Origin of the sequence: Streptomyces sp. NPDC005263 (assembly GCF_042872365.1) — a bacterium.
GTDB lineage: Bacteria > Actinomycetota > Actinomycetes > Streptomycetales > Streptomycetaceae > Streptomyces.
Window position 1 is genome coordinate 344,048 of sequence record NZ_JBIAKJ010000002.1, and the last position, 230,686, is coordinate 574,733.

At 70.8% G+C, this 230,686-nt stretch carries 191 protein-coding genes and 4 tRNA genes (2 of these 195 cut by a window edge); 121 read left to right on the forward strand and 74 right to left on the reverse strand.

All coding sequences use genetic code 11. The features are described 5' to 3' along the window. From ACFYRY_RS08905 to ACFYRY_RS08945, 9 genes are all read right to left on the reverse strand, one after another. Positions 1-196, reverse strand: the 5' end (the start) of a protein-coding gene (locus tag ACFYRY_RS08905; protein ID WP_389143675.1) for a glutamate ABC transporter substrate-binding protein. Its footprint begins 863 nt before the window's first position; only the first 196 of its 1,059 coding nucleotides appear in the window; the start codon lies at positions 194-196; its stop codon lies off the left edge, out of view. 14 nt (positions 197-210) lie between these two features. Beyond that, entirely contained in the window at positions 211-1,701 is a 1,491-nt protein-coding gene (locus ACFYRY_RS08910) for a hypothetical protein (protein WP_389141689.1), read from the reverse strand. Between the two features lie 393 nt (positions 1,702-2,094). Beyond that, entirely contained in the window at positions 2,095-3,084 is a 990-nt protein-coding gene (locus ACFYRY_RS08915; protein ID WP_389141691.1) for an N-acetylglucosamine kinase, read from the reverse strand. After that, positions 3,075-4,340 (reverse strand): 6-phospho-beta-glucosidase, encoded by a 1,266-nt coding sequence (locus ACFYRY_RS08920; RefSeq protein WP_389141693.1) that lies wholly within the window; start codon positions 4,338-4,340, stop codon positions 3,075-3,077. Before ACFYRY_RS08920 ends, ACFYRY_RS08915 begins: the two co-directional genes overlap by 10 nt. A 114-nt stretch (positions 4,341-4,454) precedes the next feature. Beyond that, on the reverse strand, positions 4,455-5,348 hold the full coding sequence (locus tag ACFYRY_RS08925) for a carbohydrate ABC transporter permease (protein ID WP_389141695.1): 894 nt from the start codon (positions 5,346-5,348) through the stop codon (positions 4,455-4,457). Position 5,349: 1 nt separating this feature from the next. Beyond that, on the reverse strand, positions 5,350-6,315 hold the full coding sequence (locus tag ACFYRY_RS08930) for a carbohydrate ABC transporter permease (RefSeq protein ID WP_389141697.1): 966 nt from the start codon (positions 6,313-6,315) through the stop codon (positions 5,350-5,352). A 2-nt stretch (positions 6,316-6,317) separates the two neighbouring features. After that, complete coding sequence (locus ACFYRY_RS08935; RefSeq protein WP_389141699.1) at positions 6,318-7,661, reverse strand: ABC transporter substrate-binding protein; 1,344 nt, start codon at positions 7,659-7,661, stop codon at positions 6,318-6,320. A 61-nt stretch (positions 7,662-7,722) separates the two neighbouring features. After that, entirely contained in the window at positions 7,723-8,934 is a 1,212-nt protein-coding gene (locus tag ACFYRY_RS08940) for an ROK family protein (protein WP_389141701.1), read from the reverse strand. A 243-nt stretch (positions 8,935-9,177) separates the two neighbouring features. Further along, positions 9,178-10,272 (reverse strand): mechanosensitive ion channel family protein, encoded by a 1,095-nt coding sequence (locus ACFYRY_RS08945; protein WP_389141703.1) that lies wholly within the window; start codon positions 10,270-10,272, stop codon positions 9,178-9,180. Positions 10,273-10,622: 350 nt separating this feature from the next. Here ACFYRY_RS08945 and ACFYRY_RS08950 point away from each other — a divergent pair, with 350 nt between their 5' ends. Next, on the forward strand, positions 10,623-11,159 hold the full coding sequence (locus tag ACFYRY_RS08950; RefSeq protein ID WP_356771207.1) for an HNH endonuclease: 537 nt from the start codon (positions 10,623-10,625) through the stop codon (positions 11,157-11,159). 120 nt (positions 11,160-11,279) lie between these two features. On the opposite strand, the gene ACFYRY_RS08955 is transcribed toward ACFYRY_RS08950, so the two are convergent. From ACFYRY_RS08955 to ACFYRY_RS08975, 5 genes are all read right to left on the reverse strand, one after another. Continuing rightward, positions 11,280-11,930 (reverse strand): hypothetical protein, encoded by a 651-nt coding sequence (locus ACFYRY_RS08955; RefSeq protein WP_389141705.1) that lies wholly within the window; start codon positions 11,928-11,930, stop codon positions 11,280-11,282. Further along, positions 11,927-13,270 carry a hypothetical protein gene (locus tag ACFYRY_RS08960; RefSeq protein ID WP_389141707.1) on the reverse strand — a complete coding sequence of 448 codons (1,344 nt, stop codon included), beginning with the start codon at positions 13,268-13,270 and terminating at the stop codon, positions 11,927-11,929. Before ACFYRY_RS08960 ends, ACFYRY_RS08955 begins: the two co-directional genes overlap by 4 nt. Continuing rightward, positions 13,267-14,055: an ABC transporter ATP-binding protein gene (locus ACFYRY_RS08965; protein WP_389141709.1), complete on the reverse strand. Its 789-nt coding sequence runs from the start codon at positions 14,053-14,055 to the stop codon at positions 13,267-13,269. Before ACFYRY_RS08965 ends, ACFYRY_RS08960 begins: the two co-directional genes overlap by 4 nt. Positions 14,056-14,128: 73 nt before the next feature. Next, on the reverse strand, positions 14,129-15,046 hold the full coding sequence (locus ACFYRY_RS08970; protein WP_389141711.1) for a zf-HC2 domain-containing protein: 918 nt from the start codon (positions 15,044-15,046) through the stop codon (positions 14,129-14,131). Continuing rightward, positions 15,043-15,657 carry an RNA polymerase sigma factor gene (locus ACFYRY_RS08975; RefSeq protein WP_389143678.1) on the reverse strand — a complete coding sequence of 205 codons (615 nt, stop codon included), beginning with the start codon at positions 15,655-15,657 and terminating at the stop codon, positions 15,043-15,045. Before ACFYRY_RS08975 ends, ACFYRY_RS08970 begins: the two co-directional genes overlap by 4 nt. A gap of 327 nt (positions 15,658-15,984) precedes the next feature. On the opposite strand from ACFYRY_RS08975, the gene ACFYRY_RS08980 reads away from it, so the two are divergent. From ACFYRY_RS08980 to ACFYRY_RS08990, 3 genes are all read left to right on the forward strand, one after another. Next, the gene (locus tag ACFYRY_RS08980) at positions 15,985-16,182 is read left to right on the forward strand and encodes a hypothetical protein (RefSeq protein WP_389143681.1); all 198 of its coding nucleotides are present in this window, start codon (positions 15,985-15,987) and stop codon (positions 16,180-16,182) included. Then, positions 16,183-18,279: a 4-alpha-glucanotransferase gene (gene malQ, locus ACFYRY_RS08985; RefSeq protein WP_389141713.1), complete on the forward strand. Its 2,097-nt coding sequence runs from the start codon at positions 16,183-16,185 to the stop codon at positions 18,277-18,279. Positions 18,280-18,479: 200 nt separating this feature from the next. Next, complete coding sequence (locus ACFYRY_RS08990; protein ID WP_389141715.1) at positions 18,480-18,767, forward strand: hypothetical protein; 288 nt, start codon at positions 18,480-18,482, stop codon at positions 18,765-18,767. A 164-nt stretch (positions 18,768-18,931) separates the two neighbouring features. On the opposite strand, the gene ACFYRY_RS08995 is transcribed toward ACFYRY_RS08990, so the two are convergent. Beyond that, positions 18,932-19,441 (reverse strand): MarR family winged helix-turn-helix transcriptional regulator, encoded by a 510-nt coding sequence (locus ACFYRY_RS08995; protein WP_389141717.1) that lies wholly within the window; start codon positions 19,439-19,441, stop codon positions 18,932-18,934. A gap of 117 nt (positions 19,442-19,558) precedes the next feature. Here ACFYRY_RS08995 and ACFYRY_RS09000 point away from each other — a divergent pair, with 117 nt between their 5' ends. Continuing rightward, a complete protein-coding gene (locus tag ACFYRY_RS09000) occupies positions 19,559-20,500 on the forward strand; it encodes an EamA family transporter (RefSeq protein ID WP_389141719.1) in 942 nt (313 codons plus the stop codon). Positions 20,501-20,637: 137 nt separating this feature from the next. Here ACFYRY_RS09000 and pepN (ACFYRY_RS09005) read toward each other — a convergent pair whose 3' ends face one another. Further along, positions 20,638-23,250, reverse strand: coding sequence for an aminopeptidase N (gene pepN, locus ACFYRY_RS09005; RefSeq protein ID WP_389141721.1), 2,613 nt, complete (start codon positions 23,248-23,250; stop codon positions 20,638-20,640). Positions 23,251-23,415: 165 nt separating this feature from the next. Between pepN (ACFYRY_RS09005) and ACFYRY_RS09010 the strand changes: the two genes are divergently transcribed. After that, complete coding sequence (locus ACFYRY_RS09010; protein WP_389141723.1) at positions 23,416-23,892, forward strand: DUF1203 domain-containing protein; 477 nt, start codon at positions 23,416-23,418, stop codon at positions 23,890-23,892. 16 nt (positions 23,893-23,908) lie between these two features. Here ACFYRY_RS09010 and ACFYRY_RS09015 read toward each other — a convergent pair whose 3' ends face one another. Next, complete coding sequence (locus tag ACFYRY_RS09015) at positions 23,909-24,925, reverse strand: aspartate-semialdehyde dehydrogenase (RefSeq protein ID WP_389141725.1); 1,017 nt, start codon at positions 24,923-24,925, stop codon at positions 23,909-23,911. A 313-nt stretch (positions 24,926-25,238) separates the two neighbouring features. Between ACFYRY_RS09015 and ACFYRY_RS09020 the strand changes: the two genes are divergently transcribed. Together ACFYRY_RS09020 and ACFYRY_RS09025 are read left to right on the forward strand one after the other, a co-directional pair. Beyond that, positions 25,239-25,772, forward strand: coding sequence for an RNA polymerase sigma factor (locus tag ACFYRY_RS09020; RefSeq protein ID WP_389141727.1), 534 nt, complete (start codon positions 25,239-25,241; stop codon positions 25,770-25,772). 1 nt (position 25,773) lies between these two features. Continuing rightward, positions 25,774-26,544, forward strand: a complete 771-nt coding sequence (locus tag ACFYRY_RS09025) for a hypothetical protein (RefSeq protein WP_389141729.1) — start codon at positions 25,774-25,776, stop codon at positions 26,542-26,544. Positions 26,545-26,601: 57 nt separating this feature from the next. On the opposite strand, the gene ACFYRY_RS09030 is transcribed toward ACFYRY_RS09025, so the two are convergent. Next, positions 26,602-29,916, reverse strand: a complete 3,315-nt coding sequence (locus tag ACFYRY_RS09030) for a S8 family serine peptidase (RefSeq protein ID WP_389141731.1) — start codon at positions 29,914-29,916, stop codon at positions 26,602-26,604. A gap of 241 nt (positions 29,917-30,157) precedes the next feature. Between ACFYRY_RS09030 and ACFYRY_RS09035 the strand changes: the two genes are divergently transcribed. From ACFYRY_RS09035 to ACFYRY_RS09045, 3 genes are all read left to right on the forward strand, one after another. Next, a complete protein-coding gene (locus ACFYRY_RS09035; protein ID WP_389141733.1) occupies positions 30,158-30,661 on the forward strand; it encodes an NUDIX hydrolase in 504 nt (167 codons plus the stop codon). A 199-nt stretch (positions 30,662-30,860) separates the two neighbouring features. Then, on the forward strand, positions 30,861-32,636 hold the full coding sequence (locus ACFYRY_RS09040) for a TIGR03767 family metallophosphoesterase (protein WP_389141735.1): 1,776 nt from the start codon (positions 30,861-30,863) through the stop codon (positions 32,634-32,636). A gap of 99 nt (positions 32,637-32,735) precedes the next feature. Continuing rightward, positions 32,736-33,905, forward strand: a complete 1,170-nt coding sequence (locus ACFYRY_RS09045; protein ID WP_389141737.1) for a serine hydrolase domain-containing protein — start codon at positions 32,736-32,738, stop codon at positions 33,903-33,905. Positions 33,906-34,013: 108 nt separating this feature from the next. Here the strand turns inward: ACFYRY_RS09045 and ACFYRY_RS09050 are convergent, their stop codons facing one another. Together ACFYRY_RS09050 and pepN (ACFYRY_RS09055) are read right to left on the reverse strand one after the other, a co-directional pair. Continuing rightward, entirely contained in the window at positions 34,014-35,111 is a 1,098-nt protein-coding gene (locus tag ACFYRY_RS09050; RefSeq protein ID WP_389141739.1) for a hypothetical protein, read from the reverse strand. A 371-nt stretch (positions 35,112-35,482) separates the two neighbouring features. Next, entirely contained in the window at positions 35,483-38,074 is a 2,592-nt protein-coding gene (gene pepN / locus ACFYRY_RS09055; protein WP_389141741.1) for an aminopeptidase N, read from the reverse strand. Between the two features lie 159 nt (positions 38,075-38,233). On the opposite strand from pepN (ACFYRY_RS09055), the gene ACFYRY_RS09060 reads away from it, so the two are divergent. After that, a complete protein-coding gene (locus ACFYRY_RS09060) occupies positions 38,234-38,893 on the forward strand; it encodes a DsbA family protein (protein WP_389141743.1) in 660 nt (219 codons plus the stop codon). A 12-nt stretch (positions 38,894-38,905) separates the two neighbouring features. On the opposite strand, the gene ACFYRY_RS09065 is transcribed toward ACFYRY_RS09060, so the two are convergent. The 4 genes from ACFYRY_RS09065 to ACFYRY_RS09080 form a co-directional block, all read right to left on the reverse strand. Then, the gene (locus ACFYRY_RS09065; protein WP_389141745.1) at positions 38,906-39,136 is read right to left on the reverse strand and encodes a hypothetical protein; all 231 of its coding nucleotides are present in this window, start codon (positions 39,134-39,136) and stop codon (positions 38,906-38,908) included. A 119-nt stretch (positions 39,137-39,255) separates the two neighbouring features. Then, complete coding sequence (locus ACFYRY_RS09070) at positions 39,256-40,683, reverse strand: FGGY family carbohydrate kinase (protein ID WP_389141747.1); 1,428 nt, start codon at positions 40,681-40,683, stop codon at positions 39,256-39,258. Between the two features lie 31 nt (positions 40,684-40,714). Further along, positions 40,715-41,746, reverse strand: coding sequence for a 2-hydroxyacid dehydrogenase (locus ACFYRY_RS09075; protein WP_389141749.1), 1,032 nt, complete (start codon positions 41,744-41,746; stop codon positions 40,715-40,717). 238 nt (positions 41,747-41,984) lie between these two features. Next, positions 41,985-42,278 carry a hypothetical protein gene (locus tag ACFYRY_RS09080; protein WP_389141751.1) on the reverse strand — a complete coding sequence of 98 codons (294 nt, stop codon included), beginning with the start codon at positions 42,276-42,278 and terminating at the stop codon, positions 41,985-41,987. 173 nt (positions 42,279-42,451) lie between these two features. Between ACFYRY_RS09080 and ACFYRY_RS09085 the strand changes: the two genes are divergently transcribed. Then, entirely contained in the window at positions 42,452-43,954 is a 1,503-nt protein-coding gene (locus ACFYRY_RS09085; RefSeq protein WP_389141753.1) for an FGGY-family carbohydrate kinase, read from the forward strand. Then, positions 43,951-44,574, forward strand: a complete 624-nt coding sequence (locus ACFYRY_RS09090; RefSeq protein WP_389141755.1) for a histidine phosphatase family protein — start codon at positions 43,951-43,953, stop codon at positions 44,572-44,574. The genes ACFYRY_RS09085 and ACFYRY_RS09090 overlap by 4 nt, the downstream gene beginning before the upstream one ends. Before the next feature lie 249 nt (positions 44,575-44,823). Here ACFYRY_RS09090 and ACFYRY_RS09095 read toward each other — a convergent pair whose 3' ends face one another. The 7 genes from ACFYRY_RS09095 to ACFYRY_RS09125 all read right to left on the reverse strand — a co-directional run bounded on the left by ACFYRY_RS09095 (position 44,824) and on the right by ACFYRY_RS09125 (position 52,791). Then, positions 44,824-46,215, reverse strand: a complete 1,392-nt coding sequence (locus tag ACFYRY_RS09095) for an amino acid permease (protein ID WP_389141757.1) — start codon at positions 46,213-46,215, stop codon at positions 44,824-44,826. Between the two features lie 113 nt (positions 46,216-46,328). Further along, positions 46,329-47,225 carry a TauD/TfdA dioxygenase family protein gene (locus ACFYRY_RS09100; RefSeq protein WP_389141759.1) on the reverse strand — a complete coding sequence of 299 codons (897 nt, stop codon included), beginning with the start codon at positions 47,223-47,225 and terminating at the stop codon, positions 46,329-46,331. Between the two features lie 12 nt (positions 47,226-47,237). After that, positions 47,238-48,593, reverse strand: a complete 1,356-nt coding sequence (locus ACFYRY_RS09105; protein WP_389141761.1) for an LLM class flavin-dependent oxidoreductase — start codon at positions 48,591-48,593, stop codon at positions 47,238-47,240. Next, entirely contained in the window at positions 48,590-49,324 is a 735-nt protein-coding gene (locus tag ACFYRY_RS09110; protein ID WP_389141763.1) for an ABC transporter ATP-binding protein, read from the reverse strand. The genes ACFYRY_RS09105 and ACFYRY_RS09110 overlap by 4 nt, the downstream gene beginning before the upstream one ends. After that, positions 49,300-50,193, reverse strand: coding sequence for an ABC transporter permease (locus tag ACFYRY_RS09115; protein ID WP_389141765.1), 894 nt, complete (start codon positions 50,191-50,193; stop codon positions 49,300-49,302). Before ACFYRY_RS09115 ends, ACFYRY_RS09110 begins: the two co-directional genes overlap by 25 nt. A gap of 5 nt (positions 50,194-50,198) precedes the next feature. Further along, the gene (locus ACFYRY_RS09120) at positions 50,199-51,263 is read right to left on the reverse strand and encodes an ABC transporter substrate-binding protein (RefSeq protein WP_389141767.1); all 1,065 of its coding nucleotides are present in this window, start codon (positions 51,261-51,263) and stop codon (positions 50,199-50,201) included. Positions 51,264-51,588: 325 nt separating this feature from the next. Then, the gene (locus ACFYRY_RS09125; RefSeq protein WP_389141769.1) at positions 51,589-52,791 is read right to left on the reverse strand and encodes an ROK family protein; all 1,203 of its coding nucleotides are present in this window, start codon (positions 52,789-52,791) and stop codon (positions 51,589-51,591) included. Positions 52,792-53,252: 461 nt separating this feature from the next. Here ACFYRY_RS09125 and ACFYRY_RS09130 point away from each other — a divergent pair, with 461 nt between their 5' ends. Continuing rightward, complete coding sequence (locus ACFYRY_RS09130) at positions 53,253-53,828, forward strand: biotin transporter BioY (protein ID WP_389141771.1); 576 nt, start codon at positions 53,253-53,255, stop codon at positions 53,826-53,828. Between the two features lie 139 nt (positions 53,829-53,967). Here ACFYRY_RS09130 and ACFYRY_RS09135 read toward each other — a convergent pair whose 3' ends face one another. Beyond that, positions 53,968-54,684 carry a hypothetical protein gene (locus tag ACFYRY_RS09135; RefSeq protein ID WP_389141773.1) on the reverse strand — a complete coding sequence of 239 codons (717 nt, stop codon included), beginning with the start codon at positions 54,682-54,684 and terminating at the stop codon, positions 53,968-53,970. Between the two features lie 258 nt (positions 54,685-54,942). Between ACFYRY_RS09135 and ACFYRY_RS09140 the strand changes: the two genes are divergently transcribed. Beyond that, entirely contained in the window at positions 54,943-56,895 is a 1,953-nt protein-coding gene (locus ACFYRY_RS09140) for a protein kinase (RefSeq protein WP_389141775.1), read from the forward strand. A gap of 75 nt (positions 56,896-56,970) precedes the next feature. On the opposite strand, the gene ACFYRY_RS09145 is transcribed toward ACFYRY_RS09140, so the two are convergent. Next, positions 56,971-58,410, reverse strand: a complete 1,440-nt coding sequence (locus ACFYRY_RS09145; protein WP_389141777.1) for an amino acid permease — start codon at positions 58,408-58,410, stop codon at positions 56,971-56,973. Between the two features lie 214 nt (positions 58,411-58,624). Between ACFYRY_RS09145 and ACFYRY_RS09150 the strand changes: the two genes are divergently transcribed. Continuing rightward, entirely contained in the window at positions 58,625-59,110 is a 486-nt protein-coding gene (locus ACFYRY_RS09150; protein WP_389141779.1) for a ribose-5-phosphate isomerase, read from the forward strand. A 77-nt stretch (positions 59,111-59,187) separates the two neighbouring features. Then, positions 59,188-59,997 (forward strand): Fpg/Nei family DNA glycosylase, encoded by an 810-nt coding sequence (locus tag ACFYRY_RS09155; RefSeq protein WP_389141781.1) that lies wholly within the window; start codon positions 59,188-59,190, stop codon positions 59,995-59,997. Between the two features lie 6 nt (positions 59,998-60,003). Here ACFYRY_RS09155 and ACFYRY_RS09160 read toward each other — a convergent pair whose 3' ends face one another. Further along, positions 60,004-61,314 (reverse strand): GNAT family N-acetyltransferase, encoded by a 1,311-nt coding sequence (locus ACFYRY_RS09160; protein WP_389141783.1) that lies wholly within the window; start codon positions 61,312-61,314, stop codon positions 60,004-60,006. Between the two features lie 161 nt (positions 61,315-61,475). Between ACFYRY_RS09160 and ACFYRY_RS09165 the strand changes: the two genes are divergently transcribed. From ACFYRY_RS09165 to ACFYRY_RS09180, 4 genes are all read left to right on the forward strand, one after another. After that, positions 61,476-62,654: a PP2C family protein-serine/threonine phosphatase gene (locus tag ACFYRY_RS09165; RefSeq protein ID WP_389141785.1), complete on the forward strand. Its 1,179-nt coding sequence runs from the start codon at positions 61,476-61,478 to the stop codon at positions 62,652-62,654. 182 nt (positions 62,655-62,836) lie between these two features. Further along, positions 62,837-63,595, forward strand: coding sequence for an ABC transporter ATP-binding protein (locus ACFYRY_RS09170; protein WP_389141787.1), 759 nt, complete (start codon positions 62,837-62,839; stop codon positions 63,593-63,595). Next, a complete protein-coding gene (locus ACFYRY_RS09175) occupies positions 63,595-66,057 on the forward strand; it encodes an ABC transporter permease (RefSeq protein WP_389141789.1) in 2,463 nt (820 codons plus the stop codon). Before ACFYRY_RS09170 ends, ACFYRY_RS09175 begins: the two co-directional genes overlap by 1 nt. Then, positions 66,054-66,551, forward strand: coding sequence for an HD domain-containing protein (locus ACFYRY_RS09180; RefSeq protein ID WP_389141791.1), 498 nt, complete (start codon positions 66,054-66,056; stop codon positions 66,549-66,551). The genes ACFYRY_RS09175 and ACFYRY_RS09180 overlap by 4 nt, the downstream gene beginning before the upstream one ends. A 13-nt stretch (positions 66,552-66,564) precedes the next feature. Here ACFYRY_RS09180 and ACFYRY_RS09185 read toward each other — a convergent pair whose 3' ends face one another. Next, positions 66,565-67,719 carry an acyltransferase family protein gene (locus ACFYRY_RS09185; protein WP_389141793.1) on the reverse strand — a complete coding sequence of 385 codons (1,155 nt, stop codon included), beginning with the start codon at positions 67,717-67,719 and terminating at the stop codon, positions 66,565-66,567. A gap of 617 nt (positions 67,720-68,336) precedes the next feature. Between ACFYRY_RS09185 and ACFYRY_RS09190 the strand changes: the two genes are divergently transcribed. Then, positions 68,337-68,531: a hypothetical protein gene (locus ACFYRY_RS09190; RefSeq protein WP_356771106.1), complete on the forward strand. Its 195-nt coding sequence runs from the start codon at positions 68,337-68,339 to the stop codon at positions 68,529-68,531. A 189-nt stretch (positions 68,532-68,720) separates the two neighbouring features. On the opposite strand, the gene ACFYRY_RS09195 is transcribed toward ACFYRY_RS09190, so the two are convergent. Then, a tRNA-Gly gene (locus tag ACFYRY_RS09195) sits at positions 68,721-68,794 on the reverse strand. A 129-nt stretch (positions 68,795-68,923) separates the two neighbouring features. On the opposite strand from ACFYRY_RS09195, the gene ACFYRY_RS09200 reads away from it, so the two are divergent. The 5 genes from ACFYRY_RS09200 to clpX all read left to right on the forward strand — a co-directional run bounded on the left by ACFYRY_RS09200 (position 68,924) and on the right by clpX (position 73,840). Then, a tRNA-Pro gene (locus tag ACFYRY_RS09200) sits at positions 68,924-69,000 on the forward strand. Between the two features lie 213 nt (positions 69,001-69,213). Then, the gene (gene tig / locus ACFYRY_RS09205; RefSeq protein ID WP_389141795.1) at positions 69,214-70,638 is read left to right on the forward strand and encodes a trigger factor; all 1,425 of its coding nucleotides are present in this window, start codon (positions 69,214-69,216) and stop codon (positions 70,636-70,638) included. 385 nt (positions 70,639-71,023) lie between these two features. Further along, a complete protein-coding gene (locus ACFYRY_RS09210) occupies positions 71,024-71,632 on the forward strand; it encodes an ATP-dependent Clp protease proteolytic subunit (protein ID WP_389143684.1) in 609 nt (202 codons plus the stop codon). Between the two features lie 69 nt (positions 71,633-71,701). Continuing rightward, positions 71,702-72,382 (forward strand): ATP-dependent Clp protease proteolytic subunit, encoded by a 681-nt coding sequence (locus ACFYRY_RS09215; protein ID WP_356771102.1) that lies wholly within the window; start codon positions 71,702-71,704, stop codon positions 72,380-72,382. Between the two features lie 171 nt (positions 72,383-72,553). Continuing rightward, positions 72,554-73,840 (forward strand): ATP-dependent Clp protease ATP-binding subunit ClpX, encoded by a 1,287-nt coding sequence (gene clpX, locus ACFYRY_RS09220; protein WP_356771100.1) that lies wholly within the window; start codon positions 72,554-72,556, stop codon positions 73,838-73,840. A gap of 72 nt (positions 73,841-73,912) precedes the next feature. Here the strand turns inward: clpX and ACFYRY_RS09225 are convergent, their stop codons facing one another. Continuing rightward, positions 73,913-74,905 (reverse strand): hypothetical protein, encoded by a 993-nt coding sequence (locus tag ACFYRY_RS09225; RefSeq protein WP_389141798.1) that lies wholly within the window; start codon positions 74,903-74,905, stop codon positions 73,913-73,915. 136 nt (positions 74,906-75,041) lie between these two features. Here ACFYRY_RS09225 and ACFYRY_RS09230 point away from each other — a divergent pair, with 136 nt between their 5' ends. From ACFYRY_RS09230 to ACFYRY_RS09285, 12 genes are all read left to right on the forward strand, one after another. Beyond that, a complete protein-coding gene (locus ACFYRY_RS09230; RefSeq protein ID WP_389141800.1) occupies positions 75,042-77,666 on the forward strand; it encodes a valine--tRNA ligase in 2,625 nt (874 codons plus the stop codon). Positions 77,667-77,821: 155 nt separating this feature from the next. Then, positions 77,822-79,321 (forward strand): bifunctional folylpolyglutamate synthase/dihydrofolate synthase, encoded by a 1,500-nt coding sequence (locus ACFYRY_RS09235; RefSeq protein ID WP_389141802.1) that lies wholly within the window; start codon positions 77,822-77,824, stop codon positions 79,319-79,321. Positions 79,322-79,330: 9 nt separating this feature from the next. Continuing rightward, positions 79,331-79,687 carry a DUF4233 domain-containing protein gene (locus ACFYRY_RS09240; protein ID WP_389141804.1) on the forward strand — a complete coding sequence of 119 codons (357 nt, stop codon included), beginning with the start codon at positions 79,331-79,333 and terminating at the stop codon, positions 79,685-79,687. 64 nt (positions 79,688-79,751) lie between these two features. After that, positions 79,752-80,165 (forward strand): nucleoside-diphosphate kinase, encoded by a 414-nt coding sequence (gene ndk / locus ACFYRY_RS09245; RefSeq protein ID WP_356771090.1) that lies wholly within the window; start codon positions 79,752-79,754, stop codon positions 80,163-80,165. Between the two features lie 270 nt (positions 80,166-80,435). Next, positions 80,436-81,455: a rod shape-determining protein gene (locus tag ACFYRY_RS09250; protein WP_123999956.1), complete on the forward strand. Its 1,020-nt coding sequence runs from the start codon at positions 80,436-80,438 to the stop codon at positions 81,453-81,455. Between the two features lie 178 nt (positions 81,456-81,633). Further along, complete coding sequence (gene mreC / locus ACFYRY_RS09255) at positions 81,634-82,581, forward strand: rod shape-determining protein MreC (RefSeq protein ID WP_389141806.1); 948 nt, start codon at positions 81,634-81,636, stop codon at positions 82,579-82,581. Between the two features lie 12 nt (positions 82,582-82,593). Continuing rightward, positions 82,594-83,274 carry a rod shape-determining protein MreD gene (gene mreD, locus ACFYRY_RS09260; protein WP_389141808.1) on the forward strand — a complete coding sequence of 227 codons (681 nt, stop codon included), beginning with the start codon at positions 82,594-82,596 and terminating at the stop codon, positions 83,272-83,274. Positions 83,275-83,390: 116 nt separating this feature from the next. Then, positions 83,391-85,646: a penicillin-binding protein 2 gene (mrdA, locus tag ACFYRY_RS09265; protein ID WP_389141810.1), complete on the forward strand. Its 2,256-nt coding sequence runs from the start codon at positions 83,391-83,393 to the stop codon at positions 85,644-85,646. Continuing rightward, on the forward strand, positions 85,643-86,842 hold the full coding sequence (rodA, locus tag ACFYRY_RS09270) for a rod shape-determining protein RodA (RefSeq protein ID WP_389141812.1): 1,200 nt from the start codon (positions 85,643-85,645) through the stop codon (positions 86,840-86,842). Before mrdA ends, rodA begins: the two co-directional genes overlap by 4 nt. Positions 86,843-86,887: 45 nt before the next feature. Next, positions 86,888-88,495 carry a CHAD domain-containing protein gene (locus tag ACFYRY_RS09275; protein ID WP_389141814.1) on the forward strand — a complete coding sequence of 536 codons (1,608 nt, stop codon included), beginning with the start codon at positions 86,888-86,890 and terminating at the stop codon, positions 88,493-88,495. A gap of 111 nt (positions 88,496-88,606) precedes the next feature. Then, on the forward strand, positions 88,607-90,571 hold the full coding sequence (locus tag ACFYRY_RS09280) for a TIGR03960 family B12-binding radical SAM protein (RefSeq protein ID WP_389141816.1): 1,965 nt from the start codon (positions 88,607-88,609) through the stop codon (positions 90,569-90,571). Positions 90,572-90,846: 275 nt separating this feature from the next. Further along, positions 90,847-91,932 carry an FUSC family protein gene (locus tag ACFYRY_RS09285; RefSeq protein WP_389141818.1) on the forward strand — a complete coding sequence of 362 codons (1,086 nt, stop codon included), beginning with the start codon at positions 90,847-90,849 and terminating at the stop codon, positions 91,930-91,932. Positions 91,933-92,031: 99 nt separating this feature from the next. On the opposite strand, the gene ACFYRY_RS09290 is transcribed toward ACFYRY_RS09285, so the two are convergent. Beyond that, positions 92,032-92,616 carry a TerD family protein gene (locus ACFYRY_RS09290; RefSeq protein ID WP_389141820.1) on the reverse strand — a complete coding sequence of 195 codons (585 nt, stop codon included), beginning with the start codon at positions 92,614-92,616 and terminating at the stop codon, positions 92,032-92,034. A 136-nt stretch (positions 92,617-92,752) separates the two neighbouring features. Between ACFYRY_RS09290 and ACFYRY_RS09295 the strand changes: the two genes are divergently transcribed. After that, positions 92,753-94,204 (forward strand): hypothetical protein, encoded by a 1,452-nt coding sequence (locus ACFYRY_RS09295; protein WP_389141822.1) that lies wholly within the window; start codon positions 92,753-92,755, stop codon positions 94,202-94,204. A gap of 12 nt (positions 94,205-94,216) precedes the next feature. Here ACFYRY_RS09295 and ACFYRY_RS09300 read toward each other — a convergent pair whose 3' ends face one another. Beyond that, positions 94,217-95,272: a hypothetical protein gene (locus ACFYRY_RS09300; protein WP_389141824.1), complete on the reverse strand. Its 1,056-nt coding sequence runs from the start codon at positions 95,270-95,272 to the stop codon at positions 94,217-94,219. Between the two features lie 600 nt (positions 95,273-95,872). Between ACFYRY_RS09300 and ACFYRY_RS09305 the strand changes: the two genes are divergently transcribed. From ACFYRY_RS09305 to ACFYRY_RS09380, 16 genes are all read left to right on the forward strand, one after another. Continuing rightward, on the forward strand, positions 95,873-97,060 hold the full coding sequence (locus tag ACFYRY_RS09305; protein WP_389143688.1) for a hypothetical protein: 1,188 nt from the start codon (positions 95,873-95,875) through the stop codon (positions 97,058-97,060). A 48-nt stretch (positions 97,061-97,108) separates the two neighbouring features. Beyond that, positions 97,109-97,873, forward strand: coding sequence for a TIGR03936 family radical SAM-associated protein (locus ACFYRY_RS09310; protein WP_389141826.1), 765 nt, complete (start codon positions 97,109-97,111; stop codon positions 97,871-97,873). Between the two features lie 271 nt (positions 97,874-98,144). Then, positions 98,145-102,449: a ribonuclease E/G gene (locus tag ACFYRY_RS09315; RefSeq protein ID WP_389141828.1), complete on the forward strand. Its 4,305-nt coding sequence runs from the start codon at positions 98,145-98,147 to the stop codon at positions 102,447-102,449. A 229-nt stretch (positions 102,450-102,678) separates the two neighbouring features. Continuing rightward, complete coding sequence (locus ACFYRY_RS09320) at positions 102,679-103,746, forward strand: glucose-1-phosphate thymidylyltransferase (RefSeq protein WP_389141830.1); 1,068 nt, start codon at positions 102,679-102,681, stop codon at positions 103,744-103,746. Continuing rightward, the gene (rfbB, locus tag ACFYRY_RS09325; protein WP_389141832.1) at positions 103,743-104,759 is read left to right on the forward strand and encodes a dTDP-glucose 4,6-dehydratase; all 1,017 of its coding nucleotides are present in this window, start codon (positions 103,743-103,745) and stop codon (positions 104,757-104,759) included. Before ACFYRY_RS09320 ends, rfbB begins: the two co-directional genes overlap by 4 nt. A 96-nt stretch (positions 104,760-104,855) precedes the next feature. Then, positions 104,856-105,779 (forward strand): dTDP-4-dehydrorhamnose reductase, encoded by a 924-nt coding sequence (rfbD, locus tag ACFYRY_RS09330; RefSeq protein WP_389141834.1) that lies wholly within the window; start codon positions 104,856-104,858, stop codon positions 105,777-105,779. Then, entirely contained in the window at positions 105,776-107,761 is a 1,986-nt protein-coding gene (locus tag ACFYRY_RS09335; protein ID WP_389141836.1) for a glycosyltransferase family 2 protein, read from the forward strand. Before rfbD ends, ACFYRY_RS09335 begins: the two co-directional genes overlap by 4 nt. 10 nt (positions 107,762-107,771) lie before the next feature. Then, a complete protein-coding gene (rfbC, locus tag ACFYRY_RS09340; RefSeq protein WP_389141838.1) occupies positions 107,772-108,365 on the forward strand; it encodes a dTDP-4-dehydrorhamnose 3,5-epimerase in 594 nt (197 codons plus the stop codon). Positions 108,366-108,587: 222 nt separating this feature from the next. Beyond that, positions 108,588-108,908 (forward strand): 50S ribosomal protein L21, encoded by a 321-nt coding sequence (rplU, locus tag ACFYRY_RS09345; protein WP_007381993.1) that lies wholly within the window; start codon positions 108,588-108,590, stop codon positions 108,906-108,908. Positions 108,909-108,922: 14 nt separating this feature from the next. After that, positions 108,923-109,177 (forward strand): 50S ribosomal protein L27, encoded by a 255-nt coding sequence (gene rpmA / locus ACFYRY_RS09350; protein WP_356769802.1) that lies wholly within the window; start codon positions 108,923-108,925, stop codon positions 109,175-109,177. A 105-nt stretch (positions 109,178-109,282) separates the two neighbouring features. Then, complete coding sequence (obgE, locus tag ACFYRY_RS09355) at positions 109,283-110,719, forward strand: GTPase ObgE (RefSeq protein ID WP_389141841.1); 1,437 nt, start codon at positions 109,283-109,285, stop codon at positions 110,717-110,719. Positions 110,720-111,171: 452 nt separating this feature from the next. After that, positions 111,172-112,671, forward strand: a complete 1,500-nt coding sequence (locus ACFYRY_RS09360) for an FG-GAP and VCBS repeat-containing protein (RefSeq protein ID WP_389141843.1) — start codon at positions 111,172-111,174, stop codon at positions 112,669-112,671. A gap of 289 nt (positions 112,672-112,960) precedes the next feature. Next, positions 112,961-114,511 (forward strand): alkaline phosphatase D family protein, encoded by a 1,551-nt coding sequence (locus ACFYRY_RS09365; RefSeq protein WP_389141845.1) that lies wholly within the window; start codon positions 112,961-112,963, stop codon positions 114,509-114,511. 436 nt (positions 114,512-114,947) lie between these two features. Next, complete coding sequence (locus ACFYRY_RS09370; RefSeq protein WP_389141847.1) at positions 114,948-116,447, forward strand: SDR family NAD(P)-dependent oxidoreductase; 1,500 nt, start codon at positions 114,948-114,950, stop codon at positions 116,445-116,447. A 157-nt stretch (positions 116,448-116,604) separates the two neighbouring features. Continuing rightward, positions 116,605-118,740, forward strand: coding sequence for a hypothetical protein (locus tag ACFYRY_RS09375; RefSeq protein ID WP_389141849.1), 2,136 nt, complete (start codon positions 116,605-116,607; stop codon positions 118,738-118,740). Between the two features lie 279 nt (positions 118,741-119,019). Next, the gene (locus ACFYRY_RS09380) at positions 119,020-120,243 is read left to right on the forward strand and encodes a glycosyltransferase family 2 protein (protein ID WP_389141851.1); all 1,224 of its coding nucleotides are present in this window, start codon (positions 119,020-119,022) and stop codon (positions 120,241-120,243) included. A 119-nt stretch (positions 120,244-120,362) separates the two neighbouring features. Here ACFYRY_RS09380 and ACFYRY_RS09385 read toward each other — a convergent pair whose 3' ends face one another. Next, a complete protein-coding gene (locus ACFYRY_RS09385; protein WP_389141853.1) occupies positions 120,363-122,402 on the reverse strand; it encodes a hypothetical protein in 2,040 nt (679 codons plus the stop codon). 338 nt (positions 122,403-122,740) lie between these two features. Between ACFYRY_RS09385 and proB the strand changes: the two genes are divergently transcribed. From proB to ACFYRY_RS09410, 5 genes are all read left to right on the forward strand, one after another. After that, complete coding sequence (proB, locus tag ACFYRY_RS09390) at positions 122,741-123,847, forward strand: glutamate 5-kinase (protein ID WP_389143691.1); 1,107 nt, start codon at positions 122,741-122,743, stop codon at positions 123,845-123,847. A 169-nt stretch (positions 123,848-124,016) separates the two neighbouring features. Then, the gene (locus tag ACFYRY_RS09395) at positions 124,017-124,490 is read left to right on the forward strand and encodes a hypothetical protein (RefSeq protein WP_389143694.1); all 474 of its coding nucleotides are present in this window, start codon (positions 124,017-124,019) and stop codon (positions 124,488-124,490) included. Positions 124,491-124,625: 135 nt separating this feature from the next. Continuing rightward, positions 124,626-125,912: a glutamate-5-semialdehyde dehydrogenase gene (locus ACFYRY_RS09400; RefSeq protein ID WP_389141855.1), complete on the forward strand. Its 1,287-nt coding sequence runs from the start codon at positions 124,626-124,628 to the stop codon at positions 125,910-125,912. Positions 125,913-126,029: 117 nt separating this feature from the next. Then, positions 126,030-126,635, forward strand: coding sequence for a hypothetical protein (locus ACFYRY_RS09405; protein WP_389141857.1), 606 nt, complete (start codon positions 126,030-126,032; stop codon positions 126,633-126,635). A 101-nt stretch (positions 126,636-126,736) separates the two neighbouring features. Beyond that, positions 126,737-127,807 carry a hypothetical protein gene (locus ACFYRY_RS09410; protein WP_389141859.1) on the forward strand — a complete coding sequence of 357 codons (1,071 nt, stop codon included), beginning with the start codon at positions 126,737-126,739 and terminating at the stop codon, positions 127,805-127,807. A gap of 75 nt (positions 127,808-127,882) precedes the next feature. On the opposite strand, the gene ACFYRY_RS09415 is transcribed toward ACFYRY_RS09410, so the two are convergent. After that, positions 127,883-129,001, reverse strand: a complete 1,119-nt coding sequence (locus tag ACFYRY_RS09415) for a M48 family metallopeptidase (RefSeq protein WP_389141861.1) — start codon at positions 128,999-129,001, stop codon at positions 127,883-127,885. A 126-nt stretch (positions 129,002-129,127) separates the two neighbouring features. Between ACFYRY_RS09415 and ACFYRY_RS09420 the strand changes: the two genes are divergently transcribed. The 7 genes from ACFYRY_RS09420 to ACFYRY_RS09450 all read left to right on the forward strand — a co-directional run bounded on the left by ACFYRY_RS09420 (position 129,128) and on the right by ACFYRY_RS09450 (position 133,948). Then, complete coding sequence (locus tag ACFYRY_RS09420; protein WP_389141863.1) at positions 129,128-129,289, forward strand: hypothetical protein; 162 nt, start codon at positions 129,128-129,130, stop codon at positions 129,287-129,289. A 145-nt stretch (positions 129,290-129,434) separates the two neighbouring features. Next, on the forward strand, positions 129,435-129,599 hold the full coding sequence (locus ACFYRY_RS09425) for a hypothetical protein (protein WP_389141865.1): 165 nt from the start codon (positions 129,435-129,437) through the stop codon (positions 129,597-129,599). Between the two features lie 322 nt (positions 129,600-129,921). Further along, positions 129,922-130,545, forward strand: coding sequence for a nicotinate-nucleotide adenylyltransferase (gene nadD, locus ACFYRY_RS09430; protein ID WP_389143697.1), 624 nt, complete (start codon positions 129,922-129,924; stop codon positions 130,543-130,545). A gap of 16 nt (positions 130,546-130,561) precedes the next feature. Then, a complete protein-coding gene (locus tag ACFYRY_RS09435) occupies positions 130,562-132,340 on the forward strand; it encodes a LytR C-terminal domain-containing protein (RefSeq protein ID WP_389141866.1) in 1,779 nt (592 codons plus the stop codon). 279 nt (positions 132,341-132,619) lie between these two features. Then, the gene (rsfS, locus tag ACFYRY_RS09440) at positions 132,620-133,063 is read left to right on the forward strand and encodes a ribosome silencing factor (RefSeq protein ID WP_389141867.1); all 444 of its coding nucleotides are present in this window, start codon (positions 132,620-132,622) and stop codon (positions 133,061-133,063) included. Further along, a complete protein-coding gene (locus ACFYRY_RS09445) occupies positions 133,060-133,734 on the forward strand; it encodes a histidine phosphatase family protein (RefSeq protein WP_389141869.1) in 675 nt (224 codons plus the stop codon). Before rsfS ends, ACFYRY_RS09445 begins: the two co-directional genes overlap by 4 nt. A gap of 141 nt (positions 133,735-133,875) precedes the next feature. Beyond that, positions 133,876-133,948, forward strand: a tRNA-Ala gene (locus ACFYRY_RS09450). A gap of 53 nt (positions 133,949-134,001) precedes the next feature. On the opposite strand, the gene ACFYRY_RS09455 is transcribed toward ACFYRY_RS09450, so the two are convergent. After that, complete coding sequence (locus tag ACFYRY_RS09455) at positions 134,002-134,874, reverse strand: helix-turn-helix transcriptional regulator (RefSeq protein WP_389143699.1); 873 nt, start codon at positions 134,872-134,874, stop codon at positions 134,002-134,004. 109 nt (positions 134,875-134,983) lie between these two features. Between ACFYRY_RS09455 and ACFYRY_RS09460 the strand changes: the two genes are divergently transcribed. From ACFYRY_RS09460 to ACFYRY_RS09470, 3 genes are all read left to right on the forward strand, one after another. After that, on the forward strand, positions 134,984-136,456 hold the full coding sequence (locus ACFYRY_RS09460; protein ID WP_389141871.1) for an MFS transporter: 1,473 nt from the start codon (positions 134,984-134,986) through the stop codon (positions 136,454-136,456). Between the two features lie 246 nt (positions 136,457-136,702). Continuing rightward, positions 136,703-136,936, forward strand: a complete 234-nt coding sequence (locus ACFYRY_RS09465; RefSeq protein WP_053750770.1) for a hypothetical protein — start codon at positions 136,703-136,705, stop codon at positions 136,934-136,936. A gap of 132 nt (positions 136,937-137,068) precedes the next feature. Next, positions 137,069-137,141 (forward strand) — tRNA-Ala (locus tag ACFYRY_RS09470). A 171-nt stretch (positions 137,142-137,312) separates the two neighbouring features. Here the strand turns inward: ACFYRY_RS09470 and ACFYRY_RS09475 are convergent. After that, positions 137,313-138,926: an NADH-ubiquinone oxidoreductase-F iron-sulfur binding region domain-containing protein gene (locus ACFYRY_RS09475; RefSeq protein WP_356769764.1), complete on the reverse strand. Its 1,614-nt coding sequence runs from the start codon at positions 138,924-138,926 to the stop codon at positions 137,313-137,315. Continuing rightward, entirely contained in the window at positions 138,923-140,221 is a 1,299-nt protein-coding gene (locus ACFYRY_RS09480; protein WP_389141874.1) for a cytochrome b/b6 domain-containing protein, read from the reverse strand. Before ACFYRY_RS09480 ends, ACFYRY_RS09475 begins: the two co-directional genes overlap by 4 nt. Before the next feature lie 450 nt (positions 140,222-140,671). Between ACFYRY_RS09480 and leuS the strand changes: the two genes are divergently transcribed. The 10 genes from leuS (at position 140,672) to ACFYRY_RS09530 (ending at position 153,111) form a co-directional block, all read left to right on the forward strand. After that, complete coding sequence (gene leuS / locus ACFYRY_RS09485) at positions 140,672-143,551, forward strand: leucine--tRNA ligase (protein WP_389141876.1); 2,880 nt, start codon at positions 140,672-140,674, stop codon at positions 143,549-143,551. A gap of 157 nt (positions 143,552-143,708) precedes the next feature. Then, complete coding sequence (locus tag ACFYRY_RS09490; RefSeq protein WP_389141878.1) at positions 143,709-144,449, forward strand: hypothetical protein; 741 nt, start codon at positions 143,709-143,711, stop codon at positions 144,447-144,449. Positions 144,450-144,520: 71 nt separating this feature from the next. After that, a complete protein-coding gene (locus ACFYRY_RS09495) occupies positions 144,521-145,366 on the forward strand; it encodes a DegV family protein (RefSeq protein WP_389141880.1) in 846 nt (281 codons plus the stop codon). Positions 145,367-145,506: 140 nt separating this feature from the next. Continuing rightward, on the forward strand, positions 145,507-146,733 hold the full coding sequence (locus tag ACFYRY_RS09500; protein WP_389141882.1) for a helix-hairpin-helix domain-containing protein: 1,227 nt from the start codon (positions 145,507-145,509) through the stop codon (positions 146,731-146,733). Then, the gene (locus tag ACFYRY_RS09505; RefSeq protein WP_389141884.1) at positions 146,730-149,378 is read left to right on the forward strand and encodes a ComEC/Rec2 family competence protein; all 2,649 of its coding nucleotides are present in this window, start codon (positions 146,730-146,732) and stop codon (positions 149,376-149,378) included. Before ACFYRY_RS09500 ends, ACFYRY_RS09505 begins: the two co-directional genes overlap by 4 nt. Positions 149,379-149,382: 4 nt before the next feature. Then, positions 149,383-150,198: an arylamine N-acetyltransferase gene (locus ACFYRY_RS09510; protein WP_389141886.1), complete on the forward strand. Its 816-nt coding sequence runs from the start codon at positions 149,383-149,385 to the stop codon at positions 150,196-150,198. Between the two features lie 113 nt (positions 150,199-150,311). After that, on the forward strand, positions 150,312-151,193 hold the full coding sequence (locus tag ACFYRY_RS09515) for a YceI family protein (RefSeq protein WP_389141888.1): 882 nt from the start codon (positions 150,312-150,314) through the stop codon (positions 151,191-151,193). 84 nt (positions 151,194-151,277) lie between these two features. Next, on the forward strand, positions 151,278-151,523 hold the full coding sequence (locus ACFYRY_RS09520; protein WP_356769747.1) for a hypothetical protein: 246 nt from the start codon (positions 151,278-151,280) through the stop codon (positions 151,521-151,523). 122 nt (positions 151,524-151,645) lie between these two features. Next, a complete protein-coding gene (gene holA, locus ACFYRY_RS09525; RefSeq protein ID WP_389141890.1) occupies positions 151,646-152,635 on the forward strand; it encodes a DNA polymerase III subunit delta in 990 nt (329 codons plus the stop codon). A gap of 77 nt (positions 152,636-152,712) precedes the next feature. Beyond that, entirely contained in the window at positions 152,713-153,111 is a 399-nt protein-coding gene (locus ACFYRY_RS09530) for a nuclear transport factor 2 family protein (protein WP_389141892.1), read from the forward strand. 197 nt (positions 153,112-153,308) lie between these two features. Here the strand turns inward: ACFYRY_RS09530 and rpsT are convergent, their stop codons facing one another. After that, positions 153,309-153,575, reverse strand: coding sequence for a 30S ribosomal protein S20 (rpsT, locus tag ACFYRY_RS09535; RefSeq protein WP_030042978.1), 267 nt, complete (start codon positions 153,573-153,575; stop codon positions 153,309-153,311). A 246-nt stretch (positions 153,576-153,821) separates the two neighbouring features. Here rpsT and lepA point away from each other — a divergent pair, with 246 nt between their 5' ends. Both lepA and ACFYRY_RS09545 read left to right on the forward strand, forming a co-directional pair. Next, on the forward strand, positions 153,822-155,690 hold the full coding sequence (gene lepA / locus ACFYRY_RS09540; protein ID WP_389141894.1) for a translation elongation factor 4: 1,869 nt from the start codon (positions 153,822-153,824) through the stop codon (positions 155,688-155,690). 271 nt (positions 155,691-155,961) lie between these two features. Beyond that, entirely contained in the window at positions 155,962-157,836 is a 1,875-nt protein-coding gene (locus ACFYRY_RS09545) for an AMP-dependent synthetase/ligase (protein WP_389141896.1), read from the forward strand. A gap of 73 nt (positions 157,837-157,909) precedes the next feature. On the opposite strand, the gene ACFYRY_RS09550 is transcribed toward ACFYRY_RS09545, so the two are convergent. After that, on the reverse strand, positions 157,910-162,040 hold the full coding sequence (locus ACFYRY_RS09550; RefSeq protein WP_389141898.1) for a HAMP domain-containing protein: 4,131 nt from the start codon (positions 162,038-162,040) through the stop codon (positions 157,910-157,912). A 69-nt stretch (positions 162,041-162,109) separates the two neighbouring features. Here ACFYRY_RS09550 and ACFYRY_RS09555 point away from each other — a divergent pair, with 69 nt between their 5' ends. Together ACFYRY_RS09555 and hemW are read left to right on the forward strand one after the other, a co-directional pair. After that, the gene (locus tag ACFYRY_RS09555) at positions 162,110-164,311 is read left to right on the forward strand and encodes a SpoIIE family protein phosphatase (RefSeq protein WP_389141900.1); all 2,202 of its coding nucleotides are present in this window, start codon (positions 162,110-162,112) and stop codon (positions 164,309-164,311) included. An 84-nt stretch (positions 164,312-164,395) separates the two neighbouring features. Continuing rightward, positions 164,396-165,628, forward strand: coding sequence for a radical SAM family heme chaperone HemW (hemW, locus tag ACFYRY_RS09560; protein ID WP_389141902.1), 1,233 nt, complete (start codon positions 164,396-164,398; stop codon positions 165,626-165,628). A 184-nt stretch (positions 165,629-165,812) separates the two neighbouring features. Here the strand turns inward: hemW and ACFYRY_RS09565 are convergent, their stop codons facing one another. Continuing rightward, positions 165,813-166,625, reverse strand: a complete 813-nt coding sequence (locus ACFYRY_RS09565) for a DUF3097 domain-containing protein (protein ID WP_389141904.1) — start codon at positions 166,623-166,625, stop codon at positions 165,813-165,815. Between the two features lie 43 nt (positions 166,626-166,668). Continuing rightward, positions 166,669-167,400 carry an MBL fold metallo-hydrolase gene (locus tag ACFYRY_RS09570; protein WP_389141906.1) on the reverse strand — a complete coding sequence of 244 codons (732 nt, stop codon included), beginning with the start codon at positions 167,398-167,400 and terminating at the stop codon, positions 166,669-166,671. A 171-nt stretch (positions 167,401-167,571) separates the two neighbouring features. Between ACFYRY_RS09570 and hrcA the strand changes: the two genes are divergently transcribed. The 10 genes from hrcA to ACFYRY_RS09620 all read left to right on the forward strand — a co-directional run bounded on the left by hrcA (position 167,572) and on the right by ACFYRY_RS09620 (position 178,448). After that, positions 167,572-168,588 carry a heat-inducible transcriptional repressor HrcA gene (gene hrcA / locus ACFYRY_RS09575; RefSeq protein WP_389141908.1) on the forward strand — a complete coding sequence of 339 codons (1,017 nt, stop codon included), beginning with the start codon at positions 167,572-167,574 and terminating at the stop codon, positions 168,586-168,588. Further along, entirely contained in the window at positions 168,589-169,725 is a 1,137-nt protein-coding gene (dnaJ, locus tag ACFYRY_RS09580; protein WP_356769726.1) for a molecular chaperone DnaJ, read from the forward strand. Between the two features lie 158 nt (positions 169,726-169,883). Beyond that, complete coding sequence (locus ACFYRY_RS09585; RefSeq protein WP_389141910.1) at positions 169,884-170,966, forward strand: nitronate monooxygenase; 1,083 nt, start codon at positions 169,884-169,886, stop codon at positions 170,964-170,966. After that, positions 170,966-171,724, forward strand: coding sequence for a 16S rRNA (uracil(1498)-N(3))-methyltransferase (locus ACFYRY_RS09590; RefSeq protein ID WP_389141912.1), 759 nt, complete (start codon positions 170,966-170,968; stop codon positions 171,722-171,724). The genes ACFYRY_RS09585 and ACFYRY_RS09590 overlap by 1 nt, the downstream gene beginning before the upstream one ends. Positions 171,725-171,761: 37 nt before the next feature. Next, positions 171,762-172,154 (forward strand): VOC family protein, encoded by a 393-nt coding sequence (locus ACFYRY_RS09595; protein ID WP_389141914.1) that lies wholly within the window; start codon positions 171,762-171,764, stop codon positions 172,152-172,154. 78 nt (positions 172,155-172,232) lie between these two features. Next, entirely contained in the window at positions 172,233-172,769 is a 537-nt protein-coding gene (locus ACFYRY_RS09600; RefSeq protein WP_389141916.1) for a hypothetical protein, read from the forward strand. 74 nt (positions 172,770-172,843) lie between these two features. Beyond that, positions 172,844-176,071 carry a S41 family peptidase gene (locus tag ACFYRY_RS09605; protein WP_389141918.1) on the forward strand — a complete coding sequence of 1,076 codons (3,228 nt, stop codon included), beginning with the start codon at positions 172,844-172,846 and terminating at the stop codon, positions 176,069-176,071. A 98-nt stretch (positions 176,072-176,169) separates the two neighbouring features. Beyond that, complete coding sequence (locus tag ACFYRY_RS09610) at positions 176,170-176,523, forward strand: histidine triad nucleotide-binding protein (protein WP_389141920.1); 354 nt, start codon at positions 176,170-176,172, stop codon at positions 176,521-176,523. A gap of 6 nt (positions 176,524-176,529) precedes the next feature. Next, positions 176,530-177,435, forward strand: coding sequence for a ribonuclease Z (locus tag ACFYRY_RS09615; RefSeq protein WP_389141922.1), 906 nt, complete (start codon positions 176,530-176,532; stop codon positions 177,433-177,435). A 20-nt stretch (positions 177,436-177,455) separates the two neighbouring features. Next, positions 177,456-178,448 carry an adenosine deaminase gene (locus tag ACFYRY_RS09620; RefSeq protein ID WP_389141924.1) on the forward strand — a complete coding sequence of 331 codons (993 nt, stop codon included), beginning with the start codon at positions 177,456-177,458 and terminating at the stop codon, positions 178,446-178,448. A 37-nt stretch (positions 178,449-178,485) separates the two neighbouring features. On the opposite strand, the gene ACFYRY_RS09625 is transcribed toward ACFYRY_RS09620, so the two are convergent. Further along, positions 178,486-179,832 (reverse strand): MFS transporter, encoded by a 1,347-nt coding sequence (locus ACFYRY_RS09625; RefSeq protein WP_389141925.1) that lies wholly within the window; start codon positions 179,830-179,832, stop codon positions 178,486-178,488. 208 nt (positions 179,833-180,040) lie between these two features. Continuing rightward, entirely contained in the window at positions 180,041-180,823 is a 783-nt protein-coding gene (locus ACFYRY_RS09630) for an IclR family transcriptional regulator (RefSeq protein WP_389141926.1), read from the reverse strand. Positions 180,824-181,015: 192 nt separating this feature from the next. Here ACFYRY_RS09630 and ACFYRY_RS09635 point away from each other — a divergent pair, with 192 nt between their 5' ends. The 10 genes from ACFYRY_RS09635 (at position 181,016) to ACFYRY_RS09680 (ending at position 190,998) form a co-directional block, all read left to right on the forward strand. Further along, positions 181,016-182,362: a glucarate dehydratase family protein gene (locus tag ACFYRY_RS09635; RefSeq protein ID WP_389141927.1), complete on the forward strand. Its 1,347-nt coding sequence runs from the start codon at positions 181,016-181,018 to the stop codon at positions 182,360-182,362. Between the two features lie 176 nt (positions 182,363-182,538). After that, a complete protein-coding gene (locus tag ACFYRY_RS09640) occupies positions 182,539-183,660 on the forward strand; it encodes a carbohydrate kinase family protein (RefSeq protein ID WP_389141928.1) in 1,122 nt (373 codons plus the stop codon). 152 nt (positions 183,661-183,812) lie between these two features. Continuing rightward, positions 183,813-184,871, forward strand: coding sequence for a PhoH family protein (locus ACFYRY_RS09645; protein WP_389141929.1), 1,059 nt, complete (start codon positions 183,813-183,815; stop codon positions 184,869-184,871). Positions 184,872-184,883: 12 nt separating this feature from the next. Continuing rightward, entirely contained in the window at positions 184,884-185,381 is a 498-nt protein-coding gene (gene ybeY, locus ACFYRY_RS09650) for an rRNA maturation RNase YbeY (protein WP_389141930.1), read from the forward strand. After that, complete coding sequence (locus ACFYRY_RS09655; protein WP_389141931.1) at positions 185,378-186,688, forward strand: hemolysin family protein; 1,311 nt, start codon at positions 185,378-185,380, stop codon at positions 186,686-186,688. The genes ybeY and ACFYRY_RS09655 overlap by 4 nt, the downstream gene beginning before the upstream one ends. Then, the gene (locus ACFYRY_RS09660) at positions 186,685-187,044 is read left to right on the forward strand and encodes an MmcQ/YjbR family DNA-binding protein (protein WP_389141933.1); all 360 of its coding nucleotides are present in this window, start codon (positions 186,685-186,687) and stop codon (positions 187,042-187,044) included. The genes ACFYRY_RS09655 and ACFYRY_RS09660 overlap by 4 nt, the downstream gene beginning before the upstream one ends. A 45-nt stretch (positions 187,045-187,089) precedes the next feature. After that, the gene (locus ACFYRY_RS09665) at positions 187,090-187,440 is read left to right on the forward strand and encodes a cytidine deaminase (protein WP_389141935.1); all 351 of its coding nucleotides are present in this window, start codon (positions 187,090-187,092) and stop codon (positions 187,438-187,440) included. 265 nt (positions 187,441-187,705) lie between these two features. Continuing rightward, positions 187,706-188,182 (forward strand): hypothetical protein, encoded by a 477-nt coding sequence (locus tag ACFYRY_RS09670; protein ID WP_389141937.1) that lies wholly within the window; start codon positions 187,706-187,708, stop codon positions 188,180-188,182. Between the two features lie 205 nt (positions 188,183-188,387). After that, positions 188,388-189,734 (forward strand): beta-xylosidase, encoded by a 1,347-nt coding sequence (locus ACFYRY_RS09675; RefSeq protein WP_389141939.1) that lies wholly within the window; start codon positions 188,388-188,390, stop codon positions 189,732-189,734. Positions 189,735-189,984: 250 nt separating this feature from the next. Beyond that, positions 189,985-190,998: a WxL protein peptidoglycan domain-containing protein gene (locus tag ACFYRY_RS09680; protein WP_389141941.1), complete on the forward strand. Its 1,014-nt coding sequence runs from the start codon at positions 189,985-189,987 to the stop codon at positions 190,996-190,998. On the opposite strand, the gene ACFYRY_RS09685 is transcribed toward ACFYRY_RS09680, so the two are convergent. Next, positions 190,892-191,230, reverse strand: a complete 339-nt coding sequence (locus ACFYRY_RS09685) for a P-II family nitrogen regulator (protein ID WP_389141943.1) — start codon at positions 191,228-191,230, stop codon at positions 190,892-190,894. The two genes, ACFYRY_RS09680 and ACFYRY_RS09685, sit on opposite strands and share 107 nt — an antisense overlap. Beyond that, on the reverse strand, positions 191,227-192,537 hold the full coding sequence (locus ACFYRY_RS09690) for an ammonium transporter (RefSeq protein WP_389143702.1): 1,311 nt from the start codon (positions 192,535-192,537) through the stop codon (positions 191,227-191,229). Before ACFYRY_RS09690 ends, ACFYRY_RS09685 begins: the two co-directional genes overlap by 4 nt. A 177-nt stretch (positions 192,538-192,714) precedes the next feature. Between ACFYRY_RS09690 and era the strand changes: the two genes are divergently transcribed. Continuing rightward, positions 192,715-193,683, forward strand: a complete 969-nt coding sequence (gene era / locus ACFYRY_RS09695; protein ID WP_356769683.1) for a GTPase Era — start codon at positions 192,715-192,717, stop codon at positions 193,681-193,683. Here the strand turns inward: era and ACFYRY_RS09700 are convergent. The 4 genes from ACFYRY_RS09700 to ACFYRY_RS09715 form a co-directional block, all read right to left on the reverse strand. After that, on the reverse strand, positions 193,680-195,020 hold the full coding sequence (locus ACFYRY_RS09700) for a S28 family serine protease (protein WP_389141946.1): 1,341 nt from the start codon (positions 195,018-195,020) through the stop codon (positions 193,680-193,682). The two genes, era and ACFYRY_RS09700, sit on opposite strands and share 4 nt — an antisense overlap. 188 nt (positions 195,021-195,208) lie before the next feature. Further along, a complete protein-coding gene (locus ACFYRY_RS09705) occupies positions 195,209-196,543 on the reverse strand; it encodes a GH1 family beta-glucosidase (RefSeq protein WP_389141948.1) in 1,335 nt (444 codons plus the stop codon). A 46-nt stretch (positions 196,544-196,589) separates the two neighbouring features. After that, the gene (locus ACFYRY_RS09710; RefSeq protein ID WP_389141950.1) at positions 196,590-196,856 is read right to left on the reverse strand and encodes a protealysin inhibitor emfourin; all 267 of its coding nucleotides are present in this window, start codon (positions 196,854-196,856) and stop codon (positions 196,590-196,592) included. Positions 196,857-196,876: 20 nt separating this feature from the next. Next, positions 196,877-197,947: a M4 family metallopeptidase gene (locus ACFYRY_RS09715; RefSeq protein WP_389141952.1), complete on the reverse strand. Its 1,071-nt coding sequence runs from the start codon at positions 197,945-197,947 to the stop codon at positions 196,877-196,879. A gap of 334 nt (positions 197,948-198,281) precedes the next feature. Between ACFYRY_RS09715 and leuA the strand changes: the two genes are divergently transcribed. Both leuA and ACFYRY_RS09725 read left to right on the forward strand, forming a co-directional pair. Further along, positions 198,282-200,003, forward strand: coding sequence for a 2-isopropylmalate synthase (leuA, locus tag ACFYRY_RS09720; RefSeq protein ID WP_389141954.1), 1,722 nt, complete (start codon positions 198,282-198,284; stop codon positions 200,001-200,003). 184 nt (positions 200,004-200,187) lie between these two features. After that, complete coding sequence (locus ACFYRY_RS09725) at positions 200,188-200,883, forward strand: TerB family tellurite resistance protein (protein ID WP_389141956.1); 696 nt, start codon at positions 200,188-200,190, stop codon at positions 200,881-200,883. 93 nt (positions 200,884-200,976) lie between these two features. Here ACFYRY_RS09725 and ACFYRY_RS09730 read toward each other — a convergent pair whose 3' ends face one another. Together ACFYRY_RS09730 and ACFYRY_RS09735 are read right to left on the reverse strand one after the other, a co-directional pair. Beyond that, positions 200,977-201,936, reverse strand: a complete 960-nt coding sequence (locus ACFYRY_RS09730; protein WP_389141958.1) for a hypothetical protein — start codon at positions 201,934-201,936, stop codon at positions 200,977-200,979. Beyond that, entirely contained in the window at positions 201,933-202,493 is a 561-nt protein-coding gene (locus ACFYRY_RS09735) for a SigE family RNA polymerase sigma factor (protein WP_389141960.1), read from the reverse strand. The genes ACFYRY_RS09730 and ACFYRY_RS09735 overlap by 4 nt, the downstream gene beginning before the upstream one ends. Before the next feature lie 83 nt (positions 202,494-202,576). On the opposite strand from ACFYRY_RS09735, the gene ACFYRY_RS09740 reads away from it, so the two are divergent. After that, positions 202,577-203,047, forward strand: a complete 471-nt coding sequence (locus tag ACFYRY_RS09740) for a protein phosphatase (protein ID WP_389141962.1) — start codon at positions 202,577-202,579, stop codon at positions 203,045-203,047. Here the strand turns inward: ACFYRY_RS09740 and ACFYRY_RS09745 are convergent. The 4 genes from ACFYRY_RS09745 to ACFYRY_RS09760 are packed head-to-tail and all read right to left on the reverse strand — an operon-like array spanning position 203,044 to position 206,183. Continuing rightward, positions 203,044-203,943 (reverse strand): biotin-dependent carboxyltransferase family protein, encoded by a 900-nt coding sequence (locus ACFYRY_RS09745; protein WP_389141964.1) that lies wholly within the window; start codon positions 203,941-203,943, stop codon positions 203,044-203,046. The genes ACFYRY_RS09740 and ACFYRY_RS09745 overlap by 4 nt on opposite strands. Then, the gene (locus ACFYRY_RS09750) at positions 203,940-204,569 is read right to left on the reverse strand and encodes an allophanate hydrolase subunit 1 (protein WP_389141966.1); all 630 of its coding nucleotides are present in this window, start codon (positions 204,567-204,569) and stop codon (positions 203,940-203,942) included. Before ACFYRY_RS09750 ends, ACFYRY_RS09745 begins: the two co-directional genes overlap by 4 nt. Then, positions 204,566-205,330, reverse strand: a complete 765-nt coding sequence (locus ACFYRY_RS09755; protein ID WP_389141968.1) for a LamB/YcsF family protein — start codon at positions 205,328-205,330, stop codon at positions 204,566-204,568. Before ACFYRY_RS09755 ends, ACFYRY_RS09750 begins: the two co-directional genes overlap by 4 nt. Positions 205,331-205,388: 58 nt before the next feature. Beyond that, on the reverse strand, positions 205,389-206,183 hold the full coding sequence (locus ACFYRY_RS09760) for a putative hydro-lyase (RefSeq protein WP_389141970.1): 795 nt from the start codon (positions 206,181-206,183) through the stop codon (positions 205,389-205,391). 157 nt (positions 206,184-206,340) lie between these two features. Here ACFYRY_RS09760 and ACFYRY_RS09765 point away from each other — a divergent pair, with 157 nt between their 5' ends. Beyond that, the gene (locus ACFYRY_RS09765) at positions 206,341-207,033 is read left to right on the forward strand and encodes a GntR family transcriptional regulator (RefSeq protein ID WP_389141972.1); all 693 of its coding nucleotides are present in this window, start codon (positions 206,341-206,343) and stop codon (positions 207,031-207,033) included. Here the strand turns inward: ACFYRY_RS09765 and ACFYRY_RS09770 are convergent. Continuing rightward, on the reverse strand, positions 207,026-208,300 hold the full coding sequence (locus ACFYRY_RS09770; RefSeq protein ID WP_389141974.1) for an MFS transporter: 1,275 nt from the start codon (positions 208,298-208,300) through the stop codon (positions 207,026-207,028). The two genes, ACFYRY_RS09765 and ACFYRY_RS09770, sit on opposite strands and share 8 nt — an antisense overlap. Positions 208,301-208,445: 145 nt before the next feature. Continuing rightward, on the reverse strand, positions 208,446-208,919 hold the full coding sequence (locus ACFYRY_RS09775) for an ATP-binding protein (RefSeq protein ID WP_389141976.1): 474 nt from the start codon (positions 208,917-208,919) through the stop codon (positions 208,446-208,448). Between the two features lie 340 nt (positions 208,920-209,259). Between ACFYRY_RS09775 and ACFYRY_RS09780 the strand changes: the two genes are divergently transcribed. The 6 genes from ACFYRY_RS09780 to ACFYRY_RS09805 all read left to right on the forward strand — a co-directional run bounded on the left by ACFYRY_RS09780 (position 209,260) and on the right by ACFYRY_RS09805 (position 214,367). Next, positions 209,260-210,651, forward strand: coding sequence for an acyl-CoA carboxylase subunit beta (locus ACFYRY_RS09780; RefSeq protein ID WP_389141978.1), 1,392 nt, complete (start codon positions 209,260-209,262; stop codon positions 210,649-210,651). A 91-nt stretch (positions 210,652-210,742) separates the two neighbouring features. Then, a complete protein-coding gene (locus tag ACFYRY_RS09785) occupies positions 210,743-210,958 on the forward strand; it encodes an acyl-CoA carboxylase subunit epsilon (RefSeq protein ID WP_389141980.1) in 216 nt (71 codons plus the stop codon). A gap of 218 nt (positions 210,959-211,176) precedes the next feature. Continuing rightward, positions 211,177-211,626 (forward strand): peptidase inhibitor family I36 protein, encoded by a 450-nt coding sequence (locus tag ACFYRY_RS09790; RefSeq protein ID WP_389141982.1) that lies wholly within the window; start codon positions 211,177-211,179, stop codon positions 211,624-211,626. Positions 211,627-211,631: 5 nt separating this feature from the next. Beyond that, complete coding sequence (locus ACFYRY_RS09795) at positions 211,632-212,549, forward strand: hypothetical protein (protein WP_389141984.1); 918 nt, start codon at positions 211,632-211,634, stop codon at positions 212,547-212,549. Positions 212,550-212,746: 197 nt separating this feature from the next. Further along, a complete protein-coding gene (gene recO / locus ACFYRY_RS09800) occupies positions 212,747-213,493 on the forward strand; it encodes a DNA repair protein RecO (protein WP_356769627.1) in 747 nt (248 codons plus the stop codon). Between the two features lie 34 nt (positions 213,494-213,527). Continuing rightward, positions 213,528-214,367: an isoprenyl transferase gene (locus ACFYRY_RS09805; protein WP_389141986.1), complete on the forward strand. Its 840-nt coding sequence runs from the start codon at positions 213,528-213,530 to the stop codon at positions 214,365-214,367. A gap of 100 nt (positions 214,368-214,467) precedes the next feature. Here ACFYRY_RS09805 and ACFYRY_RS09810 read toward each other — a convergent pair whose 3' ends face one another. Genes ACFYRY_RS09810 through ACFYRY_RS09825 form a run of 4 tightly spaced genes read right to left on the reverse strand, consistent with a single transcriptional unit; the run spans position 214,468 to position 217,584 of the window. Beyond that, the gene (locus ACFYRY_RS09810) at positions 214,468-214,878 is read right to left on the reverse strand and encodes a Fur family transcriptional regulator (protein WP_389141988.1); all 411 of its coding nucleotides are present in this window, start codon (positions 214,876-214,878) and stop codon (positions 214,468-214,470) included. A gap of 59 nt (positions 214,879-214,937) precedes the next feature. Next, complete coding sequence (locus ACFYRY_RS09815) at positions 214,938-215,840, reverse strand: metal ABC transporter permease (RefSeq protein WP_389141990.1); 903 nt, start codon at positions 215,838-215,840, stop codon at positions 214,938-214,940. Beyond that, complete coding sequence (locus ACFYRY_RS09820; protein ID WP_389141992.1) at positions 215,840-216,628, reverse strand: metal ABC transporter ATP-binding protein; 789 nt, start codon at positions 216,626-216,628, stop codon at positions 215,840-215,842. The genes ACFYRY_RS09815 and ACFYRY_RS09820 overlap by 1 nt, the downstream gene beginning before the upstream one ends. Further along, on the reverse strand, positions 216,625-217,584 hold the full coding sequence (locus ACFYRY_RS09825) for a metal ABC transporter substrate-binding protein (protein WP_389141994.1): 960 nt from the start codon (positions 217,582-217,584) through the stop codon (positions 216,625-216,627). The genes ACFYRY_RS09820 and ACFYRY_RS09825 overlap by 4 nt, the downstream gene beginning before the upstream one ends. Positions 217,585-217,782: 198 nt before the next feature. Between ACFYRY_RS09825 and ACFYRY_RS09830 the strand changes: the two genes are divergently transcribed. Beyond that, positions 217,783-219,165 (forward strand): glycine--tRNA ligase, encoded by a 1,383-nt coding sequence (locus ACFYRY_RS09830; protein WP_389141996.1) that lies wholly within the window; start codon positions 217,783-217,785, stop codon positions 219,163-219,165. A gap of 82 nt (positions 219,166-219,247) precedes the next feature. Next, the gene (locus tag ACFYRY_RS09835) at positions 219,248-219,856 is read left to right on the forward strand and encodes a LysE family translocator (protein WP_389141998.1); all 609 of its coding nucleotides are present in this window, start codon (positions 219,248-219,250) and stop codon (positions 219,854-219,856) included. Positions 219,857-219,885: 29 nt separating this feature from the next. On the opposite strand, the gene ACFYRY_RS09840 is transcribed toward ACFYRY_RS09835, so the two are convergent. The 3 genes from ACFYRY_RS09840 to ACFYRY_RS09850 all read right to left on the reverse strand — a co-directional run bounded on the left by ACFYRY_RS09840 (position 219,886) and on the right by ACFYRY_RS09850 (position 222,927). Next, on the reverse strand, positions 219,886-221,028 hold the full coding sequence (locus tag ACFYRY_RS09840; RefSeq protein WP_389142000.1) for a serine hydrolase domain-containing protein: 1,143 nt from the start codon (positions 221,026-221,028) through the stop codon (positions 219,886-219,888). Positions 221,029-221,129: 101 nt separating this feature from the next. Beyond that, a complete protein-coding gene (locus ACFYRY_RS09845; RefSeq protein ID WP_389142002.1) occupies positions 221,130-221,336 on the reverse strand; it encodes a hypothetical protein in 207 nt (68 codons plus the stop codon). Between the two features lie 142 nt (positions 221,337-221,478). After that, positions 221,479-222,927, reverse strand: coding sequence for an MFS transporter (locus ACFYRY_RS09850; RefSeq protein WP_389142004.1), 1,449 nt, complete (start codon positions 222,925-222,927; stop codon positions 221,479-221,481). 102 nt (positions 222,928-223,029) lie between these two features. On the opposite strand from ACFYRY_RS09850, the gene ACFYRY_RS09855 reads away from it, so the two are divergent. Beyond that, positions 223,030-224,016, forward strand: coding sequence for a helix-turn-helix transcriptional regulator (locus ACFYRY_RS09855; RefSeq protein WP_389142006.1), 987 nt, complete (start codon positions 223,030-223,032; stop codon positions 224,014-224,016). A gap of 53 nt (positions 224,017-224,069) precedes the next feature. On the opposite strand, the gene ACFYRY_RS09860 is transcribed toward ACFYRY_RS09855, so the two are convergent. Continuing rightward, positions 224,070-225,524 (reverse strand): MFS transporter, encoded by a 1,455-nt coding sequence (locus ACFYRY_RS09860; RefSeq protein ID WP_389142008.1) that lies wholly within the window; start codon positions 225,522-225,524, stop codon positions 224,070-224,072. A 96-nt stretch (positions 225,525-225,620) separates the two neighbouring features. Here ACFYRY_RS09860 and dusB point away from each other — a divergent pair, with 96 nt between their 5' ends. Then, the gene (gene dusB / locus ACFYRY_RS09865; protein ID WP_389142010.1) at positions 225,621-226,799 is read left to right on the forward strand and encodes a tRNA dihydrouridine synthase DusB; all 1,179 of its coding nucleotides are present in this window, start codon (positions 225,621-225,623) and stop codon (positions 226,797-226,799) included. 29 nt (positions 226,800-226,828) lie between these two features. Here the strand turns inward: dusB and ACFYRY_RS09870 are convergent, their stop codons facing one another. Beyond that, on the reverse strand, positions 226,829-228,868 hold the full coding sequence (locus ACFYRY_RS09870; protein ID WP_389142012.1) for a CDP-alcohol phosphatidyltransferase: 2,040 nt from the start codon (positions 228,866-228,868) through the stop codon (positions 226,829-226,831). 156 nt (positions 228,869-229,024) lie between these two features. Continuing rightward, positions 229,025-230,686, reverse strand: the 3' portion of a protein-coding gene (locus tag ACFYRY_RS09875; RefSeq protein WP_389142014.1) for a glycogen debranching N-terminal domain-containing protein. The gene runs 276 nt beyond the window's last position; 1,662 of the gene's 1,938 nt are visible here — the last part of the coding sequence; its start codon lies beyond the right edge, outside the window; the stop codon is at positions 229,025-229,027.

The following is a 230,686-nucleotide window of genomic DNA, read 5'->3' on the forward strand; positions in this document are numbered from 1 at the left end:
CCGGTGTGGGGCAGCCGTCTTCGGCCTTGGCCTGGGTGACCCGGGCGAGGCCCGACCCGCCGGTGCCGGTGGAGCCGTCACGCGGCTGGGCCAGCGGCAGCAGCAGCGCGAAGACCAGTGCGACGGCGCACACGACAGCCATCGCCCCCACGCCGCCCCAGCCCCTCAGGCGGGCCCGCAGTCGTCGTCCTTGCATCATCACGCCCCCTTTCACCGGTACTCCGAAAGCCTGCGGCCGATGCCCAGCACCGCGCCGGCGGCACCCAGGACCGCGAGGACGGCGGCGCCCACCGACAGCCCCGTCATCGCGTCCAGGCCGTCACCGGCCGCCTGCTCGAACTGGACCGTCTCGTGGTCGATCGCCTTGGCGAGGTTGGCGTCGACGCTGTCGAAGCACTCACCGGTCGCTCCCTGGGCGCCGATCACCCCCGCCAGCGCGGCCGCGTAGTTGCCGTTCTCGTCGTCCGCGCGGGCCGCGCTGTGGCGCTTCTTCCACTCCGCCATGTTGCCGACGGCCTGGGTGACCGGCTGCTCGCCCCTCGCGTCGTCGGCGAGCTTCTCCGCCTCGCTGAGGCCCTTGCCGAGGGTGGCCATGTTGGTCTTGAAGTCGTAGTCGTAGGCGTCGACGCTCTCGCCGCCCACCTTCTTGGTCTCGGCGCCGCGGGCCACCAGCGTCAGGTTCTCGTTGCCGCGGGCCTTGAGGGAGGCGATCCGGGCGTCGTGCAGCACGTTCAGCGAGCGGACACCGTCGTCGAAGGAGGCGTCGAGGTCCGCGCGCGCGACGCTGTGGCCGACGACCAGCCAGAGCAGGACCACCGTGGCGGTCGCGGTGGCGGCGACCAGGCCGTGGTTCAACACCCGGTTGGTGCGCCGGTAGTTGCGGTGCTGGGCCCAGGCGAGACCGGCCAGCGCGAGGACGCCGAGGCCGATCGCCGCCCACGGGTAGGGCGTGGCGTCCGCGTAGTCGGCGCGCAGCCGCTGGTTCTCCTTGGTGTAGAGATCCTCGGCCTTCGGGAGCATCTCCTCCTGCATCTTCTCGTTGGCGTACCGCAGGTACGCGCCGCCGACCGGGAAGCCCTGCCGGTTGTACGTCCGGGCGCGCTCCACCAGGCCCTTGTACTCGGGCAGCAGCCGGTTCAGATCGGCCACGGTCGCCGCCGCGGGGGAGCCGGGGTCAGAGTTGGCGGCGGCCTCGACGAGGCCTTCGGCGGCGTTGTCTATGTCCTTCTCGTACCGCTCGCGGGACGCCGCCGTCTCCTGGCCGCCGGCCAGGAAGCCGCTGGAGGCGGTGGTGTTGGCGTCGGCGAGGGAGCGGTAGATGTCGGCCGCGGCCGAGCTGAGCGGCTGGCTGTTGTTGAGGACGTCGTCGGCGGCGGCCGACCGGTCGGCCGTCTGCCAGGCGGTGACGGCGCCGAAGGACACGACCAGGAGGGCGAGGAGGGCGCCGATGACGCGCAGTCGGCCCGGCTCCGTCGTGGCCGCCGCGCGCAGGCGGTCGGCTCCCTCGGCGAACGCGGTACGCCGTGCCTGCGGCGCGGGCGGGGGCGCGGGGGGAAGCGGGCGGCCGGGGGCGCCCTGCGGGGCGGGGCGGGTGTACTGGTCCGGTCGGCCCGGCGGACCTGGCTGCGCCGGCATCGCAGGCACGGTGGGTACGCCCGGTGCCGGTGGTGGCGCCGCGCTGCTCTTCGGCGGGTGTGTCACTGTTTGACCTCCCCCATGGTCATCCGTCGCCGCAAGTATCGCTGGCGGGACTGACATCCGCATCGGCCTTGGCTGGATCTTGATCGGATCGCAGTGCGGAATGCCTGCCGGCGGCTTGACCGCGCCCCCTTCACCACCCCTTGCCCATGTATACGCCGTGGGAATGTGTTCGGTTCCCTGCCGGGTGGGGGGTGTGTGCGGGTGCGTTGGGGCGCGCGGTGCTGGGGGCTGTGCCCCCAGACCCCCTGTCGGCCTGAAGGGCCTTGTCCTCAAACGCCGGACGGGCTGGGGGGGGCTGGGCCGGTGTTTCAGGGGACCAGCCGGGCGGTGAGGGGTGCGCGGTGCTGGGGGCTGTGCCCCCAGACCCCCCTGTCGGCCTGAAGGGCCTCGTCCTCAAACGCCGGACGGGCCGGGGGGCGCGAAGTGCGCCCGCAGTCGCTCGTGGGCCTCCTCTCGTGCCTGTGCGCGGTCCAGGCCCAGCAGGGCCGCCCCCAGTACCGGGGGTGCGGTCACCACCCGTGGGACCGCCTTGGGGGCCCGGGCCGCCAGTAGGTCCCGTACGCCGTGGTCGAGTTGGGGGTGCCGTGCGGCCAGGACACCGCCGCCCAGCAGGACCGGGGTCTCCTCCTCCAGCAGGTCGAGCCGTTCCAGGGCCACCGTGGCCATGGTGACCACCTCCTCGGCCAGCCGGTCCACGATGGACCGGGCGATCGGGTCGCCGTCGGCCGCGGTGGCGAACAGCACCGGCGTCAGTTCGTGCTGTCTGACGGGCTCGACGTGCTCCAGGTGCAGGGCCTCGACCAGCGCGTACACGGAGGGGAGACCGAAGTGGGCGGGGAGGGTGCGCGCCAGCGTGGTGGGAGCGCCGCGGCCGTCCTCCGCGCGGGAGGCGTGCCACATGGCCTCCTCCGCCAGGCCCCAGCCGCCGCCCCAGTCGCCGGAGATCCGGCCGAGTGCGGGGAAACGGGCGGTGCGGCCGTCGGGGCGCATGCCGACGCAGTTGATGCCCGCGCCGCAGACGACGGCGACCCCGCGCGGCTCGGTGACGCCCGCGCGCAGCACCGCGAAGGTGTCGTTGCGGACCTCCGTGCGCGCCCCCCACGCGCGCGCCTGCAGCGCTGCCGTCAGCTGCTCCTCCTCCACGGGGAAGTCGGCGTTGGCGAGGCAGGCGGAGACATGGTCGGCCGACTCGACGCCCGCCGCGGCGAACGCCCGGGTCACCGCGTCCGCGACCTTGTCCACCGCCTTCTCCACGCCCACCGCCGGCGGCCGGAACGCGCCGCCGCGGGCCGTGGCGAGGACGGTTCCGTCGGCCGCCACGACCGCGACGTCGGTCTTGCTGTTGCCCGCGTCGACGGCGAGGACGCTTGCGGTCAGGCCCACGCGAGGTGCTCCCGGTTGTGTGCGATCAACTGGTCGGTGAGGGATTCGGCGTACACGTACTGGCCGACGAGCGGGTGGGCGAGCAGGGCCCGGAAGACCCGGTCGCGCCCGCCGTGCAGGGCGGCTCGCAGGGCCAGGTCCTCGTACGTCGTCACGCTCGCCATCAGGCCCCCGTACAGCGGGTCCTCGGACGGCACGGACAGCGGGGTCGGACCCTTGGGGCCCACCGCCGCCTGCACCTCGATCACCGCGTCGTCGGGAAGGAAGGGCAGGGTGCCCCGGTTGTACGCGTTCACCACCTGATAGGTGCTGCCGCCCCTGCCGAGCAGGGACGCGGTCAGGTCCACGGCCGCCTCCGAGTAGAAGGCGCCGCCGCGCCTGGCCAGCAGCTCCGGCTTCTCGTCGAGGGCCGGGTCCGCGTACAGGTCCAGCAACTCCCGCTCCATGGCGGCGACCTCCGCCGCTCGCGACGGCTTGGTGCGCAGCTCGCGCACCACCTCGTCGTGCGCGTAGTAGTAGCGCAGGTAGTACGACGGGACCACGCCGAGGCGGTCCAGGAGGGGCCGGGGGAGGTGCAGGTCCGCGGCGATGTCCGTGCCGTGGGCGGTGAGGAGCTTGGGCAGGACGTCCTCGCCCTCGGGGCCGCCGAGGCGCACGCCCGTCTCCCAGGTGAGGTGGTTGAGGCCCACGTGGTCGAGATGGACGTCGGCCGGCGCCACGCCGAGCATGCCCGCGAACTTCCGCTGGAAGCCGATCGCCACGTTGCACAGGCCGACCGCCTTGTGGCCCGCCTGGAGCAGGGCCCGGGTGACGATGCCGACCGGGTTGGTGAAGTCGATGATCCAGGCGTCCGGGTTGGTGCGGCGGACGCGTTCGGCGATGTCCAGGACCACCGGGACCGTGCGCAGTGCCTTGGCGAGGCCGCCCGCGCCGGTCGTCTCCTGGCCGACGCAGCCGCACTCCAGCGGCCAGGTCTCGTCCTGCTGACGGGCGGCCTGGCCGCCGACGCGCAGTTGGAGCAGGACGGCGTCGGCGCCCTCGACGCCCTTGTCCAGGTCGTCGGTGGTGACGATCCGCCCGGGGTGCCCCTGCTTGGCGAAGATGCGCCGGGCCAGTCCGCCGACCAGCTCGAGGCGTTCGGCCGCGGGATCGACCAGGACCAGTTCCTCTATGGGCAGGGTGTCCCGCAACCGTGCGAAACCGTCGATGAGTTCGGGGGTGTAGGTCGACCCTCCGCCGACCACGGTGAGTTTCACTGGGGGGTGCCTCGCTTCCGGGCGCTGGGGCGGGTGATCATCGGCCGGGGGTCCGGCCCGCCGCGTAGCGGCAATGGGGAGCGGCGTCCCCCGGGGAGATGCTGCATATGTGGATCAACCCTTTACGCCGGTGAGAGTGACGCCTTCGACGAACGCCTTCTGGGCGAAGAAGAACACGACGAGCACGGGGGCCAGGACCAGCACGGTCGCGGCCATGGTCAGGTTCCAGTCGGTGTGGTGGGCGCCCTTGAACGACTCCAGGCCGTAGGACAGGGTCCACGCGCCCGGGTTCTCCGAGGCGTAGATCTGCGGGCCGAAGTAGTCGTTCCAGGCGTTGAAGAACTGGAAGAGGGCGATGGCCGCGATGCCGGGCTTCGCCATCGGGAGGATGACCTTCAGCAGGGTCCGCAGGTCACCGCAGCCGTCCACCTTGGCCGCGTCCACGTATTCGTTGGGGATGGTCATGAGGAACTGGCGGAGCAGGAAGATCGAGAACGCGTCCCCGAACGCCAGCGGAATGATCATCGGCCACAGTGTGCCGGACAGGTCCAGCTGCTTGGCCCAGAACAGGTACATCGGGATGACGACCACCTGCGGGGGCAGCATCATCATCGAGATCACCAGCATGAGCGTCAGATTGCGGCCCCGGAAGCGGAACTTGGCCAGCGCGTACGCCACCGGGACCGAGGAGACGACGGTCAGGACCGTGCCCAGTCCGGCGTAGATCAGGGTGTTCTTCCACCAGGTGAGGAAGCCGGGGGTGTCGAAGACCTTGCGGTAGTTCGCCCATTCCCAGGTGTGCGGGATCAGGTCCCGGCTGAGTGCCTGCGAGTCGCTCATCAGCGAGGTCAGGAAGACGAACACGAAGGGCAGGGTGAAGAAGAGCGCGGCCGCGACGCCCAGGGAGTGCACCGCGATCCACTCCAGGAGCGCCTTGCGGCGGGCCGTGCGCTCGGCGGGCGAGGCGGGCGCCTGCAACTCCACGGGACGGTCCAGTACTTGGGTCATGTCAGTCACCTGCCTGGATGAGGCCGCCCCGGCGCCGCATCAACAGCGCGGTGAACGCCATGGACAGGGCGAACAGGACCAGGGCGACGACACAGGCGGAGCCGTAGTCGAAGCGCTGGAAGCCGAGGTTGTAGACGAGTTGGGGGAGGGTGAGTGTGGAGTGCTCCGGGTAGCCCGGCTCGAACATGGTGCCCGCGCCCTGGATCACGCCCGAGGCGACCTTTCCGGCGACGAGTGGCTGGGTGTAGTACTGCATCGCCGCGATGACGCCGGTGACGACGGCGAACATGATGATCGGCGAGATGTTCGGCAGCGTGACGTACCTGAACCGCTGCCACGCCGACGCGCCGTCCAGCTCGGCCGCCTCGTACTGCTCCCTCGGTACGTCGAGCAGCGCGGCCATGAAGATCACCATCAGGTCGCCGACGCCCCACAAAGCGAGCAGGGTGAGGGCCGGCTTGGACCAGGTGGGGTCGTTGAACCAGCCCGGTGCCGGGATGCCGATCTTCTCCAGGATGGAGTTGACGGGTCCCGTGCCGGGGTTGAGGAGGAACGCGAACGCCATGGTCGCGGCCACCGGCGGGGCGAGGTAGGGCAGGTAGAAGAGGGTGCGGAAGACGCCCGTACCCGTCTTGATCTTCGTGATGAGCATGCCGATCCCGAGCCCGAACAGGACACGGAGGGTCACCATGATGACCACCAGCCACAGCGTGTTGCGCAGGGCGGGCCAGAAGAAGGGGTAGTGCTCGAAGACGTAGGTCCAGTTCTTCGTCCCGCTCCAGGTCGGCGGCTTGAAGCCGTCGTAGTGCATGAACGAGAAGTAGACCGTCGAGAGCATCGGGTACGCGAAGAACACCGCGAAGCCGATCAACCAGGGCGAGAGGAAGGCGAGGGTGCGCAGCGCCTGTTTCCGCTGTTTCGCGACGAGGCCGGGGGGCCGCGTCGCCCGCGACATGTGGAGGGCCATGACTACTTCGCCTGCGCGATGTCCGTGTCGATCTGCGCGGCGGCCTTCTTCAGGCCGGCCTTGAGGTCGGTCACCTTGCCGCTCTCGTAGTCGTAGCCGAGCTCCTGGATGGTGGTGAGGTAGACGCCGCCGTTGACCGAGGCCGGGGAGGTGGTGGAGTGCGGGTTCGCGGCGATGTCGAGGAAGGTCTTGAAACGCGGGTCGTACTTCAGCTTCGGGGACTTCAGGGCCTCGAGGGTGGAGGGGACGTTGTGGATGGCGTTGGAGAAGCCGACCACCGCGTCCGTGTCCGTGGTGATGTACTTCAGCAGCTCCCAGGCCGCGTTCTGCTTCTGGCTGGTGGCGGCGATGCCCGCGATGGTGCCGGTGATGTAGCCCTTGCCGTACTGGTCGGCCTGGTCGTCCGGGACGGGCAGCGGGGCGACGCCGATCTCGAAGTCGGGCTTGGCGTCCATGGCCATGCCCAGGCGCCACTCGCCGTCGAGCTGCATGGCGACCTGGCCGGTCTGGAAGGGGTGCTTGGGTCCCCACTCGTCCCCGAGGCCGGAACGGAACTTCTCCAGCTTCTTGAAGCCGCCGAGGTCGTCGACCAGCTTCTTCTGGAGGGTGAAGGCGTCGGTGACGGCCGGGTCGGTGGCGACCGTCGACTTGCCGCTCTTGTCGAAGTACGTCGGCGAGAACTGGCCCATGTAGTGCTCGGTCGTGGTCTCCCAGCCGTGGTAGTCCGGCATGAAACCGAGCTGCTTGTACGTGTCGCCCTGAGTGATCGTCAGCTTCTTGGCGTCGGACTCGAACTCGGACCAGGTCTTGGGCGGGGCGGCGATGCCGGCCTTCTTGAACGCGGTCTTGTTGTAGTAGAGGCCGTAGGCGTCGCCCAGCAGCGGGGCGGCGCAGCGGTTGCCGTCGTACTGGGTGTACTCGCCCATCGCCTTCGGGAAGGTGGTCGCCGGGTCGATGTTCGCCTTCTTGAAGAGCGGGTTGAGGTCGACCAGCGCGCCCGACGAGCAGAACTTCCCGACGCCGTTGGTGGTGAACGACGAGATCACGTCGGGCGCCTTGCTGCCGCCCGCGCGCAGCGCCTGGTTGATCTTGTCATCGGTCATGTTGCCGACGACGTTCACATGGATGTTGGGGTGGGTCTTCTCGAAGCCGGCGATCAGCGCCTTCACGCCCTTCACCTCGTTCGGCGCGCTCCAGGCGTGCCAGAAGGTGATGGTCGTGTCCTTGGAGGCGTCGTCGGAGGCCGTGGAGGCGGACTGGCCCGTGCAGGCCGTGGTCAGGAGAGCGAGGGACGCGGTGAGGGCGAAGGCCGCATTTCGGGCGACCGTGGGGATGGTTGTGGGCATGACGAGAACTCCCTAGGGCCAGGGCGAGGTGATGGTGGTGGTGCGAGGGGGGTGACGCGGTTCAGCGCGAGGTGTCGAAGACCTCGTCGCGGGTCGTCGCGAGCGCGCTCTCCAGCGCGCCGCGCAGTACGGGGTGTTCGCGGACGTCGCCCACGACGAGCCGGGGCCGGGGTGCGGCCAGCTCCTCCAGTTCGGCCTGGACCAGGGCGCGCAGGGGCTCCCCGCCCGAGGTGAGCGAGGCCCCGCTGAGGACGACGAGTTCGGGGTCGAGGACGGAGACGAGCGAGGCCAGACCGGTGGCGAGGTTCGTCGCGTAGGTCTGCAGCAGACGCCGGTTCAGGTCGTCGTCGGCCGCCGCGGCACGGGTCACGAGAGCGGCGGCGACCTCGGGGTAGGGGCCCGAGGGGATGTCCTGGACGCCGAGTTCACGGGCCAGCCGGGGGATCGCCTGCGAGCCGGCCAGTTCCTGGTAGCCGCCGCTGTTGGCCTTGGCCACCTGGCGGACCAGGGGGGTGCCCGGCACCGGCAGGAAACCGACCTCGCCGGCGCCGCCGGTCCAGCCCCGGTGCAGCCGCCCGCCGAGGACCAGGGCGGCACCGAGGCCGCCCTCGCTCCAGAGCAGCACGAAGTCGCCGTACCCGCGCGCCGCACCGAGCCGCTGCTCGGCGACGGCGACGAGATTGACGTCGTTCTCGTACTCCACCGGCATCGGCAGCGCCGCGGCCAGTTCGTCGAGCAGCGTGGGGGAGTGCCAGCCGGGGAGGTGGGAGGCGTAGCGCAGCCGGCCGGTGCCCGGGTCGAAGGCGCCGGGGGTGCCGATGACGAGGCGGTGCAGCTCGTCGCGGGCGAGTCCGGCAGCCTTGACCGCGCCGTCGAGGGCGTCGGTGACCTGCCGGACGACGGACTTCGCCGACCGCCTGCCGGGGGTGAGCAGCTCGTGCGTGCCCACCGTCCGGCCGGTGACGTCGGCGACGGCGGCCAGGATGCGCTCCGGGGTGACGTCGAGTCCGGCGGCGTACGCGGCGGCCGGGTTGACCTCGTAGAGCTGGGCGCCGGGGCCCGGGCGGCCCTCGGTGGTGCCGGTCGCCAGGACCAGCCCCGAGGACTCCAGTCGGGCCAGCAGTTGGGAGGCGGTCGGCTTGGACAGGCCGGTGAGCTTGCCGATCCGGGTGCGGGACAGCGGCCCGTGCTCCAGCAGCAGGTCCAGCGCGGCACGGTCGTTCATGGCGCGCAGGACGCGCGGGGTGCCCGGCGTACCGGCGATTCCTGCCATGGGGTCGACACCTGCCTCTCGGCCGTACAGCTTCCCAGTGATCGAGCCGGGAAGTCCATCCGGCGATGACTGTTAGGAAGGTTTCCTATCTGATGGCCTGGACCATAGGCCCGGTGTCGAGGAGTCGTCAAGAGAGAGCCCCCGCGGCAACGGAGTCGTTACCTGCGGGGGCGGCGGCTGGGGGTGAGCGTGAGGTGAGGGGGGCGTGGCGTGCCCCGGCTTCGGTTCCTGTGACTGCTGCGGTTACTTCGGCGTCGGCCGCGGCTGGACGATCGGGGACGCCGCCTCCGCCTGCGGAGACGTCGTGTTGGCGTACACCGAGGGGGCCGCCACCGCGGCCGTCGCGTCGGCGGCAGCCTCGTCCTGGACCAGGACGGCCGCGCCGCCCACGATCGGGATGTCCGCCGCGTCGAAGGCCCGCTTGATGCGCCAGCGCAGCTCACGTTCGACGGTGAGGGCCTTGCCCGGCATGGTCTTGGCGGAGACGCGCACGACCATCGAGTCGAGCAGGACGCTGTCCAGGCCGAGGACCTCGATCGGGCCCCACAGGAGCTCGTTCCAGGGCTCTTCCTTGCTCATCTTCTCGCTGACCTCGTTGAGGGTCCGGCGCACCTTGTCCAGGTCCTCGTTCGGGCGGACGGTCACATCCACCCCGGCCGTCGCCCAGCCCTGGGACAGGTTGCCGATGCGCTTGACCTCGCCGTTGCGGACGTACCAGATCTCGCCGTTGTCGCCGCGCAACTTCGTCACCCGCAGGCCGACCTCGATGACCTCGCCGGAGGCGACCCCCGCGTCGATGGTGTCGCCGACGCCGTACTGGTCCTCCAGGATCATGAAGACGCCGGAGAGGAAGTCCGTCACCAGGTTCCGGGCGCCGAAACCGATCGCCACACCGGCCACACCGGCGGACGCCAGCAGCGGGGCGAGGTTGATCTCGAAGGCGCTGAGGATCATCAGCGCCGCGGTCCCCAGGATCAGGAAGCTGGCCACCGAGCGCAGGACCGAACCGATCGCCTGGGACCGCTGGCGGCGGCGCTCCACGTTCACCAGCAGACCGCCGAGCGCGCTGCCGTCGACCGGGTTCACCGAGCGGTTCATCCGGTCTATCAGCTTGGTGATGGCCCGCCGCACCGCGGCGCGCAGCACTGCCGCTATCACCAGGATCAGCAGGACTCTCAGTCCGATCGCCAGCCATGTGGACCAGTTCTGCTGGACCCAGCTGGCGGCGTTCGTCGCGCTCTCCTGGGCGTCCTGGAGAGACGGCACCACCGGAGCGGTCGGCGTCCCGGAGGGGGACGGCGACGGACTGGCGGCCAGTAGGACGGCGGACAAGGACACGGCAGGTACCTCCAGTGCGGCGGTCCGCCCCTCCGGTCGCGGTCAGGGTCGTACGTCCTGGTCGTACGTCGTGTTCGAGGTCACGAAAAGGTCACCGGCGGGGCAGACCCACCACACTATCGGGGCATCGTGTGTGGATCGTTGCGATGTTCGGGGGAGAGAACGTGCCCACCTGGGGATGAACAGGTGGGATGAACCGTTCGTGATTCTGGGGATGTACCAGATGTGGTCGAAAACACTCCCAGCCCGTTACCGGGACATGGTGGCGCTTCCACCAGGCATGAGGGGAGACTGACTAACGAATCGTCCCGGCGCGAGCCACGCGCCGCCGGCGTCCAAGGAGGCCATCCGTGCCGCATGTCCTGGTCCTGAACGCGTCGTACGAGCCTCTCGGCGTCGTACCGCTCCGCCGCGCGCTCATTCTCGTTCTGGAGAACAAGGCCGTGTGCCTTGAGGAGTCCGGCGCCTTCATGCACAGCGCGACCGTCACAGTCCCCGCACCCAGCGTGGTCCGGCTCAAGCGATTCGTACGGGTTCCCTACCGGGGGCCCGTTCCTCTCACCCGGCGGGCTCTCTTCGCCCGTGACGGGGGCCGGTGCATGTACTGCGGTGGCGTCGCAACCAGCGTCGACCACGTCATCCCGCGCAGTCGCGGGGGCAAGCACGTCTGGGACAACGTCGTCGCGTCCTGCCGTCGCTGCAACCACGTCAAGGCCGACCGCCATCTCGTCGAGATCGGCTGGCGGCTGCGCCACAAACCCGCCCCGCCCACGGGCCTGGCCTGGCGCATCATCGGGACCGGCCACCGGGACCCGCGCTGGTTGCCCTACTTGCAACCGTACGGCGCTGACGACGCCATGGCCCGGATCGACGGCATCTCCGCCTGACCACGATCCGGGCTTTTGTGTACCCGGGGCCACCTGGTGACCCCGGGTGACCGCCAGGGCCCCATGCCGGACGCGGTCGGTTCCGTCACCGGCGCGGGGCCCGTCGCAGTGCGCCACCCCTCAGGGGCGCCCGGTCCCCGCCCGCGCGCCCCGCACGACGTACAGCGTCCCGCCCACGACGAAGACGACCGCCGCCGCCGTCCACGCGCCCGTCCCGTCGCCCGGCTGCACCGGCCACGCCCACACCGTGCCGGCGCGGCCGTGCGCACCGGCCGACCCCAGGTACACCGCGCTGACATAGCCGAAGGCCGGCAGCCAGCTCAGCCGGGCGCCGAGCAGGGCGGCCGCCGCCGCGGTCAGGCCCGTGCTGCCGAGCGTGTTGCGGATCATCGCGGGGGGACCGAACACGGAGGTGTGGCCGAGCACCGCCACGGACAGCAGGGCCGCGGTGAGCGCGGTCAGCGCCAGGAGGTGGACCAGGCGGCGCCGCCACCAGGGGCTGACCGCCGTACGGTCCAGCTCCTCGGACGCCGAGTACAGGCTCGCCCCGATCACCGCGGCGGCGAACAGCGGGGCCAGCGCCACCACCGGCACCCGCCGCTCCGGATCGACGTAGGCGTCCAGGCCGTCCGCCGCCCACACGGCGAGGACGGCAGTGGCCAGAAGCACGGCGAGGGCGCGCGGAACGGCACGCGAGCGGGCGTAGAGAAGCGGGCCGTGGAGCGCGGTGCCGGAGTGCGCGCGGGCGCGGAGGGGCAAGAAGGCGCTCACAGTGTCGGCATCCCCTTCGCGTCGCACCGGTCCGTCGTCGCGAAGTACTCCGAAAGCCAGGCACGGCGCTTCCGCTCGCCCATCGTCTCCAGCCGGGTGCGGGCATCGAGACGGGCCTTGAGCCGGGCACGGTCGGCCGGGCCGCTCGTGGCGTCCTGTTCGTCGAAGAACTTCTCCTGCGGGCTGGGTGCCAGGTAGTGCTCCACGGCGTTGTCGACCGGGTCCCAGCGCGGGTCGGGCCTGTCGCAGTCGCTCCGGCCGGTGAGCATCATCCCGGCCTCCCACGCGTACTGCTGCGGATCGGTGAGTTCACCCCGTACGACGGACCAGCCGATCGGCGCGAGCATCGGCAGCTCCACCTCGTCCCGGGCCGGCCGGCCCGCCCTGTCCTCGAACCGCACCGGCAGATTCCGTACGCCCTCCAGCCGGCCGGTGAGGCCGGACAGGGCGTCCGTGACCTGTGGCAGAAGCTTCTCGAAGCGGGCGTTCACACAGATCTGCGGAGTGGTGGAGGTATGGCACACCTGGCGGCGGGCGAGTGGACCGGTGTGCCACAGGCCGTCCTCCCCGGTCTGCACCAGCAGTGTGCCCGCGGCGATCGCGGCGGCCAGCGGCAGCAGGGCGAAGGCCCGGCGACGGGCCGCGTACGCCAGGACGGCAGCGCCCGCGAGACCGCCAGCCCACGCCGCCATCGCCAGTGGCTGCCACCACACCGGAACGGAGTCGGTCATACCGCCGACGACCGGCGACAGGGGCGCGTAGGAGTTGTTGCCGCTGCCGTACGAGAGCACGCCGATGACGACGTACCCCGCCACCGCTAGCAGCGGTGCGGCGAGCCGCCAGGCGACCATTCGTCCCACCACCTGGCCCCCCACGACCGCCGACGCCAACACGACCGTGTCCGTCAGGAACGCGACCAGGTACGGACTGTCGCCCGTGGCGCGGTACCAGGTGGCGAGCAGCGAGAGAACGGCCGCCGCCGTGTAACCCCCGACCACCCACAGCACCAGCGGCAGCCCCGACGCCAGCAGCCGGGCGAGCGGGCCGCGCGCGGCCGACGCCAGCAGCTCCTCGGTACGGCGTCTGCCTTCGCGACCGCCGTGCCAGCAGCCCGCGGCCAGCGCCAGCGGCACCCCGAGCAGCCCCGCGGCCACGTGCAACTGCTCGCGCGTCTCGGCCCAGCCCCCCTGCCACTGATCGGCGTTGGCCCCCAGTGCGACCGCGACCGTCAACAGGACGGCGGCACCGGCCCACGGGCCGAAACCGCGGACCACCTCGGCGCGCAGAGGGTGGTGCGGGCGCGGCGCGATTTCCCGTCGCCTTTCTGTCACGAGGGTCATCGGGACGTCCCTTCCAGCGCGGAGGCATCGACGCCAAACGCGCGGTGGGCGCGCAGCGCCGCCGTGTAGCCGCGTTCGATCGGGTTGTCGCCGACACCGTCGGCCGCATCGCCGAGCGCGCTCAGCGACTCGGGCGTGCCGCGGTAGGCGACCCGGCCCGACTCGAGAAGGGTGACCTCCGTGCAGGCCGCCATCACGTCCTCGACCAGGTGGGTGGAGACGATGACGGTGGACGAACCGCCCAGCTCGCGCAGCAGCTCCCGGAACTCCACCCGCTGTTCCGGATCGAGCCCCGCGGTCGGTTCGTCGAGCAGCAGCACGTCGGGCTCGTTGACGATGGCCTGCGCGATGCCGACGCGGCGCACCATGCCGCCGGACAGCGTCTTCACCTTCGCGTCGACACGGTCGGCGAGACCGACCCGGGTGACGGCCCGTTCGACGGCGGCCGGGACCTCGGCGACGGGCATCTCCTTCAGCCAGGCCACGTAGGCGACGAACTCCCGCACCGTGAAGCCCGGGTAGTAGCCGAACTCCTGCGGCAGATACCCCAGCCGCCGCCGCACCGCGGCCCGCTCGCGGTGCTCGCTGACGTCGTCCCCGAGCAGCTCCACCCGGCCGCCGCTCGGCGCGGCGACCGTGGCGAGGACCCGGATCAGCGAGGTCTTGCCGGCGCCGTTCGGACCCAGCAGGCCGTGCACGCCGGGACCGAAGTCGAGGTCCACCGAGTCGAGGGCGACGGTTCTGCGGTGCCGGACGTGCAGACCGGTCACTCGTATCGTGCTCAACGGTTCTCCAGGGGTGGGTGGGAGGCGGACACAATCCGTGCGCGCGTAGCCGTGTGGGCCGAGCCAGCTGCGCTCAACGCTGGTCCAAGCGGTCGTAGGCGGGCCGCCGAGCCGCCAGCAGGGCGGCGGACAGGACGGCCGCCGCGGCCCAGCCGCCCTGCGCCGGGGCGCCGTCGAGGCAGTACTGGAGCTGCTCGGCCAGCCGGGCCGTCAACCGCCCGCCGGGCGCGGCGAGCACCGGAACGAGTACGGCGCACAGCCAGCCGCCGCCGGTCAGGGCCGTCGCGGCACGGACGCCGACATACCCGGCCAGGGCCAGCGAGGCCAGCGTCAGCGCCAGCCCCGGCAGCAGCCAGGCGGCGGCGCCCGGGGCGTTCGCGGACGGCACCAGCAGCCCGGCCAGCGTCAGCAGCGGCACGCTCACCGCCAGCACGGCCGCCGTCCGCGTCAGCACCAGCCGCAACCCGGCGGACGGTGTCGAAGCGGCGATCTCGTGCAGCGGGTCGGCGTGCGCCCCGTAGGACAGGGCCACCCCGGCGACCGGCACGACGGGGGCGAACGCCAGCAGCAGAGGCCGTACGCCGGTGATGTCGGCCCCGTGCGCGAGCGCCACGGCACCGCAGGCCACCAGCAGCACGGCGGGCAGCCAGGCCCCGCGCACGGCGGGCCCGGCGGCCCAGAGCAGGTGGGCGAGGCGGGGGCGGGGGGAGGGGAGAGCGAGAGGGCGGGCGCGGGGTCGAGGCCGAGTCGTGGTCGGCGATGCCGTGGTCGGCGATGCCGTGGTCGGCAGGGCGGGCGCGGCTGCCAGGACCGCTTCCCGTACCTGCGCGAGGGCCGCTCCCGCCGCCGTCTCGCGTACCGCCCGGGACACCCGGGTGGCGCACCGGCCGCAGGTTTCGAGGTGCTTCTCCAGGGACCAGGCGTCCGGTTCCGGGAGGGAACCGTCGCCGTAGCGGGTGACGAGGTCGTCGGACGCGTGCCAGCCGGTCATGCCGGGCCTCCCATCGGCGACGGGTTCAACTGGGCCAGAGCCGTGCGGAGTTCGGCGCGGGCGCGCCTCGCGCGGGACTTCACGGTGCCCTCCGGGATGCCGAGCAGCCGGGCCGTCTCGCGGGTGGTCAGGCCGTCGACGACCGTGGCGCGCAGCACCTCGCGCAGCTCGGGCGAGATCCGGTCGAGGGCGGTGCCCACGTCGCCGTACTCCAGCGCCGCCAGCACCCGGTCCTCCGCGGACGGCACCGACGGCCCGGCGCCCGCCTCGTCCGCCGGTGAGTTCATCGGCGTCGTCGCCAGCCGCGACACCCGCTCCTGCGCCCGACGCGCGTCGACCAGACGGCGCGCGGCGATCGTCCACAGCCAGCCGCCGGCCTCCTCGCCACGATGCCCCGCCGCCGACCGCCACACGGCCACGAAGGTGTCCTGCACCACCTCCCGCACGACCTCGGGATCCGCGCAACGCCGGGTCAGCCGGGCGTGCAGCCACCCCGCGTGCCGGTCGTACAGCGCGGCCATCGCCGCCGAGTCCCCACCCGCGACCGCCCGCAACAGCGCCGCATCGGAGCCCTCCGCGTCCCCTGCGTCCTTCTCCCGGTGGCCCCCCATGGGGCGGAACAGTCTCACACCACGTCTATCGGCAGCCTCGGGCCGCACGGTTCACGCGGCGCGCCGTCCCTTCGCGCCCCCGCGCCCTGGCGGACATGCCCGGCAGGGAGCCAGAATGCGTCATGTGTGGTTTGTCCCAGTCTGGGAATACCGCACCGGAAAGGGATGTGAGGAGAGGCACGTTGTCCCCTCGGATACGTCTGCCGTCGCGACCACGGGGTAGGGCTGCGGTATCCGCCAGTCGTACTCGACAAGGAGGCCCCCGTGGCCACATCCGCACCCGTTCTGCTCCGGCCCCTCTCCAAACCCGAGGCGGACCCCTCCGCCCTGTCCGTCCCGTCCGGGGCGGAGTCGTCCGCCGCATCCGACCTCCACTTCTGCGTGTTCAGCGCCGAGGGCGCCTGTGTCGAGGCCCCTCTCACCAGCGAACCGCCCCTGCCTGACGCCGAGCCCCTCACCAGCGAGCCGCCGCTCGCCGACGCCGCCCCCCTGACCAGCGAGTCCGATGCCTACGCGGAGGGGTAGATGACGGAGCCCCGGCCGGTCGAGCCGTCCACGGAGGACCTGTCCCGGCTCGCCGCGCTGTACGGCGTCGCCACCTCCTACAGCCCGTCCCCGGACCGTACGGTCACGGCCTCGGCCCTCGCCGTCACCCGGGCCCTGGCCGCCCTGGGCGTCGACACCGACAGCCCCGAGGCGGTCCGCGCCGCTCGCGCCGCCCGGGAAGAGGAACTGCGCGCACGGCTGCTGCCGCCGACCGTGGTGGGCTGGAGGGGCGCCACGCCCGAAGCCCTCGACGCCCTCCCGGCCGGCACCCGGCTGCGCATCACCACCGAACAGGGCGAGACCCGCACCGACACCGACCAACTCCCGCCCGGAGTACACCGGTTGACCGCGACCGCCCCGGACGGCCGCACCGCCGACGCCCACCTGATCGTCGCCCCGCCCCGACTGCCCGCGCCCCCCGGACGCTCGTACGGCCTGCTCGTGCAGCTCTACTCCCTCCTCTCCCGCCGCTCCTGGGGCATGGGCGACCTCGGCGACCTGACCGAGCTGGCCTCCTGGGCCGGCCGCGCGCTCGGCGCCGGATTCGTCCAGGTCAACCCGCTGCACGCGGCCGTGCCCGGCGCTCCCACGGATCCCTCCCCCTACCGCCCCTCCTCGCGCCGCTTCCCGGACCCGGTCCATCTGCGGGTGGCGGACATCCCCGAGTACGCCCATGTCGAGGACCGTGAGCGAGCGCGCGCCCTGCTGGAGCGGGCCGACCGGCTGCGCGCCTCGGTACTGGAGGGCGGCGCGCTGATCGACCGGGACGCCGTGTGGGAGCTCAAGCGGGAGGCGCTGGAGCTGGTGCGGGACGTGCCACTCGGGCCGGGCCGCGACGCCGCCTACCGCGAGTACCTCGCCGAGCAGGGCGAGGCCCTGGAGGACCACGCCACCTGGTACGCCCTCGCCGAGGTGCACGGCTCCGACTGGCACCGGTGGCCGGACGGCCTGCGTGACCCGCGGTCGGCCGAAACGGCCCGCGCCCGCGGGGAGTTGGCGGACCGTGTCGACTTCCACCGCCGTCTCGCCTGGCTCACCGACACCCAGCTCGCCGCCGCCCAGCGCGCTGCCCGCGAGGCGGGCATGACGGTCGGGGTCGTCCACGACCTCGCGGTCGGGGTGCATCCCGGGGGCGCCGACGCCTGGGCAGGGCAGGAGCACTTCGCGGCCGGCATGTCGGTCGGCGCGCCCCCGGACGCCTTCAACGCGCGCGGCCAGGACTGGGGGCTGCCACCCTGGCGCCCCGACCGTCTGGCGGAGTCCGGCTACGCGCCCTTCCGGCAGCTGCTGCGGGCCTTGTTCCGCTACGCGGGCGCCCTGCGCATCGACCACGTCATGGGCCTGTTCCGGCTGTGGTGGGTCCCGCTGGGTGAGGCGCCGACCGAGGGTACGTACGTCCACTACGACGCCGAGGCCATGCTCGCCGTACTGGTCCTTGAGGCCTCGCGGGCCGGGGCCGTCGTCATCGGCGAGGACCTCGGCACGGTGGAACCCGGGGTGCGCGAGGCGCTGCGCGAACGGGGCGTGCTGGGCACCTCGGTGCTGTGGTTCGAGCGGGACTGGGAGGGCGACGGCCGCCCCCTCCCGCCCGACGGCTGGCGCGCCGACTGCCTCGCCACCGCGACCACCCACGACCTGCCGCCCACCGCGTCCCGCCTCACCGGCGAACACGTCGAACTCCGCGACAGCCTGGGCCTGCTGACCCGCCCCTTGGAGGAGGAACGGGCCGAGGCGTCCGCCGACATCGCCGACTGGCTGGCCGAGCTCACCCGCCTGGGCCTCCTCCAGGCCACGACCGGCGGCACGGATCCGTCCTCGGAGGAGGCCGAGATCGAGGCCGTCCACCGCTTCCTGGGGCGCACCCCGGCCCGCATGCTCGGCATCTGGCTTCCGGACGGCGTGGGCGACCGCCGCCCCCAGAACCTCCCGGGAACGTGGGACCAGTACCCGAACTGGCGCCTGCCGATCGCGGACGCGGAGGGCAGGCCGGTGACGCTGGAGGAGCTGGCGGCGTCACCGAGGCTGCGCGCGCTGGTGCGGGCGCTGCGGGAGTCGGCGGAAGGCCGCCCCTCGTGACCGGCCCGCCCGAGGGCGCCCGGCGGGCCGCCGCCCTCCACGAGGCCTCACCTCGGGCAGCCGCACCCCATGCGGCCGCACGTCGGGCAGCCGCTCCACCAGGCCCCCGCCTCCGGCGCACCGGCCTCGCCCGGCCCCCGATCGCTTCGTACGGCACCCCGGGCGAGCACCCCCGACCGGCGTTCGGTACTTTTGGCACCGTGGACAAGAAGAACGCCCTGCGCGCCGGCGCCCTGGCTGCCGGAACGACGCTGATGATGCTGCTCATGTCGTCCCCCGCCCTCGCGGTGACCCGCGACGACGGCGACGACCCCGGCTCGGGCCTGAGCGTCATCGAGACGCTGGGCCTCTTCGTCGTGGCCCCCCTCGTGCTGTTCGGGGTCATCGCGGGCCTGGTCATGGTCCTCGACAAGTCGCACGAGTCGCACCGGGTCACCACCCGCAACATCAAGACCAAGCCCAAGGCCGAGGCCGAGTCGAAGGTCTGACCGAGGCGTCGCAGCCCGAGCCTCGCTCCGGCCGCCCGCACGCTTCCTCCGGGGCGCCGACCCCGTCCACGTACCCAGCCGTACGTGGACGAGGCCGGCGCCTTCGGCATGTCCGGGGCCTGGTCCGCACGTCGCGGCTGAGCCGTTCACGATGGGCGAGTGCCCTACTTCTCCGCCGTCTCCGTCGAGAGCAGCAAGTCCCGCAACAGGTCGGACAGCTGCCCGGCCTGTTCGGTGGGCAGGGCGGACAGGGCCTGAGTCTGGATGGCCAGCCCGGCGCCCACGGCCCGGTCGACCAGGTCGAGGCCCGTGTCGGTGAGCGTCACCTTCAGGCCCCGGCGGTCGTGCGGGTCGGGGGAGCGGCGTAGGAGTCCCGCCCGTTCCAGCTTGTCCAGGCGGCCGGTCATCCCGCCGGTGGTGACCATGAGCGTCGCCGACAGCTGGCGGGGCGAGAGGGTGTAGGGCTCGCCGGAGCGGCGCAGGGTGGCCAGGACGTCGAACTCGCCGCGGGCGATGCCGAGGGTGGCGTACGCCTTCTCCACGCGGTCGCCCATCGCGCGCGCCAGCCGGTAGATCCGGCCGAAGACCTCCATCGGGGCGGTGTCGAGGTCGGGCCGCACGGTCGCCCACTGCTCGATGATCGCGTCGACCGGGTCCTTGCGCTGTGCACTCATACGACGAGTATCCGTCATTCCACGGGTTCCGGTCACCCATGAGAAAGTAACTTGACTGTAAGTTGCTTAGAGCTAAGCTACTTACCGTCAAGCTGCCTACCGGAAAGGGTGCCGGCCATGAAGCGGCCCACCACGGTCCTGCTCACCGCCCTCGCCCCCGTCTCCTGGGGCACCACCTACGCCGTCACCACCGAGTTCCTGCCGGCCGAACGTCCCCTGTTCACCGGCCTCATGCGTGCCCTGCCCGCCGGGCTGGTCCTGCTGACGATCGTCCGGGTGCTGCCGCGCGGTGTCTGGTGGGGCAAGGCGGCGGCGCTGGGGGCGCTGAACATCGGCGCCTTCTTCCCGCTGCTGTTCCTGTCGGCGTACCGGATGCCGGGCGGTATGGCGGCGGTCGTCGGATCGGTCGGCCCGCTGTTCGTCGTGGGCCTGTCGGCGCTGCTGCTGGGACAGCGGCCGACCGCCCGCAGCGTGCTCACCGGGTTCGTCGCCGCCTTCGGGGTGAGTCTGGTCGTGCTGAAGGCGGCCGGCGCGCTCGACCCCGTCGGGGTGCTGGCCGCCCTCGCCTCGACCGCCTCGATGTCGACCGGCACCGTACTGACCAAGCGGTGGGGCCGCCCGGACGGCGTGGGCCCGCTGACGCTCACCGCCTGGCAGCTCACCGCGGGCGGTCTGCTCATCGCCCCGCTCGCCCTCCTCGTCGAGGGCGCGCCGCCCGCGCTGGACGGCCGGGCGGTCGGCGGCTACCTCTACCTGGCGCTGGCGAACACGGCGGTCGCGTACTGGCTCTGGTTCCGCGGCATCGGCCGGCTCACCGCCACCCAGGTCACCTTCCTCGGCCCGCTGTCGCCGCTGACCGCCGCGGTGGTCGGCTGGGCGGCGCTCGGACAGGCGCTCACCCCGGTCCAACTGGCGGGCATGGCGCTGGCCTTCGGGGCGACGGTGGCGGGGCAGCTCGGCGCGTCGGGGCCGCGCACACCCGCTCGATCGTTCAGTTTCACCGCACCGAATCCCCGTGAGGACGCGGCGGACCTGACGCAGCCGGCGCCGCGGCGGTAGCCCGGACGGCGGCGGCTGCCCGGAGCCCTACGGGGCGCGGGGGAGCGGCATGACAACGGGGGCGCCCGGTCCGGTACCGGGCGCCCCCGTCGTCGTACTGCCGACTACTGCCGAATAACGCCGACTACCGCCGACTGCTACCGGGCCGTCACCGCGTCCGCCGCCTGCGCCTTCAGGGCGCGTTCCACCCCGGCGCGGGACTCGGAGATCAGCCGCCGCAGGGCCGCGCTGGGCTCCGCGGAAGCCAGCCACTCGTCCGTCGCGCGCAGGGTCTCCGGCGAGACCTGGAGCGACGGGTAGAGGCCGACCGCGATCTGCTGGGCGATCTCGTGCGAGCGGTTGTCCCAGATGTCCTTGACCACGGTGAAGAACTTCTCCGTGTACGGGGCGAGCAGCTCACGCTGGTCGGTCTGGACGAAGCCGCCGATGACCGCCTCCTGCACGGCGTTCGGCAGCTTGTCCGACTCGACGACCGACGTCCACGCCTCCGCCTTGGCCTCCTCGGTCGGACGGGCGGCCCGGGCGGTGGCCGCGTGCCGCTCACCGGCGGCGGTCTTGTCGCGCTCGTACTCGCCGGTGATCTCCGCCTCGTCGTAACGGCCCACCGCGGCCAGACGCTGAACGAACGCCCAGCGCAGCTCGGTGTCGACGGTCAGGCCCTCGATCGTCTGCGTGCCCTCCAACAGGGCGTCCAGCAGATCGAGCTGCTCCGGCGTCCGCGCGGTCGCGGCGAACGCGCGCGCCCACGCCAGCTGGTGGTCGCTGCCCGGCGCCGCCGCGCGCAGGTGCGCCAGCGTGGCGTCCGTCCAGCGGGTCAGCAGGGCCTCACGGGCGCTCGGGTCGGCGTACAGCTCGATCGCCAGCTTCACCTGACGGTGCAGCGACTGCACGACGCCGATGTCGGACTCCTTGCCGATGCCGGACAGCACCAGGGACAGGTAGTCACGGGTCGGGAGCTCGGCGTCCCGGGTCATGTCCCACGCCGACGCCCAGCACAGCGCACGCGGAAGGGACGACTCGAAGTCGCCGAGGTGCTCGGTCACGAAGGCGAGGGACCGCTCGTCGAGGCGGACCTTCGCGTACGACAGGTCGTCGTCGTTGAGCAGCACCACGGCCGCCCGGCGCTTGCCCACCAGCTGCGGCACGGCGGTCAGTTCGCCGTCCACGTCCAGCTCGACGCGCTCGTCCCGCACCAGCTTGCCGCTGTCCTCGTCGAGCTCGTACAGACCGACCGCGATCCGGTGCGGACGCAGCGTCGGCTCACCCCTCGCACCCGTCGGCAGGGCCGGGGCCTCCTGGCGGATCGCGAAGGACGTGATGACGCCGTGCGCGTCCGTCTCGATCTCCGGACGCAGGATGTTGATGCCGGCGGTCTCCAGCCACGCCTTCGACCAGGCCTTCAAATCACGCCCGGAGGTCTCCTCCAGGGCGCCCAGCAGATCGGAAAGGCGCGTGTTGCCGTACGCGTGCGCCTTGAAGTACGCCTGCACGCCCGCGAAGAACTCGTCCATGCCGACGTACGCGACGAGCTGCTTCAGTACGGAGGCACCCTTGGCGTACGTGATGCCGTCGAAGTTGACGAGAACGTCGTCGAGGTCGTTGATCTCGGCCATGATCGGGTGCGTGGACGGCAGCTGGTCCTGGCGGTACGCCCACGTCTTCATGGAGTTGGCGAAGGTGGTCCAGGAGTGCGGCCAGCGGCTCCCCGGCGCGTGCGCCTGGCAGGCGATGGAGGTGTACGTGGCGAACGACTCGTTCAGCCACAGGTCGTTCCACCACTCCATGGTGACCAGGTCGCCGAACCACATGTGCGCCAGCTCGTGCAGGATCGTCTCGGCGCGCACCTCGTACGCGGCGTCGGTCACCTTGGACCGGAAGACGTACTGGTCGCGGATGGTGACCGCGCCCGCGTTCTCCATCGCCCCCGCGTTGAACTCCGGCACGAACAGCTGGTCGTACTTCTTGAACGGGTACGCGTAGTCGAACTTCTCCTGGAACCAGTCGAAGCCCTGCCGGGTCACCTCGAAGATGGCGTCCGAGTCGAGGTGCTCGGCGAGCGAGGGGCGGCAGTAGATGCCGAGCGGGACCGACTGGCCGTCCTTCTCGTACACGCTGTGCACCGAGTGGTACGGGCCGACGATCAGCGCGGTGATGTACGACGAGATCCGCGGCGTCGGCTCGAACTCCCAGACGTTGTCCTTCGGTTCGGGCGTCGGCGAGTTGGAGATGACCGTCCAGCCGTCGGGCGCCTTCACGGTGAACTGGAAGGTGGCCTTGAGGTCGGGCTGCTCGAAGCTCGCGAAGACGCGGCGGGCGTCCGGCACCTCGAACTGGGTGTACAGATAGGCCTGGTTGTCGACCGGGTCGACGAACCGGTGCAGTCCCTCGCCGGTGTTGGTGTACGCGCAGTCGGCGACCACCCGCAGGACGTTGCGGCCCTCCAGCAGACCGGGCAGCGCGATCCGGGAGTCCGCGAAGACCTCGGCGGGGTCGAGGGGGTCGCCGTTGAGAGCGACCTCGTGGACGGTCGGGGCGACCAGGTCGATGAAGGACTCCGCGCCGGGTTCGGCGACATCGAAACGCACCGTGGTCACGGACCGGTAGGTACCTCCCCCGCTCTCGGCTTCGCTGGAGCGGGAGGTACCCCCACCCTGCGCACCGGAGAGGTCGAGATCGATCTCGTACGAGTCAACGGTGAGCAGCTTCGCCCGCTGCTGCGCCTCTTCGCGGGTCAGGTTTGTGCCAGGCACGCGGTCATCTCCTCGTCGTTCAAGGGTGTGGCGCGGTAGCGCCTCGTCGGGGGTGCTGGTCAAGTGACGGGTGGGCCGATTCGGTCATCCTTCCACGGGACGTACGGGGAAAGCGATGTCCATTTCCCGCCGGTGGGCGGGGCGGGCCCGCGCGAACCTGAGGACATGACGACCTACACCGCACGGCCCATCGACCAGGTGGCCCTGAAGGACCTGCGCTCTGTCGACGACGCGGGACGGACCATGGTTCCCCAGACCGACGAGGAAGGCGGCGCCCCCCTCCGCTGCTGCCTGCGCCGCAGCGCGCCGGGGGAACGCCTCGCGCTCGTCTCCTACGCGCCGCTGCGCCGCTGGGCGGCCCGAACGGGCGCCGAACCGGGGGCGTACGACGAACAGGGCCCCGTCTTCATCCACGCGGACGAGTGCGCGGGGTGGCAGGGCGACGACCTGCCCTTCACCAACGCCCACCGCACGGTCCGCCGGTACTCGGCCGAGGGGCACATCCTGGGCGGCCGGCTGGTCGAGCGTCCCGACGACTTCGAGGCGGCCTTCGCGGAAGCGTTCGACGACCCGTCCGTGGCGTTCGTCCACGTCCGGGCCGTCGAGTACGGGTGCTTCTACTACGAGGTGCGCAGGCCCTGAGAGCAGGGGCTCCGGGTCAGCCCTTCAGCTCCGCCGCCACCAGCTCCGCGATCTGGATCGCGTTCAGCGCGGCGCCCTTGCGGAGGTTGTCGTTGGAGAGGAACAGGGCGAGGCCGTTGTCGACGGTCTCGTCCTGGCGGATCCGGCCGACGTACGACGGGTCCTGGCCGGCCGCCTGGAGCGGGGTGGGGACGTCGGTGAGGGCTACGCCGGGCGCTCCGCCGAGCACCTCCTTCGCGCGCTCCACGCTGATCGGGCGGGCGAAGCGGGCGTTGACCTGGAGGGAGTGGCCCGTGAAGACGGGGACGCGGACGCAGGTGCCGGAGACCTTCAGCTCGGGGATCTCCAGGATCTTGCGGGACTCGTGGCGGAGCTTCTGCTCCTCGTCGGTCTCGTTCAGCCCGTCGTCGACGATCGAGCCGGCCATCGGCAGCACGTTGTACGCGATCGGGGCGACGTACTTGTTCGGCTCGGGGAACTCCGCCGCCGAACCGTCGTGCGTGAGCTTCGGCGCGTCCTCGCCGACCTTCTTGACCTGCTCGAACAGCTCTTCCACACCGGCCAGACCGGAGCCGGAGACCGCCTGGTAGGTGGCGACGACCAGCGCTTCGAGGCCCGCCTCGTCGTGCAGCGGCCGCAGGACCGGCATCGCGGCCATCGTCGTGCAGTTCGGGTTGGCGATGATGCCCTTGGGGCGGTTGGCGATCGCGTGCGGGTTCACCTCGGCCACCACGAGGGGTACCTCCGGGTCGCGGCGCCAGGCGGAGGAGTTGTCGATCACGACCGCGCCCTGCGAGGCCACCTTCTCGGCCAGCGCCTTCGAGGTCGAGCCGCCCGCCGAGAACAGCACGATGTCCAGGCCGGTGTAGTCGGCGGTGGTCGCGTCCTCCACGGTCACGCCGTCCAGGACCGTCCCCGCCGAGCGGGCCGAGGCGAACAGTCGCAGCTCGGTCACGGTGAAGTCGCGCTCCGTGAGAATCCTGCGCATGACCGTGCCGACCTGACCGGTGGCTCCGACGATTCCGACCCTCACGGCGACTCCCTGTGTCTGTCTTTGCGTGCGTGTTGCCTGGCCGAGGCTTTTCCATGATGCGGCCGACATGGGCCCACCTGTCCAATTCTTTGGCCGCCATGCCGAGAGCTGAGACACCCCAGCACCGCCGACGGTTGCGGAAACCCCGTCCACGCCCCACTGAGCTGCAGGAATTCGCCCTACGGCCGCTTCGAGCCGCAAGCTGTGCGGCCTCGCGCGACGGTGTGACGTACGCCTCTGAGGTTTTTCCCGCGCCAGGGCCGAACGTTTCCGCGCGCCCCGGCGTCGTAGAGGAGACGCGGGGAGGGGAGGGGTGTCTGTGCTGCGCAGAAAGGCCCGCCGCGCGCCGGGGGACGAACACGCCGATCCCCTGGACGCGGCTCAGGAACGCCGGGTGCGAGCGGTGCTCGCCCTGGGCGGAGTGCCGCAGGCGGACCTGCCGGACGGGGTGCAGCAGGTCCGCCTGCGGTTGCTGGAGCGGGTGGCGCGGGGTGACGAGGCGCCGCGTGACGTGTCCGCGTGGGCGGCGGTCGTCGCCTCCAACCTGGCCATGGACTGGCACCGGGCCAAGCGCCGCCAGGAGCGCATCGGCGAGCGCCTGGCCTCCCTGCGTCAGCTGGAACACCCCTCCGGTGAGGACACCAGCGTGCTCTCCCTCGCCGTCGCGCAAGGCCTGGACGAACTGCCGGACATCTTGCGCCAGGTCGTCGTCCTGCGCTTCTACGCCGACCTGCCGGTGCGCGGGATCGCCACGGAACTCGGCATCCCGGAGGGCACGGTCAAAAGCAGGCTGCACACGGCGGTCCGGGCCCTGCGTGCCCGCCTGCACGAGGACGAGGTGGTGTGACATGACCGCCGAACATCACGGCTCCGCCGAACATCACGGCTCCGCCGGGCACGACGGCTCCGCAGGACGGGACGCATCCGCCGCCACGGACGCGCTGATGGCCGCGATCACCGAGGAGCCGCTGTCCGAAGCCGCGCGCGCGGACGCCGCCTTCATGGCCGAGCACCGTTCCGCCGAGGCCGATCTCACCCTGCTGCGTGAGCAGTTGGGGTTCATCGGCGATGCCCTCGGCGAGCCCCCGGAGGCGGTGCGGACCGTTCCCGTACGTCCGTCACGGCCCCGCCGCCGGACCTTCAGGCTCGCCTTCGGTGCCCTCGCGGTGGCCGCCGTCGCCGTCGTGCTGTCGGGCCTGGGCTGGCTGCTGAGCCAAGCCGGGAACGGTATCGGTGCCACGTCGGACAGAGCCGCGGGCAGCGCGGCCTCGAAGGAGGACGCCGGTGTCCGCTTCGGCAGCCCCCAGTACCTGGCCTGCGCCGGCACCGTCGTCGAGGGGACGGTCGCCCGTCTCGAACAGCTCCCGGACACCGAACAGCTGCGCGTCACCGTGCACGTGACCCGCTTCTACAAGCCGGAGCGGGGCGAGGACCAGCTCACCTTCGTGATCGGCCGGTACGACGTCACCCACCTGCACAAGGGCGACCAGGTCCTGCTCGGCGTCCCCCGCGACAGTGCCACGCCCGACCACTGGGCCGTCGGCGAGCGGGAGGTCGCCCGCGAGCGGGCCTGGATCACCGCCTCGCTGCCCGAGTCCCGCACCCTGTCCTGCTCATGAGAAAGGGCGGGCGCCCGTCATGACGACGAACGCCCGCCCCTCGGTCGTACCGGATCGCTACGGCGTGACCTTCTCGATCTTCACGTTGCCGGTGCCCGCGACCGTGCCGCGGGCGTTCACCAGCTGGACCTGGCCGAAGAACTCACGGCCCTCGGGCGCGGCCGCGGCGGCGGTGACGCTGCCGGAGACCGTCGCCGAGGCGCCCGTGCCGAGCTTGACGGGGGCCGACCCGTCGACCGTGACGGCACCGAGGGCGGCGGAGAAGAACACGTCCCGGTAGTCGTACGCGGTGGAACCGGACGGGACCGAGTAGCCGATGACCTCGATGGTGTAGGTACCGGCGGCCGGGGTGGGAAGGGAGACCGCCTCCTCCGAGTCACCGTCGGCGGAGGTGCCCACCTCGGTGCCGGCCGCGTCCCGCACGACCAGGTCCAGGTCGGCCGCCCGGTCGGAGACGTTGCCGATGGCGACGTCCAGGGACGTGGCGCCCGCGGGCACCTCGACCGTGGTGGTCTGCGTGTCGCCCGTGGCGATCGTCGGCCGGTTCGTCTTGGCGGAGCCGAGCGGGCCGCCCACCAGCTTGCCGTCGATCGCGGCGAAGCGGTTCGTCACCTTCCAGGAGACGGCGGCCGGGGTGCCGACCTTGGCCTCGGGGACGGTCACGACCTCCGGGTCGAAGGCCGCGCCGAGGACGCCGACGTCCAGCTTGTACGGGTTGTCGAGCAGCGGCGACGTACGGCGCGACTCGACCTCGATCTCCCAGACACCCGGCACCGGGTCGGCGTACGAGCGCACGTCCGGCTTGCAGCCGTTGCCGTCGAGGTAGTTGTTGTAGCAGTACGGGGTGGAGGTGTTGTCCACCGGGACGCCGGTCGGGTCGATGGCGATGAACCGGGTCTGGCTCTTGCCCTTCAGCCCGCCGATCGCGACCTCCAGCGACTTGGCGCCCTCCGGGACGGTCACGAAGTACGACTGGGTGCTGTTGCGCTGGACCGTGTCCGACGCCGAGGAGGTGTACTTCAGCGGCTTCGAGACCACGACCGTGGAGAGCACCTGCTGGTCGATGCCCTCGGTCTTCGGGTCGTCGACCTCCAGGATGGCGCTCTTGAGGCCCGCGGACTTCGGGGCGGCCTGCACCTTGACGGTCACCGGCTGGTTCAGCGGCAGCTTGACCTCGTCGGAACCGACGATCTTGAACGTCTTGGCCGCGTTGTTCTCGAAGTACAGCTCGTGCCGGATCGCCCTGTCGGCGCCGGACGTACGGGTGATCGTGACGTCGTACGTCTTCTTCTGGCCGGCCTTGAGGCCGCCCTCACGGTCGTAGAGGCCGGTGCCGAAGCCCGGCGTCTTGAGGAACTGGTCGATGGCGGTGTCGACCGGTGCCTTCACGGTGTAGGTGTGCGCGAGGGCGCCGTCGCGGATGGACTTCCAGGCGTCCACGATGTTCATGAGGCCCGCCCCCTCCTCGTACGCCTGCACACCCTTGATGTGGTCGGCGGTCGAGGTGAGCGCGGTGCGCAGGGTGGCCGGGGTCAGGTCGATGCCCTTCGCCTTGGCGGCGGACAGCAGCAGCGCGGACGCGCCCGCGGCCTGCGGGGACGCCATCGAGGTGCCCTGGAGCATCGAGTAGCCGGCCGGCAGGGTGTAGCCCGCCTCGGCGACCGGGGCGCCCGGCAGCCAGGTCTGGGTGGTGTTGATCGAGGCACCCGGCGCGGACAGGGTCGGCGTGAAGCCGCCGTCCTCACGCGGGCCGCGCGAAGAGAACGGCATCATCGCGTACTTCTTCTCCACGACCGAGCCGTAGTTGGACGCCCAGGTCTGCTTGGAGATGGTCGCGCCGACCGAGATGACCTTGTCGGCCAGGCCCGGGTCGCCGATGGTGTTGGCGCCGGGACCGGAGTTGCCGGCCGAGATCACCAGCTGCACGCCGTAGGTGTCGATGAGGCGCGTGTACAGCTCGGCGCGCGCGTTGTTGCCGTCGTTCAGCGCGGGCAGGCCGCCGATCGACATGTTGACGATGTCGACGCCACGGTTCGCGACGAGGTCGATCATGCCCTCGGTGAGCGCGACGTTGCTGCAGCCGGGGCCGAACTCACAGGCCCGGGACGAGACGATCTTCGCGCCGGGCGCGGCGCCGTTCATCTTGCCGCCGAACAGGCCGTTGGCGGCGGTGATGCCGGCCACGTGGGTGCCGTGTTCGCTGGAGATCATGCCGATGTTGACGTAGTCGGCCTTGGCTCCGGCGCCGTTGTAGACGACGTCCTTGCGGATCTCGACGACGAACGGGATGCGCTCGGCGACGTCCGTCTCCGGGGCGTCGGTGCCGAAGTAGCCGATCCGGTAGCCGTCCTTGTACGGCTTCATCGGCTGCTCGTCGGTGAAGTCGTGGTCGTCGTCGAGGTCGACCCGCACCGTGCCGGCCGCGGCGTCGTACAGCACGCCCCAGGCGTCGGTCTTGTCGCCGTCACGGTTGACGTCGCCGGCCTGGTCGCCGCCGGCGGTCGCGGACTCGTAGAAGTAGTTGAACTTGTACGAGCCGGACGGGGCCTTGAAGGTCTCGGCCACGCCGGTGTCCGCCGGGGTCGCGGAGAACGCCGGGCCGGTCACCGAGGTGAGCATCCGGCGCCACGAGCCGTCGCCGTCGGAGACCGGGTCGGTCGAGGTCACCCAGTCGACGATCTTGCGCTCACCGGTGCTGGTCTTGCGCAGCGCCGGGTGGGCGAGGTCCACGCCCGAGTCGAGGATGCCGATGGTGATGCCCCGGCCGTCCGCCTTCGGGTTCTTCTTCACGAAGTCGACGGCGCCCGTCTCGAAGGACGGGTTGTACGGGTTCTCGGCGGGGGTCTTCCGGTTCGGCGCCGGGTAGGCGGCCGTGCCCTTGACCGCGGAGCCCTTGGCGGTGGCGGTGTCCGCGGCCGGGGACGGGTCGTCCAGCTGGATCTCCTGCCGCAGGTCGATGCCGTGCACGGCGGTCAGCTTCGCGGCGGCGGCGATGGCCGCGTCCGCCCTGCCGGTGGGGACGGTGGCCCGCACATAGCCGAGCTTGTCGTAGGTCTTGCCGACCAGGCCGCCCTGGACCGCGTCGAGTTGCCGGGCGACCTGCTCGGTCTGCCCGGGCGCGGTCGCGATCATCATCGTGACGCTCTTGTCGCCGTCGGCCTTGGCCTCGGCGAGCGCGTCGGCGTCGTCGGAGCCGAGCTTGTCGTGGGCGGACTTCACACCCGGGTCGGCGGCGACGGGGGCTTCGTCGGCGGCGAGGGCCATGGGTATCGGCCCGGCGGCACAGAGTGCGGCCACCAGTCCGGCGGCCGCGGCGATACGGGCCACGCGTCTCGCGCCGGATATCGGATCGCGCTGGGGGGTGAGGGTCATCGGCATCCCTTGTAGGTAAAGGAACGAACGGTGCGCGACCAGAACCGATCGGTCCTGGCCGCCGGGGTCTGAATTTCGATCCCGGACGATCGCACAGCTTTACCCATGGGAGGGATGTTTAGGGAGAGTTGACCGAAACGAGATGGGCGCATGGGGAAAACCCCCTATGCGCTTTGCGGAGATGAGCCCTGAATGGGGCAACTCGCCCCTCAGTCGCCCCGGTTCGGGTTAACTTCCCCTGGTGCTGAAGAAGTTGCGGGTGGCGGCCTACGCCATATGCGTGCGGGACGGACAACTCCTGCTCTCCCGGTCCCCGGGCCCCGACGGCGGCCCACCGGAGTGGGTGCTGCCCGGCGGGGGGATGGAGCACGGCGAGGATCCCCACGACACCATCGTGCGGGAGGTGGAGGAGGAGACCGGATACCGCGTCGAGGTCACCGGCCTGCTCGGGGTGCACTCCAGCCACCGGGTCTTCCCCGGCAGTTTCGGGCGCGACGTCGACCACCACGGCGTACGGCTCGTCTACGAGGGCCGGATCACCGGCGGCGAGCTCCGCTACGAGATCGGCGGCTCCACCGACATGGCCGCCTGGCACGACCTGGACGCCGTACCCGGCCTGAACCTGGTGAGCCTGGTCGACCTCGGACTGCGGCTGTGGCGGGAACGGCCGGCCACCGGACACCTCGCACCGGTCGGACCCCCTCCGGGGACAGCTCCCCTACCCGGGAAGATGAACGCGGAGTAACCGGCCCCCGGCCGTCCGGGGAGCGGTCGAGGACGCTCAGGGTAGTCCAAGATCCACGTACGGTGATCGGCGCTGCGCGTTGCTGCCTCGTTCACGCGCAGGTCATACCCGCTGCCAACGATCGGTAGTGAGCGGGATGTTCGCAACAGCGACCGCCCGCGACCACTGCCGACGCGTTCGCACTCGGGGAGACCGCGCCATGTCGCGCACACGCTCTGTCGCCGGTCCCGCACTGGGGACCCACCGCCGTACCGTCCTCGCCGCCACCGCGGCGGTCACCTTCTCCGCGGGCCTCGGCTACGCCCTGCGGCCCACCGACAGCCAGGCCGCCGCCGCCGCGGACACCGCACCCGCCGAGACGGCGCTCGCCGAGGCGCCCGTGGCCCACGGGCGAAAGGCCCCGGCCGCGCCGCTGGCCCCGTACACCCGCGGCACCACCCTCGCCTCGGTCGCCGCCCCGCGCACCAGCTCCGGCTACCGCCGGCTCGGCGACGGCCCCGGCTGGAGCCGCAAGGTCCGCAGCGAGCTCGCGGCGCCCAAGTCCGGCCGTACCGCCCGCCGTACCGCGCTGGCCTCCTTCGTGCAGATCACCGACCTGCACCTGATCGACGTCCAGCACCCGATGCGGCTGGAGTACCTGCGCTCCACCGACGCGCACGCCTGGCGGCCGCACGAGGCGCTCACCGTGCCCGGCGCCATCTCGCTGGTGGAGCGGATCAACGCGCTGCGGGGCGCGCCCGTCACCGGCTCCCCGCTGTACTTCGCCATGACCACCGGCGACAACACCGACAACAACGCCAGGACCGAGCTGGACTGGTTCCTGACGATCATGAGCGGTGGCCGGGTCACCGCCAACTCCGGCGACCCACGCCACTACGAGGGCGTGCAGAACAGCGGCCTCAAGCAGTACTGGCAGCCCGACTCCACGGTGCGCGACTCCGACAAGCAGCTCGGCTTCCCGCAGCTCCAGGGCTATCTGGCCGCCGCACTGCGGGAGTTGAACAGCCCCGGCCTCAACCTGCCCTGGTACTCCACGGTCGGCAACCACGACGCCATGCCGCTCGGCTGCTACGGCCACGGCGACTCCTGGCTCGCCGAGTACGCGGTCGGCGGCAAGAAGCTGATGAGCGTGTCCGCGTCCGAGGCGAGCAAGCTCCAGGACGCCATCAAGAACGCCAAGGACCCCAAGGGGACCGCGTTCCGCGACTTCCTCAAGGCCCACTCCCGCGACATGCGCTCGGTCACGCCCGACGAGAGCCGCGCCCCCTTCACCGCCACCCAGTACCTCCAGGCCCACCTCGACCCGGCGCACCGCGGTCTGGGCCCGGTCGGCCACGGCTACTCCACCGCCAACCTCGACGCGGGCACCCAGTACTACAGCTTCCGGATCGCCGACGACGTCGTGGGAATCAGCCTCGACACCACCGACGCGGCCGGCCACTACGAGGGCTCCATCGGGACGGCCCAGCTGAGGTGGCTGGAGATGACCCTGCGGGAGAACAAGGACTCGTACGTGGTCCTCTTCAGTCACCACACCAGCAAGACGATGACCAACACCCGCCCCGACCCGGCCCGCCCCGGCGAACGGCGGCACGACGGCCAGGAGGTCCTCTCCCTCCTCGGCCGCCACGCCAACGTCCTGGCCTGGGTGAACGGTCATATCCACCGCAACGAGATCACCCCGCACTCGGGCTCCGGCGGCCGTTCCTTCTGGGAGATCTCCACCGCCTCCCACGTCGACTACCCCCAGCTCGCCCGGGTCATCGAGCTGGTGGACAACAAGGACGGCACGCTCTCGATCTTCACCACCTGCATCGAGTCCTCCGCCCCGCACCGCACGGACTTCTCCGACCTCTCACAGACCGGCCTGGCGGCCCTCTACCGCGAGCTGTCCTTCAACGCGCCCGGCGCCAGCACGAGCCTCGGCGGCGACGCGGAGGACCGGAACACGGAGCTGGTTCTGAAGAAGGGCTGAAACCCACTCAACCGTCACACCGGCCGTCAACTCTTTCGCGGTGCCCCGGGTCTGCCTCCCCGACCACGCTCGACAGTGAGCGTCCGAGAAGGGGAGAACATGACCGTACGAGTACGGGGGACCCTGGTGGCGGCGACGGCTCTGGCCCTGACGGCCGCCCTGGCGGCACCCGCGATCGCGGCGCAACCCGCGGCGAACACCGGGCCGGCCGGCCGGTCCGGCGCCCACGACGCCACCCGTCGGGCGATCGAGGCGGCGGTCGCGGACGGCGTGCCCGGGGTGACGGTGACGGCCCGGGACCGTCGGGGCGGCTGGTCGGCGACCGCGGGTGTGGGAGACCTCCGCACCGGCGAGCCCCGTTCGCCGCGGGACCACTACCGGGTGGGCAGCATCACCAAGACCTTCGTCGCCACGGTGCTGCTCCAACTGGAGGCTCAGGGGCGGCTGTCCCTCGACGACACGGTGGACAGGTGGCTGCCCGGACTGGTCCGCGGCAACGGCCACGACGGCCGCGCGATCACCGTGCGCCAGCTCCTCAACCACACCAGCGGTGTGTTCAGCTACGGGGACGACCGGGCCTTCCAGGAGACGTACATGCTCAAGGACGGCTTCCTGAAGCACCGTTACGACCGCAACACGCCCCAGGACCTGATCGCGATCGCCATGTCCCACCCACCGCGCTTCGCGCCGGGCACGTCCTGGTCCTACTCCAACACCAACTACGCGCTGGCTGCCCTGGTGATCGAGAAGGTCACCGGCCACCCGTACGGCACGGAGATCCACCGCCGCGTCATCGCCCCGCTCGGACTGAAGGGCACCCAGGTACCCGGCACCCGTCCGACCCTTCCCGAGCCCAGCAGCCGCGCCTACTCCAAGCTCGCGAAGACCACCACCGGCCCGACGTACGACGTCACCGAGCTGAACCCCGCGCTGGCCTTCGGCTCGGGAGACATCGTCTCCACCTCGGCCGACCTCGGCCGCTTCTACTCCGCGCTGCTCCAGGGCCGACTGCTCCCGCCGGCCCAGCTGAAGGAGATGAAGACGACGGTGCCGGAAACCACCATCCCGGACGTCCAATACGGCCTGGGCCTCGGTGATGTCACCCTCAGCTGCGGCGTCCACGTCTGGGGCCACAGCGGCGACATCCACGGCTCGTCCTCGATGGCCGTGACGACGGCGGACGGCCGCCACACCCTCGCCGTCAACTTCAACGGCGACTGGTCGGGGGACACCATGGCGGTGGTCGACGCGGAGTTCTGCGGCGAGTAGTCACGGCAGGGTGCCGCGCGTGGGGCCGTGACACGCGAAGGGGCCCGCCGGATCACACGATCCCGGTGGGCCCCTCCGCTCCCCGCCTGGTCCTGCCCCGTCCCCTCACTATCGGGGCAGCACCACGACATACGCCGCCGGATCCCGGTCCCCGGCCGCCATGAGCGCCGTACGGACCACCGCCGCCTGCTGCTCCATGCTGTCCCGGAGCTTCTTCGGGGTGATGTGGACGACGGTGATGCCCAGTCGCTCCAGGTGCTCGCGCTTGCGGGCGTACTCGGTCCACAGCGCGTCGTTCTCGTCCTGCCGGCGGTCCTGGCGCTGGTCCTGCCGCTGGTCCTGGCGCTCGTGCCGGCGGGGTGCGCGGGTGTCGAGTTCGACCGCCACCGCCTGCTCCGGCCAGTACGCGTCCAGGCCACCCAGGTGCGGGCCGCCGGGAAGGCGCAGGTCCACGTTCCACACCGGGGTGGGCAGGCCGTACTCCTCGACCATCCGGTACAGCCGGCTCTCGGCGATCGCCCGGCCCTCCGCGAGGAGGGAGTCCACCGCGTCCACCACGTGCGGGCGGCTCAGCAGGCTCGCCTCGTTCAACGCCCGTACCACCGCCGCCGGTTCGCAGTACCGGCCGCGTACCGCCTCGGTCAGCAGCCGGCGTACGGCCTCCGCGTCCGCCAGTTCGGCCACCGCGTCGGCCAGGGCGCGCGGGACCGGGGCGAGGGGCAGGTCCTTCACCGGCTCGGGCGCCGGGAGCGCCCCCGTGCGGACGATCCGCGCACAGCCCGTCGAGCGCAACCGGCGCATCCGGGGGACCAGGACGTCGATCCGGTCCAGGGAGAGCAGCCGCGGGGTCGAGCTGAAACCGTGCAGGGTGAGCGCCGCCAGGCCGGTGATCATCGCGTCCGCGTACACCGGGCGGTGCGGGCCGTGCGCGCCGGGCTGCGCCGGGACCCCGGTCGGCTGTTCCCGTGCCGCGTACATCAGCACCGCGTGCAGCCGCTCCTCACTGGTCGGCGCGTTGGGGTGGAGCAGGTAGACCCCCGGGAGGATCTGCTGCCAGGCGCCGCCGGGTCGGCACTGCTCGTTCATCTCCGCGGCCGAGACGCCGTGCGAGCGCAGGCGGGCGGCCGTCAGCACCCGGCGGTGCACCTCGGAGTGGTGCTGGAGAGGGCGCGGGGAGAGCGGGGGGACCGGGGTGTTGTGGTTCATGACCAGCAGGTTCCCGCCATCGAACCGGCTTTTAACCGCTGTTACATGTTCGTCGACAAATGTGGACAAGGTCGCACTAAAGGACGCGTGTTCGGGTGCCGAGTAGGTGAGGAAAACCCCTGGTCCGTTCAGGTGCGTCCCAGGGGTTACGGCGTCCTCTGGCCGAATTTCGTAACGGTGACGGCAAGCTCAAGTTCTGGCCAAGGCTAAGGGGTCCTTTCACTATGCCCGTCCGGGGCGCGCGGCCTGGCACCGCACCTCGCCGCGTTGCCGGAAGGTCCTAGTAGCTCCGCTACGAGGACCTTCCGGCGCCTTGCGATGCACGGCACCAGACCACGCGCCCTGATCGGACGCTCATAGTGAAAGGACCCCTAAGGTCGGCTGGTAGCCGCCGCCTCCGCGTCGCACGCCTGTCCCCGCAACGCCCGTGCCAGGTCGTCCCGCGCCTCCAGCACCAGCCGGCGCAGGGCGGGCGCCGACTTCTCGTGAGCGGCGAGCCAGGCGTCCGTCGCGTCCAGCGTCTCCCGCGAGTCCTGGAGGGAGGGGAACAGGCCCTGCACCACGTGCATCGCGATCTGGATCGACCGCTGACCCCACACCCGCTCGATCACGTCGAAGTACTTCCCGGCGTACGGCGCGAGCAGCTCCCGCTGGGAGGGCCGGTCGAAGCCGGCGATCGTCGCCTCCACCAGCGCGTTCGACAACGCGTCGGACTCCACCACCTGCGCCCACGCCTGCGCCTTGACCGCCGCCGAGGGGCGGGCCGCGAGGCAGCGCACCTGATGGCGCTTGCCGGACGCCGTGTCGTCACGGGCCAGTTCGGCGGCCAGCGCGCTCTCGTCGGCGATGCCGTGGGCCGCGAGCGGCTCCAGGAAGGCCCACCGCAGCTCCTGGTCGATCTCCAGTCCCGCGATCTTCGACGTGCCCTCCAGCAGTCCCAGCAGCAGGTCGAAGCCGCCGCGGCTGTCGGCGGTACGCGCGAGGAACCGCGCCCACGCCAGCTGGTGCTCGCTGCCCGGCTCGGCGCGGGTCAGCTCCCGCTCGGCGCCCTCGGCGAGCAGCTCGGCGCCCCGCGCACGCCACTCGGGAGCCGCGTAGTGGACGACCGCCGACTCGGCCCACGCGTGCAGCATCTGCAGCACGCCGATGTCGGACTCGCGCCCGGCGAACCGCAGCACCAGGCCCACGAAGTCCCGCGCCGGCAGCAGCGCGTCCCGGGTCATGTTCCACAGCGCGGACCAGCACAGCGCCCGGGCGAGCGGATCGGTGAGGTCACCCAGCCCCGCCTTCAGGGTCTCCAGCGAGGTCATGTCGAAGCGGATCTTGCAGTAGGTGAGGTCGTCGTCGTTGACCAGCACCAGCTCGGGAGCCTCGGCGCCGGCCAGCGCGGACACGACCGTACGGGGGCCCTCGACGTCCGCCTCGGCACGGGCGTACCGCTCCAGCGCGCCGGACGCGGACCGCCGGTACAGTCCCACCGCCACCCGGTGCGGACGCAGCTCGGGGTGCGATTCGGCGGCCTCCTGCACCACCGCCAGCTCGTCGACCAGGCCCTGAGGACTCAGCAGCACCTGCGGGGTCAGCGAGTTGACGCCCGCCGTCTGCAGCCACGCCCGCGACCATGCGTGCATGTCCCGGCCGCTGGTCTCCGCGAGGACCGACAGCAGATCGCCGAGCCTGGTGTTGCCGTACGCGTGCCGCTTGAAGTAGCGCCGCGCGCCCTCCAGGAACGCGTCCTGGCCGACGTACGCCACCAGCTGCTTCAGCACGCTGGCACCCTTCGCGTACGTGATGCCGTCGAAGTTCAGCTTGGCGTCCTGGAGGTCACGGATGTCGGCCGTGACGGGGTGCGTGGACGGCAGCTGGTCGGCGCGGTACGCCCAGGCCTTGCGGCGGTTGGCGAAGGTGATCCAGCCGTCCGTGAACCGGGTGGCGCCGACCAGCGCGAACGCGCCCATGAAGTCCGCGAAGGACTCCTTCAGCCACAGGTCGTCCCACCACTCCATGGTCACCAGGTCGCCGAACCACATGTGCGCCATCTCGTGCAGGATCACGTTCGCGCGGCTCTCGTAGGACGCCCGCGTCACCTTGCCCCGGAAGATGAACTCCTCCCGGAAGGTCACCAGACCCGGGTTCTCCATCGCGCCCAGGTTGTACTCGGGCACGAAGGCCTGGTCGTACTTCCCGAAGGGGTAGGGGTAGTCGAAGTGGTCGTGGAAGAAGTCCAGGCCCTGCTTGGTCACCAGGAACACGTCATCGGCGTCGAAGTGCGGAGCCAGGCCCTTGCGGCACAGGGCACCGAGGGGGATCTCCAGCCGGCTGCCGTCGTCGAGGACGCGCTCGTAGGAGTCCGTCACATAGTGGTACGGGCCCGCCACCACGCAGGTGATGTACGTCGAGATCGGCTTGGTCTCCGCGAACCGCCAGACCCCGTCGGTGAGTTCACCGACGCCGTTGCCCCACACCGTCCACCCCTCCGGCGCCCGCACCTCGAAACGGAACGGGGCCTTCAGGTCCGGCTGCTCGAAGTTCGCGAAGACCCGGCGCGAGTCGGCAGGCTCGTACTGCGTGTAGAGGTAGACCTCGCCGTCCTCGGGGTCCACGAACCGGTGCAGGCCCTCGCCGGTGCGGGAGTAGGCGCACCGGGCGTCGACGATCAGCTCGTTGTCGGCGGCGAGGTCCTCCAGGAGGATCCGGGAGCCGTCGAAGACCTCGCTCGGGTCGAGGTCCCTGCCGTTCAGTGAGACGGCGGTCACATCCGGCGCGATCAGGTCGGCGAAGCTGGAGGCGCCCGGCTCGCCGCACCGGAAGCGGATCGTGGTGACCGAGCGGAAGGTCCGCGGGCCGTCCCCCGTCTCGTCGCCGACCGCCGTACGGACGTCGAGGGACACGTCGTATCCGTCGACGGACAGCAGGGCGGCCCGCTCCCGGGCCTCGTCGCGGGACAGGTTCTCACCGGGCACGGATGGCACTCCCTCGGGCATGTTTCAGTATGTGGACCACGGTTGATCCTGCCATGTGCCTTCTGGCCGCGGCAGGCGGGAATGAGGCGGGGCCCGGCCGGTGTTCCAGGTTGAGGCCAGTCATCACGCCGTATCGCGCACCAGATTCCGAGGAGACCCATGTCCGAGACCGCCGCCTCCGGCAAGACCCCCGTCGACTTCTGGTTCGACCCGCTGTGCCCCTGGGCCTGGATGACCTCACGCTGGGTGCTGGAAGTGGAGAAGGCCCGCGACATCGACATCCGCTGGCACGTCATGAGCCTCGCGGTGCTGAACGAGGACCGGATCGACGAGCTGCCGGAGGAGTACCGGGAGATGCTCGCGACCAAGGCCTGGAAGCCGATCCGGGTGGTGACCGCGGCCTGGCAGAAGCACGGCGCCGAGGTCGTCGGCCCGCTCTACACCGCTCTCGGCACCCGCTTCCACAACAACGGCGAGGGCCCGACCGTCGAGGCCATAGCGGCCGCCCTCGACGAGGTCGGCCTGCCCGCCGACCTGATCGAGTACGCCGACCAGGACGACTTCGAGTTCGACGCCCAGCTGCGTGCCTCCCACAAGGAGGGCATCGAGAAGGTCGGCCAGGAGGTCGGCACCCCGGTCATCGCGGTCCCCGGCCCCGACGGCGAGGAGATCGCGTTCTTCGGCCCGGTCGTCACCCCGGCCCCCCAGGGCGACGCCGCCCTCCGCCTGTGGGACGGCACCCTCGCCGTCGCCTCGGTCCCCGGCTTCTACGAGCTCAAGCGCACCCGCACCAAGGGCCCGGACTTCAGCAACCTGTAGGCGACCGCGAGCTCAGTCCTGCGCCGCGGCCTGCTCCCGGAACTTCTCGGGGAGGAGGCCGCGGTCGTACTTGTTCAAGTGGCGGTAGTACGTCAGACAGCCCGTCGCGGTGCAGCGCCAGAGGTTGTCCACCCGGTGACGGTCGCCCTTCTCCGCACGGATCGCCGCCTTCTCCTCGTCGGTGAGAACCCGGAACTCCTGCATGGTGCCGCAGGTCGGGCAGTCCAGTGTGCGCGTCCCCATCACGTCCTCCTCGCGATCGCCGCCAGGCCCGGGAGCCGGCCACCACCGCGCCGGCTCCCAGCCCGTAGTACAGCGCGTACGACGTGGACGTGTCCCCGAAATCGCGGGTGTCGGGTCGTTCACCCGCGCGCCCGGTCGCGGGCCGTCGCCAGCCTCGCCAGGTGCTCGTCGAACCCCTTCGTGTAGTACGCGGCCCGGACCGGGTCCGGCTCGACGACCTCCGTCGGCCGGGTCCACGCCGTCGCGTCCAGCGCCACCCCGTGCCGTTCGGCCGCCGCGAGCACCGCGCCCCGGGCGCCCACCTCGCCCTCGACGACCCGCAGCGGACGGCCGAGGACGTCCGCAAGCAGCCGCATCCAGGCGGGGCTGCGGGTGCCGCCGCCGCACACCGCGAGCGACCCCGTCAGACCGGCCGCCGCCAGGCAGTGCCGGGCCGCGTAGCCGATGCCCTCGCAGGTCGCCCGGACCAGGTCGCCGCGCGTCGACTCCAGGGAGACACCGGTGAGTTCGGCCCGCAGATGCGGATCCACGAAGGGCGCCCGTTCACCGGACGGCGCGAAGTACGGGAGCACCCGCACCCCGTGCGCCCCGGGCGGGGTGTCGGCGAGCAGCCCGTCCACCTCCTCGTGCCGCACCCCGGTCGTCGACAGGACCCAGTCCAGCGCGGCGGTGCCGACCATCGCGGGCAGCGCGCGCAACCAGTGGCCGGGGCGGTCGGTGGAGATGTACAGGCCGGCCGGTTCACCGGTCAGATCCAGGTCGGTGGTGGCGACCAGCGCGGCCAGACAGGTGCCGACGATCAGGAGACCGTCCCCGGGCGCGGTGACTCCGGCGCCCAGCGCACAGGCCGGCAGGTCGTACGGCCCGTTCGCGATCCGGGTGCCCGGCGGGAGGCCCTCGCCGCGCGTCGTCGCCGTCGCGACCGGATCGCTGACCGGCGCCAGCAGCCGGCGGCGGTGCGTCAGGCCCAGCAGCTCCACCACCCGGTTGTCGTAGGCGCGGGTGCGCGGGTCGAGGAACGGCATCGACGCGTCCGAGACGTCCGTCACGGCCCGCGCCGCCCCGGTCAGCCGCTGGAAGACCATGTCCTTGCAGTACACGGCCGCGGTGGCGGCGTCGAGGGAGGTCGGCTCGTGCCGGTCCAGCCAGGCCAGCAGCGGGCCCGGAGAGCCCGGGAACATGGCGCCTCCGGTGCGCCGGAACACCGTCTCGAAGGTCCCGTCGGCCAGCCACTGGTCGAGCAGTTCATGCGCGCGTCCGTCCATCCAGGACGCCGCCGACCGCACCGGGCGGCCCGCCGCGTCGACCAGCCACACCCCGTCGCCCTGCCCGGTCAGCCCGGCCAGCTCGACCGGCTCCGGCACCCGGGCGGTCAGCTCGCCGAGCACGGCGACGACCGCCCCGTACACCTCGTCCATGTCCTGCTCGACCCGGCCGCCGTGCAGGTCCAGGCCCACCGGGCGGGACTCGACGGCCAGTTGGCGGCCGGTGTCGTCGAAGGCGGCGGCCTTCACCATGGACGTGCCCACATCGATACCGACGTACATGCCGGCGCCTCCTCCACAGTCGTCCCGGATGTCAGGTCAGGCAGTGCGCGAGCGGCTCCCCGCGCACCCAGCGGCCCACCTCCGCCGCCGCGATCGCCGCCGCCTTCTCGGCCACCGCCCGGCTGGCCCCGCCCAGGTGCGGGGTCAGCACCACACGGTCGGTCAGAGCCCGCAGCCGCGAGTGGGCCGGGAGCGGCTCGTGCGCGTAGGTGTCCAGCGCGGCCGCCGACAACCGCCCGCTCTCCAGCGCGTCGCACAGCGCGTCCTCGTCAAGGAGCGGGCCGCGCGCCACGTTCACCACGACCGCGCCGGGCGGCAGCAGCGCCAGCTCACGGGCGCCCACCATGCCCCGCGTGTCGGAGGTGAGACGGGCGTGCAGCGTGACCACCCGGGAACGGGCCAGGAGGTCGTCGAGCGAGGTCACCCGCAGTCCGTGGATCTCGCCGCGCACATAGGGGTCGTACACCATCACCTGCGCGCCGAAGGCACACAGCACCCGGGCGACCCGGCTGCCGACCGCCCCGTAGCCGACCAGCCCGACCGGCAGGTCCTCCAGCTCCAGGCCGCTGTGCTCGTACGTGTAGTACGTCGCGCCCTCCCAGCTGCCCCGCCGGGCGAGCAGATCGTGGGCCTGCGGGATGCGGCGCAGGGCCGCCAGCAGCAGACCGACGGTGAACTCGGCGGTGGCGGCGGCGTTGCGGCCCGGCGCGAAGCACACGCGGACGTCGTGCGCCTTCGCCGCGTCCAGGTTCACGTTCACCGGCCCGCCCCGGCAGACGACGACCAGGCGCAGGTCCGGAGCGGCCGCCAGGACGCGTTCGGTGACCGGCCCCATCTGGGTGACCAGCACCTCCGCCCCGGCCAGCGCCTCGATCAGCTCGTCCTCGGCGTCGCTCGCCTCCGTCACCTCCGCCACCGGGCCGAACGGTTCCAGCGGCCAGCCGAGCCTCAACTCGCTCACCTTCACGGGGTGTTCGCCGACCTCGTCGGTCACCGCCCGCGCGATCAGATCCGGCAGGACGAAGTGGTCGCCGGCGGCCACCACATGCAGTGTCCGGCTCATTTCAGGTGCCTCCCGTCTCGGCTTCGCACCGCCGGGCGGGCCTGCCGACCAGCGACGCGCCTTTCACCAGCAAGTCCCTCCGGTCACCGTCTCCAGCCCGGCGATCATCCGCAGGGTGGCGCAGTCGCCACGGCCCGACGGGCCGGGCGGCCCCAGGAGTTCACCCGACCGGAGCGCGGGACCGGCGCCGCACGGCGCGTCCACCGCCTGGCCCCGCGCGGACGACGTCCCGCGGGGCTCACGGACACGATGCGCTGCTCCTGGTGGTACGCGGAGCCCCGGTGACCTCGGCGAGCCGGAGCCCGCGGGCCACCTCCAGGGCGGAGGTGGAGTCGTCGAGCAGGACGGCCATGCAGGGCTGGACGAGTTTCAGCGCCCGCTCGGCCACGGCGGCCCTCTCGGGCCGCAGACTCACCCCGACGCGCTCCGCGAGCTCCGCGGCGCTCGCCGCCCCCTCGGCCGGCACCTGTTCCGCCATGGAGGACTGGCGGCCCGCGGGTCCGCGCGGTGCGCTGGAGTCGCTGTGGCTCATCGCGCGCTCTTCCCGGTCAGTCGTCCTGGGCGCTCACGGTGAAGGGTCCCCTGAGGGGCGGGTCGGCCTCGAGCGTGTAACGAAGGACGGCGGGCGTCAATCCCTCGCGCACGGGAAATACCGGTGCACAGTGAGAACTTCACGGACCTGGTCGCGATGAAGGGAGGTCCCGGGTGGCGGGTGAGGGCGGGGACGGCGAGGCCTGGCTGGGGATCGACCTGGGCACACAGAGCGTCCGGGTGCTGCTGGTCGCCGCGGACGGCACGGTCCTCGGGCGCGGCTCGGCTCCGCTGGCGGGACGGCGGGACGGGACACGGCACGAACAGGATCCCGAGGACTGGTGGAGGGCGGTGTGCGAGGCGTCCCGGGCGGCGCTCGATCCGCGGGCGGGCCTGAGGATCGGCGGGCTCGCGGTGTGCGGGACGTCCGGGACGGTGCTGCTAACCGACGGGGCCGGGCGGGCGGTGAGTCCGGCGCTGATGTACGACGACGGGCGGGCGGCGCGGGAGGCGGCCCGGTTGCGCGAGGCGGGGGTCGCGGTGCAGGACACCTGGGCGTTGCCCAAGGCGCTGTGGCTCATGAAGGAGCACGGGCGGGAGCCGGGCACGGGGTCGGGGCCGGGCACGGGCTCTGACGCTAGGCGGATCACCCACCAGCCCGACGTGATCACCGCACGGCTCGTGGGCCGGCCGATGCCGACCGACTCCAGCCACGCCCTCAAGACCGGCTACGACCCGCACCGCGACGCCTGGCCGGACGTCCCGGACCTGCCCGAGGGCGCCCTGCCCGACGTGGTGCGCCCCGGAAGCCGCCTGGGCGAGGTCTGCCCGGCCGCCGCCGAGGCGACCGGCGTACCCGCGGGCACCCCCGTGATCGCCGGGATGACGGACGGCTGCGCGGCGCAGATCGCCTCGGGCGCGCTGCGGCCCGGCTCCTGGAACTCGGTGCTCGGAACCACACTGGTCCTCAAGGGCGCGTCGCTCGTCCCCGTCCGGGACGCCACCGGCGTGGTCTACAACCACCGCGCGCCGGACGGGACATGGCTGCCCGGCGGGGCCTCCAGCGTGGGCGCCGGCGCGCTCACGGCGGCCTTCGCGGGCGCCGACCCGGCCGCCATGGACGAGCGGGCGGCGGCCTTCGAACCGTCCCGGGTGGTCACCTACCCGCTGGTGTCGCCGGGCGAGCGGTTCCCCTTCGCGGCGCCGGACGCCACCGCCCTGGTCCTCGGCGAGCCGGAGAACGACGCCGACCTGTGGGCGGCGCTGCTCCAGGGCGTCGCCTTCGCGGAACGCCTGTGCCTGGACTACCTGCACCACCTCGGCGCCCCCGTCGACGGGCCGCTCTCCTTCACCGGCGGCGCCGCCCGCAGCCCGTACTGGAACCAGCTGCGCGCCGACATCCTCGGCCGCCCCGCCCGGGTGCCGGAGCAGACCGAGCCCGCGCTGGGAATGGCCGCGCTGGCCCGGCACGGCGGCACGGGCGGGTCCGGACTCGCCGACGTCGCCGAACGCATGGTGCGGGTCCGTACGGTCGTCGAGCCCCGCCCCGTCCGTACGGCCCTGTTCGCCGAGCCGTACGCCCGGCTCGTCGACGAGTTGACCGTCCGCGGCTGGCTGCCGGCAGCGGTCGCCGCGCACGCGCTCGCCCGCCTGGACCGGGATACTGCTCACTCATGAGTACGACCTTGCTGCTGGCCCGGCACGGGCAGACCGTCTGGCACGCCGAGAACCGCTACGCCGGGATCAGCGACGTGTCCCTCACCGACACCGGACGCGCCCAGGCCGCCGCCCTCGGCCGCTGGGCCGCCGCCCACCCCGTCGACGCGATCTGGACGTCCCCGCTGTCCCGGGCCGTCGTCACCGCCGACCCCGCCTGCCGTGCCCTGGACCTCACCCCGCACCGCGAACCCGGCCTGCGCGAGTGCGACTTCGGGGTGCTGGAGGGCCGTACGCTCGCGGAGTTCGCGGCCGAGGACCCGGCCGCAGCGGAGGCCTACCGCGCCGACCCGGTGGCGAACCCGTTCCCCGCCGCCGAGGATCCGAGAGCGGCCGCCGCCCGCGGGTGCGAGGCCCTGCGCCGCATCGCCGCCGCCCACCCCGGCGAACGCGTCCTCGTGGTCGCCCACAACACCCTGTTCCGTCTGGTGCTGTGCACCCTGCTGTCGATCCCGGCCGGGGAGTACCGCAGGGTGTTCCCCCGGTTGCGCAACACGGCGATCAGCGAACTCCGCATGAACGGCGACGGGGCCGCCGCGCTCCTGTCACTCAACGTGCCGTGCGAGCCGGATGTGCCGTAGCCCCGAAGCTCCCGCGTCGCACCGGAAAGCCCCGCGAGTCACGTCCTCGCGGGGCTTCCGTTTCTCCGCCTGCCAGGTGACGGTGAGAAGACGATCACGAGGCAGGACAGCGCTCTACAGTTCTTATTGCAAGATGATTGCAAGTACAGCGTAACAACAGGAGGCCGGACGCGGGCAAGAAAACAGGCCCCCACGTGGATCACGTGGAGGCCTATCGGGGGACCGGTCAGGGCGGGTCGGTGCGGCGGGTCAGGCCCTGGCCGTCCGGACCTTCTGCCACCCGTATCCGGCGGCCGCCAGGACCGCCGTCATCCCGCCCGTCGAGTACAGTTGCACCCGGGTGTCCGGCTCCCGGGCCATCAGGACGAACACCGCCGCCATACCCGCCAGCGCGACCCAGGTCAGCACCGGGAACGCCCACATCCGGACGGCGAGTTTCTCCGGTGCCTCGCGCTCCAGGCGGCGGCGCAGCCTGAGCTGCGAGACCGCGATGAAGATCCAGACGACCAGGATCACCGCGCCGATCATGTTCAGCAGCCATGCGAAGACGTCGTCGGGCCGCCAGTAGCTCAGCACCACGCAGCCGAAACCGAAGACGCAGGACGCGAGGACCGCGACCCGGGGGACCCCGCCGGACACCCGGCCCAGCGCCTTCGGGCCCTGGCCGCGCGCGACCAGGGAGTAGGCGATGCGCGAGGCGCCGTAGACGTTGGCGTTCATCGCCGACAGGAGGGCCACCAGGATCACCACGTTCATCACCTGGCCCGCGCCCGGGATGCCGAGGTGGTCGAGGGTGGCGATGTACGGGCCCTTCTCGACGATCTCCTTCGCGCCCCACGGGACCAGGGTGACGATGACCGCCATCGAGCCGATGTAGAACAGCGCGATGCGCCACATCGCGGTACGGACCGCGCTCGCCACCCCGCGCACCGGGTCCTGCGACTCGGCCGCCGCGATGGTGACCGTCTCCAGACCGCCGTACGCGAAGACGGAGGCGAGCAGGCCGACGACCAGGCCCTCGCCGCCGTTCGGGAGGAAACCGCCCTCGCCGGTGAGGTTCGCGGTGCCCGGGGCGCCCGTGCCGGGCAGGACGCCCACGATCGCCAGCACGCCCAGCACCAGGAACAGGCTGATCGCGCCGACCTTCAGCGCCGCGAACCAGAACTCGAACTCGCCGAAGTTCTTCACGGCGGCCAGGTTCGTCCCGCAGAACACGACCATGAACAGGGCCACCCAGGCCCACTCGGGCGTGCCCGGCAGCCAGCCGGTGACGATCTTCGCGGCGCCGATGCCCTCCAGGCCGACCGCCGTGCAGAGCAGGACCCAGAAGGCCCAGCCCACCGTGAAGCCGGCCCACGGGCCGAATGCGCGTTCCGCGTGCGCGGAGAAGGAACCCGAGGACGGATACGCGGCCGACATCTCCCCCAGCATCCGCATCACCAGCATCACCAGGAGGCCGGAGAGGGTGTAGGCGACGACGATCGAGGGTCCGGCGGCCGCGATACCGGCGCCGGAGCCGACGAACAGCCCGGCGCCGATGACCCCGCCGAGGGCGATCATCGACAGATGGCGCTGCTTGAGGCCGTGGGAGAGGGCGGCGCCGTCCTGCTGCGCTGACGTCTCGGTGGTGGTGCTGGGCATGGGCGCGGCTCGTCCAGTGCGTGAGATGGGCAAAAACGCCCACAGTCTGGGCGGCCCCTCCGCTCTCACGGAGAGACCGCCCAGCATACGGACGCCTCCGGCACGCAGCGTGGTTACGCCGCTACGGCCGTGTAGTGCGAGGCGTCCCCCTCGATGGAGTAGCTCTCCTTGCCCTCGATGCCGACCGGGACGTCACCGGCGATGGTGACCCGGTTCAGGCGGCGCGGCAGGTGGTCGTAGTTGTCGACCGCGTAGTGCTGGGTGATCCGGTTGTCGAACAGCACCAGCTGGTTCTCCGACCAGCGGTGGCGCACGATGTTCTCCGGCCGGGTCACGTACGACTGGAACAGGTCGAGGACCTTGCGGGACTCGCTGACCGACAGGCCCACGATCCGCTGCGCGAACCCGCCGATGAACAGGCCGCGTTCACCGGTCAGCGGGTGCACCCGGACCACCGGGTGGACCGTGCGGAACTTGATCGACGTGAACTGGGCGCGGGCGGCGGCCTGGTCCTCGTCGACGGCCTCCTCCGGCACCGCGTAGTCGTAGTCGTTGGTGTGCTCCGCCCACAGCGTGTCCGCGAACTGGCGGAGCGAGGAGGGCAACTGCCGGTAGGCCGCCGCCGAGTTGGCGATCAGGGTCTCGCCGCCGTACGGCGGGAGCGTGATGCTGCGCAGGGTGCTGGCCTGGGGCGGGTTGAGGACGAAGGTGACGTCGGTGTGCCAGTTGTTGGCGGCCCGGCCGCGCTCGCTGTCGACGGGCAGGACGTTCGGGACGCCGGCGACGGACGGCACGGTCGGATGGGCGGTGGTGAGGTCGCCGAAGTGCCGGACGAAGGCCTGCTGCCCCTCGTCGTCCAGGTTCACCTCGTCGAACACCAGGGCCTTGTGGACGTTGAGGGCCTCCCGCACGGCGGTGACCGTCTCCTGGTCCAGCGGCCCCGCGATGTCGACGCCCGACACCTGGGCACCGATGTTCCCGGTGATCTTGCGGATCTGGATCTCGGACATGGGTGGGTCCTTTCAGACGAGGGCGGATTCCCGGCGGGAGGTGATGTGCTGGTTGGCGGGGCGCGGGAGGCCGTAGCGCTCCCGCAGGGTCTGCCGCGGCCCGCCGCCGTACTCCGCACGGAGCAGGCCGCGGGTGCGCAGGATCGGGACGACGTGGTCGACGAAGAGGTCGAGGCCGGACGGCAGCACGGCCGGCATGATGTTGAAGCCGTCGGCGGCGCCGTGCGTGAACCAGGTCTCGATCGCGTCGGCGACCTGCTCGGGCGTCCCGGCGAAGGTGAGATGCCCGCGCCCGCCGCCGAGCCGCCCGACCAGCTGCCGCACGGTCAGGCGTTCCCGCCGGGCCAGTTCGACGATGAGCGTGTACCGGCTCTTGGCGCCCTCGATCGCGCTCTCCGGGGGCAGGTCGACCGGCAGCAGGGCGTCCAACTCCAGTGTTCCCGGCTCCAGGTGCAGCAGCCGCTCCAGACGGTCCACGCCGTGCGTGTACACGATGTGGTCCTCAAGGAGCCGCTCGTTCGCCAGGGCCTCCGCCTCGGTCGAGCCGATCACCGGGACGATGCCGGGCAGCACCTTGATGTGGTCGGGGTCGCGGCCGGTCCGCGCGGTCCGGGCCTTGAGGTCGGCGTAGAAGGCCTGCGCGTCCTCGATGGTCTGCTGGGCGGTGAACACCGCCTCCGCGTACCGGGCCGCGAACGCCTTGCCGTCCTCGGAGGAGCCCGCCTGCACCAGCAGCGGGTAACCCTGCGGGCTGCGCGGCACGTTCAGGGCGCCCTCGACACTGAAGTACGTCCCCTGGTGCCGGGGCGGGTGGATCTTCGTGTCGTCGCCCCAGACACCCCTCGCCTTGTCGGCGATGATCGCGTCGTCCTCCCAGCTGTCCCAGAGCTTGAGGGCCACGTCCAGGAACTCGGAGGCGCGGGCGTAGCGCTCGGCGTGGGCGGGCTCGGCGGCCAGACCGAAGTTGCGGGCGGCCTCCTCACCGGCGGTGGTGACGATGTTCCAGCCGGCCCGACCGCCGCTGATGATGTCGAGGGAGGCGAACTTGCGGGCCAGGTTGTAGGGCGAGTTGTAGGAGGTGGACGCGGTGGCGATCAGGCCGATGTGCTCGGTGGCCGTCGCCAGGGCGGTCAGCAGGGTGAGCGGTTCCAGGGCGCCGGCGGGGCGCTGCGCGACGCTGCCCCACAGCTGTGGGCCGTCGGCCAGGAAGAGGGAGTCGAAGGTGCCGCGTTCGGCGGTCCGGGCGAGGTGGACGTAGTGCGCGAGGGACACATGCGCGTACGGGTCGCTCTCCGGGAGCCGCCATGACGCCTCGTGGTGACCGGTGGTCATCAGGAACGCGTTCAGGTGCAGCTGTCTGGTGGTCATTGGTGGTCCTCCGTCACACCGAGCGCGGCCAGCAGCCGCTCCCGGTACTCGCCCAGCAGCGGATCCCGGTAGGAGCGGGGATGCGGGCGGTCGATGGTCAGGTCGAGGCCGATACGGCCCTGGTCGAGCACGAGCACCCGGTCGGCGAGCACGATCGCCTCGTCCACGTCGTGGGTGACGAGCAGCACGGAGGGCCGGTGGCGTTCCCAGAGCTCCCTCAGCAGCCCGTGCATCCGGATCCGGGTGAGCGCGTCCAGGGCGCCGAACGGCTCGTCGGCGAGCAGGAGTTCGGGCTCCCGCACCAGGGAACGGGCCAGGGCGGCGCGCTGGGCCTCCCCGCCGGACAGTTCGCTGGGCCAGGCGCGTTCCCGCCCCGCCAGGCCGACCTCGGCGAGCGCGGCCCGGCCCCTTTCCGCCGCCTCCCTGCCCTCCGTCCCCAGCAGTACGTTGTCCAGCACCCGCCGCCAGGGCAGCAGCCGTGAGTCCTGGAAGACCACCGACACCCGTTCCGGCGCGGTGAGCCGGCCGCTGCCGACGACCTCGTGGTCCAGGCCCGCGATCGCCCGCAGCAGGGTGCTCTTGCCGGAGCCGCTGTGTCCAAGGAGCGCGGTGAACTGTCCGGCGGGCAGGTCGAGGTCGATGTGGTCGAGGACCGTCCGGGTGTCGAACGACCGTGTCAGTTCCCGGAGCCGGACGGCGGGACGGGTCAGCTGCTCAGTGTGCGTCGCCATGACAGCACCCTCCGTTCGATGAGACGGACCGCGCTGTCGGAGACCAGGCCGAAGATGCCGTAGATGACCAGGCCGACGAGGATGACGTCCGTCTGGCCGTAGTTCTGGGCCTGGAACATCAGGTAGCCGAGTCCGCTGGTGGCGTTGATCTGCTCCAGGACGACCAGTCCCAGCCAGGAACCGGTCACCCCGAGGCGGAGCCCGACGAAGAACCCGGGCAGGGCGCCGGGGATGACGATCTGCCGGACGAACGCGAGCTTCGACAGGCCCTGTACCTCGGCGAGTTCGACGTAGCGGTGGTCGATGCCGGACAGCGCGGCGTGTGTGTTGAGGTAGATCGGGATGTAGACGACGATGGCGATGATCGCGATCTTGAAGGTCTCGCCGATGCCCAGCCAGAGGATGAACAGCGGGATCAGACCCAGCGTCGGGACGGCCCGGTTGAGCTGCACGGTCCCGTCGATCAGCGCGTCGCCGGTCCGGCTGAGCCCGGCGGCCAGGGCGAGCGCGACCCCGGCGGTCAGGCCGATCGCGAACCCGGATCCGGCGCGTTGCAGCGAGGTCAGGATGTCGGTCGGCAGCGTCCCGTCGGTCCACAGGTGGACGCCGGTCTCCAGCACCGTCCAGGGTGCCGGGATCGCGGCCGGGTCGAGGCGGCCGGCGGCGGAGGCGGCGGCCCACAGGCCGAGGAGGAGGACCGGGCCGATCAGGCGGGAGGCGGGCAGTCGCCTGCCGGGGGAGAGCCGGCGGCGCCTGCGGACCTGGGGGCGCTCCTCGGCGGCCTGTACGGTCACCGCGGCTGTGGCTGCCGTGCCTGCTGTGGCGGTGGTCGTGGTCGCTGTGGTGGCGCTCGTGGTGGTCGTGGTCACGGCGGTCACCTCCGGTACTCGGCCGGTACGGACTTCGCGGCGATGCCCTCGAAGCGGTGGTCGAAGAGCGAGCGCACGTCGAACTTCTTCACGAAGCCGCCCTCCGCCAGCAGGTCGGCGGTCTCCTGCTCCCACTTGATGGCCTCGTCCCAACTGGGCGGGAACAGCGGCTTGTTGGCGAGTGACGTGATCGACTCGGCCTGGTCGAGGGTCAGGTTCTGGGTCTTGACGTAGAACTCCCTGTTCCACACGTCCGGGTGCTCGTACTGCCACACCTGGCCCTTCGCCCAGTACGGGATGTACGCGGCGATCGCGGCGGCCTTCGCCGAGTCGGCCAGCACCGAGGCCGGCGCCCAGAGCAGGTTGAGCAGGTCCACCACGTCGGTGGTGATGACCCGGGCGCCCTTGGACTCGTACTGCTTCAGATACGCGGGCGACTGCTGGTTGGCGAGCGGCGCGATGTCCACCTGGCCCGACTGCAGCGCGGTGAGGAACTGGTTGCTGGTCAACGGGACGAGCTTTACGTCGTCGTACGCCAGCCCGGCCTTCTTCAACGCCCTGAGCAGGACCACACCTTGGGCCTGTCCCTGTGAGAACGCGAGCTTCTTGCCCCGGAAGTCCTCGACCGTGCGGATGTCGCTGCCGGGCTTGGTGGCGAAGAGGTAGTTCGGTTTCCGGGTGATGTCGATCGCGACGATCTTCGCGTCGTATCCCTGGAAATGCGCCTGGATCGGCGGGATGCCGGCGTTGTTGGCGACGTCCAGCGATCCCGCGCGGAAGGCGTTGATGACATCGGGGCCGGCGCCGATGTTCGCCCAACTGCTCACCTTGAACGGTAGTTCGCCGAACCCGGCGTGCTTGAACTGCACCTGCTGGATGCTCTGGTAGGAGGAGATCTTCAGGCTGGTGCCCGAGGGGACCTTGCGGGCGAGAGGCGCGTCGGCGTCGGACGCGTCGGCCGCGGCACTGCTTCCGGCGCACCCGCTCAGTCCGGCAGCGGCGGCGGTGACGCCGAGCAGAGAGGAGAGAAAGAGCCGCCGGTCGACACCGGACACGGATGGAGAAGGCATGGGAGAACTCCCTGAGTTCACATGGAAACACGCACGGAAACACGCACGAACATGCGCGTTGAAGTCGCGTCGAAGTCGCGTGGACGTCGCGTTGAAGTGCGCTGGAAGGAAATACGCACGGAAGAGCATGCGGCAGAGCGCAGCGGCAGGAGCACCTGCGGAATTCCAGCCGGGCGAAGGCCGGGGAACGGAAATTCAAGCAGGAGGAAGGAGGCGCCCGGGGCGCGTCAACGTGTCAGCAACAGAGGGTGCGACAGGTCGTGAGCAGCATGAATAGGATGATCCTCGGCTTCCGTATCGGCTGTCAACATTCGGAGTTTCTGAATTAATTCGGCTGTCCGGCCGCGGCGCCCAGTGGATCCCGGTAGAGGACGTCGAGGGCCACTGTTCCGCCCGCCGTGGCCAGTACGGAATCCGGGAAACTCGTCGGCCGTACGTCCGCCGCCCGCTCGGGGCCGACCGCCGCACGCAGGGCGGAAAGACAGTCCTCGCGGCCGATGACCCCGATCTCGGTGACGACCACGCTCTCCGGATTCAGCACGTCGAGCAGCAGCCGCACCGCCCGGCCCGCCATCCGTGCCCGCTCCACCAGCAGCCGGACGGCCACCGGGTCGCCCTGCGCCGCCGCCGTCATCACCCGCGTCGGGTTCGCGCCCGTGATGACGCCCGCCGCACGGGCCCGCCGGCACAGCGTCAGCTCGCTCAGCTCGGCCTGGAGGCAGCCGGTCCGACCGCAGTCACACGGCTCCGTGCCGCCGTCCAACGGCAGATGGGCGATCGAGCCGGCCTGTGAGCGAGGGCCGTGGTGCACCTCGTCGTTGGTCGCGAACGCCGCGTCCACCACCTGGCCGACGAACAGGTGCAGCACACTCCGGCTGCCGCGCGCCCGCCCGAACAACCGTTCCGCGTTGACCAACGCCCGCGCGTGTCCGTCCACATGGACCGGCAGCCCGGTGCGGGCGGCGATCACCTCCCGCACCGGCACCTCGCGCCACCCCAGCAGCGGATGGTCGACGACGGTCCCGGTCTCCCGGTCCACCCAGCCGCCGGTCGCGAAACCGACACCCAGCGGCCGGCACCCCGGGGCCCCGTCCAACAGGGCCGTCAGGGCGTCGGCGGCACGTGTCAGGACCCGGCCGGGTTCGGTGCCCTCGTGCCGCACCTGCCGTTCGGCCACCACCCGCCCGCGCAGATCGAGCAACGCGACCGTGGTGTAGGGCACGGCCACATGGACTGCGCCCACCACGAAGCGGGAGTCGTCCAGGTCGAGGGGCACATGAGGGCGCCCCGACCCCTTGGACCTCCGGGGCGGTTCGGCCTCGCGGATGAGGCCGAGACCGGCGAAGCGGGCGCAGTGGTCGGTCACCGACGCCGGGGACAGCCCGGTCAGCCGGGAGATGGTGCTGCGAGCCACCGGACCGTGCTCCAGCACGGACCGCAGGACGACGCTCGCGTTGGTCCGGCGCCGGTCGCTGTCGGCGGCGCGGGGCACGGGGGAGGTGAGTGGTGGTGCCACGGCATGGGGCATGGGGATCTTCCTCGGGAACGGGTCCGACACTGCGCCGTCTCATGCGTGAGGCGCGTCGGAGCCGCTCCGCCCGCCTCAGGGGCGGCGACAGGTGGCCGTGCCCACGCGTCGCAGGTCGACATAGCGACGCGACGAGAAGTTCCGGGCCTGGGCAACCATGCGCTCGAAGCTAGCAAATGGCCCCACCGCTGCCCAGACGGCGACCGACGGGCGAGACGGCGGCTGTCCACGGATCCGGGACCTTTGGTGAATCCCTACAGATGCCGTGCGCCCGTCCCCGTCGCTCACGCCACCCCACCTCAGTGACCAGCATCACGACGACTCCGGTGTAACCGCCATCCGTTGTCCGGAGTCCACCAAGCTCCCGATCAACCCTTTGTCGAGCGCTGACGGTGATCGGCTCCAGTGCGCTGGGATAGCGTCGCCGTGTCCCTCGCCGTCCACACCCTCGCGGAGTCCCCATGAGCACCGCCGTCGCCCCCAACCGCACCGGGCAGGTCCTCGCCGACCTGCTCCCCGCCTCCCGCGTACGGGATGTCGCGCTCGTGGTCGGCGGTGCCGCACTCACCGGACTCGCCGCCCAGATCGCGGTGCCGGTGCCGGGCTCCCCGGTGCCGGTGACCGGCCAGACCTTCGCCGCCCTGCTGGTCGGCACGACGCTCGGTGTGAGCCGGGGCATGTCCGCGCTCATCCTGTACGCGCTGGCCGGTCTCGCCGGCGTGCCGTGGTTCGCGGAGGGCACCTCCGGGGTCTCCGTCTCCTTCGGCTACATCGTCGGCATGATCCTCGCGTCCGCCGCCGTGGGCGCCCTGGCCCGCCGCGGCGCCGACCGCTCGACGCTCCGCATGGCCGGCACGATGCTGGTGGGCGAGGCGATCATCTACGCCGTCGGGGTGCCCTACCTCGCCTACGCGGCCGACATCTCCGCGTCCGCCGCGATCGCGGCCGGCCTCACCCCGTTCCTGATCGGTGACGCCGTGAAGGCGGCCCTGGCGATGGGCGTCATGCCCACCGCCTGGAAGCTCCTCAAGCGCTGACCGCGCGGCCCACGCACGAGGCCACCCGGCCGACTGGTGGGGGGCATGACCTGACAGACGCACCGTCAGGTCATGCCCCCCATCTGTGTCACCCCCTACGTCCTCACTCGTACCGCTACGGACCGTCGCTCCGGTCTCCTCAGCTCTCCCGCTGCCTCGGCCGTCGCTGCGACCACCACAGGCCGGCCGCGCCCGCCGTCAGCAGGGCCGCGCCCGCCGCGCCCAGCGGCAGAACACCCGGACCGGTCCTGGGGAGTTCGTCACCGTTCGGCGCCACCGGATGGTTGTCGGTGCCGAGCAGCAGTGGCGTGGCCGGGGCGTTCGGTGACGGGTTGGTCGTACCGAACGGAACCGGGCCCTGCTGCCAGAACGTCTTCTTTCCGCCGTCGCTCTGCACGGGCAGGCAGATCTTCCCGGTCTTCTTGAGATCGAACGTGGCGTCGACGGCGTACGACTTCGACGCGCCGGCCGCGAGATTGTCGATGGGGCAGGAGAAACCGCTGTTCGAACCCTCCGGAAGATTCTTTTCGGCGATCGGGGAACAGCCTTGAACGTTCTTGACCGTGAGGCCGTCGAAACCGACTACCAAAAGCTGGATCTTGCCGCTTTCCTTACTCCCCTCGTTCTTCACCGTGGCGGTGATGTCCGTTTTTTTCGACGAGTTGTCGACGGAGATCTTCTCGGGCAGCAGCGTGGTCAGCTTCACGCCCGCCGCTGCCTCGTCAACGGCCTTTCCCCCCTTGCTGCTTCCGGGCCCCTGGTCGTCCGCTCCGGCGGTTCCGGAAAGGATCATCACCACCGAGAAAGATGCCGTGACCAGCGATCCCGCGATGGTCGTCGTACGACGAGAACTCATGTTCGTCCCCCTTGGCTGCGCCTGAATTCGCAGTACTTGAAGAGGTACCACAAGATTTCTCCGCACTATGCTGATACGGCTCGAAGTGTGACCATTGCGTGTCAGTCAGGACGGTCCGGAAGGCAATGACCGGAAGGCGATGACCGGAAGGCATTGAGGGGGTGCAGTGGATTGCCGGGGAATACGAGCGGCGGTGGAGTTCCAGGGGTACTGGTGGCGGGGCGCTATCGGTTGGTCGAAAGTATTGGCCAGGGGGGAATGGGGCGGGTGTGGCGAGCCGCCGACGACATACTCGACCGGCAGGTCGCGGTGAAGGAGATGCGCATCGACGGCCTCGACGCCGAGGACGCCCGCACCCGCCGCGAACGCACCCTGCGCGAGGCCCGGGCGACGGCCCGGATCGACCATCCCAACGTGGTGCGCGTGTACGACGTCGTGGACGAGGGCGAACGCCTGTGGATCGTCATGGAGTTGGTGTCCGGACGCTCCCTCGAACGCATCATGGCGGAGGAGGGCCCACTGGGCCCCCGCGAGACCGCACGCCTCGGACTCGGCCTGGTGGAGGCGCTGCGGCAGGTCCACGAACGGGGCGTGCTGCACCGGGACATCAAACCCGGGAACGTCCTGGTGGAACACCCCGGACGGTTCTCGAACAACCCCCGAGTCGTCCTCACCGACTTCGGTATCGCCGCGATCCAGGACGCCAAGGCGCTCACCATGGTCGGCATGCTGGTCGGCTCGCCCGACTACATGGCCCCCGAGCGGATCTCCGGCCGCCCGCAGGGCCCGCCGTCCGACGTGTGGTCCCTCGGCGCGACCCTGTGCGCGGCATTGGGCGGACACTCCCCGTTCTCCCGCGACACCACGCTGGCGACCCTGCACGCGGTCCTCTACGAGGAGCCCGAACTGCCCGCGGCAGCCGGACCGTTGCGCGACATCCTGGCCGCGTTGCTGCACAAGGAGCCGGAGGCCCGCCCAGGCCTGGCGGCCCTGGAGGCGTCGCTACGCCCCCTCGCGTTCCCGCCGCCCACACCGACGGCGGAGGTGGTTCCGGCGCCGCTGGTTCCGGGGGAGGCGACGGCGGAGCCGGTTCCCGACCCGGAGACACCGGCAACGCCGATTCCCGAACCGGCGGTCCCGGAAGTCAGTGACGCGGTGCCCGTCCAGGACGTACCGCCCGACCGGGAGCCCGGGAGGACCCGCTCCCTGCGGACGCTGCCCGACCCCAGGCGGCCCGCACCGACGCCGGCGCCGGAAGCCGAGGCCACCTCCACGCCCGACGTCCCCGCTCCCGCCAACGCCTCCACCGAGGCCGCCTCGGAGAGGCGCTCGGAGACGCGCTCCGAGACCCCGTCAGGCAACTCCGTGGGGGCCGTGTCACGGGGAGCGGGAGCGGGGCCCGAGGCAGATCCGGCCGCCGAACCACCCACCGTCCCACCCGCAGGTCCACCCGCCGGACCCCCCTCCACCCCCGACCACGTCACCGCCACCGGCCCGCGCCCCCTCGCCGTCCCACCGGCCCAACCGCCCGGCCCCGCCGTCCCGTCCGCCGTGGCTCGGCGTGGTCGGCGTGGTCGGCGTGATCGGCGTCGTGCCGGGCTGGTCGTCGCCGCAGGGGTAGTCGCCGCGGGTGCGGTCGTCGCGATCGTGCTCGCGGCGACCTCGGGGCCGCCGGACACCACCGCGGGATCCACGCCGTCCGTCGTGGCGTCCTCCTCGCCGGTCCCGTCCGCCACCGCGAGCGACAGCCCGACGCCCACCGTCGGCGGCACGTCACGCCCGCGGAGCCTGCCGCCCGGGGCACACCAGGAGGCGGGCGGGTTCGCGTGGGCCACGCCGCGGGACTGGCGCAGGGATGTGAAGACGGGGGCGGAGGTGCACTACACCTCCCCGGACGGCAGACAGGAACTGGCCGCCAAGTCCGCTCTCGCCCGCGGTGATCTGATGGAGACCTGGGAGACCTCGGAGCAGAACGCCCACCAGGGGCAGAACTACCGGAAGATCCGCCTGGAGGAGACGACGTTCCGCGGCCACCCGGCCGTCGTCTGGGAGTACACCTTCACCCTCCAGGGCGTCCCCTGGCACGCCCGCCTGCTGGGTTTCACCGCCGGCGGCAAGTCGTACCAGATCAACACCTGGTACCAGCCGGACATCGAGACGCGGGCCCTCAAGACGTACGGCAGGGTGCGGGACAGCTTCACGGTGCTGTGACAGACCCCGCGCGCGAAGGGGCCCCGTGGTGACACACCACGGGGCCCCTCTGCACAGAGTTGAACAGCGTCGCTGTCAGACCTTCGTCAAGGCCCGCTCGCCCTTGAACTTCTCCTTCGCGAAGGCGATCGCGAGCACGCCCGCGGCGACCGCCAGCGTCAGCAGTACGGTCTCGCGCCCGTCGTGTTCGGTGTCGGTGAGCATGTAGCCCAGCACGAAGACGATCAGCGCGGCCGACGCCCAGGTCAGATACGGGTACAGCCACATCTTCACGACCAGCTTCTCCGGCGCCTCGGCCTGGATGATCTTCCGCATGCGCAGCTGCGAGAAGCAGATCACCAGCCAGACGAACAGGGCCACCGCACCGGAGGAGTTGACGAGGAAGAGGAAGATCGTGTCCGGGGACAGGTAGTTGAAGAAGACCGCGACGAAACCGAACACGACCGACGCCAGGATCGCGGCCATCGGCACGCCCCGGCCGTTGACCCGCGAGAACGCCTTGGGCGCGTCGCCCCGCTCGCCGAGCGAGAACGCCATGCGGGAGGCCGTGTACAGGCCGGAGTTGAGACAGGACAGCACCGAGGTCAGCACGATGAAGTTCATGATCTGACCGGCGTGCGCGATGCCGAGCGAGTCCAGGGCGGCGACGTAGGAGCCCTGTTCGGCGATGGACTTGTCGTCCCACGGCAGCAGCGTCACGACCACGAAGATCGAGCCGAGGTAGAAGACGCCGATACGCCAGATGATGCTGTTGGTGGACTTGGTGACGGCCCGCTGCGGGTCCTCCGACTCACCCGCGGCGAGGGTGGCGATCTCGCTGCCCATGAAGGAGAAGACGACCAGCAGCACACCGGTGAGGATGGCGCCGGGCCCGTTGGGCAGGAAGCCGCCGTGGTCGGTGAGGTTGCCCAGCCCGGCCTTGTCGCTGTCGGCGCCCGGCAGCACACCGAACACGGCCAGACCGCCCACCACGATGAACGCGCCGATGGCGACGACCTTGATGCCGGCGAACCAGAACTCGAACTCGCCGTAGGAACCCACCGACACCAGGTTGGTGGCGGTCAGCACCACCATCACGATCAGCGCCCACCCCCACTGCGGTACGGCGGGTATCCACCCCTCGAGGATCTTGGCCCCGGCGGTGGCCTCGACGGCGAGCACGACGACCCAGAAGAACCAGTACAGCCAGCCGATGGAGAACCCGGCCCAGCGCCCCAGCGCCCGGTCGGCGTGCGCCGAGAAGGAACCCGAGGTCGGATTGGCGGCGGACATCTCACCGAGCATCCGCATCACCAGCACCACGAGCGTGCCGACGAGGGCGTACGACAGCAGGATGCCGGGGCCCGCGGTGGCGATACCGGAACTGGATCCGACGAACAGTCCGGCTCCGATGACGCCACCGATGGCGATCATCGACAGATGTCGGTTCTTGAGTCCCGCCTGGAGACCGCCGCCGGGTTCACCGGGGGCTCCTTGGGCGTGATCAGCCTCGGGGAGGGTCGGCTGCGAGGTCATGAACGGATTCCTTTGCGCCGGTTGTGCTGTGCCCTACACGAACGGTGTATCGGGGTGAACGAATCGGTCCAGTGAATCGGAGGCAAAGGAATTCGTGAACCTTTGAATCCGGATCGTTACTTGAGGTTTTCCTGAGGATTCTCGGTATTGCCTGGATTTTTCGTCATGCGCCCCCGAGGCTGCTGCCCGGAAACAGCCGTGTCACACTCGTCCCATGCGCGTGTATCTCGGCTCCGACCATGCGGGCTTCGAACTCAAGAACCACCTCGTCGACTGGCTCAAGGCGGCCGGCCACGACCCCGTGGACTGCGGTCCGCACATCTACGACGCCCAGGACGACTACCCCCCGTTCTGCCTCCGTGCCGCCGAGCGGGCGGCCGCGGACCCGGACGCCCTCGGCGTCGTGATCGGCGGCTCCGGCAACGGCGAGCAGATCGCGGCGAACAAGGTGAAGGGCGTGCGCGCGGCGCTGGCCTGGAGCGAGGAGACCGCGTCACTGGGACGGCAGCACAACGACGCGAACGTCGTGGCGGTGGGTGCGCGCATGCACTCGCAGGACGAGGCGACGAAGTTCGTCGAGACCTTCCTCAACACACCGTTCTCCGGCGACGAGCGTCACCTCCGCCGCATCGAGATGCTGGCCGGGTACGAGACGACGGGCGACCTCCCGCCGATCCCGGCGCACCACCCGCAGCAGTAAGGGGACACGGGCCCGGGGCGAAGGCCCCTGGCGGGGTCCGGGCGACGCCCCAGGGGTCCGGGGAAAGGAACAGCACCGTGCCGGAAGGGCACACGATCCACCGGCTGGCGCAGGACTACGCCGCCGCCTTCACCGGCACGGCACCCCGGGTGACCAGCCCCCAGGGCAAGTTCAGCGACTCCGCCGCCCTCCTCGACGGCACCGAACTCACCCGCACCGAGGCCCACGGCAAGCACCTCTTCCTCGGGTTCGCCGAGTCCTGGATCCACATCCACCTCGGCCTGTTCGGCAAGGTCGGCTTCGGAGCCGCCCCCGCGCCCCCGCCCACGGACACCGTCCGGCTCCGGCTCGCGAACAGCACGTCGTACGTCGACCTCCGCGGCCCGACGACCTGCGCCCTGATCACGGACGCCGAGAAGGACGCGGTCCACGACCGCCTGGGCCCCGACCCGCTGCGCGAGGACGCCGACCCGGGGGCGGCGTACCGACGGATCTCCCGCAGCCGTACGAGCATCGCCGCGCTGCTGATGGACCAGAAGATCGTCGCCGGCGTGGGCAACGTCTACCGCGCCGAGGTCCTCTTCCGGCACCGCGTCGACCCCTACCGCGCCGGCAAGGACCTCACCCCGGCCGAGTGGGACGCGCTCTGGAACGACCTCGTCGAACTGATGCGTGAGGGCGTGCGGAACAACCGCATCGACACCGTCCGCCCGGAACACACCCCGGAGGCGATGGGCCGCCCACCGCGCGTCGACGACCACGGCGGTGAGGTCTACGTCTACCGCCGGGCCAACCTGCCCTGCCACCTCTGTGGCGGCGAGATCCGCACCGCCGACCTCGCCGCCCGCAACCTCTTCTGGTGCCCTACCTGCCAGCGGCAGGGCTGACCGGGATCAGAACCCGTGCGGCAGCCAGGGCGCCACCGGTGACCCGAACGCGACCGCCGCCTCCGTCAACGCGCCCCGCCGCAGCTCCCGCACCCGCCCGGCCGCCGCCAGCGAGGCCAGGCTCACGCCCCCGAGATACGCCGCCCCCAACTCCCTTACGGACAGGGCGAGATCAGCGGGATCCGTGGTGCGAGCGCACGACGAGCCCTTCGCGTCGCCGACCAGTCGCCAACGCCCCGCGTTCCAGGGGCAGAAGTCGTCCTCGACCTCGAACACCACGTCCACCGGCGCCTGATACGTCCGCGCCTCCAAGGCGGCCCCGACATCCACCAGCCGGACGAACAGGGAATCCCGCACCCGCAACCCGCACCGCCGGATGTCGCTCACCATGGACATCCACGGCTCGTCCAGCGGCCGCCCCTGCGCGCTCAGCGTCGATGTCAGGTCGATCTCGAACAGGAACCGCCACAGCGCGGCGTGCGCCGCCGCGTCCAGCGCCTCGGTGTCCTGAAGGAGCACCTCGCCCTTGGGGCCGGCCGTCTCCCACTCCGGCTTGACCCGGAAACGCGCGTACCCCACGACCTCGCCGCCCCGCTCGGCGACCACGCACTGCAGCGGCGACGCCCCCTGCCGACGGCTCTCCGGGTCCACCACCGCGGCCCGCTTCCATCCGGGCATCCGGGCCAGCATCCCCGGCCGGACGGGCACCCGGCGCGCGTACACCGCCTCGCACGCGTCCAGGACGTCGGCCGGTGCGGCGTAGCGCAGCCGTACGTCATCGGTGCCGGGCGGCACGGACAGTCGTACGCGTGCCGTGTCGACCTCGACGTTGACGCAGTACGTCGCCGCGGCGTACCCGAACCGGCCGTAGATCGCGGGCTCGGAGGCCGTGAGGACCGCCAGGGGCCAGCCCCATTCCCGTACGTCGTCCAACTGGCGCCGCATCATCGAGCGCAGCACACCACGCCGCCGGTGCGTGGCGGCCACGCCGACCATGGTCACGCCCGCGGCGGGCACCGAGGCACCGCCCGGCACGGTCAGCCGGAAGCTGAACGCCCCCGCCGTGCCCACGCACACGTCCCCGTCCCAGGCACCTATCGAGCGGTCCGTCTCGGTGAGCGTCTTCCACAGCTCCCGCTCCCCGAGCGCCTCGGGGACTCCGCCGAAGGCGCGGAGCAGGTTGTCGTACCACTCGTCCCACTCGTCCGGCCGCAGTACCCGCACGTCAGGCCCGTGGCCGGATTCGCGCGCGGCCCCGCGGCCCACCCCGCTGTGAGTGCCATGATCGCCTTGGCCGGTACCGTTGTCAGTCGCCATGGACCATGCCTATCAGGGCATTGCGGGACGGGCCAGGGGATTTCGACTTGATGGCGACGCGGAGCCTTTCTGTGAAGTTCACTGTGAGTTGAGCCTCGGACGGGGGACAAGTGGGACCTCCCGTGCCAAGCAGCTGGTCCGATGGATAGGGTCCCGAACTAATGGCAGCAGGACGAGAACGGCGCGCAGAAGCCGAGACGTTCACGGCCCGGTTGAAGATGCAGTGGCACCGGGTCCGCGTCGGCATGCGCAGAAGCGCCGTCGACTACTTCCGCGGCGACGGCTCGGACTGGGTCGCCCTGGCAGGCCTGCTGCTGACCGTGCCCGTGATCGCGGCCACCACACTCGCGAACTCGGTGTGGTGCTCCCCGGCCGCGCTGGTCCTGCCGATCGTCGCGGGCGGCCTGCTGCTGCGCCCGGCGAGCCTGCTCGGCCTGTACGCGGCGGCGGCCACCGCGCTGATCGTGGAGTCGGTGCAGCTGGGCCCGTACACCGAGGGCCCCTCCAGGGTCACCCCGGGCATCGTCCTGGTGGTCGCCGCCTGCGGTTTCTTCGGACTGCTGATCGCGCAGTTCCGCAGCCGGGTGGGCGTCCCCTGGAGACGCGGCGGCACCATGCTCTTCGACCTGCGCGAACGCATCCGGGTCCAGAGCAAGCTGCCGCAACTGCCCCAGGGCTGGCACCGCGAGATGGCGTTGCGCCCGGCGGGCGGCCAGTCGTTCTCCGGTGACTTCGTCGTCGCGGCACGAACCAACGGCGACCGCACCCTGGAGGTCGTCCTGACGGACGTGTCCGGCAAGGGCATGGACGCCGCGTCGAGGGCCCTGCTGCTGTCGGGCGCGTTCGGCGGCCTGCTGGGCAGTCTGCCCCCGCACGCGTTCCTGCCCGCGGCGAACGGCTACCTCCTCCGCCAGGACTGGGACGAGGGCTTCGCCACCTCCATCCACCTGGTCCTCGATCTGGACTCCGGCGACTACGAGTTGTACTCCGCCGGACACCCGCCGGGCCTCCAGCTCAGCGCCGGCAGCGGCCGCTGGGAGGAGAAGGCCGCCGACGGCCCCCTCCTGGGTGTGTACGACGGCGCCCAGTTCGACCCCGTGAAGGGCTCACTGCGCCCCGGTGACGTGTTGATGCTGTTCACCGACGGTCTGGTGGAAACGTCCGACCGCGACATAGTGGAGGGCATCGACCGCCTCACCGGCGAGGCCGACCGCTATGTCGCAGGCGGCTTCCACGGCGCGGCCTGGCACCTGATCGAAGCGGTGGCGAAGGACGTCAACGACGACCGGGCCCTGCTGCTGATCTGCCGCGAGGGACCGACGGCGGCGGCCATCCGCTGACCCGGTCCCCACGCCCCCGCTCCGCCCGACACCCGCCCCCACCTGCGGCTCAGCCCGCAAGGTGGGGTTTTCCTCAGGTCAGGTCCGCCGGTCGCCCTCATGGTGGGCGCCCCTCCCCGGTCCGTACGTTCGAGACATCACCACCGTGATGCTCCACAGACGACCGACCGGAGGGCAAGCGCATGGCAGGCGAATGGGCCGTAGAACTGCACGGAGTGTCCCGGCGCTACGGCCGCGGACGTAACGCGGTCCACGCCCTGCGCGGCATCGACCTCACCCTCCGGCACGGCAGCTTCACCGCCGTGATGGGCCCCTCCGGCTCCGGCAAGTCCACGTTCCTCCAGTGCGCGGCGGGCCTCGACCGCGCCACCGCCGGCACCGTCCGTCTCGGCGGCACCCAGATCACCGGCATGCGCGAGAACAAGCTCACCGCGCTGCGCCGCACCCGCCTCGGCTTCGTCTTCCAGGCCTTCAACCTGCTCCCGTCCCTGACGGTCGAGCAGAACGTCGTGCTGCCGATGCGGTTGGCCGGCCATCGCCCCGACCGTCGCCGCGCCGCCGAGGTGCTCGCCCAGGTCGGTCTCGCCGACAAGGCCCGCCGACGCCCCGGCCAGCTCTCCGGCGGACAGCAGCAGCGCGTCGCGATCGCCCGCGCCCTCGTCACCCGCCCCGACGTGATCTTCGCGGACGAGCCGACCGGTGCCCTGGACACCACGACGGCCGCCGAGATCCTCGCCCTGCTCCGGCAGGCCGTGGACACCCAGGGCGCCACCGTCGTCATGGTCACCCACGACCCGGCGGCCGCCACCTGGGCGGACCGGGTCCTGTTCCTGGCCGACGGCGAGATCGCCGACCACCTCGACCGCGCCCCGGCGGACCGGATCGCCGCCCGCATGACGGCCCTCACCGTCCCGGCGCCCTACGACCGAACGGCGGCGTGATGTTCGCACCCAACGGCCTCGCCCGTGCCGCCGTCCGGTTCCGCCCCGCCGCGTTCGTCGGCACGCTGGTCGCGCTCGTGCTGGCCGCGGCGATCGTCTCGGCCTGCGGCGTCCTCCTGGAGACCGGCGCCCGTGCCACCGTCCCGCCCCAGCGCTACGCCGGCGCCCCCGTGGTGGCCGCCGCCGACCAGCGGGCCCACTACGGCCACGGCGACAGCGCGGACAGCGAGCCACTCCCGGACCGCGCCCGCCTCGACGTCTCCCTGGTGACGAAGGCCGCCTCGGCCCCCGGCGCCCGCACGGCCGTCGCCGACGTGACCTTCCCGGCCCGGGACCCGCGCGGCGCCCGCACCGCCCACAACTTCTCCTCCACCGTCTTCACCGGCGAACACCTCACCGAGGGCCGCGCCCCGCACCCCGGCGAAGTGGCCCTCCCGCACGGCACGGTGGGCGACCACATCACCCTCACCACACCCGACGGCACCCGCGCCTACCGCGTCTCCGGCACCACCGGCACCAACACCACCACCGCCACCGGCGCCGACGGCACCGGCCAGGACGCCGTCTGGTTCGCCGACTCCGAAGCCCTACGGGTCTCCGGCCACCCCGGCCGCGTGGACGCCGTCGCCGTACTGCCCAGGCCCGGGGTGACCGCCCGGACCCTCGCCGCCCAGGTGGCCCACGCCCTCGGCGACCGCGCCCAGGTCCACACCGGCGACGACCGGGGCACCGTGGCCGACCCCACCCTCGCCGAGGCCCGCGAGACCCTGATGGGAATCGGCGGCTCCTTCGGCGGCGTCGCGACCGCGGTCGCGATGTTCACCGCGGCCGGCACGGTCGCCCTCGCGGTCGGCCAGCGCGCCCGCGAGTTCGCGCTGCTGCGCGCCGTCGGAGCCACCCCGCGCCAGATCCGTCGCACGATCGCCACCGAGACCCTGCTGATCGCCCCGCTCGCGGGCGCGGCCGGCTGTCTTCCCGGAATCGCCCTGGCCCGCTGGTGGTTCGGGCAGCTGCGCGACAGAGGCGCGATCCCCGACGCCGTCGAACTGTCCGTCTCCTGGATCCCACTGGTCGTCGCCGTCGGCGCCGTGCTCGTCACCGCCCTCCTGGCCGGCTACACGGCCGCGCATCGCAGCTCCCGCGTCAAGCCGGGACAGGCACTGGGCGAGGCGGCCGTGGAGCGACTGCGGGTGGGCTGGATCCGGATGCCGCTCGGGATCGCCGCCGCGGTCGGCGGATTCGTCTGCGCGGGCCTGGCCGCCTCGACGACCGGTGAGGACGCGGCCAACGCGGCGCTCGGCATCGTGATGCTGTTCATGCTGGCGGTTGCCCTGCTCGGCCCGCTGGTCGCGCGGGTCTGCGCGGCCCTGTTCGGGCTCCCGCTGCGCGGCGCGGGCGCCCCCGCCGCCCTGGCCGCCGCCAACTCCCGTACGAACGCCCGCCGACTGGCGTCCGCGATCACCCCGATCGTCCTCGCCATGGCCTTCTCCTCGGTGCTGGTCTTCATGCACACCAGCGAGGAGCGGGTCACCGCACGGCAGCAGGAGGCGGGCATCCTCGCCGACCACATCGTCACCGCGGACCCGGGCCTGCCCCCGGACGCCGTACGACGGGCCGCCGGCGCCCCCGAAGTCACCGCCGCCGTCGGCCTGTTGAAGACCTCGGTGCTGGTCCCCGCCTCGGGCGGTGCGATCACGGCGGTGTCCGCGCAGGGCGTCACGGGGTCCGCCCGCGACCTGGCCGCCGTACAGGATCTGGACGTACGACGTGGCCAACTGTCCCTGAAACGGGGCGAGGCGGCCGTCGACGCCGCCGTGGCCGACAACGCGAACGTCGACGTCGGCGACCGGATCCTGGTGCGCCTGCCCGACGGCACCAGGGCAGAGCCGCGGATCGTGGCGACCTACGGACGGGGTCTGGGTCTGTCCCAGGTCACGATGAGCCGCGCCGACCTCGCCACCCACGTCACCTCCGCCTACGACACCGAGCTGTGGACCAAGGGGGGTACGGCGGCCGGTCTGGGCGCCCTCGGCACGGTCCTGGACCGCGCCGACCACACGGCCGCCCTGTCGGTGGACCGGGAGCTCAACGCCTGGGCGAACACGGTCATGGCGGCCGTCCTCGGCGGGTTCGCGGCCGTCGCCGCGGTCAACACCCTGGTGATGACGGTGCTCGACCGCCGCGACGAACTCGGCACGCTGCGCCTGATCGGCTCCACCCGCCGCCAGGTCATGCACATGGTCCGCTGGGAGGCCCTCCTGGTCGTCCTCGCGGGCATCGTCCTCGGCACGGCGATCGCCCTCGCCACACTGATCCCGATGACGAAGGGGCTGACCGGCCAGGGACCGTACATCCCGCCCCTGGTCTACGGCGCCTTCGCCGGCACGATCGTCCTGCTCGGCCTGACGGCGGCCACCCTCCCGGCCCGCGCGGCCCTGCGCGCCGACACACTGGACGCATGACGGACACTCCACAGCCCTCGATCCCCGCTCCGCAGCCGCTGACGTTGGGAGAGGTCGAGGCCATCGCACGCGCCGCCCACTCGGGCCAGCGCGACAAGGCAGGCCGGCCCTACGCCGAACACCTGCGGGCCGTCGCGGAAGGGGTACGCGCACGGGGCGGCGACGAGGAGCAGATCGCGGCGGCCTGGCTGCACGACAGCGTCGAGGACGACGCGCTCTCCGACGGATGGCTGGAGGAGGCGGCCCTCAGCCGCCGTACGAAGGACATCGTGCGCGCGGTCACCAAGCGGGCCGCGGAGCCGCCCGAGGCGTACGCCCGGCGCGTTCTCGCCACCCCCGGCGCCCTGTTGGTGAAGGAGGCGGACCTGGCCCACAACGCGGACCCGGCCCGCCTCGCGGTGCTGGACGAACCCACCCGCACACGACTGACCGAGAAGTACACGCGGATGCGTGCGCTTCTCGGCCTGGTCGCTGACGGCGGTGAGCTCCGGTGACGAGTGGTCGCGCCTAGGCGCTGACCTTCTCGCGCTCGCGCACGCCCGTCTCGTTCTTCTTGTCGTTCTTCTCGCGCCCCCGCGCCACTTCGGCCGCGTCCCGCTTGAAGGCCCAGTCCATCGTCGGTTCCATCGCGAACCGGAAGACCCGGCGCACCGGCGCGGTGCACAGCAGGGTCACGACGGCCGCCGCGAGGACACTCACGAAGATCTCGCCGAGCGGCCGCTCCATCCAGGCGTGGTCGAACCAGCCCCAGAAGTCGCCGCCCTTGATCAGGAAGCCGTGCAGCAGGTAGCCGTACAGCGTGCCCGCGCCCAGTGCCGTGAACCACATCCGGCGGCCCGGCACCCAGGCGAAGAAGCAGGCGGTCAGCAGCAGCGAGCAGCCGAACAGCGCGAGGATCATGACCGGTCCGGACCACCAGGGCGCGGCCATGTCCTGAGCGGCGTCACGGTGGTAGAACCACGACGTGTTCATACGGGGCACCGCCCACCAGCCGACCACCAGCGCGGCCGCGACCACCGGCACCGACACGATCCGCATCGAACGCCGGCGCACCAGTTTGAAGTGCTCGGGCTTCATGCACAGGCCGAGCACGAAGAACGGCAGGAACTGCAGCACCCGCTGCAAGTCCAGGTCGTCGCCGATCTCGGGCGAGGCGGACGCCAGCATGGCGATGCCGAGAGCGAGCGGCAGCGGCCACCGCACCATCTTCCAGATCGGCGTGGTCATCCGCCAGATGAACAGCGCGCACAGGAACCAGGTCAGGTACCAGGGGTCCAGCAGGCTGATGTCCTGGCCCGGCGAGTGATCGAAGTAGCGCTTGAACAGGGAGTAGGCCGTCTCGAAGACGACGTACGGCACCACCACGCCGGTGATCAGGCGTTTGAGCTGATCGGAGCGCATGGCGAAGCTGCGCGAGAAGTACCCGGAGATGATGATGAACGCCGGCATGTGGAAGGAGTACACGACCGTGTACATGGCCTCCAGGATCCGGCTGTCGCCCTTGAGGGGCTCCCAGGAATGGGCCACGGCGACCAGCACGATCGCCAGATACTTCGCGTTGTCGAAGAACGCGTCGCGTTGCTTGGCTCCGGGCTTGCCACCGGCGGCGGCCCGGGGCGGGGCCGGTTCGCGGTGGCCCTGCGGCGTGCGCGGGCTCGGCACTCCGTCCGCCGACGACTGTGCCGGAGGGAGTGGAGATCGGTTCTGGCCGTGCGGTCGCAGCGGGTTCGTCACAGGGACCTCGCTGCGCGGGCGGGGGACGAGGCGGCGTGGAACATCTGAGGCACCCTAGCCTTGGCTGTGCGTATTCGTAAAATTCCCGACGTCATTCCTGGTTAATGGCTTCGCCTACCCGCGTTTTCCGGAAGTCGACATTCCTGTCCACGTGAGGACCGACACACGCTGAATATGAGGCCAGGGCGTCATAGGTGCCGCACTTGTCACGATTCATCCATACTAAATGGTGCATTATCGGCATGCCGCGTAGGTCGCCGGCCTCCCGGTGGATGAAATTCGAATCACCTGCGAACGCGGTGTGTGGACACGGAAACGATCCAGTCTGAATTACCTGCGGGGAGACCCCGTCGAATTGCTGTGCGAAGACCCCTGGTGAAGCCCCTGCGGGCCCACGGGCACGGGAAGATCCCGGGCGGCCTTGGCCAACGTTGGGTCACGTGCCGCATATGCGGGCCCCGTTGGTGGCACGATGGTTCTGGCGGGGGTGTGAGGGGCTGCACCCCCGGGCCGGGAGAGCGGACCGATCGAGGGTGTGATCAGTTGTGGCCATTTCGCTGTCAGTGGTGCTGCTGTTGGCGATCATCTTGGTGGTGTTGATCAGGGGAGGCTCAATCAAGGCCGGCCCCGCCATAGTCGCGGTGCTGTTCGGCTTCTTCCTCGCCTCGACCGGCATGGCCGACGACATCCAGCGGTTCCTGAACTCGATAGCGGAGACCATCAACTCGATCCAGTTCTAGGCGCGGCCGCTCATGGTCGCCGTCGAACCGTGCTCGAAACAGTGGACGCCGCGGACGCCGCGCCGCAGGGCACGACAAAGGCCTCCGGCCCGCTCCTCGCAAGGAATGGGCCGGAGGCCTTTGTCGACGACCGCGGAAACGACGAGGGCCAGGTGGAGGAATGATCCTCTGACCTGGCCCTACGTCATGTGGAGCGGGCGACGGGAATCGAACCCGCGTAGCTAGTTTGGAAGACTAGGGCTCTACCATTGAGCTACGCCCGCACAGCGCGCACCGCAGGTCGGCGACCGCGGCACACAGGCATCGTAGCGGGTCGTACCCCTTCGACGCACACCCTGTTAATGCGGCGGCCATGCTGCCTGTGGGCATGTACCCTACGTGTCGCACCAGCACGGGGTGTGGCGCAGCTTGGTAGCGCGTCCGCTTTGGGAGCGGAAGGCCGTGGGTTCAAATCCCGCCACCCCGACCACTGATCGGCCGTCCCCGGCCTGTCGTCGGCCACTCGCGCGGTCATGTCCGTGAGCGCGTTCCGTGATCGCCTTTGGGGCGTGTCGCCGCTGCCGTTACTATGCAAGCTGGTCGCCCGTGTGTCTCTCCTTATGAAGTCCTCCGGGCGGCGAATCCGCCGGTGCCGTTCTGGCCCCGGCAGAACCCAAGCAGTCAGCCACAAGGAGACCGAACCGTGAAGAGCGCCGTGGAGACCCTGAACCCGACTCGGGTTCGGCTCACTGTCGAGGTGCCCTTCGAGGAGCTCAAGGACAGCCTCGACGCGGCGTACAAGAAGATCAACCAGCAGGTCACGGTGAAGGGCTTCCGCAAGGGCAAGATCCCGGCCCGCGTCATCGACCAGCGGTTCGGTCGTGGCGCCGTGCTCGAGGAGGCCGTCAACGACGCGCTTCCGAAGTTCTACACCGAAGCGGTCAACGAGGCCGAGCTCAACGTGCTGGGCCAGCCCGAGGTCGACATCACCGAGCTGAAGGACGGCGAGACGCTGAACTTCACCGCCGAGGTCGACGTCCGCCCTGCCCTGGAGATCCCGGACTACTCCGGCATCGAGGTCGAGGTCGACGCGGTCGAGGTCAGCGACGAGGACGTCGACAAGGCCCTCAGTGAGCTGCGTGAGCGCTTCGCGTCGACCTCCCCGGTCGAGCGCGCGGCCGAGGACGGCGACGTCGTCACCCTCGACCTGGAGGCCAAGGTCGACGGAGAGGTGCTGGAGGACGGCGTCGCGAGCGGCGTGTCCTACACCATCGGTTCCGGCGAGCTGCTGGACGGCATCGACGACGCCGTGAAGGGCCTGGAGGCCGGTGGCGAGGCCACCTTCACCTCCGAGCTCAAGGGCGGCTCGGCGGCCGGCAAGGACGCCGAGGTCACCGTCAAGGTCACCCAGGTCGCCGCGCGCGAACTGCCTGAGCTGGACGACGAGTTCGCGCAGCTCGCCTCCGAGTTCGACACCCTCGAAGAGGTCCGCGCGGACAGCCGCAAGCGCCTCGAGAACACGAAGCAGTACGACCAGGCCACGCAGGCCCAGGAGCGCGTCCTGGAGAAGCTGCTGGAGCTCGTCGAGGTGCCCGTCCCCGAGAAGCTGCTCGAGGACGAGGTCAACACCCGCAAGCACAACCTGGAGCACCACCAGCTCGGCCAGATGGGCCTCGACCTCGAGAAGTACCTGGAGATCCAGGGCAAGAGCGCCGAGGAGTTCGAGGCCGAGACCCGCGAGGCCGCGGTCAAGGGCATCAAGACCCAGTTCGTCCTCGACGAGCTCGTCAAGCAGGAGAAGCTCAACGTCAGCCAGGAGGAGCTCACCGAGCACCTCATGCGGCGCGCGGCCTCCTCCGGCATGTCCCCCGACCAGTTCGCCCAGGCGGTCGTCGAGGGTGGCCAGGTTCCGATGCTGGTCGGCGAGGTCGCCCGCGGCAAGGCCCTGGCCGCCGTGGTCGAGAAGGCCACCGTCAAGGACACCAACGGCGAGATCGTCGACCTGGACGACGAGGAGGAGGAGACGGAGGCCGTCGAGGCCACCGCCGACTCCACCGAGGACGCCCCGGCCGAGGAGAAGGCCGAGGGCGGCTCCGAGGGCGAGGGCGAGAAGAAGGCCGAGGCCTGATTCCCGCGTCACCTCTGACGTAGGCAGGGGCCCTGGAGCACATCGGCTCCGGGGCCCTTCGCCTTAAGGGGGCCTTACGCCAGGGGCAGCCCGGCCAGGCGCGCGGGGCTGTATCGATGTGCGGCCCCGCCGCAGGGGCGCTCCGACCGACCCCGGCCCGACGACCGCGTCGTCTCCCCGACGAGGCCGCACCGGGCCCCACCGGCGGGCCAGACGCTACGCCCCCGGCGAACACCAGCCTTCCCGGGATTCCCCGAAGGGACCAGCGCGTTAGGGTCCATGAATACGAGGGCAGTGGAGTCCCCGAACGGCTCCAGCCCCGCAGGGAAACGTGAGACGGCCCGGCGCCGTCGTAAGACGAGCAGGTGGATACGTGACGAATCTGATGCCCTCAGCCGCCGGCGAGCCTTCCATCGGTGGCGGCCTCGGCGACCAGGTCTACAACCGGCTGCTCAACGAGCGGATCATCTTCCTCGGCCAGCCGGTCGACGATGACATCGCCAACAAGATCACCGCGCAGCTGCTGCTCCTTGCCGCGGCCGATCCCGACAAGGACATCAACCTCTACATCAACAGCCCCGGCGGTTCGATCACGGCCGGTATGGCGATCTACGACACCATGCAGTTCATCAAGAACGACGTGATGACCATCGCGATGGGCCTCGCCGCCTCCATGGGGCAGTTCCTGCTCAGCGCGGGCACCCCCGGAAAGCGCTTCGCGCTGCCGAATGCCGAGATCCTCATCCACCAGCCCTCCGCCGGTCTCGCGGGCTCCGCGTCGGACATCAAGATCCACGCCGAGCGGCTGCTGCACACCAAGAAGCGCATGGCCGAGCTCACCGCCCAGCACACGGGCCAGACCGTCGAGCAGGTCACCCGCGACTCGGACCGTGACCGCTGGTTCGACCCCGATGAGGCCAAGGAGTACGGCCTCATCGACGACGTCATCACCACGGCTGCCGGCATCCCGGGCGGCGGCGGCACCGGGGCCTGACCGCCCCATGGGGCCGCACCGGCCCCAGCAAGCCCCCAGCCGACCGCCTCAGCCCCTAGGAGACAGACAGTGAACGACTTCCCCGGCAGCGGCCTGTACGACCGCACGCGCGCCGAGTACACGGGCCCCGCGGCCGAGTCCCGCTACGTGATCCCCCGGTTCGTCGAGCGCACCTCGCAGGGCATCCGCGAGTACGACCCGTACGCGAAGCTCTTCGAGGAGCGGGTGATCTTCCTCGGCGTCCAGATCGACGACGCCTCCGCCAACGACGTCATGGCGCAGCTGCTGTGCCTGGAGTCGATGGACCCCGACCGGGACATCTCGGTCTACATCAACAGCCCCGGCGGCTCCTTCACCGCGCTGACTGCGATTTACGACACGATGCAGTTCGTGAAGCCGGACATCCAGACGGTCTGCATGGGCCAGGCCGCCTCGGCCGCCGCCATCCTGCTGGCCGCCGGTACGCCCGGCAAGCGCATGGCGCTGCCGAACGCCCGGGTGCTGATCCACCAGCCCTACAGCGAGACGGGCCGGGGCCAGGTCTCCGACCTCGAGATCGCGGCCAACGAGATCCTGCGGATGCGCGCCCAGCTGGAAGACCTGCTGGCCAAGCACTCCACCACGCCGGTCGAGAAGATCCGCGAGGACATCGAGCGCGACAAGATCCTCACGGCTGACGACGCGCTGGCGTACGGCCTGATCGACCAGATCATCTCCACCCGGAAGATGAACAACGCGTCCGTGCGCTGACACGGAAGCTGTGGCGTCTGCCACCCCTTGGCACGGTGTGACACGCTCCACGTCAAAGTGAACCGCGCCAAGGGGGGCCCGAACGGGGGGCTCGGCAAGGTACCGTCGGATATAAGGCAGCACCAGGAGCCGCTGGACCTAGGCGTCTCCCAGGCGAAGGGGAAGCACACCGTGGCACGCATCGGTGACGGCGGCGATCTGCTCAAGTGCTCGTTCTGCGGCAAGAGCCAGAAGCAGGTCAAGAAGCTCATCGCAGGGCCCGGTGTGTACATCTGCGACGAGTGCATCGACCTCTGCAACGAGATCATCGAGGAAGAACTCGCGGAGACGAGCGAGGTCCGCTGGGAGGAACTCCCGAAGCCCCGCGAGATCTACGAGTTCCTCGAGGGGTACGTGGTCGGCCAGGAGTCGGCCAAGAAGGCGCTCTCGGTAGCGGTGTACAACCACTACAAGCGGGTCCAGGCCGGTGAGAACGGCGGTGCCCAAGGCCGCGACGACGCCATCGAGTTGGCGAAGTCCAACATCCTCCTGCTGGGCCCCACGGGCTCCGGCAAGACCCTGCTGGCCCAGACCCTGGCCCGCATGCTCAACGTCCCGTTCGCCATCGCCGACGCGACGGCGCTGACGGAGGCCGGCTATGTCGGCGAGGACGTCGAGAACATCCTGCTCAAGCTGATCCAGGCGGCGGACTACGACGTCAAGAAGGCCGAGACCGGGATCATCTACATCGACGAGATCGACAAGGTCGCCCGCAAGAGCGAGAACCCGTCGATCACCCGCGATGTGTCGGGCGAGGGCGTCCAGCAGGCCCTGCTGAAGATCCTGGAGGGCACCACGGCCTCCGTTCCGCCGCAGGGCGGCCGCAAGCACCCGCACCAGGAGTTCATCCAGATCGACACGACGAACGTGCTGTTCATCGTGGGCGGCGCCTTCTCGGGTCTGGAGAAGCTCATCGAGTCCCGGGCCGGCGCGAAGGGCATCGGCTTCGGCGCGACGATCCGCTCCAAGCGGGAGCTCGAGGCCAAGGACCAGTTCGAGGACGTCATGCCCGAGGACCTGGTCAAGTTCGGCATGATCCCCGAGTTCATCGGCCGGCTGCCCGTCATCACCTCGGTCCACAACCTGGACCGCGAGGCGCTGCTCCAGATCCTGGTCGAGCCGCGCAACGCGCTCGTCAAGCAGTACGAGCGGCTGTTCGAACTCGACGGTGTGGAGCTGGACTTCGAGCGCGAGGCGCTGGAAGCCATCGCCGACCAGGCGATCCTCCGCCAGACCGGCGCGCGAGGCCTGCGCGCCATCATGGAAGAGGTCCTCCAGGGCGTCATGTACGAGGTGCCGTCCCGCAAGGACGTGGCCCGCGTGGTCATCACCGCCGACGTGGTCCTCTCCAACGTCAACCCGACGCTGATCCCGCGGGATTCGCGGGGCCGGGGTCCGGGCGAGCAGAAGACGGCGTAGCCGAGTCCGGTACGCAGCGGACATGAAGAGGGCCCCGCGCAGGCGGGGCCCTCTTCACATGCCGGGAGCCGGTCAGCTCTTGACGCGGACGTCCTTACGGAGGTCGGCCGCGATCTGCGCCGACTCGTCCATGGAGTACGTCTTGGTGCTCGTGTTCGGCTGGACCACGCCCATCGTGCTGTAGTCCGCCCAGATGCACATGTACACCGTCTGGTCCTTGCCGGTGACGCGGCTCTTGCCCTGGATCTTCTGGCACTTCATCACGGCGCCGTCCAGACCGCTGGGCGAGACGGACTCGGCGTCGCCGACGATCTTGGCGTCGCCGTCCGAGGTGGCGCTCTTCTTCATCTCCGCGAAGGTTCCGTCCAGGGCCTTCTCGGGGTCGGCCACCTTGCCGTAGAAGCCGGAGAAGGCGACGTTCTCGGCGGCTTTCGCCTTCGCCACCGCGCTGGGGTCGCTGGTGTCGATCGACGACATGTCCACGGTCGAGTAGGTGGCCGCGACCTGTGTGGCGTCGGACACCCCGAACGCGGCGAGGTCCTTCGCGTCGTCCGAACTCACCTTCTGCTCCTGCGGGTTGCCCGCACGCGTGTACTTCTCGGACATCAGCTTCGAGGGCGCGCTGAGCTTGTGCGGGCCGTCGTCCTCGAGCCCGCCCCCGCCGCCGCCCCCACCGATCACGAAGTACGCCCCCACGCCGATCGCGGCCACGACCGCCACGGCGCCGATGATGAGCCCCATCTTCTTCTTGCCGCCCCCGGACGCCGGCGGCTGCGGCGCCCCGTACGGGGCCTGGCCGTACGGCTGCTGCTGCCCGTACTGCGGCTGCTGGCCGTACGGGGCTTGCTGACCGTAGGGCTGCTGCGGAGCGCCCTGCGGGGGCTGGCCGTAACCCGGCTGGGCCGGGGGAGTCTGCTGGGGGTATCCGTAGCCGGGCTGCGGGGCCTGCGGCGGCTGGCCGTAGGGACCCGGCTGGCCGTACGGGCCGCCCTGCGGGGGCTGCCCACCGTACGGGCCGGGCTGCTGGGGCTGCCCACCGTACGGGCCCGGCTGGTTGTGACTCATTTCTGGGTTCCCCTCCAGATGCTTATATGTTCCTGACATCCTGGCCCAGAGGGCAGGGGCGGACGGCGGCGGGGCCCCCACCGTTACAGAACAAACGCGTTTCGGGACTGCCCGGTGACACCCCTAAACTGAGCCCGTGACCGAGAACGCTCAGCAGCAGCCACCAGCGCCCGACACCGAACTGCCGACCCAGTACGCGCCGGCCGACGTAGAGGGGCCGCTGTACGAGCGCTGGGTGGAGCGGGGGTACTTCGAGGCCGACGCGAAGAGCGACAAGCCTCCGTACACGATCGTCATCCCGCCGCCGAACGTCACGGGCTCGCTCCACCTCGGGCACGCCTTCGAACACACCCTCATCGACGCCCTGACCCGCCGCAAGCGGATGCAGGGTTACGAGACGCTGTGGCAACCCGGCATGGACCACGCGGGGATCGCGACCCAGAACGTCGTCGAGCGTGAGCTCGGCAAGGAGGGGAAGTCGCGGCACGACCTCGGCCGGGAGGCGTTCGTCGAGCGCGTCTGGCAGTGGAAGGCCGAGTCCGGCGGTCAGATCGGCGGGCAGATGCGCCGCCTGGGAGACGGCGTCGCGTGGTCGCGTGAGCGGTTCACCATGGACGAGGGTCTCTCCCAGGCCGTCCAGACCATCTTCAAGCGGCTCTACGACGAAGAGCTGATCTACCGCGCCGAGCGCATCATCAACTGGTGCCCCCGCTGCCTGACCGCCATCTCCGACATCGAGGTGGAGTACCAGGACGACGACGGCGAGCTCGTCTCCATGAAGTACGGCGACGGGGACGAGACCATCGTCGTCGCCACCACCCGCGCCGAGACGATGCTCGGTGACACGGCCGTCGCCGTCCACCCCGACGACGAGCGGTACAAGCACCTGGTCGGCAAGCTCATCAAGCTGCCGCTGACCGAGCGTTCCATCCCGGTCGTCGCCGACGCGCACGTCGACCCCGAGTTCGGCACGGGTGCCGTCAAGGTCACCCCGGCCCACGACCCGAACGACTTCGAGATCGGCCAGCGTCACGACCTGCCGGCCATCGCGATCATGGACGAGCACGCCGTCATCACCGCCCACGGCCCCTTCCAGGGCCTGGACCGGCTGGAGGCACGTTCCGCCATCGTCGCCGCGCTGCGCGCCGAGGGCCGGATCGTCGCCGAGAAGCGGCCGTACGTCCACTCGGTCGGCCACTGCTCGCGCTGCAAGACGACCATCGAGCCGCGGCTGTCCATGCAGTGGTGGGTCAAGGTCGGTCCGCTGGCGAAGGCGGCCGGCGACGCGGTCCGTGACGGCAAGGTCAAGATCCATCCGCAGGAGATGGAGAAGCGGTACTTCGACTGGGTCGACAACCTGCACGACTGGTGCATCTCACGGCAGTTGTGGTGGGGACACCGGATCCCGGTCTGGTACGGCCCGAACGGCGAGGTCGTCTGCGTCGGCCCCGACGAGGAGGCGCCCACCGGCGAGGGCTGGCGTCAGGACACCGACGTCCTGGACACCTGGTTCTCCTCGGGTCTGTGGCCCTTCTCCACACTGGGCTGGCCCGAACAGACCGAGTCGCTCGCGAAGTTCTACCCGAACTCCGTCCTGGTCACCGGCTACGACATCCTCTTCTTCTGGGTCGCCCGGATGATGATGTTCGGCCTCTACGCGATGGACGGCACCCCGCCGTTCCACACCATCGCCCTGCACGGCATGGTCCGTGACCAGAACGGCAAGAAGATGTCGAAGTCCTTCGGGAACGTCGTCAACCCGCTGGACTGGATGGACAAGTACGGCAGCGACGCCCTCCGGTTCACGCTGGCCCGCGGCGCCAACCCGGGTGTCGACGTCCCGATCGGCGAGGACTGGGTCCAGGGCTCCCGCAACTTCGCCAACAAGATCTGGAACGCGACGCGCTTCGCGCTGATGAACGGCGCGACGGTGGACGGCCCGCTGCCTGAGCCGACCGAGATGTCGGCGACGGACCGCTGGATCCTCTCCCGCCTCAACTCGGTGGTCGCCGAGGTCGACGCGTTCTACGAGGACTACCAGTTCGCGAAGCTCTCCGACGCGCTGTTCCACTTCGCGTGGGACGAGGTCTTCGACTGGTACGTCGAGCTGTCGAAGACCACGTTCCAGGCCGGCGGCCCGGCCGCCGAGGTCTCCAAGCGGGTCCTCGGCGAGGTCCTGGACGTGACCCTGCGTCTCCTGCACCCGGTCGTCCCCTTCGTCACGGAGACCCTGTGGACCACGCTGACCGGCGGTGAGTCCCTCGTCATCGCCGAGTGGCCCGCCGACAGCGGCTTCCGTGACGCGGGTGCCGAGAAGGAGATCGAGACCCTCCAGTCGGTCATCACCGAGGTCCGCCGCTTCCGTGCCGACCAGGGCCTGCAGCCCGGGCAGCGGGTCCCGGCCCGCCTGTCGCTGGACGGTACGGCGCTCGCCCCGCACGAGGCCGCCATCCGACAGCTGCTGCGGCTCCAGCCTGAGGGCGACGCGTTCACCGCCACGGCGACCCTGCCGGTCGCGGGGGCCGAGGTGGCCCTCGACCTCTCCGGCACGATCGACATCGCCGCCGAGCGCAAGCGGCTCGCCAAGGACCTCGCCGCCGCGGAGAAGGAGAAGGCCCAGGCCAACGCCAAGCTCGGCAACGAGGCGTTCCTGGCGAAGGCTCCCGACCACGTCGTGGAGAAGATCCGGACCCGGCTGACCAAGGCGGACGAGGACATCGCCCGGATCGCCGCGCAGCTTGACCGGCTGCCGCGCGCCTGAGGGTTCGCTGAAGCCCCCGGAGCCCAATGCTTCCGGGGGTTTTCGCTTGCCGGGAGTGGGTCGCGCTGCCCGGCGCTCGCGGGGTGCCGCCCGCGCCCACCCGTGCCGCCCCAGCGGCACGACTGCCCGCGGACTGGGTACGTAGACTGGCCCTCGTGAGTGACCTGCCCCCGCATGACGACAGCTCCTTCGACGAGATCATCGAGGCCGAGACCGAGCGGGACCCGGATCTCGCGCTGATCGAGGCCGGCAGCCGTACCCTGCGTACCCAGGGCGGCCCCCCGCAGGCCGACGTGCCCGCGCGGCCCGAGGACCCGGAGGTCGACAGGGCCCTGCGCGAGGTCGAGGCGGACCTCGCCACCCGCTGGGGCGAGACCAAGCTGGAACCGTCGGTCAGCCGGATCTCCGCGCTGATGGACGTGCTGGGGGAGCCGCAGCGGGCGTACCCCTCGATCCACATCACCGGCACCAACGGCAAGACCTCCACCGCCCGCATGATCGAGGCCCTGCTCGGCGCCTTCGAACTGCGTACCGGGCGCTACACCTCCCCCCACGTGCAGTCGATCACCGAGCGCATCAGCCTCGACGGTGCGCCGGTCTCCGCCGAGCGGTTCATCGAGACGTACCAGGACATCAAGCCGTACATCGAGATGGTCGACTCCCAGCAGGAGTACCGGCTGTCGTTCTTCGAGGTGCTCACGGGCATGGCGTACGCCGCCTTCGCGGACGCGCCCGTCGACGTGGCCGTGGTGGAAGTGGGGATGGGCGGCTCCTGGGACGCCACCAACGTCATCGACGGGGACGTCGCCGTCGTCACTCCCATCGACCTCGACCACACCGACCGGCTCGGTGACACGCCGGCCGCGATCGCCACCGAGAAGGCCGGCATCGTCAAGCAGGACGCGACGGTCATCCTGGCGCAGCAACCGGTCGACGCGGCCCAGGTGCTGCTGAAGAAGGCCGTCGAGGTGGACGCCACGGTCGCCCGGGAGGGGCTGGAGTTCGGGGTCGTAGCGCGGCAGGTCGCCGTCGGCGGGCAGCTGCTGACCCTGCGCGGGCTCGGCGGGGAGTACCCCGAGGTGTACCTCCCGCTGCATGGCCCCTACCAGGCGCACAACGCGGCCGTCGCGCTCGCCGCCGTCGAGGCGTTCTTCGGCGTCGGCTCCCAGCGGCCCGAGCCGCTCGACATCGACACCGTCCGCAAGGCCTTCGCCGCGGTCTCCGCACCGGGACGGCTGGAGGTCGTACGGCGGTCCCCGACCGTCGTCCTGGACGCCGCCCACAATCCGGCCGGCGCCCGCGCCACCACCGAGGCGGTCGGGGAGGCCTTCGACTTCAGCCGGCTGATCGGCGTGGTCGGGACCAGCAGTGACAAGAACGTGCGCGGACTGCTGGAGGCCTTCGAGCCGGTCTTCGCGGAGGTCGTCGTCACCCAGAACTCCAGCCACCGGGCCATGGACGCCGACGAGCTCGCCGCGATCGCCGTCGAGGTGTTCGGCGAGGAGCGCGTGCAGGTGGAGCCCCGCCTGCCGGACGCCCTGGAGGCCGCGATCACGCTGGCCGAGGAGGAGGGCGAGTTCGCGGGCGGCGGTGTGCTCGTCACCGGATCCGTCATCACCGTCGGCGAGGCCCGGCTGCTGCTGGGGAAGGGCTGAGACCCGAGAATGCGTACGCTCTGTTCTTCGACCCTGATCGGCGAGTTCTTCGTCATCGGCTTCGCCGGCCTGGTCGCCATGAAGGACCCCGACCTGTCCACGTCGACGGTCTGGACGGTCAGCGGCATCGCCATGTTCCTGAGCCTGCTGCTGTGCGGCATGGTGACCCGCCCCGGCGGTGTCGTCCTCGGCTGGGCCCTGCAGATCGCCCTGATCGCCTCCGGTTTCGTGGTCCCGACGATGTTCTTCATGGGCGCGGTCTTCGCGGCCCTGTGGTGGGCGTCCGTGCACTACGGCAGGAAGATCGACGAGGCCAAGGCCCGCTTCGCGGAGCAGGCCGGGTCCTCCACACCTGACGCTGCGTGACATCCGTACGGACACGCCCTGTAACCTCATCCCACCGCACACCGGCCGTAGAAGGAGCCTTCCCGTGAGCCAGCGCACCCTCGTCCTCCTCAAGCCCGACGCCGTCCGTCGTGGCCTGACCGGCGAGATCATCAGCCGTATCGAGCGCAAGGCCGGCTGGCAGATCACCGCGCTGGAACTGCGCACCCTGGACCAGGACACCCTGGAGCAGCACTACGGCGAGCACAAGGGCAAGCCCTTCTACGAGCCGCTGGTGGAGTTCATGGCCTCCGGTCCGGTCGTGGCGCTGATCGTCGAGGGCGAGCGGGTCATCGAGGGTGTGCGGGCGCTGGCCGGTCCGACCGACCCGATCGCCGCCGCCCCCGGCTCCATCCGCGGCGACTACGGTGTGATCGTGCGGGAGAACCTGATCCACGCCTCCGACTCCGAGGAATCCGCCGACCGTGAGGTGAAGATCTTCTTCCCCGGCCGCGCGTAACACCCACGACGGCCGAAAACGGGAGTCTGGGGGCACCGCCCCCGGACTCCTTGGCATATGCGTCGCCGATCGGGGGAACGGGTTTCCCCGAACGCCCGTCTCCACAAGCGGACGCACACGTCATCTGCTGACAATGGCGGAGACCCTCCCGCGGTGTTCGCGAAGGCGCGTCTACGATGGAAGCCTTCACGTCACTGCGCCCACCTCGCCGACCTGAAAAGCCCTCAAAAAGCTCGTGGGAAGGCCAGAAGAATCCTGATGGGGAACTCAATGTCGTTCATCGGCCGTGACATGGCTGTCGACCTCGGGACCGCCAACACGCTGGTGTACGTCAGGGGTCGCGGGATCGTACTCAACGAGCCGTCCGTCGTCGCGATCAACACCAACACCGGTGGCATCCTCGCGGTCGGCGCCGAAGCGAAGAAGATGATCGGGCGCACGCCCGGCAACATCGTTGCCGTACGTCCGCTGAAGGACGGCGTGATCGCCGACTTCGAGATCACCGAGCGCATGCTCCGCTACTTCATCCTGAAGATCCACAAGCGGCGGTATCTGGCTCGCCCGCGGGTCGTCGTCTGTGTGCCCTCGGGCATCACGGGCGTCGAGCGCCGTGCCGTCATCGAGGCGTCGTCCCAGGCCGGCGCCCGTCAGGTGCACATCATCGAGGAGCCCATGGCCGCGGCCATCGGCTCCGGCCTGCCGGTCCACGAGGCCACGGGCAACATGGTGGTGGACATCGGCGGCGGCACCACGGAGGTCGCGGTCATCTCCCTCGGCGGCATCGTCACCGCTCAGTCCATCCGCGTCGCGGGCGACGAACTGGACAACGCGATCATCCAGCACATCAAGAAGGAGTACTCGCTCCTCCTCGGTGAGCGGACGGCCGAGCAGATCAAGATCACGATCGGTTCGGCGTACGACCTCGACGCTGACGAGCACACCGAAATCCGCGGCCGGGACCTCGTCTCCGGTCTGCCCAAGACCGTCGTCATCTCGGCCGCCGAAGTCCGCAAGGCGATCGAGGAACCCGTCAACGCCATCGTCGACGCGGTCAAGACGACCCTGGACAAGTGCCCGCCGGAGCTGTCCGGCGACATCATGGACCGGGGAATCGTTCTGACCGGCGGCGGAGCGCTGCTGCGCGGCCTCGACGAGCGGCTGCGGCGCGAGACCGGCATGCCGATCCACATCGCCGAGGACCCGCTGGACAGCGTGGCGCTCGGCTCCGGCAAGTGCGTCGAGGAGTTCGAGGCGCTGCAGCAGGTGCTCGACGCCTCGCCGCGCAGATGACGTAACTCTTCGATTCCGCCGTACGAGACGATCGACCTCGTGCGGCGGAATCGTTGATATGGAGGCCTAAGCTCGCCCCTGAGCCCCCGTACACATCGACATCAGAACATCTCAACACCAGAACACCTCAACACCTGAACCTCTGCACATTCCTATGAGGAAGGCACGGCCGCCGCACGTGAGGGACACACGAGAGAGCCGGCTGCTCCTGGTGCTGCTGGTCGCCATCGCGTTCGCGCTGATCACGGTGGACATCCGCGGCGGGGAGGACTCACCGGTCGACGGTGCCCGGCGCGGCGCGGCCACCGTCTTCGGCCCGATCGAGGACGGCATGTCGGCCGCGGTCGACCCGGTCGGCAACGCCGTATCGGCCATCCGTGACTCCGGTGAACGTCACGACCGGCTCGCCGGGCTGGAGAAGGAGAACGCGGCCCTCAAGGCGAAACTCGGCAGCGACGACCGCAACCGCTCCCGACTGACCCAGCTCGACAAGATGCTGAAGCTCGGCGGCGCCGGACAGTACGGCATCAAGGGTGCCGAGGTCATCGCGATAGGAGCGGCCCAGGGCTTCTCCTGGACCGTCACCATCGACGTCGGCGCCAACGACGGCATCAAACGCGACATGACCGTCCTGAACGGGGACGGGCTCGTCGGACGCGTCACCACCGTCGGCCCCGACACCGCCACCGTCCTGCTCGCCAACGACCCCGACTTCACCGTCGGCACCCGCATGGAGGCCAGCGACGAACTCGGGTTCGCCTCCGGGCAGGGCGACCGCCCGCTGCGCGTCGAGCTCCTCAACAGCAAGGCCGAGATCAAGAAGGGCGACCGCCTGGTCACCTTCGGCTCGCAGTCCGACAAGCCCTTCGTGCCCGGCGTCCCGGTCGGTGTGGTCTCCCGCGTCGACCCCTCCGGCGGCGGTCTCACCCGCATCCTCTACGTCACGCCGTACGTCAGCTTCACCAAGCTCGACGTCGTCGGCGTCGTCGTCCAGGCCCCGAAGAAGGACCCGCGCGACACGGTGCTGCCCGCCAAGCCCAAACCGACCCCCACGCCGACCGTGACGGTGACCGTCACGCCGTCCGCGAACGCGCAGGTCGACGGCCAGACCCAGCCTGAGCAGTAGGAGCTGTAACCCATGCGTGTCAACCGGATCCTGCTCTCCTCCGCCTTGGTCGTCGTCGCCCTGGTGGTCCAGGTGAGCGTCCTCGCCCGCCTGCACCTCCCCGGAGCCGTCCCCGACCTGCTGCTGCTCACCGTCCTGGGCCTCGCCATGGTGTACGGCCACGTCGGCGGCGCGCTCGTCGGCTTCGGCGCCGGTCTGCTCGCCGACCTCGCCCCGCCCGCCGACCACGCGGCCGGCCGCTACGCCCTCGTGCTGTGCGTCATCGGCTACCTCGCGGGCCTGGCGAAACCGGACAACGGCCGGCTGAGGTCGGCCACCGGTCCCATGGCCGTGGTGGTCGCCGCCGCCATCGGCACCACCCTGCTGTACGCCGGTGTCGGCGCCCTCGTCGGCGACACCGCCGCCCGCCATGTCGGCCTCCCCAGCCTGCTGTTCACGGCCGCCCTGTACGACCTGCTGCTCGCCCCGTTCGTGGTCCCCGGGATCATGGCCCTGGCCCGGCGCGCCGAGAACGACCCGCTGTCCGAGACCAGCACCGGCGCCGCCAAGACCGCCGACATCTCCTCCGGCTGGCTCTCCTCCGGCACCGGTCTCAAGATCGGCGGTCAACGCGGCGCCCTCGGTGGCCTGAAGACCAGAGCCCGGGCCCGCACCACGCGGGTGGGCCGTATCAAGGGGGTCAAGCGGCTGTGAAGGCGGCGGAGTTCACCCGTACGGGGAAGTTCTGGCGGAACGTGGCCTCACAGGTCGGTCGTTCATCATTCGTACGCGCACACACGTCGGCGCACTGAGAGGGGGCGGCAACCGCAGTGACCAACATCCCCGAGACCGGCCGGACCCCACGGGTCCAGATCCGGCTCGTCGTCATCCAGATCCTCGTCCTCTCCCTGCTCGGCACCCTCGGCGGACGCCTGTGGTACCTCCAGATCCGCGAGGGCGACGCGTACGCCAAGGAGGCCTCCGGCAACCACGTCCAGCAGGTCGTGCAGCCCGCGGTCCGCGGCTCGATCCTGGACGCGCGCGGCGTGCCCCTGGCCGACAACGAGACCCGGCTGGTGGTCTCCGCCTCCCGCACCGACCTGCTGAAGATGAAGGACGACGGCAAGGCCGTCCTCACCAAACTGGCCGGCGTGCTGGGCATGAAGCCCCAGGAGGTCATGGTCAAGGTCCGGCTGTGCGACGCCAAGACCCCCCAGCCCTGCTGGAACGGCTCGCCGTACCAGCCGATCCCCATCACCGACGAGGCCACCGCCAAGCAGGCTCTGCAGATCCGTGAACGCGCCGAGGACTTCCCCGGCATCACCGCCGAGCCGGAGGCCGTGCGCCGCTACGCCGCCCCCGGTGAGGCCAACACCGCCCAGGTCCTCGGCTACCTCTCGCCCGTCACCGACGAGGAGATCACCAAGGCCCAGGACACCGACTCGCCGTTCCTGCGCTCCGACCAGGTCGGCCGCTCCGGCCTGGAGCGCGAGTACGACAAGGAACTGCGCGGCAAGGCCGGCGTCACCCGCTACGAGGTCGACAACCTCGGCCGGGTCATCGGCCAGGCCGAGGCCGACCCCGCGCGGCCCGGCGAGAACCTCGTCACCAGCATCGACGCCCGCGTCCAGCGAGTCGCCGAGTACGAGTTGAACGACGCCATGAAGAAGGCCCGCCAGGAGTGGGACCGCAACACCAACGAGAAGTACAAGGCCGACTCCGGCGCGGTCGTGGTGATGGAGAACAAGACCGGCCGCGTCGTCGCCATGGCGTCCAACCCGACCTACGACCCCAACGCCTGGGTCGGCGGCATCTCCGCCAAGGACTACGCCAGACTCACCGGCAAGAACTCCAACTACCCGCTGCTCAACAGGGCGATCCAGGGTCAGTCCGCGCCGGGCTCCACCTTCAAGGTGATCTCCACGGCGGGCGCCGTCGAGGCCGGCTACGACTTCGACGGCAGCTACCCGTGCACCAGCTCGTACTCGGTCGGCGGTCAGGTCTTCAAGAACTTCGAGTCGGAGAACTTCGGCCCGATCTCCCTCGGCCGCGCCCTCGAGGTCTCCTGCGACACCGTCTTCTACGGTCTGGCCCACAACCAGTGGCAGAAGGACGGCGGCATCAACCCGAAGAAGGGCGAGCCCAAGGACTACTTCTTCAAGGCCGCCCACCAGTTCGGCCTCGGCAAGGAGACCGGCATCGACCTGCCCAACGAGGTCACCGGCCGGGTCCCCGACCGCCAGTGGAAGGAGAACTACTGGAAGGCCAACAAGGACGTCTGGTGCAAGACGGGGAAGAAGGACGGCGACTACGTCCAGAAGATCGCGTACGAGAACTGCCTCGAAGGCAACAAGATGCGCGCCGGTGACGAGATCAACTACTCCATCGGCCAGGGCGACACCCTCGTCACCCCGATCCAGATGGCCACGATCTACTCGGCCATCGCCAACGGCGGCACCCTGCACGACCCGACCGTCGGCAAGGCCGTCGTCAGCGCCGACGGCAAGACCGTCCACGAGATCAAGCCCAAGTCGCACGGCAGGCTGCCGATAAGCCGCCAGACGCTGAGCAAGATGGACGAGGCCCTCGCGGGCGTCGCCACCCGGGGAACCGCCGCCTGGCGGTTCGCGCAGGTCGGCTGGCCGCAGAACAAGATCCCCATGCACGCCAAGACGGGTACCGCCGAGGTCTACGGCAAGCAGACGACGTCGTGGTTCGCCACGTACACCAAGGACTACTCCGTCGTCATGACGATCTCCCAGGGTGGTACCGGCTCCGGAGCCTCCGGCCCGGCCGTCCGCAACATCTACGACGCGCTGTACGGCGTGTCCGACAACGGCACGATCAACCCGAAGAACGCGCTGCTGCCGACCCCGCAGAAGGGCCTGCCCAAGGTCCGCACGGACGGGACGATCACGTCCCCGAAGATCGGGAAGGACCCGGCGAAGGAACAGCGGGCCAGCCAGAAGAGCGCCCCCGAACAGGACCAGACCCAGCAGGCGGCGACCGTGAACCCGCCGACGGCCGGCAACCGGGACACCCGGCGACGGTCGCGCAGGAGGGGAAGCCGGAGGATCCTCACATGACCGGCGTCAACAGCTTCCAGGTCTCCGGTTACGGGCCCGCACGCGCGGGCTGGGCCCGGGTGTTCGCCCGTGACTCCCTCGCCCGCCGGCTGGACTGGCCGATACTGCTGGCGGCCCTCGCGCTCTCCGGCATCGGCTCGCTCCTGGTCTTCTCGGCGACCCGCAACCGCACCGAGATCAACCAGGGCGACCCGTACTACTTCCTGATCCGGCACATCATGAACACCGGCATCGGCTTCGCCCTGATGCTCGGCACGGTCTGGCTCGGCCACCGCGCCCTGCGCACGGCCGTGCCGCTCCTGTACGGCGCCTCGGTGTTCCTCATCCTCATGGTGCTGACCCCACTGGGCTCCACGGTCAACGGCGCCCACTCGTGGATCGTGCTGGGCGGTGGCTTCTCGCTCCAGCCCTCCGAGTTCGTGAAGATCACGATCATCCTGGGCATGGCGATGCTGCTGGCGGCCCGGGTGGACGCGGGCGACAAGCCCTACCCCGACCACCGCACCGTCCTCCAGGCACTCGGCCTGGCCGCCGTACCGATGCTGATCGTGATGCTGATGCCCGACCTCGGGTCGGTCATGGTCATGGTCATCATCGTGCTGGGCCTGCTGCTTGCCTCCGGCGCGTCGAACCGGTGGGTGTTCGGTCTGCTGGGCGCGGGTGCGGCGGGCGCGATCGCCGTATGGCAGCTGCACATCCTGGACGAGTACCAGATCGCCCGGTTCGCGGCCTTCGCCAACCCCAGCCTCGACCCCGCGGGCGTCGGCTACAACACCAACCAGGCCCGCATCGCGATCGGCTCCGGTGGTCTGACGGGCGCCGGGCTGTTCCACGGCTCGCAGACCACGGGCCAGTTCGTGCCCGAGCAGCAGACGGACTTCGTGTTCACGGTGGCGGGGGAGGAGCTGGGCTTCGTCGGCGCGGGCCTGATCGTCCTCCTGCTGGGCGTGCTGCTGTGGCGGGCCTGCCGCATCGCGCGCGAGACGACCGAGCTGTACGGCACGATCGTCGCCGCCGGCATCGTGGCCTGGTTCGCCTTCCAGTCCTTCGAGAACATCGGCATGACCCTCGGCATCATGCCGGTCACCGGTCTGCCGCTGCCGTTCGTGTCGTACGGAGGCTCGTCGATGTTCGCGGTCTGGGTGGCGGTGGGGCTGCTGCAGTCGATCCGGGTACAGCGCCCCATGTCCGCGTAGGTCCACGGGCTGGGCACAGCCGCCGCCCACCACTAGATTCAGGCCATGGCGGACACCAAGCGCGAGATCGAGCGGAAGTACGAGTCCGACGAGAGCGGACTCCCCGACCTGACCGGCATCGCCGGGGTCGCGTCCGTGATCGACAAGGGTGTCGCGCATCTGGACGCCACCTACTACGACACCGCGGACGAACGCCTCGCCGCGTCCTCGATCACCCTGCGCCGCCGCACGGGAGGCGCGGACCAGGGCTGGCATCTGAAGTTCCCGGTGGCCCCGGGCGTACGCGACGAGATCCAGGCGCCGCTGTCCGACTCCCTCCCCGACACCCTCGCCGGGCTGATTCGCTCCCGGGTCCGGGACGCCGAGCTGGTCCCCGTGGTTCGGCTGCGGTCGGCCCGGGACCTGCGCGACCTGCTCGACGCGGCGGGCCGGCTGCTGGCCGAGGTCAGCGTGGACGCCGTCCGCGCCCAGCGGCTGACCGGCGGCGACGGCGAGGCCCAGTGGACCGAGATAGAGGTGGAACTCGCCGACGGGGTCGAACCGGCCTTCCTCGACAAGGTGGAGAAACGGTTGCGGAAGGCGGGGGTACGGCCGTCCGCGTCCGCCTCGAAGCTGGCCCGGGCGCTGTCGGAGACGGGTTCCAAGCGCTCGTCCTCCAAGTCCTCCCGGTCCTCCAAGTCCCTCAACGCCTCGCAGGCGTCCAGCTCCGAGGCCCCCAAGGCCCCCAAGGCGTCAGGCAAGAAGGCGGCGAAGAAGGCGCGGGCCGCGCAGGAGCAGCCCGTGACCGCCGGCGACCACGTCCTCGTGTACCTCCGCGCCCAGCGGGACGCGATCGTCGCGCTCGACCCGGCCGTCCGCCAGGACCTCCCCGACTCCGTGCACAGCATGCGCGTCGCCACCCGCCGCATGCGCGGCACCCTCAAGTCGTACGGCGGGATCCTCGACCGGGCCGTCACCGACCCGATCGGCGAGGAGTTGAAGTGGCTGGCCGGCGAGTTGGGCGTGGACCGGGACCGCGAGGTGCTCACCGAACGCCTGACCGCCGCTCTCGACCAGGTGCCCGACACCCTGGTCCTGGGCCCGGTCGCCACCCGGCTGAGCAGGTGGGCGAGCGAGAGCCACGGCGGTGCCCGCGCCCGGCTGATCGGCGTCCTGGACTCCGCGCGCCATCTCGCCCTCCTCGACACCCTGGACGCGCTGGTCGCCGACCCGCCACTGCTGGACGCGGCCGGGAAGGAACCCGGCAAGGTGATCGCCCGAGCGGTACGGAAGGACTTCGGCAAGGTCTCGGCGCTCGTCGGGCAGGCGCTGGAACTGCCGCCCGGTGTCGACCGGGACGTGGCCGTGCACGAGGCCCGCAAGAAGACCAAGCGCACCCGTTACGCGGCGGAGGCGGCCGTGCCGGCCCTCGGGGCGCCGGCCAAGGGCCTGGTCAAGTCCATGAAGTCGCTGCAGAGCCTGCTCGGCGACCACCAGGACAGCGTGATGGCCCGACTGGCCTTGCGCGAGCTGTCGGCGGTCGCGCACGCGGCGGGGGAGAGCGCGTTCACGTACGGGCTGCTGTACGGGCGTGAGGAGAGCCGTGCGGTGGCGGTGGAGGCCGAGCTGCCCGGGTTCTGGGCGGGGATCCGGGACGGGGCGGACGGGCTCTGATCCTCCCGGTGCACGCGGCCGTGATCTTCCGGGCGTACGGAGGGCGGCCGTGGGGGCGTTAGGCTGGATGGTCACCCCTGTCAGTCCTGTCCCGCTCACGAAGGTCGCGAGATGCCTGCCGAAGTCGCTGCGTCGGTGTTCCCGCAGCTCGAAGCTCTGCTCCCGCACGTGCAGAAGCCGATCCAGTATGTCGGCGGAGAGCTCAACTCCACGGTCAAACCATGGGAGTCGTGCGACGTCCGCTGGGCGCTGATGTACCCGGACGCGTACGAGGTCGGGCTCCCCAACCAGGGCGTCATGATCCTCTACGAGGTCCTGAACGAGCAGGAGGGCGTCCTCGCCGAACGCACCTACAGCGTGTGGCCGGACCTGGAGGCGCTGATGCGGGAGCACCGCGTCCCGCAGTTCACGGTCGACAGCCACCGTCCCGTGAAGGCCTTCGACGTGTTCGGCCTGTCCTTCTCCACGGAGCTGGGCTACACCAACATGCTGGCCGCGCTGGACCTGGCGGGCATCCCGCTGGAGTCCAAGGACCGCGGTCTCGACGACCCGATCGTGCTGGCCGGCGGCCACGCCGCCTTCAACCCCGAGCCGATCGCCGACTACATCGACGCGGCGATCATCGGCGACGGCGAGCAGGCCGTGCTCGACATGACGCGGATCATCCGCGAGTGGAAGGCGGAGGGCTGCCCCGGCGGCCGCGAGGAGGTCCTCTTCCGCCTCGCGCGGACGGGCTCGGTGTACATCCCGGCGTTCTACGACGTCGAGTACCTCGCGGACGGCCGTATCGCCCGCGTGGTCCCCAACAAGTCGGGCGTCCCGTGGCGCGTGTCCAAGCACACGGTGATGGACCTGGACGAGTGGCCCTACCCGAAGCAGCCCCTGGTCCCGCTCGCCGAGACCGTCCACGAGCGCATGTCGGTGGAGATCTTCCGCGGCTGCACGCGCGGCTGCCGCTTCTGCCAGGCGGGCATGATCACTCGCCCGGTCCGTGAGCGCTCGATCACCGGCATCGGCGACATGGTGGACAAGGGCCTGAAGGCGACGGGCTTCGAGGAGGTGGGCCTGCTGTCCCTGTCCTCGGCGGACCACTCGGAGATCGGCGACATCGCGAAGGGCCTCGCCGACCGGTACACCGAGGACAAGATCGGCCTGTCGCTCCCCTCGACCCGCGTGGACGCGTTCAACGTCGACCTGGCGAACGAGCTGACCCGCAACGGCCGCCGCTCCGGTCTGACCTTCGCCCCCGAGGGCGGCTCCGAGCGGATGCGCAAGGTCATCAACAAGATGGTCTCGGAAGAGGACCTCATCCGGACCGTCGCGACGGCGTACGGCAACGGCTGGCGCCAGGTGAAGCTGTACTTCATGTGCGGCCTGCCGACCGAGACCGACGAGGACGTCCTCCAGATCGCCGACATGGCGATGAACGTCATCCAGAAGGGCCGCGAGGTCTCCGGCGCCAACGACATCCGCTGCACGGTGTCGATCGGCGGCTTCGTCCCCAAGCCGCACACCCCCTTCCAGTGGGCCCCGCAGCTCTCCGCCGAGGAGACGGACGCCCGCCTGGAGAAGCTCCGTGACAAGATCCGCGGCGACAAGAAGTACGGCCGCTCCATCGGCTTCCGCTACCACGACGGCAAGCCCGGCATCGTGGAAGGCCTGCTGTCGAGGGGCGACCGCCGCATCGGCGCCGTGATCCGCGCGGTCTACGAGGACGGCGGCCGCTTCGACGGCTGGCGCGAGCACTTCTCCTACGACCGCTGGATGCGGTGCGCGGACAAGGCCCTGCCCGCCTTCGGCGTCGACGTCGACTGGTACACCACCCGCGAGCGCACCTACGAGGAGGTCCTCCCCTGGGACCACCTCGACTCCGGCCTCGACAAGGACTGGCTCTGGGAGGACTGGCAGGACTCCCTCGACGAGACAGAGGTCGAGGACTGCCGGTGGACGCCCTGCTTCGACTGCGGGGTGTGTCCGCAGATGGACACGTCCATTCAGATCGGGCCGACGGGCAAGAAGCTGCTGCCCCTGACGGTCAAGAAGGACGCCGCGACCAGCGGGCACACGCACGCCTGAGAGGTGCCGTCCCGGACTTCTGAGCCCCCTCCGTGATCCGGAGGGGGCTCGGTCGTGTCTGGCGGTCCAGGTCGTGATCAGGGAAGCCGGATCGGCCAGACGCATGACCGGCCGCGCTCTGTGCCGGGGAACCTACGGCGGGTCGCACCGCGGTGATCCGATCAAAAATCGGACAATGCGGGCCTGTAGCGGCGTACCCCGTGGTGGGGTGAACGAGGGCGGACATGGCTGACGCATCCGAACGAGAAGGACAGTCCGTTCGCCGGAGCAAGGCCATGACCTGGGCTTCGAAGGTGTTCGAGCTCAACCCCGCGGGGTTGAACTGGCCGCGAGCCGTGGCGGTCCTGGACGCCGCGCTGGTGCCGATGTTCGTCTTCTGGGCGATCGGGCATGAGGTGTACCTGCTCAGCGCTTTGTTCGGCCTGCTGTTCGCGGCGTTGAGTGACCCCGGAGGCAGCTATGGACACCGCGCCTTCGATGTCTCCCTCCTCGCGCTGATCGGCGCCGGGTTGACCGCGCTGGCCTTCGGTATCGGGTCGGACGCCTGGGGGTGGCTGGTGCTCGCGTGCTTCATGGTCACGCTGGCGGCGGGGCTGGCGGCCGCGTTCGGGGTACACAGATTCGTCAACGCCCTGATTCTCAACGTCTGGTTCATCGGCGCCGTCGGATTCGAGTCCAGCCTCCACAAAGGGGGCCACCTCACCAGTTACGTCTGGGCTCAGGTCCTCTCCTGGACCGGAGGGGCGGCGCTGTGGATCGCGGTGACGTTCCTCTGGTGGCTCGTCCTCGGGCGTACGGACCAGGGCCAGCCCTTCTCGGAACTCCCGGGTGACACTTCGCGAAGGAAGCTGACCCGTCCGCTGATCCTGTTCGCGGTGATCCGCGCCGTGGTGATCGCCGGCACGGTCGCGCTGGCCTTCGGACTGGACCTGTCGCACGGATACTGGATGCCGATCGCGGCCATGATCGCGATGAAGCCGAGCCTGGAGCAGGCCGCGCTCGCCAGCGCGCAGCGCCTTGCCGGTGCGTTGATCGGTGCCGTCGTGGCCGCGTTGCTGCTGTGGGTGCCTGCGAGCGAGAACGGTCTCAGGCTGTTCGCGGTGGAGCGCGGGCTCGAGGTGGTCGCGCTCGTCCTGCTGATGCACGGGGCGGGGATCCGCTTCTGGAACTACGCGATCTACAGCGCCGCCATCGCCGCCGGCGTCCTCGTCCTGGTGGACCTGCCGCAGCCCTCCGACAACGCGGCCGAGGGCTACCGGGTGCTGTGGACGCTGTGCGGGGTGGGGATCGGTCTGGCCGTCATGCTGCTGACGGGACTGCTCGCCAAGCGCACCGCCAAGGCGCCACCACAGCCGGGGTGACGTGTCCCGCTCCCGCTCGGCTGCGGTGTGTGCGGTCCAGCCCCAGGCTGGACCGCACTTTTCGTCACGGCTGCTTCTCGGTGGCGCGGGCGCCCGCTGCTACTTGCTCACGGCGAAGCGCATCAGGGCGAGCTCGTCGCCCTGTTTGATCTTGCCGGTGACGTTGATGACTTCGAGCTTCCAGGTGTTGCCGGAGCGGACCGCCTTGGCTACGGCGCAGCCGTTGTCCGTGGTGAGCATGCTGGGCCAGATGTCGGCGACCTGCTGGGTGCTGCCGCCCGTCGCGTCGTACACCTTGAAGCTGATGTTGCGTGCCTTCTGGAAGGAGCTGCCCTTCTTGTAGGCGGCGGCGACGAACACGATCGAGTTGATGTGGGGTGGGATCTTCGCGAACTCGACCGTGACGGTCTCGTCGTCGCCGTCCCCGTGGCCGGTCTGGTTGTCGCCGCTGTGCAGGAGGGAGCCGTTGCCGATGGGGTCGAGGGAGTCGAGGCCGGCCAGGCGCACCGGATCCCCGTCGTGCATGGCGATGGCGATCAGATCGAGGTCGGTGCCGGTCTTGCGACGGAACTTGCCCATCACGCCGCCGCTGGCGCCGGCGGTGGGGTCCCAGGAGACCCCGATGGACAGATGGGTCACGCCGTCCAGGTCCGCGGGACCGTCTTCCTTGGTGAGCGTAATCATGCGTGGATCATCCTCTGGGCGACGGGAACGAGACACCCAAATACTGCCTGGCCGTCCCGCGTTCGAACAGGCCCGATCGCCGCCGAACGGGGTAGCCCCGCATGCACCGGGGTGTTTCCGGTTCGAGTCTGGTCCCATGAGTATCCGCCCGTGGGTCGTGGTCGAGGCGCCGGACAGCCGTGGGCTGCGTCGGGTCACCGTGGGCGGCGAGACGGTGGGCAGCGCCTGGTCGTCGGACGAGCTGCGGAAGATCCTCGGACGCCTCGGATGGCCCCAGGACATGGATCTGGAGGATCCGGCGTCGTTGTGCTGGAGAGGCGGCGACAGCGGGACATGGCCCGACCGTGCGTGGCGAAGGCGCGCGGTCATGGTGCTCATGATGGCCGGGTTGATCGCGTCCATGGCCCTCAGCGCGGTGATCGGGTGGCCGGACGCCTCGGGCGCGCTGACGTTCGGGCAGCGTCTCACCGGGGTTCTGTTCGTCCTGTCGGGTGTGGTGCAGGGCGTGGCGGCCGTCGCCGCTCTCGACCACTGGGGGAGGCGGCAGTTCCAGGCCTCCGGGGCGATCGTCCTGCTCGGCGTGCTCATCGCACTGGCCACCGACAGTCTCCTGCTGTTCATGTGGCTCGAGGAGATGGAGTTCACGCCCTATGTGCTGGTGTTCATGCCGCTGTGGTGCTGGTCCTTCTGGGCGCTGTGTCTTCTTGTACGCAACAGATCGTGGAAGGGAGTCCCGCAGCCAAAGAGGTTCGCGGCCGGGGTGGTCGTCACCGCGCTGCTGACCGGCATCAGCCTGGTGTACTCGACCATGTACCAACCGGCGACGGCGCCGATGCACTTCACTCTGAAAGCGGATTTCGGGACGTCGCGGTTGGATCGTTCGGTCCCGTTCGTCCAGGTCCCGCTGACCCTTTACATGAAGAACACCGGAGGGATTCCGGTGTACATCATCAATGACATCTACGCGGTCCGCGCCAGAGGCGCCTTGTACAAACGGTACCCCGGCAGGAAGGACCTGGAGTTCGAGTGGCAGAACAGCGTGGGGAAGCGGAGCGAGGAAGCGGAAAACTACGTTCGGAAACTCAGGTACACCTTGATGAGCAGCGGACACTTCTATGGTCCCGGCGCCCGGATCGAAGCCGGGCAGGAATACACGCTCAAGCATGTGTTCCAGCTGCCCAAGGACGCAAGGTACGACACGGTGAGCGTCGATCTGAGGATTTCATACATGAGGAAGGACCGAGGAAAGCTTGATGTAGAGGAGTTCGAAACTCCTCATTATTCCTGGCGGAAGGAATCTGGGCGGTACTACTGTGACCCGGCGAAGGGATGCAGTCGAACGGTCATTTACCACGCACGGGTGCGGCACAACAACAACCTCGTCAATCTGACGCGTAGACCGCGCTATGTGACGGCGATCTGGTCTCCGGTGCGCGATCCCAGGTCGTCCATTTCTCCGTACGACTTCAGAGGGGGGAAGGGTTTCCTGCGAGAAGAACAGAGGGAGATGGACAGATACGGGGCCGCGGATGTGTCCCTCAGATCAGAGGTGTCCCTCGCGGAATTGCTTAAGGCGTCCGGTGTCTGACGACGGGGCGCGCTACTCCGTGCCGGCCGCCGCGAGCCAGTTCCCCACTTCGACGTCGTAGTCCTGGTCGAGGTCGGAAGCCGTCTGCTCGCACTGGGAAGCCGATGTGCTGCCGACAGTGGCGAACAGCCTGTCCCTCGGCAGGAGTCCGGCGAGTTCGGTGATCAGCGGTGCGATCTCGACCGGGGCGTGGACGCGCTCGTCGTTCCGCAATTGTGCGATGACGTCGAGGAATTCGTCCTGCTTCTTGGCCTGCTCGGCCTTCCAGAAGTCCTTGACTCCTTCGGTGTCCCAACTGTCGGGAACCAGGCTCTCCAGTCCGTCGGCGAGCCTGTGATCCGGCACCGAATCGAAGACGGCGTTGGCGCACAGGGTGGCCTCTTCGGTGAGGGACGCGTCCTGCTCGTCCTGAGCCGACGCGGTGTTCTCCTGCTCCTCGCTCATGCGAGCGCCCTCATCTGCCATGTCCTGCTCGGCCTGGGCCTTGCCGGCCGCTGATGTCTTGGGGTCGCTGAACTTCCTGAGCGCCTGACTGTGCCGGTGCGCGGTCACCGTGAGCTGTTTGCTCTGTTTCGGGGGCGTCTTCGAGCCGGCGGCCGTGGCCAGCCCGGTGCTCACGTACACGGCATGCTCAGTGACCTTCGACTTACCCGGAGCTTCTCTCAGCGCGAAGTTCACATTTGCGAAGGTCGCGATCTGCTGGTTCCCCTGCTTCGGTGGTGTCGCGGGGTCGCAGATCCGTTTCAGCGCGGACGTCATCCGCTTCACCACCAGGATGACCGAGGACCGCTTCTCGGGAGGCATCTGCGGATCGTTGCCCATCTGCAGGGTGGCGGACGTCTGCTCCACGAGCCTGATCAGCTGATTTCGCAGTTCGCCGGGGGTGCTGTCGTCAGCGATGGTGCTCAGCGCGATGGTCAACTGCCGCGCACTCTCGATGACTCCCTGCCGGTCCTGTGGCGTTGTCGCCGGGTCCGCGACCGCTTCGAGGGTGGCCGTCAATTCGTCGACCGTCGACGAGAGTTCGTCGGGGAGGTCGTCCTTCATCGCGTTCAGACTCGCCGTCACGTCGTCGATCTGTTCCGTTTGCTCCGAGGGAGGGTCCGACGTCCCTTGGTCTGTGTCCCCGGAACCGGAATCCGAACCTGAACCTGAGGGCTGCGACGGTTGTGACGACTGGTCAGAGGGCGGTGGGTACCCCGGATCCGACGACGAGGTATCACTCGGTGCGGGCCCGGTGTCGGTGGGCGTCGGCTCACCACTCGGCTCCGACGAGGGAGGCGTGTCCGCGGGGGAAGGCGGCGGCGGTGCCGTCTCGGCGGGGGAGTCCGCCCTGCTCGCGCCGGGGCCCTGAAGCGCTGTCACCGCACTCGTCAGACCCGCTGGAAATGCGAGCGCCGCTGCCAGGATGGATGCGTTGACGCTGTGCAAGGCGCGTCGCCGAAAGGTTCTGGCCATGATGGTTCCAGATGCGCTTCGCGTGGTGGGTGCTTCATCCGTTGCCGGCCGGGCCCATGAATCCACTGTTCACCCGGTCGCGGCATCCCGCAACGCGAACGCCTGCCCCGGTGCCCGCCGTTGTCGGTCGGAGTGGGGATTTCGAGAACGAGTGGGGCAGACCGCGGGGGTACGGGATCCAGACGGGTGACTTCAGGCGTCTACGCCGTCATGGAACTGGAGAAGCGACCGGCTCAGCCACAGCGGCAGGCAACACCCGAGGGGTGTCTCGCCGTTGCGATTCGGATCCCTGTGCGGATCGTGGTGCTCGTGCTGGTGGTGCCGGTGCGGATGGTGTGGGACGCGCTGGTCGCTGCCGGGCGCCTCCTGAGGGACACCGTGCTCAGGCCGTTCGGGCGGGCGCTGGCGTGGCTCGGCAGGGCCCTGTTCGTCTGGCCGTTCGTCGGTCTGTGGCGGTACGTCGTCGTGCCCCTCGGGCTCGCTCTCGGATGGCTCGGGAACGTGCTCGTCGTGGTGCCGCTCCGGTGGCTGTACCGGTATGCGCTGACGCCTCTCGGGCACGCCCTCGCATGGGTCGCGCGGGGGATCGGCGCCGGGCTGGCATGGGTCGCGCGGGGGATTGGCGCCGGGCTGGCATGGGTCGCGCGAGGCATCGGCGCCGGGTTGGCGTGGGTGTACGCGCGCCTGCTCACTCCGGTGGGGCACGCCGTCAGGTGGGTGCTGCGGGGGCTCGGCGCGGTGCTCGCCGCCCTGGGGCTCGGGATCTTCGGTGTGCTGGCCTGGCTGGTGCGCCACCTCGTCGTCGTCCCCGTCGGGTGGCTGTACACGTGGGTCCTCACGCCGGTCGGGCATGCGATCGCCTGGTGTGCGCGGGGACTGGTGTGGACCCTGGGCATGATCGTCACAGGGGTGGGGACGGCTCTCTACTGGGTGGGCCGGGTGCTGTTCGTACTGCCCGCCCTCGCCCTGTGGCGCTGGATCCTGGTCCCGGTGGGCCGGGTGCTCGCCGTGGTGGGGAGGGAGGTGGCCCACGCCCTGGGGCACGCCTGGCGGATCGCGGGGCACATCTCGCTCGCCGTCGGCCGGTTCCTCGGGACGCTCCTCCGGTGGATCTTCGTGGAGCCGGTGCGCTGGGTGTACCGGACGGTCCTCACCCCGGTCGGACACGTGGTCCGGGACCTCGTCCTGCGGCCCGCAGCCGAGGCCGCCCGCAGCGTCGGACGGGCCACCCGGCAGGCTCTCGCCGCGGCCCGGGAGTCCGTACGACAGGCCCGCGCCGACGTCCGGCGCATGCTCTTCGGCGAGCCGGGGCAGTCACAGAAGGTGGACCGGCGGGAACCGACGGGCGCCGATACACGTACTCTTGGTAGTAGTACGACCGCTCTCACGAAGGACTGAACGACACTGGGCAAGCGACAGCCCGAAGGCCCGCCGCCCGCACCCGCGGTGCAGCGCATCCGACTGCGCTACACCAAGCGCGGCCGCCTCCGGTTCACCAGCCACCGTGACTTCCAGCGCGCTTTCGAGCGTGCGTTGCGCCGTGCCGAGGTGCCGATGGCGTACTCGGCGGGGTTCACGCCGCATCCGAAGGTGTCGTACGCCAATGCCGCACCCACCGGCACGGGCAGTGAGGCGGAGTATCTGGAGATCGCGCTCACCGAGGCGCGTGACCCGGAGCGACTCAGAGCTCTGCTCGACGAGTCGATGCCGACCGGCCTCGATGTCATCGACGCCGTCGAGGCCCGGACCTCGGGACTCGCCGACCGGCTCACGGCTTCCGTATGGGAGCTGCGACTGGACGGAGTGGACCCGGCCGAGGCCGAGCGTGCGGTGACGGACTTCAACGCCGCCGAGGCGGTCGAGGTCCAGCGCAAGACCAAGAACGGCGTCCGGACCTTCGACGCGCGCGCGGCGGTGGTCCAGCTCGAAACACACAGTTCCCAGGCTGATAGGCCTACCGACCAGCCCTGTGCGATACTGCGGCTGGTTGTTCGGCACGTGACGCCTGCCGTACGACCCGACGACGTCCTGTCCGGTCTTCGCGCCGTGGCCGACCTGGCGCCGCCGGTCCCCGCAGCGGTGACCAGGCTGGCGCAGGGGCTGTTCGATGAAGAGACCGGCACGGTGACCGACCCGCTCGCGCCTGACCGCGAGGCAGTGACGGCCCCATCCACGGCCGCCCCCGCTGCCGCCGCGACGGCGCCGGCGTAAGGAAGGTTCCGCGTAGGGACGGTCGTCGTAGCGTCGCCCTCGGACTCGGGAGCCACCTGGGTCGGGCAGCGCACCGACCACAAGACTTTCGCCAGGCCGTACGCAATCGGCGTACGGAACCGGTGAGACAGGACACAGAGAGCTCCCGTGCGGCGCCCGCGCCCCGGACGGCGGCACCGCGCATCGCGCGAGCCGCGGACGTCAACGGCGATCGGCACGATCGACGCCGGACCAGCGCGGCGCCCGGGAGCCTGACGGGAGACCAGCCCGCATGCTCGAACCGACCGAACCCACCGAGGGTTCCGAACCCAACACCCCCAGCGACACCCTGCCGCCGCGTCGTCGGCGCCGGGCCGCTTCCCGACCGGCGGGCCCGCCGGTCGGCGCCGCCGAGACGACGGTGGAGACCGTCGCGCCGGCCGTACCGGCCGCGCAGGCCGAGGACCTCGTGGCCGACGAGGACGAGAAGACCGCCGAGGGCATCGAGGGTGCCGAGGCGGCAGAGGCCGAGGAGACAGCGGCTGTGGCTGACGTCACGGAGGCTGACGAGGCCGGTGGCACCGCCGAGGCCGCGCCCGCCCGGACACGCAGGCGTGCCACGCGCCGGGCCTCGGCGCCCGCCGGGGCGCCCGCGTCCGCGGAGGCCGCCGAGACCGTCGTACCCGTGACCGCCGAGCAGCCCGCGACCGCCGGGTCCGCCGAGGACACGGTGCAGGAGAGCCCGGTTGCCGCCGAGGCCGAGGAGGCCGCTCCGCGTCGTTCCCGTCGGCGGGCCACCCGCCGGGTGTCCGCGCCCGAGGCGGCGCCGGTCGCCACTGAGGCTGTGACCGAGGACACCGCGCCGTCGGACGTGGCCGAGGAGACCGTCGTCCAGGAGCCCGTGGCAGAGGAGGCCGCGCCGGCCGGGCGTACGCGCCGACGGGCCACACGTCGGGCTTCCGCGCCCGCCGGGGCGCCGAAGGCGGCCGAGACCGCCGACAGTGCCGGGAGTACCGAGGTGGCGCAGGCCGTCGAGACCGCCGAGAGCGCCGGGGAACCGGTGAACCTCTCGGACGTGACGGAGGCGACAGAGACCACGGAGACGACGGACGGCGACACCGCCGCCGAGGCCGAGGAGGCCGCTCCGCGTCGTTCCCGTCGGCGGGCCACCCGCAAGGTGTCCGCGCCCGAGAGCGCCGAGGCCGAGCCGGCCGCGGCGAGTGCCGCCGCGCCCGAGCCGGAGACCGCCGCCGTCGAGAGCGGGCTGGCCGAGGCGAGCCAGGCTCCCGCCGCCGACGAGGCACCCGTCGAGGACGCCGCGCCGCGTCGTCGCCGTCGCGCTGTCCGCAAGGCCGCGACCGGGTTCGCCGCGCCCGCCCAGTCCGCCGCGGGCAGGACCGCCGAGAACGCCGAGGACGACTCTCCGCGTCGACCCAAGCGCCCGGCCGTCGCCGTGTTCCAGGCGCCCGTGTTCACCGAGCCGCAGTTCCAGACCCCGCAGCGGGCCGCCGCCGAAGCGGCCGCCGTGGTGGAGACCGACGCGGCCGAGGAGAGCGAGCAGTACACCGAGCAGCCCGCCGACGAGTCCACCGAGGAGCAGAGCGGGGGGCGGCGTCGGCGTCGCCGCCGGGGCTCCGGCTCCGCGTCGGAGTCCGAGGACCGGACCGCCACCGACTCCGCCGTGGAGGAGGAGCCGGACGAGCCCGAGGAGTCCGCCGAGGACGGCGTCGACGGGGACGACGGCGAGGAGACCGGCTCGCGCCGCCGTCGCCGCCGGGGTGGCCGCCGTCGCCGTCGGGGTGACTCCGCCGACGCCGAGTCCGGCGAGGGCCAGGACTCCGACGCGGACGACCAGGCCGGCGAGCAGTCCGCACAGGACACCGAGGACACCGCCGAGCAGGCCGAGGACGACGACGAGGACGCCGAGGACCGCGAGGACTCGGGCGGTGGCTCCAGCAGCAGCCGCCGTCGCAGGCGTCGCCGTCGGCGTGCCGGTGACTCCTCCACCGACGTCGAGCCGGGCGACGGCGACCCGGAGCGCACGGTCGTCAAGGTCCGTGAGCCGCGCAAGCCCTCCGAGCCGTCCGACGAGGTGCAGTCCATCAAGGGCTCGACCCGTCTGGAGGCGAAGAAGCAGCGCCGCCGGGAAGGCCGTGAGCAGGGCCGCCGCCGCGTCCCGATCATCACCGAGGCCGAGTTCCTGGCCCGCCGTGAGGCCGTCGAGCGGGTGATGGTCGTCCGGCAGAGCGGTGAGCGCACGCAGATCGGCGTCCTGGAAGACAACGTGCTCGTCGAGCACTACGTCAACAAGGAGCAGGCCACCTCGTACGTCGGCAACGTCTACCTGGGCAAGGTCCAGAACGTGCTGCCGTCGATGGAGGCCGCCTTCATCGACATCGGCAAGGGCCGCAACGCGGTGCTGTACGCCGGTGAGGTCAACTTCGAGGCGCTCGGCATGGCCAACGGGCCGCGCCGTATCGAGGCCGCCCTCAAGTCCGGTCAGTCCGTGCTCGTCCAGGTGACGAAGGACCCGATCGGGCACAAGGGCGCCCGTCTGACCAGCCAGGTCTCCCTGCCGGGCCGCTACCTCGTGTATGTGCCCGAGGGCTCGATGACCGGCATCAGCCGCAAGCTGCCCGACACCGAGCGGGCCCGGCTGAAGACCATCCTCAAGAAGATCGTCCCCGAGGACGCGGGCGTCATCGTGCGCACCGCCGCCGAGGGCGCGAGCGAGGACGAGCTGCGCCGCGATGTCGAGCGGCTGCAGGGGCAGTGGGAGGACATCCAGAAGAAGGCCAAGAACGGCGGCAACGCGCCGACGCTGCTGTACGGCGAGCCGGACATGACCGTCCGGGTCGTCCGGGACATCTTCAACGAGGACTTCACCAAGGTCATCGTCAGCGGCGACGAGGCCTGGTCGACCATCCACGGGTACGTCTCGCACGTCGCGCCGGACCTGGCGGACCGGCTGTCCCGCTGGACCTCCGAGGTCGACGTCTTCGCCACCTACCGGATCGACGAGCAGCTCGCCAAGGCGCTGGACCGCAAGGTCTACCTGCCCAGCGGCGGTTCGCTGGTGATCGACCGGACCGAGGCGATGATCGTCGTCGACGTCAACACCGGCAAGTTCACCGGGCAGGGCGGCAACCTCGAGGAGACGGTCACCAGGAACAACCTGGAGGCGGCCGAGGAGATCGTGCGTCAGCTCAGGCTGCGCGACCTCGGCGGCATCATCGTCATCGACTTCATCGACATGGTCCTGGAGTCCAACCGGGACCTGGTGCTGCGGCGCCTGCTTGAGTGCCTGGGCCGGGACCGTACGAAGCACCAGGTCGCCGAGGTGACCTCGCTGGGGCTCGTGCAGATGACCCGCAAGCGGGTCGGCCAGGGGCTGCTGGAGTCGTTTTCCGAGACCTGCGTCCACTGCAACGGCCGCGGTGTCATCGTGCACATGGAGCAGCCGAGCTCCGCCGGTGGCGGCGGCAAGCGCCGCAAGCGCGGGCGCGGCGGTGACGGGCACACCCACGAGCACGACGCGGCCGTGGACACGGCCGAGGTCCTGGAGGACAGCGAGACCGAGGCCGAGGTGGCCGCGGAGGTCGCCGAGCCGGTGGCGCTGGCCGAGCCCGAGTTCGTGCCGGACGAGGAGCTGTACAGCAGCGTCGCCGAGGCGGAGGCCGCGGCCGGCCGGGGCCGTACGCGGCGCCGGGCGAGCCGACGGGCGTCGGCTCCGGCGGGCGCGCCGAACCGCGACGACAAGCGCGGCGAGAACCGCGGCGACCACCGTGACGAGACGCGCGGTGAGAAGCGGGACGACCGGCGCGCGGACCGGCGGGCCGAGGCCAGGGCCGACGTGCGGGCCGAGGTTCCGACGGCTCAGGACGTGACGGCCGAGGAAGAGGCCGAGCGTCCGGTGCGGCCGCAGGAGGCCGCCGTCGCGCAGGCCGTGCCCGCGGCCGCTGAGGACCCGGTCGTCGAGGCTCCGGTCGAGGCGCCGGCCGCCGAGGAGGCCGCGCCCAAGGGCCGTACCCGTCGCCGCGCCACCCGCAAGGTGTCCGCGCCGGCCGGTTCCCCCGCGGGGGCCGAGGCGGCCGTGGTGACGGTCGCCGAGACCGCGCCGGTCGCCGCGCCGCAGGCGCAGGAGCCGGTCGCCGAGCCCGCCGAGCAGTCCGAGGCGGCGGCCGAGGCGCCCGCCGAGAGCGGCGCCCCGGCCCGGCCGCGACGCCGCGCCGTACGCAAGGCCACCGCGCCCACCGCGTCCGACGAGGCGGCCGTGGTGGTCGTCCCGGCAGCCGCGGAGACCGGCACCGACGCCGGTGCGGAAGCGGAGGCGCAGGGCAGCGTCGAGGAAGCCGCTGCCGAGGAAGCCGTACCGGCCAAGAAGACGGCCCGTAAGACGGCCAAGAAGGCCACGGCGAAGAAGGCCGCCACCAAGAAGACCGCGGCCAAGAAGACGGTCGCCAAGAAGACGACGGCCAAGAAGGCGGCGAAGACCACCACCGCCAAGACGGCCGCGAAGAAGGCGACGTCGAAGAAGACCGTGGCGGCCGAGCAGCAGTCGGCCCCGTCCGTGTCGAGCGCTGCCGACGAGGTCTGACGCCTGGCCGTAAGAAGGCCGTAAGAAGAATGTGATCCGCCCCCGGTCCCATGACCGGGGGCGGATTGCGTTATTCCGGTTCTCGAGCGATCAAACCAACACCCGAATGTATGAATGAAAGGTGAACCCATGAACCCGTCGTGGTTATGATGTGGTCCAAGATTGCCGTTAAATTAAGACAAGCTGGGATTTCCAATCCCTGTATAGCCACAGTATTGGGGCGCAATACGTGAAGGCTCTCGTGCTCTCCGGGGGAGCGGGCACCCGCCTCCGTCCGATCACCCACACCTCGGCCAAACAACTGGTGCCGGTCGCCAACAAACCCGTTCTCTTCTACGGCCTCGAAGCGATCGCCGAAGCGGGGATCAGTGAGGTCGGCATCGTCGTCGGCGACACCGCGGACGAGATCCGTGAGGCGGTCGGCGACGGCTCCCTCTTCGGGATCAAGGTCACCTACATCCCGCAGGAAGCACCACTGGGCCTCGCTCACGCCGTACTCATCGCGCAGGACTTCCTCGGCGAGGACGACTTCGTCATGTACCTCGGCGACAACTTCATCGTCGGTGGCATCACCGGGCTGGTGGACGAGTTCCGGGCCGAGCGGCCCGAGGCGCAGATCCTGCTGACCAAGGTGCCCAACCCCACCTCGTTCGGGGTCGCGGAACTCGACGGTGACGGCCGGGTGGTCGGCCTGGAGGAGAAGCCGACGCAACCGAAAAGCGATCTGGCGCTCGTCGGCGTCTACCTGTTCACGTCGGCGATCCACGAGGCCGTCCGCTCCATCGAGCCCTCCTGGCGTGGCGAGCTGGAGATCACGCACGCCATTCAGTGGCTGATCGACACCCGGCGCGACGTCCGCTCCACCACCATCCACGGTTACTGGAAGGACACCGGCAACGTCACCGACATGCTGGAGGTCAACCGGTCCGTCCTGGAGACCGTGGAGCCGCTGAACGAGGGCACCGCGGACGAGGGCAGCGAGATCATCGGCCGGGTGCGGATCGAGGCGGGCGCCCGGGTCAGCGGCAGCCGGATCGTCGGACCCGCGATCATCGGTGCCGGCTCGGTGGTCAACGACGCGTACATCGGCCCCTTCACCTCGGTCTCGGAGGACTGCCGGATCGAGGACAGCGAAATCGAGTACTCCATCGTGCTGCGCGGTTCGTCCGTGACCGGCGTGCGCCGGGTGGAGGCCTCGCTCATCGGGCGTGACGTCGAGGTGACGCCCGCTCCCCGTAACCCCAAGGCCCACCGGCTCGTGCTCGGTGATCACAGCAAGGTGCAGATTTCTTCATGACGGCCCCTTCGGTCCCTTCCACCCGCCCGACCCGGATCCTGGTGACCGGCGGTGCCGGTTTCATCGGATCGCACTACGTCCGTACGCTGCTCGGCCCCGAGGGCCCCGGTGATGTCGCGATCACCGTCCTGGACAAGCTGACGTACGCGGGCAACCCGGCCAACCTCGACGAGGTGCGCGCCCACCCGGGGTTCGCCTTCGTGCAGGGTGACATCTGCGACCCCGAACTGGTCGGCAAGCTGATGGCCGAGCACGACGAGGTCGTGCACTTCGCCGCCGAGTCGCACGTCGACCGCTCCATCGACGGGGGCGCGGAGTTCGTCCGCACCAACGTGGTCGGCACGCACACGCTCATCGACGCGGCGCACCGGGCCGGCATCAAGACCTTCGTGCACATCTCCACCGACGAGGTCTACGGCTCGATCGACGAGGGCTCCTGGCCCGAGACTCACCCCCTGGAGCCCAACTCGCCCTACTCCTCGGCGAAGGCCTCCAGCGACCTGATCGCGCTGTCGTACCACCGCACCCACGGCCTGGACGTCCGCGTCACCCGCTGCTCCAACAACTACGGGCACCACCATTTCCCCGAGAAGGTGATCCCGCTCTTCGTCACCAACCTCCTCGACGGCAAGAAGGTCCCGCTGTACGGCGACGGCGGCAACGTCCGCGACTGGCTGCACATCGACGACCACGTCCAGGGCATCGACCTGGTCCGCACCAAGGGCCGTGCGGGCGAGGTCTACAACATCGGCGGCGGCACCGAGCTGTCCAACAAGGAGCTCACCGGGCTGCTGCTGACGGCGTGCGGGGCCGACTGGGAGACCAGCGTCGAGTACGTCGAGGACCGCAAGGGCCACGACCGCCGCTACTCCGTCGACTGCACGAAGATCCGCGAGGAACTCGGCTACCAGCCCCGCAAGAGCTTCGAACAGGGCCTGGCCGAGACGGTCCAGTGGTACCGCGACAACCGGGCCTGGTGGGAGCCGCTGAAGGAGCGCGCGGCGCTGAGCTGACGCGTCGGCCCTCTCCACGGGCCCGGGTCCGCCCGGGCCCGTTCCCGCTCAGCGGCACACGCGAGCGTCGCGGCACAACAGAAGAGAAGAAGAGGCATGAACTCGACACGGGAACAGGCAAGCGCCCCGGCCGGCTGGCTGGTCACCGGAGCGGGCGGCATGCTCGGCCAGGACGTGCTGGCCGCGCTGGCCGCCGAGGGCGAGCCCTCCGTCGCGCTGGACCGCGCGGCGCTGGACCTCACCGACCCGGCGGCCGTACAGCGGGCCCTGGAGCGTCACCGCCCCGCCGTGGTCGTCAACTGCGCGGCCTGGACCGCCGTGGACGACGTCGAGACCCGCGAGGACGACGCACACCGCGTCAACGCCGACGGCCCGGCCCATCTCGCACAGGCCTGCGCCCGCACCGGCTCCGTCCTGCTCCACGTCTCCACCGACTACGTCTTCGCCGGCGACGCCACCACGCCGTACGCCGAGGACGCCCCCACCGCCCCGCGCAGCGCGTACGGCCGCACCAAGCTCGCCGGCGAGCAGGCCGTCCTGAAGACCCTCCCGGACCTCGGCCACGTGATCCGCACCGCCTGGCTGTACGGCGCGGGCGGCCCCAACTTCGTCCGCACCATGATCCGGCTGGCGGACGAGCGGGAGACCGTGGACGTCGTGGACGACCAGCGCGGCCAGCCCACCTGGAGCGCCGACCTGGCGGGCCTGCTGCTCGCCCTGGGCCGCGGCGCCCTGGCCGGCACCGCCCCGGCCGGGATCTACCACGGCACCAGCTCCGGCGAGACCACCTGGTACGGCCTCACCCGGGAGATCTTCCGCCTGCTCGGCACCGACCCGGACCGGGTCCGCCCCACCACCAGCGAGGCATTCACCCGTCCCGCCCCCCGACCGACCTACAGCGTCCTCGGCCACGACCGCTTCCGCGCGGCCGGGATCGAGCCGCTGCGCGACTGGCGCGCGGCCCTCACCGAGGCGTTCCCGGAGATCCACCGGGCCCAGACGAAGGAGAATCCGGCGTGACGGTCAAGGTCAGCGTCGTCATCGCGGTCTACAACCCCGGCAAGTACGTCGAGGACTGCGTCTCGTCCCTGTTGCGTCAGAGCCTCACCCCCGACGAGTTCGAGGTCTTGTTCGTCGACGACGGCTCCACCGACGAGACGCCCGCCCGCCTGGACCAGCTGGCGGCCGAGCACCCGCATCTCCACGTCATCCACCAGGAGTCCTCCGGCTGGTCCGGCCGCCCCCGCAACACCGGCATCGCGGCCGCCCGGGGCGAGTACGTGATGTTCGTCGACCACGACGACTGGCTCGGCGACGAGGCCCTGGAGCGGATGTACGACTACGGCACGGCGAACGAGGCCGACGTGGTCGTCGGCAAGATGGCGGGCATCGGCCGCCCGGTCCCGCAGGAGCTGTTCCGGGTCAACCGGCCGCGCGCCACGGTGGAGAACGCGCCGCTGATCGACAGCCTCACCCCGCACAAGATGTTCCGCCGGGAGTTCCTGAACGAGCACGACATCCGCTTCAAGGAAGGCCGCCGCCGACTGGAGGACCACGTCTTCGTCGTCGAGGCGTACCTCCGGGCGAAGAGCGTCGCCGTCCTCGGGGACTACCTGTGCTACTACCACATCACCCGCGACGACGGCTCCAACGCCGGCTTCCAGCGCTTCGACCCGGCCGGCTACTTCGGCAACCTCCGTGAGGCCCTCGACGTGGTCGAGGAACTCACCGAGCCCGGTCCGCTGCGCGACAAGCTGTACAGCCGCTGGCTGCGGGTCGAGATGGTCGAGCGGCTGCGCGGCAACCGACTCCTCAAACTCCCCGAGGACTACGCCGAGGAGCTCTACCGGGAGATCCGCGGCGTCGTCACCGAACGCTTCGGACCGGGCGTGTTCGCCTGTGTCGCCCCCACCCAGCGGGTGGTCGCCGGTCTGGTCGCCGCCGACCTCTACCAGGACGTCCGCGCGCTCGCCCGCTGGGAGGCCGGGATCCGACCCACCGGCCGCCTGACCTCCCTGGCCTGGGAGAACGGCGCGCTGAATATCGGCTTCAGCGCCGAGTACGAGGTCGACGGCAAGCCGATGACGTTCCGCCGGGACGGCGACCGCGATCTGCTCGGCCTGCCGCTCTCCGAGAAGTCGCTGGAGGCGCTGGCCGGTCAGGGCATCACCCTCGACGCCCCGGTGGGCGGCAGCGGTGTGGACCTGGTGGTCCGGCACCGCGACGACGCCACCCAGTACTACCTCCCGCTGGACAGCGAACCGCACCGGCTGGACGCCGAGCAGGGCTCGTTCCGCCAGCAGATCACCGCACGCGCCGTGCTCGACCCGGAGACCGCGGCCGCGGGCGCGCCCCTGGCCAAGGGCATCTGGGACCTGCACCTGCGCATCAGATCCTGCGGCTGGAGCAAGGAGACCCGGATCGGCGCGGTGCGGGGCGAGGACGTGGAGGCCGGGCGCCTGGCCGCGCTCACCGGTGAGCCGAGGCGGCTGGTCCTGCCGTACTGGACCGACGGGCCGGGCAACCTTTCCCTCGACGTCGACCAGCACACCGCCAAGCTGGAGCGGGAGGCGGTGGCCCTGATGAACCCGGCGGCGGCCGTGGTCGACGGCTCCACCGTCCGCCTCCCGCTGCCGCTGCACGTCACGGCGGGCGCCTCCGACCCGGTGCTGCTGCGCTTCGAGCGCAAGAACGTGGGCAAGTTCCCCGCCGACGCCGTGGTGGACGGCCGTACCGTGAGCGCCCCGCTGCCACTGGAGAAGATCACCGGGCAGCGCTGGGCCGTCCGGATCGGTGTGCCGTCGCCCGCCCGGGGCGGGGCACACTGGACCCGGCTCCCGATCGACGTGGTGGTGGACGCCGACGGCACCGCCGAGGTGATCGACCGGCACACCCCCTCGGTCAAGCCCGCCGTGCAACAGGCCGCCCCGCCGCGTCCGTTGTGGCGCCGGGCCGCCGGGCGCCTCAAGCGTGCCCTGACCAACCAGCAGAAGAAGAGCTGAGGACCCCGAGATGCGACCTCTTTCGATTTCCGGCGCCTGGGTGCACGAACCGAAGGTCTTCCCCGACGGCCGGGGCAGCTTCCACGAGTGGTTCAAGGCCCCGGTCTTCACCGAGGCGGCCGGCCACCGGTTCAGCCTGGCCCAGGCCAACATGTCAGTCTCCAGCCGGGGCACCCTGCGCGGCATCCACTTCGCCGACGTGCCGCCCGGCCAGGCCAAGTACGTCAAGTGTGTGCGCGGCGCGGTGCTCGACGTGATCGTGGACATCCGGACCGGCTCGCCCACCTTCGGCCAGTGGGAGGCGGTCCGCCTGGACGACCGGGACCACCACGCGGTCTACCTCTCCGAGGGACTCGGGCACGGCTTCATGGCGCTCACCGAGGACGCCACCGTGGTCTACCTCTGCTCCGAGGGGTACGCACCCGAGCGCGAGCACGGCATCCACCCGCTGGACCCGGCCCTCGGCATCGACTGGCCCGCGGACCTCACCCCGCAGCTCTCCGCCAAGGACGAGCAGGCACCCACCCTGGCCCAGGCTCAGGAGCAGGGTCTGCTGCCCTCCTACGAGGAGTGCGTGGCCTACCGGGAGAGCCTCGGCGGCTGAAACCGGGGACATCCGGGTACGGCCGGCCGCCCGCCCCGTACCCGGACCTGGTTTGACCCCTTCGGCCACGGCCCCGTAACCTGGACCGTCGGCGTGTCCCTAGACGTGCCACATCCCCGTAAACCTCATCCTCCAGGGCACTGGGTGCTCCGGAGAGGCCGTCCGCGTGCCGGGTGGCTGGACTGCGGGGGTGCCGTTCCCGAGCGAGAGAGTGAGATCCGCGTGTACGCCATCGTGCGCAGCGGTGGTCGCCAGCACAAGGTTGCTGTCGGCGACATCGTTGAGGTTGACAAGATTTCCACTGCCAAGGTTGGCGACACGGTCGAGCTCTCGACCCTGCTCGTTGTCGACGGCGACGCTGTGACCAGCGACCCGTGGGTGCTGGCCGGCATCAAGGTCCAGGCCGAGGTCGTGGACCACCACAAGGGTGTGAAGATCGACATCCTTCGCTACAAGAACAAGACCGGCTACCGCCGTCGTCAGGGCCACCGCCAGCAGTACACGGCGATCAAGGTCACTGAGATCCCCGCGGCTGCGAAGTAAGGGACTGAGGAGAGATGGCACACAAGAAGGGCGCATCGTCCACCCGGAACGGTCGCGACTCGAATGCCCAGCGGCTCGGCGTGAAGCGCTTCGGCGGTCAGGTCGTCAACGCGGGTGAGATCCTGGTCCGCCAGCGCGGCACCCACTTCCACCCCGGCGCGGGCGTCGGCCGTGGCGGCGACGACACGCTGTTCGCGCTGCTGCCCGGCTCGGTGCAGTTCGGCACCCACCGTGGCCGCAAGGTCGTGAACATCGTTCCGGTCGCCTGATCGGAAGCTTTCGCGAGGCGGACCTCACTTCCCTCCACGGGAAGCGGGTCCGCCTTTCGCGTGTTGATCCAAGAACAATCCCGTACGTAACTGGAGGCACATCCCATGACCACCTTCGTGGACCGCGTCGAGCTGCACGTCGCCGCGGGTAACGGAGGCCACGGCTGTGCCTCCGTCCACCGTGAGAAGTTCAAGCCGCTGGGCGGGCCCGACGGCGGCAACGGCGGACGCGGCGGCGACGTGATCCTCACCGTCGACCAGTCCGTCACCACGCTGCTCGACTACCACCACTCCCCGCACCGCAAGGCCACCAGCGGCAAGCCCGGTGAGGGCGGCAACCGCTCCGGCAAGGACGGCCAGGACCTGGTGCTGCCGGTCCCGGACGGCACCGTCGTCCTGGACAAGGCCGGCAACGTGCTCGCCGACATGGTGGGCCAGGGGACGTCGTACGTCGCCGCGCAGGGCGGCCGGGGCGGGCTCGGCAACGCGGCGCTGGCCTCCGCCCGCCGCAAGGCGCCCGGGTTCGCGCTGCTCGGCGAGCCGGGTGGCCTTCAGGACATCGTCCTGGAGCTGAAGACGGTCGCCGATGTGGCGCTGGTGGGCTACCCGAGCGCCGGCAAGTCGTCCCTCATCTCCGTGCTGAGCGCCGCCAAGCCGAAGATCGCGGACTACCCGTTCACCACCCTGGTGCCCAACCTGGGCGTCGTCACGGCCGGTTCGACCGTCTACACGATCGCCGACGTGCCCGGACTCATCCCGGGCGCCAGCCAGGGCAAGGGACTCGGCCTGGAGTTCCTGCGGCACGTGGAGCGGTGCAGCGTGCTCGTGCACGTACTGGACACGGCGACCCTGGAGTCCGACCGTGACCCGGTCTCCGACCTGGACATCATCGAGGCCGAGCTGCGTGAGTACGGCGGCCTCGACAACCGCCCCCGCATCGTCGTCCTGAACAAGATCGACGTACCGGACGGCAAGGACCTCGCCGAGATGGTGCGGCCGGACCTGGAGGCGCGCGGCTACCGGGTCTTCGAGGTGTCGGCCGTGGCACACATGGGGCTGAAGGAGCTGTCGTTCGGGCTGGCCGAGCTGGTCGCCAAGTCGCGGGCCGCCAAGCCCAAGGAGGAGGCGACCCGGATCGTCATCCGGCCCAAGGCCGTGGACGACGCCGGCTTCACCGTCACGCCGGAGGCCGACGGACTGTTCCGGGTGCGGGGCGAGAAGCCCGAACGCTGGGTGCGGCAGACCGACTTCAACAACGACGAGGCTGTCGGCTACCTCGCCGACCGGCTCAACCGCCTCGGTGTGGAAGAGGAGTTGATGAAGGCGGGCGCCCGGTCCGGCGACGGTGTCGCGATCGGTCCCGAGGACAACGCGGTCGTCTTCGACTGGGAGCCGACGATGATGTCCGGCGCCGAGATGCTGGGCCGCCGCGGCGAGGACCACCGCTTCGAGGAGCCCCGGCCCGCCGCGCAGCGACGCCGCGACAAGCAGGCGGAACGCGACGAGGCGACGCAGGAGTACGACGACTTCGAGCCGTTCTAAGGGAAAAAGCCTTCTAGGGGAAACCGCCCCCGCCGCGGCACTGGTGCCGGCCGCGGCGCTCGCCTCGGGGCGACTTGGAAGGGTGGGTCAACTCCAGGGAAAGCTTCGGCATACGGAAGGGCAACCAACCGCCGCTCAGGCTCGTCGTACTGGGCAGTGCGGATGAGGATCTTGAACCTCTCCGCCGTCAGCAGCCCTTCCGACAGCCGGAGTCGATGTGCCCGCCCCTGTTTCCGCTCCCAGCGGCCGATGTGCCGTGATCGACGGGACGGTGACGGTCTGGCGGAGCCGGTTGTCACGGCGGTCGTGGAGAACGCGTACCCCGGCTCGGTCCGGGTACCGCGCTCCGATGCCGCCGCCGGGGCCACGGCGTACGGTGCTTGCTCCTTGCGCACCCCGCCGGGCGGCTACCGCGCGTCCCCCCACCCGTACCACCTGATCACAGGAGCACCATGAGCAAGCGCAGGATCGGCGGAGGGCTCGCACTCGCGGCCGCCGTCACCGTCACCATGGCCGTCATCGCCCCGGTGACCGCCTCCGCCGCCGACGCCACCTCCACCGCCGCCTCCGTGTCCCGGCCGCAGGACGACTTCAACGGTGACGGCTACGCGGACCTCGCGGTGGCCGCGCCCGACGCGACCGTCGACGGCAAGACCAAGGCCGGGTACGTGGCCGTGATGTACGGCTCGGCGGACGGACTGAAGACCTCGACCAAGCAGGTGTTCAGCCAGAACACGGCCGGTGTCCCGGGCGCCGCGGAGACGGACGACCAGTTCGCCGGCGCGCTCGCCACCGACGACCTGGACCAGGACGGCTACGCGGACCTGGTCGTCGGCGTGGGCGGCGAGGACACCGTGGCCGGGGGCGACAACTCCGGCTATGTGCAGGTCATATGGGGCGGCGCCCAGGGGCTCTCGGCGAGCTCCTCGCTGGCCACCGGCCGCGACGACGGCGGTTCGTGGGCCGAACTCGGCTCGCACGGCGCGCTCACGGTCGGCGACATCGACGGTGACGGGGCGGCGGACCTGGTGGCCGTCGAGGGCAACTACAAACTCCGTGTGGTCAAGGGGCCGTTCGGGCGGGACGGCGCCACCAACGGCGGCGAGCAGGTCGTCACCGACGACTCCGACCCGCGCTTCCTGGACCTGGCCGCCGGTGACGTGAACGGCGACGGCGTCGACGACGTCGTCGGGACCATGCACGACGGCGACGAGGGCGACGCCCGCCGCATCACCTACTGGCAGGGCACCCCGGACGGCCTCAAGCAGGGCGTGTGGGTCGCCGGCGCCAACGGGCAGCGGCTGCAGGGCGGCGAGTCCCTCGACCTGGGCGACGTGAACGCGGACGGCTACGACGACATCGTGGTGGGCCGCAGGGACGGTTACGACAGCGACCTCATGACGCCGATCCCCAAGGGCGGCCGTATCGCCGTCGTGCCCGGCGGCGCGAGCGGTCCCGCCGGCGCGAAGGTGACCTACCTCAACCAGGACAGCGCCGGCGTCCCGGGCGCCGCCGAGCAGGGCGACACCTTCGGCGCAGACGTGTCGGTCGCCGACGTCAACGGCGACGGCTACGCGGACGTAGCGGCGGGCGTGCCCGGAGAGGACTTCGACGGGGTGACCGAGGCCGGCAGCGTGGTCGTGCTGCGCGGTGGCGCATCGGGCCTGACCGGCACCGGCGCCCAGTCCTTCAGCCAGGACACCGACGGGGTGCCCGGCACGGCGGAGAACAACGACCTCTTCGGCTGGAGCACCCGTCTCCTGGACGCCAACCACGACGGCCGCGCCGAACTCGCGGTCGGCGCCACCGGCGAGAACGCGAACGCCGGATCGGTGTGGGTGTTCAGGTCGACGGCGTCCGGCATCACGGCGACGAACTCGTTCACCTTCGGCGCCGGCACCCTCGGCACCGTCGCGGCGAAGGCACGGCTCGGCTCGGGGTTCGCCTACTGAGCGGAGCACCCGACGTGCGGGCCGCCGCCGACGCGGCACCCGGACGGCCGATCAAGTCAGACGAACCGGATATACCCGTCGGCTGAACAAAGCCGACGAAACGTCAACTGACGACTCGTAAGACCCGTTGCGACCAACTAACGTTCACCGTGTGGTCCCACTGTCGCAACGGGTCTTCTGTTGTCATCTTATATGTCATGTACGCGAAGGGTTGTGTTCAGCGAGCGGACCGCCCGGCGGGCGAGTTTCCAAAGGTCCAAGAGGCAAGCGAGGCAGGGGAGTTCGCCCGATGACCGGAGCAGTATCGCCCGACCGACGCAGATTCCTGACCGGTGGCGCCGCCGTACTCGGCGCCGCGGCCTCCGCCCAGCTCTGGCTGCCGGGGACCGCCCGCGCGGCCGAGGCCAAGCTCCCTGACGGTGTGTTCAGTCTCGGTGTCGCCTCCGGCGACCCGCTGCCGGACGCCGTGGTGATCTGGACACGGCTCGCTCCCGACCCGCTGAACGGCGGCGGCATGCCGGACGCCACCGTGCCCGTGCAGTGGGAGGTCGCCGAGGACGAGCGCTTCCGGAAGGTCGTACGCCGGGGCACCGCTCAGGCCCAGCCCACGTACGGGCACAGCGTTCACGTCGATGTACGGGGGCTGCGTGCGGGCCGGGCGTACTGGTACCGCTTCCGCGCCGCCGGCCAGCTCTCGAGCACCGGCCGCACCCGCACCGCCCCCGCCGCGACCAACTCCGGCGGCAGCCTGCGGGTCGCGCTCGCGTCCTGCCAGAACTGGCAGCACGGCTACTTCACGCCGTACGCCGACATGCTGGCCCAGGACCCCGACGTCGTCCTGTTCGTCGGCGACTACATCTACGAGTCGGCGCCCTCGGCGACGGCCGTACGGCGGCACGAGGGCTCCGGTGAGCCGTACAGCCTCACCCAGTACCGCAACCGGTACGCCCAGTACCGCAGCGACCCCGACCTCGCGAAGATGCACGCCAACGCGCCCTTCGTGGTCACCTTCGACGACCACGAGGTCGACAACGACTTCGCCGGCGAGATCCCGCAGGACCCGGACAAGCAGACGCACGACGCGTTCGTGGCCCGGCTCACCGCCGCCTACCAGGCGTTCTACGAGCACATGCCGGTGCGTGCGACGGCCGTGCCCGACGGGCCGCACATCCGGATGTACCGCCGCCTGGAGTTCGGCCGCCTGGTCCGGCTCAACGTGCTGGACACCCGGCAGTTCCGCAGCGACCAGGCGACCAGCCAGGCCGGTGCCCAGGATCCGAAGCTGACGATGCTGGGTGCCCGGCAGAAGCAGTGGCTGCTCGACGGACTGCGCCGCTCACCCGCCCGGTGGAACCTGATCGCCTCTCAGATCATGATGGCCGAGACCGACCTGCAGATCGGCGAGGGCAAGCTCTGGTACTACGACGCCTGGGACGGCTACCAGGCCGAACGCAACGCCCTGCTGACGGAGTTCAGGGGCGTCCGCAACCCGGTCGTGCTCAGCGGTGACCGGCATCTGACGATGATCAGCGACCTCAAGCAGGACTACGCAGCGGCGAAGTCCCCGGTCGTCGGCGCCGAGTTCGTCGGTACCTCCATCTCCAGCAACGGCGACCAGGACCAGGCGGCCTTCCACAAGGAGTGGGACCCGCGCATGGCGGACAACCCGCACTGGAAGCTGCTCGACGCCCACCGCGGCTACCACCTCTTCGACATCCGCAGCGACCGCATCGACGCCCGGGTCAGGGTCGTCGACACGGTGCTCACGCCGCAGTCCACGCCCAGCGCGCTGGCCAGGCTGCGGGTCGACGCGGGAAGGCCCGGCGTCCGTCTGGTGTGACCCGGATCCACGAAAGCGGTCTGACCGGAGCCTGGGACTCGTCCGTGTCCCAGGCTCCTGAGGCCGGTTCAGGGTGCGGCGAACCGTTCCCTTACCTCGCCGAGACCGAAATGCTGCGAAATCTTGACAAGGAATTCCTCGGGGAACCCTCTGATCGCTGACCCCATTCGGGTGTGCGCTCACCGCCGCGCGGCGAAGCTGCGACGGTATCCAGGTGACGGGTGTTACGCTCCGCAATGACTGGCGCCTGTGGAGTTACTCACAGCAATTCCCGGGCCGTCACCCGTCCGGCGGAACGGCCCCACCCAATCACCAGCAGGTCAAGGTGAATGTCGGGTTGCGTGCACATATGCAGCGAACGGCGCTCACCTTGCACAGCGGTAACCCGGGGTGGGACCATTTCCACGTTCCCTGTCGCCCCAAGGTAGGTCAACCTGTGTCACAGCACATAGCCAAGCCCCGTACCACCGCAGTGATCCTGGCCGGTGGCACCGGCCAGCGCGTGGGTCTGTCGATTCCCAAGCAGCTGCTGAAGATCGCCGGCAAGGCAGTCATCGAGCACACCCTGACGACCTTCGAGAAGGCCGACTCGATCGACGACATCATCGTGCTGATGGCGCCGGGCTATGTGCCGGACATCGAGAAGATCGTCGCCAAGGCCGGGTTCAAGAAGGTCAAGAAGATCATCGAGGGCGGCTCCACCCGGAACGAGACGACCGAGCGCGCCATCACCGCCCTGGGCGAGGGGCTGGCGGACGGCGAGGACCTCAACGTCCTGTTCCACGACGCCGTACGCCCCCTGCTGTCGCGCCGCGTCATCGACGACTGCGTCGTCGCGCTGGAGCGTTTCCAGGCCGTCGACGTCGCCATCCCGTCCGCGGACACCATCATCGTCACGCGCACGCACGGCGAGGACGGCGAGTTCATCACCGAGATCCCGGACCGCTCCCGGCTGCGCCGCGGCCAGACGCCCCAGGCGTTCAAGCTGTCCACGATCAAGCGGGCCTACGAGGTCGCCGCCGGCGACCCCAACTTCCAGGCCACCGACGACTGCTCCGTCGTGCTCAAGTACCTGCCGGACGTGCCGATCCACGTCGTGGCGGGCGACGAGTACAACATGAAGGTCACCCAGCCGGTCGACGTCTTCATCGCCGACAAGCTGTTCCAGCTGGCCTCCACCGCCACGCCCGAGCAGAAGGGCGAGGAGCTCTACCGCGAGCTGCTGACCGGCAAGACGGTCGTCGTCTTCGGCGGTTCCTACGGCATCGGCAAGGACATCGCGGCACTCGCCGAGTCCTACGGCGCCAAGGTGTACGCGCTCGGCCGCTCCACCACCGGCACCCACGTCGAGAACCCCGAGGAGGTCGACGACGCGCTGTCCAAGGCGTACGGCGAGACCGGGCGCATCGACTACGTCGTCAACACCGCGGGTGTGCTGCGCATCGGCAAGCTGGCGGAGACCGACAACGCGACCATCGAGGAAGCGCTGAAGGTCAACTACCTGGCCCCGGTGCAGATCGCCCGGTCGTCGTACAAGTACCTCGCCGAGACCAAGGGCCAGCTGCTGCTGTACACCTCCAGCAGCTACACCCGCGGGCGCGCCGAGTACAGCCTCTACTCCTCGACCAAGGCCGCCATGGTGAACCTCACCCAGGCCCTGTCCGACGAGTGGGCCGGTGACGGCATCCGGGTGAACTGCGTGAACCCGGAGCGCACCGCCACGCCGATGCGCACCAAGGCCTTCGGCCAGGAGCCGACGGGCAGCCTGCTGTCCTCCGAGGCGGTCGCCCGCACCTCGCTCGACGTGCTGCTCTCCGAGCTGACCGGTCATGTCATCGACGTCCGCCAGCAGGACCCGACGGCGGCGGCCGGCCAGGCCTCCGGCTTCGAGGCGGCGCTGGCCAGTGTCCTGGACCGCCAGGACGGCATGGCATAATCAACGGCAAATAGTCCTCTGTTGTTCAGGCCTCTGCGGCTGCCCGTTCACGGCGCATTCGCAGGGGCCTGAGCCGTAAAATCCCGGAGTCTTCACCATTCGTTTTCCGGACCTTTTCGGCAATGGCAACCGGCACCCCTCCCAGAGCAGGTTCTCCGTGATATCCACCGCTATTCGCGTCGCCCGGGTGGGCAGCGCGGCCCAGCTGGCCGCGGCGGTCCTCATGATTGCGGGCTACCCCGTACTCATGCTGGCCGCGCTCGTCCCGAGCGTTCCCGCCTTCGCGGCCGCGGCCGCCGTGACGTACCTGGCGGACCACTATCTGCACCGCAAGGGCAGCTATCTGATCAACCGCCTCAGCAAGGTGCGCGCGGGGCTGTCGATCCGCTTTTTGATCAGGCAACTCCTGCTGATCCTGCTGCTGGCCCGGCTCGCCCTCTCGGACAGCCTGGTCTTCTACGGGGCCACTGCCTGCTTCATCGCGTTCTACGGTCTCCAGGCACCGCACGGCGCCCTGGTGACGCTGATCCGCAACCGGCGACGGATGCCGGTGGCCACCCGCAACATCGACCTGGCCGCCCGCATCCGCATCCCGGACGCCCCGCCGAAGCGCCTGCTGAACCGCTCCGCCGAGAAGATGCTCCACCTCGACCTCGCGGCCGTGATCGGCATACTCGTGTCAGCGCAGCTGGACTCGGCCGTGGCCGGCTTCATCGGCATCGGCGCCACGCTGGTCCTCGGCACCGTGTACGTCCTCGCGCTGATGCCGTACGTACGCGGCCGCAAGGTCCCGCCGAACGCCGAGAAGGTCCTGGCCGCGATCGACGGCTGGCTGCGCGAGTACCGGCCTGAGACGGTGCTGTACTTCTCCGGCTCCAAGGACTCCGCCTACCAGGTCAACATGTGGCTGGAGACCATGGAGCAGCTGGACTCCACGCCGCTGATCATCCTGCGTGAGCGGGCCATCCTGCAGAACCTGGCGCCCACCACGGTCCCCGTCATCTGCGTGCCCGGAGGGGTGCACCTGATGAACATGGACCTGGCGACCGTACGGGTCGCGATGTACGCGGCGAACGTCGGCAAGAACATCCACATGCTGCGCGTCCCCACGATGAAGCACGTCTTCATCGGCCACGGCGACAGCGACAAGCTGGCCAGCGTCAACCCGTTCAGCAAGGTCTACGACGAGGTGTGGACCGCGGGCCGCGCGGGCCGCGACCGCTACGCCATCGCCGACGTCGGTGTCCGCGACGACGACATCGTCGAGGTCGGCCGCCCGCAGCTGGCGCCGATCCAGACCTGGCAGGGCGGCGCCGGGGCCCCCGGTGGCGAGGCCGCCGACGGAGGCTTCCCCACGGTCCTGTACGCGCCCACCTGGGAGGGCTGGGACGACAACCCCGGCAACACCTCCATCCTGCTGGCCGGCGAGAACATCGTGAAGACGCTGATCAACGCCGACCCGCCGGTCCGTGTCCTGTACAAGCCGCACCCGTTCACCGGCACCCGCAGCGCCCAGGCCAAGGCCGCCCACCAGCGGATCAAGGCCCTGGTCGGGAAGGCCACCGCCGACCGGGCCGCGGACCCGCGCTTCACCTCCGACGCGGCCGCCCAGGCCAAGGCCAAGGCGGACCTGACCCGGATCGACGCCCGGATCGCCGAGCTGGTCGGCACCCGGGACGAGAAGGGCGACGAGGCCGAGGCCACCCGTGACGGTCTGGTCGACGTCAAGAAGCACGAGGAGATCGCCCGGCTGCGGGCCGAGTGGAACGACGCCTACTGGCGTTCCTTCCCGGTCTGGGAGCACCGGGTCATCACGGGCGCCCAGCCGCGCCTGTACGACTGCTTCAACGTCTCCGACGCGATGGTCTCCGACATCTCCAGCGTGGTCTCCGACTTCATCGCGAGCGGCAAGCCGTACGCGGTCACGGACTCCGCCGAGCTGGGCGTGGAGGAGTTCAAGCGGCAGAACACGGCGGTGCGTGCCGCGGTGATCCTGTCCAACAGCGCGGCCGAGCTGGGTGACCTGCTGGAGGCGGTCCGCACCCCCGAGGCTGATCCGCTGGCCGAGGACCGCAGCGAGCTGAAGCAGTACCTGCTGGGCCCGGACGAGCCGACATCCATCGAGCAGTTCAACACCGCGGTGGCGAACCTCGCGCTCAAGGCCGAGGCACGCAACGTCGGTCAGGACTCACGCAGGGCGGCCGGAGCGGCGGGGGCCGACGAGGGACTGGCCGACGCGATGCTCGCCCAGCCGACGCCGGCGACCGGCGAGGCGGACGACATGATCGCGTGACGGTGTACCGCCTGAGGGTGTGACCGACTGACGGCGTGACTGCCTGACGGTCTGACCGCCTGACGGACGCCGATCCGGTGTCACGGACGACAGGGCCCGGTTTTTCGAGGAGTGATCCTCGAAAAACCGGGCCCTGCCGCGTATGTAGGGGTGTTCGGAGAGGCCCTGTGAAGTGGATCACGGGCGCCCGGTGAGGAAGCAACCGGTTCCTGTGGCTGTCCGTCTAGCAGGTTGCCGCTGAGGTGATACCGGGGGAAATTTTCGTGACTAGGGGGAAGAGTGACCGTTGCGCAGCCTGATGTGACTGTGATCATCGGGGCGTACGAAGCGATGCCCTATCTGGTCGAGTGCCTGGCGTCCGTGGAGGCTCAGACCATCGACCGGACGCGTATCGAGGTCATCGCCGTCGACGACGGTTCGACGGACGGTACGGGGGAGTACCTGGAGGAGTTCGCGGCCCGCGCCGCGATGCCGGTCACCGTGATCCGGCAGGACAACTCGGGCGGCCCGAGCGGCCCGCGCAACGTCGGTCTCGGCAAGGCGGCCGGGCGCTACGTCTTCTTCCTCGACGCCGATGACCGGCTCGGCCCCCAGGCCCTGGAGCGGATGGTCGCCATGGCCGACGAGAACGGCACGGACGTCGTCCTCGGGAAGGTCGAGGGCGTCAACCGCAGTGCGCCGAAGTCGATGTGGGGCGAGACGGTGGGCCGCACCGACGTCTTCTCCTCCAACATCAAGTTCACGCTGAGCGCGCAGAAGTTGTTCCGCCGTGAGCTGCTGGAACGTCACGGCATGCGGTTCGACGAGTCGCTGTGGACCGGCGAGGACGCGCTGTTCACGATGGAGGCGTACCTGCGGGCGGACGGCGTCTCCGTGCTCGCCGACCACACCTGCTACTACCTGGTGGGCCGTGCGGACGGCAAACACGTGACCAGGAGCGGGGGGTACAGCCTGCGCTTCGACTCCGCGCGCGCCCTGATGGCCCTGCTCGCGGAGCTGCTCCCCCCGGGGCCCAAGCGGGACATGCTCATGGTCCGGCCCTTCCTGGTCACGCTGCTGCCGCAGTTCGGCCCGCAGTTCCTCAAGGACGGCGACGACGTGCGGCGCCGCAAGTTCGAACTGGCGAAGCCGCTGATGGACGCGTACTGGAACGACGACATCGCCCGCCGGCTCAGGGTCCATGAGCGGCTGCGACTGCACCTGGTGGCGGCCGGGCGCCCCGATCTCCTGGAAGAGGTCGTGAAGTTCGTCCGCGCCAAGACGCAGGCCCCCGCGGTCCTGGAGAGGAAGGGCCGCCGCCTCTACCTGGACTACCCCTACTTCCGCGACGCCCAGGCGGGCATACCCGACTCGGTGTACCGCGCCGAAGCCCGTGAGGCCCGTCTCTTCCCGGGCTACCGGGAGGACCCGCTCGACGCCTTCCTGCGCCGCGCGGCCCGCAAGGCCCGCCGGGTCCTGTCCACCCGCCCCGGCGCGTCAGGCGGACGAGCCGCCGCGGCGTGACCTGCGGGCGGCGCGGCGCACAGGGGCGGGGGCGCGGGGTGTCGTCCGTTTCGTCGGCGGCTGCGGGTGCTTCGTGCTTGCTCGCGCAGTTCCCCGCGCCCCTGAGGCGACCGGCGGGCCTACTGACCCGTGGCGGCCGCCTGACCGGTGGCGGCCTCCTTGCGCGGGGCGGGGATCTCCGCGGCCAGGCGTTCCGCCATCCGGGCCCGGTGGTCCCGTGCCGCCGAACACAGCGCGCGTACCGCCTCGTTGAAGCGGGCCTGGGCGGTCGGCTCGTCCGGGCCCAGCAGCCGCTTCTTCAACGCGGCTCGGGCGCCCGCCAGTTCGTCCCGCTCGGGATGCCGTACCGCCGCAAGCAGCCGCGGCACCCCGGCCGCGTCCGGGGTCAGCACGGTCGCCGCGCCCGCCGTCGGGAAGGCCCTGCGGAACGCGTCCTCCGGCAGACCGCTGGTGTTGGCCACCGCGTACGGCTTCCCGCTCGCCAGGAAGTCGCTCACCACACTCGACACGTCACTGACCAGCAGGTCGGCCCGGTTGAAGCAGGCGTACAGCGCGGGCCGTGCCTCCGTGACGACCTGGTGCTCCCACTCCGGCAGCGAGCCCCAGTACGCCTCCTCCCAGGCCGCCGTGGCCCGCGCCACCGCCTCCGCCCGCCCCGGCTCGGGCACCGACTGCGCCAGCATCCGCTCGACCTGATCGGCACCGGCCCGGAAGGAGGCGGTGGTGAGGCGGTCCAACTCCCGGGCGTACCGCGCGAGTTCGCCGTCGGCGGGCGGCCGCTCACCCGACCGCTCCCGGTTCGCCGCCCGGACCAGCTCCCGGATCCTGAGGTCCGCCGCGCCCGCCCGCGAGTCCACCGACCCGGTCAGCGGATGCGGCTTGTACAGCAGCCGCACCCCCGGATCGGCGAGCAGCGCCCGTACGAGGTTCTCGCCGGCCGCGATCACCGACGTGTTCCCGGGATTGCCGTCCCAGCCCTCCCAGGTGGGCGCGTACAGAACGGTCAGGTACGTCCCGGTGGGCGGGCCCGTGTACGGCCGTACGGCGTCCAGCTGCGGGCGGCCGATCTCCACCACGTCCTTGTCCTCCACACCCACCTCGGCCTGCGCGTACCGTTCACGCGCCGCCGGCCCCGCCACCCACACCTCGTCGTACGCCTTCGCGTACGGGTTGCAGGACGACAGCTTGTCGCTCTCGCCGTGGTTGACGAAGGTGTGCTTGAGGCTGGGGATGCGCAGCACCTGGGACGTCTTCCCGGAGTTCGACGGGTGGATGAGGACCTGGAGCGTCGACTGTTCCAGCCGCAGCAGCGTGGACACCTTCGGCAGACAGACGATCGGCACGTCCGTCGCCGCGATCTTCTGCACCATGAACCGCTCACGCAGCACGATCAGCGGCCGGCCCCCCAGCTTCGCGAGCGGTTCCAGCCACATGTTCGCCTGGTACGCCGAGGACGCCCCGCCGGAGAAGTACAGGCCCACGGTCGGCCGGTACTCCGCCAGCCATGCGTCGAACCAGTCGAGGACCTCCTGCTCGCCCGCCGGACGGCGGCTCGGCAGCAGCCGTACGAGAAGCTCGTACAGGCCCATCAGCGCGAGCCCCAGGGACACGGCGACACCCAGGCCCGCACAGCGCGGCTCGCCGGTCGCCGCGGTGGCCAGCAGGCCGGCCGTCGACGGGAGGCCGAAGGCGGGCAGCCGGTGGCCGGCGCGGCCCAGCAACGCGGGCGGCGCGGGAGTCAGGCGCAGCGCGCGGGCGTCGATGTTGCGGGTGAGGACGGGCAGGGTGCGGGTGCGACGGACCAGTACGGAGACCGCCTGGATCGCGCAGTGCAGCGCGTAGAAGACGAGCAGTCCCGCGATGAGGGGCGCGTACGCCGTCTCCCGGTCCTGCTCGCCGACCCGCAGCAGGCCGACGACCAGCAGCAGGTCGCGCAGCACGTGCCGCACGGTGAGATCCGCGTGCGACTTCGCGAACAGCGAGAGCAGGTCCCGCTGCCAGCGGGACAGGACGCCCTCCACGGCCAGTGAGACGGTCGTCGCGGCGAGCAGCAGCGGGATGTGCGGGCGCAGGGCCGCCGCGGCCTGGGCGGCGAACGCGGCGACGAGAACGGCCGCGGTGAGCGCCCTGGCCGTGGTCTGGCGGCGGGGGAGCCGCACGGCGGGCCACCGCCGGCGCGTCCTCGCCGAAAGCCGTCGACGGGGTAGACGTGTGAGCACTGCGGTCACTCCAAGGTCATCGCATGGCGGACGACCGGTTAACGCGCGTCGACCACGGGACGACACGCGCGTGACCGGACGCCTCGGCGACGGCCGCCGCCTCCCACGGGACCGAGGGGTTCCCGCCCGGCCCGCCCGGTGGGTGACCGGGGCGTCACGCACGGCTGTCCGGGGACCGGAACTGACGCGCGTCACCGGGTCCCCTTCGCGTACATTGCGGGCGGGTACCGGGAGTGACGCGAGGGGACGGACAGCACGTGGCAGGGGCAAGGCAGGCCGTGAGCGAGGCCCGCAGGATCGTCGTCAAGGTGGGCTCCTCGTCGCTGACCACCGCCTCCGGCGGACTGGACGCCGACCGGGTCGACGCGCTCGTCGACGTCCTGGCCAAGAGCCGCAGCGGGGGTGAGAAGGAGATCGTCCTGGTCTCCTCCGGCGCCATCGCCGCGGGGCTCGCCCCGTTGGGCCTGCGCCGTCGCCCCAAGGACCTGGCCCGTCAGCAGGCCGCCGCCAGCGTCGGCCAGGGGCTGCTGGTGGCCCGCTACACCGCCTCCTGCGCCCGCTACGGCGTCCGGGTCGGCCAGGTGTTGCTGACCAGCGACGACATGAGCCGCCGCGCCCACCACCGCAACGCCTCCCGCACGCTCGACAAATTGCTGGCGATGGGCGCGCTGCCGATCGTCAACGAGAACGACACCGTCGCCACGGACGAGATCCGCTTCGGCGACAACGACCGGCTCGCCGCCCTCGTCGCCCATCTCGTCCACGCCGACCTGCTGGTCCTGCTCTCGGACGTGGACGGCGTGTACGACGGCGACCCCAGCAGGCCCGGCACCTCGCGGATAGCGGAGGTGCGGGGGCCCGCCGACCTGGCCGGAGTGGACATCGGCAGCGCCGGAAAGGCCGGCGTCGGCACCGGCGGCATGGTCACCAAGGTCGAGGCCGCCCGGATCGCGGCCGCGGCCGGCATCCCGGTGGTCCTCACCAGCGCCGTCCACGCGGCCGACGCGCTGTCCGGCGGTGACACCGGCACCTACTTCCACCCGGCCGGCAAGCGCTCCGCGGACCGGCTGCTGTGGCTTCAGCACGCGTCCACCCCGCAGGGCGCGCTGGTCCTGGACGACGGCGCCGTGTCGGCGGTCGTCGACCGGCGCACGTCGCTGCTGCCGGCCGGCATCGCGTCCGTCGAGGGCGAGTTCACCGCCGGAGACCCCGTCGAACTGCGGGACGGCGAGGGTCACGCGGTGGCCCGCGGGCTCGTCAACTTCGACGCCAGGGAGATCCCCCGGCTGATCGGCCGCTCGACCCGGGAACTCGCCCGCGAGCTGGGTCCGGCGTACGAGCGCGAAGTCGTCCACCGGGACGACCTGGTGATCCTGCACCCCTGATCACCGCACCCGAAAACGGGGTGAACGACCCGGGAAGGTCGTCGCCCTGAGGTGGACGTTCCGCAAAACCGCCACGCGAGCCCTTGCGGCCTGCTCAACTTTGACTCAGGGACACAAGCCGACCGACCCCCGGGTCGTTCCGTGCGTAAAGGAGGCCGTCGTGAGACGAGTGCGCCCTGGGACAGGGGCAGCGGCGTCCCGCGGCGGTGGCGCCGCGGGCACGTCCGCGCGCGTGGTCGGCGATGAGCGTGCCCTGACGAGCGTCGCGACCGACGCCCGCTACGAGGGCGATCCCGAGGACCTGCCGCGTCTGTGGCACGTCACCTTGAGCGTCTCCGGCGGCGAGGCACCGATCACCGAGGTACGGCGTGCCCTCGAACAGCTCGCCCACGACCACCCCTTCCTTCTGACCAGCAGATACGCGAACGACCACGCCGAGATCCGGTACTGGGAGGAGGCCCGCGACCTGCACGACGCGGCGGCCGTCGCCCTGCGGCTGTGGGGTGAGCACCGGCAGACCGCGGGGCTCCCGCCGTGGGAGATCGTCGGCTTGGAGGTCATCGACCGCCAGACCTACCACCAGCGCATCTCCAAGGGGTACGGTCCGGCGCCGGCGACACCGGTGGGCGTTCACCCCTTCTGACCGGCGTGCTCCACGGACTGACGGTCGCGTCCCCCGGGGCGCACCCGTTTCGAGGGGTCTGCGAGGTCTGCGGGGCTTGTCTCGGGGGGTGGGATGAGCGGTGAACGCACCCGTCCGGCGCACTACGCTTTCCCCATGACCACGCTCTCGCCGTACGACTCCATGTCCCCGGTCACCCGGGCCGCCTACCGGGCCAAAGCCGCCGCCGCCGACCTCGCGCCGCTCCCGCGGGGCGAGAAGGACGACGCGCTGCTCGCCGTCGCGGACGCGCTGGAGGTCCGTACGAGCGAGATCGTCGAGGCCAACGCCCGGGACATCGCCAAGGCCCGAGAGGCCGGCACCAGCGAAGCGATCATCGACCGCCTGACCCTGACCCCGGAGCGGGTGCGGGCCATCGCCTCGGACGTGCGGGACGTGGTCGCGCTGCCCGACCCGGTCGGCGAGGTCGTACGCGGCTCGACCCTCCCCAACGGGATCGACCTGCGCCAGGTCCGGGTGCCCCTCGGCGTCGTCGGGATCATCTACGAGGCCCGTCCGAACGTCACCGTCGACGCCGCCGCCCTCTGCCTGAAGTCGGGCAACGCGGTCCTGCTGCGTGGCTCGGCCTCGGCGTACGAGTCGAACAGCGCCCTGGTGAAGGTGGTCCGGGACGCCGTGGGCGGGGCCGGGCTGCCCGCCGACGCGGTGCAACTGGTGCCGGGCGAGAGCCGCGAGAGCGTGCGCGAGCTGATGCGCGCCCGTGGCCTGGTGGACGTGCTGATCCCGCGGGGTGGAGCCTCGCTGATCCGGACCGTGGTCGCCGAGTCCACCGTCCCGGTCATCGAGACCGGCACCGGCAACTGCCACGTCTACGTCGACGCGCACGCCGACCTCGACATGGCGATCGACATCCTGATCAACTCCAAGGCGCACCGGGTCAGCGTCTGCAACGCCGCCGAGACCCTCCTCGTGCACCAGGACATCGCCCCCGCGTTCCTGCCCCGGGCCCTGGACGCCCTCGCCGAGGCGGGCGTGACGGTGCACGCCGACGAGCGGGTGCTGGCGTACGCCAAGGACTCCAAGGCGACGGTCGTCGAGGCCACCCCGGAGGACTGGGAGACGGAGTACCTGTCCTACGACATCGCCGCCGCGGTGGTGGACTCCCTGGACAAGGCCGTCGAGCACATCCGGCTGTGGACCTCCGGCCACACCGAGGCCATCGTCACCACCTCGCAGCAGGCCGCCCGCCGATTCACCCAGTTGGTCGACTCCACGACGGTCGCGGTCAACGCCTCCACCCGGTTCACGGACGGCGGCCAGTTCGGCTTCGGCGCGGAGATCGGCATCTCCACACAGAAGCTGCACGCCCGGGGCCCGATGGGTCTGCCGGAGCTGACCAGCACGAAGTACATCGTCACCGGGGACGGGCACGTGCGGCGCTGAGGCGCGCAGGGGTCGGCATTGAAGGGCATATGCGTATGGCATGCGCCGTGCGCATATGCCGGTGCCGCGGGAACGGCGTCTCACCCACCGGATGAATTTCCATACCGTCTGCCCAAATTGACCCCTCCGGTCTACTCTGGATCCGTGCCGGAGGACGTGGGGGGTTCGCCGTTCCCTGACGGCTGGGAGCCCGACGACGACCACGACCGCGGGGTGTCGGACGAAGAGTTCGCCTCCGTGGTCTTCGACGAGGCCTTCGTACGGGCGGCCGTGGTGCACGAGCCGACCGCCGTGGAGCGCCTCCTGGCCGCCGCGCAGGCGAGAGCGGAGGCATCCGAGGCCGAGGCCCGCCGAGCGGCCCTCGGCAGGGGCGAGCGCTACGAGGACGGGTTCGGCCCCGACGACCCCAGCGGTTTCGGTCATGATCCGGACCTCGACGACCTGGACGACAGCGACATCCTCGAAGGCCGCTACGGCACCTCCGGGACGTACGGCAAACAGGTCCGCTGGCACCGCCCCATCGCTTGGCTGCTCGCGATCGTGATGGGGATCGGCATGGTGGCACTGGCCTTCGCGGCGGTCTACCGGAGTGCCTCCTCCGGCGGCCGGGACCAGGTCCCGGCACCAGCGTCGACCGGGCTGGAGCAGGGCACCGCGGCGGCACCGTCCGCATCCGCCGACTACTCCCGGCCCGCCGTGCCCGCCGAACCGCGCACGCCCTGAGCGCCCACCGGCCGGTCCTGGCCGCTTCCCGGTGAGAACCTGTCAGAAGTTGTCGTGTACCAGGGCGTTTACCTGACCTTCCGGCGACCTACTCTGAAGGTATGGGAGGGCCTGGAGAACCACCTGACGGTGCACCCGAGGGCAGCCCCGGAGGTGGCGAGGACGAGTACCGGTCCGTCGTCTTCGACGAATCGTTTGTTCGGGCTGCCCGCCTCCAGGAGTTCTCCGCCCAGGAACGCATCGCCGACCACGCGCCCGCCGTACGCCGTAGGCCGCCCCTGCGCCGCGGGCTCTCCCGGCAGGCCCTGGTCCTGGTCCTGCTGATCGCTCTCGCCTTCGGCACCGCGATCTACATGGGCGTCCGCCATCCCTACCAGAGTCCAGCCGCCCGGCAGCCCGTCGAGCCCCTGCGCATGACCGTGATCCCGCTCGCCCCGCAGGGCAAGGTGCCCGGACACACCGACCCCGAGTACCTGTACGCGCACAGCCCCGCCGCGCAGTACCGCGTCGGCGCCGAGGGGATCCCGCTGCCGGCCTCGCGTCGCACCGCGCACTTCTCCGACAGCCAGGTGGTGACCGCCCTGACCACCGCCAAGGACTACTTGGTCCGCTCCTCGCTCGACCCGGGCATCCTCACCGGCGAGCAGGTCCGCCCCGTGCGCGTCCTGCTGGACACCGACCAACTCGACCAGTTCGACCAGAGTTTCGCCCAGCCCACCGCCGACGGCAGGCACGCGCCCACCGGATGGCTGGTTCGCTTCGACTCCGCCGCTGCCGAGCTGGCCGACCGGAGGATTCGCGTCCAGGGCTCCCTGCAGGCCGCCGAGACCGACTCCGCCACGCTGGAGGTCACCGCGGACCACACCTTCGTCTACGCGCTGCGCCCCGCCGGTGCCGCCGCCGGGGCGGAGGCCTCGCTGTTCACCGTCCGGCGTGAGCTGCACTTCCGCTTCGACCGCGAGGACCTGCGGCTGCACACCGCCCAGCTCGTCGTCTCCTACGTACAGGCCGGGCCGCTGTCCTGCGCCGAGGACTCCACGAACCGCCTGCGTCCGCTGCTCGCGGGCCAGACCGCGAAGGCGGGCGGCCCGGCCGGTACGGACCCCTACGCGACGGGCAGCGCCCCGGCGCTGTGCGGGTCCCTGGCGACCAGCGCACAACCGAAGGTGTGAACCCCTCGGGGGTACGGGGGCGGGCGGCGCCCACAAGCCCCGGATGGCAGCACCGCGGGCCTTTGCGGCCGTACCTCAGTCGTCGCCGCGCGGCGGGGTGTCCGTCGGGGGCTGGTCGGTCGGGGGCTGGTCGTCCGGCTGATCCTTCGGGGCCGGGCTCGCGAAGCCGCCGAAGCCGCGCCGCACCCGGCCGCCCAGGTCTCCCGCCCCGCCGGCTATGTCGCTGACCAGCTTCATCAGCGGGTCCTTGGAGCCCTTGACGTTGCTCGCGTAGCTCGCCGCCGACTCGCGGAACGAGTCCGTGACCGAGGTGTCCTTGTCCTCACTGCGCCGCGGGTAGTGGCCGTCCATGAGCCGCTGGAAGTCGCGGGACTCGGACCACTTCTTCAGCTCGGCCGCCCGGACGGTGGTGAACGGGTGGGTACGCGGCAGCACATTGAGGATCTTCAGCACGGAGTCCCGCAGGTCGCCCCCGGCCTCGTACTCGTCGGCCTGCTTCAGGAACGAGTCCACGTTCATCTCGTGCAGATGGTTGCCGCCGGCGAGCTTCATCAGGCCGCGCATGGAGGCCCTGAGGTCCTGGCCGACCAGCAGACCGGCGCGGTCCGCGGACAGCTCCGACTTGCGGAACCACTCGCGCAGCGCGGTCACGATCGCCATGATCGCGAGGTTCCCGAGCGGGATCCAGGCGACCCGGAGGGCGAGGCTGGTCAGGAACAGCAGGATGGTCCGGTAGACGGAGTGGCCGGACAGCGCGTGCCCCACCTCGTGTCCGACGACCGCCCGCATCTCCTCCTCGTCCAGCAGCTCGACGAGGCCCGTGGTGACGACGATGATCGGCTCGTCCAGGCCGATGCACATCGCGTTCGGCTGCGGGTCCTGGTTGACGTACATCGGCGGGACCTTCTCCAGGTCCAGGATGTAACAGGCGTCCCGCAGCATGACGTTGAGGTGCGCGAACTGCTCGTCGGACACACGCACCGAGTCGGACAGGAACAGCAGGCGCAGGCTGCGCTCGGGCAGCAGACCGCTGAGCGCCTTGAAGACCGTGTCGAAACCGCTCAGCTTGCGCAGCGCCACCAGGGCGGAGCGGTCGGCGGGGTGTTCGTACGCACGCGAGGAGATCCCCGGGAAGCGCCTGCGCTGCCTGCTCGGTACGTTCTCGTGGCCGTTCTGCTCGTGCCCGTCGGACATGCAGTCCCCCCAGTGCGTGTGAGTGGCCCTTTGCGGACCCTTGTGCGGCCCTTTGCGCCCCCGAAGCAGAGCCCAGCCTAGGCGGCGCTACCGTGGACGGGCACTACAGCGAAGGAGTTCCACGCCATGGAGCACAACCCCGCGGCCGCCTGGTTCGGCGAGGCCGCGAACGCCGCCGAGCAGCAAGGCTCCGGGGATCTGCTCCGGATCGTCCTGGTCGTGATGATGCTGGGGTGTGCGCTGACCGCGTGGTTCCTGCTGCGGGGGTACAAGCGGAAGGACGACTGAGGCGGCGCGAAGGTTCCCCGACGCGGAGCCGCCGTGATGGCTCTGGCGTCGCCCGCTTACGATGGGCTGACATCTTTATCCCGCCCTCCCCCACTCTCGACTTCGCTCGAGCGGGGGGACCTCCATCGGATAGGTTCTGCCGAAGATGAGCTTCCACAGCACCGCTGCCCAGTTGGTCACCTTTGCCGCCGAGGGCGAGGAGCGTGGTGGCAACCACGAGAGCCTCAACCCGCTGGTGACCGGAGGCGGCGCCCTCCTCGTCCTGCTGCTTCTGCTGTGGATCACCACCCGTTTCAACCGCGACCGCTGAGTCGGGCGAAGGCCCGGCCGGTATCCGGCACGAGTCCGGCGGGCACCGCTTACCGGGCCGCCCCCGGGGAGCTGTCGGCCGGGGCCCTCAGGCCGGGCCGGTAGGGTCTGCACGCATGGGAGAGCAGGACATGCCGACCGGTCCGGCGAACGACATGCCGAACGGCGCGCAGGACGGTCCGGTCGACAACACGACCGACGACCGTCGGCACGACGCCGCCGGGAACGCCACGAGCGACACCGCTGACGGACGGACGAGAGCTGCCGCGCACGGCCCGCGGAACACCCTCGGGGGCGGTCCGGCGAGCGGCGGCGGCAAGCGACTGCCGGTCGGGCCGGGCAACGGCCCGTCGAACCCGGGCAAGCGGCGTCTCGGCGTGATGGGCGGAACGTTCGACCCGATCCACCACGGGCACCTCGTCGCGGCCAGCGAGGTCGCCGCCCAGTTCCATCTGGACGAGGTCGTGTTCGTCCCGACCGGCCAGCCCTGGCAGAAGAGCCACCGCAAGGTCTCCGCGGCCGAGGACCGCTATCTGATGACGGTCATCGCGACCGCGGAGAACCCTCAGTTCTCGGTCAGCCGCATCGACATCGACCGTGGCGGTCCGACCTACACCACGGACACCCTGCGCGACCTGAAGGCGCTCAACCCCGACACGGACCTCTTCTTCATCACCGGCGCCGACGCCCTCGGCCAGATCCTGACCTGGCGGGACGTGGCGGAACTGTTCTCCCTGGCGCACTTCATCGGGGTCACCCGGCCGGGCCACGTCCTGTCCGACCCCGGCCTCCCCGAAGGCGGTGTCTCGCTGGTCGAGGTGCCCGCCCTCGCGATCTCCTCCACCGACTGCCGAGCGAGAGTCGCCAACGGCGACCCCGTCTGGTATCTGGTGCCGGACGGAGTCGTGCGCTACATCGACAAGCGCGAGCTGTACCGCGGCGAGTGAGCCGAGAGGGGCACCGGTGAACGACCGATACGACGCGGGGTACGGCGACGACCAGTACCAACTCGTCGGCTACGACGAGTACGGCCAACCCGTGTACCAACAGACCCAGCCCCACCAGGGCCGGCCCGCACAGGCTCCGCAGCAGTCCCAGCAGGACGCCCGGCAGCCGTACGACCCGTACGCGCAACAGGGCTACGGATACGACCCGTACGCCAACGGAGGGCAGCAGGCCCCGGGGTACGACCCCTACGACACCGGCGGGCAGGCGCCCATGCCGCCCTACGACCCCTACGCCACCGGTACCCAGCACGGCGGCGGCCCGGCGCCCTCGTACGACCCCTACGGCCAGAGCGCCACCTCAGGCCAGCAGCCCCGAGTCGCCGAACAGACCGCCTACATCCCGCAGCAGGCAGGACCGGCCCAGGAACCGGTGGCCCCTGGGCCCGACCAGCGCGCCGGAGCCGACGGCGACCGTCGCGCCGGCCCCGGCCGGGTGTCCGCCGACGGGGACGAAGGCGACTACCACACCGAGCAGTTCGCGTTCGTGGAGGAGCCCGACGGCGACTCCGAGGACGTCATCGACTGGCTGAACTTCACCGAGAACCGCACCGAACGCCGTGAGGAGGCCAAGCGCCGCGCCCGCAGCCGACTCATCGCCCTCGTCGTGGTCCTGGGGCTGGCCGCGGTCGGTGGCGTCGGCTACCTCGGATACGCCGGGAAGCTGCCCGGACTCTCGTCGTCGTCCGAGAGCAAGGCCGGCACCGCTACGCCCGCGAGCGCCCAGAAACGCGACGTGATCGTCGTGCATCTGCACAACACCGCGAAGGGCGGCACCTCCACGGTCCTGCTCGTCGACAACACCACCACCAAACGGGGCACCACCGTCCTGCTGCCCAACTCCCTCGTCGTGACGGACGACGACGGCACCACGACCACCCTCGCGAAGTCGGTCGACGACGACGGCTCCTCCGGCACCCGCGACGCCCTCGACACCGTCCTCGGCACGGACATCCAGGGCACCTGGCGTCTGGACACCCCCTACCTGCAGAACCTCGTCGACCTCGTCGGGAACATCGACGTGGACACCAACGCCGAGGTGCGCGACCCGGAGGCCAAGAACAAGGGCGAGGCACCCCTGGTGAGCAAGGGCAAGGCCCAGACGCTCAGCGGCAAGGCGGCCGTCGCCTACGCCACCTACCGCGCCCCCGGAGAGGCCCAGAACGCCCAGCTGGAACGGTTCGGGCAGGTCATGCAGGCGGTGCTGCGCAAGCTCTCCTCCGACCCCACCGCCGCGACCACCACCGTGCAGACACTCGCGCAGATCCTCGACCCGTCGCTGACGGACAGTGACCTCGGCACCTTCCTCGCCAAGCTCGCCGACCTCGCCAAGGGCGGCGACTACCGGACGACCCTGATGCCCGTCCAGAACGACGGCACCCTGAACGCCGACGCGAGCGCGAGCGTCGTCAAGGACGTCCTCGGCGGCACCGCGAAGAGCCCCGACAAGGACGCGGCCGTCAGTGTCTTCGTCCAGAACGCCACCGGCGTCACGGACAACACCGAGAAGGCCCGTGTCGTCCTCCTCAACGGCGGCTTCACCTTCCTGGGGGGCGGCAAGGCCTCCACCGCCCAGGCCACGTCCAAGGTCGTCTACGCCGACGCCGCCGACAAGGAGAACGCCGTCGAGGTCGCCAAGACCCTGGGTCTGCCCGCCGGCTCCGTCGGCAAGGGCACGGTCTCCTCGGGCGACGTCGCCGTGGTCCTCGGCCAGGACTACAAGCCGACGTCCTCCTAGGGGGTGTCCGCAAAGTCGCGTCGTCCGCCCGAAGGGCGGGCCCTGCGGCGTCCGGTGCGTGCTCTCGGCGTGCCGGGTGGACGCCCGCGTACTGGTCGTACTCGGGTGTTCGCCCGGTGCGGCGAGAGTGCGTGCCGGGCGTCGCGGGGCAGGCGGGACTTTGCGGACACCCCCTAGCGGCGAAGGGCGGCACCCCACGTGCGGCGACCATCACGTGGGGTGCCCTCGTCCGGCCGTGAGACCCTTGGTGTCAATCGCCCGCCGACCGAAAGCCTTGTAGTGACCGCGACTGACCGCTCCCTTGAGCTCATCACCACCGCCGCCCAGGCGGCCGCCGACAAGCTCGCCCACGATGTGATCGCCTACGACGTCAGCGACGTGCTGTCGATCACGGACGCCTTCCTGCTGGCCTCCGCACCCAACGACCGCCAGGTCAAGTCCATCGTCGACGAGATCGAGGAACGGCTGCAGAAGGAGCTCGGCGTCAAGCCGGTACGCCGCGAGGGCGACCGCGAGGCCCGCTGGATCCTGCTCGACTACATCGACATCGTCGTGCACGTCCAGCACAGCGAGGAGCGGGTCTTCTACGCCCTGGAACGGCTGTGGAAGGACTGCCCCGAGATCGAACTGCCCGCCGATGCCACGGCCACCCGCGGCAAGGCCGAGGAGCACGCCAAGCTGCAGGCCGAGGAGGACGGCGCCGGCTTCGGAGACCAGCGGTGAGCGCGTCCTCGGTCGCCGACGCGGGACGCAAGCCGGGCCGGGGCCGCCGTGTCATCCTCTGGCGGCACGGCCAGACCTCGTGGAACGTGGAGCGCCGCTTCCAGGGCACCACGGACGTCGAGCTCACCGAGACCGGCGTCGACCAGGCCCGCCGCGCAGCCCGGCTGCTCGCCTCCCTCAGGCCCGACGCGATCGTCGCCTCCGACCTCCAGCGGGCCGCGCACACGGCCGCCGAGCTCGCCGATCTCACCGGCCTCGACGTGATCCATGACGAGGGCCTGCGCGAGACCTACGCGGGCGCCTGGCAGGGCCTGACGCACGAGGAGATCATCGCCCGGTACGGCGATGAGTACGCCGGGTGGAAGCGCGGTGAGGCGGTGCGCCGCGGCGGAGGCGAACTGGAGTCCGAGGTCGCCGACCGGGCCGCCCCCGTCGTGCTGCGGCACGCCGAGAAGCTGCCCGAGAACGGCACGCTGGTCGTGGTCAGCCACGGTGGCACGATCCGCACCACGATCGGACGTCTCCTCGGCCTGGAGGCCCACCACTGGGAGAGCCTCGGCGGACTCTCCAACTGCTGCTGGTCCGTCCTCGGCGAGGGCGCTCGCGGCTGGCGTCTGCTCGAACACAACGCCGGCACCCTCCCGGAGCCGGTGCTCGGCGACGACGACTGAGCGGCCCGCCGGTCCCCGGGACGCGGCCCCCACGGGCCCAGGAACCCGGATTTCACTTTCCGGCAGGTCGCAGGCTAAAGTTCTTCTTGTTCGCCCCGCTGAGCGGGGCGAGACACCATGCGGCTCGGTCGCGTGGCGCAAGGGGCTATAGCTCAGTTGGTAGAGCGCCTGCATGGCATGCAGGAGGTCAGGAGTTCAATTCTCCTTAGCTCCACAGATCGACACTCTGTTGAGTTGTCAAAGATCACTTGATGAAGATCCCGCCCCTCAGAGGGCGGGATTTTTCATGTCCGGCGGCACCAGCCACTCACACCGCTCCCTCAGCAGAGCCGTGCGCTGCTCCGTCTCCTCGTCGTCCGGTGCGTAGACCACGACCCGGCACTCGGGCGTGCCGTTGACCGACAGCGACACCGACGTCATCCGAAGCTCGCCCACCTCCGCGTGCCGGAAGACCTTCACCCGTCTCCCCGGCTCCGCCACGTCGCCGCTCTCCCACAACCGGGCGAAGAGGGGACTGGCCGCCGACAGCCGGCGTATGAAGCTCTCCCAGACCGGCTCCCCGGCGTGCAGCCCGTACGCGGCGCGCAGGGTCGCCACCATCACCGGCAGTTCCTCGTCCCGGAACTTCAGCGGGCATTCCTCCTCCGGCGCCGTGAACAGCCACCACAGGGCGTTGGGAGTGGCGTCGGTCGGGACCGGCTCCGTGTAGAACAGGGCGCGGTAGACGCGGTTGGCGGCGAGGATGTCGTACCGCGAGTTGTAGACCACCGCCGGGCGCGGTTCGAGGGCGTCGATGATGCCCTGGATCTCCGGGCCTACGGTCTGTACGAGGGCCTCCGGAGACGGCGTCCACGGGACCTCGGCGAGGTGGTAGAGATGCTCGCGCTCCGCGGCGTCGAGCCGCAGGGTGCGCGCCACGGCGTCCAGCACCTGCGCGGACGCGTTGATGGGGCGCCCCTGTTCCAGCCAGGTGTACCAGGTGACCCCCACGCCCGAGAGCTGGGCGACCTCCTCGCGGCGCAGCCCCGGTGTGCGGCGCCTGAAGCCCGGCGCCATGCCCACGTCCCGCGGGGTCACGCGGGCCCGCCTGCTGCGCAGGAAGGCGGCCAGCTCCGGTCGTCGGCGTTGTGCGGTCCCCATCGTCACGTCCCCCATGGTCGATTCCCGACTTGTCCCCTGCCAGGTGCTGTCAGTACCAGCATCCGCGGGCTCTCGGCACCCGTACTCGAAGGTCGCCAGGCTCAACGGCATGACGACAACTCCCAGGACGGGGCCGATTCCCGCACCCGTTCCAAGCCGTGCCATCAGTAAAGCGTCCGGCACTGACAATCGACCCCGGTCGCTGCTCGCGCTCGTCCTCGCGGCCCAGTTCATGGCGTTGCTCGACGTGTTCATCGTGAACGTCGCGGCGCCCACCATCGGTACCGACCTGCGGGCATCGGGCGGCCAACTGCAGCTGGTGATCGCCGGGTACGCCATCACCTACTCCGTACTGCTGATCACCGGCGCCAGGCTCGGCGCCCGGTTCGGCCACGGCCGGGTCCATCTCGCCGGCCTCGCCCTCTTCACCGCGGCCTCGCTCGCCTGCGGTCTGGCGCAGGGCTCGACCGAACTGATCGTCTTCCGGCTGGTGCAGGGTGCCGGGTCGGCGGTGATGATCCCGCAGGTTCTCAGCCTGATCCAGCGTCACTTCACCGGCGAGGCAAGGGCCAGGGCGCTCGGCGCCTATGCGGCGGTCCTCGCCGTCGGCGCCGCCGCCGGGCAGGTCGTCGGCGGAGTCCTGGTCAGCGCCGACCTGTTCGGCACCGGCTGGCGGCCGGTGTTCCTCGTGAACGTGCCCGTGGGGCTTGCCTTGCTGGTGGTCGGCGGCCGTGTCCTGCTGCCCGGGGACGGCACGGCGGGACGGCAACCGACGCGTGGTCTCGACCTGCCCGGACTCGTACTGCTGGGGGCGGCCGTGTCACTTTTCACCGTGCCGCTGGTGCTCGGGCAGGAACAGGACTGGCCGCTGTGGTCCTGGCTGTCGCTGGCGACGAGCGCACTGCTGTTCGGGTTGTTCTGCGGCTACGAGTCGCGGTTGGCCCGGCGCGGCGGAGCCCCGCTGATCGCCCCCCGGGTGCTGCGCCACCCGGGCATGGGCCTGGCCGTGTTCCGGATCCTGGCGGTGATGGCCGTCAACGGCGGATTCCTGTTCGCTCTCACCCTGCATGTGCAGGGCGGCCTCGGCTACAGCGCGCTGCGAGCGGGCCTCACCTTCGTGCCGACCGCGGCCGTCTTCGGTCTGGTCGGTCTGACCTGGCGCAACTGGCCCGCGTCCTGGCAGCGCGCGCTGACCCCGGCCGGATTCGTGATCACCGCGCTGGCCGTCGTCGGCGTGGGCCTGGGCCTGCGGGGCGGCGACGACGGCGGTGCGCTGCTGTACGTCGCGTACGCCGGCGTGGGGGCCGGGCTCGCGCTCGCCTTCAGTCCGACGCTCACCCGCGCGCTGGCCACGGTGGCGCCCGAGGACGCGGCGGACGCCAGCGGTCTGCTCGCGACCGTCACACAACTCGGCCAACTGACCGGAGTCGCGGTCTTCGGCACACTGTTCTTGAACCGGCTTGAGTCACTCGCGGCCTCCGGGGCGTATACCTCTGCGGAGGCGCTTTCCACGTGCGTGTTCGCGCTGGCCGGGACGGCCGCGGTGGGTGCCGTGTCCGGAATGGTACTGAGGCGTCGCTGACCGTATTGGCCCGGCCGTGGCAGAATCAAACGGCCGGAAGGGAGCGCGGCCCTACGGGAGGGAGCAGTGATGCCTGCGAGCATCCTCAAGGAGGTCGGCCACCTCCTTGATGCAGCGGCGACACAGGATACGGTCATCCGTCTCAGCTGCCCTTCCTGCGGTTCCGTTCATGTGGCACAGGTCCTCGGCGACAACGGGGGAGTTTCCTACGTGTGCACGGCCTGCGGCCACAGCTGGAGCTGATCGATGGGTGCACACAGGCGAAAGTGCGACTGGTGTGGCAGTGGTACGCCCATTGTCCGGGACATGGAACCGGTCAACCCCGAGTACCAGTACTGGTGCGAGGAATGCGCGCGGGCGCTGATCATAAAAGGCGACCCGATCGAGACGTACCGCGAACTGGAGGGGGAGCCGATCTACGGCCGGCTCCTCGAAGAGCACTGCACGCTCAAACGGTTCTATTCGTTCGTCACCGCGTAAGCGGACATCAGCCGCCGAAACGGGACAGAACGGAAACGATTTGGTGCTCACCCGGTGGGCCGGTAATGTTGGCGTCGTCGCCAGGGAAACCGGGCGGCGCGGTCAATCTGCGGCTTCACCGCGTGACCACGAGGGGCTATAGCTCAGTTGGTAGAGCGCCTGCATGGCATGCAGGAGGTCAGGAGTTCAATTCTCCTTAGCTCCACAAACGAGAGGGCGACCTGCGTCCGCGGACAACGCGGAACGGGTCGCCCTCATTGTTTTCGCGAGGTCGTGCCGAGCAAGCCCGCACCGGACGGCCGAAGTTGAAGGGCCGCCTCTTTGGGAGGCGGCCCTTTTTCGCGCTCTGGGTTGTGTGCGCTCCGTGCCCTCGTGCTCAGCGGCCCAGGGCTCGGCGGCCGCGGCCCTGGGAGAGGACCGGCAGGTTGTTGCGGGTCCCGCCCTGGGCGCGGTTGTCCTCCTCGATGCGCAGGGCGAGGGCGGGGCAGCGGCGGACCGCCCGGAGTGCCTTCGCCTCGGCGTAGCGCGGCACTTGGGCCTGCGCGACGGTCGGGAAGCCGTCGGCGCCCAGTTCGAAGACCTCGGGGAGGATGTCCGCGCACAGACCGTGGCCCCGGCACAGCGTCCAGTCGACGTAGATCTTCTGGCGGCTGGGGCCGTTCTCCTCGGCCTCGCCGCCGCCCGGGATGCCCGTAGGCATCTTGCCGCCCTCGAAGAGCGGCAGAACGCCCTCCACGGGCCGTCCGCAGCCGTTGCCGAGGACGTGGGCGGCCAGGTCGTCCGTGAACGCCTTGATGGTCGACTCCAGGAACATCGCGGAGCCGTCGGGGTGCGAACACGCGCCGCGCCGCTTCACGTTCTTGGCGACCTGCTTGAGGGCCTCCAGGGCGGCCGGACCGCCACCGTTGATGATGTCCTCCATGCCGCGTGCGGCGGCCGGCAGACCGAGGTAGCAGGGGCCGCACTGGCCCGCGCTCTCCTCGGCCAGCCACTGCGCGACGCGCAGCGACTCGCCGAGCGGACAGGTCTCCTGACTGATCGGCAGGATCGCGCCGGCGCCGAGCGCACCGCCCACCGCGTCCAGGGAGTTGCGGGAGACGATCGCCTCGTTGACCGTCGCCGAGTCGATCCACTTCCCGTGGTAGCCGCCGGTCAGCACGCCCTGCGGAACCGGCGGGGCACCGGCGAGCTGCAGGACGTAGCGCAGCGGCACACCGGTGGGGACCTCGATCACCATGGGGCGGGCGACCGCGCCGGAGACCGTGAGCATGACGGTGCCGGGCTCGTCGTACAGACCGGTGTTGCCGTAGCGCTCGGGGCCGATGCGGGCGCCGATCGCGAGCTGGGCGAACGTCTCCGCGTTCGACAGCAGTGTCGGTGCGCCGCCGACGCCGTTCTGCGAGGCGCTGACCTTGCGGCCGGGCGGGATCGCCGGGCCGCCGTCGATGGAGCGGATCAGCGACGCGGCGGCGCCGGTGACCATGCGCACCGGATTGCGCTGCACGCTCGCGCGCAGCGCCGATCTGCGGCTGTTGCTGAGGCCGCGTTCGGCGAGCGCGGCCTCCATGGAGCGCTGGGTCGATTCGCGGGTGACCCCCACCACGAGCGTGCGGGCACCCAGCGCCTCCGCGACCAGCAGCGCGCCGTCCAGGATCAGGTGCGGGGCACGGTTGATCAGCACCGTGTCCTTGCGGCAGGCCGGCTCGTCCTCGCTGCCGTTGACGACGACGACCGGCCGTACGCCGCGCTTGATCGCCGCGTCGGCCACCGAGCGCAGCTTCTTGTGGAAGGGGAAGCCCGCGCCGCCGCGGCCCTTCAGGTTGATGCGCTCGGAGAGCTGCGCGAGCTTCTCTCCGCCCATCGGTTCGAGGGGGCCGTGCACCTTCAGGTGCATGGGCAGATCGAGTCGCTCGACAAGGTCGAAGCCAGACGTGAGCTGGGGAAGGCCGACCACGCGGACTTCTGGGACGTCGGGCAGGGCCTCGTTCACCTATAGCCTCCGGAAGGCATGTTCCAAGGTTCGCCCGCACCCGGTGCGTCGAAGTCTTGCCCAGCACCGGGCGATGGTTCGGCGGGACCGCTCTGGTTGTACGTGTCGTCCGGGTAGTACGCGCCGTAGAGGTTGTTTGTCTCAGTGGTGTCGTACACATCACTTGACCCATAACCGGATGCGCCCGGATTGCCATAGGCCGGGATGTTGTATCCCGTGTCGTTCAGCGGGTCGTAGGCCGACGGGGGCGCCTCGCCGACCGGCGGCGGGGACGGGATGGGCCAGCTGCCCGACGTACTGCCGCCGCCGTCCGTCCGCGGGATCGCCTCGGTGGGCTGCATGTCCATCGGCAGGTCCATCCGCGCGGTCTGGTCGGCCGCGAACTGCTGACCCGCCTTCCGGGGCGTGGAGACGGCGCGGTAGGCGGCGGCGAACCCGTTCGCGGGCTCCGGCGCCGCGGGGGCCTCGTACGCGGGGGTCGCGCGGGTCTGGGAGCGTGTCCCACGCGCGTTCTCGTAGCCCGGCAACGAGCCTCCCGACAGGGTCCCGGTGGACTCCGCCGCCCTCCGGGCCCGGCTCGCGTCCAGCTCGTCGCGGCCCGGCCGCTCCGCGGTCCCCATGATCGCGCCGATCTGGTCGGCGATCCTGCGCTTGAACGGGCGCGGGGCCGCGCGCAGGGCGAGGGCGGCGGTGACGCCGAGCACCGAGAGGCCGTAGAGGATCACGAAGATCGGCTTGGCCGTGCGGCCCGCGTACAGGCCGTGGATCAGTGCCGCGCACCAGGCCGGGTAGGCCAGCATGTGCATGGCCCGCCAGCGGGCGGCCACCGGGGCGGGGGAGGCGAACCTGCTGCGCAGGACGCCGGTGATGCCCACGAAGATCATGAGCAGGCCGGCCACCGAGCCGAGACCGATCAGGCCCTCGACTCCGGAGACGCCGAGCGAGAAGGGGATGATGGCGGCGATCAGCTGGGTGTGATCGAGCGCGATCTTCGTGCTGATGTGCAGCAGCAGGAACGCGATCGAGGCGACCGCGGTCGTCCGGTGGACCGCCTGTCCGATGATCCGCTGGCGCGTGTGCAGGAAGATCCGGTCCTGGGCGACCAGGCCCCAGATCACCGAACAGCTGAGCGACACGAGGGACAGTACGCCCGCGCCGAAGTTGAGGAAGTCGCGGACCCGTTCACCTCCGACCAGCACGACTACGGGTATGAGGAGCAGGACGACAGCCGACGCCACCCCATAGGCCGACCGGCCGGACTGGGGAAGCGAGCTGTTACTACGACGAGGGTTCATGGGGGCAACTCCGAGCAGTTTCGGGAAAGCGGTCCCGCTGCCGCACTTTAAGTGGCGCCATACCGATCGGTACGAGGTTTGAGTTATTGCGTTGTTATCAAATGACGATGTGGCCGTTGTGCTGTCCCTTTGCGGCTGTTACGCGAAGTAACTTCTGACTGTGATTCAGTTGTGGTCCAGTGTGACCGGTCGTGCCCGGTGTGGTGCGCGGGGCGGCAGTCGGTGCCCATAAGGCATACGTAAGCGCGTCGCGTCGTGCTCAAGGGCTGCGGTACCCTAACCGCATGCGTGCCGTACGCCTTCTGCTTAGCGGGCCGCGCTGATCAGTCCCGACCGCCGGTGAGAGACCGTGGTCGGCATCGGCGCGGCGTCCCCTCCTGTGTGAGGGGATTTTTCGTTTCTTGGATGTCGCAGCCGCCGGCAGAGACGATCGATGGAGCTTTGAGGATCATGAGCGAGACGAACCCCGCTGTCGCCGCCGAGGTGGCCGCGCCGCACCGCTACACGGCTGCCATGGCGGCCGACATCGAGGCGCGCTGGCAGGACTTCTGGGACGCCGAGGGCACCTACGCGGCGCCGAACCCGACGGGTGACCTGGCCGGGGACGCCGCGCTGGCCGCCAGGCCCAAGAAGTTCGTCATGGACATGTTCCCGTATCCGTCCGGTGCGGGCCTGCACGTCGGGCACCCCCTGGGCTACATCGCCACCGACGTCTTCGCGCGTTTCCAGCGCATGACCGGCCACAACGTCCTGCACACCCTGGGCTTCGACGCCTTCGGCCTGCCCGCCGAGCAGTACGCCGTGCAGACCGGCACGCACCCGCGCGTGTCCACCGAGGCCAACATCGAAAACATGAAGTCCCAGCTGCGCCGGCTGGGCCTGGGCCACGACAAGCGCCGGTCGTTCGCCACGATCGACCCGGACTACTACAAGTGGACCCAGTGGATCTTCGTACAGATCTTCAACTCCTGGTACGACGACGAGGCGAACCAGGCCCGCCCGATCTCCGAGCTGATCGCCCTCTTCGAGTCCGGTGAGCGTCCCGTACCGGGGCACACGCGCGCGTGGGGCGAGCTGAGCGCCGCCGAGCGCGCCGACGTCCTGGGCGAGTACCGCCTGGCCTACGCCTCCGACGCGCCGGTCAACTGGTGCCCCGGCCTGGGCACCGTACTGGCCAACGAGGAGGTCACCGCCGACGGCCGCTCCGAGCGCGGCAACTACCCGGTCTTCAAGGCCAAGCTGCGCCAGTGGAACATGCGGATCACCGCGTACGCCGACCGGCTGCTGGACGACCTGGAGGCGCTGGACTGGCCCGAGGCCATCAAGCTGCAGCAGCGCAACTGGATCGGCCGCTCCGAGGGCGCCCGTGTCGACTTCCCGATCGACGGCGAGCGCATCACGGTCTTCACCACCCGCCCGGACACCCTGTTCGGCGCGAGCTACATGGTGCTGGCCCCCGAGCACCCGCTGGTCGAGAAGTTCACCCCGGACGCCTGGCCCGAGGGCACCCACGAGGTGTGGACCGGCGGCCACGCGAGCCCGGCCGAGGCCGTCGCCGCGTACCGCGCGCAGGCCGCCTCGAAGTCCGACGTCGAGCGGCAGGCCGAGGCCAAGGACAAGACCGGCGTCTTCATCGGCGCGTACGCGACCAACCCGGTCAACGGCGACCGGATCCCCGTCTTCATCGCCGACTACGTGCTGATGGGCTACGGCACAGGCGCGATCATGGCCGTCCCGGCCGGTGACCAGCGCGACTTCGAGTTCGCCCGCGCCTTCGAGCTGCCGATCCCCTGCATCGTCGAGCCGACCGACGGCCGGGGCACCGACACGTCGACCTGGGAGCAGGCCTTCTCGGCGCACGACGCGGAGCTCATCAACTCCTCCAACGCCGAGATCTCGCTGGACGGCCTGGGCGTCGCCGACGCCAAGGCGCGCATCACCCAGTGGCTGGAGAGCAAGGGCATCGGCGAGGGCACCGTCAACTTCCGGCTGCGTGACTGGCTGTTCAGCCGGCAGCGCTACTGGGGCGAGCCCTTCCCGATCGTCTACGACGAGGAGGGCATCGCCCACTCCCTGCCCGAGTCGATGCTGCCGCTGGAGCTGCCGGAGGTCGAGGACTACTCGCCGCGCACCTTCGACCCGGACGACGCCGACACCCAGCCCGAGACCCCGCTGTCCCGCAACGAGGACTGGGTCGAGGTCACCTTGGACCTGGGCGACGGACGGGGCCCGCGCGCGTACCGTCGCGAGACCAACACCATGCCCAACTGGGCCGGTTCCTGCTGGTACGAGCTGCGCTACCTGGACCCGCACAACGACCAGAAGCTGGTCGACCCGGAGATCGAGCAGTACTGGATGGGCCCGCGCGAGGGTCAGCCGCACGGCGGTGTCGACCTGTACGTCGGCGGTGCCGAGCACGCCGTGCTGCACCTGCTGTACGCGCGCTTCTGGTCCAAGGTCCTGTTCGACCTGGGGCACGTGTCCTCGGTCGAGCCGTTTCACAAGCTGTTCAACCAGGGCATGATCCAGGCCTACGTCTACCGCGACAGCCGTGGCATCGCGGTGCCGGCCGCCGAGGTGGAGGAGCGCGACGGCGCCTACTACTACCAGGGCGAGAAGGTCTCCCGGCTGCTGGGCAAGATGGGCAAGTCCCTGAAGAACGCGGTCACTCCGGACGAGATCTGCACCGAGTACGGCGCCGACACGCTGCGTCTGTACGAGATGGCGATGGGCCCGCTGGACGTGTCCCGGCCGTGGGACACCCGCGCGGTGGTGGGCCAGTTCCGGCTGCTGCAGCGGCTGTGGCGCAACATCGTCGACGAGGCGACCGGTGAGCTGACCGTCGTGGACGCCGAGGCCGACGAGGACACCCTGCGTGCCCTGCACAAGGCGATCGACGGGGTGCGTCAGGACCTGGAGGGCCTGCGGTTCAACACCGCCATCGCCAAGGTCACCGAGCTGAACAACCACCTGACCAAGGCGGGCCGGGCGCTGCCGCGGTCCGTCGCCGAGCCGCTGGTGCTGCTGGTCGCGCCGCTGGCCCCGCACATCGCCGAGGAACTGTGGCGCAAGCTGGGCCACACCGACTCGGTCGTGCACCGGGACTTCCCGGTCGCCGACCCGGCGTACGTCGTGGACGAGACCGTGACCTGCGTGGTCCAGGTCAAGGGCAAGGTCAAGGCCCGCCTGGAGGTCTCGCCGTCCATCTCCGACGACGAGCTGGAGAAGGTCGCGCTGGCCGACGACAAGGTCGTCGCGGCGCTGGACGGGGCGGGGATCCGCAAGGTGATCGTGCGGGCGCCGAAGCTGGTGAACATCGTCCCGGCGTAGGCGGTCGTCTCGGTCGTGGTGGGCGTGACCGGTGTGAAGGCATAGGGGTCGTCCCCTACGGGCAGGTTCGGGGTTTTTCTGGAACTCCGGGCCTGCCTGTTGCGTTTACCGTTGAGGAGAGGCGTGGAGTGCGCCGAAGCCGGTCGAGGAGGAGCTTGTGGAAGCAGTGATCGCAGTCATCGCCCTGCTCTTCGTGCTCTTCGTGGTGCTCGGCGTCTACGCCACCGTCAAGGTGGTCGGTGCCGCCAAGCGCGGAGTGGACCGCACCATCACGCAGGCCCGCCGCACGGTCGAGGACACCACACTGCGCGCCAAGTCCTTCACGCAGATCGGCCCGGCGGGCGAGATCGCCCAGCTGCGGCTGAAGCTGCGCACGTCGATGCGCGCCACCCAGGAGGCGCTGCGCGTGGGAGTGATCGAGGACGAGTCACTCAAGGAGTCCCTCGGCCTCTTCGAGCGGCTCAGCGTGCACGGACACGAACTGGACCGCGAACTCAGGCGCCTGGAGTCCGAGCCCGACCGGACCACGCTCGCCGAACGGCTGCCCGGGCTGCGCGATCGCACCGAGCGCATCATCAAGTCGGCGGACTCACTGCGCTGGGCCACCCGCGACCGCGCCCACCGCTTCGCCGACGACGACCTGGACTCGCTGAGTACGCAGATCGACGTGGAGGCCGGCGCGCTGCGGCACTGGACGACCACGGAACCCACGGCCACCACACCGTCGCCTCCGTGGCCCGAGGCCCAGCCCGCCGAGGGCGCCACGGCACAGCAGACCTGGCCCGAGACCTCCCGCGCCCGCGCAGCCGAGGAGCCGGATCGGCCCGCGATCACCCCGCCGGGCCCGCGGCCCACCTACCCCTGGCAGAAGAAGGCCCGCCCCGAGAGCACGACTTGATCCGGACACGGATGCCCAGGTGAGAGGGGCCGGGCTGCCGCGTGCGCGCTACGGCAGGTAACCTCCAGCTCATGTCCCGCCATGTCGCGATCGTCACCGATTCAACGGCCTACCTGCCGCAACGGACGATGGAGCGGCACGGCATCACCGCGGTCCCCCTGACCGTGGTCCTCGGCGACCAGGCTCTCGAAGAGGGCACCGAGATCTCGACCCGCTCCCTGGCCCAGGCCCTCCAGAAGCGACGGCCCGTCACCACGTCGCGGCCCAGCCCTCAGGTGTTCGCGGAGACCTACCGCAAGGTCGCCGAGTCCGGCGCCACCGGCATCGTCTCCCTCCACCTGTCCGCCGAACTCTCCGGCACACACGACGCGGCGGTGGTCGCGGCGCGCGAAGCGCCGGTGCCCGTGCGGGTGGTGGACACCGGCATGGTCGCTATGGCCCTCGGGTTCTGCGCGCTCGCCGCGGCCGAGGCGGCGGAGTCCGGGGGCACGGTGGACGAGGCCGTCACGGCGGCGGAGAAACGGGCGGCGGGCACATCCGCGTATTTCTACGTCGACACCCTCGACTTTCTGCGCCGCGGCGGCCGGATCGGTGCCGCGCAGGCCCTCTTCGGGTCGGCGCTCGCGGTGAAGCCGTTGCTGCAGCTGCGCGGCGGCCGGATCGAGCCCTTGGAGAAGGTGCGGACGGCGTCGAAGGCCATCGCCCGGCTGGAGGAGATCGCGGCCGACCGGGCCGGCAGCGCGCAGGTCGACATCGCCGTTCACCATCTCGCCGCCCCGGACCGGGCGACTGCCCTCGCGGACCGGCTGCGGGCACGGCTGCCGGCCCTCGCCGACCTGCATGTGAGCGAGGTCGGGGCGGTGATCGGGGCGCACACGGGGCCCGGATTGCTGGGGGTTGTGGTCTCACCACGTTGAGACCGGGCCTGGTGTAGGCCACCGCGTGCCGAGGGGGGCGCTCACTCCTGTGGGTGGCGGAGTTATCCACAACCGGGTGGCAGTCCACGGAAAATGACCAAGATCATCGCGATGGCGGCGAGGTGTCGGATCCTCGGCACATGGCACTTCGATCACGTTCACGCACAGGTACCGCGACCAGTGGCCCGGGGCGCGGGCCCACCTCCGACGGCCGGACCCGTACCTCCCCACGGGGCACGACCCGCACCCGTCACCGCCGTCCACCCACGCGCGGCCGCGCCGCCCGACCCCGGCACGCGTCCGCCGACGAGCTCCGCCGCAGGGCGGAGGCCCTGTTCTCCGAACGCGCCGGGGAATGGCGGGAGTCGGGGAAGGGGCCGCCGGGCGGGGAGGAGCGGGTTCCCGATGTCAGTGACGGCGCTGACGGCGCTGACGGCACCGACGCCCCCGACGGCACCGGCATCAGCGGTGGCGGATTACGGTCCTCCAGCGCGGTCGTAGGAGCGGTGGCGTCCGGTGACCGCATGGCCTGGGGCGGTGTGGCGCTCCCCGACCGCCTGCCCCCGGGAGGTTTCTTCGCCGAGGACGACACGGACGTGGGGTTCAGCGACCGGTCGGGGTCGGCTACGGGCGGGCGGCGGGCGCGGCTCGGTTTGGCTCTGCGGGAGCGGATGCCGGTGTGGCTGCAGACGCGATGTGGTCTGGAGTGGCGGGGTGTGCTCGCGCTGACGGTGTTGCTCGTCGTCGCCGGCGCGTTCGCCGTGCAGCACTTCTGGGCGGGCCGGACCGAACCCGTCGGCGCGCCCGAGGTGGTGCGGGCGGTCCAGCCGTACGGTGCGGGGGAGCCGGGCGAGGAGTCGGTGCCCGCGGCGCCAGCCGGTGCGCCGAGCGCCGCGGGCACCGCAGCCGCGGAGATCGTCGTGGACGTCGGTGGCAAGGTGCGCGAGCCCGGAATCCACAGTCTGCCGACCGGTTCACGGGTCGCTGACGCGTTGCGCGCGGCCGGTGGGGTGCGGCCGGGGACGAACACCGACGGCCTCAACCGCGCCCGCTTCCTGGTGGACGGAGAACAAGTGATCGTCGGGGGCACCGCCGCCCCCGCGGTGCCCGGCTCGGGGGGCGCTCCCGCGGTCGGCGGTGCGGGCGGCACCATGGCGGGCACCGCGGGGGCGGCGGCCCCCGTCCTCCTCAACACGGCAACCGTGGAGCAACTCGACACCCTGCCCGGCGTGGGCCCGGTGCTGGCCCAGCACATCATCGACTACCGCACCCAGCACGGCGGCTTCCGTTCGGTGGACGAGTTGCGCGAGGTCAACGGCATCGGCGACCGCCGCTTCGCCGACCTACGGAATCTCGTACGGCCATGAGTACACCGACCAGGCGCACGCCCCACACCGCGCCCGAACCCGCCACCGCCCCGCTCCGTCACGCCGTCCACGCCACCTCGGGGAAACGGCTCGGAGCCGCCTACCCACGGCAGGAAGGACCGACGGACCTACGGCTGGTACCGCCCGCACTCGCGGCCTGGGCGACGGCCTCGCTGACCCTGAGCGCGTCGCCGGGCCGGGTGATCGGCCTGGTGGCCGTATGCCTTGCCGCAGCCGGTGTCCTCCTGGTGTCCGCGCGGGTGCGTACTGGTCCCGCTCGTCCCGCGCGGGGGACCTGGGCGCGCGTCTCGGTCGCCGCCGTGTTGCTCTGTGTCGCGGCGGCCGCGGCCTCCGCCGGGCTCCACGGGGCCGATCTTCGCCGGGGGCCGGTTCCGGCGCTGGCGCGGCAGTACGCCACGGTGACCGCGGAGGTTCAGGTGACCTCCGATCCCCGGCTCACCCGGACCCGGATCAAGGGGGACCACGCGGCACCGGCGTCCGTGCTGATCAACGCCGATGTACGACGCGTCGAGACGCCGGACGGTACATCGGTGACGACTCGCGCGCCGGTGCTGGTGTTCGTCGACGCGGCTGCCCCGAGGACCAGTTCGCGCACCGCGGATGGGATGCCCTGGGGACCGCGTGCCGCCGCGGAAAGAGCGACGGCGGGCCCGTCTCCCGGCGTCGAGGGGCCGGGACGGTCGCCCTGGCTCGGGCTGCTGCCCTCCACGCGGCTGCGGGTGACCGCGCGGCTGGCGCCCGCCATGCTGGGTGGCGACCGGGTCGCGGCCGTGCTGCGGGTACGGGGCCGGGCGGCACCGGACGTGGTGGGCGAGCCGTCGGCGCCGCAGCGGTTCGCGGGCCGGCTGCGGGCCGGGCTGAGGGAGGCCACGGACGGGCTGTCGGGGGACGCGCGGGCGCTGCTGCCCGGGCTGGTGGTCGGGGACACCGCGCGGATCACTCCGGAGCTGGACGAAGCCTTCAAGGAGACCGACCTGGCGCACACGCTCGCCGTCTCGGGCAGCAACCTCACCATCATCCTGGCCCTGCTCGTGGGGCCGCCCGGGCTGGCCCGACTCGTCGAACGGCGCGGGCTCGCGCCCCGGCTCGGGATGTCGCTGCGGACGACCGCGCTGGCCGGCGGCGGGCTCACCCTCGGGTTCGTCGTGGTGTGCCGACCGGACCCGAGTGTGCTGCGGGCGGCGGCCTGCGGGGCAGTCACCCTGGTCGCGCTCGCCACCGGACGCCGCAGATCGCTGATCCCGGCACTGGCGACGGCCGTACTGCTCCTGGTGTTCTACGACCCCTGGCTGGCCCGCAGCTACGGCTTCCTGCTCTCCGTCCTGGCCACCGGAGCCCTGCTCACGCTCGCGCCGCGTTGGAGCCGCGCGCTGCGGGCGCGCCGGGTGCCGCCGCGGCTGGCGGAGGCACTGGCCGCCGCGGCTGCCGCACAGGCCCTGTGCGCACCCGTCGTGGCGGTGCTGTCGGCGCGGGTGAGTCTGGTGGCGGTGCCGTGCAACCTCCTGGTGGAGTTCGCGGTGGCGCCCGCCACGGTGCTGGGCTTCGCGGCGCTGGCCACGGCACCGTTGGCGATGCCGGTGGCCAAGGGGCTTGCCTGGTGCGCGAGTTGGCCCGCGGAGTGGATCGCCGGGATCGCCCGCGCCGGGGCGTCGCTGCCCGGCGGGGGAGTGGACTGGCCCGGCACCTGGGCCGGGGCGGCACTGCTCCTCCTCGTCACCGTGGTCGTCCTGCTGCTCGGCCGTCGGCTGGTCGGACACCCCTGGCTGTGCGGGGCGTGCGGGCTGCTGCTCGTGCTGGTGGTGGTGCAGCCACCGCCGCTGACCAGGGTGATCACGGGCTGGCCGCCACCGGGCTGGCGGCTGGCGATGTGCGATGTCGGACAGGGCGACGCGACGGTGCTCGCAGCGGGCGGAGGCACCGGGGTGGTGGTGGACGCCGGGCCCGACCCGGCGCTGGTCGACCACTGTCTGCGGGCGCTCGGCATCACCAGGGTGCCGCTCGTGGTGCTGACCCACTTCCACGCGGACCATGTGGCGGGGCTGCCCGGGGTGCTGCGTGGACGTTCGGTGGGCGCGATCGCCACGACGGGCTATGAGGAGCCGGTGGACCAGGCCGAGTTCGTACGCAGGGCGGCGGCGGACCGGCACATTCCCCTGACGCCTGCCCTTGCCGGAGAGCGACTGCGTACGGGTCAGCTGTCCTGGGAGGTGCTGTGGCCGCCCCCGCGCCCGGCACCGGAACCGGAGGGACCGAACGACGCCAGTGTCACTCTGCTGGTCCGGTCGGCGGGGCTGAGGTTCCTGCTGCTCGGAGACCTCGAACCCCCGGCCCAGCGGGCCCTGTTGCGGTCACCGGCGGGCGTGGCGCTGGCTGGGGTGGACGTGCTCAAGGTTGCCCACCACGGCTCGGCCTACCAGGACCCGGACCTGATACGCCGGGTGGCCCCACGCCTGGCGCTCATCAGCTGCGGTGCCGACAACCCGTACGGCCACCCGGCTCCCGGCACGGTCGAGGCGCTGCGGGCCGGGGGCGCGACGGTGCTGCGCACCGACCGGGACGGAGCGGTCGCGGTAGTGGGAGGTGAGGGCACGGGCGGCGGACAACTCAGGGTGGCGCGAGACTGAGGCCATGGATTCCACACAGGTCGATGCCTATCTCCGCCGCATCGGCGTCGAGCGGCCGGCGCGGCCCACCGTTGACGTCCTGCGTGAGGTGCAACTGCGCCATCTGCAGACGGTGCCCTTCGAGAACCTGTCGGTCCACCTCGGCGAGGAGATCGTGCTGGCGGAGAAGCGACTGTTGGACAAGGTGGTGGGCGCGCGCAGGGGCGGGTTCTGTTACGAACTGAACGGCGCGTTCGGGTCGTTGCTCACCGCCCTCGGCTTCGATGTCAGCTTGCTCGCGGCGCGGGTGCACGGGGACGAGGGGCGGCTCGGGATTCCGTACGACCATCTCGCCCTGCGGGTGAGGGCGGTGGACGGGAGCGAGTGGCTGGCCGACGTGGGGTTCGGGGCGCACAGCCACTATCCGCTGGCGTTCGAGGCGCGGGAGGAGCAGGAGGATCCCGGCGGCAGGTTCCGGATCGTCGAGGCGCCCCAGAGAGGCGGGGGGAACGCGGCGGACCTTGATGTGGTGGTCGACGGCAGGGCCCAGTACCGGCTGGAGACACGGCCCCGGGTGCTCGGTGACTTCGTGGCCGGAGCCTGGTGGCACAGCACCTCACCGGCCTCGCACTTCACGCAGTCACTGGTCTGCTCACGGGTGACGGAGGACGGCGGGAGGATCACGCTCAGCGGGCGCACTCTCAAGGTGACGGGACCGGAAGGGGCGCGGGAGGAACGGGAGCTCGAAACGGGCGAGGAGGTGCTGGACGTGTACCGGGAACGCTTCGGTATCGAGCTGGACCGCGTGCCGACTGTGCGAAATCCCAACCGGAGCGGCTAATACGGGCCAGACGGTTCGGTTTCCCGCGATGTGATCCCTGTTGCCTCGAATACCTCATCAGTGGTCGAATGCATCTTCGGCAACAGTGATGTCAAGTCGCAGGGACGTCGAACATGATCGGCCGCTGGCTGGGAAACCGTACGAACCGGGTGCAACGGTCGAGTCCGTTGATGGCGCTGCAGACCCCGCCGAGTGCCGGGGTGCTCAGCTGCCGGGTGCTGGACCCGGTGAACGAGCCGCTGGCGCACGCCGAGTTCGCGGTCAGCGACGCCATGGGGCGCAAGGTGGTCAGCGGAGGGACGGATCCCTACGGGTCGTTCATGACCACGGTGCCGGCGGGGGAGTACCGGCTCGCCGTGTCGGCCGACGGGTACACGCCGTATCGGGCCACCGCGATGGTGGGTGAGAACGCGCTCGCCTCGCTCGGTGATGTGACCCTTCAGGTCGCCCAGCCGCTGGAACTGCCGAGGCCGGGTGACTGGGAGATCGAGCTGTCGCACTCCTCGATCGGCTTCACCGCACGGCACATCGGGATGGCCCGCGTCCACGGGCGGTTCAACTCCTTCGCGGGGGCGGTACGCATCGATGACCGGATGGAGCGGTCGGCGATGCACGTGGTGATCGACGCGGCGTCCATCGACACGAACGTGCGGATGCGGGACGACCATCTGCGGTCGGCGGACTTCCTGGACGTACGGCGGTTTCCGACGCTGGAGTTCTACAGCGAGCGGTTCGTGCACAAGGGTGGCAACCGGTGGGCGGTCACGGGGGCGTTATCGCTGCACGGGGTGACGCGCACGGTCACGCTCGACACGGAGTACCTCGGGCTCGGGAACGGAATGGAGGGTGAGGCGCGGGCGGCGTGCCGGGCCACGACCGAGTTGCACCGGGACGACTTCACCGTGAGCTGGCAGACGATGCTGGCGCGGGGGATCGCGGTGGTGGGGCCGAGTATTCGCATCGAGCTGGATGTGCAGATCGTGCCCAAGGGCTGACGTCGGGGCGCTGCGGGACCGGGCTCCCGGTGTGGTGCCCCACGGGGATGCCTTGGTGCGGGTGCGGTGCCGGAGAATGGCGGCGTGAGTGATGTGAGACATGTGCTGGTGCTGCCCGACCGTGATGCCGCGGAGGAGGTGGCGGGGGCGCTCGGGGAGCGGTTCGGGGTTGTCGAGGAGCCGCGACTCGTCCGGGACGCGCTGGCCGGTGAGGACGACGCCGAGGACGCGCAGTGGCTCGTGGTCCTGCGGGACGAGGAAGAGCGGCTGGACCCCGGGGAACTGGACGCGTTCGCGGGGGAGTGGGACGGGTGGCGTGAGGAGCCCTAGGGGCGCCGCCCGGCGCGGGGGCGCGGTGAGCCGGGCCGCCGGGTGGGCAGGACGGCACGTCCGCTGTCGGAGCTCGCTGTCGTCGGGGCTCGTTGTCAGTGCCCCGTGCGATGCTTTACGCGATGGCCAGAAAGACTGCGAATGACGACTCCCTCGCCCCGGTGACCCTGGCCGTGGGCCAGGAGGACCTCCTGCTCGACCGAGCCGTGCGGGAGGTGGTGGCTGCTGCCAGGGCCGCCGACGCCGACACGGACGTACGCGACCTGACCCCGGACCAGTTGCAGCCCGGGACGCTGGCGGAGCTGACCAGCCCGTCGCTCTTCGCGGAGCGGAAGGTCGTCGTCGTACGCGATGCGCAGGATCTTTCGGCCGACACGGTCAAGGACGTGAAGGCGTATCTCGGGGCGCCCGCCGAGGAGATCACCCTCGTGCTGCTGCACGCGGGCGGAGCCAAGGGCAAGGGGCTGTTGGACGCCGCGCGCAAGGCGGGGGCGCGAGAGGTGGCGTGCCCGAAGATGACCAAGCCGGCGGATCGGCTGGCCTTCGTGCGGGGGGAGTTCCGGGCGGCCGGGCGCTCGGCCACCCCTGAGGCCTGTCAGTCGCTGGTGGACGCCATCGGCAGCGACCTCAGGGAGCTGGCGTCCGCCGTGTCCCAGCTGGTCGCGGATGTCGAGGGCACCATCGACGAGGCGGTCGTCGGGCGGTACTACACCGGGCGGGCCGAGGCATCCAGCTTCACGGTCGCCGACCGGGCGGTGGAGGGCAGGGCCGCGGAGGCGCTGGAGGCGCTGCGGTGGTCGCTGGCCACGGGCGTGGCGCCGGTGCTGATCACCAGTGCGTTGGCGCAGGGTGTGCGGGCGATCGGGAAGCTGTCGTCGGCGCGTGGCGGCCGGCCGGCCGATCTGGCGCGGGAGCTGGGCATGCCACCGTGGAAGATCGACCGGGTACGTCAACAGATGCGGGGGTGGACGCCGGACGGTGTCTCCGTCGCGCTCCGGGCCGTCGCCGAGGCGGACGCGGGAGTGAAGGGCGGCGGCGACGACCCCGAGTACGCCCTGGAGAAGGCCGTGGTGGCGATCGCACGGGCCGCGCGCTCCAGGGGACGGGCGTGATCCAGTAGCCCTTCCCTCCCAGGGGAGGAGAATCGTGCGTATCAGCCATCGCCGTATCAGGAAAGGTGGCGATCGCCGTGGCTGAACACCCGCACGCCATGCTCGTCCGCCAGGGCTACGAAGCTTTCCAGCGCGGGGACATGGACACCCTGCGCGGCCTGATGACCGGGGACTGCACGCACCACGTACCCGGCTCCCACTCGCTCTCGGGGGACTTCAAGGGCCTCGACTCGATCTTCGACGGATACTACGGCCGGCTCTACTCGGAGACGGGCGGGACCTTCCGCGTCGAGCTGCAGAACATCTTCGTCGATGGCCGCGGGCACGCCGTGTCCGTGCACCGCTTCACCGCCGACCGGGGCGACAAGCACATAGACGAGAAGGGAGGCATCGTCTTCCGGATCGTCGGAGACAGGATCACCGACCTCGACGAGTGCGTCGAGGACATCGAGGCGGGCAACGCGTTCTGGTCGTGACGGACAGCGAGCACGCCGCGGAGGTACACCTGAGGCCCCGGCTCGCCCTGGGGAAGGGCGAGGCGCGGGGCCCCGGTGACAGAAGATGAGCCCGCACCCGCGTGGCGAACGCAGGCCGCGTGCAGACTCGGAGTGCCGGACGGGAGCGGATGAGAGAGGGCCCGCTCGATTCCCTCCGGCGGTCAGATCAGAAGGGTTCAGCCCTTGAGGGACGCGACCTTCGAAGCAAGCGCCGACTTCTTGTTGGCGGCCTGGTTCTTGTGGATGACGCCCTTGGAGACGGCCTTGTCGAGCTGACGCGCGGCAGCGCGCTGGTACTCGGTGGCCTTCTCCGCGTCACCCGCGGCAGCGGCCTCACGGGCCTTGCGGATCGCGGTCTTCAGGGAGGACTTGACGGCCTTGTTGCGCAGCCGCGCCTTCTCGTTGGTCTTGATCCGCTTGATCTGGGACTTGATGTTCGCCACGAATGAGCCTCTACAGGTTCAGGCACGCGAGAACGAGGACCGTTTGCGGTCCGCTCCACGCGCCGGTGATTTCTTGATGACGTGCCTCCTGCTGAGAGGGCATGAGGCACAGCCACTCAGAGTACCAGTGGCCCTCCGAGTGGCCCAAACCGATCGCATCGCCCGGCCCGTGGGACCATGGAGGCTACGTATCGATCCGACCCGAGACCGCAGACACTGCGGACGCCTCAAGAATCAGGACCCTGCGTGCCCGCGATCCCTAGCCATGTGCCCGAGCCGAGCCGTACCGCCCCGGCTCAGATCCGCAACTTCTGCATCATCGCGCACATCGACCACGGCAAGTCCACGCTCGCCGACCGGATGCTCCAGCTGACCGGTGTGGTCGAGCAACGGCAGATGCGTGCTCAGTACCTCGACCGCATGGATATCGAGCGTGAGCGCGGAATCACGATCAAGTCACAGGCCGTGCGTCTGCCGTGGGCTCCCACCCATGACGAGAAGAACACGCACATCCTCAACATGATCGACACCCCGGGGCACGTCGACTTCACCTACGAGGTCTCGCGGTCGCTCGCGGCCTGCGAGGGCACCGTGCTCCTCGTCGACGCCGCCCAGGGCATCGAGGCCCAGACCCTCGCCAACCTCTACCTGGCGATGGAGAACGACCTCAAGATCATCCCCGTACTGAACAAGATCGACCTGCCGGCCGCCCAGCCGGAGAAGTTCTCCGAGGAGCTCGCCAACCTCATCGGCTGCCAGCCGGAGGACGTGCTCAAGGTCTCGGCGAAGACCGGCCTGGGCGTGGACGCGCTCCTTGACCGGGTGGTCCGCGACGTCCCGGCCCCGGTCGGCGTCAAGGACGCCCCCGCCCGCGCGATGATCTTCGACTCGGTCTACGACTCCTACCGGGGCGTGGTCACCTACGTCCGCGTCATCGACGGCCAGCTCAACAAGCGCGAGCGCATCAAGATGATGTCGACCGGCGCCACCCACGAGCTCCTCGAGATCGGCGTCTCGTCCCCCGAGATGACACCCGCCGACGGCATCGGCGTCGGTGAGGTGGGCTACATCATCACCGGCGTGAAGGACGTCCGTCAGTCCAAGGTCGGCGACACCATCACCAGCAAGGAGAAGGGCGCCACCGAGCCCCTCGGCGGGTACAAGGACCCCAAGCCGATGGTCTTCTCCGGCCTCTACCCGCTGGACGGTTCGGAGTACCCCGACCTGCGCGAGGCGCTGGACAAGCTCCAGCTCAACGATGCCGCCCTGGTCTACGAGCCGGAGACCTCCGCGGCCCTCGGCTTCGGCTTCCGCGTCGGCTTCCTCGGTCTGCTGCACCTCGACGTCATCCGTGAGCGCCTGGAGCGCGAGTTCAACCTCGAACTCATCGCCACCGCGCCCAACGTGGTCTACCGCGTGATCATGGAGGACGGGAAGGAGCACACGGTCACCAACCCGAGCGAGTTCCCCGAGGGCAAGATCGACAAGGTCTTCGAGCCGGTCGTGAGGGCGACGATCCTCGCTCCCAGCGAGTTCATCGGGTCGATCATGGAGCTCTGCCAGACCCGTCGCGGCACCCTCCTCGGCATGGACTACCTCTCCGAGGACCGCGTGGAGATCCGCTACACGCTTCCCCTCGCCGAGATCGTCTTCGACTTCTTCGACAACCTGAAGTCCAAGACCCGCGGTTACGCCTCCCTGGACTACGAGCCCACCGGCGAGCAGGACGCCCAGCTGGTGAAGGTCGACATCCTGCTGCACGGCGACCGTGTCGACGCGTTCTCCGCCGTCACCCACAAGGACGCCGCGTACGCGTACGGCGTACGGCTCGTCGCCAAGCTGCGCGAGCTGATCCCGCGCCAGGCCTTCGAGATCCCCATCCAGGCCGCCATCGGCTCCCGGGTCATCGCCCGCGAGACCATCCGCGCCATCCGCAAGGACGTCCTCGCCAAGTGCTACGGCGGTGACATCTCCCGTAAGCGGAAGCTGCTGGAGAAGCAGAAGGAAGGCAAGAAGCGGATGAAGATGGTGGGTTCGGTGGAGGTTCCGCAGGAGGCCTTCATCGCCGTACTGTCCAGCGACGACAGCGCGGGTTCCGGCAAGGGCAAGAAGTAGCCCTCGTTCACCCCGAGAACAGGGGCCTGCCGCGTGTCACCGCGGTGGGCCCCTACGCGTGCGTAGCGTCGCTCTCTGTAGGAAGTGACAGGCCGTCGCCCCTTACGCACCGGCCGGTCGCGCCTTACCCTGATCTCTGCTCGATGGTTACTCGCGAGTTAAACAACGGCTCGCGGATGAGAACAGCCGCAAGCCCCGCCGCAAAGACCCAAGCCGCAATGACCCCAGCCGCACTGAGCCAGCCGCGCTGTCGCGGGCCCCGGAGGATGTCGTGAGCGACACACAGACCCTGATCGAGAACCGACCGCCGAGCGTGGCGAACCTCTTCCTGGAGCGCGTGGCGGCCACCCCGGACGCCGAGGCGTACCGCTATCCGGTACCCCCTGCCTCCGGTGAGGGCCCGGACGAGTGGAAGTCGCTGAGCTGGGCGCAGGCCGCCGAGCGGGTCTACGCGGTCGCGGCCGGTCTGATCGAGCTGGGCGTCCAGCCCGAGCAGCGCGTGGCGCTCGCCTCCTCCACCCGGTTCGAGTGGATCCTGGTCGACCTCGGCATCATGTGCGCCGGCGCCGCCACGACCACCGTCTACCCGCAGACCAACGCCGACGAGTCCGCGTTCATCCTGTCCGACTCCGACAGCCGGGTGCTGATCGCCGAGAACGCCGCCCAGCTCGCCAAGGCGGTCGAGAAGCGGGCCGAGCTGCCCGACCTCACCCATGTGGTCGTCATCGATCCCGCCGGAGTCGAGACCGCCGACTGGATCCTCACCCTCGACGAGCTGGAGAAGCGCGGCGCCGCCCGGCTGGAGAAGGACCCCGACCTGATCAAGGAGCGGGTCGGGGCGATCACCAAGGACCAGCTCGCCACCCTCATCTACACCTCCGGAACCACCGGCCGCCCCAAGGGCGTGCGCCTGCCGCACGACAACTGGGCGTACATGGCGAAGGCGATCGCCGCGACCGGGCTGATCAGCGCCGAGGACGTGCAGTACCTGTGGCTGCCGCTGGCGCACGTCTTCGGCAAGGTGCTCACCTCCGGCCAGATCGAGGTCGGGCACGTCACCGCCGTCGACGGCCGGGTCGACAAGATCATCGAGAATCTGCCGGTCGTGCAGCCGACGTACATGGCGGCCGTGCCGCGCATCTTCGAGAAGGTCTACAACGGGATCGCCGCGAAGGCCCGGGCGGGCGGCGGCGCCAAGTACAAGATCTTCCAGTGGGCCTCCGAGGTCGCCCGTGAGTACGCCAAGGCCGCGCAGGACAACTACCGGCGCACCGGATCGCCGTCCGTTTCCTTCGGACTCGGAGCCAAGCACAAGGTCGCCGACGCGCTCGTCTTCGCGAAGATCCGAGAGGCGTTCGGCGGGAACCTGCGGGCGTGCGTGTCGGGCAGCGCTGCCCTGGCGCCCGAGATCGGCTACTTCTTCGCCGGCGCGGGCATCCACATTCTGGAGGGCTACGGGCTCACCGAGTCCTCCGCGGCCTCCTTCGTGAACCCCGGCGAGGCGTACCGCACCGGCACGGTCGGCAAGCCGCTGCCCGGCACGGAGGTGCGCATCGCGGACGACGGCGAGATCCTGCTGCGCGGGCCGGGCATCATGGAGGGCTACCACGGGCTGCCCGAGAAGACCGTCGAGGTGCTGGAGTCGGACGGCTGGTTCCACACCGGTGACATCGGCGAACTGTCGCCCGACGGGTACCTGAAGATCACCGACCGCAAGAAGGACCTCATCAAGACGTCCGGCGGCAAGTACATCGCGCCCGCGGAGGTCGAGGGGCAGTTCAAGGCGGTGTGCCCGTACGTGTCCAACATCCTGGTGCACGGGGCCGACCGGAACTTCTGCACGGCGCTCATCGCCCTTGACGAGGTCTCGATCCTCGACTGGGCGAAGGAGAACGGGCTGGAGGGCAAGTCGTACGCGGACGTGGTCGCCGCGCCGGCGACGGTCTCGATGGTCGAGGGATACGTGAAGGAGCTCAACGCGGGGCTCCAGCGGTGGCAGACGATCAAGAAGTTCCGGCTGCTGCCCAGGGATCTCGATGTGGAGCACGGGGAGATCACGCCGAGCCTGAAGCTGAAGCGGCCGGTCGTCGAGCGGGAGTACAAGCACCTGATCGACGAGATGTACGCGGGCACGCGGGAGGCGTAGGGCCTCGGAGGAGGGGAGGGGCCGCGCACCGACGCGGCCCAGCCCCATGGAGCTGGGCCCCGCGCCCACTCGGTCAGTCGTCCGGGTGCGCGACCGCGGTCTCCCCGGCGTCGGCGGGCCGCGCCTCGTCCACGCTCTCGGGGTCCAGGAGCGCGCACACGACGGTCAGCAGCTGATCGACGTCCACCGGCTTCGGTACGTAGTCGTTGGCGCCCCGGGCGATGGACTTCTCACGGTCTCCCGGCATCACCTTCGCGGTGAGGGCGACGATGGGCAGGCCCGCCCAGCGCGGGGCGCGGCGGATGGCGGCGATGGTCTCGTAGCCGTCCATCTCCGGCATCATGATGTCCATCAGGACGAGTTCGACGTCCGGGTTGCGCTCCAGTGTCTCGATGCCCTCGCGGCCGTTCTCCGCGTACAGGACCGGCATGCCGACCCGGCCCAGGACATGGGTGAGGGCGAAGACGTTGCGGATGTCGTCGTCGACGATCAGCACCCGGCGTCCGGGCAGGACCTGACCGGCCCGCCCCCACTTCCACGCCTCCAGCTTGGTGGGCGCGGGCCAGGAGTCGTCCGCGTCGTGAACGGCGGCGTAGGGCTCGGTCGGCACTTCCAGCGACACCGGCGGCGTACGGTCCTCGGGCACCGGGCCGGTCGCCGGGTGGCCGGGGCTGACGACCGGGACGTACAGCGTGAAGGTGGACCCCTGACCGGGTTCGCTCTCGGCGACGATACGGCCGCCAAGGAGGCCCGCGATCTCGCGGCTGATGGACAGCCCGAGGCCGGTGCCCCCGTACTTGCGGTTGGTCGTGCCGTCGGCCTGCTGGAACGCCTCGAAGATCACCGGGAGTTTCTCGGCGGCGATGCCGATGCCGGTGTCGGACACCGCGAAGGCGATCACCTCGTCGCTGCCCTGGAGATAGCGGTGCTCGGGGTCCTTCACCCGGTTCACGCGCAGCTCGACCCGGCCCGTCGCGGTGAACTTGATCGCGTTGGAGAGCAGGTTGCGCAGGATCTGCTGGAGACGCTGCTCGTCGGAGTACATCTCGCGTGGTACGTCCTCGCCGACCGCCACCTCGAAGGCGAGCCCCCGGTCGATGGTGAGCGGGCGGAAGGTCGCGTGGACGTAGTCCAGCAGCTTGATGAGCGGGAGCCGTTTGGGCCGTACGTCCATCCGGCCCGCCTCGATCTTCGAGAGGTCGAGGATGTCGTTGATCAGCTGGAGGAGGTCCGAACCCGAGCGGTGGATCGTCGTCGCGAACTGCACTTCCTGGTCGGAGAGATGGCCGTCCGGGTTGTCGGAGAGCAGCCGGGCCAGGATCAGCAGCGAGTTCAGTGGCGTGCGCAGCTCGTGCGACATGTTCGCCAGGAACTCCGACTTGTACTGGGAGGACGTGGCCAGCAGGGCCGCCTTCTCCTCCAGTTCGGCGTTCGAGCGCCGCAACTCCGCCTGCTGTTCCTGCAGTTCGTCCGAGCGCTCCTGGAGCTGCCTGGCCAGCCGCTGGGACTCGCCGAGCAGGGACTCGGTACGGGAGTTGGCGATGATCGTGTTGATGGCGACGCCGATGGTGTTCACGAACTGGTCGAAGAACGCCAGGTGCACGTCGGAGAAGCGGGAGAAGGAGGCCAGCTCGATCACGCCGAGCAGTTTGTCCTCGAAGAGGATCGGGATGATGACCACGCTCGTCGGGGCGGCTTCCCCGAGCCCGCTGTTGATCTTGATGTAGTCCGGCGGTGCCTCCTCCACCAGGATCCGTTTCTTCTCCCGGGCCGCCTGGCGGACCAGGCCGTGCACGGGGAGCCCGCCGGTCTCCACGGTGGCCTCCTGGGCGGCCCCGTACCCGGCGATGAACGCCAGCCCCTTCGCGGGCACGGTGGTGCGCAGTGAGGTGCCGTCCTCGTCCGGGTCGGCCAGGAAGAACGCCCCGTACTGGGCGTTCACCAGCGGGGTCAGTTCACGCAGGATCAGGTCGGCGACCTCCATCAGGTCCCGGTGCCCCTGCATCAGCGCGGCCAGGCGGGCCAGGTTGGACTCCAGCCAGTCCTTCGCCCGGGTCGTCTCGCGGAGGTTGGCCACCATCAGGTTGATGTTGTCCTTGAGCTCGGTGACCTCGCCCTGCGTCTCCACGGTGATCGAGCGCGACATGTCGCCCTGGGCCACCGCGGAGGCCACCTCGGCGATCGCGCGGACCTGGGTGGTGAGGTTCAGCGCGAGTTCGTTCACGTTGGTCGTGAGGCGCTTCCAGGTGCCGTAGACGCCCTCCACCCGGGCCTGTCCGCCGAGTTGGCCCTCGGAGCCGACCTCGCGGGCGACCCGGGTGACCTCGGAGGAGAAGGAGGACAGGGTGTCGACCATCGTGTTGATGGTGGTCTTCAGTTCGAGGATCTCGCCGCGGGCGTCCACGTCGATCTTCTTCGACAGGTCGCCCTGTGCGACGGCGGTCGCCACCTGGGCGATGTTGCGGACCTGCGAGGTCAGGTTGTCCGCCATGTAGTTGACGTTGTCGGTCAGGTCCCGCCAGACGCCCGAGACGCCCAGCACCTGGGCGCGACCGCCGAGCCGGCCGTCGGTGCCGACCTCGCGGGCCACCCGGGTCACCTCGTCGGCGAAGGCCCGTAGCTGCTCCACCATCGTGTTGACGGTGTCCTTCAGTTCGAGGATCTCGCCGCGGGCGTCGACGGTGATCGTCTTGGAGAGGTCGCCGTTGGCGACGGCGGTGGTGACCTGGGCGATGTTGCGGACCTGCGAGGTCAGGTTCACGGCCATCGAGTTGACGTTGTCGGTGAGGTCCTTCCAGACGCCGGATACGCCTCTCACCTGGGCCTGACCGCCGAGGTTTCCTTCGGTGCCGACTTCGCGGGCGACGCGGGTGACCTCGTCGGCGAAGGCGGAGAGCTGGTCGACCATCGTGTTGATCGTCGACTTCAGCTCCAGGATCTCGCCCTTCGCCTCCACCGTGATCTTCTTGCCGAGGTCGCCCTGCGCGACGGCGGTCGACACCAGGGCGATGTTGCGGACCTGGGACGTCAGGTTGTCGGCCATGTAGTTGACGTTGTCGGTGAGGTCCTTCCAGACGCCGGACACGCCTCTCACCTGGGCCCGGCCGCCGAGGTTTCCTTCGGTGCCGACCTCGCGGGCGACGCGGGTGACCTCGTCGGCGAAGGCGGAGAGCTGGTCGACCATCGTGTTGATCGTCGACTTCAGCTCCAGGATCTCGCCCTGCGCGTCGACCGTGATCTTCTGGCTCAGGTCGCCGTTGGCGACGGCGGTGGTGACCTGGGCGATGTTGCGGACCTGGGATGTCAGGTTCGACGCCATGAAGTTGACGTTGTCGGTGAGGTCCTTCCAGACGCCGGACACGCCCCGCACCTGGGCCCGGCCGCCCAGCTGCCCCTCGGTGCCGACCTCGCGGGCGACCCGGGTGACCTCGTCGGCGAAGGCGGAGAGCTGGTCGACCATCGTGTTCACGGTCAGCTTCAGTTCGAGCAGCTCACCCGTCGCCTCGACGGTGACCGTGCGGGTCAGGTCGCCGCGGGCCACCGCCGTGGTCACCAGCGCGATGTCGCGGACCTGGGCCGTCAGCCGGGACGCCATCGTGTTGACCGCCTCGGTCACATCCCGCCAACTGCCGGACAGACCCGTCACCTTGGCCCGGCCGCCGAGCCGTCCCTCGGTGCCGACCTCGCGGGCGACCCGGGTCACCTCGCCGGTGAACAGGGAGAGCTGGTCCACCATCTTGTTCACGGCCTGACCCAGCCGGCGCAGGTCGCCGCGCAACTGCCTGCTGCCGTCGTGCAGATCGACCCGCTGGGTCAGGTCGCCGCCGGCCACCGCGTCCAGCACCCGGGCCGCGTTCGCCGCCGGGGCCACCAGGGCGTCGAGTATCTGGTTGACGTCGTTGACCCGGGAGGTCCAGGAACCCTGGCCCGGGCTCGCGCCGAGCCGTTCGTCGAGTCGGCCGTGCCGGACCAACTCCCGTTTCACGCGCTGCACTTCGGTGTTGAAGTGGGTGCTGCGGTCCATGATCTGGTTGAAGAGGGCGGTCAGCTCGGCCACCGGGCCGGGCCCCGACTCCGGCACCTTGGCGAAGTCCCCGTCCCGGGCCGCGGTCATCGCGGCGAGCAGCGGGCGCAGATCCGATGCTCGAATCCGGCCATCTTCGTGTCCGTTGTCGAGCACACGCGTAGCACTGTTCTCACTCATGGCGGCCCACTTCGGTAACTCGGCGCTTATGGGCGTGGTCAGTCTGTCACTCTGTCCGCATCGACTGAGGTGTATTCGTCCGAACCGTTCGGGGAGCTGCCCATGGGGGCCATTCCGACGCACCGGGAGACCGTTTCCCGCGCCTCTGACGCGCCTGTGCCCAGGGGCACGTACCCGCGTGCCGAGGAACCTCGGCACGCCGTAGCGCCCCCACGCGGGCGCCCCGACGCGCCCCCGCGCGGGCGCCCCGACGCGCCCCCGCGCGCCGAGGCACAACCGGCCACTGATGCGCCCCCGCGCGCCGGGGCGCATCCGGCCACCGACGCGCCTTCGCGCACCGAAGCGCAACCGGCCGGCGACTCGACTCCGACCATGGACGCGTCTCCCGCGACCGACGCGACTCCGGCCATGGACGCGTCTCCGGCCACCGGCCGCACGCCCGCACGCGCCCAGACGCCACAGGCACACGCCACCCTGCCCGGCAGCCCGCTCGCCCCGGGTGCCGCCCGCGCGCTGTTACGCGCCGCGCTCACCGAATGGGGCGAGGGTGAGCTGCCGGGTACCGAGCACCTCAGCGACCAGCAGGCCGGCGACGCGGTGGTCGTCGTCAGCGAACTCGTCACCAACGCCGTGGTGCACGCCGGCACCGACGTCGAGGTCACCTGCCGGCTGGAGGCCGAGACGGGCGCCCTCGTCGTCGAGGTCCTGGACCGCCACCCCTCGCGCGCCCCACGGGACGCCGAGCCGTCGTACGAGACACCGGAGCACGGCCGCGGGCTGCGGCTGGTGGCCGCGCTCGCCGAGTCCTGGGGCGTCACCTACCGCACGGGCGCCAAGACGGTGTGGGCGCGGCTGCCCGCGCACGCCGCCCCGTCCGGCGAGGAGAGCGCCCCGTACGCGGGGGAGCGCGGACTGCATGTCGCCGGGATACTCGCCCCCGACCCGCAGCGCACCGAGCGGGAACGGGACTGGCTGGGCGGGGGCGCGCTGTCCTTCCTCGCCGAGGCCTCCGACCTGCTCGCCGGGCAGCTCGACGAGAACCTGGTGGCCGCGCTCGCCGGACAGCTGATCGTGCCGCGACTGGCCGACTGGTGCGCGGTGTGGCTGGAGGACGAGGTCACCGCCCGGGCCGGCTGGACGGCCGACGGCACCGCGGGCGCCGGGCCGCAGCTGGCCCGGGTGTGGCACGGCAGCGAGAACCGGATCGAGGAGCTCCGGCAGGCCCTGGAGAAGGAACCGCCGCAACCGCCCGACCCGGCCCGCTCCGGCCCCGTCCCCTTCCCCTGGCCCGCCCAGGCGCTCGGGCCGGACGGCTCCGCGCTCGCCTACCGCCTGACCGCGGGCGGCCGTCCGCTCGGCACCCTGGCCATCGGCCGGGCCGGACTGCTGAGCTTCCCCGACGAGATCACCGGGCTCGTCGAGGACCTCAGCCGCCGCGTCGCCCTCGCCGTCGGCGCGGCCCGCCAGTACGCCCGGCAGGCCACCATCAGCGCCGTGTTGCAGCGCGGCCTGCTGCCCGGCTCGGTCGCCGAGATACCGGGGATGCGCAGCGCCCTGGTGTACGAGCCGTGCGACAAGGGCGGGCCCAGCGGCGACTTCTACGACCTCTTCCCGGCCGGCGACGGACGCTGGTGCTTCGCCGTCGGGGATGTCCAGGGCAAGGGGCCCGAAGCCGCCGTGGTCATCGGCCTCGCGCGTCCCTGGCTGCGGCTGCTGGCCCGGGAGGGCTACCGGGTGGCCGACGTCCTGGACCGGCTCAACCAGCTGCTCCTCGACGACGCGACGGAGGCCGCGGACGCGGCGGCCCGCGCGCTGGCCTCGGCGGGGGGCCGGCCGCCCGGTCCCGGCGACGGCCCGCAGACCCGGTTCCTGTCCCTGCTCTACGGCGAGCTGGCCCCGTTCCGGGGCGGAGTGCGCTGCACCCTCGCCTCCGCCGGACACCCGCTGCCGCTGCTGCTCGGCGCGGGCGGCGAGGTCCGCACGGCCGCGCGTCCGCAGACCCTCCTCGGGGTCATCGAGGACGCCACGTACACCAGCGAGACCTTCGAGCTGCGGTCCGGTGACAGCCTGCTGTGCGTGACGGACGGGGTGACCGAGCGGCGCAGCGGCTCACGCCAGTTCGACGACGAGGACGGGCTGGCGGAGGCGCTGGCCGGATGCACGGGGCTCGACGCGGAGCAGATCGCGGAGCGCATCACGCGGCTGGTCCACGAGTTCGGACCGCGTCCGCCGGAGGACGATCTGGCGTTGCTGGTCCTGCAGGCGGAGTAGGCAAGCAGGGAGGTAGGGAGGTAGGGGCCGTGCCGGTCTGGAGGAGGGAGTGGGTACTCCCTCCGGTGCGGGACAATGGGGGACATGCCTTCCGCACTCCCCGACGGCGAGCCCGTGCCCGACGACGGCGCGCTGCCCGCGTCCGCGCTCGCCGGGGCGGCCGACCGTCCCCTCGGGTTCTATCTGCACGTCCCGTACTGCGCGACCCGCTGCGGCTACTGCGACTTCAACACGTACACGGCGACCGAGCTGCGCGGCACCGGCGGCGTCCTCGCCTCCCGCGACAACTACGCGGACACCCTGACCGACGAGATCCGGCTGGCCCGCAAGGTCCTCGGCGACGACCCGCGCGAGGTCCGCACGGTCTTCGTCGGCGGTGGTACGCCCACGCTGCTGGCCGCGGACGACCTGGTGCGGATGCTGGGCGCGATCCGCGACGAGTTCGGTCTCGCGGCCGACGCGGAGATCACCACGGAGGCGAACCCGGAGTCGGTCGACCCGAGCTATCTGGCGACCCTCCGGGAAGGCGGCTTCAACCGGATCTCCTTCGGTATGCAGAGCGCGCGTCAGCACGTACTGAAGGTCCTGGACCGCACGCACACACCGGGCCGCCCGGAGGCCTGCGTCGCCGAGGCCCGCGCGGCTGGCTTCGAGCATGTGAACCTCGACCTGATCTACGGCACCCCGGGCGAGTCCGACGACGACTGGCGGGCCTCCCTGGCGGCGGCCCTCGGCGCCGGCCCCGACCACGTCTCGGCGTACGCGCTGATCGTCGAGGAGGGCACTCAGCTCGCGCGCCGGATCCGCCGGGGCGAGGTCCCGATGACCGACGACGACGTCCACGCCGACCGCTATCTGATCGCGGAGGAGACCCTGTCGGCGGCGGGCTTCGACTGGTACGAGGTCTCCAACTGGGCCACCTCGGAGGCGGGCCGCTGCCGTCACAACGAGCTGTATTGGCGCGGCGCCGACTGGTGGGGCGCGGGTCCGGGCGCGCACAGCCATGTGGGCGGTGTGCGCTGGTGGAACGTCAAGCACCCGGGGGCGTACGCGGGGGCGTTGGCGGCGGGGCGGTCGCCGGGGGCCGGGCGCGAGCTGCTGTCTCAGGAGGACCGGCGGGTGGAGCGGGTTCTGCTGGAGCTGCGGCTGGTGGAGGGGGTGCCGCTGGATCTGCTGCGTGCGGCTGGGCTCGAGGCGTCGCGCCGGGCACTGGGGGATGGGCTTCTCGAGGAGGGGCCGTATGGCGCGGGGCGGGCGGTGCTGACGTTGCGGGGGCGGTTGTTGGCGGATGCGGTGGTGCGGGATCTGGTGGACTGAGGGTGGGGTCGCCGGGGGAGGGCGGGGTCAGGTTTTCTCGCCCCCGCCGCCCCTGCCCGTCCCGTCCCTGGGGGCTGCCGCCCCCAGACCCCCGGTTCGGCCCTGAAGGGGCCTCGTCCTCAAACGCCGGACGGGCTGGAAGGGCCCGGACGGGCTGAAAAGCGCGCCGCACGGCCGAGGCCGCTCAGTCCTCACCCGGGGCCGTGACGAAGTCGATCAGTTCCTCCACGCGCCCGAGCAGTTCCGGCTCCAGGTCCCGGTAGGACCCCACCCGCTTCAGGATCGCCTGCCACACCGCGCCCGTGTTCTCCGGCCAGCCCAGGGACCGGCACACCCCGGTCTTCCAGTCCTGGCCGCGTGGTACGCGGGGCCAGCCGGGGATTCCCAGGGACGACGGCTTCACCGCTTCCCAGATGTCGATGTACGGGTGGCCCACCACTAGGGCGTGCTCGCTGGTCACCGCCTGGGCGATGCGCCACTCCTTGGTGCCGGGGACCAGATGGTCCACCAGGATGCCCAGACGGGCGTCGGGGCCCGGCGCGAAGTCCGCCACGATGGACGGGAGGTCGTCCACGCCCTCCAGGTATTCGACGACCACGCCCTCGACGCGCAGGTCGTCGCCCCAGACCTTCTCGACCAGCTCGGCGTCGTGCCGGCCCTCGACATAGATGCGCCCGGCGCGGGCCACGCGGGCGCGTGCTGCGGGGACGGCGACCGAACCGGACGCGGTACGGGAGGGACGTACCGGAGCCTGCCCGGTCGGCCGGACCAGGGTGACCACCCGGCCCTCCAGGAGGAAGCCCCGGGGCTCCATCGGGAAGACCCGGTGCTTGCCGAAGCGGTCCTCCAGGGTGACCGTGCCCGCCTCGCAGCGGATCACCGCACCGCAGAAACCCGACCCCGGTTCCTCGACCACCAGGCCGGGCTCCGCCGGGACCTCCGGTGCGGGCTGGGGCTTCTTCCACGGCGGGGTCAGGTCCGGAGAGTACTGGCGCATTCGGATGACGATAGGAGAAGACCGGGCCGCCCGGCCGTACAGGTCACCGCGACACGCCGAAGCGCTCCGCCAGCGCGTCCCGCTGGGCCCGTACGAACCCCGCGTCCACGACCGCTCCGTGACCGGGCACGTACCGCGCGTCCTCGCCGCCCAGCTCCAGCAGCCGGTCCAGCGCGGCCGGCCAGCGTGACGGTACGGCGTCCGGGCCCGCCTGGGGCTCGCCGGACTCCTCGACCAGGTCGCCGCAGAAGACCACCTCGGGCGAGCCCGGCACCAGGACGGCGAGGTCGTGGGCGCTGTGGCCGGGCCCCACGTTCGCCAGCAGGACCTGCCGACCGCCCCCCAGATCGAGGGTCCACTCGCCGGAGACCCGGTGCCGCGGCACCACCAGGGCGTCGACCGCCTCGTCCGCCAGGGCCTGAGCCAGACCGTTGCGCACCGCGTCCGTCCGCAGCTCCTCCCGCGCGGCCCGCCCGCCGAGCACCGTGTCGATGCCCACCGCGCCGAACACCTCCGCCCCCGCGAACGCCGCGGTGCCGAAGACGTGATCGAAGTGGGGGTGGGTGAGCGCGAGATGAGTCACACGATGACCGGCGAGCTCCTCCGCCGCCGCCCGCAGCCGCGCACCCTCCTGCAGACTCGACCCGGCGTCGATCACGAGGGCCCGGCCCTCGCCGACGACCAGCCCCACCGTGCAGTCCCAGCCGGGCAGCCGACAGCGCCCGACCCCGGCCGAAACCCGCTCCCATCCCAGCTCTTCCCAAGTCACGCTCATACCGCGACGCTAGCCGGAGCGGCACGCCGGGGCACGGCCTCGTGGGACCGGCCTTGCCCGGGGCGTACCCCACGGCCGTACACTGGGCCGGGGAACGCTGGCACTCGGATATGACGAGTGCCAGGCCAGGCACCCAGGGGACTGGGGGACGACTTCTGGAGGTGAGCGCGGATGCTGAGTGAACGCAGGCTCCAGGTGCTGCGCGCCATCGTCCAGGACTACGTCGGTACCGAGGAGCCCGTCGGGTCCAAGGCGCTCACCGAGCGGCACAACCTCGGCGTCTCCCCGGCGACGGTCCGCAACGACATGGCCGCCCTGGAGGACGAGGGGTTCATCGCCCAGCCGCACACCAGCGCCGGGCGGATCCCCACCGACAAGGGGTACCGGCTGTTCGTCGACAAGCTGGCCGGCGTCAAGCCGATGACCGGGCCCGAGCGGCGCGCCATCCAGAACTTCCTCGACGGCGCCGTCGACCTCGACGACGTCGTGGCGCGGACCGTGCGGCTGCTCGCGCAGCTGACCCGGCAGGTCGCCGTCGTGCAGTACCCCTCGCTGACCCGTTCGACCGTGCGCCACGTCGAGCTGCTGTCACTCGCCCCCGCGCGCGTGATGCTCGTGCTGATCACGGACACCGGGCGGGTCGAACAGCGGATGGTCGACTGCCCGGCACCGTTCGGCGAGAGTCCGCTCGCGGATCTGCGGGCGCGGCTCAACAGCCGGATCGCGGGCCGTCGTTTCACCGACGTCCCGCAGCTGGTGGAAGACCTGCCGGAGGCCTTCGACATCGAGGACCGCGGCACGGTCGCGACGGTGCTCTCCACCCTCCTGGAGACGCTCGTCGAGGAGAACGAGGAGCGGCTGATGATCGGCGGCACCGCCAATCTGACCCGCTTCGGACATGACTTTCCCCTCACGATCCGGCCCGTCCTGGAGGCGCTGGAGGAGCAGGTCGTGCTTCTCAAGTTGCTGGGCGAGGCAGGGGATTCGGGCATGACCGTACGGATCGGTCATGAGAACGCCTATGAGGGACTCAACTCTACTTCTGTGGTCTCGGTCGGTTACGGTTCGGGCGGCGAGGCAGTCGCCAAGCTCGGCGTGGTCGGACCGACCCGCATGGATTACCCGGGAACGATGGGAGCGGTACGCGCAGTGGCACGGTACGTCGGACAGATCCTGGCGGAGTCGTAAGTGGCCACGGACTACTACGCCGTTCTAGGCGTGCGCCGCGACGCGTCGCAGGACGAGATCAAGAAGGCCTTCCGGCGGCTCGCACGCGAGCTGCACCCGGACGTCAACCCCGATCCGAAGACCCAGGAGCGGTTCAAGGAGATCAACGCCGCTTACGAGGTGCTGTCGGACCCGCAGAAGAAGCAGGTCTACGACCTCGGCGGCGACCCGCTCTCGCAGGCGGGCGGCGGCGGCGCGGGCGGTTTCGGAGCCGGCGGCTTCGGCAACTTCTCGGACATCATGGACGCGTTCTTCGGCACGGCGTCGCAGCGCGGCCCGCGCTCGCGGACCCGGCGCGGCCAGGACGCGATGATCCGGCTGGAGATCGAGCTGGACGAGGCCGCCTTCGGCACCACGAAGGACATCCAGGTCGACACGGCGATCGTCTGCACCACCTGCAGTGGTGAGGGCGCGGCGCCGGGCACGACCGCGCAGACGTGTGACATGTGCCGCGGCCGCGGTGAGGTGTCGCAGGTGACGCGGTCCTTCCTCGGCCAGGTCATGACCTCGCGGCCCTGCCCGCAGTGTCAGGGCTTCGGCACGGTCGTCCCGACGCCGTGCCCGGAGTGCGCCGGTGACGGCCGGGTGCGCTCCCGTCGCACGCTGACGGTCAAGATCCCCGCCGGTGTCGACAACGGCACCCGGATCCAGCTCGCGGGCGAGGGCGAGGTCGGGCCCGGCGGCGGTCCCGCCGGTGACCTCTACGTCGAGATCCACGAGCTGCCGCACTCGCAGTTCCAGCGCCGGGGCGACGACCTGCACTGCACGGTCACCCTCCCGATGACCGCGGCCTCCCTGGGCACCAAGGTCCCGCTGGAGACACTGGACGGTCTGGAGGAGGTCGACATCCGGCCCGGCACCCAGTCCGGCCAGTCGATCCCGCTGCACGCCCGCGGTGTCACGCACCTGCGCGGCGGCGGTCGCGGCGACCTGATCGTGCACGTCGAGGTGCAGACCCCGTCCAAGCTCGACCCCGAACAGGAACGGCTGCTGCGCGAGCTCGCCAAGCTGAGGGGCGAGGAGCGGCCGCAGGGCCAGTTCCAGCCGGGGCAGCAGGGGTTGTTCTCCCGGCTGAAGGACGCGTTCAACGGTCGCTGAGGCGGCCCGCCACCGGGCAGGGTCCGAAGGGCGTCAAGGGCACCTCTGAGGGGCCCTTGGGGCACCGCTTGGGGCCCTGCCGTTCGGAGTCACCGGCGGCCCGTGCCGGGCGGAAGGCCGGATTCGGACTTGTTCGGAGGACGTGACAACATGCCGTCATGTCCTCCGCACTGACCGATCTCTTCCCGTACCCGATCGTGCAGGCCCCCATGGCGGGCGGCGTCTCCGTACCGACGCTCGCCGCCGCCGTGTGCGAGGCCGGCGGGCTCGGGTTCCTCGCTGCCGGGTACAAGACGGCCGACGGCCTGTACCAGGAGATCAAGCAGCTGCGGAGCCTCACCACCCGCCCGTTCGGAGTGAACCTCTTCCTGCCGCAGCCGGAGTACGCGGACCCCGCCGCGGTCGACGTCTACACGCACCAGCTGGCCGGCGAGGCCGCCTGGTACGAGACTGAGCTCGGCGACAAGGACAGCGGCCGCGACGACGGCTACGAAGCCAAACTCGCGGTGCTGCTCGACAATCCGGTACCCGTGGTCTCCTTCCACTTCGGCGTCCCCCAGCCGGACGTCCTGGACTCGCTGCGCCGGGCCGGCACCCTCACCCTCGTCACCGCGACCACCGCCGAGGAGGCCCTCGCCGTGGAACGGGCCGGCGCCGACGCGGTGATCGCGCAGGGCGTGGAGGCGGGCGGCCACCAGGGCACCCACCGGGACATCCCCGAGACCGACGGCTCGGGCATCGGGCTGCTGTCGCTGGTCGCCCAGATCCGCGAGACGGTACGGATCCCGATCGTCGCCGCCGGCGGCATCATGCGCGGCAGCCAGATCGCCGCCGTACTCGCCGCGGGCGCGTCCGCGGCCCAGCTCGGCACGGCGTTCCTCGCCACCGCCGAGTCCGGCGCGAACGCCGTCCACAAGCACGCGCTGACCAACCCCCTGTTCGTCCGCACGGAGCTGACCCGCGCCTTCTCCGGCCGACCGGCCCGCGGCCTGGTCAACCGCTTCCTGCGCGAGCACGGCCCGTACGCGCCCGCCGCCTACCCGGAGATCCACCACCTCACCTCGCCGCTGCGCAAGGCGGCCGCCAAGGCGGGCGACGCGCAGGGCATGGCGCTGTGGGCGGGACAGGGCCACCGGATGGCCCGCGAACTGCCCGCGGGGCAGCTGGTCGAGGTGCTGGTGGCCGAACTGGCCGCCGCGAAGACGGCGTTGTCGTCCTGCCCGCCCACGGGTGACGTCTGATGACCGCGCCGGTCTTCGTGGTCGACCCGCTCGAACTCCCTGACTTCTGCGGCGGGGAGCTCGTCCTCGACGGCCCGGAGGGACGGCACGCCGTCTCCGTGAAGCGTCTGCGGCCCGGCGAGGACGTCGTCCTCACGGACGGGCGCGGGCGCTGGATCGAGGGTGTCGTCAAGGCCGCGGAGGGCAAGGACCGGCTGGTCGTCTGCGGCCTGGAGAGCGTCCTGGAGGAGCCGCAGGAGCAGCCGCGCATCACCGTCGTCCAGGCGCTGCCCAAGGGCGACCGGGGCGAGTTGGCCGTCGAGACGATGACCGAGACCGGTGTCGACGCGATCGTGCCGTGGGCCGCGTCCCGGTGCATCACGCAGTGGAAGGGCGACCGCGGTGCGAAGGCGCTCGCCAAGTGGCGTGCCACCGCCCGCGAGGCCGGCAAGCAGTCCCGCCGGGTCCGCTTCCCCGAGGTCGCGGAAGCGGCGACGACCAAGCAGGTCGCGGCACTTCTCGCCGAGGCCGACTTCGCCGCCGTCCTGCACGAGGACCGCGTCTACGCCAGTGCGGCGCTGGCAACCGCCGAACTCCCCGCCGACGGCGAGATCGTGCTGGTCGTCGGCCCCGAAGGAGGCGTCACCCCTGAGGAGTTGGCGCTCTTCGCCGAGGCGGGCGCCAAGGCGTACCGGCTGGGCCGTACCGTGCTGCGTACCTCGACCGCGGGCACGGCCGCGACCGCGCTGCTCCTCGGCCGCACCGGCCGATGGTCCTGAACGACCCTGACCGACCCTGACCGACAAGGGGAACACGGTGGAACTCGCACAGGTACGGCTCCTCGTCTCCGACTTCGCCGCCTGCTACCGCTTCTACGACGAGGTCCTCGGCCTGAAGCCCCAGTCGGGGGCGGCGGACGGGCCGTACGAGAAGTTCAGCGCCGCCACCGGCGCGGCCGGTATCGCCCTCCAGGACCGCGCCATGATGGCCGAGATCCTCGGCGAACTCGGCGAACCGGCCGCCGGTCACCGCTCCCTGGTCGTCCTGCGCGTCGACGACCTCGACGCCTACTGCGAGCAGGTCACCGGGCGCGGGGCCTGCCTGCTGCACGGCCCGGCCCCCATGACTGACCGGATGCGCGTCGCCCACCTCAAGGACCCCGAGGGCAACCTGGTGGAGCTTCAGGAGTGGCTGCTGCTGCGCGTCTGACGGGGCCCGCGCTCCGGGGCGCGTGAGTGGCCGTATGCGCTCTACCGTCGTGGGCCGGACGGTGGCAGGCTGCCCTTCATGGGGGCGTTGAGACGGACTTGGCGTCGGCCACGCGGACAGCGGGTGGTGGCCGTGGCGGGGCTCGCGATGGTCGCCGTGGGCGGAGCCGTGGCCTGTGAGCCGGGCGGGCTGAACACCGCGACCGTGGCCTACACGACGGATCAGACCGTGACGGCCGAGCTGGAGCGGCAGAAGGCCGACGTACGGTGGCTGAACTGCACGGCCTCGTACGACGACGGGGCGAGCCCGAGCCCGAGCGCGAGCGAGCACACCGTCGCCTCCGTCGACTGCAAGGGCGAGACGGACGACGGCAAGGACATCACCGTCACCGGCAGCATCACGCGTGCCGTCAGCGGCGCCTGTGTGCGCGGGGACCTGACCGCCAAGATCGACGGCAGGCAGTGGTTCCACGTCAACGGGCTCGGCAACTGCGAGTCGAAGACCACCCCGCCCGTCAACCGGCCCGGGCAGCCCGGGCCCACCGTCACGGTGACCGTCACCAGGACCGTCTGGTGCCAGGTCGACCCCTCCTGCCGACCCGTCGAGGGCAAGTGATCTTCCGGCCCCGGCGGTTGGCCAAGTGATCGAAACCCCTGGTCTCGGGCGACGTGCGTGCATAGGGTGATCGGGTGACACAGCCAGCGACGTCGCCGTCTCCCGCGTACTTCCGGTATCCGCATCTGCACGGCGAGTCGGTCGCCTTCACCGCCGAGGACGACGTGTGGCTCGCCCCGCTCGACGGCGGCCGGGCCTGGCGGGTGAGCGCCGACAACGTGCCGGTGACCCACCCCAGGATCTCCCCCGACGGCACCACCGTCGCCTGGACCAGCACCCGCGACGGCGCCCCCGAGGTGCACATCGCCCCGGTCGACGGCGGCCCCGGCAAGCGCCTCACCCACTGGGGCAGTTGGCAGACCCAGGTACGCGGCTGGACCCCCGACGGCCAGGTCCTCGCGGTCACCACACACGGCCAGGCGAACCTGCGCCGCAAGTGGGCGCACGCCGTCCCGCTCGACGGCGGACCGGCCGCCCGACTGCCGTACGGCCTCGTCGGCGACGTCGCCCACGGGGATTCGGGCACGGTCGTGGTGTCCTCACCCATGGGACGCGAGGCGGCCTGGTGGAAGCGCTACCGGGGCGGCACGGCGGGCAAGCTGTGGATCGACCGGGACGGCGACGGCGAGTTCGTACGGCTGCACGAAGAGCTGGACGGGAACCTCGAGTACCCGGTGTGGGCGGGGGAGCGGATCGCCTTCCTGTCCGACCACGAGGGCGTCGGCGCGCTGTACTCCTCCCTCCCCGACGGCTCCGACCTGCGACGGCACTCTCCTCTCGACGGCTTCTACGCCCGGCACGCGGCCGGCGACGGCAACCGGGTCGTGTACGCCAGTGCCGGGGAGCTGTGGATCCTCGACGACCTCGACGGCGCCGAACCGCGTCGGCTCGACATCCGCCTCGGCGGTCAGCGCGTCGACCGGCAGCCGTTCCAGGTGAACGCCGCCCGCTGGTTCGGCTCCGGCGCCCCCGACCACACCGCCCGCGGCAGCGCGATCGGCGTCCGCGGTGCCGTGCACTGGGTCACCCACCGCTCCGGCCCCACCCGCGCGCTCGCCGCCGAGCCCGGCGTACGGGCCCGGCTGCCGCGCACCTTCCGCGCGGACGGCGAGGAATGGGTGGTGTGGGTGACGGACGCGGAGGGCGACGACGCCCTGGAGTTCGCGCCCGCCACCGGCCTCGCCCCCGGCGCGACCCCCCGCCGTCTCGCCGCCGGACAGCTCGGCCGCGTCCTCGGGCTCGCGATGGCACCCGACGGCAGCCGGGCCGCCGTCGCCGCCCACGACGGACGTGTGCTGCTCGTCGAGCGGGAGACCGGCGAGGTCCGCGAGGTCGACCGCAGCGAGGACGGGGACGTCTCCGGCCTGGTCTTCTCACCCGACTCCAGCTGGCTCGCCTGGTCGCACCCCGGCCCGCGCCCGCTGCGTCAGCTGCGGCTCGCCAACACCACCGACCTGTCGGTCACCGAGGCGACCCCGCTGCGCTTCCAGGACTACTCCCCGGCCTTCACCCTCGACGGCAGACACCTCGCCTTCCTGTCCAACCGCTCCTTCGACCCGGTCTACGACGAGCACGTCTTCGACCTGGCCTTCGTGGTCGGTGACCGCCCGCACCTGATCACCCTGGCGGCGACCACGCCCTCGCCGTTCGGCCCGCAGCGGCACGGCCGCCCCTTCGAGGCCCCGGACAAGGACGAGACCCCGGAGAGCGAGGGCACCCCGGCCACCCGGATCGACCTGGAGGGCCTGGCCGACCGGATCGTGCCGTTCCCCGTCGAGGCGGCCCGCTACTCCAACCTGCGGGCCGCGAAAGACGGGCTGCTGTGGCTGCGGCACCCGGTACGCGGAGTGCTCGGCTCCTCCCGGGCCACCCCCGACGACCCGGACCCGCACACCGAGCTGGAGCGCTACGACCTCGCCCAGCAGCGCATCGAGCATCTCGCCGCCGACGTCGACCACTTCGCGGTCAGCGGCGACGGCAAGCGGGTCCTGCTCTGGACGGGCGATCGCCTGAAGGTCGTCCCCAGCGACCGGCGCGCCTCCAACGACGACGACAGCGACACCAACATCACCGTCGACCTCACCCGGATCCGGCAACTCGTCGACCCGTCCGCCGAGTGGCGGCAGATGTACGACGAGACCGGCCGGGTCATGCGGGACCACTTCTGGCGCGCGGACATGAGCGGCGTCGACTGGGCCGGCGTCCTCGACCGCTACCGCCCCGTCCTGGACCGGGTCGCCACCCATGACGACCTGGTCGACCTGCTCTGGGAGGTCCAGGGCGAACTCGGCACCTCGCACGCCTACGTCATGCCGCGCGGCGGCCACGGCGGCGGGCCCCGCCAGGGGCTGCTGGGCGCGGACATCTCCCGTCACCAGGACGGCCCCGACGGGTCGGCGCGGTGGCGCATCGACCGCATCCTGCCGACCGAGACCTCCGATCCCGGCGCCCGCTCCCCGCTCGCCGCGCCCGGCGTCGCGGTGCGCGCGGGGGACGCGATCGTCGCGGTGGGGGGCGTCCCGGTCGACCCGGTGACCGGGCCCGGCCCGCTCCTCGTCGGTACGGCGGGCCAGCCGGTCGAGCTGACCATCTCGCCGTCCGGCGGCGGCGAGGTACGGCACGCGGTCGTCGTCCCGGTCGCCGACGAGGAACCCCTGCGGTACCAGGCGTGGGTCGCGGACCGGCGGGCGTACGTGCACGAGAAGTCCGCCGGCCGCCTCGGATACCTGCACGTCCCCGACATGCAGGCGCCCGGCTGGGCCCAGATCCACCGCGACCTGCGGGTCGAGGTCGCCCGCGAGGGCCTGGTCGTCGACGTCCGTGACAACCGGGGAGGGCACACCTCCCAACTCGTCGTCGAGAAACTTGCCCGGCGGATCGTCGGCTGGGCGGTGCCGCGCGGGATGCGGCCGTACAGCTACCCGCAGGACGCGCCCCGCGGGCCGATCGTCGCCGTCGCCAACGAGTTCTCCGGCTCCGACGGGGACATCGTCAACGCGGCGATCAAGGCGCTGGGCATCGGGCCCGTGGTCGGTACCCGCACCTGGGGCGGCGTGATCGGGATCGACAGCCGCTACCGCCTGGTCGACGGCACGCTCATCACCCAGCCGAAGTACGCGTTCTGGCTGGAGAACTACGAATGGGGCGTGGAGAACCACGGCGTCGACCCCGACATCGAGGTCGTACAACGCCCCCAGGACTACGCGGCCGGGCGCGATGTGCAGCTCGACGAGGCGGTGAGGCTGGCATTGGAGGCATTGGAGAACAGCCCGGCTAAAACACCGCCGAGTCTGCCCACCTAAAGGGGCGCGGGGAACGGCGCGACCAGCCACAGACCACCCGCACCCGGCGACGATACGATGCCCCACGAGATCAATCCCGCTCAACCCCCGGAGGGACCATGGCAGGGGAACCGCAGGACGACTGCCTGTTCTGCAAGATCGTCGCGGGTCAGATCCCGGCGACGATCGTCCGTGAGACCGACACGACCGTCGCGTTCCGGGACATCAACCCCCAGGCACCCACCCACATCCTGGTGATCCCGAAGGCCCACCACGTGGACGCCGCCGCGCTCGCCACCGAGGCCCCGGAACTCGCCGCCGCCGTCCTGCGCGAGACGAAGGCCGTCGCCGACGAGGAGAAGCTGGAGAGCTACCGCACCGTCTTCAACACCGGCAGCGGCGCCGGCCAGACCGTCTGGCACGCCCACGCGCACGTCATCGGCGGTCGCGGCATGCAGTGGCCCCCCGGGTGAGTCGTCGTGTCCGTACGTGAGTTGGTGGTTCTCGGCACCGCCAGCCAGGTCCCGACCCGGCACCGCAACCACAACGGCTACCTGCTGCGCTGGGACGGCGAGGGGATCCTCTTCGATCCCGGCGAGGGCACCCAGCGCCAGATGCTGCGCGCCGGGGTCGCCGCGCACGACCTGAACCGGATCTGCGTCACGCACTTCCACGGCGACCACTCGCTGGGCCTCGCCGGGGTCATCCAGCGGATCAACCTCGACCAGGTCCCGCACGAGGTCACCGCCCACTACCCGCGCTCCGGGCAACGGTTCTTCGACCGGCTGCGGTACGCCACCGCCTACCGGGAGACGGTCGAGATCGTCGAGGCGCCGGTCGCGGCCGACGGCGTGATCGCGACGACCGGCGGCTACACCCTTCAGGCCCGCAAGCTCTCCCACCCCGTCGAGTCGTACGGCTACCGCCTCGTCGAGCCCGACGGCCGCCGCATGCTGCCCGACCGGCTCGCCGCGCACGGCATCAAGGGCCCCGACGTCGGCCGCCTGCAACGTGACGGCTCTCTCGACGGCGTCAGCCTCGACGACGTCAGCGAGACGCGGCGCGGGCAGCGGTTCGCGTTCATCATGGACACCCGGCTCTGTGACGGCGTCCACGCGCTGGCCGAGGGCTGCGACCTGCTCGTCATCGAGTCGACCTTCCTCGACGAGGACGAGCGACTGGCCGTCGACCACGGTCATCTGACGGCCGGTCAGGCGGCCCGGGTCGCGCGGGACGCGGGGGTACGCCACCTGGTGCTCACGCACTTCAGCCAGCGGTACGCCGATCCGGAGGAGTTCGAACGGCAGGCCCGGGCCGCCGGCTTCGAGGGCGAGCTGACCGTCGCTCACGACCTCCAGCGCGTCCCAGTTCCGAAACGGCGATAAACCAGCCGTACGATGCTTTGATGTCCCTCCCCAAAGCAGAACTGCACCTCCATATCGAAGGCACCCTGGAGCCGGAGCTGGCTTTCGAGCTGGCCGCGCGCAACGGTGTCGAGCTGCCGTACGCCGACACGGCCGCGCTGCGCGAGGCGTACCAGTTCGAGGACCTCCAGTCCTTCCTGAACCTGTACTACGAACTCATGGCCGTCCTGCGCACCGAGCGGGACTTCGAGGACCTCACCAACGCCTATCTCGCCCGCGCCGCCGCGCAGGGCGTCCGACATGCGGAGATCTTCTTCGACCCGCAAGCGCATCTCGCGCGCGGCGTCTCCATGGACACGGTCGTCGAGGGGCTGTGGCGAGCGCTGAGCGGCAGCGAGGCGAACCACGGCGTGTCCACGCAGCTGATCATGTGCTTCCTGCGGGACGAGTCCGCCGAGTCGGCGCTGCGCACCCTGGAGGCCGCCAAGCCCCACCTCGACCGGATCGTCGGCATCGGGCTCGACTCCGCCGAGGTCGGGCATCCGCCGGTGAAGTTCCGCGAGGTGTACGAGGCCGCCGCCGCCCTCGGTCTGCGGCGGGTGGCGCACGCCGGTGAGGAGGGGCCGCCGGAGTACATCATCGAGGCCCTGGACGTGCTCGGCGTGGAGCGGATCGACCACGGGCTGCGGTGCATGGAGGACGAGGAGCTGGTCGCCCGCCTGGTCCGCGACCGGATCCCGCTGACCCTGTGCCCGCTGTCCAACGTCCGGCTGCGGGCCGTGGACGTCCTCGCCGAGCACCCGCTGCCGGCGATGCTGGAGGCCGGGCTGCTGTGCACGGTCAACTCCGACGACCCGGCCTACTTCGGCGGTTACGCCGGCGACAACTTCGACGCCGTACGCCGGACGCTGGGCCTGAGCGAGGACCGGCTGCGGGAGCTGGCCCGCAACTCCTTCGTCGCGTCCTTCCTGGAACACGACGAGGAGCGGCGGGCGCGCTACCTGGCCGAGGTGGAGGCGTACCAGTTCTCGTAGCCGCCGTCCGGGGCAGGCCCGGTGGGCCTCGGTGGCGTCAGGCTCCCGGGGGCCCCGAGGCCTGCCGGGGGCCCGCCGTGTCATAGGACTGCCGGGCGGGAGCGGCCGGGGTGTCGATCGGGATCTCCACGACCGGGATCTCCGCGACCGGCTGCTCGGGAACGACCTGGGCGAGCGCGTCCGCCGGGGTGCCGGTCGACGCGGCGACCACGACGGTCGGCGTGCCGCCCCGGCGACGCACCGCGCGGGACAGCAGCGGGCGCCCGGTGGTGTGCAGGGCCACGGCGGTCAACGGGACGGTGATGACGAGCAGCCCGAGGCCGAGGATCACGCCCATCGCCGGGAAACCGGCCCGCGCGGACAGCAGGCTGCCGGCCAGCGGGCCCGCCGCGGTGCCGAGCGAGGACGCGGAACCGACCAGCACCGCCCAACGCCCGCGCGGGTCGAGGGAGGCGGCGAGGCCGAGCACGTACGACAGGACGATCGGGTAGAGCGTGTTCCAGGCGATCTCGCCGGTCGCGAAGCCGGTCAGGTCGGTGGCGGAGGCGCTGAGGGCGATGCAGCCCGCGATGAGGGCGGTGCCCACGCCGACCGGCAGGGCCCGGCCCAGCCGCGGCCCGAGCGCGCCCGCGCCCAGGACTCCCAGGAGCCCGGCGCCCAGCGCCACGGCGAAGACGGCGCCGACGGTGGCTTCGGACAGACCCGCCTGGGTGAGACCTATGCGGCCGCTGACGCCCCACAGGGAGTTCTGCGCGAGGGACCACAGGAGCAGCGCGGCGGCCAGGACCAGCCCGGCGCGGAGGTGGGGCAGCGCTTCCTGCGGGCTGCGGGCCTGCCGGGTCGCGGTCGTACGTTCCGGGAGGCGGCCGGTCACCGGCCAGACCGCGAGCGCGGTGAGGGCGATCGCGGCGGGCGGCTGCCCGTGCCCGGGGCCGAGGTGCGGCACCGTCAGGTAGACCACGCCCGCGAGTGCGGAGACGCTCAGCAGACCCAGGGTGGTGATGCGGTGCGGGTCCCGCTGGGCGGCGATTCCGGTGGCGGCGACCGTGGTGGCCGTACCGGATCCGAAGCCGCCCAGCACGGCGCCGGCGACGACCGCGGGGACGGACGAGGTGAGGGCGGCGGTGCCGTAGCCGAGGACGGCCAGCGTGAGTCCGAGGCGGGCCAGCGCCCGGGCGCCGATCCGCTCGACCCGGGAGGCGAGCACGAAGCCCGCCGAGGCCGAACTCAGCAGCAGGGCACTGCCGACGGCGCCCGCCTGCGTGGCGGACAGCGGAAGACCGGAGTCCAGCCTGCCGACGGTGGTGGGGAGGAGGTAGGGGGCGAGGTACCCGGCCGTGAAAAGGGCGACGAGGGGCCAGGGCGTGGTGGTGCGGGCGAACACGGGCGTTCCCAGGGCATGCGAAAGAAGCGGCTCAGAAGGGGGTGGGGCGCAGGCCGTCGACGGACAGGAACGCGCGGCCAATTTGTATCAAGCACCTAGTCGCGAGAAGAAACGCGGGAGGTGTGATGTGGCGCACGTTGCGTTTGTGGTGTGTGAGGTCGGGTAGACGAGCGACTTTTTCCAGGTGGCCGAGGGTCGGATCCCGCGGCTATCGCCAGTGCGGAGCGCCTCCCGCGCCCGGGGCCGCTGCCTCGATCCCGGCCCGGATCTCCCGCATCACCGTGACGATCCGCGCCTCGTGCTCCGGCGTCAGCCGGGCCACCGGCACCGAGCAGCTGACGGCGTCCTGGGCGGGGGAGTCGTACCGCAGGGCGAAGCCGAAGCCGACGATGCCGAGCACGCCCTCCTCGCGGTCCACGGAGTAGCCCCGGGACCGCACGGCGGCGAGGTCCGCCAGCAGGGACGACCGGTCGGTGTGCGAGTTCGGGGTGAGTGCCTCGTAGGGACCCTCGGGCAGCTCGGCGTCGTCCCGTTCGGCCAGCAGGGCCTTGCCCAGCGCGCCCGCGTGAGCCGGCAGCCGACGCCCGACCCGGCTGATGGTCCGCAGGTACTCGTGCGACTCGCGCGTCGCCAGATAGGTCACCCCTCGCCCGTCGAGGCGCCCCAGGTGGATCGTCTCGCCCAGCGCCTGGGACGCCTCGTCGAGATACGGCCGCACCACACGCACCCGCGGGTCGGAGTCGAGGTAGCTGGTGCCGGTGAGCAGGGCGTGGATGCCGATGCCGTAGAGGGAGCCGGTGGCGTCCGTGCGCACCCAGCCGCGTGAGATCAGGGTCTTGAGCAGCGCGTACATCGAGCTGCGGGGTACCTCCAGGGCGTCCGCGAGCTCCTGGAGGCGCGCCGGCCGGTCACCGCGGGCGGCGAGCAGTTCGAGCAGCTCGACCGTGCGCGCGGCCGACTTCACCTCACGGACGCCGGCTGTCTCTGACATGGGTCGATCGTAAGCGGGAGTGACCGGAGCATTGACGGGTTTCGTTCGCGTATCTAACCTTCATCTTCATACATGGATAACGTCTACATGGGGAGATGGCACGGTCACCGCTCACGGATCCCTCGGACGTCGACGACTGACCGACCTCGAACCGCTCCCGACCACCGGACCCGACCTCGTAGGAGCCGCCCTGTGACCCGCGATCTCACCATCACCGAGGTACGGCTGACGCCGATCCTGGTCGCCGATCCGCCGCTGCTGAACACCCAGGGCGTGCACCAGCCGTACACCCCCCGGCTGATCGTGGAGATCGTGACGGCGGACGGGATCACCGGTGTCGGCGAGACCTACGGCGACACGAAGTACCTGGAGCTGGCGCGGCCGTTCGCCACCAAACTGATCGGCCGTCAGGTCAGTGATCTGAACGGCCTGTTCACCGTCGCCGACGAGGTGGCCGTCGACGGGGCCCGCGTCACCGGGCAGGTCGACGTCGGTGGACTGCGGGGCGTCCAGACCGCCGACAAACTCCGCCTGTCCGTCGTCTCCGGCTTCGAGGTCGCCTGCCTCGACGCCCTCGGCAAGTCCCTCGGCCAGCCCGTGCACGCCCTGCTCGGCGGCAAGCTCCGGGACACCGTCGAGTACAGCGCGTACCTCTTCTACCGGTGGGCCGACCATCCGCAGGGCGTGGCCGCCGAGAAGGACGACTGGGGTGCCGCCGTCGACCCGGCCGGCGTCGTCGAGCAGGCCCGGAGGTTCACCGAGCGGTACGGCTTCACCTCCTTCAAGCTCAAGGGGGGCGTCTTCCCGCCGGACGAGGAGATCGCGGCCGTCCGCGCCCTGGCCGAGGCGTTCCCCGGGCACCCCCTCCGCCTGGACCCCAACGGCGCCTGGAGCGTGGAGACTTCGCTGAAGGTCGCCGAGGAACTCGGGGACGTCCTGGAGTACCTGGAGGACCCCACCCTCGGCACGCCGGCCATGGCCGAGGTGGCCGCGCGGCTGCGAGAGGCGGCGCGAGGCGACTCGGGCGAGGGTGATGGTGAGCGACGGGCGGGCCTGCCGCTCGCCACCAACATGTGCGTGACGACCTTCGCCGAGATCAAGGAGGCGTTCACCCGGGACGCCGTCCAGGTGGTGCTCTCCGACCACCACTACTGGGGCGGGCTGCGCAACACGCAGCAACTCGCCGCGATCTGCCGCACGTTCGGGGTCGGGGTGTCCATGCACTCCAACACCCACCTGGGCATCTCGCTGGCCGCCATGACCCATGTGGCGTCCACCGTCCCGAACCTCCACCACGCCTGCGACTCGCACTACCCCTGGCAGTCGGAGGACGTCCTCACCGAACGGCTGACCTTCGAGAACGGCAGGGTCACCGTGTCGGACGCGCCCGGCCTCGGCGTCGAACTCGACCGCGACAAGCTCGCGGTCCTGCACCGACGGTGGTTCGACGACGACGGCTCACTGCGAGAGCGCGACGACGCGGCGGCGATGCGCATCGCCGACCCGGAGTGGGCCACGCCGCCGGTGCCGCGCTGGTAGCGGCCGCGGGGGCGGACGGGCGCGACGGGGCCGGCGAGGAGCCCGTCGGGGCCGGTTCAGGGGCGTCGGACGGCGGGCCTGACGCGATCTGCCGCCCGGGTCCGGTGTGACACCTGCGTGGTTGTCGGTGGCGTGGTGCAGACTGGCCTGATCCGTACCTCGTCAGGGAGCGCACCGTGATCGCGTCCACCGCGTCCATCGGAGAGGACCACCGCGACCAGCCCAGGGTCGACCCGCTGGCCGCCCTGCGCAGGCCGGACGACCCGCCCTGGGACGTCTACCTCACCGGCCCGGTGTTCCTCGACATCATCTTCACCGGGCTCGACTCCGCCCCGGTGCGCGGGACGGAGTCCTGGGCCCGCGGCATGGGGTCGAGCCCCGGCGGCGTGGCGAACATGGCGACCGCGCTGGCCAGGCTCGGCCTGCGCACCTCGCTGGCGGCCGCGTTCGGCGACGACCACTACGGCGAGTACTGCTGGGACACCCTGGAGCAGGGCGAGGGCATCGACCTCACCCCCTCCCGCACGGCCCCCGGCTGGCACTCCCCGGTCACCGTCTCCATGGCGTACGAGGGCGAGCGCACCATGGTCTCCCACGGCCACGAGCCGCCCCCTGAGGAGCCCGCGCCGGACTGCCCGCCCCGCGCGCGTGCCGCCATCGCCTCCCTCACGCCCGGCACCCGCGCTCCCTGGATCGCGCAGGCCGCGGGCAAGGGCACCCGGATCTTCGCCGACGTCGGCTGGGACGACACCGGGGCCTGGGATCTGGCGGGGCTCGCCGACCTCGAACACTGCGAGGCGTTCCTGCCGAACGCGCAGGAGGCGATGCGGTACACCGGCACCGACTGCCCCCGGGCCGCGGCGCACGCGCTCACCGCTCACGTACCGCTCGCCGTGGTCACCCTCGGTGCGGACGGCGCGTACGCGGTGGACCGGCGGACGGGGGAGACGGCGGAGGTCCCGGCCATCGAGGTGGAGGCACTCGATCCGACCGGTGCGGGGGACGTCTTCGTGGCGGGCTTCGTCACCGGCACGCTGGCGGGGTGGCCGCTCGCCGACCGGCTGGCGTTCGGCGGTCTCACGGCCGCGTTGTCCGTGCAGGAGTTCGGGGGCTCGTTGTCGGCCCCGGGCTGGTCCGAGATCGGCGCGTGGTGGCGGAAGGTGCAGTCGGTGCAAGGGCAGGAGCCGACGGCGCTGCGGCGCTACGGGTTCCTGGCCGGGCTGGTGCCACAGCAGGCCGGGCGGCCGTGGCCGTTGCGGCGGGCGGTGCCGACGATCGGGTTCGGCCGCTCGACGTGAGCGTCCTCGCCGCCGTCGCCCCCAGGCTCCCGGCGGGGACGGTGAAAAGCCCTACGGCGTTGTCAGTGCACCGTCGTACCCTTGGTATCGCGAGGCCGCTCTCAGCTACGCGGCCGTGACGAGGAGGAACCGCAGGCCTACAGCGCCGGCCCATGACTCAGACACCCACAGCTCACACACCCGCGCAGGGGCAGGCCAAAGCGCAGTTCACCGTCCCCGCCCAGCACCCCATGGTGACCGTGCTGGGTTCCGGCGACTCCTTGCTGCGCGTGATCGAGAAGGCCTTCCCGGCCGCCGACATCCACGTCCGGGGCAACGAGATCAGCGCGGTCGGCGCGGCCGCCGAAGTCGCGCTCATCCAGCGCCTGTTCGACGAGATGATGCTGGTGCTCCGCACCGGACAGCCGATGACGGAGGACGCAGTGGAACGCTCGATCGCCATGCTCAGAGCCAGTGAGAACGGCGAGAGCGAGGGCCAGGAGACACCGGCCGAGGTGCTCACGCAGAACATCCTCTCCTCGCGTGGCCGCACGATCCGCCCCAAGACCCTCAACCAGAAACGGTACGTCGACGCGATCGACAAGCACACGATCGTCTTCGGCATCGGCCCCGCCGGCACCGGCAAGACCTACCTCGCCATGGCCAAGGCGGTGCAGGCCCTGCAGTCCAAGCAGGTCAACCGCATCATCCTGACCCGCCCCGCGGTGGAGGCGGGGGAGCGGCTCGGATTCCTCCCGGGCACGCTCTACGAGAAGATCGACCCGTATCTGCGCCCGCTGTACGACGCGCTGCACGACATGCTCGACCCGGACTCGATCCCGCGGCTGATGGCGGCGGGGACGATCGAGGTCGCGCCGCTGGCGTACATGCGTGGTCGCACCCTCAACGACGCCTTCATCATCCTGGACGAGGCCCAGAACACCAGCCCCGAACAGATGAAGATGTTCCTCACCCGGCTCGGCTTCGACTCGAAGATCGTGATCACGGGTGACGTGACCCAGGTGGACCTGCCCAGCGGTACGAAGTCCGGTCTGCGTCAGGTTCAGGACATCCTCGAAGGCCTCGACGACGTGCACTTCTCGCGGCTCACCTCCCACGACGTCGTACGGCACAAGCTGGTCGGCCGTATCGTCGACGCGTACGAGAAGTACGACAGCCAGAACGGTACGGAGAACGGCACCCACAAGGGCGCCCGTGACAAGCGGAAGTAGACCAGCGCGACCATGTCGATCGACGTCAACAACGAGTCCGGAACCGAGGTCGACGAGCAGGCGATCCTCGACATCGCCCGCTACTCGCTCGCCCGGATGCGCATCCACCCGCTCTCCGAACTCTCGGTGATCGTCGTGGACGCGGACGCCATGGAGCAGTTGCACATCCAGTGGATGGACCTGCCGGGGCCCACCGACGTCATGTCCTTCCCGATGGACGAACTGCGTCCGCCGTCGAAGGACGACGACGAACCCCCGCAGGGCCTCCTCGGCGACATCGTGCTGTGCCCCGAGGTCGCCAAGAGGCAGGGCGAGGAAGCCGAGACGCAGCACTCCATGGACGAGGAGCTGCAACTGCTCACCGTCCACGGAGTGCTGCACCTGCTGGGCTACGACCACGAGGAGCCCGACGAGAAGGCCGAGATGTTCGGCCTGCAGGCGGCCATCGTGGACGGCTGGCGCGCGGAGAAGGGCCTGACCGGTCCGTCCCCCGCCCCGACCGTCTCATGAGCCCCGCCCTCGTCTCCGGCGCCATCGCCCTGGTCGTCGTCGCCTGGCTCGCCGCCTGCGCGGAGGCGGGCCTGGCCCGCGTCTCCAGCTTCCGGGCGGAGGAGGCCGTACGGACCGGCCGACGCGGCAGCGCGAAGCTCGCCCAGATCGCCGCCGACCCGACCCGCTACCTCAACGTGGCGCTGCTGGTGCGGGTCGCCTGCGAGATGGCGGCCGCCGCGCTCGTCACCTACGCCTGTCTGCGGCAGTTCGACGGCACCACCGAGGCGCTCCTGGTCGCGATCGGGGTGATGGTCCTCGTGTCGTACGTCGCCGTCGGCGTCTCCCCGCGCACCATCGGCCGCCAGCACCCGCTGAACACGGCGACGGCGGCGGCGTACATCCTGCTGCCGCTGGCGAGGATCATGGGCCCCGTCCCGTCCCTCCTCATCCTCATCGGCAACGCGCTCACTCCCGGCAAGGGCTTCCGGCGCGGCCCCTTCGCCTCCGAGGCGGAGCTGCGCGCGCTGGTCGACCTCGCGGAGAAGGAGTCGCTGATCGAGGACGAGGAGCGCCGCATGGTGCACTCGGTCTTCGAGCTGGGCGACACGCTCGTACGGGAGGTCATGGTCCCGAGGACCGACCTCGTCGTCATCGAGCGCTACAAGACGATCCGTCAGGCGCTGACCCTGGCGCTCAGGTCGGGCTTCTCGCGCATCCCGGTCACCGGCGAGAACGAGGACGACATCGTCGGGATCGTGTACCTGAAGGACCTGGCCCGCAAGACGCACATCAACCGGGACGCGGAGAGCGAGCTGGTGTCGACGGCGATGCGTCCGGCGGCTTTCGTCCCCGACACCAAGAACGCCGGTGACCTGCTGCGCGAGATGCAGCAGGACCGCAACCACGTGGCCGTGGTCATCGACGAGTACGGCGGCACCGCCGGCATCGTCACCATCGAGGACATCCTCGAGGAGATCGTCGGGGAGATCACCGACGAGTACGACCGCGAACTCCCGCCCGTCGAGGACCTCGGCGACGACCGCCACCGGGTCACCGCCCGCCTAGACATCACCGACCTCGGCGAGCTGTACGGGCTTGAGGAGTACGACGACGAGGACGTGGAGACCGTCGGCGGCCTGCTCGCGAAGGCCCTGGGCCGCGTGCCCATCGCCGGGGCCTCGTCGGTCGTGGAACTGCCCGACGGGCGTGAGCTGCGGCTGACGGCGGAGGCGGCGGCCGGACGCCGGAACAAGATCGTGACGGTGCTGGTGGAGCCGGTGAGCCCGGCGGAGAAGCCGGATGACGAGGAGACGAAACCGGAGTGACGCCCCAGGAGCTGCGCGCGTTCTGCCTGTCCTTCAACGAGGCCGTGGAGGAGTTCCCGTTCCGGCCGGAGATCTCCGTCTTCAAGGTGCTGGGCAAACTCTTCGCCCTGACCACGCTGGACGCCCGCCCCCTCACGGTCAACCTCAAGTGCGACCCGGAGGACGCGATCCGGCTGCGCGGCGAACACCCCGGACTGATCGTCCCCGGCTACCACATGAACAAGCGGCACTGGAACACGGTGACGGCGGACGGCGACCTGCCGGACGGGCTGGTCCGGGAGCTCGTCGAGGACTCCTACGACCTGGTGGTGGCGGGGTTGCCGCGGGCGCAGCGGCTTCGGCTGGACCGTCCATGAGACCTGGTCCGACGACGGCCCGGCCGCTCTTCGTATGCTCAGTTCATGACTGACAGCGCGCTTGACCCCGAAGACCGCAAGATCGTCACCCTGGCCCGTTCGGCGCGGGCCCGCAACGGTGTGCCCGAGGGGGCGGCCGTGCGGGACGAGACGGGACGTACGTATGTGGCCGGGACCGTGGCCCTGGACTCGCTGAAGCTCAGCGCGCTGCAGACGGCCGTGGCGATGGCGGTGGCGTCCGGGGCGAAGTCGTTGGAGGCGGCGGCGGTGGTCACGGAGGCGGAGACGGCCTCCGCGGCGGACCTCGCGGCGGTGCGGGACCTGGGCGGCGTCGGCACGCCGGTTCTGGTGGCGGGACCCGACGGTGCCGTGCGGCTGACGGCGTCGGCGGGCTGAGGGGTCCTCGCGCTATGAGCCGCGATGACATCGCGGCTCAACGCCCCCCCGTCCCGCGCGGCTGTTCATGCTGCTGCCTGTATCGCCGGCCGGTGCCCCGCGAGTAGGCCGGAAATCGGCCTTGCAAGCCCTTGCCAACCGCGCATCAATGAACGTATCCCCTGACGGCCCGTCAGATTCGAGCCGCCGCAGCTGACCGCACCCACTGCCAAAGCCGACGGCCGTCAACGCGCACTCCCAGAGAACACGAAGGGAGCTCATCCCCATGAGAGGCAAGCGCACAACCACGGGTGCGGCAGTACTGGTCGGGGCCCTCGCGGTCACCGGCCTGGCGTTCGCGCCCACCGCGGCCGCCGTCACCCCGACGACGGCGACGATCAACGCCAGTTGCGGACTGTTCGGCGGCGGGGCGGCCACCCTGACCGCGACGCAGAACGGCACCGCGGCCACCATCACCCTCTCGTCCACCGCCATCAAGACCCCGCTCGCACTGGCGGCGGACTCCATCACCTCCAAGCTCACCATGGTGAGGGCGAGCGGCGGCACCGTCGTCTTCAGCGGGAAGAAGAACCCGGCCATGGCCGCCCAGGACCCGGTCACCGTCGGGCCGCTCAGTGGCACCGTGGCCTCCGGCGACAGTCTGGAGTTCTACGGCGGCTCGCTGCAGATGACCATCTTCGGTATCTCCGTCACCTGTACGGCGAGCGCGAAGCAGTCGCCGGGCCCGTTCGTGTTCGACTGAGGGTCCGGCCGAGGTCCGGCCGGGCTCCCGGACGGCCGGACGGCCGAGCGCTCTCCTGAGTGATCTGTTCCGGATGCCGCAGAGAACTGATGGTTCGTCAGTTCTCTGCGGCATCTGCATTGACTTCTCGCGCGGCCTCCAGGTCAATGGCCCCCTGTCGGCGCAGAAGAGACGCTGCGCCCGCATCCCTCAGGAGGGGGCACGCATGGGTCCGACACTCCGAAGACCACGCCGGCGCCGTTGGGCGTCGCTGCTCGCGGTGACCGCGGTCGCGGTCACCGCGGGCGGGGCGTTGGCCTGCCCGGCAGGTGCGGCGGGTACGAACGTGGACTTCGCCACGCACTGCATACCACCCGCGATCGCGGGCATCCCGCCGATCGACGGCACCACCACCGGAAATGTCTCGGTGGACACCACCACCCCCAAGGTCGGCGACACGGTCACCGTCACGTACACCGTGGTCACCGCGGCCGCCAGCAACCCCACCGAGCTCGCCCTGCCGGCCGACATCATGACCCCGACCGGCAAGGTCACCCTCGGTGGCGCGCAGACCGGGGACGTGACGGTCGCGGGGCCGAAGAAGAACGAACCGGTGCCCGGCAAGGGCGCCTTCCCGTCGTTCTCCATGACCGGCACCTTCAAGGTCACCCAGCCCGGTGCGATCACGCTCTCGCCGGGCGACTACAACATCCACACCAGCTACATCATGGAGCTGGACACCCCGTGCACGGTGATCACTCCGCCCGCGCCGGTCTCCGAGACCGTCACCGCGACGGACTCGACCCCCGTCAACCAGCGTGCCATCACGCTGGGTTCGGCCTCCGGGAACGCGGGTGACAGCGTCACCGTCAACGGCACCGGCTTCACGCCCGGCGCGACCGTCACCCTGGCCGGACGCTCCGGGGACAAGCAGACCAAGGACACCGCGACCGTGACCGCGGACGCCAAGGGCACCTTCAGCGGACCGCTCGTCGTCAACGACAAGACGACGACCGGGATCGTGGCGTACGAGGGCGCCTCCTGGGACGAGAAGAAGGGCGCAGGTCCCGCGGCCTACGCCGTGGGCGGCACCACACCACCCACGCCCGACGGCAGCCAGAAACTGACGACCACGGTGAAGGCGGGGACACTGTCCATGACCCAGGCCGGCAACGCCGTCGCGCTGTCGGCGGTCGACTTCGGCAAGGGCGGGGCGTCCACCGGTTCCCTCAACAAGGTGACCGTCCGCGACTTCCGCGGCGGACCCGCGGGCTGGTCCCTGACCGGCAAGGTCACCGACTTCACCAACGCCAAGTTCACCGGTCCCAGCGCCAAGATCGACGCCGGGAAGCTGAGCTGGACCCCGGCCTGCGAGACCAAGGCCGGCAGCCCCAGCACCTGCAAGGCGGGCTCGGCCGGCACGGTGGGCAGCTCGGGAGCGACCCTGGCGTCGGCCCCGGACGGCACGCTCACCGGCGGTGAGTTCTCCGTGGATGCCGGACTCTCCCTGGACGTCCCGGCGTTCACCCCCGCGGGCTCCTACTCCGCTGTCCTCACGCTCACGCTCACCTAGGGCCTGTCGTTTGGATCAAGCCGCAGACGCGGGGTCTGGCACGCCCATCTGCCGCGTTGTCGTCGGTTGCCGATGCTCCGCATCGACGCCCTCCTCCGCCTTGCAGCTGCACGCGCCAGACCCCGCTCACCGGCATCGACCAGCACCGTCAGTTTCCTGCGGCCTGATCCAAACGACAGGCCCCGAGTCCGACGGCACGGGCGCCCGCACCCGCCCGTCGCCTCCGTCCACGACCGCGGGGGCCGCACCCATGCGCAAGTTCTCCGTCCTCCTCCTGGGCCTGCTGCTCCTGGCCATGACAGCCGGGCCCGCCCACAGCGCCGACAACGGCAGCTGGTCGGTCTTCCCAGCCTCCTCACAGATCGCCGAGCGCCCGTACTTCTACCTCTCCGCCGACCCCGGTACGAGCCTGCGGGACAAGGTCGTCGTCGCCAACAAGACCGGCCGCCCGCTGACCTTCCGCCTCTACGCCGCCGATGCCTACAACACCGCCCGCGACGGCGGTTTCGCCGTACGGACGCGGCAGGAGAAGCAGCGCGGGGTGGGCGCGTGGGCGAAGCCCGCCCGCACCCGGGTCACCGTCCCCGCGCACGGCAAGGTCACCGTGCCGTTCACCCTGAACGTGCCGGAGGGCGCCGAACCCGGCGACCACCCGGGCGCGTTGGTCGCACTCGACGAGCGGGTCGACAACGGCGACGGCTCCCTCGCGCTCGGCGTGCAACGGGCCGTCGGCTCCCGGATCTATCTGCGGGTCGGCGGGCCCACGCTCCCCGCGATCGCCGTCGAGGACGTCCGGGTCACCCACGACCAGCCGCTCGTTCCCGGTCTCGGCGACAGCACCGCCACGGTCTCCTACACCCTCCACAACACCGGCAACGTCACCCTCGACCCCAAGGTGGAGCTGCGCGCGCGGGGCCTGTTCGGGCGCACGCTGCTCACCCGCGACCTGGACCGGATCCCCGCCGAGCTGCTGCCCGGTCAGCGCGTACGGCTCAGCGAACCCTGGCGCGGCGCGCCCCAGCTCGACTGGGGCGACGTGACGCTCACAGCGAGCGCGCAGCACACCCGCGAGTCGGCGAACGCGTCCTTCTTCGCGCTGCCGTGGCTGGTGGCGGCGGTACTGGCCGTGGCCTCGGTGGTGGGAGCCGTCCTGCTGGTCAGAGCGCGTCGGGACCGCGCTCGCCCGTCCGTACCCGGACGACCGTCTCCACCGGCACCGCCCACACCTTCCCGTCCCCGATCTTCCCCGTCTGCGCGGCCTTGACGATCGCGTCGATGACGGCATCCGAGTCGGCGTCCCCGACGACGACCTCGATCCGGACCTTGGGGACCAGGTCGACCTGGTACTCGGCGCCCCGGTAGACCTCGGTGTGGCCGCGCTGACGGCCGTAGCCACTGGCCTCGGTCACGGTCAGACCGTGCACGCCGAGCTCCTGGAGGGCGGTCTTGACCTCGTCGAGACGGTACGGCTTGACGATCGCGGTGATGAGCTTCATGCCTGGGGCTTGACCTTCTGCGCGGAGGGAAGGACGGACGCGGTGACCGGGGCTCCGTGGCCCAGGACGCCGTGATCGTATGCGCTCTCGGCGTGCACCGTAAGGTCCAGACCGGTGTACTCCTGCTCCTCGCTCGCGCGCAGGCCCACCGTCTTGTCGATCAGCTTGCCGATGCCGTACGTCACGACGAAGGCGTACGTCCCCACGGCGAGCACGGCCACCAGCTGCTTGCCGAGCTGCGCCAGGCCCCCGCCGTAGAGGAGCCCCTCGGGCCCGCCGGTCATCGACTCGATGGCGAAGACCCCGATGAGGAGGGTGCCGATGACCCCGCCGACCAGGTGGACGCCGACGACGTCCAGGGAGTCGTCGTAGTTCAGCCTGAACTTCCAGCCCACCGCGTACGAGCAGACCGTGCCCGCGGCGAGACCGACGACCAGGGCGCCGAGCAGGGAGACGGAACCGCAGGACGGGGTGATCGCGACCAGGCCCGCGACCGCGCCGGAGGCGGAGCCCAGGGTGGTCGGGTGGCCGTCGCGCTTCTGCTCCACGAAGAGCCAGCCGAGCAAGCCCGTACAACCGGCCGCGAGGGTGTTCAGGAACGCGGCCGCGGCCAGGCCGTTCGCGCCGAGGGCCGAACCGGCGTTGAAGCCGAACCAGCCGAACCAGAGCAGACCCGCGCCCAGCATCACCATGGGCAGGTTGTGCGGGCGCATCGCGTCCTTCTTGAAACCCAGTCGCGGGCCGAGGACCAGGCACAACGCGAGGCCGGAGGCACCGGAGACGATCTCCACGGGCAAACCGCCCGCGAAGTCCAGGGCGCCGAGCCGGTCGAGGATCCAGCCGCCCGGGCCCCAGACCCAGTGGGCGACCGGAACGTATACGAGCAACGCCCAGACGGGCACGAACAGCAGCCACGCGCCGAACTTCGCGCGGTCCGCGATCGCGCCGCTCACCAGGGCGGCCGTGATGATCGCGAAGGTGAGCTGGAAGGTCGCGAAGAGGAGGGTGGGGACGGTGCCGTGGACGCTGTCGGGGCCGAGGCCGGACATCCCGGCGTGCTCCAGACCGCCGATGAGCCCGCCGCCGATGTCGTCCCCGAACGTGAGGGAGTATCCGGCGGCCAGCCACACCACCGTGACCAGGGCGATCGACACGAAGCTCATCATCAGCATGTTGAGGACGCTCTTGGTGCGGACCATGCCGCCGTAGAACAGGGCCAGGCCCGGGGTCATCAGCAGGACGAGGGCGGTGGCGGCGAGCAGCCAGGCGGTGTCGCCGGTGTCGATGCGCTCTGCGGCCAGGGGCACGGCGAGGATCACGGTCGTCTCCAACGGTGTGGGGGCTCGTCAGAGAGTCACCGGCCCGCGTTTCGGGTTGTGCACGGGTGTGTTTCCGGCGCGTTTCGTTGCGTGGGGGTTTCGGGAAGCTCACGGGGAGGGCTGGGGGCGGACGCTTGTGCGGCGGGGCTCATTGGATCAGGGAGAATGGGCGCCATGAGCGTTCGCAGTCAGTCATCCGAGCCGTCGGCGTCGTCGGCCGCACCCCACCGCGCCGGCTTCGCCTGCTTCGTGGGCCGCCCCAACGCGGGCAAGTCCACCCTCACGAACGCTCTGGTCGGGCAGAAGGTGGCGATCACCGCGAACCAGCCGCAGACGACGCGGCACACGGTACGGGGGATCGTGCACCGGCCCGACGCCCAGCTGATCCTGGTGGACACCCCCGGGCTGCACAAGCCGCGCACGCTGCTCGGTGAGCGACTGAACGACGTCGTACGGACCACCTGGGCCGAGGTCGACGTGATCGGTTTCTGTCTGCCGGCGAACGAGAAACTCGGTCCCGGTGACCGCTTCATCGCGAAGGAACTGGCGGGGATCAAGAAGTCCCCGAAGGTCGCGATCATCACGAAGACGGACCTCGTCGACTCCAAGACGCTGGCCGAGCAGCTGATCGCGGTCGACCAGCTCGGCAAGGAGCTGGGCATCGAGTGGGCCGAGATCGTCCCGGTGTCGGCGACCGCGAACAAGCAGGTCGACCTGCTGGCGGACCTGCTGATCCCGATGCTGCCCGAGGGCCCGGCGCTCTACCCCGAGGGCGACCTCACCGACGAGCCCGAGCAGGTCATGATCGCGGAGCTGATCCGTGAGGCCGCGCTGGAGGGTGTGCGCGACGAGCTTCCGCACTCCATCGCCGTCGTCGTGGAGGAGATGCTCCCCCGGGAGGACCGTCCCGCCGACAAGCCCCTCCTCGACATCCACGCCTTCGTCTACATCGAGCGGCCCAGCCAGAAGGGCATCATCATCGGCCCCAAGGGCAAGCGGCTGAAGGACGTCGGCATCAAGTCACGCAAGCAGATCGAGGCGCTGCTGGGGACGCCGGTCTTCCTCGACCTCCACGTGAAGGTCGCGAAGGACTGGCAACGGGACCCACGACAGCTGCGCAAGCTCGGCTTCTAGGACAGGTCCCGGCGTTCACCCGCCCAGCGCAGGAGCGTTGCCGTTGCCTCCGCTCGGTCTTTGGGGGTGAGGGCCGCGATGGTGGTGTGGTGGTCGGTGCCGGGAGCCAGGTAGCGGCGGGAGTCGGTGCCGCGGCCCGGGCGGAAGGGCTCGGCCACTGCGGGGTCCTGGGCGCCGTCGACGAAGAGGAGGCGGCTGCCCTCCCGGCGGACCCAGCGGTCGATGTCGGGCATCGCGCCGCGGTCGAAGCGCAGCGGGATGTCACGGGGCACGAAGTTGCGCGGCTCGATGGCGTCCGCATAGCGCAACAGGCCCTTCAGGTGACCGGTGGGGACGGCAAGGTACCCCAGCTGTGTGCCCAGTTGGTAGAAGTACGGAATGTAGTCCCGTGCGACCTGGTCGGCGTAGACCGGGAGTACCGCGGTGGAGTCCAGCCAGGCGTAGAGCTCGTCGGTCGACGCGTCCGGGGCGGGCACCGAGGCGCAGTCCGCGGACCCGTGGTTCTGCCAGAACATCAGCGGAGCGCGCAGCACCGCCGTCTCGAAGGCCTTGTCGGCGCCGCCCACGATCCGGAACGTGTCGCCCGTGGACGCCGCCCAGGCCTCGTAGCGGGCGACCATCTCGTCCCGGCGCAGGAGTGCCTGCCGCTGCGCCGCCGCCAGGGCCTCGCGGCATGAGGCCGTGCCGACGGTCTCCAGGAACCGGAGATAGGCGGAGTCGTCACGGTCGTCGACGTTGTTCGGGGCCGAGTACGCGACGGTGCCGTCCACGTCGTCCGGGTGGAACCGGCGGTGGTAGACGGAGGTCATCCCTCCCTTGCTGCCGCCCGTCGAGATCCACACCCCGCGATACAGCTGCCTGAACAGCCGCACGACACGGTGGTGGTCGTCGGCGGCCTGCCGGACGGTCAGCCGCGACCAGTCCTCGGTCGCCGGCCGGGAGGTGCCGAAGAAGCGGTGCTCGACTCCGATCTGGTTGCCGTCGAGCAGCACGGTCGGCTCGGCCCGGCGCGGTGACAGCGGCAGGTCGTAGCCCGTCGTGAACAGCACCGTGGGCCGGTCCGCCGACCTGTGGAGCAGGGTCAGGCGCTGCTCGAAGGTGCCTGCCGACGGATGTGCGTGATCGACCGGCTGGCGCAGGCCAAGGACGAAGAAGCGGTACCCCGGGTCCGCAGCCGGCCGCTCCTCGATCACCCGCAGGCCGGGGAGCGAGTGCAGGGCGTCGAGTATGTCGCCCTGACGGGACCCCGCCCCGTCGGTCGTCCCCGCCGCGAGTGCTGTCGTCGGCGCCGCGGGCGCGGCTCCCGTCAGGGCGAGAACCCCGGCCACCACAGCCACCGCTGCCGTCCATGGACGTCTGTTTCCCGTTCGCATCGCGACCCCTTTTCACCGTCTCTCACCGACCGCCTCAGTACAGCCGCCCGACGGCCGGAGGAGATCCCCCGCGGGCGGGGGACGCGTCCCCCGCAGGGGGGAGAAAGGGGCGAGGAGGAGTCCGGACGGTCGGGACGGACCGGGACCCCGGTTCAGTCGGCGTGCTGCGCCCGCAGCAGCTCCTTGAACCACCCGTACGACGACTTGGGGGTCCGTGCGAGCGTCTCGAAGTCCACGTGGACCAGTCCGAACCGCCGTGCGAACCCCTCCGCCCACTCGAAGTTGTCCAGCAGGGACCACACGAAGTAGCCGCGGACATCCACACCCGCCCGCGACGCCTCGTGCAGCGCACGGATGTGGCCGTCGAGGTAGGTGATCCGGGCCTGGTCGTCCACGCCCTCGTACGAGCAGCCGTTCTCGGTGATGACGACCGGGGGGAGCCGGTCGCCGTAGCGCTCGTGGAAAGCGGTGAGCAGCTCGGTCAGGCCCGAAGGGACCACCGGCCAGCCGAAGTCCGTGACCGGGACGCCCTCGATCTCCCGCACCGAGAAGGGGAGTTCGGCGGGGATCGTCAGCCCGCCGAACTCGATGTCCGCGCCCTGCGGGGCACCCACCCGAGTCGGCGCGTAGTAGTTGACGCCGTACCAGTCGAGAGGCTCCCCGATGATCTTGAGGTCGGCTGCCACGTCGCCCGGCATCAACTCGCCGAGGCCCTCCGGGTATTCGCCGAGCAGGACCGGGTCCGCGAACAGGCGGTTGAGCAGGAGGTCGTAGAAGCCCGCCGCGTCGAGGTCGGGCTGCTCCGGTGAGGCCGGCCACGTCGGCCCGTGCGAGTTGGCGATCCCGATGTCCGTGGCGCCGGCCGCGCGCAGCGCCCGTACGGCCAGGCCGTGGGCCAGCAACTGGTGGTGGGCGGCCGGCAGCGCGTCGAACATCAGGCGCTTGCCCGGCGCGTGCGCGCCCAGCGCGTGGCCGAACAGCGTGTGCTCGGCAGGCTCGTTGATCGTGATCCACTTCCGCACGCGGTCACCGAGCCGGTCGGCGACGACCGACACGTACTCGGCGAAACGCGACGCCGTGTCCCGTTCCAGCCAGCCGCCCGCCTCCTGGAGCGCCAGCGGCAGGTCCCAGTGGAAGAGGGTCGGGACCGGGCGGACGTCCGCCGCGCACAGCTCGTCGACCAGGCGGTCGTAGAAGTCCAGGCCGCCCTCGGCGCGCACCCGCGGCCAGGAGACGGAGAAGCGGTACGCGTCCACGCCCAGGGCGGCCAGCAGGGCCACGTCCTCGCCGTGGCGGTGGTAGTGGTCGCAGGCCACCGCCGCGGTTGAGCCGTCCTTCACCCGGCCCGGCTCGGCCGAGAAGGCGTCCCAGACGGACGGCTCGCGCCGGTCCGCCGCTCCCTCGATCTGGTGGGCCGAGGTCGAGACGCCCCACAGGAAGCCGTCCGGGAACTGGGGTATCGGGTTCGTCGCCATGCGCCGGATCATCGGTACTGGCGGGTAGGGAAGTCAACGGGCAGGCGCGACAAACGAGTTACGCGCCTTCTTTGAGTACTCGGGAGATCAGCTTGCGCTGCTCGTCGGTGAGCCGGGGATCGGCCGCGTACACCGTCCTGGCGTCCACGGTGATCTGGTAGCGGAAGCCGTCCGGCACCCCGATCGGAGGCGTGCCCCGCCCCTCGGCGAGTGCCTTCTCGGCGAGGGTGTGCCATTCGTGGGCATCGGGCCGCCCCGAGGTGTCCACCTCGGCGTGCCGCTCGATGCCCGCGAACCCGCCCGTGCGCCGTACCTGAATACGCATGGTTCCTGTCTAGTACGGAGTCAGAGAATGCGCACCCCGACCTGCTCCCAGGCCTTCTCCACCGCCTGGAATTCATCGCCGCCGTCACCGAAGCGCTCCCGGGCGGCCTTGACGGTCAGCTTGGCGAAGTCGCCGAAGAACGCCCGCTCCGTGAGCTCGCCGCCGGTCAGGGCGTCGTACCAGATCTGTCCCGCCTTCTCCCAGGCGTAGCCGCCGAGCGCGGTGGCGGCCAGGTAGAACGCGTGGTTGGGGATGCCGGAGTTGATGTGGACGCCTCCGTTGTCGCGGCCGGTGCGGACGTAGTCGTCCATGGTCCCGGGCTGCGGGTCCTTGCCGAGGACGTCGTCGTCGTAGGCGCTGCCCGGTTCCTTCATGGAGCGCAGGGCCTTTCCGGTGACGCTCGGGGCGAGCAGGCCCGAGCCGATCAGCCAGTCGGCCTCGGCGGCGGTCTGGCCGAGGGCGTACTGCTTGATGAGCGAGCCGAAGACGTCGGACATCGACTCGTTGAGGGCGCCCGGCTGCCCGAAGTACGTGAGGTTCGCCGTGTACTGGGTGACGCCGTGCGTCAGCTCGTGGCCGATGACGTCGATCGGGATGGTGAAGTCGAGGAAGATCTCGCCGTCACCGTCGCCGAACACCATCTGCTCGCCGTTCCAGAAGGCGTTGTTGTAGTTCTCGTCGTAGTGGACGGTCGCGTTCAGGGGCAGGCCGTCGCCGTCGATCGAGTGACGCCCGTAGGCCTTGAGGTAGAGGTCGAAGGTGGCGCCGAGGCCGGAGTAGGCCCGGTTGACCGTGGCGTCCTGGCCCGGCTCCGAGCCCTCCGCGCGCACTTCGGCGCCGGGCAGGTCGGTCTTGTGCCCGGCGTCGTAGAGGGTGCGCAGCGGCTGGTCCGCCGGTGCCTTCGTGGTCGGCGTGGCGGCCAGGCCGAACTCGGCGCTCACCCGGCGGCGGCCGCGTTCCTGGGCGTCCCGGACCAGGGTCCGCCGGGCGGGGCCGGACAGGGCCGGGTCCTCGCTGCGGGCGAGCTTGTCGAGGAGGTGGGGTGGGACGATGGTGCAGAAGACGGGCTCGAAGCCCCCGTTGGTGGTCATGTCGGGCACCCTTGCACTGGGTCACGCCACTGTCACTACCCGCAACCATGATTGGTGAAATGTACGGACAGTGGAGTTCACGGGGAGTGGCGAAGTGGTATAGCGCACTTTTTGCCCCATAGGCCCCTTCTTGTGGGGGCGATCCCGCATACTGATACGGGCCCGCCGCGCCCGGGGTGTCTCGGCTAGCATGCTTCGCATCATGCGTTTCGGGCTGCTTCTCCTTAGCTGCCGCGGCGAGGGCCTGTAACCGAGGCCGACCCCCTCCCCGCGGAGTTTTGGCGTTGCGCCGTCGGCCGTCCTTCAGGACCCGCCTTCGAGGAGCCCCCGCATCATGGCGAACCGCCAGCAGCCCACCTCCATGCCGATCCACAAGTACGGCCAGTACGACCAGGTCGACATTCCCGACCGCACCTGGCCCAACAACCGGATCACCGTCGCCCCCCGCTGGCTCTCCACCGACCTGCGTGACGGCAACCAGGCCCTGATCGACCCGATGTCGCCCGAGCGCAAGCGCCGGATGTTCGACCAGCTGGTCACGATGGGCTACAAGGAGATCGAGGTCGGCTTCCCGGCCTCCGGTCAGACCGACTTCGACTTCGTACGCTCCATCGTCGAGGAGCCCGGAGCCATCCCCGACGACGTCACCATCTCCGTACTGACCCAGGCCCGCGAGGACCTGATCGAGCGGACCGTGGAGTCCCTGAAGGGCGCCAAGCGCGCCACGGTCCACCTGTACAACGCCACCGCCCCCGTCTTCCGCCGGGTCGTCTTCCGCGGCTCGAAGGACGAGATCAAGCAGATCGCCGTCGACGGCACGCGGCTGGTCATGGAGTACGCGGAGAAACTGCTGGGCGCGGAGACCGAGTTCGGCTACCAGTACAGCCCGGAGATCTTCACCGACACCGAGCTGGACTTCGCGCTGGAGGTCTGCGAGGCGGTCATGGACGTCTGGCAGCCCGGCCCGGGCCGCGAGATCATCCTCAACCTGCCCGCCACCGTGGAGCGCTCGACGCCGTCCACGCACGCGGACCGCTTCGAGTGGATGAGCCGCAACCTCTCCCGCCGCGAGCACGTCTGCGTCTCGGTCCACCCGCACAACGACCGGGGGACCGCCGTCGCCGCCGCCGAGCTGGCGCTGATGGCCGGCGCCGACCGGGTCGAGGGCTGCCTGTTCGGGCAGGGCGAGCGCACCGGCAACGTCGACCTGGTCACCCTGGGCATGAACCTGTTCTCGCAGGGCGTCGACCCGCAGATCGACTTCTCCGACATCGACGAGATCCGTCGTACGTGGGAGTACTGCAACCAGATGGAGGTCCATCCGCGCCACCCGTACGTGGGCGACCTGGTCTACACGTCCTTCTCCGGCTCCCACCAGGACGCCATCAAGAAGGGCTTCGACGCCATGGAGGCCGACGCGGCCGCGAAGGGCGTCACCGTCGACGACATCGAGTGGGCCGTGCCGTACCTGCCGATCGACCCGAAGGACGTCGGCCGTTCCTACGAGGCCGTCATCCGGGTCAACTCGCAGTCCGGCAAGGGCGGTATCGCCTACGTCCTGAAGAACGACCACAAGCTGGACCTGCCGCGCCGGATGCAGATCGAGTTCTCCAAGCTCATCCAGGCGAAGACGGACGCCGAGGGCGGCGAGGTCACCGGCAGCGCCATCTGGGCGACCTTCCAGGACGAGTACCTGCCCAACCCCGAGAACCCGTGGGGCCGCATCCAGGTCACCAACGGGCAGTCGACGACGGACAAGGACGGCGTGGACACCCTCACCGTCGAGGCCGTGGTGGACGGCGCCGAGACCACGCTGGTCGGCACCGGCAACGGTCCGATCTCCGCGTTCTTCCACGCGCTGCAGGGCATCGGGATCGACGCCCGCCTGCTGGACTACCAGGAGCACACGATGAGCGAGGGCGCCTCCGCGCAGGCCGCCTCGTACATCGAATGCGCGATCGACGGCAAGGTCATCTGGGGAATCGGCATCGATGCGAACACGACACGTGCGTCGCTGAAGGCGGTCGTCTCCGCCGTCAACCGCGCGGCGCGCTGATCAGCCTCACCAGCGGTTTAGGGCCCCGTTCGCCTGTTGTACGGCGGGCGGGGCCCCGTCGTATACCGGCCAATCCCTGTGGAGGTCACGGAAAGGTCTCCTCCGGGGTACTGACTCCACCTCACGGATGTGGCTAACATCACGCAAGCGCGGCGATGTTGCCGCGGGGTTACGGAGGTGCGACGTGCTGCCAGGACGGGGACGAACCGGCTCTGCCGCCAGGCCTGCGCGCCTCCTGGGCACCCGTACCGCGTGGACGACCGTCGGCGACGGTGAATTCTTCTGCCCCGGCTGCGGCGGCGACCGCAACTACCAGCGGCTGACCGGGCGCCGCCGTTTCACCCTCCTCGGTATGCCGCTCGTCCCGCGCGGCGAGACCGGCCCGGTCGTCGAGTGCGCCGCCTGCCGCGACCACTTCGGCACCGAGGTCCTCGACCATCCGACCACCACCCGCTTCTCCGCGATGCTCCGCGACGCCGTCCACACCGTCGCCCTCGCGGTACTCGCCGCGGGCGGCACCTGCTCCCGCACGTCCCTGGAGACGGCCGCCGCGACGGTCCGGGCAGCCGGCTTCGACGACTGCACCGAGGACCAGTTGGAGGCCCTGGTCGAGGCCCTCGCCGCCGACACCGGCCGGTTCTACGACCGCCCCTGCGGAACGGGCCTCGCCATAGAACTCCACGAGGCCCTCGACCCCCTGGCGCCGCACCTCGCCCCGGCCGGCCGTGAATCGATCCTGGTCCAGGGCGCTCGTATCGCGCTCGCCGACGGCCCCTACACCCCCGCCGAACGCGACGCCCTCACCACCGTGGGAACCGCGCTGACCATCTGCGCGGACGACGTGACCCGACTGCTGGCGGCGGCCCGAACGCCGTCGTAGACGGTCGCGGGGAGCGTGTGACGGGTCGACGGTGCCCGGCCCGACCGGCTTCGGGGGCGCCGACCCCTGTGCGGCGCCCCCGGAGCTTCGGCCTTACGGGAGGGTCTTCTCGTACGACGTGTCCTTGTCGGAGTCGTAGACCAGCGTGCCGGCGGCGTCGTAGCCCTTGATGCGGGGTGCGAGGGTGACCTGCTGGTTCAGGGTGCCGGAGGCGACGAACCAGCCGTGGTCGAGGGCGGCGTCGCTGGTGACACCGCCGTAGGAGACGGTCACCTTGGCCACGGACGGCTCGACGGTGCCGATCACACCCCAGCGGAACGGCAGCTTCCAGGCGCCCTTGTCGATGAACGACTGCTGGTACAGCTTGCCGCCGTTGATGTCGGCCAGCACGGGCGGGGAGTCCGGCAGCCGGTCATCGCCGCTGGTGTTGATCCCCGCGTCCTCGTCGGGCTTGATGTCGCAGATCAGCCGGATCGGCGTCGGCTTGTCCCGCACGGCGACGACGAACATGCCGTCGCCGGGCGCGTTGGAGTCGCCGGTGCTGTTCATCGCCAGGATGATCCGGTAACGGTCGGCCTCGCCCAGGTCCGGGTCATCCGTCCGGCCGGAGGCGTACTTGCGGTCGTCGGCCAGACACTTCTCCAGCCCCTTCGAGGCCCGCGCCAGCGTGATCCCGTCGAGCAGCTGCCCCGGCGTGGCGGGCCCCGCGGGCCCGGTCGCGGTCGGCGAGGGCGACGGCGTCGGTGTCGCGGCGCGGGTGGCACTCGCCGGCGGCTTCGAAGCCGCCGTCCGGGAGTCCCCGCCCGGTGCGCCCAGCGCGTACGCGCCCACCGGCACCGCGGCCAACGTCACCAGCACCGCCCCGGCCGCCGCCACCCGGCGCCGCCGTTCGACCACCCCCCGGCGGCGGATCGCGGGGTACGGGGCCGGCGACGGCCGGATCGTGTAGGCGTCCTCGGCGAGCAGCTCACGCACCTGTTCCTCGAAGTCCCCGCCGGGGTCCGCGTCGGCGCCCCCCTCGCCGTCCTGTCCGCGCCACTGGTCGTCGTTCACCTGGTACCTCCCTGCCGGGACGGCGTCTCTTCCTTGCCGGTGCGGCCGCGGCCGGGGCCGTCCATGACCTGCGCGAGCCCCGGATACGTACGCAACTTCGCCAGTCCCTTGGACGCCTGGCTCTTCACCGTGCCGGTGGAGCAGCCGAGGACCTCGGCGACCTCCGCCCCCGACATGTCCTCCCAGTACCGCAGGACGATCACCGCCCGCTGCTGGGGCGGCAGCCCGGCCAGCGCGCCGAGCAGAGCGCTGCGCTCGTCGGCGTACGAGATCGCGTCGCTCGCCGCCACCTCCGGCGGCGCCGCCGTCAGTGCCTCCGCGACCCGCCGTTTGCGGAACCGGTCGCTGTTGCAGTTGACGAGCACCCGCCGGACGTACGCGTCCGGATTGTCACTGCGCGACACGCGCCGCCAGGAGCGGTACACCTTCGCCAGCGCCGTCTGCGTCAGATCCTCCGCGTGGTGCGCGTCGCCGGTCAGCAGATAGGCGGTCCGTACCAGACGGGACCACCGCGCTCTGACGAATTCCTGGAACCGTTCCTCTTGTTCGGCCTGCATCAAGCACCCTCCCCTCGCCCTCCAGACCACCGATGCGGCGGATTCGGTTGCCCGGGATCCGATACCGGGTTCGAATGGTTGCCGTGACGAGCGAAGCGGGCGGGGACAGCCGACAGGACCGGGAGCCGTGGGGCGAACGGGCCCCCGGTGTACTGCGGTTGCCGTCCGGGCGGCTGGTGCGGGGCCGGGGCCTGCGGCGTCCGCTCGACCCGGGCGCGCCGACACCGTCGTACGGCGTCTACCTCCTCGGCAAGCAGCCGCCCGAGGTCGCCTGGGAGTCCCGCTGGATCCGCTGGCCCGACTTCCGGCTGCCGGCGGACCGGGACGCCGCCCACGCGATGCTCACCGAGGCCTGGGCGCGGGCCGCCGACGAGCGCGTCGAACTCGCCTGCGGCGGCGGCCGTGGGCGTACGGGGACGGCGCTGGCGTGTCTCGCGGTCCTGGACGGCGTACCGCCGGAGCAGGCCGTCGCCTACGTCCGCGAGCACTACGACCGGCACGCGGTGGAGACGCCGTGGCAGGCGCGTTATGTCCGACGGTTCCGGAAGGGCTAGCTGTGCCGGTGCCTCGCACGCGGCGCGCCGTTGCGTAGCGGTACGAAGCGGACGGGGAGGCCCGGCGGGGCCTGGGCCGCGGCGGACAGATGGGTCTCCGGCACCACGCCGATGACGGGGTATCCGCCGGTGGTGGGGGAGTCGGCGAGGAAGAGCACGGGCTTGCCGTCGGGCGGCACCTGGACCGCGCCGAGCACCATGCCCTCGCTGCGGAGTTCACCGTCCACCGCTCGTTCCAGGGCGGGGCCGTTCATCCGCAGCGCGACGCGGTTGCTGCGGGGAGACACCGAGAAGCGGCCCGCCGCCAGGGTGCGCACCGCGGCGGCGGTGAACCAGTCGTCGCGCGGGCCGAGCAGCACCGGGAGCACCAGTTCACGCGGGGGCCCGTCCCACAGGGCCAGGTGGTGCGGGGGCGGGCCCGCGCCGGCCGGTTCGCCCAGCGGCAGGATGTCACCGTCCTTGAGGGGGGCGGGGCCCAGCCCGGACAGCAGGTCGGTGGAGCGGCTGCCGAGGACCGGGGGTACGGCGACGCCTCCGCTCAGGGCGAGGTAGCAGCGCAGCCCGACGGTGGCGGTGCCGACGTCGAGCACCGCCCCGGCCGGCAGGCGGACGGGGCTGCCCCAGGCGGCCGGCCGGCCGTCGACGCGTACCGGGGCGGGCGCCCCGGTGACGGCCACGGTCACCGGCCGGGTGGCGCGTACGGCCACGCCGGTCAGGGTGGTCTCCAGGGTGGCGGCGTCGGCGGGGTTGCCCACCAGCCGGTTCGCCAGGCGGTGGGACGGCTGGTCCAGGGCGCCGGAGCGGGGTACGCCGAGAGCCGCGTGGCCGAACCGTCCCTGGTCCTGGACGGTGGTCAGCGCGCCGGCCCGCACCACGTCGACCTTGCCGTCACTCATGCGTCCACCTCCTCGGTGAGAGGCACGAAACGCACCCGGGTGCCGGGGACGAGCAGGGCCGCCGGCTGCCGCTCCAGGTCCCACAGCGTCACCGAGGTCCGGCCGATCAACTGCCATCCGCCCGGCGAACTCCGGGGGTAGATGCCGGTGTAGTGGCCGGCCAGGGCCACCGACCCGGCCGGCACCGAGGTGCGCGGCTCGGCCCGGCGCGGCACGACGTACGGCTCGCCCAGACCCGTCATGTACGCGAATCCCGGGGCGAAACCGCAGAACGCCACCCGGTGTTCGGCGCCGCTGTGCACCCGCACCACCTCGTCCGCGCTGATGCCCCACAGCTCGGCGACCAGGCCCAGGTCGGCCCCGTCGTACCGGACGGGTATCTCCACCAGCTCGCCGCTGTCGGCCGCCGGCGGGGGTGCGGACCAGTGGCGCAACTCCGCCTGGAAAGCGGGCAGATCGCGCACCCCGTACAGCAGTACGGTCTTCTCGCCCGGCACGATCTCCCGCACCGGCGCCAGGGCGCCCGCGCCGATGCGGCGCAGCAGTTCGGCGTGCCAGGCCTGCGCCTCGTCCGGTCCGTCCAGATCGACGAGCAGCGAGTCCTGCCCGACCGGCAGCAGCCTCATACGAACGCCTCCAGAGCGACTCCCGCGTCCCGCAGTGCCGTGCGGACCCGCAGCGCGAGGTCGACCGCCCCGGGGGTGTCGCCGTGCAGGCACAGCGACCTCGCTCGGATCTGTACCCGCTCACCGGTGAGTGCGGTGGTGTGGCCGTCACGGGCCAGTGAGACCGCCTGCCGGACCACCTGAGCGGGGTCACTGAGCACGGCGCCCGGTACGCCGCGCGGGACCAGGGTGCCCGCCGCGGTGTAGGCGCGGTCCGCGAAGGCCTCGCCGACCACGGCCAGCCCTTCTTCGGCGGCCGCTCGGTGCATGGCCGAGTCGGGCAGACACAGCACGGCCAGCCCGGAGTCGGCGTGCCTGGTGCCCGCCGCGACGGCGGCGGCCTGTTCGGGGTCGGAGACCACCCGGTTGTACAGCGCCCCGTGCGGCTTGACGTAGGCGACGTCCGCCCCGGCGGCGCGGGCGAACACCTGGAGGGCGCCGATCTGGTAGGTGATCTCGTCGGCCAGTTCGTCGGCGGGGACGTCCATGGCCCGGCGCCCGAAACCGGCCAGGTCCCGGTAGGAGACCTGGGCTCCGATCCGCACTCCCCGCTCGACGGCCGTGTCACAGACCCGGCGCATGATGCCGGGATCGCCCGCGTGGAAGCCGCAGGCCACATTGGCGCTGGTCACCAGCTCCAGCATGGCCTCGTCGTCGGTGAGGACCCACCGTCCGTAGCCCTCCGCGAGATCCGCGTTGAGATCCATCACGACGTCTGTCATCCCTGGTGCCTGTTCTCCTCGCGACCGCACATGTCCCCTACCCATCACTCGGCCCCCGTCACCCGACGCGGTAGTCGCTGTCCCGCGCGTCCGTGATCAGCATGTATCCGGGCGCGTGGGTGAGGGCGAAGGGCGGCCGCGACGCCATCAGGGCGGCCTGCGGGGTGACGCCGCAGGCCCAGAAGACCGGGACGTCACCGGCCTCGGCCTCCACCGGGTCGCCGTAGTCGGGACGGGTGAGGTCCTTGATGCCGAGGATCGTGGGATCCCCGGTGTGCACCGGCCCGCCGTGCACCGCCGGCATCCGCTCGCTGACCCGGGCCGCCCTGTCCACCAGGCCGGCCGGGATCTGGCGCATCGACACGACCATGGGGCCGTGCAGCCGCCCCGCCGGCCGGCAGGCGCGGGAGCTTCGGTACATCGCGACGTTGCGTCCCTGGTCGACGTGGCGCAGTGGTACGCCCGCCTCGGCCAGGGCGGTCTCGAAGGTGAAGCTGCATCCGATCAGGAACGTGACCAGGTCCTCGCGCCAGTGACCGACGACGTCGGTCGGCTCGTCGACCAGCCGGCCGTGCTCCCAGACCCGGTAGCGCGGCACGTCGGTCCGCAGGTCGGCGCCCGGGGCGAGTGACGTGGACCACGAGCCGGGGTCCGTGACGTCGAGCACCGGACAGGGCTTGGGGTTGCGCTGGCAGAACAGCAGCACGTCGTAGGCCCAGTCGGCGGGCACCGTGATCAGATTCGCCTGGGTGAAACCCCCGCACCAGCCGGTGGTCGGCCGACTCGTGCCGCTTCGGAACAGGTCCCGGGCCCGAGCGGGGCTGAGGGCTGAGGGCTGGACAACGGTTTCCACCGGCGTTTCCTTTCGACAGAGGAAGCCAAGGACGAGATACCCGTCCACGACCTCAGGCTAGAGTATTGTTGAACAATCCGACAAGGGCCGTGTTGTTTCATCCCCGAGTTTTCGGTTGACTGGCCCCCGGAGCTTGGTGACGGGGAGGACCGAGAAGATGGCTGCCGAACTGGATCCGGCCGTGCTGGTGGCGGATCGCGTCCTGCTGGGGCGCTCCAGTACCGCCGAGCGGGTCGCCGACATCCTGCGCACCCGCATCTCGGAGGGTCATCTCGCGCCGGGCAGCAAGCTCTCCGAGGACACCATCGGCAAAGCGCTCGGGATCTCGCGCAACACCCTCCGAGAGGCGTTCCGGCTGCTCACGCACGAGAAGCTGCTGGTCCACGAACTCAACCGCGGGGTCTTCGTCCGGAAGCTCACCGTCCAGGACATCAGCGACATCTACCAGGTGCGCCGGCTCATCGAGTGCTCGGTGGTCCGCCACCTGGGCAACCCGCCCTACGATCTGGCCGGGGCCGAGGTCGCGGTCGCCGAGGCCGGACAGGCGGCCGAGGAAGGCGACTGGCTCCAGGTCGGTACCGCCAACACCCATTTCCACGGCGCGGTGGTGGCCCTCGGTCACAGCGTCCGCCTGAACGAACTGATGCGTGGGGTGCTGGCCGAACTGCGCCTGGCCTTCCACGCGATGGGCGGTCTGCGGGGGTTCCACGAGCCCTACCTGGCGCGCAACCGGGACATCCTCGCGGCCCTGCGGGCCGGCGCCACCGTGAAGGCGGAGCTCCTGCTCGCCGACTACCTCGACGACGCCGAGCAGGAACTCGTCCGGACGCACTCCGGGCACCTCAGGTGAGTTCGGTGCCGCGGGTCTCCGGCAGCCCCAGGAGGGCGACCAGGGCGACGCCGTAGCCGATGACCCCGTAGATCAGGGCGCCGCCGACGCCCGCGCTGCCCGCGGTGAAGCCGACCGCGGTGGGGAAGAAGGCGCCGAGGGCGCGGCCGACGTTGTACGTGAAGCTCTGGCCGGTGCCCCGGACCGCGCCCGGGTACAGCTCGGCCAGGAAGGCGCCGAACCCGGAGAATATGGCGGAGGCGCAGAATCCCAGGGGGAAGCCGAGGAAGAGCAGCGTGGTGTTGGCGCCCTGCGGGATGTTGATGTAGGTCAGCAGCAGGGCGGCGCTGAGCACCGCGAACAGGGCGAAGGTCTTCTTGCGGCCGAGCGCGTCGGTGATGTAGCCGGCGGCGAGGTAGCCCAGGAAGGCGCCGCTGATGAGCATGAAGAGGTAGCCGCCGGTGCCGACCACGGTGAGGCCGCGCTCGACCTTGAGGTAGGTGGGCAGCCAGGTGGCGATGGTGTAGTAGCCGCCCTGCACACCGGTGGCGAGGATCGTCGCGAAGAGCGTCTTGCGGGCGAGGCTGCCCTGGAAGATCGACGACAGCGGGACCCGCGGTTCCTTGCTCGCCAGCCGCTCGGTCACCTCGGGGGCGTCCTTGATGTTGCGGCGCACGTACACCAGCAGCAGCGCGGGCAGGGCGCCTGTCCAGAACATCACCCGCCAGCTGATGGAGGGGTCGAGGTTGTCCATCACGACCGTCGACACGATCACGGCGAGGCCCCAGCCGACCGCCCAGGAACTCTGGATGAACGCCAGTACCTTGCCGCGGTAGCGGGACTTGGCGTACTCGGCCACCAGGACGGCCCCGGCCGCCCATTCACCACCGAAACCCAGGCCCTGGAAAGCCCGGGACACCAGCAGCATCGGGTAGTTGACGGCGAAGCCGCACAGCACGGTGAAGACCGCGTAGGTGGCCACCGTGATCATGAGCGTCTTCACTCGGCCGACCCGGTCGATCAGCAGGCCCGCCAGAATGCCGCCGAGCGCGGACACCAGCAGCGTGACCGTGGTCAGCAGGCCCGTCTGCGCCGTGGTGAGGCTGAAGTAGGCCGACAGGGCCACCATGCTGAGCGGGAGCACCTGGAAGTCGTAGGCGTCGAGGGCGTACCCGCCGAACGCTCCCTTGAAGGCGCGACGCCCCTGCGGGGAGAACGACCGGTACCAGGCGAAGCGGCCGGTCGCGTCCTCGGCGACGGCTGGGGAGCTGGTGGGTGTGGTTGTCATGGAGACCTCACCGGGAGGAGGGAAGAGAGCGGAGGTGGCTGGTGATGGGTCGGTCCATCCCGTGTCTCCAGCCTCTGGGGAGACCGGCCATGCACGCGGGCCGGTCTCGATGTGGGGAACAACTTAGGGATTGTTCAACGATCCCTCAAGAGGAATGGGGTGATTTTCTGCGTGGAGGTTTCGTGCCGGGCGTGCCTGGCGTACCGGGCGTGACGGTCAGGGGGCGGCCGGACATCTCGACCCACACCACGAAGCCGTGCGGCAGGCGCCGGGCGCCCCAGTGCGAGGACAGCGCCTCGACCAGCGGCAGGCCGCGACCCCCGCAGTTCAGGCCGTCCGTGGATGTGCGCGGTGCGGGGGTGTCGCCCCAGCCCCGCCCGTGGTCGCCGACCTCGAGGCGCACCACATCGGCGGCGCCGTCGCCCGGTACGCGCCGCAGTGCGTGCCAGACGGGACCCGACCCGTGGCAGACCGCGTTCGTGACGAGTTCGGAGACGACCAGCGTCGCGTCATCGACCACCTGGGGCAAGCCCCAGTCGGTCAGCTGCGCCGAGACCTGCCGGCGGGCCGACCGGGCGGATTCGGGGACCGGGGGAAGGATCCACCTCGCACGATCCATGGTGTCGACACCCACGGCGGCCGCTGTCGTCCGAGGTGCAGGGAAGGGAGACATCTTTACCCCACGGGAGCGGAGGAGTGAAACCGGAGGACATCGGCCGGACGGGGCCAGGAGGTAGTCCCAGCCGCGTCGCGGCCTCCGCCTATCTGTATCCACCAAGAGAATCGTTCAACAATCCTCACAAATTGATACCCCTGCCTGAGGTCTCCGTCAATCCCCCTGCCTGAAAGAAGTCGGCCGTGCGACCCGAGGGGGATGCGGCTGACGCCCGATCGATGCCCGGCCATTGAAGGATCGTTCAACAATCTCTAGGCTCTAGGGCACTCTCAAGGACAGGAACATGCGGATGACCGTGGACACCGAAGCCGGCAGCGCCCGCGAGCGGGTCGAGTTGCTGCTCGATGAAGGCTCCTTCGTCGAGTTGGACGCCGTGGCACGTCGCCGCCCCGACAGTGTCGTCACCGGTTACGGCACGGTCGACGGGCGACCGGTCGCCGTCTTCTCGGAGGACGCGGCCGCTGTCGGAACCGTCCTCGACGAGTTCTCCGGCGCGAAGATCACCAAGGTGATGGACCTCGCCCTGAAGACCGGATGCCCGCTCGTCTCCATCCATGGCTCCGACGCCGACGCCGACGCCGACGCCGACGCCGACGCCGACGTGGGCGCTGGCGCGGTGGGCGTCCAGGCGGAGATCGTCCGCCGTACCGTGCTCGCCTCCGGAGTCGTCCCCCAGATCGCCCTGGTCGTGGGGCATGCGGATCGCGCGGCGCAGGCCTCGGCGATCAGCGACTTCGTGGTGACGAGCGACCAGGCGTCGTACCTGTCCCTGACCGGACCCGAGGCCGTCGAGGCGGCCACCGGGGAACGCGTCGGCCTCGAAGAGCTCGGCGGTGCCAGGACCCTCAGCACCGTGTCCGGCATCGCACACCACCTGGCGCACGACACGAACGACGCCATCGAGTACGTCAAGGAGCTGCTGTCCTACCTCCCCTCCAACAACCTGGAGGATCCCCCAGCCGACCCGGAGAGCCGTACGGACGATGTCGACGCGGAGCTGCGGCCGCGGCTGGACTCGGTCGTTCCCGACACGGCCAACCAGCCCTACGACATGCTCCAGGTCGTCGAAAGCGCCCTGGACGACGACGAGTTCCTGGAGACCCAGCCGCTCTTCGCCCCCAACATCATCACCGGCTTCGGACGTGTCGAGGGTCACCCCGTCGGCGTCGTCGCCAACCAGCCGCTGCGCCACGGCGGTTGCCTGGACATCGACGCCTGCGAGAAGGCCGCGCGCTTCATCCGCACCTGCGACGCCTTCAACGTGCCGGTCCTGACCTTCGTCGATGTGCCCGGCTTCCGTCCCGGCACCGACCAGGAGTGGAACGGCCTCGTCCGTCGCAGCGCCAAGCTGACCTACGCCTATGCCGAGGCCACCGTGCCCCTGATCACCGTCCTCACCCGCAAGGCCCACGGCGGCGCCTACGACGTCATGGGCTCCCGACACCTCGGCGCCGACCTCAGCCTCGCCTGGCCCACGGCTCGCATCGCGGTGCCCGGACCACGGCTCGGCCCCGAGGACACCTTCCTCGACCCCGACGCGGCGTGCGAGCACGGCTGCGTGGACGCCGTGATCATCCCGTCCCGGACCAGGCAGCACATCGTCCGAGGCCTGCGAGCCGTGCGCACCAAGCGCGAGACGCGGCCGGGCAGGAAACACGGCAACGTCCCGCTCTAGAGGTCGCCTGGGTCGCTGGACCCGGCCCGGGCGCCGCTTCTGCCCCAGCCCATCGCGAGGCGACCTCCACGTCCCCTGCAAGGAGCCCACCATGTCCCAGCCCCTCGTCACCGTTCTGCGCGGGCGACCCACCGCCGAAGAACTGGCCGCCGTCATCGCGGTGTTCCAGGCCCGGGCCGCGGCCGCACCACTCCCCGTCGAGTCGCTCCCCGTCGAACCGCTCGCCAGGCCCAGGCCGTCCGCCTGGAACGACCGCGCCTCAGCCATCGAAATGCGGCGCCTGCCCAGGACGTTCCGGTACGCGTGACGCGGCGCTCGGCCGCGGTGGGTGGCTCTCGACCGTGACGCACCGGTGCCCGCCGACGGCTCCAAACGTGATGATTCGGCCGGAATGAATTCCTCCGGAAAACAGCGTCAAAAAAAGCCAATTCCCGTACGAATCAAGGGTTGTTACGATCAAGCGCTTTCGCGGCGAGGAACTCGCGCGCCGCATCATCCGTGTCCGACCAGCACAGGAGATTCGTCATGCGTATGCGCCGCAAGTTCGCCGCTTTCGGCCTCACCGCCGCCGCCACCGCGGGCCTCGTGCTCGGTACGGCCCCGCAGTCCCAGGCCTCTGCCTCGCTCACGTGTCCCGACTCCGAGACCTACTGCATGGTCTTCTACTACAACAGCGGTACGGCGGGCTCGAGAACCGTGTTCCGGGGCTTCGACCACTACAGCCTGAACGGCTACACCTTCCTGGGTGAGGGGGCCGGAAAGGGCCAGGCCGTCAAGAACAACGCCGCCTCCGCGGCAAACCTGGCGCCGTACAACCTGGTCATCTACTACAACAGCAACCTCGCGGGCGCCTGCGACGCCATCCCGGCGTTCAAGAGCACCGACAACGGCCCCGGCGGACGCCTCCAGAAGACGTACAACAACAACGCGTCCTTCGGGTACGGCCGTTACGACGGCGACTGCTACAAGTTCTGATCCGCGTGCGACGCCTGGCACCCGTCTGCCTGGCCCTGGCCGCCGCCCTGCTCGGCTGCTCCTCCGGGAGCGGTTCGGGCGAGGGCGGCGGCCCGGCCGGGGCGGCCAACACCCCTACCGCGTCCGGCGGTCCGACGACAGAACGGCTGGTCACGTACGCCAACCGCCTGCCGATGGCCCGCTACAGCTACTCGGTCGCCGAGAACACCGTGATCGAGTCGGCCCAGCACGTCCTGACGCGGCGCTGCCTGAAGACGTACGGCATCGCCTACGAGCCGCCGGAGCAGGCCCCGGACGCCCCCCGGCCCGCCGACCGCCGCTATGGGCTGTCGAGCGCGAGCGAGGCGGCACGCTTCGGCTACCACCCGAACCGGGACGCCGCCCAACTACCCGAAGGGCCACGCCTCTCCAAGGACGACCTCACGGTGTTCTACGGCAATCGGGGCGTGCCGCAGGGCAGCGGCGAAAGGCTCACGTACAAGGGGAAAGAGGTACCGGACGACGGCTGCTTCGGCCAGTCGGTCTCCAAGCTCTCCAAGGAGTACGACGATCCGGCCGGCGCGGCGGTCGCGAGCCGCATCGCCAACGAGAGCTACCAGGACTCCCTCGCGGACCCGGCGGTGAGGGAAGGATTCCGGAAATGGTCCGGGTGTATGCGGAGTGCCGGATTCCGGTATTCCTCTCCGATGGACCCGCTGAACCTCGCCGCGTTCCAGGGGGACGAGATCTCCGCGAAGGAGAAGCAGACCGCGACCGCGGACGTGCGCTGCAAGGAGGAGACCGGCCTTCTCGCCATCTGGTTCAAGGCGGAGACCGACATCCAGAAGGCGGACATCAAGAAGAACTCCGAGGCCCTGGAGGACCTGCGCACGGCCCATCACGAAAAGGCGGAGGCGGCCCGCCGCATCGTCACGGAAGGCTGAGCCGGACCTCGGGTGCCTGACGTGGGGCGTCGGTCATCCCTTGGTCGAAGCACCAGTACGCGGGCGTCCCGGTGCCGCGACGCCGCGGCGACATCGGCCGCTCCGCGGCGGGCGGCACGGTCGCCGTGCGGCGTCGCCGGGGTATCCGCTGCCGACTCGCAACACGGCGCCCGCTCGCCGTAGGCGAGAATGGGCCCATGAGTCTGTTCCGCGACGATGGCATCGTGCTGCGCACCCAGAAGCTGGGTGAGGCGGACCGGATCATCACCCTGCTCACGCGTGGTCACGGACGGGTACGGGCCGTGGCGCGGGGGGTCCGCAGGACCAAGTCGAAGTTCGGGGCGCGGCTTGAGCCCTTCTCCCATGTCGACGTGCAGTTCTTCGCGCGGGGCAGCGAACTGATCGGGCGCGGGCTGCCCCTGTGCACCCAGAGCGAGACCATCGCGCCGTACGGGGGCGGGATCGTCGCGGACTACACGCGGTACACCGCCGGGACGGCCATGCTGGAGACCGCCGAGCGGTTCACCGACCACGAGGGCGAGCCGGCGGTGCAGCAGTACCTGCTGCTGGTCGGGGCGCTGCGGACACTCGCCCGCGGCGAGCACGCCCCGCACCTGGTCCTGGACGCGTTCCTGCTGCGCTCGCTCGCCGTCAACGGGTACGCGCCCACCTTCAGCGACTGCGCGAAGTGCGGCATGCCCGGGCCGAACCGGTTCTTCTCGGTCGCGTCCGGAGGGTCGGTCTGCGTGGACTGCCGGGTGCCCGGGAGCGTCGTACCGTCGCCGCAGACCCTGGAACTCCTCGGGGCGCTGCTTACGGGAGACTGGGAGACCGCGGACGCGTGCGAGCCGCGGCACGTGCGGGAGGGGAGCGGGCTGGTGTCCGCCTATCTGCACTGGCATCTGGAGCGCGGGCTGCGCTCGCTGCGGTACGTGGAAAAGTAAGCGCCGAAAGCAGTCAGAGGGAGACGAGAAGCACATGGCCGTACGCGGGATCCTGGGGCGCCAGCGCCGCGAGTACAAGACGCCGGAACCGCACCCGTCCGGAGCCCGTCCGCCGAAGCTCCCGGGCGAGCTGGTCGCGAAGCATGTGGCGATCGTCATGGACGGCAACGGACGCTGGGCGAAGGAACGCGGACTGCCCCGCACCGAGGGCCACAAGGTCGGTGCCGAGCGGGTGCTGGACGTGCTGCAGGGCGCGATCGAGATGGGCGTCGGGAGCATCTCGCTGTACGCCTTCTCCACGGAGAACTGGAAGCGCTCGCCCGACGAGGTGCGCTTCCTGATGAACTTCAACCGGGACTTCATCCGCAAGACCCGGGACCAGCTCGACGCACTCGGGATCCGGGTGCGCTGGGTGGGGCGGATGCCCCGGCTGTGGAAGTCCGTCGCCAAGGAGCTCCAGGTCGCCCAGGAGCAGACCAAGGACAACGACAAGCTGACCTTGTACTTCTGCATGAACTACGGCGGCCGGGCCGAGCTCGCGGACGCCATGCAGGCCATCGCGGAGGACGTGAAGGCCGGGCGGCTCGACCCGGCGAAGGTCTCCGAGAAGACGATCCAGAAGTACCTGTACTACCCGGACATGCCGGACGTGGACCTGTTCCTGCGGCCCAGCGGCGAGCAGCGCACCTCCAACTACCTTCTCTGGCAGAGCGCTTACGCCGAGATGGTCTTCCAGAACGTGCTGTGGCCGGATTTCGACCGGCGGGACCTGTGGCGGGCGTGCGTGGAGTTCGCCTCCCGCGACCGGCGCTTCGGTGGTGCTATCCCGAACGAGGAGCTGCTGGCCATGGAGGGCAAGCAGGAGGAGGCCTGACAGGCGCCCGATGTCGCTGCTGGGGGGTGGGTGCGCAGCCCGGCGCCGCGGGGTGCCGCCGCGCCCACCCGTGCCGCCCCAGCGGCACGACTGCCCGCAGCTAAGCGGCAGCGCACTCCTCGCAGGTGCCGAAGATCTCCACCGTGTGGGCCACGTTCACGAAGCCGTGTTCGGAGGCGATGGCGTCCGCCCACTTCTCCACCGCCGGGCCCTCGACCTCGACGGCCTTGCCGCAGACCCGGCAGACCAGGTGGTGGTGGTGCTCGCCGGTGGAGCAGCGGCGGTAGACGGACTCGCCGTCGGAGGTGCGCAGGACGTCGACCTCGCCGGCGTCGGCGAGCGACTGGAGCGTGCGGTAGACCGTGGTCAGCCCGACGGAGTCGCCCTTGTGCTTGAGCATGTCGTGGAGGTCCTGCGCACTGCGGAACTCGTCGACCTCGTCGAGCGCCGCCGCCACGGCGGCCCGCTGCCGGGTCGCGCGGCCCTTCACTGGCGGTCCAGCGGTCGTCACCGGTTGCCTCCTCACGTCTGCGCCTGCCGGGCCATTGTGCCAGCCCGGCCTGTCACCGGTCAGACGCCGACCTTCCCGTCGGGCTCACGACTGGCCGGAATCACGCACTCCGCCGGGTCCCCGGCGGGCTGCCGGGCGGCGAGGGCCCGCGCGCGGCGCCGGGCCAGCGGGGTCGCCAGCACGGTCAGCGCGATGAACGCCCCGATGGTCAGCAGCACGATCGTCGCGCCGGGCGGTACGTCCTGGTAGTACGACGTGACGGTGCCGCCGATCGTGACGCTCACGCCGATGGCGACGGCGACCGCGAAGGTCGCCGCGAAGCTGCGGGTGAGCTGCTGGGCCGCCGCCACCGGCACCACCATCAGCGCCGACACCAGCAGCAGGCCCACGACCCGCATGGCGACCGTCACCGTGACCGCCGCGGTGATCGCCGTCAGCAGGTTCAGCGCGCGCACCGGAAGACCGGTGACCCGCGCGAACTCCTCGTCCTGGCTGACCGCGAACAGCTGGCGGCGCAGGCCCACCGTGATCAGGAGCACGAACGCCGCGAGCCAGCAGATCGCGGTCACGTCCGCCGGGCTCACCGTCGACAGGGAGCCGAACAGGTACGACATCAGGTTCGCGTTGGAGCCGCCCGGCGCGAGGTTGGTGAACATGACGCCGGCGGCCATACCGCCGTAGAAGAGCATGGCGAGGGCGATGTCACCGCGGGTCTTGCCGTACCAGCGGATCAGCTCCATCACCACGGTGCCGAGGACGGAGACCGCCATCGCCATCCACACCGGGGAGGTGGACAGCAGGAAGCCGAGGCCGACGCCGGTCATGGCGACGTGGCCGATGCCGTCGCCCATGAGGGCCTGGCGGCGCTGGACGAGGTAGATGCCGACCGCGGGGGCGGTGATGCCCACCAGGACGGCGGCGAGCAGGGCCCGCTGCATGAAGGCGTAGTTCAGGAGGTCCATCAGCTCAGCAGTCCCGTCCGGATGGGTTCGGCGTCGTGAGCCGCGTGCGGGTGTACGTGGTCGTGGCCCGGCAGGGCGTGCTGGCCGAGGGCCTGCGGGGGCGGGCCGTCGTGTGTCACGCAGCCGTCGCGCAGGACGACGGCCCGGTCGATGAGGGGCTCCAGGGGGCCCAGTTCGTGGAGGACCAGCAGCACGGTCGTACCGGACGCCACCTGGTCGCGCAGCGTCTCGGCGAGGACCTCCTGGCTGGCCAGGTCCACGCCCGCCATCGGCTCGTCCATGATCAGCAGTTCGGGTTCGGCGGCGAGGGCGCGGGCGATCAGCACCCGCTGGTGCTGGCCACCGGACAGGGCGTTCACGGAGTCCTTGGCGCGGTCGGCCATGCCGACCAGGTCCAGGGCCCGGCGTACGGCCGCGTGGTCGGCCTTGCGCAGCACCCCGAAACGGGCCCGGGACAGCCGGCCGGAGGAGACGATCTCGGTGACCGTGGCGGGCACGCCGCCCGCGGCGGTGGTGCGCTGCGGTACGTAGCCGACCCGCGCCCAGTCCCGGAAGTCGCGGCGCGGGGTGCCGAACAGCCTGATCTCGCCACCGGCGAGCGGCACCTGGCCGATGACGGTGCGGATCGCGGTCGACTTGCCGGAGCCGTTGGCGCCGAGCAGCGCGACCACCTCACCGCGGTCCACGGTGAGGTCGATGCCGCGCAGGACGGGGCGCGAGCCCAGCTCGGCACGGACGCCGCGCAGGGACACGACGGGCTCGCTCACGAGGTCCTCCGTAGGGGTCATCGGGCGCCCAGTGCGGTCCGCAGCGCCTTGAGGTTGGACTCCATCACCTGGAAGTAGTCGTCGCCCTTCGACTTGGACGTGATGCCCTCGATCGGGTCGAGGACATCGGTCCTGAGGTGCGAGTCGGCGGCGATGGTCTTCGCGGTCTTGTCGCTGACGAGCGTCTCGTAGAAGATCGTGGAGACGCCGTCGGCCTTCGCCATCTTCTCAAGGTTCTTGACCCGGTTCGCGCTGGGCTCCGACTCGGGGTCGAGGCCGCTGATGGCCTCCTCGGTCAGGCCGTAGCGCTCGGCGAGGTAGCCGAAGGCGGCGTGCGTGGTGATGAAGACCTTGGTCTTCGTGTTCGTCAGGCCGTCCTTGAACCGGGTGTTCAGGGCGTTCAGCTTCGTGACCAGGGCGGCGGTGTTCTTCTTGTAGTCGGCCGCGTGGTCCGGGTCGGCCTTCTCGAAGGCCTTGCCGACGCCCGCGGCGACCTGGGCGTAGCGCACCGGGTCGAGCCAGATGTGGGGGTCGAGGCCGGCCAGTTCCTCGTCGGCGTGGTCGTCGTGCTCGGCCGCGTGGCCTCCGACCTCGTTGCCGTGTTTCTCCAGGGTGGTGAGGGAGGTCGCGTCGATCTTGGTCTTGATCTCGGACTGGGCCACCGCGTCGTCGACGGCGGGCTGGAGGTTCTTGAGGTAGAGCACCGCGTCGGACTCCTGGAGCTGCGCGGTCTGCATGGCGCTGATCTCCAGGTCGTGCGGCTCCTGGCCGGGCTTGGTGAGGTCGGTGATGTGCACATGGTCCCCGCCGATCTCCTGGGCGAGGAACGCCAACGGGTAGAACGACGCGACGACGTCGAACTTGTCCGTGTTGCCCGCGGCGGCGCTGTCGGTGGAGCAGGCGGAGAGGGTGCCGAGACCCAGCGCGGTGACAGCGGTCACGGCGGCCGTGGGTATGAGACGACGTCGTACGTTCATGACAGTCATTTTCAACTAACCTGGAAATGATTGTCAACAAGTCGGCCGGAAGGAAGCTGTCGGAGGCCGGAGCCGGGACCGATTTGATTGGAGGGGAGCCCTCGCCGGTAACCTGAAGCATTCGCCGAGAAGCAATGCTCCGAAGCACGTTCTGAAGCATCTAGCTTTGTCGCCCGTCGTCGTAATGAAGAGAGCACCGTGGCCGCCGACAAGATCGACACCATCGTCAGCCTGAGCAAGCGCCGTGGCTTCGTATTCCCCTGCAGTGAGATCTACGGCGGACAGCGCGCCGCCTGGGACTACGGGCCGCTGGGTGTCGAGCTCAAGGAGAACCTCAAGCGCCAGTGGTGGCGCTACATGGTGACGTCGCGCGAGGACGTCGTCGGTATCGACTCGTCCGTGATCCTGGCCCCCGAGGTCTGGCAGGCATCCGGTCACGTCGCCACCTTCACGGACCCGCTCACCGAGTGCACCTCCTGTCACAAGCGGTTCCGCGCGGACCACCTGGAAGAGGCCTACGAGGCCAAGCACAACCGTCCGCCGGAGAACGGCCTCGCGGACGTGAACTGCCCCAACTGCGGCAACAAGGGCCAGTTCACCGAGCCCAAGCAGTTCTCGGGTCTGCTCTCCACCCACCTCGGCCCCACCCAGGACAGCGGCTCCGTCGCCTACCTGCGTCCCGAGACCGCGCAGGGCATCTTCACCAACTTCGCCCAGGTGCAGACCACGTCGCGCCGCAAGCCGCCGTTCGGCATCGCGCAGATGGGCAAGTCCTTCCGCAACGAGATCACGCCCGGCAACTTCATCTTCCGCACCCGCGAGTTCGAGCAGATGGAGATGGAGTTCTTCGTCAAGCCGGGCGAGGACGAGACGTGGCAGGAGTACTGGATGGAGCAGCGCTGGAACTGGTACACCGGCCTGGGCCTGCGCGAGGAGAACATGCGGTGGTTCGAGCACCCGAAGGAGAAGCTCTCCCACTACTCCAAGCGCACCGCAGACATCGAGTACCGCTTCCAGTTCGGCGGCAACGAGTGGGGTGAGCTGGAGGGCGTGGCCAACCGCACCGACTACGACCTCGGCGCCCACTCCAAGGCCTCCGGCCAGGACCTGTCCTACTTCGACCAGGAGGCCGGCGAGCGCTGGACGCCGTACGTCATCGAGCCCGCGGCCGGTGTCGGCCGCGCGATGCTGGCGTTCCTGCTCGACGCGTACATCGAGGACGAGGCGCCCAACGCCAAGGGCAAGCTGGAGAAGCGCACGGTGCTGCGCCTCGACCCGCGGCTGTCCCCGGTGAAGGTCGCGGTGCTGCCGCTGTCCCGCAACCCGGAGCTGTCCCCGAAGGCCAAGGGCCTCGCCCAGGCGCTGCGGCAGAACTGGAACATCGACTTCGACGACGCCGGCGCCATCGGCCGCCGCTACCGTCGCCAGGACGAGATCGGCACGCCGTTCTGCGTGACCGTCGACTTCGACACCCTGGACGACAACGCGGTCACCGTCCGCGAGCGTGACTCGATGAAGCAGGAGCGGGTGTCGCTGGACCAGATCGAGGGCTACCTGGCGAGCCGCCTGATCGGCTGCTAGGACGTCCACTGCTTGATTGGCCCTTGATACGGGTGCCCCTGTGGACCTGTATCAAGGGCCGACGCATGTCCAGGGTGAACGCATGAGCATCGCGTTCCTGCTGACCACCCTTGTCGTCGTCGTGACGCCCGGTACCGGGCTCGTCTTCACCCTGGCCGCCGGGCTCTCCCGCGGCCGCCGCGCGAGTGCCGTCGCCGCCTTCGGCTGCACACTGGCGATCGTGCCGCACGTGCTGGCCACGGTCACCGGCCTCGCGGCCGTCCTGCACGCGAGCACGACCGCGTTCCAGATCCTGAGGTACGCCGGTGTGGTGTACCTGCTGTACATGGCGTGGGCCATGCTGCGCGACCAGCGCGCGATCGACCTCGACCAGAGCGCCCAGCCGTCCGGCACCGGCGAAGTGATCGTCCGGGCGGTACTGATCAACGTCCTCAACCCCAAGGTGACGATCTTCTTCCTCGCCTTCCTGCCCCAGTTCGTCAGCGCCGACGAGCCGTACGCGATGGGCCGGATGCTGATGCTGGGCGGGGTGTTCATGCTGGTGACGTTCGTCGTGTTCGTCGCGTTCGGGCTGCTCGCGGCGTCCGTGCGCCGTCACGTGATCTCCCGTCCGCGCGTGATGACCTGGCTGCGGCGGAGCTTCGCGGGGTCCTTCGTGGTGCTGGGGGCGAGGCTGGCGTACGGCGGCTGACCGTCGACAGGCTGGTTTCGCAACCGGCCCTAACCCGCCGCGGCCCGCCAGAAGTCCCGCATCAGGTCCGTCGGGGTCGGTCCCCGCATGCCCAGCTGGGTCAGCAGGATGGTGACCGTGCCGGTGGGCGGGACGATGTGGGCCGTGGTCCCGGTGCCGCCGACCCAGCCGTAGCGGCCGGGGACGTTCCAGGGGGCGACCGGACTTACGTCGACCGAACCGCCGTAGCCCCAGCCCTGGTCCTCCATGAAGAGGGCGCCGAGCTCCCGTTGCCGCGCGGTGAGGTGGTTGGTGGTCATGCGGCTCACCGAGGTGGCGGACAGGAGCCGGCGCCCGTTCGCCGTGCCGCCGGCGAGCAGCATCCGGGCGAAGGCCAGCCAGTCGTCGGCGGTGCCGGCCAGACCCCCTTGGCCGGACGGGAACGCCGGGATCGCGCTCCAGCCGCCGTCCGGGGCGTCCAGGAGCTGTGGAACGCCGGTCGCGTCGACGCCGTAGTAGCTCGTGAAGCGGTGCCGTTTCGCGGCCGGCACCTCGAACGCCGTGTCCTTCATGCCGAGCGGCTCGAAGATCCGTTCCGCCAGGAACTCCGGGAGCGAGCGCCCCGACGCACGGGCGACCAGGATGCCCTGCAGGTCGGAGGAGGTGCCGTACAGCCACGCCTCGCCCGGCTGGTACAGCAGCGGCAGCCGGGCCAGCTCGGCCAGCCAGGTGTCCGGATCCGGGTAGGCGCTCAGGTCGCGACCGTCCCGCTGCACGTCGAACAGCGCATGGACCGCGGGCAGCGAGAAGTCGGACGGGAAGCCCCAGCCGGTGCGGGAGCTGAGCAGGTCCTCGACCGTGATCGGGCGGGCCGCGGGAACCACGTCGTCCACGGGGGCGTCCGGGGTCCGCACCACGACCGGTTTCGACAGCTCCGGCAGCCACTCCTCGACCGGGTCGTCGATCCCGAACAGCCCGTCCTCCACCAGCATCAGCACGGCCGCCGCCGTGATCGGTTTGGTGATCGAGGCGATCCGGAAGATCGAGTCCCGGGCCATCGGAGCGGTGCCCTCGAGGTCCACGCCACCGACGGCCACCACCTCGACGTCGTCGCCGCGTGCCACCATCCCGACGGCGCCGGGTACCGTTCCGTCGTCCACGTGCCGTTTCAGGGTCGTGTGCAGCTCGCTCATCGCTGGGCCTTCCGGTTCGGGGGACCGTCGTACGTACGACCTCCCTCGCGGCGAAAAGTCATCGGCGCGGACCCCGACATCGTCGGAGTCGGCCCGGGATGTCAGGTCGCCGCCGGATCCACCGTCGCCTGGTGGGCCTGAGCGAGATGCTCCTGCGCCTTCAGCCAGGGCAGGAACTGCGCCGACTGCCGCCAGCCGCAGGTGTCACAGCTGATCGTCCGCTGAATTCCCGCCCGCCGCACCCGCACGACGTGTTCGCGCCCGTGCTGGTCCCAGCGGCTCACCTTGCTTATGTTGCTCTCCAGCATGCCGCCTCCAGAGGCCGGGCCCGGTAACTCGGTTGACGCAGCAAGGAGTGTGCAGCAAGACCAACATCAACGGGGGATCCTTCACCGCGGCTTCGCCAACCCGTGTTCTGAACCCCGGCTTCCGGTCCTCAGTCGATGGTCCTCAGTCGATCGTCCTCGGCAGGCGCAGGCTCAGCAGACCGGTCAGCGCGATCGCCGCCAGCTGCACGAGAAGCGTGACGACCAGGGCGTCACGCATACCCAGGCCCGGGACGAGGGAGAGGAACAGCGTGCCGAGGGTGGCGACGCCGAGCGCCAAAGCGGACTGCTGGGCGGTGGTCATCACGCCGCTCCCCACGCCGGCCCGAGCGGGCGGCACCTCGGACAGCACGATCCGGAAGAGCACCGGGAGTTGCAGGGCCTGACCCACGCCCGCGATCGCGCCGCCCGGCAGCAGGGCCACCAGGCCGAGGTCCGGCCAGGAACGCCAGGCGGCCAGCGCGATCAGGCCCACGCCCACTGCCTGGAGCAGGGCGCCCGCGGTCACCACGCGGGTGCCGTACCGGGCGATGAGACGTGGTCCGGCGATCGAGGTGAACAGGAACGTCACCGCCAACGGGGCCAGTGCCAGCCCCGCCCGCACGGGGCTGAGGCCCGCGCCCTGTTGCAGGGCCACCGCGATGACGAACATGAAGCCGCTGAACCCGACGGAGAACGGCAGGATCATCACCAGTCCGCGTCGCAGCGACACCAGCGCGAACAGACTCGGCGGCACCAGCGGCGTACGGCCCAGTCGGTCGGCCCTGCGCTCCACCGTGTAGAAGGCGGCGGCCACGAACGGGAACGCCGCCAGCGACAGCCACGTCCACAGCGGCCAGCCCGCCGCCCGGCCCTCGGTCAGCGGGGCCAGCAACGTGAGGAGAGCGGCGGCCAGCAGGACGGTGCCCGGGACGTCCACCGGCTCCGGACGCCGCGCCCGGGTCTCCGGGACCGTGCGGGCCGCCAGGACCAGACCGACGAGGACGACCGGCACGTTCACCAGGAACACCGCCCGCCAGCCGCCGCCCGCGCCGAAGAGGAACGACAGCGGCGTCGCGGCCACCAGGACGCCGCCCAGGATCTGGCCGAGCACCATGGACAGGCCCGCCGTGGCGCCGTACAGGCCCATCGCCTTGGCGCGGCGGGCGCCCACGGTGGCCGCCTGGATGGTGGCGAGCACCTGCGGCAGCATCGCGGCCGACGCCGCGCCCTGGGCGATCCGGGCCACCACCAGGGTCCAGGCGGTGGGCGCGAGCCCGCAGGCCAGGGAGGTCAGGCCGAAGGCGGCCATGCCGCCGATGAAGAACCGCCGCCGCCCATACAGGTCGCCGAGGCGGCCCCCGAGGACGAGCAGGACGGCGTACGCGAGGCCGTACCCGGAGACCACGAGCTCGAGGACCGACTCGCCCGCCGAGAGGTCCGCGGCGATCGTGGGCAGGGCGACGTTGACGATGAAGAAGTCGATGAGGGGCAGTGCCGCGGCCAGCAGCACGGTGAAGAGTCCGAGTCCGCCGAGCGCGGGTGGTGCCACGGAGGGGGAGCGGACCTGGTGCGATGGGATGGTTTCGGTCACGCCCCTCAGCCTGCGACCGCTCCGAGACAGGTACCAGAGTCTCCTTATCCTGGTAGCAGAACCACCTGGAAACAGGGTCCGGTGAGGTGCAGTCTGGTGGACATGACGACCACGGTCCAGGAAACGGCACTCCAAGTCCCGCGCGGTACCGCCGTGTCGGAGATCCGGCGGCACGAACTCGCCGCGTTCCTGCGCCACCGCCGCGAGCACATCGCGCCCGAGCGGGTCGGCCTGCCCCGGGGCAGCCGACGCCGTACCCCGGGTCTGCGCCGTGAGGAGGTCGCCCATCTCTCAGCGGTCGGCGTCACCTGGTACACCTGGCTCGAACAGGCCCGGGACATCCAGGTCTCCGTCCAGGTCCTGGACGCGCTCGCCCGCACCCTGCTGCTCGACCCCAGCGAACGCGCCCACCTCTTCCAGCTCGCGGGAGCCGTGGACCCGACGCCGGCCACCGTCTGCTCCCCGGTCACCCCCGCGCAGCGGGCGATTCTGGAGCAGTTGGAGCCGGTGGCGGCCTGTGTGCAGAACAGCCGGTACGACATCCTCGCCTACAACCGCACCTACGGGCTGCTGCTGTGCGACCTCGACGCGGTGCCGCCGGAGGACCGCAACTGCATGATCCTCTGCTACACGAACGCGGAATGGCGCTCCTCGATCGTGCACCTGGAGCAGACCCAGCGGCTGATGGCGGCCCGGTTCCGTGCGGCGATGGCCGGGCACCTCGCCGAGCCCGCCTGGAAGATGCTGCTGAAGCGGCTGAGCACGGAGTCCCCGGACTTCCGCGAGGCCTGGGAGCGGCACGAGGTCGGCACCCACCGGGTGCGGCGCAAGGAGTTCCTCAACCGCTACGTCGGCCGTGTCGCCGTCGACCACACCGACCTGTGGCTGGGGCCGGAGGGAGGCCCGCGCATGGTGACGTACGTGCCCTCGGACGAGGACTCACGGCGGCGACTGGAGCGCCTGCACACGATCGCGCGGGAACGGGAACGGGAACGGGAACGGGAACGGGAACGGCAAGGGGAAGGGGAAGGGGAAGGGGAAGGGGCGGCGCGGGAGCCGGAGGGCGAGGCCGTGGCGCCTCGCGGCTGACTCCCGGACCTCGCCCCTGCCCCCACGGGCCCCGCCCCTGCACGCTCACCCGCTCACCGCACCTGCGCGCCGACCCCCGCGGCCTGACGTACCTCCGTGGACGACAGCCGCTCGGCCGTCCGTTCGGCGGTGCCGCGGGCCCACCGCCCACTGGTCAGCGCCCCCACCACCAGCACGGCGAACCCGCATCCGGTGAGCACCCACCACCCCGGCTCCGCGGCGGACACGAACACCTCCCGGTACGACGAGGAACCGACCCTCGCCGCCAGCAGCGCCCCGATCACCGCGACCCCCAGCGTCTGCCCCAGCTGCCGGCTGGTGGACGCGACCGCCGCGGCCACCCCGGCCTGGGCGCGCGGCATCCCCGAGACGGCCGTGTTGGTGATCGGCGCGTTGAGGAACCCGAAGCCGATACCGAACAGTACGTACCCGACGAACAGCGTGACGTTCGACGTCTCGGCCTCGAACGCGGCGAACAGCACACTGCTCGCGGTCATCGCGACCCCCGCGATCAGCAGCGGCACGCGCGGCCCGAGGCTCCCGAGCAGGCGCCCCGACAGCGGTGCGCACAGGAGAGTCGGCAGGGCCATGGGCAGCATCCACAGACCCGCGTGCAGGGCGTCGAGGCCCCGTACGTTCTGCAGGTACAGCGTCGACAGGAAAAGGAACCCGCCGAGCGCGGCGAACCCGCTGACCGCTATCACCGTGGCGCCGCTGAACGGGGCCGACCGGAAGAACCGCAGGTCGATCAGGGGCTCGTCCCGCCGGGGTTCGTACCAGAGCAGACCCGCGAGCGCGGCCAGCGCGACCACGCCGAACGGCAGCACCGAGACCAGGCCCGCGTTCGGCGCCTCGATGATCGCGTACGTCAGCGCGCCGAACAGCGCGATCACCAGGACCTGGCCGACCGGGTCGGGGCGACGGGCCTTCGGGGCACGGGACTCGGGGACGTAGCGGAGGGTGAGGAGGAAGGCGGCCAGGCCCACCGGCAGGTTGATCCAGAAGATCGAGCGCCAGCCGACCGACTCCACCAGCAGCCCGCCGACCAGCGGCCCGGCGGCCATGGAGATACCGACCACCGCGCCCCACACGCCGATCGCCCGCGCCCGCTCGCGCGGGTCGGTGAAGGTGTTGGTGATGATCGACATGGCGACCGGGTTCAGCATCGACCCACCGACCGCCTGAACCATGCGGAAGGCGATCAGCGCGTCGAGGTTCGGCGCGACGGAGCACAGCGCCGAGCCGACGGTGAAGACGACCAGCCCCGCCATGAAGACCCGCTTGCGGCCCAGCCGGTCGGCGGTGGAACCGGCCAGCATCAGCAGCGAGGCGAGCACCAGGGTGTAGGCGTCGATGGTCCACTGCAGACCTGCCGTGCTCGCGTGCAGGTCCCTTTGCACGGAGGGCAGGGCGACATTCAGGACGGTGTTGTCGAGGCTCACGATCAGCAGGCTCATACAGCAGATCGCGAGCACCAGCATGCGTCGGCGGTGGCTGAGCTCGGGCATGCGCCCCAGCGTACGCCTGCTTCGATAGTGCGTCTAACTAACGACTGTTGCCTGGTCGTCGTCGGGTCACCCCCGGGCGTGCGTGACAATGGGGGAATGCCCACGATCGCGCCCACGAACAGCACTGCCCTGCGGATCGGCCCGCACGCCGTCCAGCCGCCTGTCGTCCTCGCCCCCATGGCCGGGATCACCAACGCGCCCTTCCGCACCCTGTGCAGGGAGTTCAGTGGCGGCAAGGGCCTGTTCGTGAGCGAGATGATCACGACCCGGGCGCTGGTCGAGCGCAACGAGAAGACCATGCAGCTGATCCACTTCGACGAGAGCGAGAAGCCCCGCTCGATCCAGCTGTACGGCGTCGACCCGGCGACCGTTGGCAAGGCCGTCCGCATGATCGCGGAGGAGGGCCTCGCCGACCACATCGACCTGAACTTCGGCTGCCCGGTCCCCAAGGTGACCAGGAAGGGCGGCGGCTCGGCCCTCCCGTACAAGCGCCACCTGCTGCGCTCGATCCTGCGGGAGGCGGTCAGCGGAGCGGGTGACCTGCCCGTCACGATGAAGATGCGCAAGGGCATCGACGACGACCACATCACCTACCTCGACGCCGGCCGTATCGCCGTCGAGGAGGGTGTCACCGCCATCGCGCTGCACGGCCGCACCGCCGCCCAGCACTACGGCGGCACCGCCGACTGGGACGCCATCGCCCGCCTCAAGGAGCACGTCCCGGAGATCCCCGTGCTCGGCAACGGCGACATCTGGTCGGCCGAGGACGCGCTGCGGATGGTGCGGGAGACCGGCTGTGACGGCGTGGTCGTGGGGCGCGGGTGTCTCGGCCGGCCGTGGCTGTTCGCGGACCTGGTCGCGGCCTTCGAGGGACGTACGGAGGCCGGTGCCTCGGACACCGGCGGAGGCGGTGCGCGGCCCTCCCTCCGCGAGGTCGCCGACATCATGGTCCGGCACGCCACGCTGCTCGGTGAGTGGATCGGCGACGAGGCCCGCGGGGTCATCGACTTCCGCAAGCACGTCGCCTGGTACCTGAAGGGCTTCGCGGTCGGTTCCGAGATGCGCAAGCGGCTCGCGATCACCTCGTCGCTGGCCGAACTGCGGTCCGGGCTGGACGAGTTGGACCTCGACCAGGCCTGGCCCCTCGGTGCCGACGGGCCCCGCGGCCGTACGTCCGGCAACAACCGGGTGGTGCTGCCGGACGGCTGGCTGAAGGACCCGTACGACTGCGCGGGCATCGGCGAGGACGCCGAACTGGACACCTCCGGGGGCTGAACCGCCGCCGGCCTCTGCCCCGGGAGCGGTCAGTCCTCGGACGGATGGGGGGTCGAGCCGTACGCCGTCAGGAAGCGGTCGCGGAACGAACTCATCTTCCACACTGGCGCGTTCCTGGCGGGCTTCAGGCCCTTGGTCCAGTTCCATCCGGCGATCTTGTCGAGGACCTTGGGGTCCTTGGCGACGATCGAGACGGGCACGTCACGGCTGGCGTGGTTGCCGCTGACCCGGGCGATCGGCTGGTGGTCGCCGAGGAAGACGAGGACGGTGTCGTCGGTGCCGTAGCGCTCCAGCCACTGGGTGAGGCTGGTGACGGAGTACTGGATCGACTTGCCGTACTCCTGCTGTGAGCGGGTGCTGTCGGTGATGATGTCCGACGGGTTGGTGCCGGCCTTCTGGATCGGCCCGAACACCGAGCCGTCGCCGAGTTCGTCCCAGCCGACCATCTTCGGGATCGGGGACCAGGGCTGGTGGCTGGAGGTCAGGATGATCTCCGACATCAGCGGCTTGTCGCGCTTCTTGCCGTGCTCCAGGCGCTGGAACGCCTCCAGCGCGTACTGGTCGGGCATCGTCGACCAGCTGAACTTGGGGCCCTTGTAGCCCATCTGGAAGGCGTTGTAGACCTTGTCGAGGCCGTAGAAACTCTGTTCCGGCCAGCCCTTCTGGACTCCGGGCATCACGCCGACGGTGTCCCAGTCGCCGGTCTTCTTGAACGCCTTGGTGAGGCTGAGGTGGTCGCTGGACATCACCGTGCGGTAGCGCTGCTGGTTGTCGACCCACAGGCCGGACAGGGTGGTGGAGTGGCCGAGCCAGCTGCTGCCGCCGTACGTCGCCGAGGTCAGCCAGCCGCTCCTGGCGTGGAAGCCGGCCTTCGCCAGCGACGCGGTACTGGCGTCGAGCGTCTTGTCGACGCCGGGCGCGATGCCCGGGTCCTCGATCGCGCTGCGGCCGTAGCTCTCGATGAAGGTGAAGATCATGTCCTTGCCGCGCAGGTCGGGCACCAGCTGGTCGGCGGGCGTGTCGCCGAACTGGTCGGCCTTGGCCTCCTTCCGGAACGCGGCCTCGTCGCGCACGGTGTCGACGACCCGATGCGCCTGCACCTTCAGGGCGCCGGCCGCCCGGTCGGAGGCGATCGGCATGCCGTCGACCTGGAGGCCGAGGGTGGAGCAGGTGATCCACACGGTGCCGGCGATCAGGGTGGCCCGGGTGGCGGTACGGGTGTTGGACGCGAGCAGGTTGCTCAGCCGGACCGTCGCCAGGGCCATCAGGACCAGCAGCAGCACGACGAGGACGACGGCGCCGGCGGCGGCACCGACGGCCGTTGCCCGGCCCATCGAGTCAGCGAGGTAGGACTGGGCGTCGTCCAGCAGACCCCAGTCCAGAACGAGGTTGAAGGCCCGGCCCAGGTACTCGGTGAACCCCATGTCGAGGACGTTCACGATCGTCAGCGCACCCAGCACCGTCCCGGAGACCGCCGCCAGGATCACCCGCGGCCGCCGCGGCAGGGCGAGCATCACGACCGCGGCCACGATCGCCTCCGCGGGCAGCCGTGTGAACCGGTTGGGCTGCAGCGCGGCGACCCGGTTCGGCATGACCAGCCCCGCGAACACCAGGACGGCGGCGAGCACGGTGGTCGACCAGTGCAGGACGAGGGCGGCGGTGGGGTGTCGGTCGCGCCAGGCACGCCAGTGCGCGAGGCGGCCTCCGAGAGGGGTGCCCTTGTCGCTGCCGGGATTGTCGCCCCCGGCAGCGGGAGCGGCTCCGCCGGGCCCCGCCTCGTCAGCTCCGGCCTGCTCCGGTACGACCTCGTCAGCTCCGGCCTGCTCCGGTACGGCCTGGTCCGCTCCGGGCTGCTCCGGTTCGGCCTTCTCCTGCGTGGCCTCGTCCGGTACGGCCTGGTCAGCTCCGGCCTTCTCCGGCGCGGCCTGCTCCGGTTCGGCCTGCTCCGGCGTGGCCTCGTCCGGTGCCGTTTCGGCCGTCGCCTCTGTCGCCTCCTCGTTCGCGGGCGGGACGGAGGACGGGTCGTCGACCGTGGCGGGCGGTTGGCGAAAGCGCGCGAAGACAGGCACCCGAAGGTCCTTCCGTACGAAGCCCGGCGGAGTGGTGGAGCTGGTCCGAGGGGGACCGGACCCACCGCATTTCCGTACGGTTCGCCTCCGTCCGCTGTTCAGCCCTTTTGCCTACTGCTCGGCAAACACCGGGCAAACCACTCCCCAACCGGCGCGTCAGGCGCCCCCGACCGCCGTGAGCAGCGCCAGCGGTGCCGCCGCCGAACGGGATTCCCGTGCACACGCGTGCGGATACGGGACCGGCTCCGAGTGGGTGTCGCGGCCGTAGCCCGCGAGGACCTCCGGGAGACGGTGGCCGGTCGCCGTCGCCGCGTCGACCAGGCCGTGGGCGATCGAGCGGGCCTCGTCGTGCAGGCCGTACCGGGCAAGCCCCAGGGCGATCAGCGCGTTGTCGTGCGGCCAGACCGAACCGCGGTGGTAGCTGAGGGGGTGATAGGCCGGTTGTCCCGCGGCGAGGGTGCGGACGCCCCAGCCCGAGAAGAAGTCCGGGTCCAGCAGCCGTCGGCCGACCTCCTCGCCGTACTCCTTGTCCAGCAGCCCCGACCAGAGCAGATGCCCGGCGTCCGAGGCGAGCGCGGTCACCTGGCGGCCCTCCCCGTCCAGCGCGAGGGCGGGAAAGGAACGCTCCGGCATCCAGAAGTCCCGCTGGAAGCGGTCCCGCAGATCGGCGGCCGCCTGTTCCAGGAGCGCCGCGTACGTCTCGTCCTGCCATACCGCGCGTGCCACCGACGCCGTGCGCAGCAAGGCGTCGTACGCGTATCCCTGGGCGCCCGCCGCCATCACGGGGCCGCCGGCGCGGGTGCCGTCGGCCGAGCAGATGGCGCCGGGGGAGTCCTTCCAGTTCTGGTTGGCGAGGCCGCCCTGGTCGGCGCGGTAGACCAGGTAGCCGCGCGTGGCCAGTCCGCCGTGGTCCAGCATCCAGCCGATCGCCGCGCGGGCGTGCGGCTCCAGACGGCGGGCGAGGGCCGTGTCCCCTGTGTGCTCGACATACGCGCCGAGTAGGACGAGGAACAGCGGGGTCGCGTCCACCGAGCCGTAGTAACGGCCGTACGGCACCTGCCCGAAGTGCGCCAGCTCCCCGTGCCGGACCTCGTGCACGATCTTGCCGGGCTGGGCGACCGACTCCGGGTGGGTCTCGGTGGCCTGGGTCGCCGCGAGCGCGGGCAGCGTCGCGGCGGCGAGGTGCGGCCGGTAGGGGAGCGCGAACAGGGACGTCAGCAGGGCGTCCCGGCCCAGCAGGGCCAGGTACCAGGGTGCCCCCGCCGCCGGTACCCGCAGTTTTTCACCGTCCGGGCCGGTCGCCGGTACCTGGAGCGAGGCGAGGTCCGCGAGACCGCGCGCACAGGCCGCGGCCAGCTCCGGCCAGCCCGTCGGGAAGGCCACGCCTTCCGCGAACTCGCCCTCCAGGGAAAGGAGTTGATCGTTCACGGCGGCCGGGGAGCGCGGCACCCGCCGGGCCACCCTGTCCCCGTGCGGGCGGGCCATCACGCGCAGCGTCAGCTCCGCCGAACCGTGCGGCTCCAGGTCCAGAGTCCACAACAGGCGACGGGCTCCGGTGCCGGTCTCCTCGACGCCGTCCGGTGCCGGTTCGGCCGTCACCGTCGTACAGGAACGCCAGGCGCCGCGCTGGTAGGCGAACTCCACGCCGTCGTCGAGGATCTGGCGGGAACGGGTGGCGCCGATCTTGGCGTACGTGCGGTGGTCGGAGCGCAGTTCGAACTGGTCGGTGAAGTCGGCGTCCGCGGTGACCGCGAGGCGGACCGTCGTCGGTGTCGGACGGTTGCTGGTCACCCGCAGCGACTCGACGAACGCGCCGTC

Excerpts from the sequence above, each read along its gene's own strand:
- ACFYRY_RS08925 (WP_389141695.1), bottom strand. The coding sequence starts at position 5,348 with ATGACCCAAGTACTGGACCGTCCCGTGGAGTTGCAGGCGCCCGCCTCG.
- ACFYRY_RS08930 (WP_389141697.1), bottom strand. The coding sequence starts at position 6,315 with ATGGCCCTCCACATGTCGCGGGCGACGCGGCCCCCCGGCCTCGTCGCG.
- ACFYRY_RS08935 (WP_389141699.1), bottom strand. The coding sequence starts at position 7,661 with ATGCCCACAACCATCCCCACGGTCGCCCGAAATGCGGCCTTCGCCCTC.
- ACFYRY_RS08940 (WP_389141701.1), bottom strand. The coding sequence starts at position 8,934 with ATGGCAGGAATCGCCGGTACGCCGGGCACCCCGCGCGTCCTGCGCGCC.
- ACFYRY_RS08960 (WP_389141707.1), bottom strand. The coding sequence starts at position 13,270 with ATGACCCTCGTGACAGAAAGGCGACGGGAAATCGCGCCGCGCCCGCAC.
- ACFYRY_RS08970 (WP_389141711.1), bottom strand. The coding sequence starts at position 15,046 with ATGACCGGCTGGCACGCGTCCGACGACCTCGTCACCCGCTACGGCGAC.
- ACFYRY_RS08975 (WP_389143678.1), bottom strand. The coding sequence starts at position 15,657 with ATGGGGGGCCACCGGGAGAAGGACGCAGGGGACGCGGAGGGCTCCGAT.
- malQ (WP_389141713.1), top strand. The coding sequence starts at position 16,183 with ATGACGGAGCCCCGGCCGGTCGAGCCGTCCACGGAGGACCTGTCCCGG.
- ACFYRY_RS08995 (WP_389141717.1), bottom strand. The coding sequence starts at position 19,441 with ATGAGTGCACAGCGCAAGGACCCGGTCGACGCGATCATCGAGCAGTGG.
- ACFYRY_RS09000 (WP_389141719.1), top strand. The coding sequence starts at position 19,559 with ATGAAGCGGCCCACCACGGTCCTGCTCACCGCCCTCGCCCCCGTCTCC.
- ACFYRY_RS09010 (WP_389141723.1), top strand. The coding sequence starts at position 23,416 with ATGACGACCTACACCGCACGGCCCATCGACCAGGTGGCCCTGAAGGAC.
- ACFYRY_RS09025 (WP_389141729.1), top strand. The coding sequence starts at position 25,774 with ATGACCGCCGAACATCACGGCTCCGCCGAACATCACGGCTCCGCCGGG.
- ACFYRY_RS09030 (WP_389141731.1), bottom strand. The coding sequence starts at position 29,916 with ATGACCCTCACCCCCCAGCGCGATCCGATATCCGGCGCGAGACGCGTG.
- ACFYRY_RS09040 (WP_389141735.1), top strand. The coding sequence starts at position 30,861 with ATGTCGCGCACACGCTCTGTCGCCGGTCCCGCACTGGGGACCCACCGC.
- ACFYRY_RS09045 (WP_389141737.1), top strand. The coding sequence starts at position 32,736 with ATGACCGTACGAGTACGGGGGACCCTGGTGGCGGCGACGGCTCTGGCC.
- ACFYRY_RS09050 (WP_389141739.1), bottom strand. The coding sequence starts at position 35,111 with ATGAACCACAACACCCCGGTCCCCCCGCTCTCCCCGCGCCCTCTCCAG.
- ACFYRY_RS09060 (WP_389141743.1), top strand. The coding sequence starts at position 38,234 with ATGTCCGAGACCGCCGCCTCCGGCAAGACCCCCGTCGACTTCTGGTTC.
- ACFYRY_RS09065 (WP_389141745.1), bottom strand. The coding sequence starts at position 39,136 with ATGGGGACGCGCACACTGGACTGCCCGACCTGCGGCACCATGCAGGAG.
- ACFYRY_RS09070 (WP_389141747.1), bottom strand. The coding sequence starts at position 40,683 with ATGTACGTCGGTATCGATGTGGGCACGTCCATGGTGAAGGCCGCCGCC.
- ACFYRY_RS09075 (WP_389141749.1), bottom strand. The coding sequence starts at position 41,746 with ATGAGCCGGACACTGCATGTGGTGGCCGCCGGCGACCACTTCGTCCTG.
- ACFYRY_RS09080 (WP_389141751.1), bottom strand. The coding sequence starts at position 42,278 with ATGAGCCACAGCGACTCCAGCGCACCGCGCGGACCCGCGGGCCGCCAG.
- ACFYRY_RS09090 (WP_389141755.1), top strand. The coding sequence starts at position 43,951 with ATGAGTACGACCTTGCTGCTGGCCCGGCACGGGCAGACCGTCTGGCAC.
- ACFYRY_RS09095 (WP_389141757.1), bottom strand. The coding sequence starts at position 46,215 with ATGCCCAGCACCACCACCGAGACGTCAGCGCAGCAGGACGGCGCCGCC.
- ACFYRY_RS09100 (WP_389141759.1), bottom strand. The coding sequence starts at position 47,225 with ATGTCCGAGATCCAGATCCGCAAGATCACCGGGAACATCGGTGCCCAG.
- ACFYRY_RS09105 (WP_389141761.1), bottom strand. The coding sequence starts at position 48,593 with ATGACCACCAGACAGCTGCACCTGAACGCGTTCCTGATGACCACCGGT.
- ACFYRY_RS09110 (WP_389141763.1), bottom strand. The coding sequence starts at position 49,324 with ATGGCGACGCACACTGAGCAGCTGACCCGTCCCGCCGTCCGGCTCCGG.
- ACFYRY_RS09120 (WP_389141767.1), bottom strand. The coding sequence starts at position 51,263 with ATGCCTTCTCCATCCGTGTCCGGTGTCGACCGGCGGCTCTTTCTCTCC.
- ACFYRY_RS09125 (WP_389141769.1), bottom strand. The coding sequence starts at position 52,791 with ATGCCCCATGCCGTGGCACCACCACTCACCTCCCCCGTGCCCCGCGCC.
- ACFYRY_RS09130 (WP_389141771.1), top strand. The coding sequence starts at position 53,253 with ATGAGCACCGCCGTCGCCCCCAACCGCACCGGGCAGGTCCTCGCCGAC.
- ACFYRY_RS09135 (WP_389141773.1), bottom strand. The coding sequence starts at position 54,684 with ATGAGTTCTCGTCGTACGACGACCATCGCGGGATCGCTGGTCACGGCA.
- ACFYRY_RS09140 (WP_389141775.1), top strand. The coding sequence starts at position 54,943 with ATGGGGCGGGTGTGGCGAGCCGCCGACGACATACTCGACCGGCAGGTC.
- ACFYRY_RS09145 (WP_389141777.1), bottom strand. The coding sequence starts at position 58,410 with ATGACCTCGCAGCCGACCCTCCCCGAGGCTGATCACGCCCAAGGAGCC.
- ACFYRY_RS09150 (WP_389141779.1), top strand. The coding sequence starts at position 58,625 with ATGCGCGTGTATCTCGGCTCCGACCATGCGGGCTTCGAACTCAAGAAC.
- ACFYRY_RS09160 (WP_389141783.1), bottom strand. The coding sequence starts at position 61,314 with ATGGCGACTGACAACGGTACCGGCCAAGGCGATCATGGCACTCACAGC.
- ACFYRY_RS09165 (WP_389141785.1), top strand. The coding sequence starts at position 61,476 with ATGGCAGCAGGACGAGAACGGCGCGCAGAAGCCGAGACGTTCACGGCC.
- ACFYRY_RS09170 (WP_389141787.1), top strand. The coding sequence starts at position 62,837 with ATGGCAGGCGAATGGGCCGTAGAACTGCACGGAGTGTCCCGGCGCTAC.
- ACFYRY_RS09175 (WP_389141789.1), top strand. The coding sequence starts at position 63,595 with ATGTTCGCACCCAACGGCCTCGCCCGTGCCGCCGTCCGGTTCCGCCCC.
- ACFYRY_RS09180 (WP_389141791.1), top strand. The coding sequence starts at position 66,054 with ATGACGGACACTCCACAGCCCTCGATCCCCGCTCCGCAGCCGCTGACG.
- ACFYRY_RS09210 (WP_389143684.1), top strand. The coding sequence starts at position 71,024 with ATGCCCTCAGCCGCCGGCGAGCCTTCCATCGGTGGCGGCCTCGGCGAC.
- ACFYRY_RS09225 (WP_389141798.1), bottom strand. The coding sequence starts at position 74,905 with ATGAGTCACAACCAGCCGGGCCCGTACGGTGGGCAGCCCCAGCAGCCC.
- ACFYRY_RS09240 (WP_389141804.1), top strand. The coding sequence starts at position 79,331 with ATGCGTACGCTCTGTTCTTCGACCCTGATCGGCGAGTTCTTCGTCATC.
- ACFYRY_RS09250 (WP_123999956.1), top strand. The coding sequence starts at position 80,436 with ATGTCGTTCATCGGCCGTGACATGGCTGTCGACCTCGGGACCGCCAAC.
- mreD (WP_389141808.1), top strand. The coding sequence starts at position 82,594 with ATGCGTGTCAACCGGATCCTGCTCTCCTCCGCCTTGGTCGTCGTCGCC.
- rodA (WP_389141812.1), top strand. The coding sequence starts at position 85,643 with ATGACCGGCGTCAACAGCTTCCAGGTCTCCGGTTACGGGCCCGCACGC.
- ACFYRY_RS09275 (WP_389141814.1), top strand. The coding sequence starts at position 86,888 with ATGGCGGACACCAAGCGCGAGATCGAGCGGAAGTACGAGTCCGACGAG.
- ACFYRY_RS09280 (WP_389141816.1), top strand. The coding sequence starts at position 88,607 with ATGCCTGCCGAAGTCGCTGCGTCGGTGTTCCCGCAGCTCGAAGCTCTG.
- ACFYRY_RS09285 (WP_389141818.1), top strand. The coding sequence starts at position 90,847 with ATGACCTGGGCTTCGAAGGTGTTCGAGCTCAACCCCGCGGGGTTGAAC.
- ACFYRY_RS09290 (WP_389141820.1), bottom strand. The coding sequence starts at position 92,616 with ATGATTACGCTCACCAAGGAAGACGGTCCCGCGGACCTGGACGGCGTG.
- ACFYRY_RS09295 (WP_389141822.1), top strand. The coding sequence starts at position 92,753 with ATGAGTATCCGCCCGTGGGTCGTGGTCGAGGCGCCGGACAGCCGTGGG.
- ACFYRY_RS09305 (WP_389143688.1), top strand. The coding sequence starts at position 95,873 with ATGGAACTGGAGAAGCGACCGGCTCAGCCACAGCGGCAGGCAACACCC.
- ACFYRY_RS09315 (WP_389141828.1), top strand. The coding sequence starts at position 98,145 with ATGCTCGAACCGACCGAACCCACCGAGGGTTCCGAACCCAACACCCCC.
- rfbB (WP_389141832.1), top strand. The coding sequence starts at position 103,743 with ATGACGGCCCCTTCGGTCCCTTCCACCCGCCCGACCCGGATCCTGGTG.
- rfbD (WP_389141834.1), top strand. The coding sequence starts at position 104,856 with ATGAACTCGACACGGGAACAGGCAAGCGCCCCGGCCGGCTGGCTGGTC.
- rfbC (WP_389141838.1), top strand. The coding sequence starts at position 107,772 with ATGCGACCTCTTTCGATTTCCGGCGCCTGGGTGCACGAACCGAAGGTC.
- rpmA (WP_356769802.1), top strand. The coding sequence starts at position 108,923 with ATGGCACACAAGAAGGGCGCATCGTCCACCCGGAACGGTCGCGACTCG.
- obgE (WP_389141841.1), top strand. The coding sequence starts at position 109,283 with ATGACCACCTTCGTGGACCGCGTCGAGCTGCACGTCGCCGCGGGTAAC.
- ACFYRY_RS09360 (WP_389141843.1), top strand. The coding sequence starts at position 111,172 with ATGAGCAAGCGCAGGATCGGCGGAGGGCTCGCACTCGCGGCCGCCGTC.
- ACFYRY_RS09365 (WP_389141845.1), top strand. The coding sequence starts at position 112,961 with ATGACCGGAGCAGTATCGCCCGACCGACGCAGATTCCTGACCGGTGGC.
- ACFYRY_RS09400 (WP_389141855.1), top strand. The coding sequence starts at position 124,626 with ATGACCACGCTCTCGCCGTACGACTCCATGTCCCCGGTCACCCGGGCC.
- ACFYRY_RS09410 (WP_389141859.1), top strand. The coding sequence starts at position 126,737 with ATGGGAGGGCCTGGAGAACCACCTGACGGTGCACCCGAGGGCAGCCCC.
- ACFYRY_RS09415 (WP_389141861.1), bottom strand. The coding sequence starts at position 129,001 with ATGTCCGACGGGCACGAGCAGAACGGCCACGAGAACGTACCGAGCAGG.
- ACFYRY_RS09420 (WP_389141863.1), top strand. The coding sequence starts at position 129,128 with ATGGAGCACAACCCCGCGGCCGCCTGGTTCGGCGAGGCCGCGAACGCC.
- ACFYRY_RS09425 (WP_389141865.1), top strand. The coding sequence starts at position 129,435 with ATGAGCTTCCACAGCACCGCTGCCCAGTTGGTCACCTTTGCCGCCGAG.
- ACFYRY_RS09455 (WP_389143699.1), bottom strand. The coding sequence starts at position 134,874 with ATGGGGACCGCACAACGCCGACGACCGGAGCTGGCCGCCTTCCTGCGC.
- ACFYRY_RS09460 (WP_389141871.1), top strand. The coding sequence starts at position 134,984 with ATGACGACAACTCCCAGGACGGGGCCGATTCCCGCACCCGTTCCAAGC.
- ACFYRY_RS09465 (WP_053750770.1), top strand. The coding sequence starts at position 136,703 with ATGGGTGCACACAGGCGAAAGTGCGACTGGTGTGGCAGTGGTACGCCC.
- ACFYRY_RS09480 (WP_389141874.1), bottom strand. The coding sequence starts at position 140,221 with ATGAACCCTCGTCGTAGTAACAGCTCGCTTCCCCAGTCCGGCCGGTCG.
- leuS (WP_389141876.1), top strand. The coding sequence starts at position 140,672 with ATGAGCGAGACGAACCCCGCTGTCGCCGCCGAGGTGGCCGCGCCGCAC.
- ACFYRY_RS09495 (WP_389141880.1), top strand. The coding sequence starts at position 144,521 with ATGTCCCGCCATGTCGCGATCGTCACCGATTCAACGGCCTACCTGCCG.
- ACFYRY_RS09500 (WP_389141882.1), top strand. The coding sequence starts at position 145,507 with ATGGCACTTCGATCACGTTCACGCACAGGTACCGCGACCAGTGGCCCG.
- ACFYRY_RS09505 (WP_389141884.1), top strand. The coding sequence starts at position 146,730 with ATGAGTACACCGACCAGGCGCACGCCCCACACCGCGCCCGAACCCGCC.
- ACFYRY_RS09510 (WP_389141886.1), top strand. The coding sequence starts at position 149,383 with ATGGATTCCACACAGGTCGATGCCTATCTCCGCCGCATCGGCGTCGAG.
- ACFYRY_RS09515 (WP_389141888.1), top strand. The coding sequence starts at position 150,312 with ATGATCGGCCGCTGGCTGGGAAACCGTACGAACCGGGTGCAACGGTCG.
- holA (WP_389141890.1), top strand. The coding sequence starts at position 151,646 with ATGGCCAGAAAGACTGCGAATGACGACTCCCTCGCCCCGGTGACCCTG.
- ACFYRY_RS09550 (WP_389141898.1), bottom strand. The coding sequence starts at position 162,040 with ATGAGTGAGAACAGTGCTACGCGTGTGCTCGACAACGGACACGAAGAT.
- hemW (WP_389141902.1), top strand. The coding sequence starts at position 164,396 with ATGCCTTCCGCACTCCCCGACGGCGAGCCCGTGCCCGACGACGGCGCG.
- ACFYRY_RS09565 (WP_389141904.1), bottom strand. The coding sequence starts at position 166,625 with ATGCGCCAGTACTCTCCGGACCTGACCCCGCCGTGGAAGAAGCCCCAG.
- ACFYRY_RS09570 (WP_389141906.1), bottom strand. The coding sequence starts at position 167,400 with ATGAGCGTGACTTGGGAAGAGCTGGGATGGGAGCGGGTTTCGGCCGGG.
- hrcA (WP_389141908.1), top strand. The coding sequence starts at position 167,572 with ATGCTGAGTGAACGCAGGCTCCAGGTGCTGCGCGCCATCGTCCAGGAC.
- ACFYRY_RS09585 (WP_389141910.1), top strand. The coding sequence starts at position 169,884 with ATGTCCTCCGCACTGACCGATCTCTTCCCGTACCCGATCGTGCAGGCC.
- ACFYRY_RS09590 (WP_389141912.1), top strand. The coding sequence starts at position 170,966 with ATGACCGCGCCGGTCTTCGTGGTCGACCCGCTCGAACTCCCTGACTTC.
- ACFYRY_RS09600 (WP_389141916.1), top strand. The coding sequence starts at position 172,233 with ATGGGGGCGTTGAGACGGACTTGGCGTCGGCCACGCGGACAGCGGGTG.
- ACFYRY_RS09610 (WP_389141920.1), top strand. The coding sequence starts at position 176,170 with ATGGCAGGGGAACCGCAGGACGACTGCCTGTTCTGCAAGATCGTCGCG.
- ACFYRY_RS09620 (WP_389141924.1), top strand. The coding sequence starts at position 177,456 with ATGTCCCTCCCCAAAGCAGAACTGCACCTCCATATCGAAGGCACCCTG.
- ACFYRY_RS09630 (WP_389141926.1), bottom strand. The coding sequence starts at position 180,823 with ATGTCAGAGACAGCCGGCGTCCGTGAGGTGAAGTCGGCCGCGCGCACG.
- ACFYRY_RS09645 (WP_389141929.1), top strand. The coding sequence starts at position 183,813 with ATGACTCAGACACCCACAGCTCACACACCCGCGCAGGGGCAGGCCAAA.
- ybeY (WP_389141930.1), top strand. The coding sequence starts at position 184,884 with ATGTCGATCGACGTCAACAACGAGTCCGGAACCGAGGTCGACGAGCAG.
- ACFYRY_RS09655 (WP_389141931.1), top strand. The coding sequence starts at position 185,378 with ATGAGCCCCGCCCTCGTCTCCGGCGCCATCGCCCTGGTCGTCGTCGCC.
- ACFYRY_RS09665 (WP_389141935.1), top strand. The coding sequence starts at position 187,090 with ATGACTGACAGCGCGCTTGACCCCGAAGACCGCAAGATCGTCACCCTG.
- ACFYRY_RS09670 (WP_389141937.1), top strand. The coding sequence starts at position 187,706 with ATGAGAGGCAAGCGCACAACCACGGGTGCGGCAGTACTGGTCGGGGCC.
- ACFYRY_RS09675 (WP_389141939.1), top strand. The coding sequence starts at position 188,388 with ATGGGTCCGACACTCCGAAGACCACGCCGGCGCCGTTGGGCGTCGCTG.
- ACFYRY_RS09680 (WP_389141941.1), top strand. The coding sequence starts at position 189,985 with ATGCGCAAGTTCTCCGTCCTCCTCCTGGGCCTGCTGCTCCTGGCCATG.
- ACFYRY_RS09685 (WP_389141943.1), bottom strand. The coding sequence starts at position 191,230 with ATGAAGCTCATCACCGCGATCGTCAAGCCGTACCGTCTCGACGAGGTC.
- era (WP_356769683.1), top strand. The coding sequence starts at position 192,715 with ATGGGCGCCATGAGCGTTCGCAGTCAGTCATCCGAGCCGTCGGCGTCG.
- ACFYRY_RS09705 (WP_389141948.1), bottom strand. The coding sequence starts at position 196,543 with ATGATCCGGCGCATGGCGACGAACCCGATACCCCAGTTCCCGGACGGC.
- ACFYRY_RS09710 (WP_389141950.1), bottom strand. The coding sequence starts at position 196,856 with ATGCGTATTCAGGTACGGCGCACGGGCGGGTTCGCGGGCATCGAGCGG.
- ACFYRY_RS09715 (WP_389141952.1), bottom strand. The coding sequence starts at position 197,947 with ATGACCACCAACGGGGGCTTCGAGCCCGTCTTCTGCACCATCGTCCCA.
- leuA (WP_389141954.1), top strand. The coding sequence starts at position 198,282 with ATGGCGAACCGCCAGCAGCCCACCTCCATGCCGATCCACAAGTACGGC.
- ACFYRY_RS09735 (WP_389141960.1), bottom strand. The coding sequence starts at position 202,493 with ATGCAGGCCGAACAAGAGGAACGGTTCCAGGAATTCGTCAGAGCGCGG.
- ACFYRY_RS09745 (WP_389141964.1), bottom strand. The coding sequence starts at position 203,943 with ATGAGTGACGGCAAGGTCGACGTGGTGCGGGCCGGCGCGCTGACCACC.
- ACFYRY_RS09750 (WP_389141966.1), bottom strand. The coding sequence starts at position 204,569 with ATGAGGCTGCTGCCGGTCGGGCAGGACTCGCTGCTCGTCGATCTGGAC.
- ACFYRY_RS09755 (WP_389141968.1), bottom strand. The coding sequence starts at position 205,330 with ATGACAGACGTCGTGATGGATCTCAACGCGGATCTCGCGGAGGGCTAC.
- ACFYRY_RS09765 (WP_389141972.1), top strand. The coding sequence starts at position 206,341 with ATGGCTGCCGAACTGGATCCGGCCGTGCTGGTGGCGGATCGCGTCCTG.
- ACFYRY_RS09770 (WP_389141974.1), bottom strand. The coding sequence starts at position 208,300 with ATGACAACCACACCCACCAGCTCCCCAGCCGTCGCCGAGGACGCGACC.
- ACFYRY_RS09775 (WP_389141976.1), bottom strand. The coding sequence starts at position 208,919 with ATGGATCGTGCGAGGTGGATCCTTCCCCCGGTCCCCGAATCCGCCCGG.
- ACFYRY_RS09780 (WP_389141978.1), top strand. The coding sequence starts at position 209,260 with ATGCGGATGACCGTGGACACCGAAGCCGGCAGCGCCCGCGAGCGGGTC.
- ACFYRY_RS09785 (WP_389141980.1), top strand. The coding sequence starts at position 210,743 with ATGTCCCAGCCCCTCGTCACCGTTCTGCGCGGGCGACCCACCGCCGAA.
- ACFYRY_RS09790 (WP_389141982.1), top strand. The coding sequence starts at position 211,177 with ATGCGTATGCGCCGCAAGTTCGCCGCTTTCGGCCTCACCGCCGCCGCC.
- recO (WP_356769627.1), top strand. The coding sequence starts at position 212,747 with ATGAGTCTGTTCCGCGACGATGGCATCGTGCTGCGCACCCAGAAGCTG.
- ACFYRY_RS09805 (WP_389141986.1), top strand. The coding sequence starts at position 213,528 with ATGGCCGTACGCGGGATCCTGGGGCGCCAGCGCCGCGAGTACAAGACG.
- ACFYRY_RS09815 (WP_389141990.1), bottom strand. The coding sequence starts at position 215,840 with ATGGACCTCCTGAACTACGCCTTCATGCAGCGGGCCCTGCTCGCCGCC.
- ACFYRY_RS09820 (WP_389141992.1), bottom strand. The coding sequence starts at position 216,628 with ATGACCCCTACGGAGGACCTCGTGAGCGAGCCCGTCGTGTCCCTGCGC.
- ACFYRY_RS09825 (WP_389141994.1), bottom strand. The coding sequence starts at position 217,584 with ATGAACGTACGACGTCGTCTCATACCCACGGCCGCCGTGACCGCTGTC.
- ACFYRY_RS09835 (WP_389141998.1), top strand. The coding sequence starts at position 219,248 with ATGAGCATCGCGTTCCTGCTGACCACCCTTGTCGTCGTCGTGACGCCC.
- ACFYRY_RS09840 (WP_389142000.1), bottom strand. The coding sequence starts at position 221,028 with ATGAGCGAGCTGCACACGACCCTGAAACGGCACGTGGACGACGGAACG.
- ACFYRY_RS09845 (WP_389142002.1), bottom strand. The coding sequence starts at position 221,336 with ATGCTGGAGAGCAACATAAGCAAGGTGAGCCGCTGGGACCAGCACGGG.
- ACFYRY_RS09855 (WP_389142006.1), top strand. The coding sequence starts at position 223,030 with ATGACGACCACGGTCCAGGAAACGGCACTCCAAGTCCCGCGCGGTACC.
- ACFYRY_RS09860 (WP_389142008.1), bottom strand. The coding sequence starts at position 225,524 with ATGCCCGAGCTCAGCCACCGCCGACGCATGCTGGTGCTCGCGATCTGC.
- dusB (WP_389142010.1), top strand. The coding sequence starts at position 225,621 with ATGCCCACGATCGCGCCCACGAACAGCACTGCCCTGCGGATCGGCCCG.